Origin of the sequence: Paenibacillus sp. Soil522 (assembly GCF_001428245.1) — a bacterium.
Classification (GTDB): domain Bacteria; phylum Bacillota; class Bacilli; order Paenibacillales; family Paenibacillaceae; genus Pristimantibacillus.
This window is the reverse complement of the sequence record NZ_LMRV01000077.1, coordinates 1-230686: the sequence shown is the minus strand read 5'-3', so window position 1 is coordinate 230686 and position 230686 is coordinate 1. Positions and strand designations below refer to the sequence as shown.

196 protein-coding genes, 10 pseudogenes and 2 riboswitches (1 of these 208 cut by a window edge) are annotated in these 230686 nt (G+C 48.1%); of the genes and pseudogenes, 44 read left to right on the top strand and 162 right to left on the bottom strand.

Features of this window, described 5'->3' with window-relative positions; genetic code table 11:
• The 14 genes from ASG81_RS24510 to ASG81_RS24455 all read right to left on the bottom strand — a co-directional run.
• Window positions 1-362, bottom strand: the start of a protein-coding gene (locus tag ASG81_RS24510; RefSeq protein ID WP_056640591.1) for a M24 family metallopeptidase. Its footprint begins 862 nt before the window's first position; 362 of the gene's 1224 nt are visible here — the first part of the coding sequence; the start codon lies at window positions 360-362; its stop codon lies off the left edge, out of view.
• A 61-nt stretch (window positions 363-423) separates the two neighbouring features.
• Entirely contained in the window at window positions 424-909 is a 486-nt protein-coding gene (locus tag ASG81_RS24505; RefSeq protein ID WP_056640589.1) for a hypothetical protein, read from the bottom strand.
• 21 nt (window positions 910-930) lie between these two features.
• Window positions 931-1356, bottom strand: coding sequence for a hypothetical protein (locus tag ASG81_RS24500; protein WP_056640587.1), 426 nt, complete (start codon window positions 1354-1356; stop codon window positions 931-933).
• Complete coding sequence (locus ASG81_RS31390) at window positions 1353-1499, bottom strand: hypothetical protein (RefSeq protein WP_155971868.1); 147 nt, start codon at window positions 1497-1499, stop codon at window positions 1353-1355. The genes ASG81_RS24500 and ASG81_RS31390 overlap by 4 nt, the downstream gene beginning before the upstream one ends.
• A 45-nt stretch (window positions 1500-1544) precedes the next feature.
• Window positions 1545-1694, bottom strand: coding sequence for a hypothetical protein (locus ASG81_RS32335; RefSeq protein ID WP_181426263.1), 150 nt, complete (start codon window positions 1692-1694; stop codon window positions 1545-1547).
• 132 nt (window positions 1695-1826) lie between these two features.
• On the bottom strand, window positions 1827-2720 hold the full coding sequence (locus ASG81_RS24495) for a hypothetical protein (RefSeq protein ID WP_056640581.1): 894 nt from the start codon (window positions 2718-2720) through the stop codon (window positions 1827-1829).
• A gap of 13 nt (window positions 2721-2733) precedes the next feature.
• Window positions 2734-3669: a type II secretion system F family protein gene (locus tag ASG81_RS24490; RefSeq protein WP_056640578.1), complete on the bottom strand. Its 936-nt coding sequence runs from the start codon at window positions 3667-3669 to the stop codon at window positions 2734-2736.
• Window positions 3662-4987, bottom strand: coding sequence for an ATPase, T2SS/T4P/T4SS family (locus tag ASG81_RS24485; protein ID WP_056640575.1), 1326 nt, complete (start codon window positions 4985-4987; stop codon window positions 3662-3664). The genes ASG81_RS24490 and ASG81_RS24485 overlap by 8 nt, the downstream gene beginning before the upstream one ends.
• A gap of 44 nt (window positions 4988-5031) precedes the next feature.
• Window positions 5032-5880: a hypothetical protein gene (locus ASG81_RS24480; protein ID WP_056640573.1), complete on the bottom strand. Its 849-nt coding sequence runs from the start codon at window positions 5878-5880 to the stop codon at window positions 5032-5034.
• The gene (locus tag ASG81_RS24475) at window positions 5877-6602 is read right to left on the bottom strand and encodes an SAF domain-containing protein (RefSeq protein ID WP_056640571.1); all 726 of its coding nucleotides are present in this window, start codon (window positions 6600-6602) and stop codon (window positions 5877-5879) included. The genes ASG81_RS24480 and ASG81_RS24475 overlap by 4 nt, the downstream gene beginning before the upstream one ends.
• Before the next feature lie 252 nt (window positions 6603-6854).
• Complete coding sequence (locus ASG81_RS24470) at window positions 6855-7205, bottom strand: type II toxin-antitoxin system PemK/MazF family toxin (protein ID WP_056640569.1); 351 nt, start codon at window positions 7203-7205, stop codon at window positions 6855-6857.
• 3 nt (window positions 7206-7208) lie between these two features.
• Window positions 7209-7490: a CopG family ribbon-helix-helix protein gene (locus tag ASG81_RS24465; RefSeq protein WP_028609437.1), complete on the bottom strand. Its 282-nt coding sequence runs from the start codon at window positions 7488-7490 to the stop codon at window positions 7209-7211.
• A gap of 227 nt (window positions 7491-7717) precedes the next feature.
• The gene (gene alr, locus ASG81_RS24460; protein ID WP_056640564.1) at window positions 7718-8905 is read right to left on the bottom strand and encodes an alanine racemase; all 1188 of its coding nucleotides are present in this window, start codon (window positions 8903-8905) and stop codon (window positions 7718-7720) included.
• 148 nt (window positions 8906-9053) lie between these two features.
• Window positions 9054-10250 (bottom strand): LolA family protein, encoded by a 1197-nt coding sequence (locus tag ASG81_RS24455; RefSeq protein WP_056640561.1) that lies wholly within the window; start codon window positions 10248-10250, stop codon window positions 9054-9056.
• A 315-nt stretch (window positions 10251-10565) separates the two neighbouring features.
• Between ASG81_RS24455 and ASG81_RS24450 the strand changes: the two genes are divergently transcribed.
• From ASG81_RS24450 to ASG81_RS24440, 4 genes and pseudogenes are all read left to right on the top strand, one after another.
• A complete protein-coding gene (locus tag ASG81_RS24450; RefSeq protein WP_056640558.1) occupies window positions 10566-11621 on the top strand; it encodes an ABC transporter substrate-binding protein in 1056 nt (351 codons plus the stop codon).
• A gap of 24 nt (window positions 11622-11645) precedes the next feature.
• Entirely contained in the window at window positions 11646-13028 is a 1383-nt protein-coding gene (locus tag ASG81_RS24445; protein WP_056640555.1) for an ABC transporter permease, read from the top strand.
• Window positions 13029-13217: pseudogene (locus ASG81_RS33590) on the top strand (ABC transporter permease subunit); the annotation flags it as partial.
• Between the two features lie 68 nt (window positions 13218-13285).
• Complete coding sequence (locus ASG81_RS24440; protein ID WP_056640552.1) at window positions 13286-13912, top strand: ABC transporter ATP-binding protein; 627 nt, start codon at window positions 13286-13288, stop codon at window positions 13910-13912.
• A 171-nt stretch (window positions 13913-14083) separates the two neighbouring features.
• Here ASG81_RS24440 and ASG81_RS24435 read toward each other — a convergent pair whose 3' ends face one another.
• The 4 genes from ASG81_RS24435 to ASG81_RS24420 all read right to left on the bottom strand — a co-directional run bounded on the left by ASG81_RS24435 (window position 14084) and on the right by ASG81_RS24420 (window position 18068).
• Complete coding sequence (locus ASG81_RS24435; protein ID WP_235549008.1) at window positions 14084-15577, bottom strand: MDR family MFS transporter; 1494 nt, start codon at window positions 15575-15577, stop codon at window positions 14084-14086.
• 154 nt (window positions 15578-15731) lie between these two features.
• Window positions 15732-16571 (bottom strand): PPK2 family polyphosphate kinase, encoded by an 840-nt coding sequence (locus tag ASG81_RS24430; protein WP_056640549.1) that lies wholly within the window; start codon window positions 16569-16571, stop codon window positions 15732-15734.
• Window positions 16572-16595: 24 nt separating this feature from the next.
• Entirely contained in the window at window positions 16596-17282 is a 687-nt protein-coding gene (locus tag ASG81_RS24425; protein ID WP_056640546.1) for a M50 family metallopeptidase, read from the bottom strand.
• Window positions 17283-17426: 144 nt separating this feature from the next.
• Window positions 17427-18068: a hypothetical protein gene (locus ASG81_RS24420; protein ID WP_056640542.1), complete on the bottom strand. Its 642-nt coding sequence runs from the start codon at window positions 18066-18068 to the stop codon at window positions 17427-17429.
• A gap of 225 nt (window positions 18069-18293) precedes the next feature.
• On the opposite strand from ASG81_RS24420, the gene ASG81_RS24415 reads away from it, so the two are divergent.
• Window positions 18294-18623, top strand: coding sequence for an ArsR/SmtB family transcription factor (locus tag ASG81_RS24415; RefSeq protein ID WP_056640539.1), 330 nt, complete (start codon window positions 18294-18296; stop codon window positions 18621-18623).
• 94 nt (window positions 18624-18717) lie between these two features.
• Window positions 18718-20322: a SulP family inorganic anion transporter gene (locus ASG81_RS24410; protein WP_056640536.1), complete on the top strand. Its 1605-nt coding sequence runs from the start codon at window positions 18718-18720 to the stop codon at window positions 20320-20322.
• Window positions 20323-20429: 107 nt separating this feature from the next.
• On the opposite strand, the gene ASG81_RS24405 is transcribed toward ASG81_RS24410, so the two are convergent.
• The 4 genes from ASG81_RS24405 to ASG81_RS24390 form a co-directional block, all read right to left on the bottom strand.
• Window positions 20430-20960, bottom strand: coding sequence for a type 1 glutamine amidotransferase domain-containing protein (locus ASG81_RS24405; RefSeq protein ID WP_056640533.1), 531 nt, complete (start codon window positions 20958-20960; stop codon window positions 20430-20432).
• Between the two features lie 237 nt (window positions 20961-21197).
• On the bottom strand, window positions 21198-22424 hold the full coding sequence (locus tag ASG81_RS24400; RefSeq protein WP_081417566.1) for an STM4014 family protein: 1227 nt from the start codon (window positions 22422-22424) through the stop codon (window positions 21198-21200).
• Window positions 22425-22761: 337 nt separating this feature from the next.
• The gene (locus ASG81_RS24395) at window positions 22762-24954 is read right to left on the bottom strand and encodes an alpha-galactosidase (RefSeq protein ID WP_056640530.1); all 2193 of its coding nucleotides are present in this window, start codon (window positions 24952-24954) and stop codon (window positions 22762-22764) included.
• Between the two features lie 64 nt (window positions 24955-25018).
• Entirely contained in the window at window positions 25019-26068 is a 1050-nt protein-coding gene (locus ASG81_RS24390) for a LacI family DNA-binding transcriptional regulator (protein WP_056640527.1), read from the bottom strand.
• 155 nt (window positions 26069-26223) lie between these two features.
• Here ASG81_RS24390 and ASG81_RS24385 point away from each other — a divergent pair, with 155 nt between their 5' ends.
• Window positions 26224-26913, top strand: coding sequence for a hypothetical protein (locus ASG81_RS24385; RefSeq protein ID WP_056640524.1), 690 nt, complete (start codon window positions 26224-26226; stop codon window positions 26911-26913).
• An 84-nt stretch (window positions 26914-26997) separates the two neighbouring features.
• Here ASG81_RS24385 and ASG81_RS24380 read toward each other — a convergent pair whose 3' ends face one another.
• The 3 genes from ASG81_RS24380 to ASG81_RS24370 form a co-directional block, all read right to left on the bottom strand.
• Window positions 26998-29493 carry a bifunctional diguanylate cyclase/phosphodiesterase gene (locus tag ASG81_RS24380; RefSeq protein WP_056640521.1) on the bottom strand — a complete coding sequence of 832 codons (2496 nt, stop codon included), beginning with the start codon at window positions 29491-29493 and terminating at the stop codon, window positions 26998-27000.
• 295 nt (window positions 29494-29788) lie between these two features.
• The gene (locus tag ASG81_RS24375) at window positions 29789-30316 is read right to left on the bottom strand and encodes a hypothetical protein (RefSeq protein ID WP_056640518.1); all 528 of its coding nucleotides are present in this window, start codon (window positions 30314-30316) and stop codon (window positions 29789-29791) included.
• A 138-nt stretch (window positions 30317-30454) separates the two neighbouring features.
• Complete coding sequence (locus ASG81_RS24370; RefSeq protein ID WP_056640515.1) at window positions 30455-31516, bottom strand: CobW family GTP-binding protein; 1062 nt, start codon at window positions 31514-31516, stop codon at window positions 30455-30457.
• Between the two features lie 275 nt (window positions 31517-31791).
• Here ASG81_RS24370 and ASG81_RS24365 point away from each other — a divergent pair, with 275 nt between their 5' ends.
• A complete protein-coding gene (locus ASG81_RS24365; protein ID WP_056640511.1) occupies window positions 31792-32883 on the top strand; it encodes an alanine racemase in 1092 nt (363 codons plus the stop codon).
• A 115-nt stretch (window positions 32884-32998) separates the two neighbouring features.
• On the opposite strand, the gene ASG81_RS33170 is transcribed toward ASG81_RS24365, so the two are convergent.
• From ASG81_RS33170 to ASG81_RS30335, 6 genes and pseudogenes are all read right to left on the bottom strand, one after another.
• Window positions 32999-33238 (bottom strand): hypothetical protein, encoded by a 240-nt coding sequence (locus ASG81_RS33170; RefSeq protein ID WP_056640508.1) that lies wholly within the window; start codon window positions 33236-33238, stop codon window positions 32999-33001.
• A 578-nt stretch (window positions 33239-33816) separates the two neighbouring features.
• The gene (locus ASG81_RS24355) at window positions 33817-34275 is read right to left on the bottom strand and encodes a hypothetical protein (RefSeq protein ID WP_056640505.1); all 459 of its coding nucleotides are present in this window, start codon (window positions 34273-34275) and stop codon (window positions 33817-33819) included.
• 244 nt (window positions 34276-34519) lie between these two features.
• Window positions 34520-35215, bottom strand: a pseudogene (locus ASG81_RS33165) (RNA-guided endonuclease TnpB family protein); the annotation flags it as partial.
• 1 nt (window position 35216) lies between these two features.
• Window positions 35217-35646, bottom strand: a pseudogene (locus ASG81_RS33160) (RNA-guided endonuclease InsQ/TnpB family protein); the annotation flags it as partial.
• Between the two features lies 1 nt (window position 35647).
• A pseudogene (locus tag ASG81_RS33155) lies at window positions 35648-36072 on the bottom strand (RNA-guided endonuclease InsQ/TnpB family protein); the annotation flags it as partial.
• Window positions 36073-36438: 366 nt separating this feature from the next.
• Entirely contained in the window at window positions 36439-36597 is a 159-nt protein-coding gene (locus tag ASG81_RS30335) for a YvrJ family protein (protein ID WP_442952955.1), read from the bottom strand.
• Between the two features lie 259 nt (window positions 36598-36856).
• On the opposite strand from ASG81_RS30335, the gene ASG81_RS24340 reads away from it, so the two are divergent.
• Both ASG81_RS24340 and ASG81_RS24335 read left to right on the top strand, forming a co-directional pair.
• Window positions 36857-37282 (top strand): helix-turn-helix domain-containing protein, encoded by a 426-nt coding sequence (locus ASG81_RS24340; protein ID WP_056640499.1) that lies wholly within the window; start codon window positions 36857-36859, stop codon window positions 37280-37282.
• 8 nt (window positions 37283-37290) lie between these two features.
• The gene (locus tag ASG81_RS24335; RefSeq protein ID WP_056640496.1) at window positions 37291-37701 is read left to right on the top strand and encodes an ImmA/IrrE family metallo-endopeptidase; all 411 of its coding nucleotides are present in this window, start codon (window positions 37291-37293) and stop codon (window positions 37699-37701) included.
• A gap of 82 nt (window positions 37702-37783) precedes the next feature.
• On the opposite strand, the gene ASG81_RS24330 is transcribed toward ASG81_RS24335, so the two are convergent.
• Window positions 37784-39016, bottom strand: a complete 1233-nt coding sequence (locus ASG81_RS24330; protein WP_056640491.1) for an aminopeptidase — start codon at window positions 39014-39016, stop codon at window positions 37784-37786.
• A 206-nt stretch (window positions 39017-39222) separates the two neighbouring features.
• Window positions 39223-39462, bottom strand: coding sequence for a YolD-like family protein (locus ASG81_RS24325; RefSeq protein ID WP_056640488.1), 240 nt, complete (start codon window positions 39460-39462; stop codon window positions 39223-39225).
• Window positions 39463-39886: 424 nt separating this feature from the next.
• Between ASG81_RS24325 and ASG81_RS24320 the strand changes: the two genes are divergently transcribed.
• The 3 genes from ASG81_RS24320 (at window position 39887) to ASG81_RS33585 (ending at window position 41303) form a co-directional block, all read left to right on the top strand.
• Window positions 39887-40198 (top strand): hypothetical protein, encoded by a 312-nt coding sequence (locus ASG81_RS24320; RefSeq protein ID WP_056640485.1) that lies wholly within the window; start codon window positions 39887-39889, stop codon window positions 40196-40198.
• Window positions 40199-40341: 143 nt separating this feature from the next.
• Entirely contained in the window at window positions 40342-41178 is an 837-nt protein-coding gene (gene ku / locus ASG81_RS24315) for a non-homologous end joining protein Ku (protein WP_056640482.1), read from the top strand.
• Window positions 41175-41303 (top strand): hypothetical protein, encoded by a 129-nt coding sequence (locus ASG81_RS33585; protein WP_268795820.1) that lies wholly within the window; start codon window positions 41175-41177, stop codon window positions 41301-41303. Before ku ends, ASG81_RS33585 begins: the two co-directional genes overlap by 4 nt.
• A 73-nt stretch (window positions 41304-41376) precedes the next feature.
• On the opposite strand, the gene ligD is transcribed toward ASG81_RS33585, so the two are convergent.
• From ligD to ASG81_RS24255, 13 genes and pseudogenes are all read right to left on the bottom strand, one after another.
• Window positions 41377-42273 (bottom strand): non-homologous end-joining DNA ligase, encoded by an 897-nt coding sequence (gene ligD / locus ASG81_RS24310; RefSeq protein WP_056640479.1) that lies wholly within the window; start codon window positions 42271-42273, stop codon window positions 41377-41379.
• The gene (locus ASG81_RS24305) at window positions 42270-43112 is read right to left on the bottom strand and encodes a deoxyribonuclease IV (protein ID WP_056640475.1); all 843 of its coding nucleotides are present in this window, start codon (window positions 43110-43112) and stop codon (window positions 42270-42272) included. Before ASG81_RS24305 ends, ligD begins: the two co-directional genes overlap by 4 nt.
• Before the next feature lie 242 nt (window positions 43113-43354).
• A complete protein-coding gene (locus tag ASG81_RS24300; protein ID WP_056640472.1) occupies window positions 43355-43627 on the bottom strand; it encodes a DUF3502 domain-containing protein in 273 nt (90 codons plus the stop codon).
• Between the two features lie 55 nt (window positions 43628-43682).
• Window positions 43683-44966 carry an ABC transporter substrate-binding protein gene (locus ASG81_RS24295; RefSeq protein ID WP_056640470.1) on the bottom strand — a complete coding sequence of 428 codons (1284 nt, stop codon included), beginning with the start codon at window positions 44964-44966 and terminating at the stop codon, window positions 43683-43685.
• A 339-nt stretch (window positions 44967-45305) separates the two neighbouring features.
• Window positions 45306-49769, bottom strand: coding sequence for a LamG-like jellyroll fold domain-containing protein (locus ASG81_RS24290; protein ID WP_056640467.1), 4464 nt, complete (start codon window positions 49767-49769; stop codon window positions 45306-45308).
• A 183-nt stretch (window positions 49770-49952) separates the two neighbouring features.
• Window positions 49953-57131 carry a LamG-like jellyroll fold domain-containing protein gene (locus ASG81_RS24285; protein WP_056640464.1) on the bottom strand — a complete coding sequence of 2393 codons (7179 nt, stop codon included), beginning with the start codon at window positions 57129-57131 and terminating at the stop codon, window positions 49953-49955.
• A 293-nt stretch (window positions 57132-57424) separates the two neighbouring features.
• Complete coding sequence (locus ASG81_RS24280) at window positions 57425-59023, bottom strand: extracellular solute-binding protein (protein WP_056640461.1); 1599 nt, start codon at window positions 59021-59023, stop codon at window positions 57425-57427.
• A 71-nt stretch (window positions 59024-59094) separates the two neighbouring features.
• Window positions 59095-59973: a carbohydrate ABC transporter permease gene (locus ASG81_RS24275; protein WP_056640458.1), complete on the bottom strand. Its 879-nt coding sequence runs from the start codon at window positions 59971-59973 to the stop codon at window positions 59095-59097.
• 40 nt (window positions 59974-60013) lie between these two features.
• A complete protein-coding gene (locus ASG81_RS24270; RefSeq protein WP_056640455.1) occupies window positions 60014-60982 on the bottom strand; it encodes an ABC transporter permease in 969 nt (322 codons plus the stop codon).
• Window positions 60983-61211: 229 nt separating this feature from the next.
• The gene (locus ASG81_RS24265; protein WP_056640452.1) at window positions 61212-63551 is read right to left on the bottom strand and encodes a helix-turn-helix domain-containing protein; all 2340 of its coding nucleotides are present in this window, start codon (window positions 63549-63551) and stop codon (window positions 61212-61214) included.
• A 254-nt stretch (window positions 63552-63805) separates the two neighbouring features.
• Window positions 63806-64465 carry a glycoside hydrolase family 43 protein gene (locus ASG81_RS24260; RefSeq protein WP_235549007.1) on the bottom strand — a complete coding sequence of 220 codons (660 nt, stop codon included), beginning with the start codon at window positions 64463-64465 and terminating at the stop codon, window positions 63806-63808.
• Between the two features lie 111 nt (window positions 64466-64576).
• Window positions 64577-64711: pseudogene (locus tag ASG81_RS34195) on the bottom strand (alpha-N-arabinofuranosidase); the annotation flags it as partial.
• Between the two features lies 1 nt (window position 64712).
• Entirely contained in the window at window positions 64713-67094 is a 2382-nt protein-coding gene (locus ASG81_RS24255; protein WP_056640449.1) for an alpha-L-arabinofuranosidase C-terminal domain-containing protein, read from the bottom strand.
• Window positions 67095-67215: 121 nt separating this feature from the next.
• On the opposite strand from ASG81_RS24255, the gene ASG81_RS24250 reads away from it, so the two are divergent.
• The 3 genes from ASG81_RS24250 (at window position 67216) to ASG81_RS24235 (ending at window position 70339) form a co-directional block, all read left to right on the top strand.
• Entirely contained in the window at window positions 67216-67995 is a 780-nt protein-coding gene (locus ASG81_RS24250; RefSeq protein WP_056640446.1) for a helix-turn-helix domain-containing protein, read from the top strand.
• A gap of 127 nt (window positions 67996-68122) precedes the next feature.
• A complete protein-coding gene (locus tag ASG81_RS24245; protein ID WP_056640443.1) occupies window positions 68123-69076 on the top strand; it encodes an ATP-dependent DNA ligase in 954 nt (317 codons plus the stop codon).
• A 717-nt stretch (window positions 69077-69793) separates the two neighbouring features.
• Window positions 69794-70339, top strand: coding sequence for a hypothetical protein (locus ASG81_RS24235; RefSeq protein ID WP_056640437.1), 546 nt, complete (start codon window positions 69794-69796; stop codon window positions 70337-70339).
• An 80-nt stretch (window positions 70340-70419) separates the two neighbouring features.
• Here the strand turns inward: ASG81_RS24235 and ASG81_RS24230 are convergent, their stop codons facing one another.
• The 6 genes from ASG81_RS24230 to ASG81_RS24205 form a co-directional block, all read right to left on the bottom strand.
• The gene (locus ASG81_RS24230) at window positions 70420-71244 is read right to left on the bottom strand and encodes a hypothetical protein (RefSeq protein WP_056640434.1); all 825 of its coding nucleotides are present in this window, start codon (window positions 71242-71244) and stop codon (window positions 70420-70422) included.
• A gap of 13 nt (window positions 71245-71257) precedes the next feature.
• Entirely contained in the window at window positions 71258-71557 is a 300-nt protein-coding gene (locus tag ASG81_RS24225; RefSeq protein ID WP_056640431.1) for a hypothetical protein, read from the bottom strand.
• A gap of 337 nt (window positions 71558-71894) precedes the next feature.
• Window positions 71895-72932 carry a glycoside hydrolase family 18 protein gene (locus tag ASG81_RS24220; RefSeq protein WP_056640428.1) on the bottom strand — a complete coding sequence of 346 codons (1038 nt, stop codon included), beginning with the start codon at window positions 72930-72932 and terminating at the stop codon, window positions 71895-71897.
• Window positions 72929-75574: a transglutaminase domain-containing protein gene (locus ASG81_RS24215; RefSeq protein WP_056640424.1), complete on the bottom strand. Its 2646-nt coding sequence runs from the start codon at window positions 75572-75574 to the stop codon at window positions 72929-72931. Before ASG81_RS24215 ends, ASG81_RS24220 begins: the two co-directional genes overlap by 4 nt.
• A 6-nt stretch (window positions 75575-75580) precedes the next feature.
• Window positions 75581-76606, bottom strand: coding sequence for a carbohydrate-binding family 9-like protein (locus tag ASG81_RS24210; protein ID WP_056640420.1), 1026 nt, complete (start codon window positions 76604-76606; stop codon window positions 75581-75583).
• 112 nt (window positions 76607-76718) lie between these two features.
• Window positions 76719-78005 carry an alpha-L-fucosidase gene (locus ASG81_RS24205; RefSeq protein WP_056640418.1) on the bottom strand — a complete coding sequence of 429 codons (1287 nt, stop codon included), beginning with the start codon at window positions 78003-78005 and terminating at the stop codon, window positions 76719-76721.
• A gap of 150 nt (window positions 78006-78155) precedes the next feature.
• On the opposite strand from ASG81_RS24205, the gene ASG81_RS24200 reads away from it, so the two are divergent.
• Window positions 78156-80456: a helix-turn-helix domain-containing protein gene (locus ASG81_RS24200; RefSeq protein WP_056640415.1), complete on the top strand. Its 2301-nt coding sequence runs from the start codon at window positions 78156-78158 to the stop codon at window positions 80454-80456.
• Between the two features lie 92 nt (window positions 80457-80548).
• Here the strand turns inward: ASG81_RS24200 and ASG81_RS24195 are convergent, their stop codons facing one another.
• The 4 genes from ASG81_RS24195 to ASG81_RS24180 form a co-directional block, all read right to left on the bottom strand.
• The gene (locus ASG81_RS24195) at window positions 80549-82168 is read right to left on the bottom strand and encodes an extracellular solute-binding protein (RefSeq protein WP_056640412.1); all 1620 of its coding nucleotides are present in this window, start codon (window positions 82166-82168) and stop codon (window positions 80549-80551) included.
• Window positions 82169-82209: 41 nt separating this feature from the next.
• Window positions 82210-83118 carry a carbohydrate ABC transporter permease gene (locus tag ASG81_RS24190; RefSeq protein WP_056640409.1) on the bottom strand — a complete coding sequence of 303 codons (909 nt, stop codon included), beginning with the start codon at window positions 83116-83118 and terminating at the stop codon, window positions 82210-82212.
• An 18-nt stretch (window positions 83119-83136) separates the two neighbouring features.
• Window positions 83137-84099: an ABC transporter permease gene (locus tag ASG81_RS24185; RefSeq protein WP_056640407.1), complete on the bottom strand. Its 963-nt coding sequence runs from the start codon at window positions 84097-84099 to the stop codon at window positions 83137-83139.
• 508 nt (window positions 84100-84607) lie between these two features.
• Window positions 84608-85678, bottom strand: coding sequence for a bifunctional 3-deoxy-7-phosphoheptulonate synthase/chorismate mutase (locus ASG81_RS24180; RefSeq protein ID WP_056640404.1), 1071 nt, complete (start codon window positions 85676-85678; stop codon window positions 84608-84610).
• 444 nt (window positions 85679-86122) lie between these two features.
• On the opposite strand from ASG81_RS24180, the gene ASG81_RS34190 reads away from it, so the two are divergent.
• Window positions 86123-86602: a YitT family protein gene (locus ASG81_RS34190; RefSeq protein ID WP_081417557.1), complete on the top strand. Its 480-nt coding sequence runs from the start codon at window positions 86123-86125 to the stop codon at window positions 86600-86602.
• On the top strand, window positions 86562-86738 hold the full coding sequence (locus tag ASG81_RS34185) for a DUF2179 domain-containing protein (RefSeq protein WP_442952959.1): 177 nt from the start codon (window positions 86562-86564) through the stop codon (window positions 86736-86738). Before ASG81_RS34190 ends, ASG81_RS34185 begins: the two co-directional genes overlap by 41 nt.
• A 164-nt stretch (window positions 86739-86902) precedes the next feature.
• Here ASG81_RS34185 and ASG81_RS24170 read toward each other — a convergent pair whose 3' ends face one another.
• The 8 genes from ASG81_RS24170 to ASG81_RS24135 form a co-directional block, all read right to left on the bottom strand.
• A complete protein-coding gene (locus ASG81_RS24170; RefSeq protein WP_056640659.1) occupies window positions 86903-88744 on the bottom strand; it encodes a DUF2264 domain-containing protein in 1842 nt (613 codons plus the stop codon).
• A 120-nt stretch (window positions 88745-88864) separates the two neighbouring features.
• Window positions 88865-90466, bottom strand: coding sequence for a response regulator transcription factor (locus tag ASG81_RS24165; protein WP_056640398.1), 1602 nt, complete (start codon window positions 90464-90466; stop codon window positions 88865-88867).
• Complete coding sequence (locus tag ASG81_RS24160; protein WP_056640396.1) at window positions 90459-92291, bottom strand: cache domain-containing sensor histidine kinase; 1833 nt, start codon at window positions 92289-92291, stop codon at window positions 90459-90461. The genes ASG81_RS24165 and ASG81_RS24160 overlap by 8 nt, the downstream gene beginning before the upstream one ends.
• 70 nt (window positions 92292-92361) lie before the next feature.
• A complete protein-coding gene (locus ASG81_RS24155) occupies window positions 92362-93753 on the bottom strand; it encodes an ABC transporter substrate-binding protein (RefSeq protein WP_056640394.1) in 1392 nt (463 codons plus the stop codon).
• 136 nt (window positions 93754-93889) lie between these two features.
• Window positions 93890-94732, bottom strand: a complete 843-nt coding sequence (locus ASG81_RS24150; RefSeq protein ID WP_056640392.1) for a carbohydrate ABC transporter permease — start codon at window positions 94730-94732, stop codon at window positions 93890-93892.
• A gap of 21 nt (window positions 94733-94753) precedes the next feature.
• Window positions 94754-95692, bottom strand: a complete 939-nt coding sequence (locus ASG81_RS24145; RefSeq protein ID WP_056640389.1) for a carbohydrate ABC transporter permease — start codon at window positions 95690-95692, stop codon at window positions 94754-94756.
• Between the two features lie 247 nt (window positions 95693-95939).
• Entirely contained in the window at window positions 95940-97091 is a 1152-nt protein-coding gene (dgoD, locus tag ASG81_RS24140) for a galactonate dehydratase (protein ID WP_056640387.1), read from the bottom strand.
• Window positions 97092-97104: 13 nt separating this feature from the next.
• Window positions 97105-97749, bottom strand: coding sequence for a bifunctional 4-hydroxy-2-oxoglutarate aldolase/2-dehydro-3-deoxy-phosphogluconate aldolase (locus ASG81_RS24135; protein WP_056640385.1), 645 nt, complete (start codon window positions 97747-97749; stop codon window positions 97105-97107).
• A gap of 325 nt (window positions 97750-98074) precedes the next feature.
• Here ASG81_RS24135 and ASG81_RS24130 point away from each other — a divergent pair, with 325 nt between their 5' ends.
• Window positions 98075-98743 (top strand): FadR/GntR family transcriptional regulator, encoded by a 669-nt coding sequence (locus ASG81_RS24130; protein ID WP_081417555.1) that lies wholly within the window; start codon window positions 98075-98077, stop codon window positions 98741-98743.
• Between the two features lie 435 nt (window positions 98744-99178).
• Here the strand turns inward: ASG81_RS24130 and ASG81_RS24125 are convergent, their stop codons facing one another.
• The 19 genes from ASG81_RS24125 to ASG81_RS24040 form a co-directional block, all read right to left on the bottom strand.
• The gene (locus ASG81_RS24125) at window positions 99179-99955 is read right to left on the bottom strand and encodes an APH(3') family aminoglycoside O-phosphotransferase (RefSeq protein WP_056640379.1); all 777 of its coding nucleotides are present in this window, start codon (window positions 99953-99955) and stop codon (window positions 99179-99181) included.
• Window positions 99956-99990: 35 nt separating this feature from the next.
• Window positions 99991-100515 carry a GrpB family protein gene (locus tag ASG81_RS24120; protein WP_056640376.1) on the bottom strand — a complete coding sequence of 175 codons (525 nt, stop codon included), beginning with the start codon at window positions 100513-100515 and terminating at the stop codon, window positions 99991-99993.
• 35 nt (window positions 100516-100550) lie between these two features.
• Complete coding sequence (locus ASG81_RS24115) at window positions 100551-100982, bottom strand: DUF6557 family protein (protein ID WP_056640375.1); 432 nt, start codon at window positions 100980-100982, stop codon at window positions 100551-100553.
• Window positions 100983-102080: 1098 nt separating this feature from the next.
• Window positions 102081-102287: a hypothetical protein gene (locus ASG81_RS31370; protein WP_155971862.1), complete on the bottom strand. Its 207-nt coding sequence runs from the start codon at window positions 102285-102287 to the stop codon at window positions 102081-102083.
• A 58-nt stretch (window positions 102288-102345) separates the two neighbouring features.
• On the bottom strand, window positions 102346-102534 hold the full coding sequence (locus ASG81_RS33580; RefSeq protein ID WP_268795824.1) for a site-specific integrase: 189 nt from the start codon (window positions 102532-102534) through the stop codon (window positions 102346-102348).
• 53 nt (window positions 102535-102587) lie between these two features.
• Window positions 102588-103115 (bottom strand): tyrosine-type recombinase/integrase, encoded by a 528-nt coding sequence (locus ASG81_RS33575; protein WP_268795819.1) that lies wholly within the window; start codon window positions 103113-103115, stop codon window positions 102588-102590.
• Between the two features lie 124 nt (window positions 103116-103239).
• Window positions 103240-104868 carry a chaperonin GroEL gene (groL, locus tag ASG81_RS24100; RefSeq protein WP_056640368.1) on the bottom strand — a complete coding sequence of 543 codons (1629 nt, stop codon included), beginning with the start codon at window positions 104866-104868 and terminating at the stop codon, window positions 103240-103242.
• 74 nt (window positions 104869-104942) lie between these two features.
• Window positions 104943-105224 carry a co-chaperone GroES gene (groES, locus tag ASG81_RS24095; RefSeq protein WP_056640366.1) on the bottom strand — a complete coding sequence of 94 codons (282 nt, stop codon included), beginning with the start codon at window positions 105222-105224 and terminating at the stop codon, window positions 104943-104945.
• A 439-nt stretch (window positions 105225-105663) separates the two neighbouring features.
• Window positions 105664-106893, bottom strand: coding sequence for a DUF2264 domain-containing protein (locus tag ASG81_RS24090; RefSeq protein ID WP_056640363.1), 1230 nt, complete (start codon window positions 106891-106893; stop codon window positions 105664-105666).
• 12 nt (window positions 106894-106905) lie between these two features.
• Window positions 106906-108042, bottom strand: a complete 1137-nt coding sequence (locus ASG81_RS24085) for a glycoside hydrolase family 88 protein (RefSeq protein ID WP_056640360.1) — start codon at window positions 108040-108042, stop codon at window positions 106906-106908.
• A gap of 28 nt (window positions 108043-108070) precedes the next feature.
• A complete protein-coding gene (locus ASG81_RS24080; protein ID WP_056640355.1) occupies window positions 108071-109903 on the bottom strand; it encodes a heparinase II/III family protein in 1833 nt (610 codons plus the stop codon).
• Between the two features lie 421 nt (window positions 109904-110324).
• A complete protein-coding gene (locus ASG81_RS24075; protein ID WP_056640352.1) occupies window positions 110325-110915 on the bottom strand; it encodes a TetR/AcrR family transcriptional regulator in 591 nt (196 codons plus the stop codon).
• Window positions 110916-110988: 73 nt separating this feature from the next.
• The gene (locus ASG81_RS24070) at window positions 110989-112155 is read right to left on the bottom strand and encodes a YhgE/Pip domain-containing protein (RefSeq protein ID WP_056640349.1); all 1167 of its coding nucleotides are present in this window, start codon (window positions 112153-112155) and stop codon (window positions 110989-110991) included.
• Window positions 112156-112272: 117 nt separating this feature from the next.
• Entirely contained in the window at window positions 112273-113061 is a 789-nt protein-coding gene (gene tatC / locus ASG81_RS24065; protein ID WP_056640657.1) for a twin-arginine translocase subunit TatC, read from the bottom strand.
• Window positions 113062-113155: 94 nt separating this feature from the next.
• The gene (locus tag ASG81_RS24060) at window positions 113156-113389 is read right to left on the bottom strand and encodes a twin-arginine translocase TatA/TatE family subunit (protein ID WP_056640345.1); all 234 of its coding nucleotides are present in this window, start codon (window positions 113387-113389) and stop codon (window positions 113156-113158) included.
• A 55-nt stretch (window positions 113390-113444) separates the two neighbouring features.
• Entirely contained in the window at window positions 113445-114497 is a 1053-nt protein-coding gene (locus ASG81_RS24055) for a molybdopterin-binding protein (protein WP_056640341.1), read from the bottom strand.
• Window positions 114494-114988, bottom strand: a complete 495-nt coding sequence (locus ASG81_RS24050; protein WP_056640338.1) for a MogA/MoaB family molybdenum cofactor biosynthesis protein — start codon at window positions 114986-114988, stop codon at window positions 114494-114496. Before ASG81_RS24050 ends, ASG81_RS24055 begins: the two co-directional genes overlap by 4 nt.
• Before the next feature lie 27 nt (window positions 114989-115015).
• Window positions 115016-115495, bottom strand: a complete 480-nt coding sequence (gene moaC / locus ASG81_RS24045) for a cyclic pyranopterin monophosphate synthase MoaC (protein WP_056640335.1) — start codon at window positions 115493-115495, stop codon at window positions 115016-115018.
• Window positions 115496-115584: 89 nt separating this feature from the next.
• A complete protein-coding gene (locus ASG81_RS24040; RefSeq protein ID WP_235549005.1) occupies window positions 115585-116193 on the bottom strand; it encodes a 5-formyltetrahydrofolate cyclo-ligase in 609 nt (202 codons plus the stop codon).
• A gap of 153 nt (window positions 116194-116346) precedes the next feature.
• Here ASG81_RS24040 and ASG81_RS24035 point away from each other — a divergent pair, with 153 nt between their 5' ends.
• Together ASG81_RS24035 and ASG81_RS24030 are read left to right on the top strand one after the other, a co-directional pair.
• The gene (locus ASG81_RS24035) at window positions 116347-118281 is read left to right on the top strand and encodes an ABC-F family ATP-binding cassette domain-containing protein (protein ID WP_056640328.1); all 1935 of its coding nucleotides are present in this window, start codon (window positions 116347-116349) and stop codon (window positions 118279-118281) included.
• Between the two features lie 26 nt (window positions 118282-118307).
• Window positions 118308-119243 (top strand): phosphotransferase family protein, encoded by a 936-nt coding sequence (locus ASG81_RS24030; protein WP_056640324.1) that lies wholly within the window; start codon window positions 118308-118310, stop codon window positions 119241-119243.
• 147 nt (window positions 119244-119390) lie between these two features.
• Here ASG81_RS24030 and ASG81_RS24025 read toward each other — a convergent pair whose 3' ends face one another.
• The 24 genes from ASG81_RS24025 to yyaC form a co-directional block, all read right to left on the bottom strand.
• A complete protein-coding gene (locus ASG81_RS24025) occupies window positions 119391-120041 on the bottom strand; it encodes a response regulator transcription factor (RefSeq protein WP_056640321.1) in 651 nt (216 codons plus the stop codon).
• On the bottom strand, window positions 120019-122415 hold the full coding sequence (locus ASG81_RS24020; RefSeq protein WP_056640318.1) for an ATP-binding protein: 2397 nt from the start codon (window positions 122413-122415) through the stop codon (window positions 120019-120021). Before ASG81_RS24020 ends, ASG81_RS24025 begins: the two co-directional genes overlap by 23 nt.
• Window positions 122416-122448: 33 nt before the next feature.
• Window positions 122449-122619 carry a competence pheromone ComX gene (comX, locus tag ASG81_RS31365; RefSeq protein ID WP_155971860.1) on the bottom strand — a complete coding sequence of 57 codons (171 nt, stop codon included), beginning with the start codon at window positions 122617-122619 and terminating at the stop codon, window positions 122449-122451.
• A 127-nt stretch (window positions 122620-122746) separates the two neighbouring features.
• Window positions 122747-123676 (bottom strand): polyprenyl synthetase family protein, encoded by a 930-nt coding sequence (locus ASG81_RS24015; RefSeq protein ID WP_056640315.1) that lies wholly within the window; start codon window positions 123674-123676, stop codon window positions 122747-122749.
• Window positions 123677-123723: 47 nt separating this feature from the next.
• Window positions 123724-123951 carry a hypothetical protein gene (locus tag ASG81_RS24010; protein WP_056640313.1) on the bottom strand — a complete coding sequence of 76 codons (228 nt, stop codon included), beginning with the start codon at window positions 123949-123951 and terminating at the stop codon, window positions 123724-123726.
• A 65-nt stretch (window positions 123952-124016) separates the two neighbouring features.
• Complete coding sequence (locus ASG81_RS24005) at window positions 124017-124760, bottom strand: ABC transporter ATP-binding protein (RefSeq protein ID WP_056640308.1); 744 nt, start codon at window positions 124758-124760, stop codon at window positions 124017-124019.
• Window positions 124761-125437: 677 nt separating this feature from the next.
• Entirely contained in the window at window positions 125438-127003 is a 1566-nt protein-coding gene (locus ASG81_RS24000; protein ID WP_200961598.1) for a 2-isopropylmalate synthase, read from the bottom strand.
• Window positions 126954-127376, bottom strand: a complete 423-nt coding sequence (locus ASG81_RS23995; protein WP_056640305.1) for a hypothetical protein — start codon at window positions 127374-127376, stop codon at window positions 126954-126956. Before ASG81_RS23995 ends, ASG81_RS24000 begins: the two co-directional genes overlap by 50 nt.
• A gap of 270 nt (window positions 127377-127646) precedes the next feature.
• Window positions 127647-127856 (bottom strand): hypothetical protein, encoded by a 210-nt coding sequence (locus ASG81_RS23990; RefSeq protein WP_056640301.1) that lies wholly within the window; start codon window positions 127854-127856, stop codon window positions 127647-127649.
• Between the two features lie 162 nt (window positions 127857-128018).
• Complete coding sequence (gene tsaD, locus ASG81_RS23985) at window positions 128019-129098, bottom strand: tRNA (adenosine(37)-N6)-threonylcarbamoyltransferase complex transferase subunit TsaD (RefSeq protein WP_442952954.1); 1080 nt, start codon at window positions 129096-129098, stop codon at window positions 128019-128021.
• 2 nt (window positions 129099-129100) lie between these two features.
• Window positions 129101-129589: a ribosomal protein S18-alanine N-acetyltransferase gene (gene rimI, locus ASG81_RS23980; RefSeq protein WP_056640295.1), complete on the bottom strand. Its 489-nt coding sequence runs from the start codon at window positions 129587-129589 to the stop codon at window positions 129101-129103.
• Complete coding sequence (gene tsaB, locus ASG81_RS23975; RefSeq protein WP_056640293.1) at window positions 129586-130407, bottom strand: tRNA (adenosine(37)-N6)-threonylcarbamoyltransferase complex dimerization subunit type 1 TsaB; 822 nt, start codon at window positions 130405-130407, stop codon at window positions 129586-129588. Before tsaB ends, rimI begins: the two co-directional genes overlap by 4 nt.
• Window positions 130404-130892: a tRNA (adenosine(37)-N6)-threonylcarbamoyltransferase complex ATPase subunit type 1 TsaE gene (tsaE, locus tag ASG81_RS23970; protein ID WP_056640291.1), complete on the bottom strand. Its 489-nt coding sequence runs from the start codon at window positions 130890-130892 to the stop codon at window positions 130404-130406. Before tsaE ends, tsaB begins: the two co-directional genes overlap by 4 nt.
• 13 nt (window positions 130893-130905) lie before the next feature.
• The gene (gene thiL / locus ASG81_RS23965; RefSeq protein ID WP_056640651.1) at window positions 130906-132006 is read right to left on the bottom strand and encodes a thiamine-phosphate kinase; all 1101 of its coding nucleotides are present in this window, start codon (window positions 132004-132006) and stop codon (window positions 130906-130908) included.
• Between the two features lie 57 nt (window positions 132007-132063).
• Window positions 132064-132933 carry a YitT family protein gene (locus ASG81_RS23960; protein ID WP_056640288.1) on the bottom strand — a complete coding sequence of 290 codons (870 nt, stop codon included), beginning with the start codon at window positions 132931-132933 and terminating at the stop codon, window positions 132064-132066.
• Between the two features lie 154 nt (window positions 132934-133087).
• Window positions 133088-133441, bottom strand: a complete 354-nt coding sequence (locus tag ASG81_RS23955) for a hypothetical protein (protein ID WP_056640285.1) — start codon at window positions 133439-133441, stop codon at window positions 133088-133090.
• Between the two features lie 101 nt (window positions 133442-133542).
• Window positions 133543-134625: an HD-GYP domain-containing protein gene (locus ASG81_RS23950; protein WP_056640283.1), complete on the bottom strand. Its 1083-nt coding sequence runs from the start codon at window positions 134623-134625 to the stop codon at window positions 133543-133545.
• A 121-nt stretch (window positions 134626-134746) separates the two neighbouring features.
• Window positions 134747-136423 carry a histidine kinase N-terminal 7TM domain-containing diguanylate cyclase gene (locus ASG81_RS23945; protein ID WP_235549012.1) on the bottom strand — a complete coding sequence of 559 codons (1677 nt, stop codon included), beginning with the start codon at window positions 136421-136423 and terminating at the stop codon, window positions 134747-134749.
• Window positions 136424-136619: 196 nt separating this feature from the next.
• The gene (locus tag ASG81_RS34180) at window positions 136620-136781 is read right to left on the bottom strand and encodes a zinc ribbon domain-containing protein (RefSeq protein WP_442952958.1); all 162 of its coding nucleotides are present in this window, start codon (window positions 136779-136781) and stop codon (window positions 136620-136622) included.
• 25 nt (window positions 136782-136806) lie between these two features.
• Complete coding sequence (locus tag ASG81_RS23940; protein WP_056640277.1) at window positions 136807-137265, bottom strand: RNA-guided endonuclease InsQ/TnpB family protein; 459 nt, start codon at window positions 137263-137265, stop codon at window positions 136807-136809.
• A 102-nt stretch (window positions 137266-137367) separates the two neighbouring features.
• A complete protein-coding gene (locus ASG81_RS23935; protein WP_056640274.1) occupies window positions 137368-138555 on the bottom strand; it encodes a class I SAM-dependent methyltransferase in 1188 nt (395 codons plus the stop codon).
• A gap of 58 nt (window positions 138556-138613) precedes the next feature.
• Window positions 138614-139273, bottom strand: coding sequence for a DUF6483 family protein (locus tag ASG81_RS23930; protein ID WP_056640273.1), 660 nt, complete (start codon window positions 139271-139273; stop codon window positions 138614-138616).
• Between the two features lie 20 nt (window positions 139274-139293).
• A complete protein-coding gene (locus ASG81_RS23925) occupies window positions 139294-140154 on the bottom strand; it encodes an alpha/beta fold hydrolase (protein WP_056640270.1) in 861 nt (286 codons plus the stop codon).
• 15 nt (window positions 140155-140169) lie between these two features.
• On the bottom strand, window positions 140170-140655 hold the full coding sequence (gene yyaC, locus ASG81_RS23920; protein WP_235549004.1) for a spore protease YyaC: 486 nt from the start codon (window positions 140653-140655) through the stop codon (window positions 140170-140172).
• A gap of 248 nt (window positions 140656-140903) precedes the next feature.
• Between yyaC and ASG81_RS23915 the strand changes: the two genes are divergently transcribed.
• Window positions 140904-141131, top strand: coding sequence for a DUF1128 family protein (locus ASG81_RS23915; protein WP_056640265.1), 228 nt, complete (start codon window positions 140904-140906; stop codon window positions 141129-141131).
• Window positions 141132-141245: 114 nt separating this feature from the next.
• Here the strand turns inward: ASG81_RS23915 and ASG81_RS23910 are convergent, their stop codons facing one another.
• The 4 genes from ASG81_RS23910 to ASG81_RS23895 all read right to left on the bottom strand — a co-directional run bounded on the left by ASG81_RS23910 (window position 141246) and on the right by ASG81_RS23895 (window position 145770).
• On the bottom strand, window positions 141246-141701 hold the full coding sequence (locus ASG81_RS23910) for a hypothetical protein (RefSeq protein WP_056640262.1): 456 nt from the start codon (window positions 141699-141701) through the stop codon (window positions 141246-141248).
• Between the two features lie 229 nt (window positions 141702-141930).
• A complete protein-coding gene (locus ASG81_RS23905) occupies window positions 141931-143532 on the bottom strand; it encodes a UDP-glucose--hexose-1-phosphate uridylyltransferase (protein WP_155971854.1) in 1602 nt (533 codons plus the stop codon).
• 32 nt (window positions 143533-143564) lie between these two features.
• Window positions 143565-144551, bottom strand: a complete 987-nt coding sequence (gene galE / locus ASG81_RS23900) for a UDP-glucose 4-epimerase GalE (RefSeq protein WP_056640257.1) — start codon at window positions 144549-144551, stop codon at window positions 143565-143567.
• Between the two features lie 46 nt (window positions 144552-144597).
• Complete coding sequence (locus tag ASG81_RS23895) at window positions 144598-145770, bottom strand: galactokinase (RefSeq protein WP_056640254.1); 1173 nt, start codon at window positions 145768-145770, stop codon at window positions 144598-144600.
• 203 nt (window positions 145771-145973) lie between these two features.
• On the opposite strand from ASG81_RS23895, the gene ASG81_RS23890 reads away from it, so the two are divergent.
• Window positions 145974-146843: an AraC family transcriptional regulator gene (locus tag ASG81_RS23890; protein WP_056640252.1), complete on the top strand. Its 870-nt coding sequence runs from the start codon at window positions 145974-145976 to the stop codon at window positions 146841-146843.
• A gap of 117 nt (window positions 146844-146960) precedes the next feature.
• Window positions 146961-148190, top strand: a complete 1230-nt coding sequence (locus ASG81_RS23885) for an NAD(P)/FAD-dependent oxidoreductase (RefSeq protein WP_056640249.1) — start codon at window positions 146961-146963, stop codon at window positions 148188-148190.
• An 82-nt stretch (window positions 148191-148272) separates the two neighbouring features.
• Here ASG81_RS23885 and ASG81_RS23880 read toward each other — a convergent pair whose 3' ends face one another.
• The gene (locus tag ASG81_RS23880) at window positions 148273-148827 is read right to left on the bottom strand and encodes a general stress protein (protein WP_056640243.1); all 555 of its coding nucleotides are present in this window, start codon (window positions 148825-148827) and stop codon (window positions 148273-148275) included.
• Between the two features lie 197 nt (window positions 148828-149024).
• Here ASG81_RS23880 and ASG81_RS23875 point away from each other — a divergent pair, with 197 nt between their 5' ends.
• Window positions 149025-150212 carry a magnesium transporter CorA family protein gene (locus tag ASG81_RS23875; RefSeq protein WP_056640241.1) on the top strand — a complete coding sequence of 396 codons (1188 nt, stop codon included), beginning with the start codon at window positions 149025-149027 and terminating at the stop codon, window positions 150210-150212.
• A gap of 113 nt (window positions 150213-150325) precedes the next feature.
• Here ASG81_RS23875 and ASG81_RS23870 read toward each other — a convergent pair whose 3' ends face one another.
• The gene (locus tag ASG81_RS23870; protein ID WP_056640238.1) at window positions 150326-151294 is read right to left on the bottom strand and encodes a Gfo/Idh/MocA family protein; all 969 of its coding nucleotides are present in this window, start codon (window positions 151292-151294) and stop codon (window positions 150326-150328) included.
• A gap of 151 nt (window positions 151295-151445) precedes the next feature.
• Here ASG81_RS23870 and ASG81_RS23865 point away from each other — a divergent pair, with 151 nt between their 5' ends.
• Window positions 151446-152264 carry a lipase family protein gene (locus ASG81_RS23865; protein ID WP_056640235.1) on the top strand — a complete coding sequence of 273 codons (819 nt, stop codon included), beginning with the start codon at window positions 151446-151448 and terminating at the stop codon, window positions 152262-152264.
• A 115-nt stretch (window positions 152265-152379) separates the two neighbouring features.
• Here ASG81_RS23865 and ASG81_RS23860 read toward each other — a convergent pair whose 3' ends face one another.
• The 12 genes from ASG81_RS23860 to ASG81_RS23805 form a co-directional block, all read right to left on the bottom strand.
• Window positions 152380-153075 (bottom strand): lipase family protein, encoded by a 696-nt coding sequence (locus ASG81_RS23860; protein ID WP_056640232.1) that lies wholly within the window; start codon window positions 153073-153075, stop codon window positions 152380-152382.
• Between the two features lie 377 nt (window positions 153076-153452).
• Window positions 153453-153674 carry a hypothetical protein gene (locus tag ASG81_RS23855; RefSeq protein ID WP_056640229.1) on the bottom strand — a complete coding sequence of 74 codons (222 nt, stop codon included), beginning with the start codon at window positions 153672-153674 and terminating at the stop codon, window positions 153453-153455.
• Between the two features lie 14 nt (window positions 153675-153688).
• Window positions 153689-154609 carry a TRM11 family SAM-dependent methyltransferase gene (locus ASG81_RS23850; RefSeq protein WP_056640226.1) on the bottom strand — a complete coding sequence of 307 codons (921 nt, stop codon included), beginning with the start codon at window positions 154607-154609 and terminating at the stop codon, window positions 153689-153691.
• A 23-nt stretch (window positions 154610-154632) separates the two neighbouring features.
• Window positions 154633-154932, bottom strand: a complete 300-nt coding sequence (locus ASG81_RS23845; RefSeq protein ID WP_056640223.1) for a LapA family protein — start codon at window positions 154930-154932, stop codon at window positions 154633-154635.
• A 121-nt stretch (window positions 154933-155053) separates the two neighbouring features.
• Window positions 155054-156217: a multiple monosaccharide ABC transporter permease gene (gene mmsB, locus ASG81_RS23840; protein ID WP_056640220.1), complete on the bottom strand. Its 1164-nt coding sequence runs from the start codon at window positions 156215-156217 to the stop codon at window positions 155054-155056.
• A 5-nt stretch (window positions 156218-156222) separates the two neighbouring features.
• Entirely contained in the window at window positions 156223-157755 is a 1533-nt protein-coding gene (gene mmsA / locus ASG81_RS23835; RefSeq protein WP_081417552.1) for a multiple monosaccharide ABC transporter ATP-binding protein, read from the bottom strand.
• A gap of 92 nt (window positions 157756-157847) precedes the next feature.
• Complete coding sequence (gene chvE, locus ASG81_RS23830; RefSeq protein ID WP_056640217.1) at window positions 157848-158924, bottom strand: multiple monosaccharide ABC transporter substrate-binding protein; 1077 nt, start codon at window positions 158922-158924, stop codon at window positions 157848-157850.
• A gap of 192 nt (window positions 158925-159116) precedes the next feature.
• Window positions 159117-160337, bottom strand: coding sequence for a response regulator transcription factor (locus ASG81_RS23825; RefSeq protein WP_056640214.1), 1221 nt, complete (start codon window positions 160335-160337; stop codon window positions 159117-159119).
• A gap of 15 nt (window positions 160338-160352) precedes the next feature.
• Window positions 160353-162236 (bottom strand): cache domain-containing sensor histidine kinase, encoded by a 1884-nt coding sequence (locus ASG81_RS23820; protein WP_056640210.1) that lies wholly within the window; start codon window positions 162234-162236, stop codon window positions 160353-160355.
• Window positions 162237-162254: 18 nt separating this feature from the next.
• The gene (locus ASG81_RS23815; protein ID WP_056640207.1) at window positions 162255-163268 is read right to left on the bottom strand and encodes a substrate-binding domain-containing protein; all 1014 of its coding nucleotides are present in this window, start codon (window positions 163266-163268) and stop codon (window positions 162255-162257) included.
• A gap of 98 nt (window positions 163269-163366) precedes the next feature.
• Window positions 163367-164449, bottom strand: a complete 1083-nt coding sequence (locus tag ASG81_RS23810) for a Gfo/Idh/MocA family oxidoreductase (RefSeq protein WP_056640204.1) — start codon at window positions 164447-164449, stop codon at window positions 163367-163369.
• Window positions 164450-164531: 82 nt separating this feature from the next.
• A complete protein-coding gene (locus ASG81_RS23805) occupies window positions 164532-165101 on the bottom strand; it encodes a hypothetical protein (RefSeq protein ID WP_056640201.1) in 570 nt (189 codons plus the stop codon).
• A 368-nt stretch (window positions 165102-165469) separates the two neighbouring features.
• Here ASG81_RS23805 and ASG81_RS23800 point away from each other — a divergent pair, with 368 nt between their 5' ends.
• A complete protein-coding gene (locus ASG81_RS23800; protein ID WP_056640198.1) occupies window positions 165470-166414 on the top strand; it encodes a hypothetical protein in 945 nt (314 codons plus the stop codon).
• Window positions 166415-166517: 103 nt separating this feature from the next.
• Window positions 166518-166760: an NHLP leader peptide family RiPP precursor gene (locus ASG81_RS23795; protein WP_056640197.1), complete on the top strand. Its 243-nt coding sequence runs from the start codon at window positions 166518-166520 to the stop codon at window positions 166758-166760.
• Between the two features lie 45 nt (window positions 166761-166805).
• On the opposite strand, the gene ASG81_RS23790 is transcribed toward ASG81_RS23795, so the two are convergent.
• The gene (locus tag ASG81_RS23790) at window positions 166806-168707 is read right to left on the bottom strand and encodes a sensor histidine kinase (RefSeq protein WP_056640194.1); all 1902 of its coding nucleotides are present in this window, start codon (window positions 168705-168707) and stop codon (window positions 166806-166808) included.
• Between the two features lie 205 nt (window positions 168708-168912).
• Window positions 168913-169296 carry a (deoxy)nucleoside triphosphate pyrophosphohydrolase gene (locus tag ASG81_RS23785; protein ID WP_056640191.1) on the bottom strand — a complete coding sequence of 128 codons (384 nt, stop codon included), beginning with the start codon at window positions 169294-169296 and terminating at the stop codon, window positions 168913-168915.
• Between the two features lie 182 nt (window positions 169297-169478).
• On the opposite strand from ASG81_RS23785, the gene ASG81_RS23780 reads away from it, so the two are divergent.
• The 5 genes from ASG81_RS23780 (at window position 169479) to ASG81_RS23760 (ending at window position 176857) form a co-directional block, all read left to right on the top strand.
• On the top strand, window positions 169479-170522 hold the full coding sequence (locus ASG81_RS23780) for a SepM family pheromone-processing serine protease (protein WP_056640188.1): 1044 nt from the start codon (window positions 169479-169481) through the stop codon (window positions 170520-170522).
• 295 nt (window positions 170523-170817) lie between these two features.
• Window positions 170818-171558: a hypothetical protein gene (locus ASG81_RS23775; protein ID WP_056640185.1), complete on the top strand. Its 741-nt coding sequence runs from the start codon at window positions 170818-170820 to the stop codon at window positions 171556-171558.
• An 826-nt stretch (window positions 171559-172384) separates the two neighbouring features.
• Complete coding sequence (locus tag ASG81_RS23770; protein WP_056640182.1) at window positions 172385-174790, top strand: beta-propeller domain-containing protein; 2406 nt, start codon at window positions 172385-172387, stop codon at window positions 174788-174790.
• Between the two features lie 201 nt (window positions 174791-174991).
• Window positions 174992-175957, top strand: a complete 966-nt coding sequence (locus ASG81_RS23765) for an ATP-binding protein (protein ID WP_056640178.1) — start codon at window positions 174992-174994, stop codon at window positions 175955-175957.
• Between the two features lie 27 nt (window positions 175958-175984).
• Entirely contained in the window at window positions 175985-176857 is an 873-nt protein-coding gene (locus ASG81_RS23760) for a tetratricopeptide repeat protein (protein WP_056640175.1), read from the top strand.
• A gap of 92 nt (window positions 176858-176949) precedes the next feature.
• On the opposite strand, the gene gcvH is transcribed toward ASG81_RS23760, so the two are convergent.
• The 3 genes and pseudogenes from gcvH to ASG81_RS34175 all read right to left on the bottom strand — a co-directional run.
• Complete coding sequence (gene gcvH, locus ASG81_RS23755; protein ID WP_056640171.1) at window positions 176950-177339, bottom strand: glycine cleavage system protein GcvH; 390 nt, start codon at window positions 177337-177339, stop codon at window positions 176950-176952.
• A gap of 62 nt (window positions 177340-177401) precedes the next feature.
• Window positions 177402-178136: pseudogene (locus tag ASG81_RS23750) on the bottom strand (RNA-guided endonuclease InsQ/TnpB family protein); the annotation flags it as partial.
• A gap of 1 nt (window position 178137) precedes the next feature.
• Window positions 178138-178957: pseudogene (locus tag ASG81_RS34175) on the bottom strand (RNA-guided endonuclease InsQ/TnpB family protein); the annotation flags it as partial.
• Window positions 178958-179437: 480 nt separating this feature from the next.
• A riboswitch (glycine riboswitch) is annotated at window positions 179438-179535 on the top strand.
• Between the two features lie 3 nt (window positions 179536-179538).
• Window positions 179539-179650: riboswitch (glycine riboswitch) on the top strand.
• An 88-nt stretch (window positions 179651-179738) separates the two neighbouring features.
• On the opposite strand from ASG81_RS34175, the gene gcvT reads away from it, so the two are divergent.
• Genes gcvT through gcvPB form a run of 3 tightly spaced genes read left to right on the top strand, consistent with a single transcriptional unit; the run spans window position 179739 to window position 183651 of the window.
• Window positions 179739-180848 carry a glycine cleavage system aminomethyltransferase GcvT gene (gene gcvT, locus ASG81_RS23735; protein ID WP_056640161.1) on the top strand — a complete coding sequence of 370 codons (1110 nt, stop codon included), beginning with the start codon at window positions 179739-179741 and terminating at the stop codon, window positions 180846-180848.
• Complete coding sequence (gene gcvPA / locus ASG81_RS23730; protein ID WP_056640159.1) at window positions 180845-182197, top strand: aminomethyl-transferring glycine dehydrogenase subunit GcvPA; 1353 nt, start codon at window positions 180845-180847, stop codon at window positions 182195-182197. Before gcvT ends, gcvPA begins: the two co-directional genes overlap by 4 nt.
• Window positions 182194-183651: an aminomethyl-transferring glycine dehydrogenase subunit GcvPB gene (gcvPB, locus tag ASG81_RS23725; protein WP_056640157.1), complete on the top strand. Its 1458-nt coding sequence runs from the start codon at window positions 182194-182196 to the stop codon at window positions 183649-183651. The genes gcvPA and gcvPB overlap by 4 nt, the downstream gene beginning before the upstream one ends.
• An 811-nt stretch (window positions 183652-184462) precedes the next feature.
• On the opposite strand, the gene ASG81_RS23720 is transcribed toward gcvPB, so the two are convergent.
• On the bottom strand, window positions 184463-184963 hold the full coding sequence (locus ASG81_RS23720) for a GyrI-like domain-containing protein (RefSeq protein ID WP_056640154.1): 501 nt from the start codon (window positions 184961-184963) through the stop codon (window positions 184463-184465).
• A gap of 604 nt (window positions 184964-185567) precedes the next feature.
• On the opposite strand from ASG81_RS23720, the pseudogene ASG81_RS33765 reads away from it, so the two are divergent.
• Window positions 185568-186377, top strand: a pseudogene (locus ASG81_RS33765) (beta-propeller fold lactonase family protein); the annotation flags it as partial.
• Between the two features lie 75 nt (window positions 186378-186452).
• Here the strand turns inward: ASG81_RS33765 and ASG81_RS34170 are convergent.
• Window positions 186453-186707: a GNAT family N-acetyltransferase gene (locus ASG81_RS34170; protein ID WP_081417548.1), complete on the bottom strand. Its 255-nt coding sequence runs from the start codon at window positions 186705-186707 to the stop codon at window positions 186453-186455.
• Window positions 186708-187232: 525 nt separating this feature from the next.
• On the opposite strand from ASG81_RS34170, the gene ASG81_RS32320 reads away from it, so the two are divergent.
• Window positions 187233-190004 carry a patatin-like phospholipase family protein gene (locus tag ASG81_RS32320; RefSeq protein ID WP_200961597.1) on the top strand — a complete coding sequence of 924 codons (2772 nt, stop codon included), beginning with the start codon at window positions 187233-187235 and terminating at the stop codon, window positions 190002-190004.
• A gap of 200 nt (window positions 190005-190204) precedes the next feature.
• Here the strand turns inward: ASG81_RS32320 and ASG81_RS23705 are convergent, their stop codons facing one another.
• On the bottom strand, window positions 190205-190714 hold the full coding sequence (locus tag ASG81_RS23705; protein ID WP_056640148.1) for a hypothetical protein: 510 nt from the start codon (window positions 190712-190714) through the stop codon (window positions 190205-190207).
• Between the two features lie 217 nt (window positions 190715-190931).
• On the opposite strand from ASG81_RS23705, the gene ASG81_RS23700 reads away from it, so the two are divergent.
• Window positions 190932-192020, top strand: coding sequence for a LysM peptidoglycan-binding domain-containing protein (locus tag ASG81_RS23700; RefSeq protein WP_056640145.1), 1089 nt, complete (start codon window positions 190932-190934; stop codon window positions 192018-192020).
• A 500-nt stretch (window positions 192021-192520) separates the two neighbouring features.
• Here ASG81_RS23700 and ASG81_RS23695 read toward each other — a convergent pair whose 3' ends face one another.
• From ASG81_RS23695 to ASG81_RS23650, 10 genes are all read right to left on the bottom strand, one after another.
• Window positions 192521-195619, bottom strand: a complete 3099-nt coding sequence (locus tag ASG81_RS23695; RefSeq protein WP_056640142.1) for an S-layer homology domain-containing protein — start codon at window positions 195617-195619, stop codon at window positions 192521-192523.
• A gap of 271 nt (window positions 195620-195890) precedes the next feature.
• On the bottom strand, window positions 195891-199037 hold the full coding sequence (locus ASG81_RS23690) for an alpha-mannosidase (protein ID WP_056640138.1): 3147 nt from the start codon (window positions 199035-199037) through the stop codon (window positions 195891-195893).
• Entirely contained in the window at window positions 199025-201346 is a 2322-nt protein-coding gene (locus tag ASG81_RS23685; RefSeq protein WP_056640135.1) for a glycoside hydrolase family 3 N-terminal domain-containing protein, read from the bottom strand. The genes ASG81_RS23690 and ASG81_RS23685 overlap by 13 nt, the downstream gene beginning before the upstream one ends.
• 83 nt (window positions 201347-201429) lie before the next feature.
• Entirely contained in the window at window positions 201430-203079 is a 1650-nt protein-coding gene (locus tag ASG81_RS23680; RefSeq protein WP_327205188.1) for an ABC transporter substrate-binding protein, read from the bottom strand.
• 110 nt (window positions 203080-203189) lie between these two features.
• Entirely contained in the window at window positions 203190-204089 is a 900-nt protein-coding gene (locus ASG81_RS23675) for a carbohydrate ABC transporter permease (protein WP_056640132.1), read from the bottom strand.
• Between the two features lie 16 nt (window positions 204090-204105).
• The gene (locus tag ASG81_RS23670) at window positions 204106-205074 is read right to left on the bottom strand and encodes an ABC transporter permease (protein WP_056640129.1); all 969 of its coding nucleotides are present in this window, start codon (window positions 205072-205074) and stop codon (window positions 204106-204108) included.
• 306 nt (window positions 205075-205380) lie between these two features.
• Window positions 205381-207594, bottom strand: coding sequence for a helix-turn-helix domain-containing protein (locus tag ASG81_RS23665; RefSeq protein ID WP_235549010.1), 2214 nt, complete (start codon window positions 207592-207594; stop codon window positions 205381-205383).
• 163 nt (window positions 207595-207757) lie between these two features.
• Window positions 207758-209173 (bottom strand): alpha-L-fucosidase, encoded by a 1416-nt coding sequence (locus ASG81_RS23660; protein ID WP_056640122.1) that lies wholly within the window; start codon window positions 209171-209173, stop codon window positions 207758-207760.
• Window positions 209174-209307: 134 nt separating this feature from the next.
• Window positions 209308-209553 carry a hypothetical protein gene (locus ASG81_RS23655; RefSeq protein WP_056640119.1) on the bottom strand — a complete coding sequence of 82 codons (246 nt, stop codon included), beginning with the start codon at window positions 209551-209553 and terminating at the stop codon, window positions 209308-209310.
• 42 nt (window positions 209554-209595) lie between these two features.
• Window positions 209596-210609, bottom strand: a complete 1014-nt coding sequence (locus ASG81_RS23650; RefSeq protein WP_056640115.1) for an asparaginase — start codon at window positions 210607-210609, stop codon at window positions 209596-209598.
• A 447-nt stretch (window positions 210610-211056) separates the two neighbouring features.
• Here ASG81_RS23650 and ASG81_RS23645 point away from each other — a divergent pair, with 447 nt between their 5' ends.
• A complete protein-coding gene (locus ASG81_RS23645; protein WP_056640112.1) occupies window positions 211057-211374 on the top strand; it encodes a transposase in 318 nt (105 codons plus the stop codon).
• Window positions 211371-212246 carry an IS3 family transposase gene (locus ASG81_RS23640; RefSeq protein ID WP_155971844.1) on the top strand — a complete coding sequence of 292 codons (876 nt, stop codon included), beginning with the start codon at window positions 211371-211373 and terminating at the stop codon, window positions 212244-212246. Before ASG81_RS23645 ends, ASG81_RS23640 begins: the two co-directional genes overlap by 4 nt.
• Window positions 212247-212379: 133 nt before the next feature.
• On the opposite strand, the gene ASG81_RS23635 is transcribed toward ASG81_RS23640, so the two are convergent.
• Together ASG81_RS23635 and ASG81_RS23630 are read right to left on the bottom strand one after the other, a co-directional pair.
• Window positions 212380-213672, bottom strand: coding sequence for a glycoside hydrolase family 125 protein (locus ASG81_RS23635; RefSeq protein WP_056640104.1), 1293 nt, complete (start codon window positions 213670-213672; stop codon window positions 212380-212382).
• A 32-nt stretch (window positions 213673-213704) separates the two neighbouring features.
• The gene (locus ASG81_RS23630; RefSeq protein ID WP_162255062.1) at window positions 213705-214940 is read right to left on the bottom strand and encodes an alpha-L-fucosidase; all 1236 of its coding nucleotides are present in this window, start codon (window positions 214938-214940) and stop codon (window positions 213705-213707) included.
• A gap of 1057 nt (window positions 214941-215997) precedes the next feature.
• On the opposite strand from ASG81_RS23630, the gene ASG81_RS23620 reads away from it, so the two are divergent.
• Entirely contained in the window at window positions 215998-216972 is a 975-nt protein-coding gene (locus tag ASG81_RS23620; protein ID WP_056640098.1) for an acetylxylan esterase, read from the top strand.
• Window positions 216973-217258: 286 nt separating this feature from the next.
• Here the strand turns inward: ASG81_RS23620 and ASG81_RS23615 are convergent, their stop codons facing one another.
• The 11 genes and pseudogenes from ASG81_RS23615 to ASG81_RS23560 all read right to left on the bottom strand — a co-directional run bounded on the left by ASG81_RS23615 (window position 217259) and on the right by ASG81_RS23560 (window position 224119).
• Complete coding sequence (locus ASG81_RS23615; protein ID WP_155971840.1) at window positions 217259-218104, bottom strand: pilus assembly protein TadG-related protein; 846 nt, start codon at window positions 218102-218104, stop codon at window positions 217259-217261.
• Window positions 218068-218871 carry an S-layer homology domain-containing protein gene (locus tag ASG81_RS23610; RefSeq protein WP_056640091.1) on the bottom strand — a complete coding sequence of 268 codons (804 nt, stop codon included), beginning with the start codon at window positions 218869-218871 and terminating at the stop codon, window positions 218068-218070. The genes ASG81_RS23615 and ASG81_RS23610 overlap by 37 nt, the downstream gene beginning before the upstream one ends.
• Before the next feature lie 30 nt (window positions 218872-218901).
• Window positions 218902-219195: a hypothetical protein gene (locus tag ASG81_RS23605; protein ID WP_056640087.1), complete on the bottom strand. Its 294-nt coding sequence runs from the start codon at window positions 219193-219195 to the stop codon at window positions 218902-218904.
• A 407-nt stretch (window positions 219196-219602) separates the two neighbouring features.
• Window positions 219603-219923, bottom strand: coding sequence for a hypothetical protein (locus ASG81_RS23595; protein WP_056640082.1), 321 nt, complete (start codon window positions 219921-219923; stop codon window positions 219603-219605).
• 109 nt (window positions 219924-220032) lie between these two features.
• Window positions 220033-220144: pseudogene (locus ASG81_RS33140) on the bottom strand (GNAT family N-acetyltransferase); the annotation flags it as partial.
• 1 nt (window position 220145) lies between these two features.
• On the bottom strand, window positions 220146-220552 hold a 407-nt coding region (locus tag ASG81_RS34165), incomplete at its 3' end, for a GNAT family N-acetyltransferase (RefSeq protein WP_442952953.1).
• Window positions 220553-220679: 127 nt separating this feature from the next.
• Window positions 220680-221051, bottom strand: a complete 372-nt coding sequence (locus ASG81_RS23585; protein WP_056640076.1) for a hypothetical protein — start codon at window positions 221049-221051, stop codon at window positions 220680-220682.
• A 164-nt stretch (window positions 221052-221215) separates the two neighbouring features.
• Window positions 221216-221563 (bottom strand): annotated as a pseudogene (locus ASG81_RS23580) (DinB family protein); the annotation flags it as partial.
• Window positions 221533-221775, bottom strand: coding sequence for a hypothetical protein (locus tag ASG81_RS34160; protein WP_081417546.1), 243 nt, complete (start codon window positions 221773-221775; stop codon window positions 221533-221535). The gene ASG81_RS34160 and the pseudogene ASG81_RS23580, both read right to left, overlap by 31 nt.
• 319 nt (window positions 221776-222094) lie before the next feature.
• Window positions 222095-222706, bottom strand: coding sequence for a glutamine amidotransferase-related protein (locus tag ASG81_RS34155; protein ID WP_056640073.1), 612 nt, complete (start codon window positions 222704-222706; stop codon window positions 222095-222097).
• Between the two features lie 780 nt (window positions 222707-223486).
• Window positions 223487-224119: a TetR/AcrR family transcriptional regulator gene (locus ASG81_RS23560; RefSeq protein WP_056640064.1), complete on the bottom strand. Its 633-nt coding sequence runs from the start codon at window positions 224117-224119 to the stop codon at window positions 223487-223489.
• A 159-nt stretch (window positions 224120-224278) separates the two neighbouring features.
• Between ASG81_RS23560 and ASG81_RS23555 the strand changes: the two genes are divergently transcribed.
• The gene (locus tag ASG81_RS23555) at window positions 224279-225562 is read left to right on the top strand and encodes an MFS transporter (RefSeq protein ID WP_056640061.1); all 1284 of its coding nucleotides are present in this window, start codon (window positions 224279-224281) and stop codon (window positions 225560-225562) included.
• A gap of 189 nt (window positions 225563-225751) precedes the next feature.
• Here ASG81_RS23555 and ASG81_RS23550 read toward each other — a convergent pair whose 3' ends face one another.
• From ASG81_RS23550 to ASG81_RS31330, 6 genes are all read right to left on the bottom strand, one after another.
• Window positions 225752-226468, bottom strand: a complete 717-nt coding sequence (locus tag ASG81_RS23550) for an MOSC domain-containing protein (RefSeq protein WP_056640058.1) — start codon at window positions 226466-226468, stop codon at window positions 225752-225754.
• Window positions 226469-226518: 50 nt separating this feature from the next.
• Window positions 226519-227601: a serine hydrolase domain-containing protein gene (locus ASG81_RS23545; RefSeq protein WP_081417545.1), complete on the bottom strand. Its 1083-nt coding sequence runs from the start codon at window positions 227599-227601 to the stop codon at window positions 226519-226521.
• A 163-nt stretch (window positions 227602-227764) separates the two neighbouring features.
• Window positions 227765-228676, bottom strand: a complete 912-nt coding sequence (locus tag ASG81_RS23540; RefSeq protein WP_056640055.1) for an NAD(P)-dependent oxidoreductase — start codon at window positions 228674-228676, stop codon at window positions 227765-227767.
• A gap of 361 nt (window positions 228677-229037) precedes the next feature.
• Entirely contained in the window at window positions 229038-229211 is a 174-nt protein-coding gene (locus ASG81_RS34150) for an IS3 family transposase (protein ID WP_442952957.1), read from the bottom strand.
• A 7-nt stretch (window positions 229212-229218) separates the two neighbouring features.
• The coding region (locus ASG81_RS34145) for an IS3 family transposase (RefSeq protein ID WP_442952956.1) at window positions 229219-230117 on the bottom strand (899 nt) is incomplete at its 3' end.
• 96 nt (window positions 230118-230213) lie between these two features.
• On the bottom strand, window positions 230214-230686 hold a 473-nt coding region (locus ASG81_RS31330; protein WP_235549003.1), incomplete at both ends, for a transposase.

Here is a 230686-nt window from a genome sequence, read left to right as displayed (position 1 = left end):
AAGTAAAGCTGGGCTGGAAGCACATCCAGATCGGCTGCTATCCGCAGCTCCGTTCCTTTAACAAACAAATATGCGTATTGCTGAGTAAGCGTCTCTCCAAACTGACGAAAAGCACCGAGCTCCGCTACCTGAACCGCTGTCTCCAGCCTGGCGCGCGAAACGCTGCGCCGAACGTAAAAGGTAGCATCGCCAGTGCTTGGAATAAATAAATACCCATTTTGCATAGATCCGCTAAAATAATAAAGATCAACATTTTGAGTAATAAGAAAAGCGTCAATCCGCTCCGCTTGCATGACTTCCTGCAAACGTCCAATTCGCTGATTTACAAGCTCAGCAGGAATATCAGGCGTAATGTCCGTCATTTCGATAATCAGCTCCTATCCAATTTTCCTCCCCTTATTACACCAATTTTCCAAATTTCCGTCAACCTGCGACGAGCTCTGCCACCCCCTTTATTTCCCACTCTATTGGCTCCAATATTTGAAAGGCGCGCGGATAAGCGATACGGACGATCATCACCACACCCGGCTGCTGCAGCGTAACCTCATAATCGCAGGCATCGTTTCGGTAAGTATATGGGAAGGCTCGATCCGCATTCACAATTTCGAATACGACCAGCTCCGCCTTCTGCTTCAAAAATGATTCCGGCAGCGGCGCGCCGTCCGTATCCAGCTTTAAATTTTCCTGTAAATATAAAGCGGCCGTTTTTGCCGCCTCATCGGGCGCTATACGGAGCAAGCCATCTCCAAGCGCCGCTTGATCCAGCTGCTGAGCTGCCGCATGCGCAGCCCGGTTGACTGCGTGCTTGCCTTGGAATAAAGTGTGCATGGCGAGCTCCTCCTCCACCTGCAGCAGATGAATCGAAATCCATACCGTCATCATCACTACGATAAGCAGCAGCTTGTACACCGATCCATCCGCCTCCCTCGCTTACGGTACATATTCACTCATTTTCATCCCAAACGCCCGCATCCGCTCATTGGGCAATGGCGGCGTCAAGCCGATTAATCGGTCAATTTCAAATAAGTTCTCATACGGATAACTCATCGTTAACGAAATGCCGGTTCCCCGTAAAATAGGGGCGCTCGGGTCCGATGCGGCAAGACCGTTCGCCGCAGTAAGCTCAAATTCAATTTCATCAGGCCGCATGCCAAACCGGGCCATACGCTGTCTGGACTGCTCCTGCATCTCCCCGCTAATGTAGCCGTAGCTGCCGCTAGCTCCTACTTCCAGCAAATAATCGACCTCCTGCTGCAGAACGGCTTGCCTAACGATAAGTACATGCTTATAAATGGGAGAGAACATTAGCCAGCATAATAGCGCGGCAAACAAAACGAATATTAAAATTTGCTTCATGGGCTCATTCCCCTAATGTGGCTGCTAACCGAGCCGCCCGCTCCATCAAGCTGCCGCTTCATCCCCCCATCGCCTTCCGCGACAGCTTGATAGAGGATAATCACGGTAACGAGCAGCAGCATTGATACAAGAATACCACGCATAAATGGACTCCTCCGCTCATTCGCAAATACAAAAATGCTGAGCTCTTACGGAAGCAGCTGGCTGATTCGTGTATTTGCCGACGTTCCTTGCGATTCGATCTGGCTTCTTGTTCCTGTCGTGTCCTTCGCGATGATCGTGTTGAACAGGACGATAACGACAACGAGCAGCATGACTGTCATCAAAATGTTGCGCATGCTATCACCTCCTTTCATAAGCGTCCAAGCGTAAACGGCTGTCGCCATCCTCTGGCGGCAAAAGCTCGTTTCGCGGTGAAATATAGGCGGAGTATGAGATAAAAACTTATACTTTCCTATATTTTAAAAAATTCAGCTAAGAGACTGGAACAGCTTCTGCCCTTCTCTTACCCAGGGATAAATAAACACCTGGAAGGTGTATAAAATCGGAATGCCCGCGATAACAAACAAAAAATAAGAGGTCGATTCCTTACGGCTTTCTTTGGCCAGCTCGATCTTCTCCTTATAATCCGCAATGCGTACGCGCAGCAGCTCATAATATTGCGGGCTCTCATGCAGGCGAAGCGCATCAAGCGTCTCCACGAAGCTCAACCCCTCATCCGTACCGATCCTTTGCTTGAACCGCTGCAGCGCTCCTCCCGCATCGTGGTACCATTCGGCCAGAAGCTGCTCTAATTCCAGGCGCATTGATCTCGTAAAAGGGATGCACCGCAGCAGCTTCGCATGGATATGCAGCGAAGAATCCGATAAGTAATGCAGCTGCTTGCTGACGGCAAATATTTCTTTGGTCATTTGAAGCGCACGCATCTTGCGAATGGAACGCAGCCATACTAAGTCGATAAATAGGAACAGCATAATCAGCAGCAAGCCGGGAACCAAATACGAGGTGGGGACATACGCGTTTATTCGCTCATGCCATGCAGCTGCAATCATAATCAACCCGGTAACGGCGAGCAGCATAAGCCTTCTTGCGAATACATACCATGCGGCGTCCACCGTTACTCCGCAGCCTGCGAGCAGCAGCTCCCGCTCCAGAAAGGAAGGACGCTGCCTTGAAATACGGAACATCCGCAGCCAGCCATCCGGCGCTTTCTTCGTCCGCCAGCTTAGTACGGCGGCCAGATGCTTCCACCGGGCGGCACGAGGCGGCCAAAGCTGCAGTATTGCATAAATCGCCGCTGCTCCAAATATATACTGCCCTATAAGGATGGCTAGCCTTATCGTTTGTGCTGTCCATTCAAGCATTCGCGTTCTCCTTTCACATTTTTTTGCGCGAGAGCCATAAGCCCATCAGAAACGAAGCGAAAATGAGCATCATCGCATTCAGCAGCATATCCCGGCCCTGCGGTTCGACAACATAATAAAAGTAGGAGTTGTCCTTGTTGTACCGAAGGTTGATTCCGATAAATAAAGCGAGAAACAATAGCGGCGAGAAATTGGCTACACGTATTTCCAGCAGCCGGTTTCGTTCCTGCTCACCCGCGCGCCTCGCCTTGCGCATATCGGTCAGAAGCTCCTTTAAGCTATCCGATATGGGCACTCCCTCCACAAGCGCCACCCGCAAAATGTTCACGAAATAATCCGCCCATAAATGACCAAGCGATGCGGCAAGCAGCCTTAGGCTCGCCTCGTCATCGCCGCGTACCGACAGATTGCGGTAAAGCTGCTCAAATACCGATTGCATCGGCCCGAGCAGTCTCCGCTCCTCCACCGTACGCTGCAGCGCAATTCTTACCTGACGTTCGCCCGTAACGAGATAGCATTGATAAAAAAGCTCTACTGCAGGTAAAAAATCCATTTGTGTCTGCATGCGCCGATGCACGAGCATAGTCCTCAGCCACGTGTAGGGTAATGAGCCCAGCAATCCGCCGAATAATAAAATTCCCTTTACGGTTTGAAAAAAAATGCCGCCCGATGCGACCCCTGCCAGCAGCAGCAAGCCGGATAAACAAACGAATGCGCCAGGTGTCGCCTTCAGCTGGAGCGTCTCCAGCAATTCAGACAAATGGAGGTGCAGCCATTCATAGCGCCTAAAGCGTCCGGACAGCCACTTGCGCCAGCCTCTGTTCGCTCGGTAAGCCAACTTGCTTCTCAGCTGCTGTTCCCTTGACCAGAGCAGGAGCAGGTTATACAATGCGAGAAATAATAAACAAAACAATAAGCACGCAGCTGCCACTGTCGAAAGCTTATTCATCGTTATCTCCTCCAGCAGAGAGTCGAGCCGCTGCGCTTACTGATGGCTGCGATGGATACATCCAATCATTAAGCGTCTCGTCGAACCTCACCCAATCGCTCACATAGGCTTGTCCATCCTTCCAGCACAGCTCGCCTATGCGGCTTATGACCCGACGTCCGTTCAAATAGCTCATTTCAATGCCGATCTCCGTTACATAATGCGTGATGCGCTTCGTCAGACGTTCCGCGTTCATGCCCCTGCCATCAAGCATGCACATGTCTGTTATGGCCTCCGGCACATCCTCGAGCCTATTGGCATGCACCGTCGTCATGCTCCCGGAATGGCCGCGCGTGCAGGCACGAACGTAAATGTTCGCGTCCAAATCGCGAATTTCGGCGTGGATGATACGCTGCGGGGATTGCCTGAGCGCGAGCTTGAAAGCCTGATCCGATCGGTGATAGGCATCCTCTTCATCCGCCATATATTCCACGACATTTTTGCTTGGAAAATCACGCCCGAGCATCATCTCGAATCGTCCCTCGATCGTAATGATTCGCTCCTCATCAGGAAGCTCCGCGATTAACGCCTTCATCAGATTTGTTTTGCCCGAGTTGGTCGGTCCAATGATAACAAGATTGAATCTTGCGGCTAGCACCGCTTTGAGCAAGCGCTGTATCCGCTCATTCATCGTCCTGTATGCCGGACTGGACAACGTCTCCAAGCTAAAGCTGCGCACCGTGTAGAAACGGATCGTCAAGGTTGGGCTTGCCGTGAAGCCAAAGCCGGTCATCGTCACCCGCGAGCCATCGCGCAGCATCACCTCAGCCCACCGCTTACGCGGATTAATGCGGTCATTATTGTAGAGAACTAAATTTTGCTGGATACGCTCCACCTCCCGGATACTGTCAAAACGATAGGGAGACGGAGCCGTAACGCCGTGTTTCACGATGAAGATTTTTTCACCGACAACCTGAATTTCCTCCAGTCCTTCCTTATCAGCGAGCACCAATTCAAGGACACTCAAACCGATCACCTCTGCGAACAACGCTTCCGCTAAATTTTGGTACGGATGCTGTACATTTGCCGCTTCATGGATACGCAGCCTGATCAACCGGTCCGTGATGACCGCCAGAACCTGCTCGCGCTCCTGCGAATAGCCGAGCACAGCGCGATTCAATGTCTCGCTATACTGCCTGCGCTCTTCCTCGCCTAGCCCATGCGGAGCGCTTAAATAGGTTCTTATCTCATCGGCGAGCTTGGCGAATTGTTCCTGCGCGTCAGCAATCAGGTAAGGGACCGCTGCCGCATCCTCGCGACGCTCCCTCTCCGATTGCATCTGCGCTGCGAACTCCGATGGCGAAAATCGATTTTGCTGCGCCGTCACGAGCTTGTACCATTGCGATGTGCGAGCAGCTTCCGATACCAGGGTTGCACCGATACCGATGTCGCCATACTGCGAAAGCCATGCCGCTTCATCAGCGCTTTAGCGGGCTCTCGCATCGTTTGTCTCCCCTCCGTATCGGCTTTCAGCCATTCCGCGTACGTTCCACTATCCAATTGGCTAAAGACCGGCTCGCTTAATTGAAGCCGGCCAAGCGGCGATGTACCCAGCTCTTTGCAAATATGCTTCATCTGATAACCTCCATTTCTCCATGGACCGTTGATTATGACCGAATCGTACTGCTCGGGAGCAACCCCGAATAAAGGTGATACTTGTCCAATCCAGCGCCTGCCGTCCTCTTGAAAATGAGACAAAGCAGGCGTAGTTACAAGAATTCGCGAGCCAGCTCTTCGTACCGAGCAAATGGTAGCTGCATTATCCCAATAAGCGCCCACATCCGTGACTACAAACGAGAAGGCCCGCTCTGCGACCGCAAGCAAATGCTGCGCTTCTTCTGTCGTGAAATACTCGGCTTGATCCCTCATTCGATTTCCGAAAAGCACCTGCAAATTAGGGAGGCTTGGAACCGGGTAGGCGGCTCTGCGCAGCTTCTCCGGCGTCAATGTGCACGAGCGCAGCTCCGGACGAAGCTTATCCAGCGTAACGAGCGGCTCGTCAACCCCTATATAGCGGTGGATCTTCGCACTCTTGAGATTGAGGCATAAATATCCGACCGGCTTGCCGATTGCTTCTGCCATCCGGTAAGCTGCTGCAAACGCCGCTGTCGTCGTTCCGATATTAGGCGTAGTGCCAATAAAAACGGCAAGAGGCGCTATAGCTCCGTTCACGGCCCATCACCCTCCTTGTGGGCTAGCAAATCAAGCGATTGTGGGCTGTATGCTACGACAAGCTTCAAGGCACCGCTCTTGCACAAGCTGTCCATGTGAAGCCACTGCTCCTCCGTTAAATTTAAATTCAAGTAATCAATCATCCCGTTTGCCTCACGCCTTGAAGCATACATTTGCTCCTTGTTTCCCTCTGCCAGCGAAAATAAATTGGGATTCTCGATATTATCGATCTCTACGTTGCCCGACGTCTTCACCGAAGCCACTGTGACCGATTCCGGAAAGAGCCGCTTTGAGGGAGAATCCTCTCCCGACGCATAAAGTAGCACCCTGTCTCCCGCTCTAATTCCGTTTGAAATTGAGCGGATATACTCCTTCGGAATTTGAAATGTCGATTCGGATCGTTTGGGCTGCAAATAATAATCGTCAACCTTCCAAATCAAGAGCGGTTCCCCTTTGCCTAGAGGTATCATCGTTTCCTTCCCTGCGGCATGCTCCAGCTTGATCACCATGTCGGAAATATAAGCAGCCTGCGGAACCCTTTTATACTCCAGATCACTTTCCTTCAGCCGCTCGCCCGCTCCGATAAAACGCTTTGGAACGAGGACGGCCACCGTCTCATCCCGCTCAATTTGAATTCGCTGCAGCTCATACATGCCGTAAACCATACTTGCCGACAGCACTGCAGCCGTTAAGCTGATAATGGAATTCCGTCTCCTCTTCATATCCACTCCTCTCTGAGCATAAAAAAAGAACGCATCAGCAGCCATCTAAGGCATACTGCGTGCGTTCTTCGCATAATAGAGCTCATATTTTAGGTTTGCAACAAGTAATTGAGTTCATAATAGCAATAGGACTTTCATTTGTCTAGCATTTTTTTCCTATTTCCATCAAAATCCGGTTAAAGCCGACAAAAAAAGCCATTCAGCAAGCGGAAGTGGATACCCCTTTTAGATGCTAAATAGCCCTCATCGTCATTAAAAATCAATTAACCCAACGCTAATCAACAAGGCATCGTCAACCTTACGCATCGTTTCGTCATCTAAATGCGTAATCTTATCGGTCAGCCTTTGCTTGTCAATCGTTCGGATTTGTTCAAGAAGCACGACTGAGTCGCGGTCAAAGCCATGCGCGGTAGCATCCATCTCAACATGAGTAGGCAGCTTTGCCTTCTGAATTTGAGCTGTGATCGCAGCCACAATGACTGTAGGGCTAAAACGATTACCGATATCATTCTGAATGACCAGTACGGGGCGAACACCGCCCTGCTCCGATCCGACGACTGGCGATAAATCCGCAAAAAACACATCTCCGCGTTTTACAATCAACCTCTACACCCCGCTAACGAGACGGCCTAACGTATGATCTGCTTCTTCCTCCGCTTGAAAAGCTTCCGAGGCCATGTTCAGGTTTATTTTCGCCATTTCCATATACCCGCGCTGCATGGATTCTCGAATTTGACGTTTTTTGCGCTCCACCAAGTAAAGCTTCATGGCTTGCCGAATAAACTCGCTGCGGTTGGAGTTTTCCTTGGCAACAATCCCGTCAACCTCTTCCAGCAAATGATCTGGCAGGCTAATCATGATTCTTTTGGTATTTTGTACATTGGCCACCGAACTCGCACCCCCAAAACTTTTCCAAAACCTTAATACACATTATAACAATATATTGCCGATGCTATACTTAAACATATCTATGTTCGCCGTATATCAAATATGCTGTATGTTTTCATGTATAACCCTTATAGATGATCTGCCTTACTACATTCGTGATATTTGGCGAAAATCCTCTTCATTTACAAAAAAATGAAAGATGAAAAAATTTCCAAATCGAATTATGTCTAAGCTAAGGGATTATTGATTGCAGTAATTCGACCACCGCTAACGTAAATGCGGGGTACTCGGGCAGCAAGCATGCAGATTACTTCATAGTTTATCGTGCCAAGCTGCTGAGCCACTTCTTCCACCGTAATAACAGCATTGCCCTGACGCCCGATAAGCACGACCTCTTCCCCTGGCTCAACGGGTAATGAAGCTGCATCAGAAGCAGCAGGATCAAGCGCAATCATACATTGGTCCATACAAATCGTACCTCGAACCGGTACCTTCACGCCGCGCACAAGTCCGTGGGCTTTACCTGTTAGCATGCGGCTAAAGCCGTCTGCATATCCGATCGGCAATGTTCCGATACGTTCTTCACCCTTGGTCACATAACGTGTGCCGTAGCTGATTCCCCAGCCCGCTGGCGCTGTTTTGACCATAACGACTTCCGTTTTAAGCGTCATAACAGGCTCCAGCTCGATGCGCTGCTGATTGACTTCCTCAGACGGAAATAAACCGTACATACTGATTCCAAGACGCAGCATGCCTCCCGCAAAGTGCGGTGTGTCTATGCCTGCAGCGCTGTTAGCAGCATGAATGATCGGAATGGGCAAGCCTTGCTGTTCTACATACTCTGCTATCTCACGAAATCTGTCGTATTGCAGCGTCGTATACTTTTTGTCAGCCTCGTCTGCGCGGGCGTAATGCGTAAACATACCTTCAACTTCAAGCTGAGGCAACTGCAGCGCCTTCTCAATAAAAGATACCGCTGCGTCCTTCCCGATCACGCCAAGCCTTCCCATGCCGGAATCGATCTTGATGTGTACCTTGAGCTTGCGTCCGTTAACATCAGCGGGCAGCTTAGCTGCAGCCTCTATAATGTCATCCCGAAACAGACTTATCGTAATATTGTGTTCTCTTGCGACAGACAAGGCATCCGCAGCCACGAAACCAAGCACAAGAATCGGGGTTTGGATGCCTGCCTTCCGCAATTGCAATGCTTCATCTAGAAAAGCGACTCCTAGATAATCAACGCCAAAGCGCTCTGCTTCACGCGCTATCTCTACCGCGCCATGCCCGTAAGCATTCGCCTTGACCGAAGCCATAAGCCTGCAGCCCTGTGGGATAGCGTTGCGAAAAGCCTGTAAATTATGTCGTAATGCATCTAATGATAATTCAACCCTCGTCGGGCGATAAAACGAATCCAAGCCTTTCACCTTCTCCTCATTTGGCAGCCACAACAGTCCGAGCAGCAAACATCAATAGAAATAATGTTAAACGTTGCTGCTGTGACTGTCAATGAAACGAACTCCGGAAATGGCTAGTACGTCTTGGAAATTCTGCTGTTTTCCAGCTTTATTTCCCGATTTCACCCTGTACCGATTGCGCAACCTTAATCATTTCGGTTTCAGGAAGATTTGCGCTTGTAAGACGGAATTGATGCCCTTCGTACGTCCAGGTAAGCGTCTGAGGCTCATCGCCGCTAAGCTGTCCCATCGTGAAGCCTAAATCCACCATCATCCCTGGTACTAACGATGCCGCTTGATCCTTTGGCTCGGTTTGAATAAGAGTATAGCTATAATCACCCGTGTAGCGAAGCATCAAACCAGGATTTCCGCCAAACACGATGTCGATTAATTCCGGCTCCGATACGCCATCTGGCGTGTAAGAAGGCTTCATCGCGGTAAAGTCAGCACTCTCTTCTGTTTTTGCTCCGGTTGCTGCGTCGCCGCCTTCATCCTCTGCTGCATTGCCGCTATCATTTGTTTGATCATCGCCGTCCACGGCGCTGTCATCATCAGGATTATTTCCGCTGCCATCCGCATTGTTATCAGGCGATGCTGCATTTCCTGCCGCCGAATCATTGACATCTTGCTCCGGAGTGGTCATCGTCGGCTCTTCGGTGGTTTGGCTGGAAGGCGCAGCCTTCATATTCGCTTCCGTCTCGAATACCGCCTTATCGAACTTTGGTCCGAAATCAAACTTGTCAAACTTCACCGAGACCATAACCGCCGCATTCGTGTCGCTGACTTCCACTTGAACCGGCTTGTAGTCCGATTTATTCAGCCAAATCTTTTGACGGGCCAGCGAACCGTTATTATAGTTCGCCATTACGTCGAATACATAAGCATCCTCATCTACAACAAACTGCCGTGAATTATCGACCAGGATGCTTTGAACCAGCGTTTGGTACAAGTATACTTGGCCTTGATTTTGCGGCCAATCACTTTGGAAGCGGAACACTTTATTCAGCTTCGGTGTGAGAACGAATACGCCGTCGTCATTGCGAAGCACGATTTGTGTAATGTCCTTCTCTTCATTCGTCAGCTTGATCCGATAGTACTGCGGCTTCTGGTATGATACCTCCACTTTATACTCGAGTGGCTGCTGTCCCGTCCGCAGCGTCATCGTCCCACTGCCTTGATAGCTCTCCATGCTGTTTACCACCTTGTCGAGCTCCTTAACCACGGACTCGGCGTCCTTTGTTCCGCAAGCTGCTAGTACTAATGAAAAACATAATAATACTGCCGCGGTCCATGTCATGCGACGCATGTAATCATCCCCTCTGCACATTGTTTTTACTGGCTGATAACATGTCTATGAGGGGACTTGACCAATTATGCGGACTAGTTTGACAAGCATGACAAGCGGTGTGTGATTTAACGTCTGCTTCATAGCCGCAAGACCGGGTCCGTCGCGGACTCTGTACAAATGAAGTGCTTTCGTCAACGTTTGAGCTACGGGGAGGGTTTACTGGCAATTCAGCAATATTCCAATATTAACAATTCAAAGCTTCTTAGTTAATCGTTTGGTAACAATCATTTTCTACACTTCAAATATAAATAGATTGATAGGGTGAGGATCATTTTGTTGAAAAAAAGATCTTTGATTACTATGAGCTTGGCAGCACTTCTAATCTTCAGCGGCTGCGGAGCAAATACTCAGTCAACATCCGGTCAAGAGCCTGTTAAAGAAGAGACTGCAGCAGAAGACACTGCAGAAGCCGTTGCTGGAAAGCTTTCCTTCTATACATCCCAGCCAGAAGAGGATATTACGAAGCTGGTAGCAGCCTTCAACACAAAATATCCTGATGTTACTTTAGAAAGCTTCCGCTCCGGAACAGAAGAAGTAATCGCCAAGATCCAAGCAGAGAAGCAAGCTGGCAAAGTGCAGGCAGATGTTCTCCTGTTAGCGGATTCTGTAACATTCGAAGGCTTGAAAAAGCAAGATTTGCTAGCCTCCTATCAATCCCCAGAGGTTAAGAGCATTCCAGTACAATTCGTTGATCCGGATGGGACCTATTCCGGTACGAAAATAATTGCAACTATACTTGCTGTTAATACACAAAAAGTAACTACCTTGCCTACTTCATGGCAAGTGCTTGCAGCTGCTGAAAACAAAGATGCTGGCATTATGCCAAGCCCGATATATTCCGGCGCTGCAGCTTATAATATTGGAGTTTTATCACGTACTGACGGATTTGGTTGGGATTTCCTGAATAGCCTGAAAGCAAATAACATAACCGTTATAAAAGGAAACGGCGCCGTACTGAAAGCTGTGGCCAGCGGAGAAAAAGGTTACGGTATGGTCGTTGACTTCATGGTAGCCCGCGAGAAGGCCAAGGGCTCTCAAGTTGAATTGGTTTACCCGACTGAAGGTGTGCCCGTTATCACGGAGCCAATCGCCATTATGAAGGATTCAGCAAATGAAGCAGCGGCAAAAGCTTTTGTGGACTTCGTATTATCAGAGGAAGGACAGAAGGTTGCAGCTGAAATCGGCTATACGCCAATACGTGAAGGCGTTCCTGCACCCGCAGGCTTGAAAAGCAGCATTGAATTCAACATCCTTTCCTCTGATATCGCTGTATTAACTGAAAATCGTGAAGCAGATAAGAAACAATTTATCGAGGTATTTGGCGAATAAGAGCCGAATTGGAGCGCATGCATCATGACAAATCCCAGTTTTAATCAGCTTAAAAGAGAGGAACGCCGAGCTAATCGCGCCTTCCTTTCTTTTTTCTTAAGCAATAGAATTGTTATCTTGCTCACTGTTCTTTCACTCATTTTGTTTTTCATAGTGCCGCTTGTTAAATTAGTATTCTTAAGCTTCCAAAGCGATACTGGCATAACGTTGAACCATTACACAGAGATGCTCAAGCAGGATCGACTATGGAAAACGTTAAAGGATACGTTCATTATCGTCATCTGCTCATCCGTTTTATCCATCATTCTGGGAGTCGTTGCCGCATGGTTTATGGCCTATACGGATATAAAATACAAAAAAACGCTGCATATGACGATTTTGCTATCTTTTGTTTTGCCTTCCTATGTATTAACGTTGTCCTGGTCGTCCTTTATGGGTAACCAAGGTATAGTGGCGGGCATTATGCAGTGGTTCAATCCGGAGGCCGCTCCATGGAGTATGTACAGTTATGGCGGCATTATTTTTGTAATGGGGATTCATCATTTTCCGCTTGTTTATCTTCTGACCGTAAATGTGCTTAAGAAAATTCCGCGCGATCTGGAGTGGGCATCAAGAGCTAGCGGCGCGGGCAAATGGAAAACGTTCTATCTCGTCACATTCCCGTTAGTTTTGCCTGGGGTCACGTCTGGCGGCTTGTTAGTCTTTTTGGCTTCATTGGACAATTTTGGTATTCCGGCTTTTCTTGGCATTCCCAAAAATATATCCGTCTTAAGCACCCTAATCTATGAAGAAATTATTGGATTCGGTCCTTCTGCGTTCGCCAGAGGCGCTGCTCTTTCTGTCATTCTAGGCGCGATTGCGATTGTGGGCACATTGCTGCAATGGCTTGCTGTAAGAAGAATCAAATCAGCAGACACCGTTATTACGGACCACAGTCCCCGTTACATGCTCGGAAAGCATCGGATGTGGATCACGGGCGCTATATGGACCTTTCTTATGTTCATAACTATCGTTCCATTGTTTTCGATGGTTTCCACTTCCTTGAAAAAGGCTTATGGATTGCCGTTCCAAACTGCGAATTTAACGCTAGACAATTATAAATATATTTTGCTTAAAAACCCGAAGGTTTGGCAATCCATTCAAAACAGCTTCGTGCTCTCCATTACAACGTTAGGCATCTGTCTAGTTATTGGCTCTTTGCTCGCTTATGCTCGAGTTCGCAAGCCGTCATGGGCAACCAAATCGGCAGAGCTTGCCATCGCTCTCCCATACACCTTGCCTGGCATTGTATTTGGACTTGCCATGATCTTTGCATGGATGGAGCCGATACCCGGCTGGAACCCCGGTATTTACGGCTCGATTCGCATTCTGTTCATCGCATATGTCTGCCGCTTCCTTATTCTGTAGTTGCGCGCAACTATTACAGCCTTTATGCAAATTGATACGTCATTGGAGGAGGCTGCGCATATATCCGGCTCCGGCTATTGGAAGAAATGGTTCTTCATTCTGCTGCCGCTTCTGCTGCCCGGAATGCTCAGCGGCGCCTTCCTCGTCTTTTTCACAGCATTTACCGAGCTTACGGTATCTGCATTATTGTGGTCAACTGGCTCACAAACGATTGGCGTTACGATATTTGGCTTTGAACAGGCAGGAAGCAAGCGCGTATGCCCCATGAATTGTCCGGCGGACAAAAGCAGCGCGTTGCCATTGCAAGAGCGATCGCGGCAGAGCCTTCCCTGCTGCTCATGGATGAGCCGCTCAGCAGCTTGGATGCCATGCTCCGCATGGATATGCGCCGTGAAATCCAGCATATTCACCGGCAAACGAAAACGGCTATCATCTATGTCACGCATGACCAAAGCGAAGCATTGGCGATGGCTGACCGCATTGTCGTCATGAAGGACAGTCAAATTGAGCAGGCAGGCACGCCGCAGGACATTTATTTGCGCCCTCAGACAGAGTTTGTTGCCAAATTCGTGTCCAAGGCCAACCTCGTTCAAGGGAAATGGTATAACGACACCTTTGTTCCTGCAAGCTCTAATGGAGCTGTTCTATGGCAAGGCCATCATGTGGCGGACTATTTCAAAAAAAACGGAACCTATCCAGTAAGAACCGATCAGTTTCATCTCGGATCACCGCTGCAAACGGGTCTTAAGGGCGAGGTTACGAACGTACAGTTCCAAGGAAAAGAATATTTGTATCAGATTGAATCCTCCGACGGCCAGTGGGAAATTAGCTCCCAGCAGCAATTCCAGCTCAATGAGCCCGTCTCTCTCGATTTAATGAACTAGAAGCAGGGGCCGAATATAATCTGACGCAAGCAGACCACCAGGTTGCATCCGTTAATAAGTATATAACGGTCAAAAAGACTGTCCCAGCGTCAACTGAATGACTTTGGAACAGCCTTTTGTCTTCACTTCTGTTTCTATTAACTTTCCAATCTAAGGTGTAACAACAGCCCTTTAATGCGCAGACACACGCTTGCTTTCCATCCCTGGCTCTGTTTCCGGCGGTACCGCTCGTTTAAGCAAAAACGAAACGATCCAGGCGGCGAAAACCAATCCAAATGCAAACAGAAATGCGCTTTTCATTCCGGCAATCATAGCAAGAGTTTGAATGACAGACTCTTCGTCTGTGCTCGACGTTGTTTCCAAAAACTTTCTCGAGCCATTGGTCATAATCGCTACAAGCAGCGCTGTCCCTACAGCGCCCGAAACCTGCTGAAGCGTACTGATAATGGCCGTACCATGCGCATATAACGGAGGAGGAAGCTCATTTAACGCATTGGTCATAACCGGCATCATCAGCATGGAAATACCCAGCATCAGCAGCGTATTCAAAATCATAATCTTGCTGTAGGATGTATCCAGCGTAATATGCGCAAATTGCCACAGCGTATTGGCCATAAGCGCCAATCCGATAATGGCCAGCCATTTGGCGCCAAACTTATCAAATAACCGGCCATTGATAGGGGACATAATTCCCATCACTACTCCTCCGGGCAGCATAACCAGACCTGCCTTAAGCGGAGTGTAGCCTAAAGCATTTTGTAGAAAAATCGGCAGCAGCATCATGGCGGAGAACATGGCCATCATGACGACCATCATAATCAAAGTGGACAATCGAAATACCCGGAAACTAAATGTTCGCAGTTCGAGCAGCGGTTCGGATATCGATAATTGTCTCCAAGTAAACAGCACCAGCGAAACAATGCCGATTGCCATCGGAATCAAAACCATGCCGCTTGACCATCCTCCGACACCTCCGCCCGCACTGCTGAAGCCGTATACGATCCCTCCAAATCCGCAGGTTGAAAGAAGAAGCGAAAGCAGATCAATTTTCGGTTTCGTCGTTTCGGTTACATTTTTCAGCTTCGCAGCTGCAAAGATAATAACAAGCAGAGCGATAGGCAGCACGCTGAAAAAAAGAACACGCCAGCTAAAATGCTCGACAATGATCCCGGAAAGTGTAGGTCCGATAGCGGGAGCGAAGGTGATTACGATACCGATCGTTCCCATGGCCGAACCCCGTTTTTCAATCGGAACCATAGCGAATACTACATTGGTTAGCAGAGGAAACAGCAATCCTGTTCCCGCCGCTTGAAGCAATCTTCCGAGTAAAAGCGCAGTGAAGCCGGGTGCTACAGCCGCTATAAAAGTACCTAGCGTAAACAAACACATAGCCGACAGAAACAAACCTCTTGTCGTAAACCGCTGGATTAAAAAAGCAGTGACCGGAATAAGCACGCCAATGACCAGCAGATACCCGGTTGTCAGCCATTGGGCGGTGCTTGCCGATATGCCAATATCCTCCATAATTTTGGATAGGGCAACGTTAAGCAGCGTTTCATTCAAAATAGCGACGAACACACCGAGGATCATCACCATAATGACTAAAAAGTTGTCTTTGCCTCCAAAGGTCCCACCGGTCTGATGGGATTCATGATCAGTATTCACATCCAAACTCCTCTCTTACTAGCTGCCATAAGTCATAATGACTTGCAATGGCTTCTCTTTAGCTGTTTCTTATTGTAGCATACCCTTTAGAAAAAGATTTCTTATCGATTGCTATATCGAGGGAATTTTGACATGAAGCTTATATAAAAATGACTTAATCCCGCATCGCAGCATGCTTTCCTTCTTCCGTCTTGATCTCTTCCAAAAGCTGCTGCAGCTCCGGATTCGCAGGCGGCTCCTTCAGCTCCAAACTCCGCAAAGCGTCTACCGCGATTTTTAGCACGGCATAATTGCGGTACCACCTATTATCGGCGGGAACAACATGCCATGGCGCCTCTTTGCTGCATTTTTCAAACAGCTCTTCGTAGTACTCGCCATACCGCTTCCATGACTTGCGCTCCTTCAAATCATTGGGGTCAAACTTCCAGTTTTTGCTCGGATCCTCGATGCGGCTGATGAGCTTCTCCAGCTGGAACTGCTTCGAGATGTGCAAAAAGATTTTGACTACCTTCACCCCGCTCTCGGCAAGCAGCGCTTCAAAATGATTAATATGTCTAAACCGCCGCTTTGCCTCCTCATCCTGCACCTTGCCGTGGATTCTCGTAATCAGCACTTCCTCATAATAGGAGCGGTTAAACACGGCGATCTGGCCAAGGGCGGGAACAGCAGCATGCGCTCTCCATAAAAAATCATGCCGCGCTTCCTCCTCTGTCGGCGCCTTGAAGCTGTGGGCGGAAATGCCCTGCGGATGAAGGCCGGCAAACACTTTCTTGATAACCCCGTCCTTGCCGCTGCAATCCATGCCCTGGAATAGGAACAGTACCGCCCGCTCTTTGCCAGCGACGAGCCTTTCCTGCAGCTGCTGCAGCTCCTGCTCAAGCTCCTTCACTTCCTGCACAACCTCATCCTTACTTAAAAAACGTCCTGTATCCTTCGGATCGAAGTTCGATAAATCCGCCTTTTTTTTCACGGACAGCTTAAAGCCTTTCGACATTCTCTTCACAGCCCTTCCCAGTCATTATTTACTTATTAGTATCCCGTCAGGACTTCTCCTAAACAAATAACCGATCGCTCCTTTCGCGCACCAGAGCGATAATGCGCAAAACAAGGCGGCCCATACAAACGCCGGTATGAAGGTTACGCCGCTCAAGCTGGCCGCATCACCCGCTGAGGCTGGCTCCGTTATCGCCAGAAAAAGTAAAATAAACGGGCTGATGATTGATTCCACTAAACATATGAAAGCAATCAGCAAGTAATAACCGCTTCGCAGCCAGCTTGGCGCAACAAAATAAATGAGCAGCGTCACTGCCGTAAAGCCTGCGCTCCATGCCATGCCGTAGCCGTTTCGTACAAAAAGCGCTAGCGCCACTCCCGCAGCTATTGCAATTAAAGCTAATCCGAAGCGCCCCTTCCCCTTGGCATGCAGAAAGAAAAGCAGCAGCGAGAACAAGGCGGAGCCCGTATAGCCGGCAAGTGCAATCGGAACCAGCATCCAGCTGTCCGTATAGGCCGTATAGGTCACACCGCTTTGATCCGCGTACAAGTAAATACGCATGACGCTTCCCTTCAGCAGCAAGGTTGCCAGTGCATGGGCAAGCTCGTGGACCAGTGTATTCACATTTTGAAAAAAAGCCGAAAACGGGATAAACCGGGTCAAAAAAGTAGCGACAACAATAATTGCCGCCATTCTGAGCCAAGAAAACATGCGTTAGCCTCCAATCTTCTGCCTCTATTCTAACCCTTCATACGGATGAGAAAGTTTTATTTTTCAAATTATCCTTATACGGGGAAGCAGATGGAAAGACATGAAACAAAAAAAGAAGCCGCAATCGCGGCTTCTTCCTTTTCGCTATGGACTTATGACATCGGCTTGCTGCTCATGATATTTTTTTAATAGGTGATGAAAGCGCTCGAAGCCGCTAGTAAGTACCTTTATCTTTCTTCTGAGCCTTATTTGCTTTTTAGGATCATTTTCGACGGTCGTTAGCTGATCGATATTTTTATCAAGCTTTTCCCGAAGCGTAATGATTATACCGATCGCGATATGCGATCGCTCCATTTCCTGCAGATCCGCGGCAAGGGCTTCTCCTAGATGCTCCATCGTTTGCTTTTGCCTGCGTAAAGCTTTATCGATAACGATATATTCCGGGGTGAAGTCCTCGCGATAATCCTGACCGGGCACCTGATGCCAAAAATTGTTCCATTCCTCTAATTGGCCAACCTCATATAATAAAAATTTATGAAAACCGCATAACCATGCCGTACAGCTTGTATTTCGCCGCTGGCATCCCACACCATCCAAGAGATGACGACAATCGCGGCAGCATGAGCCGCTATTTGCGATACAAACCTTGCAAATATGATTCGCGCCCCATTCATTTAAGGTGAGCATGCCGTTTTCAATAAGGGAGGTCCTGCTCACTTTTGTAGGTAAATGAATAATGGGCCCTGCAGACTTGTCCGTTTGTTCATCAAGCGTAGTATCGGGCATTCAATCACGCCCCCCCTTAATCATGAATATTCAAATATTCAAAAATTTATATATATTAAAGTATACTCCAGTTATGTCCGGAAAACAATTTTATCATGGATACTTGAGAGCCCGCTAAAAAATTTGCAGTCCTATTATCTTACATAATGAGATTTTTTATGAAGCTCAACGATTTATGCTATGATAATTATAAATGAAAAAGTTTACGACTAAGGGGCCATTGCCATGAATCAAGACATTCCACAATTTAAAGCCGAATTTTTTAAAGCCCTGGCTCATCCACTACGAATTCGAATTCTTGAAATACTTTGCGAAGGTGATAAAACCGTGAACGAGCTCCAAACTATTTTGGGCTCTGAAGGCTCTGCCGTGTCCCAGCAGCTAGCTGTATTGCGAAATAAAAATGTCGTTTATGGCTTGAAGGACGGAACCTCCGTGATCTATTCGCTGCGCGACCCATTGATTAAGGACTTACTCGTCATCGCCAAGCAAATTTTCGATAATCATCTGGTAGATGCCATATCCCTGCTGGAAGTCATACGAAACGAGCCTTAAGGGCAACCGTTTACGATTGACATTCGGCATACTCAGGCGTACTATTTCATATATATTCAAATATTCAAATATATGAAGAAAAGAAGGAAGCCAGATGAGATGGACAGGTAGATTTGCAGGATATGATACAGCTTCATTTCGCAAGGATCTCTTATCCGGTTTGATAGTTGGTATTATTGCCATTCCATTAGGAATGGCTTTTGCTATTGCTTCCGGAGTGAAGCCCGAATACGGGATCTACACAACCATCATCGCGGGCGTATTAATTTCTTTGTGCGGTGGCTCAAGGTACCAAATCGGGGGGCCAACAGGAGCATTCGTTCCGATTCTCTTTGCCATTACCATGCAATACGGCTATGAAAATTTATTGTTGGCAGGTTTTCTGTCCGGTATTATTCTTGTGATTATGGGCTTGTTTAAGGCTGGCACTTTAATCAAGTATATGCCAAAGCCTGTTACGATCGGCTTTACCTCCGGCATTGCCGTGATTATATTTACCGGACAACTGCCTAATCTTCTAGGGCTGAGAAATATCGAGAAGCATGAAAGCTTCTTGTTCAACCTTGCAGAAATATTCAAGCATTTGACATCGATAAACGTTTTCAGCCTGGCAACAGCCGCAATATGCTTAGCTGTCGTTCTACTTTCGCAAAGGTATCTGCCTAAGCTTCCCGGCTCTCTAACGGGGATGCTTATATCGAGCGCAGCCGCAGCTTTATTTTTTAATGGGCACGTGGATACGATAGGATCCGTTTTCGGGGACATTCCGGGCACCTTGCCTCATTTGCATTTTCCTGAACTGACGTTGCAGCGGATTGAGCAGCTCATCTTTCCTGCGATTGTAATTGCTATGCTCGGCGGTATCGAATCTCTCCTATCTGCCGTTGTAGCCGATAATATGTCAGCCAAACGCCACAACAGCAATCGTGAGCTGATCGGTCAAGGAATCGCTAATCTTGTAACGCCTCTATTCGGCGGGATTCCTGCCACAGGAGCGATCGCCCGAACCGCAACCAATGTGAAATACGGTGCTGTTTCACCGATTTCCGGCATTATGCATAGCATTGTCGTTTTTCTGGTATTCATTTTTTTTTCGCGCTACGCTTCGCACATTCCTCTTGCAAGCATGGCTCCTATTCTAATAATCGTCGCGTGGAATATGAGTGAACGTAAGCCATTTATTTATATTCTGAAGTCCAAAACGAGCGACTCCGCCGTACTCCTCCTTACTTTTTTACTGACTGTATTGACGAATCTTTCCACTGCGGTAGCGGCGGGCTTGCTGTTATCCGTCATTCTATTTTTAAAACGGATGAGTACGGCATTCATGGTGACGAGCTGTCATGACTATCCGCAAATCAGCATTTGTATCATAAAAGGCCCTTTATTTTTTGGCGCTGCCGACCGATTCGAAAACTTAGTTATGAATACGATAAATGAAAAATCTAAAGTACTGCTTCTGCGTATGGAGAAAGTGCCCTTCATGGATACGAGCGGCGAATCCAAGCTAAACAGTCTGGTCAAGCATTTCAGAAAATACGGAGTGACCGTCATGATTTCAGAGATCCAATCTCAGCCCCTCGAGGTATTGAAAAGGGGTGAAATTTACAGATTTATTGGTCAAGAGCATTTCTTTCAGCATTCGGATCAGGCCATCGATTATGCTTTGAACCAATTAGAATACCGTTCATCACTCTAATGCGAGCACAACCTATATCCCCGTTAGAGAACAAATAGGACTGTCCCGCAGCATCCTCTCGGATCCGGCGGGACAGTCCTTTCTCATACGGCCATAATAAGCTCAAGCTACCAAGCGTTTACCCCAAGCTTACCGATCGTCTCACGGATGAAAGCCGGCTCATCCTCGGGCGTCCGGGACGTCACTAAATTACGGTCGACGACAACCTCCTTGTCGACGAAGTGTCCCCCAGCTGTTTCAATTTCCGAGGAAATGCCGGGATAGGCAGTTAGCGTGCGGCCTCTCAGTACACCGGCGGCTGCCAATATTTGCGGACCGTGGCATATCGCAGCAATTGTCGTACCGGCTTGATCGGCATCCTTAACGAAAGCTTGCACAGCAACGTTATTCATCAGATGGGATGGCGATTTCCCCCCTGGAATGATAATAGCGGCATAATCGTCCGCAATCGCCTCCTCAATGCCTAAATGCGATGTATAGGAAATGGTTCCCTGCTTCCCTTTCAACTGCTCATTGCCCTTTAAGCTAATAATGACGGCTTCATGGCCGTTCTTCACCATTTCATCGTACGGGCTTGCCATCTCGGAATCTTCAAAATCGTTGGCCAGCAGAAAAGCGACCTTCTTCGCCTGCGTCATATTTTGTACACTCCTCTCATCATTCAACCATAAATTACTTTACCCTACTTGGGCGGATTTGAAGCATAGACGCCTTGCGCAATTACGAAGCCAAATGGATAAAGGGAGCCTCTAAGGGCTCCCTTTATCCATTTGGCTATCATCGCTGCTGAGCTGAAACTTGCGGGTCTTCATTCCGTGCAGCCTCATGACAGCCTCCGTTACAAAAGGCATCAGCTGCATAACCAGCATTCGTACCTAATCCTTTCTGAGAAGCTGCCGCATTTGCCATTCATGGGTGTTCATCCCCTCATACTCGGCACCGTATAGCAAATCGCCAAAAGGATTGATATCGATCGCATAAGTCCTGCCGCTTCCCCGATGAACAAGTACGTCCACGCCCGCCGCAAAGCTGCCCGGAAACGCGCGGAGCGCAGCTTCAGCCGTATGCTTCACCGCTTGCATCACTTCTGCGGAAAGAAGCTGGTCCGCGTCCGTCCTTCGCTCGTTGCGCAGATGCAAATTTATAATTGACGTGCGGCTTAGCCTCAGCACCGTATGACAGGCCTGACCCTTCACGACAAGCTGCCGCACGTCGAACGACTTGCTAAAGATGCTGTCCTTCTCGATCCACCGTTCAATATGTGCACCTTCGCTGCACACCCAATCGATCATTCGCCGGATATCCGAACGCTCGCTGTAGCGCCGCAGTAAGCCCGTATTGTAAAAGCTATAGCTGCCGGCACGTTCCTCTATGCCAATCGTCGTGACGGCAAGCTCCTCTCCGGTACGCGGATTGATCTGGTAGGCGATAACGCCCGCGGCTCCCGAGCCGCAGGCCAGCTTGATGAACAGCCGGTTCATTCCGCTGGCCGCGATTGCAGCTTGGAGCGAGTCGTAGCTTCCTATCGTTCCGGAAGGAGCCGGCAATGCCGGCATAAGAAGGCCGTGGCGCGACAGCAGCTGCCAGCAGCTTCTTTTGTCAAACATACTCGCGATACTTCCTGGCGAATTGACCCAGCGGACGGCCATTTTCAAGGCCTTCACCTCCCGGTGCACAGCAGCAAGGAACCGGCAATACCCGCGGTACCACTGCGCCGGATAATAGATTCGTCCATGCTCCAGCGGAAGACCCCGAGCTTCCTCCGCCGCAATTGAAATGCTGTCAGGCAGGGAGCCGGCTGACCAGAATACGTCATCGCCGCTCTGGTCAGGCGCTCCCCATGCGATCAGCTCCCGCTCTACCGCCTTATCCTCGCCTGGGGCATCGATAAGGATGATGATCTCTTCAAAGCCTGCGAATGTCCGCAGTACATCTTGTATGTAAATAGTACGCTTAAGCAGCTGCTCGTAGGAGAGTTCGATAGCCGGAGCAAGTCCCAGCTTGCTTCTGGCAGCCTGCAGACCGAGTGTCCGTTTGTTTGCCGGGTTTCCGATCAATAGAAAGGGATTCTCTCCGGCGCCATTCGCAAAATAGCGGCCCATCACTTCAATCATCATAGCCTACCGATAAGCGATTTTCACTCAAGAGTATCCCTCCATTTGTTTCCATATGAAATCAGGTTAACATCTCATTTTTCAGCAAGTCAATGGTCCCTTAGTCATATGTGCCTACCGCGCAAACGAAAAAAACGAAGAGCTCTGCGAGCCTGCAATCTGCTTATCCTCCCTGGAACAAACGGCAGCAGCCTCGACATCTATAAATTAGCCGACTCGGCGGATACATAACATGCAGAAGAGGGCGTACCGGAAGTTTAATGAACTTCCGGTACGCCCTCTTGATAAGATTCAATAAATCTGCCGTTATAAACCGTACTCCGCTTTACTCCACTGCGCGGAAACGGTACACCTTGCTCGAGTAATCGCCGAAAAATTGCGGTGTCGCCAGGCCTGCGTAAAGCAGCTGATCGCCGCCGAATACCGTTTCCTCGCCATACAGCTTGTAATCGCGGTTCGGATCGAGGCCTTTTAGGCGGAAGCGGTTAAGCTTCGGATTCGGCTCCTGCAGCACGGAAACAAAGACGACAAAAGCTTCGCTTTGATCTTTGGATACGAACATCCACGCCGTTTCATTGCCCTCGAACGGACTAAGCAGACGATAGAAGTCTCCGAACTGCACAAGATGACGAACATCCTTGTACAATGCAACCTGCTCCTTGACCTCGTTCTTCTCCTCTTCTGTAAACTGAGTCAGATCAAGCTCATAGCCGAAGTTGCCTGACAAAGCGACATTCCCTCTCGTCGCAAGCGAGGTGATCCGGCCAACCTGATGATTAGGCACAGCAGAGACGTGAGCGCCCATTGCGCTTACCGGATAAACGATGCTTGTGCCGTATTGGATTTTCAGGCGGGATACCGCATCCGAGTTATCACTCGTCCAGGTTTGCGGCATGTAGTACAGCATGCCGGCGTCGAAGCGGCCGCCGCCTCCGGAGCAGCTCTCGAACAAAATATTCGGGAACGATGACGTAATCTCCTCAAGCACGGCGTAAAGGCCAAGTATATACCGGTGAGCCGTCTCGCGTTGACGCTCGGCAGGCAGCAGCGCAGAGCCGATTTCCGTCATGTTGCGGTTCATATCCCATTTCACGTACGTAATCGGAGCGCTTGAGAGAATATCCGAAACCGACTTCACAATATATTCTTGAACGTCCTTGCGCGACAAATCGAGAACGAGCTGCTGTCTCGCTTGCGTGCGTCGGCGCCCCTCCACGTGCAGGCACCAGTCCGGATGCGCTTTGTACAGCTCGCTCTCCGGCGATATCATCTCCGGCTCGAACCATAAGCCGAATTGCATATCGAGACGCTTCACGCGGCTGACTAAATCCTCCAAACCGTTTGGCAGCTTATTGCGGTCTACGAACCAATCGCCAAGCGAAGAGTTATCACTATCGCGTTTACCGAACCAGCCGTCATCCAGCACGAACAGCTCGATGCCGAGCTCTTTGCCCGCGCGCGCAATGTCTTCGATTTTATCCGCGTTAAAGTTGAAATAAGTCGCTTCCCAGTTATTTACAAGAATCGGACGCGTCTGGTCACGGAACGTACCGCGAATTAAGCGGGCGCGGTAGAAATCGTGGAAGCTGCGCGACATGCCGCCAAGCCCGTGCTCGGAATGGACCATAACCGCCTCAGGCGTTTGGAATTGCTCGCCCGGCTCCAGCTGCCAATTAAAGTCGAACGGGTTGATGCCTATGAATAGACGTGCGGCATGGAATTGATCCACTTCTACGCCGGCTGTGAAATTGCCGCTGTATACCAGATTCACCCCGTACACGTCGCCATGATCCTCTGTCGAACCTTCGGAAAGCAAAGCGACAAACGGATTTTGCATATGGCTGCTCGAGCCACGGCGGCTCTCGATTGACTGCAATCCTGGAACGAGCTTCCGCTTATGAATATGACGCTCGCGAATCCAAGCGCCGGATAGCTGCAGCATTTCAAAGCGGTCATGCGCAAAATCAAGGCTCATGCTTAATGCGCGCTGCAATTGCAGCGTGTCGGTACCGTTGTTGACGATTCTAGCCGAGCGGGTAATCGCATCGAATGCTTCGAATACGGTATAAGACAAAATAACAGACAAGCCGGTCAAGTCATCTTTAAGTGTAATTTCCAGCGTTTGCGCTTCGGAGTCGCTTTCCGTATACGCCGCCGGCAATCCGGCAAGCGCTGGCTTACCATCGGTGATTTTATACGATTCATAACGCAAATCCGTTACGGTTGTGCCGTTAGGCAGCTTGACCTGGAAAGCAGGCATCCGAAAGTCGGAGTTGCCGTAGGCGGGATATTCATGCGGAAGCGTATCCAGCGACAATTCCAACTGGTCCAGCTCCGTGCTTGGAGTAAAGGAAGCGCGCTCTGCCAGCTCAAATAACCGCTCCAGCTGTACGCCGCGAACTTTTTTTCCCCAGTAGATATGCGCGGGATATCCTGTTTTTGTAACGTGGATGACATAGCTCGTATCCTTCGACTGTAAATGAAATACCGAACGCTGCTGATCATATTGAATAGTCAAAATAAATACCCTCCTAAAATTTACATACACGCCAGGCATAGAGAATCTCTGTATCCGGATCTTCTTATTCCGCTTCGCCTTTTTTCAATGAGCTGCCGCAGCTTTCGCGAACGATGAGTGTCGTATTGATCGTCATATGAACAGCCGCCTCACGCCCTTCAATACGCTCAAGCAGCAGCTGTACAGCCGTTCTTCCCATTTGCTCCGTATGCGCGCGAACGGTTGTTAGCGGCGGATTCAAATATTCGGAAATTTCGATGTCGTCAAAGCCTACAATCGCCATATCCTCCGGCACTTTAATACCATGCTCATGCAGCGCCCTGAGCGCGCCCACTGCCATCGGATCACTGCCGATAAAGCAAGCCGTCGGCCGCGAGCCTTGCTGAAGCAGCTGATTCATCGCTTCGAATCCGCTGTTAGAAGACCAATACGCCTTTACCACATAGCTTTCATCATAAAGCCCCAGCTCGCGCAGCGCCTTCTCGAAAAATATGCGGCGCGGCTCATCGTTCTCCGTGTATTCAAATTGACGATTCAGCCGGTGCACATTATCGTGACCGCCGATGTAGCCGATTTTTTCATGCCCCAGCTTTATCAGATGCGAGATTACCGCCCTAGTCGCTTGCTCAAAATGCAGCTTCACTGTATCGTACTCGTTAAGCTCGTACGAATGGTTGACAAAAACAAGCCGATTGCCGTTACCATACAATTGACGGACATCGTTATCATCGATCGAACCGACAACGATGACGCCATCCAGCTCGTGCACGGGCTGCATCTCCATGCGGCTGTTGCCACGAAACACTTTAATAATGCTGATTCCGAGCTCTTCGCAGCGTGTTTCAATTCCTTTTCGAATAGAATAAAAATAAGGATCTTCATGCTCATCCTCAAGTGACGACCACATGAGCAAACCGATTTGCTGGCGGGACAGTTGCTCTTCCTTTTTCATTCTTCGCAATCTGGAAGGCTTATATTGCAATTGCTCGGCAATACTGAATACACGTCTCCGCGTTTCCTCGCTTACTGCCAGGGTGGCATCATTATTCAATACCCTTGATACAGTAGCAGCTGAAACGCCCGCTTCCTGCGCAATCTCTCTTATTGTCGCCATTTCACACTCCGAATTTAGTTAATAATTTTACTGAACACAAATATAGTTTAACAGAGAAAAATAAAGTCCACAAGCACCTATGCAACTTTTCAGAACAATTCACGTCTGACTTATAAAGAAGCTTTAAAACCAAATCACATATGGGGTGATCGAATATGAAAAAATGGATGGCTGTCCTCGTGCTAGCGCTCCTTCTATCAGCCTGCAGCTCAAATGCAAACCAAACGAACACCAATGCAGGAAACGGAAACACAGCTTCGAATAATGGTCAAAATCAAAGCACGGAAACGCCTGAACCAACTGCGGTAAGCGAACCAAGCACCGATGTTGATAATGAACCTCCGGAAGCTGCAACGCCCGAGGATGCGGCGGCCGCAGTCATTTTAGCTTTAAAGGAAGATGACATGTCCGCACTTGCGGTATACATTCATCCTGTTAAAGGTCTATTGTTCTCTCCCTATGCGCATATTGATACCGCGACTGCCAAAGTATTTCCAGCCTCAAGTTTGCCGGCATTAACAGATCCGACCGTTTACAATTGGGGCTCCTTTGACGGCTCCGGCGATCCGATTTCATTAACCTTTCAACAGTATTATGACAAGTTTGTATACGATAAGGATTTTATGGAACCGGAGACTGTAGGCGTAGATCAAATAAAAGGATTGGGGAACACGATCGTTAACATTGAAGACGTATTCCCAAACAGCTTTGTAATGGATTATTATTTCAGCGGTTTTGACCCACAATATGGTGGAATGGATTGGGAAAGCCTCATTCTGGTGCTTGAGGAGTTAAACGGAGCCTGGTATGTAAGTGCGATCGTCCACTCTCAGTGGACAATATAAATTACGAAAAGCTGCCTCCTCATGGAGGCAGCTTTCTTTAGAAATCTTTTCGCTTCATAATAAACAAGCCGGCAAATTTTCACATCAAGCATTTTCTTTCAAATGCTCCAGATAAAGCTGCGCGAACCTAGGCGCTTGAACGGGAGGACTAAATATGTAGCCCTGAACGGCATCGCATTTATGGTCACGTATGACACGCAGCTCCTCTTGCGTCTCCACACCTTCCGTAACCACCTTCAAATTCAAATTATGCGCGATGACGATGACGGATTTGAAAATCATTTGCTTCTTTATATCGTTCACGATACCGCTTATAAAGGATTTATCCAGCTTCAAAGTATGCAGCGGAATATTTTGCAAATAGCTGAGCGATGAATAGCCGGTACCAAAATCATCAAGCGACAGCTTAACGCCAAGCTGCTGCAGCTCGTGCAATATTTTGAGCGTGTGCGCGGGATTATCCATAAAAATCGACTCTGTAATTTCCAGCTCGATCAACTCAGGACGAATGCCCGCATCCGAAATGATATGTTCGATCGTATGTACGATTTGCTTCTGCTGGAATTGAATCATCGACATATTAACACTTACTGTAAGCGGCGGCAAACCCATCCGCTCCCACTCGCTAAGCTGCCGGCATGCCGTATAGAGCACCCATTCGCCCAGCGGTATAATAAAGCCCGTCTTCTCCGCAATCGGAATGAAATCCAGCGGCGACACCATGCCAAGCTCCGGGTGCTTCCACCTTATTAAGGCTTCCGCTCCAAAAATGCTTCCGGTAGACACGTCGATCTTCGGCTGGTAATCAAGCATAAATTGGCCGAGCTCCAACGCCTTTAACATGCTGTTCTCAAGTATAAGCTCCCTCTTCGACACATCATTCATGGAAGGAGAATATATTTTGCACGTGTTGCGCTCTTTCTTGGCGACGTACATCGCAATGTCCGCTTCCTTCACGAGCTGATCCGCAGTTGCGGGCGTCCATTCATGATGAATGCTCATTCCGATGCTTGCCGAAATATAGAACATCCGGTCCTTTAGCCTGATAGGCTCGGAAATGACCGACAATATCTCTTCCGCTATGCGCGTGGCCTGATGCAGATGAATGATGTTTTCCAGCAGAGCGATATACTCGTCGCCCCCGAACCGGAATACGCGCCCCCCGCTGCCAACCGCACGTACGATGCGCTCCGCCACCTGGCGGAGCAATTGGTCACCCATCGCGAGATCGAGCGTATCATTAATCATTTTGAACCGGTCAAGGTCGATGAAGAGCAGAGTAAAGTAACCCTTAATCATAATTCCCGCCGCCGCTTTCCCTTCCATATAGCGATGATAAGCATAGCGATTCGGCAGGCCGGTCATTAAGTCATGCGTCGATTGGTACTCGATCAGATGCTCTGCTTCCTTTCGCTGGTTAAGCATATTATTGAAATGATTCGCCATAAATTCAAATTCATCATTCGTATGAATGCTTAGCTGCATCTCTTCATTTCCGATGGCGACAGCAGAGGTTGCTTGAACAACCTTATGAATATTAACCAAAATGATTTTCCGGACGAGCAGCACCATTACGATCGTCATGAAAAGCAGGGCAAGCCCTGTTATAAGAATCGATTCCCTAAGGCTCTTATAGTAATCCGACAGCATATTCTTTTTTGGAATGACTGTTTCAATATACCAAAACACATTATGAATCGGTATGGGATAAAAAATTCGCAGGACAGTCCCGTCACCGCTTGGACCTTGCGAATAACCGAACTGCGGTTTCGTCCCTTTCATCGCTTCAAGCTCATCGTAATTCGACCATAGCCGATAAGGAAAATTAACAAGCTCCGGATTTCTGCCGTTGGCCAAATATTTATTATCAGCCGTAATCATATTTGCGTAACCGCCTAACGGCCGAAAAGTCTCAATATGCTTCTGGACGGATTCTAACGAGATGTCCGCCCCTACTATTCCTAAAAATTGATCCTGCTCGTCCAAAATTGGCAGTACAAGCGAGGTCATCAATATCGATTTATCTTCTACATCGTAAGAATACGGCTCAATTAATGAAAAGGATTTGGTAAGCTTAGGAATTTGATAGTAGCTCCCTTTCTCTTTATCCTCGTAATCCTCAAGAGCCAAAACGATAATGGTATCATCCTTTCGAACCGTATAGGGAATGAACCGCCCGGTAGCATCATCGTAGCTATTTTTGTTGCGGTAAAGCGCATCTTTCCCGTCATACGCATTCGGCTCCCATAACGTGTAAACGCCTAAAACTTCAGGATTCCTGCTAAGCACCTGCTGCAGCAATTCGACGATGTATTCACGATTCTGCATATGATCCTTGTCCATCTGAAGCATGGTTGCTTTCAGCGTCTCCAGCATCGCCATTGTTTGATCCATCGACTTCGAAAACGGATTTATGTATGCCATGGTCTGGGTTTGCGCGAGAAGCTCGCTTTCACGCAGATTGGACTCATAAAGCTTGATAAGGTGGGTAGATACTAAAATAGCAAATGAAAGAATAACAAGCAGGCCAAGAGAAAATATTAACTTTTGAGCAATGCTTAGCCTAATCTTTCTCAACATCTATCAGCCCCTTGTTGTTGAACAAAGCAAACAAACGATGAAATATGTCAAATTACGATATGGCTCTAGTATACTTGACATTTTGGCCCAATTACAATGAGAAAGATAGGATGAAAATACTATATATTTCGACAAAAACCTGCTTTTTGACTCCTATTCTTTCACGACGCAAGAGTCGGTTGCTCCTATTTCGATTTCAAATAGACGGCAAGTTTTTTCGAATTTTTGTTTATTTGGCTTAAAAGCAAAAATGCCCTCTCGGAAAATGACCGGGAAGGCAAGTCGAGATATCAGGCTATGCTTGATTTTGCTTGTCCTTCTGCTTATCGTCATCATCGGCGGAACGATCATGATCTTCCAAGCGATGGGGACGTTTGCCTTTTCCGCCATGAAGAAGGTAAAGCTCTTCGCGCAGCTGCTCCGAGGTTTTACCTTCGGTCTTAATGCCATGCTCCTCGGCTATTTTGCGCAAATGCTCCAGCCGCTTCGCTTGATGCTCCGCTTTAAAGGCTTCCCACTTATCCTTATTGGCCAGCTTCGCTGCCTCTACTTCCTTCTTCAGCTGTTCAGCAGTCTTCCCGTCCGTTTGAATGCCAAAATAGGTAGCTATTTCCTTCAGCTTCTCCAGCCGGTACGCTTCAAAATCTTTGCGCGTCATTTTTCCCTTGTGATGCATATGCCCGCTATCTTCGCCTGACTCTTTAGGGTGCTGGATCACTAGTGCAGCATCCGGCAAAGCCGTTACCGACTTCGCTGCCCATACAGGAGCGACTGAAAACAGAACGGCAAGCGCCACGGCGGGGATAAACCATTTTCTAATCATTTGCTGCCACACCTTTCCATTGCTTTCATGATGCAGAGGCTGTAGCCAAGCCTCATCTGGATTATTTTGCCCAAGCATTCACGTGAATAGTCATGATAATGGCAGTTTTCGACATTTTCCTCCCTTGAACAAGCCAGCTTACTCGTCCATTTTCCCGGCCTGCTCCAGATGCTCCAGCTCCCTCAGCAGCCAATCCTTGGAGAAATGCTCCCCGATGAATACCGCCACATCGTTTACATGCCCCTGCGGATCGATTCTCATAAAATCAGATTCCTTATAGGCGTATTGAAAAAGAAACCGGCTTGGCGCATCCGTAAACGTCACGATCCCCTTCGCACGGTAAATGTTAGCCGGCAGCCTCTGCAGCAGCGACTCGAATGCTTCACTGCTTACCGGACTGCGCCAATAATGCGTTACGACCATGACATGCTCATGCGAATGATGGCTACCGGCATGGTCGTGATGGTGATCGTGATCGTGAGAGCAGCCGGCAACCGAGCAGGTCCCGCCTTCGCCATGAGTATGCTGCTGCATTTGACCCGCTTCAATATCGGCATGCATGCGGGATTTAGCGCTTGATTCTGCCTCCGCCTCCAGCCAGCTCCAATCGTCAATCGCACAGCGGACGGTCGCTATGATCCGGGCATGGGCATTTAGCCCGCGCAGCTGCTGCTGCGCTTCCACCAGCTGATCCGGCTCCAGCTTGTCCGCCTTATTCAGCAGCAATATCGTCGCGCACCGAATTTGCTCCTGCATCAGCTTGAACGTGCGCCCTTTGCCGTTCCGGCTGCGCTCCAGCAGCTCCGGTCCGTCAACCACCGTAATAACGCTGCGCAGGTCGATCGCTTTGTACATAGCCGCTTCTGTTACCCCGTCCAACGTTTCCATCGGATTTGCGGCACCTGTCGATTCAATAAAAATGACATCAGGCTGATGCTCGCTTATAAGCATGCTGATCTCCATTCCCAAATCGCCGCGCATCGTGCAGCAAATACAGCCGCTCAGCATTTCCGCCATCGGCACCTCATCGCCAAGCAGCTGTCCGTCTAAATTAATATCCCCCAGCTCGTTCATAATGACAGCCGGCTTCTTGTCTTGCGCTTTGTAATAGTCAAGCAATCTGCTTAGCAGTGTGGTCTTGCCGCTCCCTAGAAATCCCGACAGCAGATGCACGGGTATATGTGGTTCTCTATTATTCATCGCAGCTTCTCCCGTTTTTGCGTATTTAAAAATGACTGATTCATTTCACTATTATATCGTAACTGTTACGTTCTTTCATCTGTTTATGGAAGGAGCAGGTCGTATTCATTTGAATCAATAGTGTAGCACTGCTTAAGTTGTTCAAATCGAAGCATCCATCTACAAGAAGGTACATAAGGTATTTAAAACCGAAGCAGCCATTGAGCAGGCCGCAGGCGATCCCGTTCCGCCACCTACTCCATGACGCCGGTTAACCGTTATATGAAGGACGCGAGCTGGAAACCCCTTGCCTCGTCATCGACAGCAGCATTGTCGATGCCAACATCATTGCAATGGCGGAGGCGGTACAACGCTGCGGCGTGAAGCTTCGTCCCCATGCTAAGACTCATAAGCTGCCGGAGATGGCTGCCCGGCAAATCGCCGCTGGCGCTATCGGCATAACCGCTGCAAAAATTTCCGAGGCTGAAGTAATGGCAAGCGGCGGCATACGCGATATATTCATCGCTTATCAGCTTATCGCTAAATCCAAGCTTGAAAGAGCGGCTCGTTTAAGTCTGTCCGGCATTCGTTTGATCATCGGGGTGGATAGCCTGGAAGGCGCTAAACGAATTTCTGAAGCGGCCGAGCGCGAAGGCGCCGAGCTTGAGGTGCGGCTTGAACTGGAAACGGGATTGCGGCGCACAGGAGCTGCAATCGACAAAGCGGTACAGCTGGCCAAGCAAATTAGCGGGCTAAACAAGATTAAGCTTAGCGGCATTTTCACCTACCGGGGCGCTATGCTTGGCGGAGCATCGACGCTCGATGTGAGAGCCGCCGGTCATGAGGAAGGCCGCTTAATGGCCGATGCGGCAGCAGCTCTAAGAAGCGCCGGAATCGCTATTCAAGACGTGAGCGTCGGGTCCTCGCCCACTGCGGCGTTCGCCGCCGAGGTGGAAGGCGTGACCGAGGTTCGTCCCGGCACTTATATTTATCAGGACCGGATGCAGGCTGCCTTCGGCACTTGCACCTTTGATAATTGCGCCGGCGCCGTGTTCGCTACAATCATTAGCCGTCCCTCGGATGACTTAGTCATTATCGATGGCGGCAGCAAAACGTTCGCGACAGACATACAGCCGGACAATGCCCCGCTGTTTCTCAAGGGCTTCGGCCATATTGTCTGCGATCCCGATGCGGTGCTGGAGCGCATGAACGAAGAGCATGGCATGATTCGGGTAAAGCCGGATGCGGTGTATCAGGTGGGCGACGTCATTCGTATCATCCCTAATCACATTTGCAGTACGGTCAATTTACACAGCTTCGTCTACATCAAAGAATCGTCCGGAAAGCTGCGAAAGACAGCTGTAGCGGCACGCGGAATGCTCGAATAGAGCGAAGGAGGGATTCTGGCATGCCAAACCCCCAAGGCTCAGGCACTTGGGGGTTTTAAACCTATTTCAGTTAGTGGAAACGCAATTTTACCGATTTACAAGTAAGCTTTGTCGACTACCACAAGCAAGCGCGGGAAACGATTACAAGTAGTATGAATAGGACTAAAATTATTCCTACATTTGAGAATACTCCGCCAACTACAGGTGCGCAATGGCTTACACCTGCAACCGGATAGTGTCCTGGTCCTACGTTTGCACCTGCAACCGGGTAAGGTACGTTTGGTCCTACACCGGCACCCGCAACTGGGTAGTTTCCTGGTCCTACGTTTGCACCTGCTACTCCTCCATAGCCCATTTGTTCATCTCCTTTTTATCAAGGTACAGTATCCTATGATTCTAGACGAAAATTGTATAGGCGTTTGTGCAAAATGTGCTCCTGCTCATTTTTGGCTGCAGCCCACACCCTTCTTATACAGTGATCAGCTTGCCTGGTCCGACAAAACCCGCTCAGGCAAAAGAACCTTCAAGTCATTAATATACCAATTCATAAGCTCGTCCAAAAAACTAACATATAACAACCCTAAGGCTCAGGCACCTTAGGGTTGTTATTATGCTTGCAGTTAGTAGCAATACGCTTATACCGGCTCAGAAGCTAGCTACAGCTGAGCGATTAAAAGCAACAAGAGCGCAATATAATAACGAGTAGTATAAAGAGAACGAGAATAAAGCCAAGGTTTGAGGATCCGCCTACGCAATGGCTTACGCCTGCAACCGGGTACGGTGCGCAGTATCCTGGTCCTACATTGGCACCTGCTACTCCATAGTTCATTTGTTCATCTCCTTTTTGATGTCTTACACAATATCCTATGATACAAGGTGAAAAGCGTATGGGCTTTTGCAGGAAATGAGCAGTTGCCTAAAGCTGATTTTTCCTTAGTCTTCAATAATGATCTCTATATTATTGTCATAGGCTTTTATGTATGAATATCCGCCTATGGGTAAAGTAAACTGTGGAGTTGTATGTCCAAAATCGGCATCGGTGATAACTGGAATATGATCTAATTCCTTCAGCGTGCACAGATTTCCTCCGATTATGGTTCCCTCGGCTTTTCCATGGTTTATAGCATATGGTCCTTCATTCCTGATAAATGAACGGTTCACTTGATCCAAATACCACAGGTCATCGCTCCATTCCTTCGCAGGCTGAATGACGGTCAGCTCATCCTGTATCATGATCTTTTTAAAATATAGTTCGGTATATTCATTTCCATGAAGCATGCCAAACGTAGAAAAATGAGGTCCTGAATAAGTCGTTAATCCTGTCTTTTTATGAATACTCCCGCCACTTACCGATGCTGTCGCTTCGGCAAGTGGGGGTTTCTGATGTATCATCCTTACTTACTTCAGAATGCTTAACACCAGTGGAGTTGACACGTTGACGGTCTGGTTACCATCCAACCCCTCTATCCCATCNACCCGGAGCACCCATTCATGCTCGTCGCTATATACAAGCTGCTCTCTGATTTCACTCATTGCAAACGCCTCATTTCATTTGATTTATTCGCATGAATATTCCCGCCACTTACCGATGCTGTCGCTTCGATTGAAGTGGGGGTTTCTGATGTATCATCCTTACTTACTTCAGAATGCTTAACACCAGTGGAGTTGACACGTTGACGGTCTGGTTACCATCCAACCCCTCTATCCCATCTGTTCCTTGGGCGGATACGTTTGGGAATACTTTTCGCAAGATGTTCGCTGCGCCGTTCACATCGGCATTAATCAGGCCCTTCGTGCTCGTATACAGCCCTCGATGAATCCGCTTGCCAGAGAAGAGCCATATCCCCTCTTCATCATAACGCGGCAATGGGTCTTGATCGAGGAAGCTAGCTTTCGAGGTGTACGCTTCTTCGGTCAACGTAACGGCTATTCCCTGTTCAGCAGCTTTATACTGGATCATCCTAACGAGCGTCTGGTGCGGGATGTGACAGAAAGACTGATTGTTTCGTCGTCCGATCGCAGACGCTTGCTTCCATCCATCGTTATGCGCGGGTGACGATCGTGCCGATCTGTTGCTCCACTGCCAATTGAACGATATGACGGCTTACTTTGTGGAACAAGTCTTTGATCCGGCGATAGCGCTTCAGATGCAAACGTTCCAATCGGGCTGACGTATGTGCACCTTCGTGCGATTTCTTGCCCTGACGAAGAATGCCGATATTATGAGCCTTCCTCTTGTTGTAATATTGATTAATCGCTTTGATCATCTTGCCCTTCACGAGCATCGGTTTCGAACCGGTAGTCGTAACGATGGTTGCAAGATTTTCAACGCNTGATCATCTTGCCCTTCACGAGCATCGGTTTCGAACCGGTAGTCGTAACGATGGTTGCAAGATTTTCAACGCCAAGATCAATCGCGAGCACGTTTGCTGTCACTGCTTTCTTCTTTTCTAACGGATAAACGAAGACCATTTCGACGACAAATTGGCCGTGGCTCGGCACCACACGCACCTGCTTCAGTTGTCCGTCGGTACAGCCTAGCTTGCCGATATTAAGCTGCAGCTTGGTCTTCGGAAGTTTAAGATACTTCTGTTCTTTAATCACGCAATCCTGGTTGGAGAACACGACTTCTTTCACTTTACTATGGACATATCCCGGTATACGAGGCTTTCCGCTGTATTTCCCGGGATGCTTTCGGTAGTCCTTCATACTGGCGAAGAAAGATAGCCAGTTTTGAAATGCAATCTTCATGATGCCTTGACTNTGCTTTCGGTAGTCCTTCATACTGGCGAAGAAAGATAGCCAGTTTTGAAATGCAATCTTCATGATGCCTTGACTGCTTTGCGCGGGGAGTGCCCGATACTCGCTCTGATCCATCACTTTGAACAATGCATCCAAGAAGTTATAAGAAATAAATGGCTTCTCCTTGGAAGGCAGCTTGAACGGATTGGAACGATTCTTCTCGCTCAGCCGTTCGTTCATCGCATCGATATGCGCTTCCATTGTACTTATTACTTGTTGTTGCAACGGCTGCAATGACTCCTTCTGCCCAAAGGAAGTAAACACCTGTCGGATGTAAAAGTTGGTCATGTTATACAGGTTCTTGGCGTTCTGACACGCTTGGTCCAGGTACGCAAACAGCCGATGGCCGGGTTTGACCCACACTTGATAAGTCCTGTATTTGGGCATTAAATCTGTCATGACTTCACCCCCTACCGATCATATTCAGGAACATACGTTCCCTTGTATTATATCGCTAAAACATGTGGAAGAATAAGTTATAGCCGCACAATCGTTTCGGATTAGATGCAATAAGGGTAAATTTTTGGAGCTTGAAACGATGAAACCCAGATGCTCTAGTTTCCTTTTAGCTATTTCTATCTGATCAGCCGCAATCAACGATAAGCTTCTGGAAGGTGCAATGATACGTATTTCATCTCCTGGCATTAATTTGCTTGCTTTCATCCCGTATCTCCTTTTGCACGTCAGCAGGCTGCCGAAACCGCAGCAGCCTGCTGCTTGTGCAAAGCGGCATTTCCCCTAACTGTCCCCGCTTCATTTATCCCGGCGTTCGTGAATTAATTCAATAATTGAGGTCGAAAGCGCATCAATTTTTTTCTCAAAACGAATGAGCAAGTAGACGGTTAAAACGATAGGAAATCCGACTTGTCCAACCGCGGCAATTATTGGGGCAATTGATATCGTCTCCATCATAAGTTCACCTCCTTCCGTAATTATAGTAAGGTATTTAAAATACCTATCTTTTTAAAACTGTGTTCTCTTTTAGGCGGCATTTACGGTATTGACAATATCCAACCGACAAAATATACTACTTAATAAGTATTTAAAATATCGTTTCAATTCTTTTAAGACTATATATGCAAGTTAACCTGATGAATCTCATTGTATTAGGTATTTATAATACCGTCAAGTATTTTAAATACTGTAAAACGAAAAATGGAGGGTATTCAAAATGTCACTAGGGACAAGAATAAAACAATTGAGAATCGAACGCGGATTGACGCAGCAGGATATCGCCACGAAGCTTGCGATGGGCCGGTCGAATGTCGGGCATATCGAGAACGACCGGGTAACGCCGACAAGCGAGGATCTGCAAAAAATGGCTGATCTGTTAAATACGACCACCGATTATTTGCTTGGCCGCGATGCAGCCCCGGCAACTATTCCCGATTGGGCGACGTATAAGGATAAGCGCGACTTCAAAAAGCTGTTAGAAGAAGATGGGGAAATTATGTTCGACGGCGTACCCCTGAGTGAGGCCGACCGTCAGCGCGTAATGGATGTGCTGACCGGACTGTTCTGGGAAGCTAAGCAAATGAACAAACACAAAAAAAAGACCGAGTCGAAGGGCGATGCTCCTGATGATGCCAATGGGTAGGTGTTGCTATGGATAAAATGATTTTGAAGCTCATCCGGAAATTCAAGACCAACGACCCCTTCACCATCGCTGAGGGTCTTGGCATTCATATCCGATATGCAGACCTCGGCGAAGACACGCGAGGACTCTATTTCAAAAAGCTGCGCCGCCGGTTTATCGTCATCCACGATTCGCTGCCGGAGGATTGGCGCCGGTTCGTATGCGCTCATGAGCTCGGGCATGACCGGCTGCACCCTGGCTTTAACCGCTTTTGGCTGGATGAGCAGTCGTTTTTTAATGCGGGAAAGTATGAGCGGCAAGCGAGTAAATTTGCAGTAAGGCTGCTGACGGCCGGCGATTCTCCCGCTGCCAGCGAGACGCTTGAGGAGCTGCTTAAGCGAAATCGTGTTCCTGCGGAAATGCACAAGTTTTATTTTTGATACGATACAGCATACAAATGAGGCTTTGATTATGCAGCAGCTGCTGCGGAATCAAAGCCTCATAGTTGTTAGAAACAGTAGGCTAAATTACCCAGTTTCCATTGCGGAAGATCGGCTCGCGAGTGCCGGCCTGCGTCACACCGTCAATATTCATATCTGGCGACCCGATCATAAAGTCCTCATGAGTCAGGCTCCTATTCGCTCCATGCGCGAGAAGCTCCTCAGGCGACATTTTTGTGCCTCCCTCAAGGTTAACCGGATACGCCTGGCCCAGCGCAAGATGACAAGAGGCGTTCTCATCATACAACGTATTGAAAAAAATCACATTGGAGTTAGAGATGGGAGAGTCGTGAGGCACAAGAGCGACTTCACCCAAATGTCTAGCCCCTTCGTCAGTCTTCAACAAATTAGACAGCGCCTCATAGCCTTGCTCGGCGGAATAATCGGTGACTCTGCCATCCTTGAAGGTCAGAGAGAAGCCGTTAATCACTTGTCCGTTATAATTTAGAGGCTTCGTGCTGCGAACCGTGCCGTTCACTCCATCTTTATGCGGCATCGTGAAGACTTCTTCCGTAGGCATATTCGGATTGAAGAAAATTCCTTTGGCGTTTGCTTTGGAGCCGCCAAGCCAGATATGGCCTTCAGGCAGCTCAACGGTCAAGCTTGTGCCCGGTGCTTCGTATTGAAGCTGCTTATAGCGCTTGCGATTCAACTGCTCAACCACTTGGAGCAGCTTCGCATTATGCTCCTTCCATGCTTGAATCGGATCTTCCAAGCCAATGCGGGTAGCATCAATAATCCGCTCCCATAGCTTCTGAACGGCTTCTTCCGGCGCAAGACCCGGGAATACTTTGGCTGCCCATTCAGGCGTAGCATATGAAATAAGAGACCAGGCATTGGTGTGATTCATCAGTGAACCGCGGTAGCCGCTAAGCGCAGCAGAAGCTGTCTTAGATGCCGTCGCTACCCGAGCCGGGTCTACGCCGTTAAGCAGATCGGGATTAGGACAATAAATCTGAATAAACGCCGCCCCTGTCTCCACGTATTCTTCCCAGGCTTTGGCCCTCCACATCGGATATTCCGAGAAAGCCTCCTCTGGCGCTTTCTTATACTTAATGAGCGATAGCTCCTCATCGTTATATTCCACATGGACGTTTTTCGCTCCGGCCTCATAAGCTTTTGATGCAATAAGACGTACCAGAGGAGCAGCCGTAATCGGCGCCATAACGACAACCGTCTGCCCTTGCTGCACATTGACGCCAACGTTAACCGCGAGCGCTGCGTAATTTTCTAAATGTTGTTTTGATGGATACATTTATAATCGATCCGCCTCCATGATCAATTTACAAGTTTTATCAAACGTTAGCCTTACTTCATTATAAGGCTCACCAAAGAATTGCTCAAACGAGGCTTGAGGGGCTCGGACATGATGAATAAGCCTCCCAGCCGTTCAGCTTTTGAACGAGGGAGGCCTATTTGTTTCAACTTATAACGTATTTCTTCCCTACCAAGCTTCTTGTTTTAATACGGGCTTTCCACCTTCATAATGTCTAAGAAAGGAATTTTCGTTACGGCTCCCATATGCTCTACATGAACCTTCTTCGTTCTTGAATCCAGCGCCGTAATGACGCCTCTCACCTGCTCGGATGCCCAAATCGTCAGCAGCAGCTCCGTGCCTTCCTGCTTGGCCTCTACCAATCTCTCGCCCAGCTCCTCCAGCTCAAATTCATCTCTGGTTGGCCGCTTCGGTCCTTTTGCCATTTTTTCCCCTCCTGCTATGTATGGCAACCTCTATTTTCAATAAAAAAGGTCCCCTCACCTCCGAGGAGACCCTTTTTCTATCCATCTAAGTTACGCGAATATATCTATTATAGCATGCCGGTATTTGAGTTAGCTTACTTTTTATTTCTATATTCCTCTTCCCGTGCATGACCAAAGCGGCCTCGTATACTCGATTTGCGCTACAATGATTAATGATACTTCAGTATGATTTGCGGACACAAGTAGGCAGCCCGCCGCCAGCCATGCATCTCCCTGTGCCGGAAACCGTAAGAAGCAGAATGCCGGAGCTTGCAGAGCATATCATGTACTTAAGATGTCTTCCTTCCTGATCCCTTTCTCGCTTAAACAGGCTTTTTATAGTAAAATGGGACGACGCAACACTATACGATTATGAGGTGCCTCCATGTCCATTAGCTTCACTACATCCATAACAAGCCGGTTAAAAAGAGAAATCGCTGAATTGCAAAAGCAAAGCTTTAACGATAAGAACAAAAAAGAAAAGGCTCTCTCCAAAATAAAGCAGCTGCAAAAAAATATCAAAATGAGCTCCTCCCCCAGTGATCTAAGCAGCAAAATGACCCAAATTACAAAATTAAACGGCGAGGTAGCCAGAATTGATGCTTCTCAGGCTGATTTAGCCAAGCAGCTTGCCGCTAAGAACGCTGAGCTGAGGCAGCAGCTTGCGAAGGCTGCGCAGAAGGAAAGCAGCAACTAGCTCCAAAAAAAGAGGCCTTTCACAAGTTCAGACGAACATGTGAAGGGTCTCTTCTGCATTGCCGTAAAGCCGGGAGCTGGGTTTTGTTCGTATAAATTTACCAAACACGAGCATCCTATTGAAAAAAAGAAGGGCGGGATTGTATGCATACGGTTTGGAAAGGTGCAATCAGCTTTGGGCTGGTTCACGTACCGGTAAAAATGTTTACAGCTACGGAAGACAAGGACATTCATTTCCGTCAAATCCATAAGGCATGCGGCATGCCGATCTCCTATGCAAAGACATGCCCTCACTGCGAACAAGAGGTCAAACCCGAAGATATCGCAAAAGGGTTTGAATATGAAAAGGGCAAGTTTGTTCTTTTTAACGAGGAAGAGCTCGAAGCGATAAAGCCGGAAGCCGCACGGGTCATTCAAATTCTAGACTTTGTTAATCTGACCGATATCGATCCTTTGTATTTTCAAAAGGCTTACTATCTCTCCCCTGACATGGCCGGAGCCGGAGCTTACAACCTGCTGCTTGAGGCGATAAGACAAACGGGCAAAATCGGTATTGCCAAAATATCGATTCGAAGCAAAAGCAGCCTGGCGGCGGTCCGTGTCGTCGGAAATTGCCTTTGCATGGAGACGATGCATTATCCCGATGAAATTCGTTCCCTATCGCAGGTACCTAACCTGCCGGAGCAAATCCATGTCAATGAAAAAGAACTGCAAATGGCAAAGGCATTGATTGAGCAGCTGTCCGAAAGCTTTAATCCTGAAAAGTATACGGATGACTACCGCGCCGCAATGCTGGATGCCATTCAGCAGAAAATTGCCGGCGAAAGCGTCGATATGGTTTCGGCACCGACAGCCGGCCGCTCTAATGTCATTGACTTGATGGCTGCGCTCCAAGCCTCACTTGAAGCTGCAAAAATACCGCCCGCCGCTCCCAAAAAACGGAAGAGCCCCGCGAAGAAAGCGAAGGATGTCGTGTCATGAACCAATTATCCCTATTCCCTCCCAAAGTGCCCATGGCGCCGATCACTTCTTCCGACATTCCTGTCGGCATAGAGCGGGGATACCAAATCAAATGGGATGGCAAGCGCACGCTCGCGCTTAAATAAGCATGAATAGACCTATAAAAGCTCATTCAATGGAATGAGCTTTTATGTACGCAGAGTATTTGATGAAGATCCTTCATTTAATAAATTGAAGCAGCTGATCGATGGATTGCTTTGCTTTTTGCTTTGTCATTAAATCGAAAAAGTCCCCCATCTCATCCACCCTCTGTTTCACGTTTTTTATTGTAAAATCACGTGGAGAAAAACCAATTCGAACTTCCTCCCATGTCACAGGGGTTGATACAGATGCTTCCTTTCTTGCACGCGGGGAATAAGGGGCAGGTAATGTTCTCCCTTCACCATGCTGGATATAATCAAAATAGAGCTTTGTCCCTCTATTTTTAACGAGGCGTTCAACTGTGACCAGCTGCGGGTACTTATCCGCAATATATTGGGCAATAAACTTATTTAAATAACGTGTTTGCTCATAGGTATACCGTGCCTCAATAGGTATGTAGATTTGTAAACCTGAAGCACCTGATGTTTTTGGCTGGCTGATTAGTCCTAACGAATCTAGGACTTCCTTGATTCGTAAGGCTACTTCTAATACTAAGTTAAAGTTATCCGTATCGGTAGGATCTAAGTCAAACACTAATTCTGTTGGAAGCTTCGGCTGGTAGTAAAGATTGAACGAAACATGAAATTCTAAACATGCTTGATTTCCAAGCCAAATTAACGTCGGGATATCATTAGCCAAAATATAATTGGTTTCTCGCCAGACATGCGCAGCAACCCATTCAGGAGCATGATCAGGCAGATTTTTTTGATAAAACGATTTTCCATGAATCCCATTGGGATAGCGGATGGTGGTTAACAACCTATCTTTTGCATAAGGGAGAAAATATGGCGCCATTTCAATCAGGTATCTTATATAGTCTAATTTTGATATCTGGGACTCTGGCCAAAGTAGTTTCTCCGGATTCGTAATCCTAATTGAATGTCCTTCAACCTCAATCTCAAATTCTTTGATCATGCATCCCACCTCGCAGCAAGTGTGTATACATATTTAATCTCATCCCGATGAGAATAACCCTGAGAACTCGGTGTCTCCAAGATGATGGGCAGATCCCTTATTACAGGGCTGTGCAAAAATTCCTTCATATTATTTTCGCCGATATATCCCTTTCCGACATTGGCATGTTGGTCCCTAAAGGAGCTGCTCGGAAATACAGAATCATTAAGATGTACAGCTTTAAGGTTGGTGAAGTACCCTAAATCAATTCCCTTCTCCATAATTGTAGTCCAATTATGCCCTGTCCATAACCCGCTTGCGAATGCATGGCACGTATCGAGGCAATATCCAATTTTATGGGGATAATCCGTCAGATCACGGATTTGCACAAGCTCCTCAAACATGATCCCCATTTTCACCCCTTGTCCAGCATTATTCTCAATAAGTAAAAGGGATTTACCTTTCCAGTTTATAAGAACTTTATTCAGCATATCGATCATTAATTTATATCCCTGAAGGGGATCATGACCCTTATATTTCCCAAAATGTACGACAAGGCCGATTGATCCACACGCTTCTGTAATATCTAAATCGTTTAAAATGGAACCAATCATCACTTGTTGCATCTTTGGATCTTCAATAGATAGATTAGTGGGATAAGGGGCATGTGCTACGGAAATAAGTCCATGCTCTTGGCAAAAACGATCACAACTATTTGCATCCCTATGATCATAGGACTTCATAGACAAACTGCGCGGATTTTTGGGAAAATACTGGAAAGCCTTTCCCCCCAGCTTTAATGCCTTCTGGGCTGCGGCTAGATATCCGTTGCTAATACTCACATGACTTCCAAGCTTCATTCATTTTCTCCCCTCATTCCAACCATTTTATGCTTCTCAGGCAAATATACTTTTATACTTCCTTACACGAATATCGAATATACCAGGATTTAGAATAAATGTTGAAGGATCTGGATCAGTTAGATGTGAAGGGATAAAAATAGAGATTGCCCAGAAATTTATTCATGCATCCGATCGCGAAAAAAGCCGGCCTCAGACAACATGGATTTTAGTTGGTACCGGCTTTCATTATGCAAAAAAGATTATTTTCCTCCCGCATCCAGATAAGCTTGAACCTGCTTGATGACTTCCGCGCGAATATTCTCAAGTCCCAAATCGCGCATTTCTTTATTTGCTTTCTGAGCGAGCTCGCGCCATTTTGGCTCCAGGCCGCTCATGAGGATATCTGCCGCCGCTTGCAATTTCGGTGTAATTTTAGCAATTTCCGTTGCGACCGGGTTCGTGTCGAATATAAATCCGGACAACGGAATTTGATAGTAGCTGTTTTTATCCTTTGCATAAGCAAGGTATTTCAAGGTTTCGGCATCCTGATTCGTATTTATTCGGGAAAGTGAGGGATTCCAGGTTAACTCATAGCGTCGTCTTGTAGCCGTTGTCTCCATCTTTGATCCAATGCTCGCCTTCGATGCCAAGCTCGAACAAATCGTGGTTTTCTTTGCTGCTGAAGAGCCAATCGATGAACTTCATCGTGCGATCCGCATATTTGGAGCTAACGGGAATGACCACGCTGTTGACTGAGCGGAAATCGGTCCGGAGTGCTCCCGGCTTCATATCCCGAACCTCTTGGCTTTGGTAAAGGAACGGTTCCATGTCGCTATTCGGTACTACTTTCTTCAGGTCGGATCTTGCCCTTGCCAATCCAGTCAGACTTCCTTCACCAGAAACATTTTTCGCAGGATCGAGAGCCTGTACCGCAGCGACCGACAGTGGATCTTTATTGCTATACTTTCTCCACTCGGTTCGCGTCCCAAAGTGCCCATAGATGAAATCATGTGTATGAAATGGCGCAGGGAATTGGGCGAATTCGGACTCCGGATCCCCTATCGTCGCAGCGCCGAGCACCTTCTTCCCGTCTGGCGACAGAGCGACGCTGAACGGAATTCCGCCGGTAAAGGATTCGGCAAGTATCGGTGCCAAGCGAATATCCTTGCGCCCTTTCTCCTCGGGAATAAACATTTTAAAATATCCGCGCCCGCCTACCGGTAAAGGAATATAATCCGGGTACTTCTCCAGTACTTTATCATAGTAGATCCTAAGCTCTTCCATCGTTTTAATCGACTTCATGCCCAGCTCTTCGCGAATATCCTTTCGGATGCTGACAATTGACGGATCGACATACGAGGTCATAAACGGAATGGTATAAATATGTCCATTGATTTTATTGGCTTCGATAATTTCCGGGGGAAATGCTTTTTTCAGTCCCGGGTAAACGTCATTATTGAAATATTCGTCAAGCTGTTGGTAATAACCCAGACTGACATTGTTGTATAATTGCTGCCATGGAGCGTCAAACAATAAGTCAACCGGTTCGCCTGTTGACATTTTTAGCAATACTTTTTGTTTATGATCGGGCACGGGGTTGTATTCAAATTCAAGTTTCGTATTAAGCGTATCCTTAGTGATCTCCTCGAATTTGGACAGTACCTTGTCCAAATCTATCGGCTTGCCGCCAAAAAGCATCAGCTTAAGCACCACCGGTTCCAACGGGTTTTTGACCGCTTCGGTCGAAGCGTCCGTCGGGGCTGCCGTGTTTCCGCTTTCGGAGTTACTGTTAGCGCACGCCGACAAGATCCCTGTTATGCAGACCAAAATTCCGAGGACAGGGATAGCGATTTTTTTGATTTTGCGTTTCATTCCAGCATGGCCTTCCTTTCTCATAACCTTGATATATACTATAACGCCTTTGGGGCGAGTTCAGCCAAATTTGGGTATTTAACATCAACATATAGAATGCAGCTGTTTTATAGTAAGTTTCACCAATTCCAATCATGAAAAAACGCCGGCGCCATACAAATTGGAATATGCCTGGCGCCGACATTGGTTACGCCAGAAGGGGTAATTTTCCTCCCGCGTCCAGTTTACCTTGTATCAGCTTGATGACTTCGATGCAATCACAAACGCTGTTGTGAGCGGAAATCGGTCTGGAGCACTCCCGGCTTCATATCCCGGACCTCCTGTCCATCGTTTTACCTGTTACAATGCGGCAAGGGCAGTGATCTCGCTGGCAGTAAGAGCTCTACTATAAATACGGAAGTCATCCACACGCCCATTGAGATAGGGGTCGGCAAATTGGGAGCGGCCGATCCAATTTTGTGTGGTGGAGCCCAGATCGGACGGTTTAAGGGTCATGGCGGTATTGCTCCCTACTTGAAGACCGTCAACGTAGAGGGTGCCCGTTGCGCCATTCAATGTGACGGCTACATGATGCCAGCCTCCTGTTGGCAGCGCCGACTGCCCCTCAATGATTTGTTCACTTGAGCCATTGTTCTTGATCGCAAAGCGGATTTTGCCGTTAGATCCATTTTTCGGCGTGAGGAACATATAAGTTGAAGTTCCGGAACCGAAATCAAAAATACGCATCCAGTTGCTCACGGTATCCAGATTCACCCAAGCCGCAATGGTGGCATTGTCTGCACTGGAGACAAGACCGGCAGGAAGAGCAACATAGTCGTTTGTTCCGTCAAGATCCACGGCGTTGCCGCTTTTACCGGCAGCCCATAACGGGCCGCCCGCAAGAGTGCCGTTCCAACCGCTGCCAGTGGCATCGGCTGCCGTTATTCCGCTTGTCTCGTTGAATTCAAGCTGCGCTATTGGCATTGTTGCGCTGGCTTCCGTAGAATTATTACTCTCATGGCCAGGATTAACAGCGCTTACGACATAATAATACGCGGCGCCGGCAGTCAGGCCTGTATCCGTATAACTTGTTCCCGTTATGACTGTAGCAATGTTTGTATAGGGGCCTCCGCTGACTGTAGCGCGCTTGACGTTATAACCGGTCGCATTCGAGGCAGCCGTCCAATTAAGGCCGATTTGCAAACCGCTTGCCGCCTTGGCTGACAAACCTGTCGGTACAGTCGGTACTGCTAATGTTTTCCCATCCATCACATTAGTTACTTCAGATGCGCTTATAGCACGGTTATAGATTCTGAAATCATCAACCTGCCCTTTTAAATATTTATCTCCTGTCCATGCAGATTTTCCGATAAAGTTTCCGCTGATGGTTGGCGCCAAATCGGAAGGTTTAAACGTCATCCCGGTATTTCTTGCCGCCTCTGCTCCGTCTATATATAGAATACCCGTACTGCCGGATAGAGTTACAGCAACGTGCTTCCATGTGTTGGCCGATAAATTGCTGCCCTGTGAAATATTCTGTTCTGCCAAAGAGCCGTTTGCGGTAATCGTAAATCGGCTTCCCTTAAGAAGCATCATCATGTATTTCGTCGGAGTTGCTGCCGCTGCCGGCCCAGCCGTAAATAAGCTGATCGCATCAGCCGTGTTACTGCTATTCACCCAGGCCGAAATGGTCATATCGCTTAAATTATCCACAATATTGCCTGGAAGAGTTACATAAGCGGCAGTAGTATTCGTTCCTCCAAAGTTAATGGCATTCTCGTATTTACCTGCCGTCCAGGTTGTATTGCTGCCGCCATTTACAGTCCCGCTATTCCCGTATCCGGATGAGTCTGCGGTTGTAGTCCCGCTTGATTCGTCAAATTTATACCAAGCTATCAAACTAGAATCCGGCATGGCATTTGGGGTTTTTGCTGAAGCTATAACGGATATGCCTGATTCTCCTACTGCATTTACTGCTGTTACTTTATAGTAATAAGTTGTATTAGACTTTAATCCTTTGCTTTCAAATGTTGTTCCTGTAATAACATCCGTATTTACCTTTGTATAAATAGCATTAGCTGCTGAAGAATTAGCCACGTATACATGATAGCCCGTTGCTCCTGTTACTGCAGACCAGCTCAGGTTTATCGAACTATAATCTGCTGGTGTTGCCGTGACTCCTGTTGGCGCTGTCGTCACGGTGGCCAAAGTTTGTCCATTCATCACACTCGTAACTTCAGAAGCACTTATAGCACGGTTATAGATTCTGAAGTCATCAACCTGCCCTTTCAGATATTTGTCTCCTGTCCATGCCGATTTTCCTATAAAGTTTCCGCTGCTAGTCGGCGCCAAATCGGAAGGCTTTAACGTCATCCCCGTATTTTGTGCTGCTTGCGCTCCGTCTATATATAGAGTGCCGGTGCTGCCGTTTAATGTAACCGCGATGTGCTTCCAGGTGTTCGCCGTTAAATTGCCGCCTGGTGAAATATTCTGCTCTGCCGAATTTCCATTTGCGGTAATCGTAAATCGGCTTCCATTAAGCATCATCATCATATATTTCGTCGGAATTGCAGCAGCAGCCGGCCCGGCCGTAAATAAGCTGATCGCATCAGACGTATTACTGCTATTGACCCAGGCAGAAATAGTCATACTTGTGAAATTATCCACGACATTGCCTGGCAGCGCCACATAAGCGGCAGTGGTATTCGTTCCTCCAAAGTTAATGGCATTCCCATATTTACCTGTTGTCCACGTTGCATTAGTGCCGCCATTAACAGTCCCGCTGTTCCCATATCCGGAAGAATCCGCGGCTGTAGTTCCGCTTGTTTCGTTAAATGGATACCAGGTTTTTAAGTTAGTATCCGCTACTACTTGTACAGTGGCATTATAAGTCTGTCCGTTATATGCGGCTGTAATCGCAGCTGTACCTGCACTTATCCCCCTGACTACACCAGCCGAATCCACGGTTGCCACGGCCGTATTTAATGATGAATAACCGGCTTGACTGGTAAGATTCTGGGCGGTCCTGTCCGGGTACATGACCGTTAATACCGTATTATGCGTATCATTTACCATAAGGGTATAACTGCTTGCATCCAAAGCCGGTGTGCCCGTTCCTCCTGTTGTTGCCGATACAACAGAGGACGTCGTTCCTCCGGCTATACCTACCTGATAATAGTAAATCGTATTCGTATTTAACCCTGTACTGCTGTAAGAGGCTGCTGTAATGGGCGCACTGTTAAGCTTTGTAAAAACGCCATCTGCTGCTGTAGATCGATAGATGTTATACCCTAGTGCTCCTGGTACAGCCGTCCAGCTTAAGTTAATCGTATTCGAGCCTGCCGACGTTGCTGTCAACCCTGTTATTCCGGCTAAAGTGATTTGGTTGCTCAAGCCAACCGTCTTTGCTGCATCGGGTGTGTACAACAACATAGCAAGCGGATAATCTTTTGGTGCAACTTCCGGCATTCTCGTTTCATAGGCATAGGCCAAGTATTTATATTTTTCCTGGGTCATATCCCTCTGTTCAATATATTTATAATAGTTATATAAAACACTGTAGAAAGCATCGATCCTGCCCCTGCCATCTGCGTTGATCGTTTCATAATATGAATTTGGCCAATGGCCGGCAGGTGTCCATAAAACATCATAACCCAGATGATACTTTAGAACATACGTCGTACCTGCGAGCAACCGGTCATCCAGGAAGTTGAATACATTCACCGCGTTAGCGGCAGTAGACATCGTTCCATTTACCGGGTCAACTTTCGTGCCTTGAGCATAGATGGTTTGTGCCAATGCAGATAGTCCAGCGACATCGTCATAAGAATGCCCCACATCGCGCCCCATTTCTATTAACTGCACGTGATAATCCGACGGATCCAATGTCGCTCCTGTTTCCTCATTTGTCGTCATCATACGCATCTGATACTTAATAGAACCATTAATCCCTCCTTGAGCACCTGCGGAATTAACGGTTGTTGCTTCTACTGCCTCTGCATAAAGCTGCAAGTCATTGGTAAAGATTGCTCTTCCTATAGTCCCCATAACTGTAAACTGATGCTGATTCATAAAAAATGTATGAGCGTTATAAGTAACCGTACAAAGGTTCATCGCATTGGTAAGATTCGCAGTATCCGCAGCCGTCCATTTCAGACTCTGCGTTGGCGTAACGGAATAGCGTAAAATTTCTGACGCTGCCGCGAGCAAATAAGTCATCGTTGCGAAACGGAAACTCGAATGTGTAGCCACAGACTGTATGGCAGAATAATCTCTTATGATCGTCATGGCATTGGAACGATACGTTTCATCGCCGGTAATATACCACATAATCGCCTGTTTGAAAGCGGTTTCAGAATCCGTGTTGGCACGCGTTCCTACATAATCGCTGGGATCAGACCAATATACGCCATTTGCGTCAGTAAACCCCCAAGGACCGCGAATATTTATGAAAATATCATTCCCAGGCTCATAATATATTCTTGGAGTTTTACTGGATGAAGGGTCACTTGCAAAAGCATTAAATGCCGTATTCCAAGGCTCGTCGCCTGCTCTTACATGATCACGCATATTGTCTAAGTCTGCCATAGACATGGCAATGCCCGGATGGTGAATGGTTCCTGATATCGTGTTCCCGGAAGAATCCGTATAGGAAGCATTTACATCGGCATTTACTACCTGCGGTTTGTAAGAAGTGATCAGCGGTGAAATAGCCGCATTCGCTGTCGGGCTGCCAAGACCGATAAAGCTTGTTACTGCCAAAATAAAACAAAGAATACTGAAAAGAACCTTTTGACAGCGCTTTCTTTTCTTAAAGGGATCCATTTCATTTTCCTCCTTTTTATTGATACTCATCGTTTTTTCTCGAAGGCTAGATTAAAAGCGAGAGGAAGGCAAAAATAAACCTTCCTCCCTTATTCCTGATGTTTGTTAGTTATTGCCTGCGTTAGATTTATAGGGTACTCTGACGGTACTTCGTCGGCCTTCACTCAATCTGTTAAAATTCAGTTAGATTACGATTTTAGCCCATCGGATCAGGATGTCCGCTTGTTCCTTCGTGAAGTATTTGCCTGTATGATCCGTCACTAGCTTGATATAGTCGGCCATCATGCTCCTCGCCGCGTCGATTTTGCCGCTCGCAGCTGCAGCTTTCGCCTGATCGAGCTTCTGATTGTACGAGGCGGCTACCGTTTCCCACGCTTTGGTGCCTGTTGTCTTCAGGAAGCCGTTCGTCACGTTCTTCAAGCTATCAAACGTGACCGTCACCGTAAAGGTGTGGGTAACCGTTGTTTGATGGCCCGCCATATCCTCTGCCGTAACCGATACCGTGTTCTGACCCGCAGGCAGCGTGTACGCTTTCGCTTGAACCAGCGGTTTCCCGCACGGCGTACCGTATACGCTCGATACGACATCGGTGGCGACGCATGTAATGGTCACCGTTTGGTCGATCGTGTACGACGTCCCGCCCGTTATCTGAACCACGGGTTTGCTGCGGTCGATCTTGATCTCCAGCTTTTGCACTTCTCCCGGTTCAACGGAACGGCGGTACAGCACCTGATGCGTTCCCTCTTTGTCAATGGTGACAGACTCGTTATACACAGCCCAGGTGACTCCGCCGTCCAGACTGTATTCCGCGATTGCCGCAGGAGACAGTGTCACCGTTACAGGGGACGTATACCAGCCGTTCTTGCCGTTTGGAGCCGCAGGATCTACGGACGCCATTACATCCTTCCACTGCAGCCCTTTGAGCGCCGCAAACAAACTCGCTGATGCCGCATCGATGTCGGCTTGTGTCGCACCTGCATTGCTGTAGACCGCTTGCGCTTTCGATACTTCCGCCTGAAGCGCTTGTACGCTTTCCTCTTTGTAGAGCTCGGTATTGATCTTCGCAGCTTCTTCCAGCAGAACCGGAATCAACGTGTTGTCAATCCAGACCTTGGCCGTATTGTTCATGGCGGCCTTGATCTCTTCCGCGCTCAGGACATAGTTGTAGACACGGAATTCGTCGACCATACCGTTCAGCAGCGGATCCGGCCATTGGCTTTTGCCGATGTAGTTATTTTTCGGTTTGAAATCGCTCACTTTGATTGTCGTATTGCTGTTCGTCGCCTTGAGCTCGCCGTTCACATACAGATCCGCCTTATTCGCACCGAGCGTCACCGCCACGTGCACCCATTGATTCGCAGGCAGCTGCGCGGTTTGCGTGACCTGTTCGCTGCCTCCATTCTTGATCGCGAAGCGCAGCGTATCGCTGCCTGATCTTGGCGTCAGGAACATGTTTTGATTGGTGTCGTTGCCAAAGTCAAAGATTCGCTGCCACGCGTTGCCGCCCTTCCAATACACCCAAGTCGCCAAGGTGATCTCGTTGAAACCCGCCAGAGCATGCGTCGCAGGCAGTTTAACATAGTTGTCCGTGCCGTCAAGATCGATGGCTTGGCCATTCTTTCCAGCCGTGTAAGCCGGGGTTCCGAATACGGCTGAGCCGGATGCGGACGACCCGAACGAATTGTTCGCATTTCCTTCAAACGCGTAGAGCGAGAGAGGGACGGGAACGAGCAGCTTTTCTGCTTGGTCAAGCTCAGCTGCAAGCTGCGCCTTATCGGCTTCCGGCTTCGCGATCTCCGCCTCGATCCGCGACGCTTCCTTGAGATAGAGGTAGTAGCTGCCCTTCGTATAGTCTTCAGCCGGAAGGATATGAAGCTTCACCTTGAAGTCCACCGTCTGGCTGACCGCAAAGCTTCCGTTACTGACTGTAAACGTTACCGGGTGGCTGCCATAATCCGCTTGGGTTGGAATCCAGGTAAAGACACCTTTCGCGAAGTCGAATGACGCGCCGGAAGGCATATTCGAAGCTTTGTAAACGAGCGGCGCTCCGCTCGGATCGGAAGCGGTTACCTGATAGGTGAACAACTGCTTTGCCACAGCCTCCACCGTCGTGTCCGTACCGATAACCGGCTGTCCTTTGACCGTAATCTTGACCGTGCGGGAAGTCGACAATTCGCCGGATTTTACGGTAAACGTTACGGTATAGACGCCGCCTTGTTCTTTGCCCGGCGTCCAGTCGAATGTGCGGGTATCCGCGTCGAACGCCGCTCCGGCAGGCAGGCCGGTTGCTCCGTATACGATCTCAGAGGCATTCGAGGCGTTTACCGTAAAAGTAAGCCGTTCGCCTGCCAAGACGGATTTGTTGCCAATAGGATCAAGCACCGGTAATCCGGGAATATATTGCAGTCCTTTCAGCGCCGTGAGCAGGTCGGCTGAAGCCGCATTCACATCCTGCTGAGTCGCAACGGCACTTGCGGCAACCGTTTTCGCATTCGCAGCCGCCGTTTGCATGGCATCATAACTTTCGGCTGTGTAATGTTCGGCAACAGCCGCGGCAGCTTCATCCAGCAAAAGCGTGAGCAAGCTGTTATCAAACCATGCCGATGTTTTCGTATAAATCGCTTTGATCTCGTCAGCGCTCAAGACGGAAGTATAAACGCGGAATTCGTCAATCTTGCCGCTAAACAACGGATCAGGAAATTGGCTTTTGCCGATATAGTTGTTGCCTGGCTTGAAGTCGCTCGGTTTGATCGTGAGCTTATTATTCTGAGCCTTCAGTTCGCCGTTCACGTACATCTTCGCCGTACCGCTGCCCAGCGTTACCGCAACATGCACCCATTGACCTGCAGGAAGCTGCGAGGTTTCCACAAATTGTTCGGTGCCGTTTTTGATCGCGAAACGCATCGTATTCGTGCCCGTTTTCGGTGTCAGGAACATATATTGATTACTGTTGTTGCTCCAGTCGAAAAGGCGCTGCCACTGGCTGTTTCCATTCCAGTTCACCCAGGTTGCAATTGTGATTTCATCGGCAGTGGACAAGTTATGTGTCCGGGGAAGCGTGACATAGCTGTCCGTGCCGTTCAGTTCGACCGCCTGGCCGATCTTTCCGGCCGAATAAGCAGGCGTTCCGGTGAGGGTGCCGTCGGACGAGCCGAATGCATTACCCGCATTCCCTTCAAACGAATAAAGCGATGTTGTATACGGAACGAGTTGATTCCGGGAATCGTAGATTTTGTTAATCAGCGCCGCCTCGTCGGCATCCGGCTTCAGCATTTCCGCCTTGATGCGGTCAAGCTCTTGATGGAACAGGTAGAAGCTGGCCTTCGTATAAGCCGAAGCCGGCAAGCTCTCTGCCTCCTGCATCACGACTTCAATCGGATCCGCAGATACAGATGCGGCATAGAACGGCTGCGCCGATCCGTCTTCGTGAATCGGCAAAATCTTGTAGTAAACGCTACCGTAACGCAGGTTCGTTTCCTGGAAGGAAGTTGCTCTCGTCCCCGCAAGAACGAGCGTCCAAGGCGAACCGTCTACCGGCTGTGTCGTACCCGGCTTCAATTCCGGATCGGTTTGGCCTGCTGCCAAATCCGTAGTACGGTACAGATTGAACCAGGACGCTTGTTTCGGTTTATTCCAGTACAGCGTCGCTTGGTCCTGTACTTTGGCAACAAACGGAGTGACGCTGCCTTGCGGTGTCTCCGTCATCGTGACCTCGCTGAACTGCGCCTGGTCGGAAGCGACGACGCCGGTGTAATAAGCATAAGGCAGCAGGGTGATCATTTTCGTCACATAGGTCCAATTCGTTCCGTCCTTGGATACGAAAGCGTACACCGTCTGCGAGTCATGGTCACGCATCAGTTTGACATACGGATACTCCACCGCGGTGTAGCCTTTAATTTTCGCATTTAGCGGACTTACAGCCTCATTCGACCATTGATGGAACGAGACCCGCGTACGGTTTTGCAACACGAGGTTGCCGTTTTGGTCCACGCCGAAATAAATGTAGCGGGCTTTGTCTTCAGTGAGCCGGTCACGCATCATAATGCCGCTTGCTTCTCCAGATACGCTGCCCAGCTTCGCTCTGATCGAGCTGCTGCCGGCTGCCGCCTGGCTGACAAAATGAAGCGAGTCATTGATATCCCGTTTGTAGATATTGGAATCGTCGCCTTGGCCGAGGCCTGTCCCGCCCACAGAGTCGATCGTGATGGATGACCCGTCGATTAACGCGGTACCTGATGTGGTCCCTAACGGATCGTCGCGCCATGCCGTGTCCGTTTGTCCGGATACCGGCATCGTCAAATCAACTTTTGCACGATACGAATCCCAGCCCGCACCGTTCACGTTCACGGCAGCGACTTTGTAATAATACACTTTGCCATTCTGGGCCGCCGTGTCCTTGTAATAGTTGCCCGTTACCCCGCTTGAGATGGTCTCGTATTCGCCGTTCTCCGATTCCGAACGTTTAATGGTGTAGGATTGCCCGCCGGATGTCGTTTTCCAGGAGATGCCGACATAACCGTTGCCTGCAAGCGCATTGACAAAATCAACGTGGAAAGGTTTCGGAGCAAGCTCCATATCCGATGTTAATTTCAGCACCATCGCGGTTTTTGGCGCAATGGTCACTTTGCCGTTAACGACCGGAACGTTCGTCCCCGACACAAGGTCGAGCACCGCGCTTCCTGTAAAGCCGGCCGGCAGTTCCACGTCGAACGTCTGTTTGTTGCCGTATTCATCGCGAGTCGTATTGAAAATCATGAAATATTTGCCGTACCTTGACGTCTGCAATTCCGGATAACCGGAATAAGGATTGTCCGCTTCAAAGTTGTCGCGGTTCACCCTGCCGACGCCCGGCTGATAAGAAGCCGGTGCAGCCTCGCCGACCAGAGCCTGCGGCGCCCCGCTCCAATTGTTCGCCGTGGAAGACTGAAAGTCCCAGTCGATGGCGTCTGCTCGCAAGTAGTAGTCTTCATACCGGAAAATGTTATTGGTTGCGATCTGAACGATATGGTCGTAGTTGTCTTTCAGCACATGAAGACGCCCGTTGCTTGTCGTACCGCGATTGCGGTAATTCAGCGCGCCGAAAATCCTCAAATCGCCATCTTTTACCGATAGGTATAAATTGTCGATGTCCGCCCACGCAAACTGCTGATAGTCGCCTTGATTGACGCCGAGGGCGGCAATTTCCTCCGGCTTGTAGTAGTCGAAATCCGTTTGCGGAAGGACAACCCCTGCCATCGCATTTCCGCCAAACCGACTGTAATTGGCCCGATCGGCCGTGACATATTTGTAGGTTTCCGCCAGCAGGTAATTCGGTGAACTGTTTGTTCCTCTACTCCCGAAGTCGTCAACATGCAAGAGCTGGCGATCCGCAAGCTGCTGCTGCACGAAACCAACCGCTTCTTTCGCATACTTCCAGTACGCGTCCCACTCGGGACCGCTGTATCTTTGCTCGTTTTGGGCCATCGCCAATTCCAGGGACGCATACTGCATCCCCATTCCAAGGCCCACTCTCGCGCCATATGCAGGGAAACCGATGAGACTCGGGTTTCGCTCATCCGTGACTTGTTCCGTTCTCATCACTCTTTTTCCGTTGCCATCCAAAGACGAATAACGGACAAATCCGCGGGCGTGTATATTTTTCAATGCCGCCTTCAGGATTTCGTCATTCATTTCCTCGTCTCCGGTGTGGCCGAGCGTTTTATAGTAATAATTCAGAACATAGTTTGCTGCCTCTCCATAGTTGGCGACATAGCCATTTTCCCTTGTGAGCCCTGCCTCCGTCAGACCGGTGAAATGCTTGCCGTAAGGCAGCCGTCTGACAATCTTGCCTTCCGCGTCCAGCTTGCTCTTGGCAAGCCCCTTGCCGACGACGCGGATGAAATCGTTCGTAAAGACCGCCGTCCCATTATGATAGAACAGGGAATGATACAGATCCAATTCTTCGCCGTTTGGACCGACCAGCACTTCTTCACCGAGGAATGGCTTTATCCCCAATGCCTCAAGCAGGATTTGATGGCTTCGCTCTTTGCCTTCAAAGTACGGTGAACCGATAATGCGAAGCCCTTCGTGAGCCTCCCATGCACCTTCGTAAGTATACAGCACCTGGTTATAAATATAAGAAAGCCGTGCGCGTGCAAAGTCGAAATTTGCTTTCAGAACCCGCTCCCACGCTTCACGGCGCGTCAGCTCGCCGCCGTTCCAGTCCGTACTCGCCAAGGAGAACTCACCTGCAGCGGTTCCGGTGACGAACGGCTGATCCAGGAACGCGCTCCACGCTGCTTCCCCATAGACGGAGTCGTCTTTCATCAGGTTCTCGACGATGTACAGCGCTTCCCCGAGAGCGCCGTAGTAGCCGCCCCAGTCGCCCTGGTGTCCGCCCCGCAGCACAAGTCTCGTATTACCATAATAATCCTTGACATGGTTGTCGATCGTTTTGAAAATGCGCTGAAGCGCCGCCTTTTTCTCTTCCGGCGTCTTCGCCGGAGACCAGCTGTATTTCAAAGCGTTCGCGTAAAATTTCAACTCATCCTGATAACGGACGATCGAAAGCTTGCCGCCCGTATTGGCATCCACTTTAGCCGAAAAATTGTTAAACAGGCTGATATTGCCTTGCGTGTAGCCGTCGATTTTCGCCTGCTTCTCCGCATCCGTCAAATCCGGTGTCAGCATCGTATCCGGATTCTGATCCGGTTTGAATTTATTACCCTGCTTCTCCCCATCTACATTAATATAGGGTTGCGTGTGGGTGTAGGCATTAAAATAGCCTCTTGAGGCGATGGTCAAATTGCCCCTCGGATTAAACGTCTTGATCGTAATCTCGACCGTTTCTTTCCCTGCCGTTGATTCGAGCGGAAGCATGATCGTGTTGTAGATAAAGCGGTTCGGCAAAGTATATCCCTTGTTAATGGCTTCATAGTCGCCGTACGAGATATAACCTACCTGCTCGCCGTTAATGTTGATCATGCTGGTGTAGCCTGAAGAACTTTCTTCTCCCGAAAATTTCACGGTTAAATAGTTGCGCAAGTAGGGATCAACTTTCATCGTGAATGTCAAGTCTCCGTTTTGTCCTTCGAGCGGAACCCGCGGATTCGAAACCCGGGCAAGCTCGCCGAATAGACCCGTGACGGCGCTCGTAAAATCCCCTGTGAACCGGTGTTCTTGCTCGGACGCCGCGCTGCCGAAAATGATTTTATCCAGATAACCGTTGGCGGATGACTCCTCTGCCGCACGCACCAAAGTGCCTGGCATCGGTCCGACCGCCTGCAAAATCAATGCTGCAATCAGGGAAATAACCACAACCCGCCCGGCTTGTTTCGACGTTTTCCTTATTTGTTTGAATATGTACTTGAAGCAACTTTTCATTTAACTTTTGTCCTCCTTAAAATAAATAGATTCTCGGCGTTCACCGATAAAGCGTTTTCAAATCACTGCTTATGTAACTTCACCTCCCTTTCAGTTTCACAGCTTGTATTAGGAAATCATGGAAATCATGCGCTTTCGTAATCCTCATTTGTACTTCCTCCTCGGAGCATCATATACAACTAAATGACTCATCATCTGTTTCTCCTTTATTCCATCGATTCCAATCATGAAAAAAAGCCGGCGTTAGACAAAGTGGATTTTGCCTGGCGCCGGCTTTGATTACTTCAGAAGGATTATTTGCCTCCTGCGTCCAGATAAGCTTGAACCTGCTTGATGACTTCCGCACGAATATTCTCAAGTCCCAAATTGCGCATATCTTTGTTTAATTTCTGAGCGAAATCCTGCCATTTCGGCTCCAGGCCGTTCATGAGGATATCCGAAGCCGGCTGCAATACCGGCGTAATTTTGCCGATTTCCGTCGCGACCGGTTTCGTATCGAAAATAAATCCGGACAACGGAATTTGATAGTAGCTGCTTTCATCCTTTGTGTAAGCAATGTATTTCAAGGTTTCCTCATCCTGGGCCGTATTCACTCGGGAGAGCAACGGATTCCAGGTAGTCGTCTTGTAGCCGTTGTCTCCATCTTTGATCCAATGCTCGCCTTCGATGCCAAGCTCGAACAAATCGTGGTTTTCTTTGCTGCTGAAGAGCCAATCCAAGAACTTCATCGTGCGATCCGCATTTTGGGAACTAGTGGGAATCACCACGCTGTTGTTCGAGCGGTAATCGGTCCGGAGCGCTCCCGGCTTCATATCCCGAATGTCTTGGCTTTGATACAGGAACATTTCCATGTCGTCATTCGGTACTAGCGCCTTAATATCGTTTTTTCCTCTTGTCACACCTGAAAGAACGCCTTCCCCGGAACCATTTTTCAATGGATCGAGAGCTTGTACCGCAGCGCCTGACAGAGGATCCTTATTGGTATATTTTTTCCACTCCACTCTCGTCCCGAAATGTCCATAGATGGAATCATGCGTATTGAACGGAGTCGGGAATTTCGCGAATTCGGTGTTCGGGTCCCCCAGCGTCGCGGCGCCGATGACCTTCTTCCCATCGGGCGACAGTGCCACGCTAAACGGTATTCCGCCGGTAAACGAGTCTTGCAGAATCGATGCCAATCGAATATCGTTGTGTCCCTTCTCCTCGGGAACAAACATTTTAAAGAATCCGCGCCCGCCGCCTAATGCGAGTGGTACATAACCAGGTTTCTTCTCCAATACTTTTTCATAATAGGCCTTCAAATCATCCAGGTTTTTAACCGGCGCCGCCCCTACTTCTTCGCGAACAACTTTCCGGACGCCGATATTATTCGGATCATAATACGCTGTCATAAACGGAATCGTATAGATATGCCCGTTGATTTTGTTGGCTTCGATAATTTCCGACGGAAACGCGTTCTTCAGTCCAGGGTACTCGTCGTTATTGAAGTATTTGTCAAGCTGCTGGTAATAACCCAGACTGATATTATTGTTCAATTGCTGCCATGGCGCGTCAAACAACAAGTCAACTTGTTCGCCCGTCGACATTTTCAACAGCACTTTTTGCTTATGATCGGGTACGGGGTTGTATTCAAATTCGAGTTTTGTATTCAGTGTATCCTTGGTAGTTTCCTCGAATTTGGCCAGCACCTTGTCCAAGTCTGGCGACTTATCACCGAAAAGCATGATTTTCAGCGATACCGGGTCGGGCGTTTTATTCGACGCTACGGTTGGAGCTGCAGTCGGGACCGGGCTGTTTTCGGGTTTGTTGCTGCTGCAAGCCGACAAGATGCCTGTCATAAAGACCGACAGTGCCAGTGCAGGTACAACCAATTTTTTGATCTTAAGATTCATTTCTTTTTTCCTCCCTTTTCATGTTTCATATCTATACTAAACCGCCATAGGCGTGTTCAGCCAAACTCAGATCATCCTTTAATCGCCCCGACAAGCAAACCTTTCACGAAATACTTCTGAAGGAACGGATACAGGAAGATAATCGGACCAATCGTTACTATGGTTGTGGCCAGCCTCGTTGTAATCGTTGGAATTTCAAATTCAGGAATTCCAGCAGAGGCCGCAAGCAGCTTGCCAAATTCGGCGTTGTCCAGAATTCGCTTGATGAGATATTGCAGCGGAAACAGATCAGGCTTCGAAATATAGAGCAGCGCTTCAAACCATTTGTTCCAGAACGCCAAAGCATAAAACAGGCTGATGCTCGCAATGGCGGGCATTGAAACCGGGAGCATGATCCGGAACATGATATAGATATCGTTTGCGCCGTCGATTTTGGCCGATTCCGCCAGCGACTCGTCAATCGATTGGAAGAAGTTTCGCAATAGAAACATGTTAAACGGGTTAAGCAGCGATGGAATAATCAGTACCCAGATCGAATCTTTCATCCCGAGATATTTGGTGATGAGGATGTAGCTGGTAACCAGTCCGCCATGAAACAACATCGTAAAGAACACGTAGAAATTGACGTGATTTCGGTATTTTACCGAACGAAGAGACAACGGATACGCCATCATGCAGGTGACCAGCATCGCGAGCACCGTCCCGACAACCGTTACGAACATAGTCACGCCATACGCTTTATAAATCGTGCTGTCCTTCAACAAGAGCTTGTAAGCTTCCAACGTGAATTCTGTAGGAAAAAGCTTGAAACCGTATTTCCTAATCGATAATTCCGTAGTCAGCGATCCGCTGATCATCGTAAAAAACGGAATCAAGCACAGGGCGGCAAAGATTGCGATCGCAACATACATGAACGACAGAAGAAGTCTGTCCCGGACACTTTCTTTCATTTCGCTTCACCTTCCAATATGTTCATATGAATATAGCGCCTTAATATAGCGCCGATTCCGGCGACATTTTGCGCGTCAGCTGGTTGACCGTTATAACGAGCAGGAACCCGACGAGTGACTGGAAAAACCCGACCGCCGCCGACATGCTGACATTGCCTAATTCCATAAGCGCCCGATAAACATAAGTATCAATGACGTCTGTCGTCGGGTAGAGGAGCGCGTTCCGGCCTACGATCGCATAGATCATGCCAAAATCGCCGTAAAAGATGCCGCCAATTGCCAAGAGCAGCAGCAGAATAATCGTCGGCTTCAAAAGCGGAAGCGTAATGTGCCGGATTTTGTCCCATCTGCTTGCCCCGTCAATGGAAGCCGATTCATAGATGTCGGGATTAATTCCGGAGATCGCCGCCAAATAAACGATCGAGCCGAAGCCGGCCCCATGCCAAATCTTGAGGCCGACGAGAATAAGCGGCCAGTAGCCGGGTTCGCTGTAGAATGAGAGCGGTCCTACTCCGAAAACTTTCAACGCTTGATTGAGCACGCCTTGATCGGTTAAGAAGGTCGATCCGACAATCGCAACTACCGTCCAGGATAGGAAATTAGGCAGCGTCACGATGGTTTGGGTGAACGATTTGAACTTTTTGTGCTTGAGCTCCGACAGCATAATGGCCAGCGCTACGGCAACAATCGTTCCACACAGGATAAACAATAAGTTGAGAAAGAGCGTGTTGAACACTATTTTGTACACATCGCTGGCTTCCATAAAAAAACGGAAATTCTTGAGCCCAACGAACTCGCTTCCCAGTATGCCCTTCACAGGGCTGTACTCCTGAAAGGCGATGATAACCCCGAGCATCGGCAAATATGCGAAAACGAATATCAGAAGAATGCCAGGCAGCATCAGCAGATACAATAAATGATTTCTGCGAAACTCTTGTAAGAATGAAGACTTTTTCTTTACAGCTTTTGATTCGGCATTCAACTTATAAATTGAAGCTGTGTTAGCCATGCTTGTACCTCCTCATGCGGATTTTGATGTCCTTCTCTTGCTCCCAATATGGCACTTCCAAGCCTAAAAAGAACAGCCCAAATTGATATAAAAAGTTTAATAATATCGAATTAGCAGGTTTAAAAACGAAAAAAAGTCTAAAAAGCAAGGAAAAGCACGATTTTGGCAAAAGAAAAAGGCGCGATTCCGCCGGTATCCCGGGTATCGCACCTCTGATTTCTTTTTATACTTACATAATATTGTTCAGTTTATGCTCTTTCCGATAACGTTCCGGTGTGTTGCCGAACCGTTTTTTAAATAAAGTAAAGAAGTATTTCGTATTGTCGATGCCGACAAGATCACCGATTTTATTGACGGGATGATCGGTATGGAGCAGCAGTTCTTCCGCTTTGATGAAGCGCAGCTCAGCGATACAGGCGGAAACGGATTGTCCCGTTTCCTCTTTGAACAGGCTCCGAAAATAATTGACGGTTAAGCCAACCATTTCCGCCAACATTTCTACGCTTAGATTGGAATTCGCATAATTCTCTTCGATATATGCTGTCACTTTTTCAACAATCTTTTTGTTTCGGCTTTGGGATTGCTTGTCCCGAATTGCAACGATCTTGGCGCAAAGCGATACGTACCATGCCTCGATTTGTTCCAGCGTATCAAGCAGCAGCAGCTGCTGTTGGCATGTATGAATTTCAAGATGCGCATTTTCGATTTCGTTGCCAGCTAAGTGTTTGGACGTGCGAATCGTCATGACCAGTAATTGAACCAGCGCAAGTATCATCTCGTCATAGCTAAACGGATGAATGGCATCGACAAATTCGGCGCTCAGCTCCTGCAGCCTTTCCATCTCGCCGGCTCTCAAGCTGTCCAAGATTTGCTTTTCCAGAACGGCAGGATATTGATAATCCGTCATTTCCGCAGTTTTTATGTCGCTGTAGGAAATCAAGCTGTTTCTTCCGTAAATCAAACGGTAATGAATAGCCTGATAGGCGGCATGTCTGGAATATTTCACTTCTTCGATCCGTTCGACAACAGAACCTATGGATGCGGTAACCGAAATTTTCAAAAAATGCTCTATGTTCTTCTGGATGTCCTTGAGCAGAGATTCAACCACCCGTTTATAGGCTTCCTCTTCACCCCTGACATTCAAGATCATATCCATAGAATCATTGCCGTCTTCCAACGTTTCCATCTTATAATGAACGGAGACGATCTCTCTGCTAATATTCTCAATCGCATACTTTAATAAAGAAATGTCAACCATATCATATTTCTCGGACAATTCGTGAAATCCATCAATCTTTAGAATGCAAACAAGAAATTTGCCGCTTTCAAAGCCAATGCCAAGTTGGTCCATCGTTAGCCCGGCGTCCGCTCCCTTTCCGATTGTTCCTTGTATAAGCGAACGAAGAAAGTCTCTCTTCCGTACCTGGAGCGATTGGTTGACATCGGTTTGCAGCGAGTCAACTTTCTTCTCCAGATTAGTAAATGATTTGCTTATCCAATCAAATTCATTGAGCGATGTTTGCTCTTTCGGCCCGGTCGTTGTTTTCTTCATCCTTGTGATTAAATGATAGATCGGCACATAAATGCTTCTGGTAAATAAAACAGAGGTGATCGCCATCAACGCAAGACAGCCTACCGTTACCCAAAGAATAAACGTTTTCAACGTATTCACTTTGCTCAGCAGCTTGTCGTAATCCGTCACACAGATAAAGCTCCAGCCAAGCCGATCCGATTTCACGTAAGAAATCAAAAATTCCTTGCCGTCGATATCGGAAAACATCTTTCCTTGTTTATTTTGAGAAACCAGCACCTTCTGCAGGAATGTCGGATTTTCATTGCTTTTGCTCAAAAACAAGCCATCCGGTTGAGTGATAATCTTCCCTTCACTATTGGCAATTATGATGTTATGTGTTGATTTCTTGTTTCCCTTTGTTATCATCTCCTGAAGTACGTTTTGATTTATATTAACGACCATCCCATCCCATTTGCCGCCGGGATGCAAATTGCCGTAGACGATGGAAATCAATTTCTGACTTACATCGTCGGTGCTTTTGCCGGGGTACGAATATTGCGCTTCCCGCGGGATGAAAATTCCGTGCTTATATAAATTGCTTTGCAGCAACAGACTAGTCATGTCTTTATCGAAAAAATTATCTATTGTGCTGAAGGTCAAAGCGGAGTTAAAGACAACTCCTTTCTTGGAATTATAAACATAAATAGACGAAACCAGCGGATTGGTTTGCGCAAAGTCGTTCAGAGCGCCATTGATTCTATACGTATCATATAGCGTAAATTCCGTTCCATACATAGCGCTATTGATTGTATCGTTCTTCGTAAATAATTTTGAGTAGTAGTTATAGGTTGAATTCAGCAGCATATCGGCTATATTATAAGACTGACCGATCATGCTTTCAGACGTCTCAATGGTTTCTGCGGTCATATTTTCAGAAACCTTGCTCAATACTACATAGGAAAAGCCGCCGATAAACAAAAAACCGACAAGCACATAGGAGAGGATCAGCTTAAAGAGCATATTCTTCTTCCGTATAAAATCCACAATCATTTGCATAGCTTATCCCCTCTTTAGCAATATAATCCAGAATTAATATATATTTTGTAACCGCATTCAAAATTAAATTTAACAAAAGCCTTAAGGAAACTATCCCTAAGGCTTCATTTCAGATACTTATACTAGAGAGAGGAATTGAACCGTAAAGAATAAGAATACATCCATTGTATCATGCGACGTTGTTTCCGAAAAAGTCCAATATAAGGAAGCCGTCCAATTATTTCCGATGGATTGCCGGTAGCCTTCGTTTTATGTTAATACCCGTTTTTTATCCTGTTGTACTCTTCCATTGTTATTGAAAGCACAGTTCCGTGCTTGAAACGGTAAGGGAAGCTGAAGCTTTCATCCGATCTGATAAAGAGTCCACTATCAATCTCATCTGCTACAAAAGGAACATAACCCTGCCCTTCTCCCTCGATACCAAAAAAGTCCAGCATCAGGCACCATTTACCGTTGCTCAGCTTATACGCAGTAGGCGCTTCATAGGCGGGATTGCCGAGTTTTGCCATTTCCCCATTAAAAACCTCGTTTGTTGTGTATTCACCGGTAAGGGATTCTCCCTTTTGCAGTACAATTCCTATGGGGTTTGCCTCACTTTTTATAAACCGGTAGAACATGCCGTTTTCCTCATAAATGGCAGAATCAATAACCCCGCTGTCTTCCTTGCGGTACAGCAGCTGCGGTTTAGTATAGCTTTCAAAATCCTTTGTTCGGGAATAATAGATGGCTTTATGCCCGTAATTATTGGAAGCATGAGGTGATGACCAGTGAATGACGTAGTCTTTATTGATAGGATCGTAAATCACATCCGGCGCCCAAAGACAGCCGAAATCCTCATCGCCTAATTCGATCATTCTCTGCTCCGACCAGTTCACAAGGTCGGTCGATTCCCATAAGGAAAGGCATTTGCTCATAAATAAGCTTCCATTAGAATGAATGACTCCTCTCAATATCGATAACAGGCATGAAACAGCCGCCACTCCGCGAATGACGACTGTTTTCTTAGCTCCTATGCATACAGCATTTCACTCGGGTTCGCCGAATTCCGGGAACCCCTCCTCGTTCCAATCCAATACTTTGGCACGCGCATGGCGATTGTGGTCGAAAAGCGGATCGCCAACGATTTCCTTATAGTCACGGGAATGGTAGACAATGCACTCCTTATTTCACTCTGAATACCGTAATAGAATGTTTGGGAAAATCGTAATGAAAACTGCAGTCTTCCGTACTGAATTCCTTTTGCTTCGGCGACACCCGCTCAGGCGACGCAAACGTGTTTTCGTCATCCGGCGCATGGCCGGACATCTCGTATACTTCAACGGTCAAAGACGTTTTATGCAAATCCGCCAAAGCAATCTGTGCGCTAACGCTATTCTCCTGCACATTGATCACCTTGACGATGACATCCCCTGTTGAACGCTCGTAGCTTGCAGAATAATACAGAGGTTCGATCACCGGAAGCTTGTCTTCCGTGTTATGGAACAGTACGTTGTTAATCCAGGCACGGATCTGTCTTCCCGATACTTCTAATGTAAATTCGTGTTCGATGCCGGGTTGCAGACTAAATGTTTGTTGGGTCAGGCAAGAGGTTCTGCCATTCACGCCGGAGCACAGATTGGAATCCGCATTAGCCCACCCGCCAACTTCCCAGATTAGCTGATTTTTATCATCGCACTTTCCAAAATAAATGTTGAAGCCCTTGTGCCCGCTGATTTTTTTAGCTTTCAGACTCAGCGTATAGTTCTCCCAATTCGTTTCTCCCAGCTCCAGTGTTCGTATTGCCGTTCCGTTTAGGCGATCCTCTTTCGTATCTGAAAGCTCAGCAGACGCTCCGTTTAAATCCTTCGTTTCTCCGGTATCGTTGTTAACCAATTGAATATCCCAGAACCGAATGGAACAAAGGTCTGTCCCAAGCGCTAAAGCCCCGTTAATCGGCTTCATCGTTGGTTCCTGTTTTTTCTCCGACTCGGTTGCTTCAATTTTTAACAACTGATCTCCCTGATGATGCATAAACAGCTTCTGCACATAATAGTTTGCCGTTCCGAATACTTCATGATTGTTGTACCAAATCAAGTCCGGCTTCCAATTGACATAATCGACATTGCAGAGCATCGGCGCATAGCAGGCCAGTGACACCGCATGAGCATTTTTTTCCAAGCCTGTCATAAAAGCAGCTTCTGCAAGAGCGTTATAATACGTGTTTCCGATGGAAGCATATTCGCCCAAAAATACTTTCGGGTCATCGGCCTTGAAGTCGTCGTAACGGTGGTAATGGGCCAGAAACCATTCCGGCGACTGATAGTAGTGCTCGTCCACAAGATCCGATTTGTTTTCTCTTGCGGATTTCCAGCCGCGTTCATATTCGCCGCCGGCCGCAAACGGACCGGCGGAGTTGATGATTTTGATATCCGGGTATTTCTCTTTGATTGCTCTATGGAAAAAGGGATAGCGTTCGAAAAACGGCTCTCTAACTTCTTCGTTTCCGATGCCGATATATTCCAATCCAAACGGCTCAGGATGACCCAGCTCCGCTCGTATGGCCCCCCATTCGGTTGAAGGATCGCCAATGGCAAATTCAATCAAATCAAGCGCATCTTGAGTCCAGGGAGCCAGCTCCTCAATCGGAACCATTCGATTATGATGCGGATCAACTCCGCCCGGCAGGATCGGAATCGGTTTGGCGCCAATATCCTCACAGAACAGAAAGTATTCATAATAACCCAAACCGAGTGTTTGATTGTAGTTCCAACTATTCCGTCTGGCGGGTCTTTGCGCTATATCGCCTAACGTGTTTTTCCAGCGGTACATCGAGTTTCTGTCATCGGGATTCAATGAACCGTCATGCACCAGACAGCCGCCCGGAAATCGCATAAACTTGGGTTTTAAATCCGCGATCATTACGGCAATGTCTTCCCGCAGGCCGTTTGGCCGGTTGCGAAAGGTCCGTTCCGGAAAAAGGGACACCATATCGAGATATAGCTTGCCTTTTCCTTTCGTCGCAATCACAAGACGGCTGCAGGTATCGGTGGCGTTCGCCGTAATTGCCGATTCATATTTTGTCCATTCGGACGATTGCACCACGATCGTTGCCTCACCATGAACGGCGCCGTCCGTCCCTTCAATCGTTACGACAACCGGTTCATCAAAGCTGGCATCCCGCCGCGCATAAACCGAAAACAGATAGGTTTCTCCCTGTTTGGCGGGAATGCCGCTGTTAAAGCCCAGGTTCATAATCCCGACTCCGTCGCCCTCGGATACAATATCGATGGCGACGTAATGCAGGTTGCGCGGGTTTAAAGGATGACTGACTTCTACGGTGATTTCCGCCTTTCCGCCGCCTTTTTCGATTTTTTCCCAAGCTGTCAAGGCATGGTATTCCGCACGATCAATCGGATCGAATTCAAAAGAACGGTTTTGAACAAGCTCCGCGTAAAGCCCTCCGTCCACCGCATGGTTCAGATCCTCGAAAAAAATGCCGAACAAGTCGCCTAATTCCGCACCCCGCTCTTGTGTGTGTACATGCAGCTTCACTTCCATTTTCATCCCTTTTGTCTCCTTTAGTCTTTCTTTCTGCTAATTAAAATTGTAAGCACTTGTTCACTAGGTAACAATAATTTATAATATTTAAAAACTGACCTATCGTGCTTTTAAAAGGAGAACCGAAATGATACGTCTGATCAACTGCGGATTTAACTTTATTCATAGGGACGGGATCCGAATAGAGCGTCCGGTAGGGGCGGGGAATTATGCTTTTGTCTTTTTTAGAAGCCATTCAGAGATTGTTCTGGACGGAAGGCCGCTCACGGCGGAGAAAAATTCCTATATCCTGTTCCACCCTGCAACGCCTCATCTATACCGGGAACTGGAGGAGCCGTTCATCAACGACTGGTTTCACTGCGACGGCGATGATATTGCGGAATTTCTCTCTGAGATAAATCTTCCCCTCGATACGCCCATCAAGGCCGTAGATCCGCTACTGATTACCAGGTGCATCCGGGAACTGCACGGCATGAGCAAGCTGGGTGGACCGCTGCGCGACAAGATTATTGACTCCGATATCAGAACGCTGTTTATGAAGCTTAGCAATCTTATAGAGAGAGCCTCCCTGCCCGATAAAACGAGCCGGTATTTCCGCCAGTTCTCCGAGCTGCGGGGTGAGCTTTACAGCTCGCCTCAAACCCATTTGCCTGTAGAAAAGATTGCCTCCCGCGTTAATTTGAGCAAGTCGTATTTTCAGCATATCTATAAGGAACTGTTCGGGTGTTCAGTAGTTTCGGACATGATCAACGGCAGGCTCGAGTATGCCAAGTATCTTTTGCAGAACAGCTCGTTATCCATAGCTGCCATTTCGAAGATGTGCGGGTACGAGAACGACACCCACTTTATGCGCCAGTTTAAACGCTTCGTGGGCGTTACGCCAAGCCATTTCAGGTCTCGACGATAAAAAACATCAACTGCTGCTGGAGTTACAGGCGAGGTCGAATTTTCCAAAACATAGACAGAAATGATTCTTGTTATGCTGCAGCCTATATATGGGCAAACTTGAGCTATAAAATTTTAGGAGGCTTTATATGGAACTAAAACCTATTTATCCATTTGAGCCTATTCGTACGTCTATCCCCCCCAAGGGAAATAACTGGGTGACGCAAATCAAATGGGATGGAGTCCGAGTATTACTTTATTTTGATGGTAACGGAATAAAACTGTTCAACCGGAGAATGAATGAACGGACTCTACAGTATCCCGAACTTCTTGACGTAAGCGCATTCTGCAAAGCCCATTCTGTTATACTTGATGGAGAAATTATTGCATTTGATCAAAGTAAACCTTCGTTTCATGAAGTTATGAGAAGGGACAGCTTAAAACAAGCTCAAAAAATCAAGCAGTCTTTAGCTAGAATTCCAGTTACCTATATGATCTTTGACGTATTATTTTATAACGGGGATTGGGTGACAGGCAGATCATTAGAAGATCGGCAGGCATTACTTGAGAAAATTATTATTCCGCAAAATAACCTTCAAATCGTGCAAAACTTTGATGATGGAAAAGCCTTATTCGATCTGATGAAACAACATCAAATGGAAGGTGTCATTTTTAAGGACCTTCACAGTACTTATAGCATCAATGGAAAAGACGGGCGTTGGAGAAAACAGAAGGTACTGAGGGACCTATACGCCGTTGTAGGCGGGGTCACTTTTAGACATAACATTGTAAACTCACTATTGCTGGGTATTTATACAAATGACCGTGAATTGATTTACATCGGCCACGCGGGTACCGGTAAATTAACTCAAAGAGATTGGGCAACAATAACGGAAGACATAAAGGAAATGCAAGTAACCCATAGGCCTTTCATTAATGAACCAGAAAGGTCCAAAGATGCTAGGTGGGTAAAGCCTGAACTTACAGTCAAAGTCGAATACCTCGAGTTTACCCCTGGGGGGACTATGCGTCACCCAAGCATTCAAGCAGTTGTTAACTTGGATAGGAACGAATGTACGGTTGACCAGTTAAAGGGACAGTAGTGATTGTAAGCTAACTTGGCTTTTGCGGCGCAGATTTAATATCCGTAAATACCATGAGCTATGGCCTATGGTCATGGGTCGGTCCCTTGCCTGGGAACGTACCATCCGTTGCGCCTTGACCTCGGAAATCGCCCCGTTCATTTGCAGGTACGCCGTCTACGCCATGGCCTAGACCAGGAAAGCGGCCGCTGCCGCTAACTAGCGTTTCGAATTTAATAGCGGTATGGCTTAGCAGCGCTTTTCACCCCCTTTCGGTTCATGAAACGAGGCTCTAAATTAAGTTAGCATGTGAATAATGGTCCTTGATTCATCGATAGAGGGATTCCAGAAAAACACTTTGTCCATTAAACGCAGCATTCCTTCCGCTAAATAATGACATTATCCGTCCTCATATAACGACAGCCCCCGAAAACGGCTTGTTTCGCAATTTGATAAAAAATTTTTTTCCATTTTTTCTTCCTATTAATAGTTAAAAGAGAACCACATTGTAGCTTTCCAATGTCAATACGGTAAATTTTCAATTTATCGCTTTGTTCTATATTGCACTCAATATAGAACAAAGCGTCAATCAAATCTCAAACATATTTAACATTAATAAGACACCCTGTAGCCGGACATTAATGTGATCCGGCGGTATACATGCGTGTCACGAGTCGCTCTTCATCCGGCATATGATGGAGCAGCAGGCAGCATGATGCACATGAAGGAGCGATATCAATGCGCAGGAATAAATCGAAACGCCGGAATAAGACAAAGGCCACCAGCAAGAAACGCAAGCCTGTCTATTCCAAGCGGAACATAAAACGCACAGGCGGCGATCCGGGTACCGCTGCTCCGATGGAGAAAGTGATCGGAACGATCGAGGATCAAATTATGAATGTGGAGATTAAGCTTGCCGTTCAGCAGTATTTGATCAACGAGACGATTGACGAATGGCAAAGAAAGGGCTGGCTAAACGAAAGTGAAGTGAAGAGCTTGTACGAGCGGACGTACCAATATTGGAAAAATGATTTGAAGGAGCAAGGCAGTCCGTTCGCGGAGCTCGATCTCATGAAACGGCCGGCGCTTGAACTGTACAAAAGCCACATCAAAAATACCGCTGCCGCGGAGCCTGTCAATCCAGGTCCGCCTCAGCCGCATGTGATGAATCCGCGAAGAGAGGAAGACGCGGAGCTGCTGCATCAGATAAAGGAAGAATTGAAGGAAAGAAAGCGGGAATTTTTGAAGCAAAGGCTGGAAGAGATTAAACGGACCTTGAAGTAAGGACACGGAACCGGCGAACATAAGCGCCTTGTTCCGTGTCTTTTCTCTTCCTTGGCTTGCTCTCCCGTTTCCTGCGGCGGTCAGCGGGCCTCTGAGCCGGCGGGAATCGGCATCGTACCCGGCGGCAGCACGGCGATGCCCGGGGCGATTTCGACCGAACCGGGCGGCAGCGTCATGCCGGGCGGAATGAAGGTTGCTCCCGGCGGAATAATGACGGATGCCGGTTGGGGTCCCGGAGAAACAGGGGGCGTTTCGAGCGAAATGCTGGGCGGAAGCGGAAGGCCGGGCGGGATGCTAACCCCCTGCGGAATGCCGCTGCCGGGAAGGGGACTGCCGAGAAAGAATTCTTCCCCCGGAACCGACGATTCACCCGGAATGGGGCCTGTTTCCGCAGCAGGAGTTATGCCCGGAGCAGGCGATACTTCCGGAGCCGGAGTGATATCCGTAATCGGAGCGCTGCCTGGAGCGGGAAGCAGAGCAGGAGCTTGAGCGCCGGCTTGACTTCCCTGAGGCGTTATATTGGTCGATGTTATAATTGGCGGTATGGCGCCGGCAGGCGATGAGCCGTTGAATAAGCCGATCTGCATGGAGCCGCTGAGTGTTTCCACATCGATGGAATCGAGAATAATTTCAAATTTTTCAAAATCATTATGAACGTACGTATTGGAAGGCTGGCGGTTCTGGCTCATGTACGTCACGGCGGACTGCATATCGGCGAGCTGGTGCTGCATATGGAGCAAGGCTTGCAGCGTTTGCTGCTGAACATACTGCATATGCTGCATGGATTGGAGCATGGCCGCACCGGAAGCGGGTATCATGTTTGGATTCGGGTAAACGCACGGATAGGTGGAAGGGTAGGTGCAGGTATGTGGATATCGGGCATAAGGGTATTGGTAGTCGTTCAATTTGAATTTCCTCCTAGACAGTCCCGTTCCCGCCGTTCCCAAGATCGTTGATGCGGTTAAACGGTGTATTGAACTTATTGTTGTTACCGGTATTGAACGCACCGGCTCCGCCATGCTGAGTGGTCGTAGTCTTACTTAAGTTGTTGTTGCTGTTGCTGTTGAAAGTGTCGTTGTCAGAATTTTGACTGCTAATCGGGTCAATGACTGCGAAGTCTCCAACGTTAAAGGAGGCGGAACCACTCATCGTTGTGACGTTGATGTTGTTTATTTTGATATTTACTTTAGCTCGTGATGAACGGCGTCCATATGCCATCGTTATTCAGTCCTCTCCTTAACCTTGAAACTCTTGCATCGATTCACACCCAATCCGGTAGTATCTTCCTTACTATTAGGATATGTCTTGCGGCGTTAAAGGATAGTGTATTTCGTAAAATAGGCTTGCTCGTTCCACACGTTTAGCGGATATGAATAATACATTGTTTGTAAACGCTCCGCACCTGGAACGGTGCCTCACCCCTGCGCTATCTGCCGAAATCAAATAATGGCGGTACAGGACTATCCTCCTGCACCGCCATTTCCTCATAGCGTGCTGCCACTCAATCGGGCTTACCGCTTCTGAGACAGCTGTTTTACGTTTATATTAAAGCTTTTTACTCCATGATTCCTTCATAAATCGCGTCAAGCAGCCGGTACGTCCCGTCGCAGCTGTACTCCCAAAACATCATGCCGGCCAGTCCGCCGCGCTTAATGTAGTCGCATTTATGCTGCAGCGATTGTTCATCGTCATAGGATATAAAGCTGTTTCCGTTATAGAGGTACGGCGCTTTGGCTTCGCTGTCCCAGTAACGGATATAATCGTTCTTATCGATGTATTCTGCTGCAAGAGCTGTGAAATCCGGTCCATACCCGCCGGTGCTTCCAGCCATTTGGTGAAGCCCGTTACCATTGCCCGGAACTTGATGCCAGATCCTGGAGTAAAATGCCGCACCGATAACGATTTTCTCCTTCGGCACGCCTGCACGGATGAATAGGTTAACGGAGGCGTCTACACTGATCCGGAACAAATCTCCGGGCGGTGTATACAGATTCGTATGGTGTCCCGTCAAAATTTGAAATCCTCCGCGCATATCATAGGTCATCAATTGAACAAAATCCAAGTACTGCTGGACTTGATCCATTTCCGTACCGTCTACATAATATTGATCGGCCCCTGCTGCAATAGTAAGCAAGTAATGCCGGCCGTCATGCGCGCCTTTGCGGTCCAATGCTTCCCGCATGGTCTTTAGAAGCAAGGTGAAATTCCTCTTATCCTCAGGACTTGAAGCAATGCCGGCTTCCCCATAGCAGGGGTATTCCCAATCCAGGTCGATTCCATCGAAAGGAAGGTCGGTTAATACGCGAACCGCCGAATCAGCCATACGTTTTCTTCCCTCTTCGGCAGATGCGGCTTCAGAGAACCCGCCAGCGCTCCAGCCGCCGACGGACAATAGAATCGTAAGCTCAGGATTCTCGCGTTTAATGCTCTGAAGAAGATCCATATGCTTCAAATGATCCGTGGCGATTTCATCGCCGCGTACATGTCCAAAGGCTACATTCAAATGAGTTAACTTCAACAAATCTTCCCTCGTTATGTCAGGAAGCTTGGAATCGACGGCGTAGCCCGCCACGATATATTTCCGCTTCGTCATTCTATACCACTCCGTTCTGCAAAATGCTGATATATCCCGGTTAAAATCCGGAAAGCTTCCTTTCCTGTTCCGATCTTGTATCCTGATGCTGTGTAACGAATTTGGTCTTGGCCGTCAAGCACGAAGAGATGCGGGAACCCCGCTTCGCTAGCAGGCGGCTGGGATATAAAGCCCGGTAACGCAGCGTATGCGGAGTCCCGAACAATTAGGGTGCATGCCGGCAGCTGCGGATAACGGGAAGGATCGAACGACGAGGCCCACTCGGAATCTCCGGCAACGAGAACGATCGGAGCTCCGATCTCATCGAACGGCCCGGCAAGCTCGCTGATTTCACGGATCAAATGCTTGGTTGGCTCGCGTTCCGGCTCCATCCAGGCTACAATTGCCCCGCTCATGCCGATCAGCTCTCCAATCGTCTTATTGGAGCCGTCCAGCAGAGTGAGAGCATGGTTTCGGTACATGGTCCCAAGCACAGGAATTTCTAGCAGCGCCTCGCGGAATGTGAGAGGAATATCCGTTTGTTCCCCGGCTCGCACCGTGAAATAAGAAAAGCGCACCCGTACCGTGCCGTCCTTCAAACGTATGCCCGATGTCATTCGGTATGACCCCTCTTCAACCTCGAACGATTCATCGTATACATCCGTTTTTCCGCTAGGGTAAAACAGCGTTTTATAAATTCCGTTCTCCAGCCGGGCAATCGTGAAATTTTCGGAGTACGAAGCAGCCGGAGCTTCAGCCGAAGGCTCGTTATCCCGAAGAAGCCGCAAATAGCCGTTATCTTTCTTCACCGTTTGCAGCGGCATCGTTCCATGCGCGAATAACGCATCCTGCCAGCTGCCGTTCATCATAAATTGCGGCTTCTGCTCGCTCGGATGCAGCCGTGCCGGAATGCCAAGGCTGCGGCAGACCGCAACGAACAGGATATCCAGGGAGATCCGGTCTCCCTTCTTGATTTTGAAGGTGCCTGCCGGGTTTCCCTTGCCCTTCAAGTTAGGAAGGTCCTCCCATAGCTCCCACTCCCTATCCAATCTTCGGACAAGCTCGGAAGGATCTTCCCGGAACGCTGTTGATTCCACTTCGGTGAACGAATCCTGGAACAACCGCTTATAGGGCATGATCATCTCATATAAGATACGAGGGCAAAGGATATACCGGATGAATATATTCTGCGGAAGCTCTCCGCGCTGCGATAGGGAACCGGTCAGATGATCATCGAGTGCACGGCGGAATGTATCGACAAGATCCTTCTCGTTCATGCTCTCCAGCAGCAGCAGCGGCCACTCTCCATATTCGGAGGAGCGCTCCCGCAGGAAAGCGGCGATCTCGCGGCTGTTCCCGCGCGCCTTGCGCAGCACCTCCCACACCCTCTCCGCCGGAAGACCGGCAGCTTCGGCAAGCTTCGAAGCATGCTCCTCGTCCAGAAATGTATGTTCATAGCCGCTTCGAATCCTCGCACCTTCCTCCAGACGGCTGTTATGCCGCAAAATCCTCTCCTCGGATAGCGGATCGGCAGCCTCTCCGTTACGTTCCGGCGGAGGAACCATGTCAAAGTCTGCCGTTCCATCCGGCTGCTGCGCCTGATCCAGAACAAGCTCGATGGGCTCGCCGTGAGCAGCATTGATCTTGTCTTCTCCCCATCTTCCATCCTTCACTGCACGGATCACTATATCCCCGAGTCCAGTCTTGAACGAGGCTTCGCCCTGCGTGTTTGTCGGCAATACAGCAATCGGGTACAATTCAGCCATATTGTATAACTCGAAATAAACATTGGCACCGCTAATCGGCCGGCCCTGCTCGTCCTTCACAAGTACGGTAATGGTCCGGGTAGGCGCATAGCTTTCTAATAAATTGATTTCTGTAAACCATTCTTCGGCAAGCGTGATGCCCTCTGGTCCCTCGTAATTCGCGGAAATCCGCGTGTTGATCAGCATCGCCCGCCGGGCAGGCGGACTGAACCAGCCTTGATTCAATAGCGGTTCCGGTTCGCAAGCGCCGATGTAATACCACTCTCCGTCGGCCCATGCTTCTACCCAAGCGTGATTATCGTCACAATGCGCCCAGCGCGGCGTATACACTTGGCGGGCAGGAATCCCAATGCTCCGAAGCGCGGCAACCGTAAGCGTCGACTCCTCGCCGCAGCGCCCCCGCGCATTCCGGATCATCGTCAGCGGCGAGACCGTCCGCAGATCGCTTCCAATGTAGGCTGCCTTCTCATGACACCAGTAGTTCGTCTCCAGAATCGCATCCGCCATCGGCAAATGCTTAGTCCGGTCTGCCAATTCGCTGTACAAAATGCCGCGGGAATCCTCGATATTCTCCGTATTGACCCGGTATGGCAGTACAAAATGCAGAAACAGGTGATCGGGCACACGCTCACCCCAAGGCACCTGCCTCCGAATGTCCAGCGTCCGGCGCACATGGCTTAAAAATAAATTTCCGTCATAATCGGCCAAATCGTTCACCGGCATATACGCGAATAAAAATTTGAGCGCCCAAGTCTCTTCTTCGGTCAGCTCCTGCTGAAAGACGCCGAACAGCTCGTCCGCTCTAGCCTCGGCGATCAGCAGCTTCTTGCGGAACTTGCGCTCGATAAGCTCCATCGCCCGCTGATCCAATGAGAATACGGAAGTTTGCATCGTCAATCGTATTCACTCCTTCCATAGCTTCCCGTCTTCTCTGATGCAGAAGTTGGACTTCCCATCCGATGACGGCGCTGAAATTTGAAATAGGGTGCGGGTCGTCTCAATCACTGGTGTAATGCTCCAATGCTCGTCATCATACATTAACAATTTCACATCGCCGGTAAATGCACCGTGACTAGCGAAGAAATTGCGCTCACGGTAATAGAGCTTGCGCAGCTCCCACTTTATGCGTTCATCCGGCGGCTGCTCGAACGATTCCGGGCCGTCTTCATCAGCGAACACAACATAGCCCCATAGCTCCGGATAATGCATATTGATCAGCCCCATCGGAGACCACACCCAGTTGTCTTCCGGATATGATTTTCCCGTATCCGGGTTGATAACCTTGCGGTATTCGCCGCCCTGCACCTCTACCCGCCATTCGACGCGCGAGAAATTAACGCGCCAAAACTCCCCCTTCGCCGGGGGACGGCCCTCAGCCGCGCACTCTCGCAGGCTCTTCCACGGCATTGCCGCCTCCATGCTCCACTTCCGATTCGCCGCGCCCGGCCGGTTCAGCTCGCCGTCGATATGCACCTCCGTCTGAAGCCCGCTAATATCCCAGCCGTTAACCGGAGGGCCTCCGTCCCGGTAGGGTTTAATGAGCAGCAGATCCCAAACGGTGTTCAGCGCATTGATTTCGAACTCGTAATAGTGATGGGAATCTCCGTCGGGATCGATAAAAATTTCAAAATCATTATCATAGAAAATAATAGAATCCCGTTCCGTCAACGTCGCCCAAATCTGATCCTCAATCAATTCCGCCGCAAAATAAAAATAATGTTCGTCCCACAGCATTTTGACGCGGGTCTGCTTCGCGGGCTTCGGACGAAGGTCGCCTTCGATATCGACGAAATCGTCCGTCCAATCCGCCGCTGCCCAGAACGGCTTATCAACCCGCCCATCGAGAACAAGCTTCTCCGTCGCGCGCCGGCATATATAATGTTTGGGAGCATATTCGAGCTTCGGCTCCGGCACTCCGCTTAAATTCATGTTATCCCCTCCGGTCATAACTGCATTATTCAATAAAATTCGCTTAAAGTGAACATTCGCCCCAGAAGCGGCGCAAGTTGTCCATTGCGATGCGGGAGGCCGCAACGGGTTACTAGTTATGTGTGACAACAGCGCCGGAACCTCCGTACATATCCAGCTCCTCGTCAAACTCCAGCTTAAGGACGGTCACTTGCTTATGCGTATCTTCCGGTGTCATATGAATCCATGTCGTTCCGGGAATGTTGAACCACGGCACTCCGCCGTGAATTTCATGCGTAAGCTCCTTGCCGGAATGCAGCACCGTAATTTTTTTAACAGGATTGGATAATCCTTTCAGACATACATTCTCTTTCGGGTCATCATACACAAAGAGGTACAACGTCTTTTTATCCTTCGAAACGGTGCTGCCTCCTAAATAATAACGGGTCATAATGCCTTCCTCTGTCCCAAACACCGCTTCTTCATGCGTGCGGATCCATTCGCCTAGTCCTAGCAAAATGTCTTCTTGTCTCTTATCAATCGTTCCGTCTTCCATAGGCCCGATATCGAGCAGCATGTTGCCTCCCAAGGTAATGCAGTCACAGAACATTCGGATAATCTGGTTCAATGACTTATACTTGTCATCCGTCCCGACATAACCCCAAGAGCTGTTAATGGTGGTGCAGAACTCCCATGGTCCCTCCGGACGCGTAATCGGAATCCCTTGCTCCGGTGTCTTGTAATCCCCATGACCCTGCAGACGCGAGTTGATAATAATATCCGGGTTGAAGGATTGCAGGTACTGCTTGAACGCGGGCAAATTCCACTGCTCGGCGCTTCTCTCCCAATCTCCGTCGAACCAGAGCAGATCAACCTTCCCATAGTTTTCTAGAATCTCCCGCAGCTGATTGTTGTTAAACAGCAGAAACCTTTTCCATTTCTCCTCATCCTGAATGCCGTCCGCAGGGCTTGAAAATCTGTTCACTTTGCTCAAATCATCCGGCACCTTACCGCCTTCATAAACACTTGGATAATCGGGATGAGACCAGTCAATTAATGAATAGTACATCCCGAGGCGAATTCCTCTTTCTGTAACGGCTTCCGCATATTCTTTAATTAGATCCCGCTCTGCCGGCGTCTTCTTCACAACGTTTAAGTCGCTGTACTTTGTATCCCACAGGGCTACCCCGTCATGATGCTTCGTCGTAAGAACGGCGTATTTTGCCCCTGACTGCTCGATCAGATCCACCCATTTGTCCGCATCGAATTTCGCTGCCGTGAAGCCCTCCAATTGTTTCATGTACTCCTCGTAGGACATTCTCCCGTTATAGAACGACCACGACTCGGCAACACCATCCACGGCATAAATGCCATAATGAATAAATATTCCGAGCTTAGCTTCCTCGAACCATATTTGCATATTTATTTCCCCTCTCAGTTCCTTGATCCGGAATAGATCTACCGCTATCTGAACATTTTTGGTCTTGTACCTCTCTATGTCCAAATTGTAAATTTGTTGGTATGATAAGAATCAACTAAACGGGTTGGTAGATAACAGGAGGCAGAATTAATGAAATGGAACTACTTTAAATCCAAACTATTTTTAAAATACATCTGGTCTTACTTGTTCATTTTACTAATCCCTTTAGTGCTGATGACTCTATTTATCTACCAAAACGCCGTCACCAATCTCCGTTCCGAAATTGAACAATCCCGTCTCAATCAATTAACGCAAACCAAAGTAATTATCGACGGCAGGATGAAAGAGCTCGGCGAAATTGCATCCCGCGTATCTTATGACAAGAGGCTCACTCCCTATCGGATACATGATCCTTACTACAGCGGGGAAGCCATTCAAGCGCTGGATCAGTATAAGGCGACAAGCTCTATCATTGGCGAAATGTTCTTGTATCTTCACAAGGATGAGAAAATTTACTCTGCGAAAGGGCTGTCGAGCCTCGACGTATTCACGGACACCTTCAGCTTCCAAAGCTGGAATAAAGAAACCATTTTCCAGGATTTAAACAATGTCAAGTTTCCAACGATGCGTCCGGCCGATACCGTCATCCGTAATTCTTATCTGCAGGATTCGATGCTTGCGTATCTTGTTCCCATCACACCATTCAGCCCTAACCCGCACGGAACGGTCATGTATCTGATCAAGGAATCCGAGCTTACGAGTTTAATCGATTCGGTTCTGGGCAATTATCAAGGCTTGACTTATATTCTTGATAACAAGGGCCAAATTCTTGTAGACAACCGGCAAGGCGAAGCCTTAACGAATGAGGAGGCCAAATCCTTGTTCGGTCTCTCTCCCGGCATTCACGATAAAATTTTAGATGGCAAGCCGCACTCGATCGTATCCGTAACGTCGGAGAATAACGGGTGGACATATGTCACCGTCATGCCGAGCTCGCAATTTTTCAGCAGCGTCGTGCATGTTCGCAGCTTCATCGTCATGCTGTTCATCATCGTCGTTTTAGTTGGAGCCGCGATTGCTCTCGTGCTTGCCAGAATGCAATACCAGCCGATCTCTACGCTTTTGGAGTTTGCAAATTCCAAATCCAAGCCGAACCGTCCGGCGGACGAATCGGCCGCAACCGGCAACGAGCTTGACCGAATCCGGACAGCGCTGCAGGAATACAGCTCGCGTGTGGACCTCCAAGAGCCATACGCCCGCAATCATTTTCTGTCCATGCTGCTCAAATACGGGAATGCGCAAAGTCTTACGCCGGAGCTTCAGGAAGCCTTCGATCTACATTTCAACCGGACTCATCACTTTGTTATCGTGATCGGCTGGGGCGAAATAGAGGATACGCAGAACGAGCGGCAGGAGCGGCAGGAAATGATCGGGCTGCTTGCCCAGATCGAATTCCCGGAACTGGCTGCTCATGCCTATGGCGTAGAGCTTCCTCAACTGGATCAGCTGGCGCTTATTATCAGCTTCAATATGAATCAAGCGGAGCAGGAATTCACGCCTATTCGCCATATTGTCGAAGCGGTGCACAGCAGCCTGCTGGAGACATTCGATGTCACTCCCGCGATTGGCGTAGGAACCTGTTATTCCAATCCGGATCAGCTGAATCAATCATTTATCGAAGCTTGCTCCGCATTCGAACTGCGGGCATCCAGCGGCCTTGGCACCGTCACTTATTTCGAGAAGCTGCACTATACGCCGGATCACACGTTCTGGATCCCGAACAATTCGCTGATGAAGCTCTCTCAAAGTCTGAAGCTGGGAAGCTATGACGTAGCTGCACAAATGATCAGTCAGTCACTCCGCAGCCTGCAATCATCCGAGCTCTCTGCGCTGCTCAAACGCTGTATATGCTTTGACATTCTAAATACGATGCTGAAAACGGCATCCGAGCTCGGTATTCATAATTTGATACAGGAAATTGCCCCGAATATGATATATACCCATTCATTGGATGAACTGGAGAGCGGCTTCCTGAATCTCGCCTCCCGAATCTGCAATCAAGTGGAGCGCAACAATCAGAAAGAAGAGCAATCTCAGATCGACCGGATTGTGTCCTATATCGACGATCATTACATGGACCATACGCTCAGTCTGGAGACGATAGCTTTCGAGTTTGCTATTTCGCCTTCGCATGTCAGCCGGTCATTCAAGGAAAAGATGGGCTTCAACTTCATCCAGTATATTTGGCAAAAAAGGCTGGACGAGGTTATGCGCCAATTAAAAACGACGAACGCTCCGCTAAAAGACATCATTATCCAGGTCGGTTATCTGGATACGCCTAACTTTATCCGGAAGTTCAAGAAGGAAACCGGCTATACGCCCGGTCAATACCGCAAGCTGTACGGAGAGAACGAGCAGGCCGGGTCCGTGTCCGATCCGGATGACGAATAACAGAAGATGGACAAAAACCCGGTCACGCTTACGCATGACCGGGTTTTTCTCGCTTCTTGCTTCATGCATGGACTGGTCTATTCTTCTGTGTTTTATCTGTCGTATGCGCTTTGATAAAGCTCAGCGATACGGTCGCCGCCCATTTTTTTAATTTGATCCAGGTACTTGTCCCAATTGGAAAGCGATTCCTGACCGGTTACGAACTTCGCTTCCATCTGCTGCACGTACGTGTTCAGATCGGACAACAAAGCAGAAGCCTCCGTTTGCTCTTCATTTGTCAAGTAAACGTTAGGGAACGGAGCTTTGCCGATCGGCGTCAGCTTTTCTGCGTTTTGCTTATCGATCCATAAGTCGAAATCGCTGCGAAGTCCTACGGCAAGCTCGCTTGAGTTCATGCCCGGCGTCAGGATGCCGTAGTTCGGCGTGATCGTTCCGCGGTATTCTTCGCGGTCGCCGCCGCCCGGAACGGGAAGCCATTCTTTCTCGTGCGTTTCTTTGTTTTTATATTTCCAAAGCAGATTCTCCGGACCTTGATTGAACAAAGTAGCCCCTTCATAGCTGTACAGGTAATCTACCCAACGCATCGTAGCTTCCGGAGACGGGTTGCTGCTCGTGATGGCGAAAGTGCCGTTTGCAGAAATGCCGGGATGCTTGCCATAGACCGGGGAGCCGGCAATTTCACTCTTCACAGGCGTCATCAACGGATTGTCTCCGCTTGGTTCGCCGCCTAGCGTAAAGTAAGGGAAATAGTCATTGAACACAGCGATTTGATTGTTTTTCCCTTTCGCCTTCTTCTGTTCGTCCGTTTGCGAGAATGTCTCATGGTCAAGCAGCTCGTCTTTCCAGAGACGGTTCAGGAATGTCAAATATCCTTTGTATCCCTCTTCTTGAGGCGTGTAATGCACTTTGCCTTCCTTATCGGCATAGATGACCTCATCGTAAATGCCCCAGAAGCCAAGGAAGTACATCCGCAAATCATCCAGTTTAACGGAGGTAAGCGGAATTTCATCCTTCTTCCCGTTACCGTTCGCATCTTCATCCTTAACGCGCTTCAGATAAGCGTACAGTTCTTCTGTCGTCTTAGGCTCTGCCGCCCCGAGCGATTTCAAAAACTTGCCGTTATACCACATCGGTCCGCGGTACCATACTGCCGCCAAATCGACGTTCGGCAGCGCATAAATGTGACCGTCCGGCGTTGTGAACGACTTGCGGATATCCGGATGATCGTCAAAAATTTTCTTGATATTCGGCGCATAGCCTTCATCAATGTATTTTTCAAGAGGAATAAGAACGCCTTGAGAACCGTAAGTAACTTGTTCTGCCGGTTTCAGATCTGCTGCATAGAACATATCCGGCAAATCTCCGCTGGCGAATACAAGATTTTTCTTCGTTGCAAAGCTGTCGAGCGGGGCGTTCTGGAATTGAAGCTTAATGCCCGTTAATTTTTCCATCTCTTGCAGGACAGGCATTTTGTTCCAATCGGCAACGCCGACATCCTGTGACATCATCTTGAGCGTAAGCGGCTCGCTGACAATCGGATACCCTTCTTTGCTGACCCCTTTAGACTCATTGGATGTCGACGTCCCGGATGCGGCATTGGCATTGCTGCCATTCGTCTTACCTTCATCGTTCGGTGAGCCGCATGCCGTTACTACTGAGATGAGCAGCGTGAGACTGAGCAGAAGCGATGATGCTTTATGAAGCTTTTTCATCCAAAAACCCTCTCCCTTTTTAATATCATTTATGAGCAAGATCAGCCCTTAACGGAACCAATCATGACACCTTGCACAAAGTAACGCTGAAGGAACGGATAAATGGCGATAATCGGCGCAGTCGCTACGATAATAACGGCGTATTTGACCAGCGCGGCGATTTCTGCCTTGTTGTTGAGGGCCGACGCCGTTGAAGCATCCATTGCGGCCCCGCCCTGGGCCGACATCTCCTGCAGGACAAGAATTTGACGCAGGACAAGCTGCAGAGGGTACTTCGCGGCATCGTTCAAATAGATGAGTGCCGAGAAGTAGCTGTTCCAGTTGCCCACCCCGTAGAACAAAGCCATAACCGCAATAATCGGCATCGATAACGGCAAAATGATTTTGATGAACAGCCGCATATTCGTGCACCCGTCAATCTGCGCAGCCTCTTGCAGCTCTTTCGGAATCGAAGATTGAAAGAACGTGCGGGATACAATGATGTTCCAGATCGATGCGGCTGAAGGGATCACAATCGCCCACATCGAGTCGATCATCCCTAACTCTTTGACGAGCAAATAGCTTGGCACAAGGCCGCCGCCGAAAAACATGGTGACCATGAACATGCCCATAAAAAAGTTGCGTCCTACAAAATCTTTACGGCTTAGCGCATAGGCCGCAGGCAGCGTAACAAATAAATTGACCGCTGTTCCTACCACCGTATAGAGAATGGTGTTGCCGTATCCCGTCCAAATACTCGCGTTCTGGAACACCCGCTGATAGCCTTCAAACGTAATGCCTTTCGGCCACAGCCACATTTCACCGGAACCGACTAACTTCGGATCGCTAATGGAAGCGCTAATCATATAAATGACAGGATAAGCTACAATAATAAAGGCAAGGAATACATAAATATAGTTGCACATAAGAAATAACTTATCCCGTCCGGTTTCTTTTACGGTTGAAGTCATCGGTCACACCTCCTTTTCCTACCACAAGCTGTTTTCATTGGTACGCCGGACGATCTGATTTACAACAACTAACACAATCGCATTAATGACGGAATTGAACAAGCCGATCGCCGTCGAGAAGCTGTACTGGGCATCCACAAGCCCCGAACGATACACGAAAGTCGAAATGACATCCGATGATTCCATGTTTAACGAGTTTTGCAGCAATAGTATTTTCTCAAATCCTACCCCAAGCAGACTTCCCATATTCAAAATCAATAGAATGGTCATCGTTGGGATAAGCGTGGGGATGTTAATGTGACGAACACGCTGGAAACGTGAAGCTCCATCAATAATCGCCGCTTCATGCAAACCCGGATCTACCCCGGAAAGCGCTGCTAAATAAATAATCGTACCCCAGCCTGCGCTTTGCCAGACACCCGAGAACACATACATTGTCTTGAACCATTGAGGGTCCGTCAGGAAATCAGGCGAGTCAAAGCCGAGCCATTCAATAAAGTGTGTGACAATCCCCGTCGAAGGCGACAAGAACGTAATGATCATCCCCGCCATAACGACAACAGAAATAAAATGCGGCGCATAAGTGACGGTCTGGGCCATCCTTTTAAAGAAGCCGCCCTTCAACTCATTGAATGCCAGTGCCAGAATAATCGGAATCGGAAACCCGATGGCGAGTTCATACAGGCTAATACTAAATGTGTTCCATAATAAGTCCCAAAAGTAATAGGAATTAAAGAAACGGACAAAATGATCGACCCCAACCCAAGGGCTTCCGAAAATCCCTTTTGTAGGTATGAAGTTTTTAAACGCAATTTGAATGCCGTACATCGGACCGTAAGAAAAGATAAGAAAGTAGAAAAATGCGGGTGCAATGAATAGATAAAGCTCCCAATTCTGAACAACTCTTCTCCACACTCTGCTCTTCGCCGTATCCGGTTCCGGAAGCAAGCTGCCCGTTACAATACCTTTAGCCTCCTGCATAGCATCACCCCTTCACGGTTTCGTTATTGTTGATTTAGCTTCGTATTCTGCGATAGGATTTGTTTGGCTGCCGCTTACAAATACAACGATAGCCGACAAACGGAAAATCCGTAAATATGTCATTTTCAGTCACGCATGAAAGCGTATACTCTAATGAGAAAACGCTTGAAAACAAACTACTCCGATTATTCTGACAATAGGATTTATGTGTCATTTTTGTCCTAAAAATCCCCGTTTATCGCCCTCCGCAAATAATACCAATCGCTTTAGAGCGGGAAGACAAGCCTTCAGCATAGGTGAAAATGGGTTAGTCAAGAATAACATGTATGCGATTTCATTATTTACATGTGACTAAAACATAAAAATGAAGCATCGCAAAAAAATAAAGCTCCCTGTCATGTCTGCCGGTCAAGCGGCCAGATCAGGGAGCTTCCAGATCATTATAGATGAGTTCGATGAGAATTAAGCAGAGAAACAAGATTAAGCAACAACTTTTTCCTATATCGGTCTACAGCAATCCAGATTCCTTAACGCTGGCATAGAAAAGATTAAATTCATCAATGTTAAGCTGCTGTGCAGCATCGGATAAAGCCGTAGCAGGATCTGGATGTACCTCTACCATTATACCATCAGCACCAGCTGCGAGAGCCGCTTTTGCACAAGGAGCAAGTATGTCTTTTCGCCCTGTAGAATGGGTTACATCCACGAGGACAGGTAAATGACTTTCCTGCTTAAGAATTGGCACCGCAGAGATATCTAGTGTGTTACGTGTCGCCTTCTCATAAGTGCGGATTCCACGCTCGATCAGCATAACCTGGGTGTTGCCACGGGAAACGATATATTCTGCCGCATGCAAAAACTCATCAATCGTGGCTGCCAGTCCTCGCTTCAGGAGGATTGGAATCTGAGCCTCGCCTGCCGCTTTTAGCAATTCAAAATTTTGCATATTGCGAGCTCCGATCTGAATAACGTCTATATATTCAGAAGCAAGCTCAATATGTCTTGGGTCTACGATTTCGCTAATCGTCTTCAGGCCAAATTCGTCCGCTGCCTCCTTCAATATTTTCAGGCCTTCGAATCCGAGTCCCTGGAAATCATACGGCGATGTCCTTGGTTTGAACGCGCCTCCGCGCATAACGGGAATGCCAGCTTCCTTTAACGCCTTAGCCACGAGCCGGACCTGCTCATAGCTTTCGACCGAGCATGGGCCTGCGATCATTAACGGCTTTGGTCCTCCTACAGCTACGTCGCCTATGTGGACAATAGTATCTTCCTTCTGCTTTTTGCGGCTAACCAGTAAATGTTTCTTATGCTCCGATTCCTGAAGATTCAGAGATGCTTGAAAAATTTGCTTAAATAGATATTGGATGGTTTTATCGTCGAACGGGCCCTTATTTGCGGCAACTAGTTTGGCCAGCATTTCCTTCTCACGAACAGGATCGAATTTAGGCGTGCCTTGCTTTTCCTTTACATCTCCGATTTCTTGGACGATCCGGGCCCGATCGGACAAAAGCTCCAAAAGGTTATGATTGATGATGTTCAGTTTGTTTCTTAATTGCTCTAAGCTATGTGTTTTCATTGAAACCGCTCCTTGTTATCGTATTTGAACAACAAAAAGACTCCTTTCCGCAAGGGACGAGGAGCCGTGGTACCACCCTTATTAGAAATGAAGCATGCCTAGACGGCATGACGCCATTTTTCACTTTCGTCTCTTTAACGCAGAGAAATACGGGTATGCCTATCGAGCTCAGAAACTCGGCTTCGTTCAGCAACCGGCTCCGGAGTGAACTTCGGCGAACAGATCCATTCGGGTGCTCTCAGTCGGTCGGCACACCGTCCCTGTTAAGAATCTCAATCCGCATACTCTCTCCATCATCGCATTTGATTTTGTTTGAGTGTATAGTTAGAAATTTTTCTTGCAAGCATATCGTTTAACGCATATTTGCTTTATTGCGTTGCAGCATTCAAACTTAAAACTACTTTAAAACTTCTGAACTAATAAAGAACGAGAGCACCATTCGGTATCGTAGCGCTTGATCTGCCTATTTTCGTCTATTTAACAAAAGATTTACCTCCACTTACATATGATGCGCTACTGGCGGCAATCTATAGCGGTTTAGGTACAGGGATTGGCTTAGCTGTAGTCTTTCGTGCAGCAGGGAATACGGGTGGTTTTACATTAATTGCTCAAATTCTGAATAAAAAAAGGACTATCAAACATAGCACGTCGATTATAATTATGGATGTAACAGTTATGATTGCTGGAGGATTCGTTTTTTCACCAGAAAAAGTATTGTATGCACTGGTTGGGGCATTTGTGACCAGAATGACAATGGAATTTATTCTAGTCAAAAATAAGGGTTCTAAGGTAGCGTACATAATATCCTCCTTAGAATATGAGAATAGAATTAGTACATCCATTCTACATCAATTAGATAGAGGAGTGACTAAAATAACGGGGTCTGGAGGATATACAAAGAATAATTATAATGACTGTACTTAATCCGTTAAAAGTAAATAAACTAAAATCAATAATACAAGAAATTGACCCTCATTCTTTTATTATTGTCTGTGATGCTACCGAGGTATTTGGACAAGGATTTTCTGAATTGGTAACTTCCCAAAATCCAAAATCCTAATTAACGCGACATGATAGTTCAACAATAACGCAAATAATGCTGTCGAATAACAGCAGCATTCATTTTTTAAAATTCTACAATTTCGGGAGATTCTATAGGTTCTTATTAATGCTTAAATAGAACGTTTTCTTAGTTGTCTCACAATATGATTGCTATAATGCCGCTTATATTTCAACGATTAATTCGTTACCAGGCAGCCCCGTCAGGCGCAGGCAGTCCGCTTCAACGGTAATCTTAAACTTCTTCTGCCAATCCTGAATCGAGAAGCTCTCGCAAGCTCCCGGCTCCCCATAAACGGCGGACACGAGCACATGCACACCCGGCTTCAGCTGCGCCCGCAGCGTCGGAATGGCCGTTCTTGCATGCATCAAATTGGTATTGGACTGAACGCGAAGCAGCTCCGCCTGTCCATAGCCCATAATACCGGCAATGCCGCAAACGCCGAATCCGCTCCGGGCAGCGACCGCTCCCTCTTGCTCGATCACCGTAAGCGATTGATCAAGCGGCAGCGCGAATCCGCCTTCGGCCGCTTCAAGTTCCCTGGCCGTCTCTATACGGTGAATCCGAAGATGCCAAGGCAAGCCTGCCAAAATATACGTAGTAACCTCCACGTCCTGCCAAGGCTTCCATCTTGCTGCTAGCAAATCCCCGCTGATCGAGGTCTCCTCGTTACGCCGCCTTACCCGGTAAAGATTGTCGCCCTCGCTCAGGGCGAGCATCGAATCGAATGCTCCTTGCGAGAGTCCCCACTCCGCCCGCGGCACGCTGAATCCGAACGATGCGGAATAGACGAACTTTTCGTATTTGGCCGATGTATGCGTATGTTCATTCGTTGTCAAATGCCCGGAATTAAATGCCGCGATATGTCCCGATTCGGGCTGCCGGCATATCACCATGTGGGGGGCTTTCTGAACCGACAGGCCTGGCAGTTCCGGCAGCGGCAGTTCCTCTGCCGCCCAGAAAGGATGGTCTTCCTGCAGAGCGAGCGGCAAAAACGCCTTCATCGCCCAATACACCGAGCCCGGCGCATTATAGTTTTCCGCCATGATTAGGTTAGGATACGTATAGCCGATCGTCATGACGCCGTCGTTTGTGAAGATCGGCTGCTTAAACCACCAGCGAAGATGCCGCAAAAACAATCCCTTAAGCACACCCGGGGAGAAGGGCTCTACATCTGCAAAAGCTAACGCTCCCCAAAATGCGCCCTGGGAGAAGCGGTACGTAAGGCTTCGGCCGTAAGGAATGGCGCTGCCGTCTTCGGCGAACCAGCTGATAAACTGCTCAGCGAATTGGCCGGCACGTTTTTTGAACCGGGCTGCCCGCTCCGGATCCTCTTCGCTCATCAGCTTGGCATACAAAAGACCGTAATATTGAATAGCGAACGGCACGTAGTAGTCGCTGTGTCCGCCGGCCCCGTCCGCATACCAGCCCTCCTCCAAGTAGAACTGTTCGATTCGCTGCAAATTCTTTTCCATTTGCTCCTTGTCGAAAGGAAGTCCAAGCTTATTAAATCCCGTGTTGACCAATACATGAAAGAACAGCCAGTTGCAGTCGTACACGGGATGCTCGTTGATTTGGCTCAGCCAATTATAAAAGTTCTGCCGTGCTTTAGGGCTAAGCGGCAACCAAATCCGCTCCGGGACAATGGACAAGGCAAAACCCAGTGCCGCCATTTCCACAAGCCGCTGATCGTAGTCGGCTGCCTTCCCCCAGTACTCCTCATGCCCTGGATCCGTCCCGTTCGCAATCCCTTTTAAGCATAGCTGCAGCAGCTCTTCGTCGATGCTGCCTCCCGCTATAAGCGGAACCACTCCCCACATCACGCGCGAGAATCCTTCCATTTGCGCAACCTCGGGCGCATAGCCCGCTCCGGTAACGCCAAGCGCGAGACGTGCGCCGCCGCTTGAATAATAGGGGATCAGCGGCTTCGCCAGCTGATGAAAGGCCAGCTCCAAATCAGCTTTGCTGCGGAGCGGATTCGATGCGATTGCATGTGCGATTCCCATGGGATGCCGATGCCCCGTTTGAACCGGACCGGAAAAATGTACAGTCATCTTCTTGATTCCACCAATCTATTCATTTTGTAATCCTCTATATCGTTTTAAGTACCGGTCCGAGGCGCCCTGCTATCCGCGGTATTCGGTCGGCGTAGCCCCTACCTGCGTCTTAAAGGTTTTAATGAAATAGCTTTGATTATCATAGCCCAGCATCTCGCATATTTCATTGACGGAATGGTTCGTCTGGTCGAGCAGCTCCTTGGCGCGTTCGATCTTCTTGCATGTGACGTATTCGATGAACGTCTGACCGGTTTCTTTCTTGAAGAAACGGCTGAAATAGCTAGGGTTCATATGCAGCTGCGCCGACACTTCTTCCAGCGTTATCCGCCTTCCGATATTCAAGGATACGAATTTGTAGGCTTCCGTCACCTCGCGCCGCTTGCTCATGGGAGTACCCTCTTCCCTTACGGCGACGTAAGATTGCAAATGCGCTTTAAGCCATTGAAACAAGCCCCGCTGCGAATCGAAGTGAACGATTTCTTTATGAAGCGACTCTGCCGAAGACGTGGATGACGTATACAGCAGCGCATGCAGCTTAAGCCTCAAATCGATCAGCAGCTTTAACACCCAATCCCTTACTTCCTCAGAGGGATACCGGGCCTCGCGAATGAGCGCCTCCCACCGGCCGGCGATCGCCACTATTTTCGCCTCGTCCTTCGCGATAAGCGCTTCCCTGATCTCCGCGCCCGCTTGATCATAGAACTCGAACAGCCCCTTTGACTGCGTGACATCCGGCCGCCACTTGGCGATTTCTCCTTCGGATAAATAAAAACGTTGTTCCTCCGATGAGGTCAAGCCGCTCAACATTTGCTTAAGCGACTCCAGACTCCCGCAGCCAAGGCCGGTCAGGAACGCCATACGGATCTTCAGCACCTTGGCCAGCGTATGCTGAATGCTGCGCAAGCTATCATTGACCTGGTCATGAACATTCGTTTTGATTCCCGGCTTGTACCCGAACATCAGCAGGGATTGGCGATTGCTGTACCCGATGTGGACGGTATGAAGCGGAAACGTTCCGCATATTTCCTCCATGACGTTGCTAAGCGCAAAATGCAGCGTCTGATCGGAGTCGAAACGGTTCTTAATGACGCCGTAATTCTCGATATAACCAATGACGGGCAGACAATGCTCTCCCGCGCCCAGCAAACCATAAGAGCCGATTTCCCGCTGCCATTGCCCCGGGGAAATGAGCGGCTGCTGGATGAAATTGCGAAACGTCTTTTCCTTGCGCAGCCCGCGTGTTTCATTCACCAGATGCTTCATCTGAATCTGCTCTTGGCGCATCTGCCGCTCCCCGTCGAGGCCGGCCTTAAACTTGTCGAGCAGCAGGATCAAGTCATCCGGATTAAGCTGATCCTTCAGCAAATAATCCTCTACATTCAGACGCATGGCCTGCTGGACATATTGAAACTCGCTGTGGCATGACAATATCGCGATCCGGACCGAAGGGTTCAGCCCCTTCATTCGGGAAGCAAGCTCAAGCCCGTCCATCTTGGGCATTCCGATATCGGTTACAAGAATATCGGGAGGCTCATCCTGCGCATGCTCCCATGCAAGCGCCCCGTTCTCGTGCTTGCCGCACAGCACAAGGCCGCGGGCTTCCCAATCGACCACCTCGGACAGCAGCTCAAGAACCGGATAGTCATCATCAACGAGCATTACTTTATACATGGGAACCACTCTCTTCTCGAATAGGAATTTGCATAGAAAACCGGGTCCCTTTTCCCGGTTCGCTGTCGATTGTCATGCGGAATGCATCCCCGAACATGATCCGCATGCGCTCGGCGACATTGGCCACTCCGATGCCGGATACTCCAGATGACGCATGATCCTTCTCAGACGCAGTATCGAACGCAGCCGTCGACAAGCGCCCTCTTAACCGTTCAAGCTCATCCGGCTCCATCCCGTTGCCGTCATCTTCTACCGACAATTCCATGAACCGCTTATTTTCCGTCATGTCTGTTGCGATCCGAATCATGCCCGCGCTCCGGTTTAAGCCATGAATCAACGCGTTCTCCACGAGCGGTTGAAGAATGAATCGCGGCACTTCCACATGAAAAGCCGAAACGGCCACGTCGATGATCAGCCGCACCTCTTCCTTCTGCCTAAGATTCATTAATTCCACGTAATGCGTAAGGAGCTCGATTTCCTCATGAAGCGTTATCGCATCTTCTTCGCGGCTGATCGTCATACGCAGCAGCTTCGATAAAGAGGCGATCATCTTTGCGCTGTCCTGATCTCCGCCGCGCATGACCTTCATACGAATCGAATTGAGAACGTTGAACAGAAAATGCGGATTAATCTGCGCTTGCAGCATGGCGAGCTCCGCCTTGCGCTTGCGGGCCTGCGTCCGCGAAACCTCGGCGAGCATATCCTTGATTCGATCAAGCATCTGGTCGAACAAGAAGCCTAATCGCCCGATTTCATCCCCTCCGCGCACGCCGGAGCGCACCTCCAGATTTCCCCGCTGAACGCTTGCGGCTACCTTCCCCAAACGAATGAGCGGCTTGGTGAACGTTCTCATCAGCATAAGCAGCAACAGGAGAAAGATACAAAAGGAAATGATCTGAAACAAGAACACGCGATTAAAGATGGAGCTAATGTTCACAATGGCATCCTGATACGGCTGCGTTGTCACCAGATTCCAGTCATTGAACGAAAGGTTCGCCGTCGTAAGCAATATTTTCTTATCGCCGTCCTCAACGATCTCTGACCTGGTATTCATCCCATTCTCAAGCACCTGCCGGCTATAAAGGAACGGCTGATTGATTTGATCCTTATGCGGAGAAGAGATAATCCGGCCGGTTCCGTCAACGAGCTTCACGTCTTGACTGCCGGTCAGGCCGTCGAATATTCGGCTCACTTTGCTTTCCATCATCGTGACGATAACGTAACCGTAAATCTTGGAGCTGTCGAATCTCAGCGTGCGCGCCACCGAAATTTGATAAGGACTATCGACTTTGTCATAGGGAAATACGGTAGGAGTCGTCTCTATCCAATACGACTGCAGACCGGCCAGCTCCTGAAGATTTTTGAACCAGGGTTCCTTCAGGAAGAGCAGCGGATCGAATTCGTCTTTCGAATAATTGGTAAACGTCGTGCCGTTCGTCAATATGATGGTGATATAGCTTTTCTCTCCGATATAAGTCAACGACTCGAGCTGCTGCATAATGCGGTTAGTCGCCATAAATTGACTGTAATTGTCAATCGGCTGCCCGTTCACGATTTGTTTGAAATAAGCGATCATGTCCGTATTTACTTGAATATAATTCGAGAGGTTGAGCATGCCTTGAAGCAGGTTGTTGACGGAGCCGTTCACTTGCTTCATTGCGTCGGTTGCATTCGCCATTGCTTGCTGCTCGACGGCTTCCCGGGTCAACGAATTATAGATCAGCATAGTCAGAACGGCCGGTACCAATATGCAAAATATGGATGCTGCTGATAGTTTGGCGCGAACCGAACGGAAATTGGATGAGCGAAGCAAACGACGATACATTTCTAGTCCCCCTATAATAGAAAAAAGGGGGACGCATTTTCCGTCCCCTATAGGCCATGATTATACCTTATTATTTTTTGTTAGCGGAAATAATTTCATTCACGCGTTTTTGGGCGTTCGCTACGGTCGCGTCGATATCTTGATTGCCAAGAATGAGCTTCTCGTATTCTTCGTTGATTGCTTTATAAACTTCGGCTTGATACGAAGCCGGAGCGATAATTTGAGACGCTTTGGAATTGACCAGCGTATTGACGAGCGTTGTTTTATCTACGAGCTCCGGATTTTTGGTACCGCTAAGAATCGTATCGATGATGCTCGTTACCTGCTCGCTCTTCACGCCGTTCCAAGCCGGGATGTTCTTGCCTTGCACAACTTGACCTTCCGTTGTATACCAGCGTACGAATTTGTAGGCTTCGTCCTTGTGCTTGGAGTTCTCCGATACGGCCACATAGTCAGTCGTTACCGGCGTCAAGCCTGTTTCGTCGCCCGGGTTGTTTTTCGGGAATGGCGCGACGGCGACATGGAACGTTAACGGCACCTTATCCGTTCCGCCTATCTCCGTATTCATCCAAGAACCTATTGTCAGCATGCTGACGGATTGATTGAAAAACTGATTGCGGTAAGCCAGCTTTTGCGAAATCATGTCTGAGTAAGGCACCGAGGATTTATCCTCTTTCTCCATACGTACGCGAAGCTCGAGCGTCGCTTTGAAGTTTGGATCGTCCAAGTTAGACGTTCCGTCCGCCTTCAGGAATTCAGAGTTTTGCGGCTGGTTCTCCAGCTTCAGCTTCAGGAATTCCATCCAACCGCCGTTTTGCGGTCCATGGAAGTAGGTGCCGTAACGCTTGGTCGCTCCTTCGCCCTTCGTAAGCTTTTTCGCGTAATCCGCGTACTCGTCCCATGTCCAGTCCGTCGGAACCGCCAGTCCCGCCTCGTCCAGATGTTCTTTATTAAGCAGTACGTACCAAGGGTTGAACTTGCCTGGCAGCGCATACACTTTTTCGTTCAAATGTGTGTCGACCTTATAATCCTCTTCGACCTTATAGCCGTCTTTGGCGATATATTCGTCGAGCGGTGCCGCCATTCCAAGGGCAACCCGCTGCGAATAGGCAGCTGCGTCACTGAACATCAGCACGTCGATTTGCTCAGAGGATGCAGCGGCGAGGTCCAGCTTCTTCGTCGCTTCCTGCGTGTCACCCTTTTCGCTGAGCTGTACGAGCTCTACGGTAACGTTCGGATTGGCCTGATGGTAGGCGTCAAGTGTCGCTTTCCAGTTGTACGCTTCCTCCGTGCCGTACGTATACAGCCGCAGGTTAACCGTCTCCGCGCTGCTGTTCGCGTTTCCGCTTGCAGTCGGGTTCGCATTGCCTTTTGCGTTCGAATCGTTAGCATTTCCGCAGCCCGCCAATAGACCCGTCAGCAGGACCATAGCCGCCATACCGGATATCCATTTCTTTTTCATTTCTGTTGACCCTCCCGTTTCATTCCCTTAGTATGTTTCGGACTTGATAGTTTACATTATAGAGAGCAATAAATCCGTTAGGATGAAACAATTTTTACTTTTTTGAAACGAAATCGACTTCTTTGCCGCTGCATCCTTATCCTTTGACGCCGCCAAGCGCGATACCTTCGATGACGCTCTTCTGTCCGATGATGAACACGATCAGCAGAGGCAGGATCGCCGAGACCGCGGCCGCCATGATCAGCGAGTAAAATTCGCCGCTCAGCGAGGTGAACTTCTGCATCGCCAGCGGTATCGTGAACAAATGGTCGCTCCGGAGGAAAATGAGCGGGCCTTGATAGTCGTTCCACGTCCAAATGAAACGCAAAATCGCATACGTCGCAACAGCAGGCTTGACGAGCGGCAGGCCGATGCTCCAGAAAATCCGGAAATGGTTCGCACCGTCCATTTTGGCCGATTCAATGAATTCATGGTGTACGCCCATGAAAAATTGCCGGAGCATGAACGTGCCGAGTACACTAAAGCTGCCTAGCAAAATCAGACCCCAGAGGCTGTCAAACAATCCAATTTGGCGATACAAAATAAATTGCGGAATAAGAATGGCTTGGCTCGGTACCATATACGTAGCAAGAACGATGAGAAACAAATAATTGCTGCCTTTGAATTGAATTTTTGAAAAGCCGTAAGCTGCAAGCGCCGAGACGATAGACGATATTACCGTAGTGGTCAGTCCAACCTTAACGGAATTGAGATAATATTTCCAGAACGGATAGTCGCCAACCCATACGTCTTTATAGTTTTGGATCGCATTCCACTGTCTCGGAATCCACTGAATCGGATAAACAAATACATCTTTCTCCACCTTAAAGGAGGTGACCAGCATCCAGATGAAAGGAAGCAGGAAGAGAACGCTGACTCCAAGCATGATCACCGTTAGTATGCCCTTTCGCCAGCTGAAGCCTTCTTTAGTTGTCGACATAATGTGCCGCTCCTTTCATAATTAGTAGTTTACCCATCGCTTCTGTGCCGCCCATTGCCCGAATGTAATCAGTAAGACAAACAGGAAGAGCACGGCTGCAATGGATGAAGCATAGCCGACTTTTAGATTGACGAATGCCGTGTCGTATAAGTACCATACCATAAGCGAGGTAGAGCCGATCGGTCCGCCCTGCGTCATGACCGCAATGATGTCAAACACCTTGAACGTCGAGATAATACCCGTTACAAGCAGGAAGAAGGACGTCGGCGAGAGCAGCGGGAACGTGATTCTCGCAAATTTGGTCCAACCATTCGCTCCGTCAATATCTGCCGCTTCGTACAGGTCCTTTGGAATTGCTTGCAGACCGGCAATATAAATGATCATATTGAAGCCGATTGAAGTCCAGACGACGATCATCATGATCGAAATCAGCGCGTAATGCGGATCGGCGATCCACATTGGCGGATTGGTGATGCCGATTGTTTTCAAAAACTGATTAATCGGTCCGTAGGAGGGCTGGAACAGTACCTGCCATACGACTGCAACGGCTACTATGCTAGAGATATAAGGCATAAAATACGCTACTTTGAAGTAACCTTTCAAATATACGTGACGGTCAATAATGACTGCCAGTACCATTGAAATGATCATATAAATGGGGACCGATAACAGAAACAGAAAATTGTTGCGCACCGACCGCAAAAATTGCGAATCATGCAGCAGCTTCTCGAAATTCCCAAATCCGACCCAGTCGATACCGTTCCAGCCCTGCACGAAATTCCAATCCGCAAAGCTTAGCACGATCGTAGCCAGAATCGGGAGCAGCACCAGAATAAATACGCCGATAAGCATCGGGCTGACGAACAGCCAGCCTGACAATGTCTCCCCGCTTTGCAGCGAGCGTACTCTTCTTTGCTTATCCAAGCTGCGGTTTACTGCCGCACGTGATGAAGTCTCCATGATAAGCACCTCAAATTCATTAGATTAAATAATAACTAGTGGAGCTGTCCTTATTATAGTGAAAACGGGGATGTCTTATGTGACGTTATTTTTACTTCTTCACGATGCAAATTGACTACTTTTCGGGTATCGCTGCTAAAAAAGGCAATATATACGAACATGTCGTCAGGAACATAAAAAGAGGCTTCTCACGAGTTGGTGATCTCGTGAGAAGCCTCTAATATTCAAATGATGCGGCTCTTCTGCTCTACCATTCGGCCACCGATCCGTCCTTATGTCTCCAAATCGGATTTCTCCACCGGTGCGAGGATTCCGACGCCATTCTACGGACGTACTCCTCATTAACTGTAATACCAAGTCCCGGGCCCTGCGGAATCTTCACATACCCATCCTCGTAGGAGAATACGCCAGGGTCCGTTACATAATCCAGCAGATCATTTCCTTGGTTATAATGAATCCCGAGGCTCTGTTCCTGAATTACCGCATTGTGAGCTGTTGCGTCAACTTGCAGACAGGCAGCAAGTGCAATAGGGCCTAGAGGGCAATGAGGGGCTATTGCAACATCATAAGCCTCCGCCATCGCGAAGATTTTCTTACACTCTGTAATGCCGCCTGCATGCGATAAATCTGGTTGAATAATATCCACATAGCCATCTTCCAGTAATGATTTGAAATCCCAGCGTGAGAACATTCTTTCACCCGTCGCAATCGGCGTGCTTGTATGATTGGCAATATCTCGGAGTGCCTCGTTATTTTCCGGAAGCACGGGTTCTTCGATAAACATCAGTCTGTAAGGATCTAATGCTTTGGCAAGCACCTTCGCCATTGGTTTATGAATACGGCCGTGAAAATCTACACCGATGCCAAAGTCTGGACCAGTGGCAGCACGGATCGCTGCTAGCCTTTCCACGACCTGATCCACCTTTTGATAGCTATCAATATATTGCATCTCTTCCGTAGCGTTCATCTTAATCGCTGTAAAGCCAGCCTGTTGCTTCTCCAATGCCGCTTGTCCAACGTCACTCGGTCGATCCCCGCCGATCCAGGAATACACACGCATCGAATCCCGGCATGCCCCGCCAAGCAACTGATAGATTGGGGCATCGAAATATTTTCCTTTAATATCCCACAACGCCTGATCGATCCCGGCTATAGCACTCATCAGTATTGATCCGCCACGGTAGAACCCGCCACGGTACATCACTTGCCAATGATCTTCAATGCGAAGCGGATCTTTCCCGATTAACAGATCCATGAGCTCATCTACAGCCGCTTGTACCGTATGAGCTTTGCCTTCAATTACGGGCTCTCCCCATCCAACTATTCCTTCATCCGTTTCAATTTTCAAGAACAGCCACCGGGGTGGTACGATAAAAGTCTCAAACTTTGTAATTTTCAAATTTACCCTCTCCCTATTCTCTGGCTTTTTTGATTTCCAGTCTGAATTGTCGAGCTAAATCTGTAAGCACATCGTACCGTTCTTCTTCAATCGCTCTCTTGTCCGTTAATGAAGTCCCTATTCCGACGGCCACGGCACCTGCGCGAATAAATGGGCCTACATTGTCCAAAGTAACTCCACCCGTTGGCATCATCGGAATATGTCCAAGTGGAGCCGATAGCTCTTTTATATAGTTGACACCCAATGAGGAGCCCGGGAAAATTTTAAGCATGTCTGCTCCGTATTGATACCCCTTCGCGATTTCTGTCGGCGTCATGACCCCTGGAATCGAGATCCTTTCATATTGATTGGTTAGACGGATCGTAGCTTCATCCAGGATCGGAGAGAATATAAAATCAGCTCCAGCTTCGATCGCTGCCTTCGCTGTTTGTTCATCTAATACTGTACCTGCGCCAACTAGGGCTTTACCTTCATATCTCTCTTTCAACTGAGCAATAATTTCATATGCCCTGTCTGTATCAACCGTAACCTCCAGCGCTCCTACGCCGCCTGAAACCAGCGCGTCCGTAATCTGAATGACCTTGTTATACGGAGGCCTACGAATGACTGCAACGATGCCGGAATCCTTTAACTGCTGCAGCTGTTCCTTTTTGTTCATGATACTTCCACCTCAAACAGAACCATGGAATCTCCAAAAGTTACGACTTCCATCCTATCCTCCTCCTCAGTTACAACGACAGGCACTCTTTTTATAGATCATATCTATATATAATAGATCTAATATTAACATCTATAGATCCGATCTAATAATAGGATATTACATATAATATTTCGTTTAGTCACATTTTATTAACTAATGATCTGATCTTTATGAAGGTATCATAGTATCTTTATTTCTAGATGTCAATAATTAAATACGATTAGGAGATGCTTGTCCGATTATGTTAATATAAACCTAATATGAAGATACACAGGGGATTGTTATGATGAAAAAAACGACCTTTGCAATGACAATAGATGTACTTAAACAGAAAATTATTAGTGGGGAATGGCCGCCCGGATCACGTATACCAACGTTGCAAGAGATCTCTAAGGACCTGGCTGTTAGTGTATCCACTGTAAGAGAAGCGCTGCGGACTCTGGAAAGCCAAGGAAATGTCAGTATCGAACATGGACGGGGAATGTATGTACGTAACGATCCATTATTGTTGGAAGACCCTACTGCAGACCTTAAGGAACTGGGGGATATTTCTCTCGTCAAATTACTGGAAGCAAGACTGCTCATTGAACCCAAACTGGCTGCCTTAAGTGCAGAGCATGCTACGCGCTCCCAAGTCATGCAGCTTCGTGCGCTGGCTGACTCTATGGTTAACCAGATGGAAGAAGGGGGTCCATATCTAGATACCGATCTTTCCTTCCATCATCTCATTGCAGAATCAGCACAGCACCCTGTCCTATTTCGCATGCTGGAGTCAATCTATCCCCTTCTCTCCGAAGGTCGCAAGCAGACAAACACCTTGCCTCATATGCGTACCAAAGCATCCAATTATCACATCTTAATTGCGATCGCCATTGAGGAACGACACAGTGAGCAGGCAAGTCAACTCATGCATAGTCATATCTGCGACATGCTTGAAGCATTAAAGAAGTAACATTTTCTTCGTGTCCATCTATTCGGGGCAAGGTCAATGCTGTTAACAAGCAGCTTGATAAGAACAAGATGAACCTGTTGATCTTCGCAGGTGATATGAAAGTTTCCATCACGCACGAATACAAGTCAGAGGTTATTGAAGCCCTTTACAGTACACATAAGCCTATCTTCAGTGTCAACGATTCAGGTATGCCAAGTCAGCCAGAGATTGAATTTGAGCCTACAGGATCATTCAAACGCACCTCAACAAACTAATCTGTTTTCTCACTACATTCAAAGGCAGGCGTAGTCTCCGATGACATCAATTATTCTCCTGAACTTATAATGTAACCAAGACTATCTGATGGGCTTTTAATGGACATAAAAAAAGCACCATCGAATGATGATGCTTATATGAAGCTTCTCATTTATCTACCTTAGCACTTGCAATTTCACCTTAGAAAAGTTCGTCTAGTAGTTGATAATACTCGATCTTTGTTCTATCTATTTGAGCAAGACCATACTCTTCAAGAAACACCTCTGTATATTCCTTACCGAAATTTCTGGTTATGCTTCTGACTGCCAATGCAATATCCTGATACCTATCAGCAATACCAGCCCTTCCCCAATCAATAAAGCCATTGACTTTACCTTCATGGATAATGATGTTTGGAAGGCAATAATCACCATGTGTGAAAACCAAATCTTCACTGCTGGGCATTTGTGAAATAAGTTTTTCAAATAAATTCACTGCTTTTTGCCCTCTTCGTAGATCATCAAAATCTTCTTCGTCTACTAGCTGTTTGCGTACCCTTTCTCTTGCTTGTTCAATCTTCATATCTAATTTATGATTAAATGGACAATCATCAATATTCACCGCATGTATCACCCTTAGCCCCAATGATAATTCTTTTATCATTAAAGATACATTACTGCCGTTTGACTTATCAGATGCATTTACACCTGTCACTGCTGTAATAAGCAAATATTCATTTGTTTCGTCTTTATCATATAAAACAACCTCTGGAACTGGTAACTTTCCTTGTAACCACTCTAATCTTTCCTTTTCATGGTGAAGATTTTCCACAGCATTATTGGGTTGAACTTTTAGGTAAAGATTATTTTTATTACCTCTAAGAAAAAAGGTACTAGCTTCTGACTCACCAATCGTTATCTTCTCCCACGAATACCCAATAGTCTTATGTGCCACACTGCTTGGAAGATCATTCATCATCTATATTGCTCCCTTCCTTTTCGTTCTTTCCCTTTTCAGTTCTCTTGATTCTTAACCCATTCCAACGCTTTTCTTACCAAGCCATCTATAAACTCTTCCTTGCCACTCTGATACAAATGAACATCATTTGGAAACTCTGCGGCAAGTCGCTGTTTTAATTCTCCGTAAGATTTCGCATCGTTTGGATGCTCAATCATATATTGCTTAAAACTCAAATGAGCATCTATTCTTTCGTCGCCAATCTGATGACAATGAACATGATGCGTTCTTTGCTGACCACCCTTAGTGAGATAGCGTCTTTTGGGGATTCCATTTTCACCCCTTGGAGTATAACCAAAGGCTTCCATCTGATCGTTATATGTATCAAGGTTATTGACGTCCTTAACGACAACCAAAATGTCAACTATTGGTTTTGCAAATCCAATCTGTTTGACTGATGTACTTCCAATATGGTGTATCTCAATCATTTCTCCTTCTAGTACAGATGCAATTTTTCGTGATTCGATATGATATAATTCATTCCATTTTTCAGTCCAAGGAACTATTTCAGTTTTCCGCATTTTTCACCTTCCAATCCTTACATTGAATCCATATTTTATTTAGCCACTGTATCATCATATCCATAATAGAACGTCATTTCCCAAAGGCAATGGGCAATAAAGCTTTCACTTGACATAGTATCTAATGACTTCTTGTTAATGTAGTAGCCTAGCCATTCATTAAATTTGCTTGACACTATAGAGTAGCCAGTCCATTCGTCGTCCTTACCACTAACGTCAAAAAAGAGTGAATCATCATCTTCATCAAACTCATTGATAAAGATCGATTCACTATCAATTTCTTCTTGGAACACATTGATATAAATGTACATGTTAGTTTTGTTATCTGCAGGTAAAGTCAATTTCAGTTTTTCATATAGCATACTAAACTTTTCAAGTCTGTCCTTTTTATTTGAATAATGGACAATATACTTTTGCCATACCTTTGAAAAATCTGTAATGGCAATCAACTCTTTGAATGTCTGCATACTTCCTCCAATCCATAAAATTACTCTTCTAAAATGATATTATCTCCACAACGTCATCGCTTCTTGATACAAATCATATTGTAATCTGGGGTTACATTGAATTTCTTTATGTATGTTCTCAACAGAGAACTCTCCTGTACCAGTCTTAAATACCATAACTTTTCCATTGAAAATCGCTTCACAGTTAAACCATTTTTTAATGATGGGTAAAATTACTTTACTATGTGGTTCATAAAACAAAAGGTTACTAAACTGTTTGTAAGTTATTTGGTATCTAGAGTTACTACTGTATTTAACTACGACAACTTCTGTTAAGTTATTACAAATGGGACAATTTATTGTTAATCCAATTTTATAATGCTCCATTTTGTACTTTTTACTACAAACTTGACACTTCGCAGTTATTTCCCCCACTCTGCATACCCCTCATACATTATCAATTTGATTTCATATCCTGTTTCTTATCACGCATAGGATACTGTTCTTTAATATTCCAATTCCTAAACTGCAATAGTCTTACTATATTGAGTGCTGTTGATAATACTCAACAAAGTGCATCATCCACCCTGCAAGAGCGTATAGCAGCAGGAAGCGCTCTAAGTCGTATGTGGGCATGGAGCGTTAAACTGACGAGTGTAAGTTGTTTTTCATTTCGAATCAACCAAGGAAATAGCTTAGTTCCAATTCAACTTCTTCTACACATACATCTGTTATGCTCTGATCTCTGAAATACTTCCACACGTTGTAGCGGTCTTCCTCCATGTAGGCAACCACTTTGAATTTTCCTACGTCGAACATTACCTTGTAGCCAACGAACTTACCTTCCGACATTAGAACATCACGACCCCTTAGCTTGTGATAAACCCTTGTTGCAGATGAGCGAGCCTAGTGCAACTGATAGAGCATGAAGCATATATGCACATACGAAGAAAAAGCAGTCTTCACCCCAACCCCTCAGAAAGTTGATGGATCGTGCTTCCCTTCATCTTAAGCAAGTAGCAAGGACAACTAAGCAAGTCCCTATTTTGTAGGGAAGTCGTCCTTGCATAGAAAAGAGTATACATCCGTTTACACTTTAATTTCCAGTTTTATTCATTTCTAACTAATAGCAACCGAATCTTTTCTTCCTAGAAGATTATCACGTTGAACTTTAAGCACTTCGACTTCTGACATGATGGCTTTGCGCCGTTCAGTAGTGGTTGTTGCTGAACTATGCTCTAAAGTGAGTTTCAGATGATTTCTTGCAATTTGTTGAAGGCTGTGTGTAACTGAATCGTCAATGGTGAATAAGCTTTTATTCGTCATCTTAATTCAAACATCCAATGTATTTAACGGATTGTACTTATCATTTTGCTCTCTCAATTCATTCCCCCCACATAGCAACATACCTCATCGTGACTGCAATGTTTTGATGTCTCATCAGCTTTTGAATTGCAAAAGCACTCATACCAGACATAGCAAGTCGATGACAAAATGTATGTCGAAAAGTGTTTGCGGACACCCTAACTTCTTTAAAATTCATTTTTTGTCCAAGATACTTGAAAACTAACATCAACGCATTTTCAGTCATTTGAGTATTATCTCTTTTCACAAAAATAAAGTCACTTAAATCTCCCAATACTGTTTACAAAAAATCTTATATGCCGCTAATTCTTTAGATAACTTTTCAGTTATCGGGAGAGTATCTTTCCTTCTACTTTTCCCGAAAACGGTAATACTTTGATTAATAAAATCAACATCTGACCACTTTAGATTAATAATTTCACCTCGTCTTATTCCAGTTCCGAGTAAAGTCACTATCATCATATAATCCCGATAAGCAACATAACTTTTTTCACATTGCTTAATACGTCTGTAGAAGTTCAGCATCTGATGTATTTGTTCATCAGTGAATACATCAATCTTGACATCCTCTTTTTGCATTTTCACTCGTTTGGCAGGATTCTTCGTTATAACTTCGCATTCCACCATGTAGTTCAGAAAGGCTCTGATTCGCAAAAGCTTAGTATTGATTGAGCCTGCTTTATTACCTCGTTCTAGACAAGTCGAAAGATGCTGACGCACATGGTTATAAGTAATTTCTTCTACACTTACAAACTCATACTGAATACAATACTCAAATTTCAACAACATAAAAAAGACTACCTCCTTGGTTTTAGGAAGTAGTCTTTATTTTAGAAAATAGTTTTTAACGTGACCAGTTCTCAAACTGGGCTGAAATAGCCTAGACTATTTCACAAATGTAAGGGCTGAAACCCTACATCATGCCGCCCATTCCGCCCATTCCGCCCATATCAGGCATGCCTGGTTTGTCTTTTTCTGGCTTGTCGGCAACAACTGCTTCAGTTGTCAGGAACATAGCCGCAACGGAAGCTGCGTTTTGTAGTGCCGAACGCGTTACTTTAGCAGGGTCAACGATACCTGCTTCGAACATGTTCACCCATGCGCCGGTAGCTGCGTTGTAGCCTACGCCGATTTTTTCGTTTTTAAGACGCTCAACGATAACGGAGCCTTCTTGGCCTGCGTTAGCTGCAATTGTGCGGATCGGCTCTTCAAGGGAACGAAGAACGATGTTAACGCCCGTTTGCTCGTCGCCATCTGCTTTAACAGCAGCAACAGCGCTATATACGTTAATGAGGGCTGTACCGCCGCCCGATACGATACCTTCTTCAACCGCTGCACGAGTGGAGTTGAGGGCATCTTCGATGCGGAGCTTGCGCTCTTTCAATTCTGTTTCTGTAGCTGCGCCGACTTTGATTACTGCTACGCCGCCGGACAGTTTTGCAAGACGCTCTTGAAGCTTCTCACGGTCGAAGTCGGAAGTTGTTTCTTCCAGTTGAGCGCGGATTTGGTTCACGCGGGCAACGATGTCAGCGGAGTTGCCGCTGCCGTCAACGATAATTGTCGTTTCTTTTGTAATGCGGATTTGACGAGCGGAACCAAGCGATTCAACGCCAGTCGATTTCAGCTCAAGGCCGAGCTCTTCTGTAATGACTTGGCCGCCTGTTAGAGCAGCGATATCTTGAAGCATAGCTTTACGACGGTCACCGAAGCCTGGAGCTTTAACCGCTACGCAAGTGAATGTTCCACGAAGCTTGTTAACTACTAGTGTAGCTTGAGCTTCACCTTCTACGTCTTCAGCAATGATTAGCAATTGTTTGCCGGATTGAACGACTTTCTCAAGAACCGGAAGGATCTCTTGAATGCTCGTAATTTTTTTGTCAGTGATAAGGATGTAAGGGTTGTCGAGAACCGCTTCCATTTTATCTGTATCTGTGATCATGTATGGAGATACATAACCGCGATCGAATTGCATACCTTCTACCACTTCAAGCTCTGTTACGAAGCCTTTCGACTCTTCTACAGTGATAACGCCGTCGTTGCCGACTTTTTCCATTGCTTCTGCGATCAATTGGCCTACTTCATCGTCAGCGGACGAAATCGAAGCAACTTGTGCAATTGAATGTTTGCCTTCAATAGGTTTCGAGATTGCTTTCAGCTCTTCAACAGCAGCCTTAACCGCTTTCTCGATGCCTTTGCGGATAACCATAGGGTTAGCGCCAGCCGTTACGTTTTTCAAGCCTTCGCGAATCATCGCTTGTGCAAGAACAGTAGCGGTAGTCGTACCATCACCTGCTACGTCGTTTGTTTTTGTTGCTACTTCTTTAACGAGTTGAGCGCCCATGTTTTCAAAAGCGTCCTCAAGCTCGATTTCTTTCGCGATGGTTACGCCGTCATTCGTGATGAGCGGGCTTCCGAATTTTTTCTCAAGTACAACGTTACGTCCCTTTGGACCTAGTGTTACTTTAACTGCGTTTGCAAGTGCGTCAACTCCGCGCAGCATTGCGCGACGAGCGTCTTCGCTGAATTTAATTTCCTTAGCCATTAACGTAAAACCTCCCAAAAATAGTTTAAGTAGAACTGCTTAGTCTTGCCTTCTATGTGTCCCGAAGCGGGCTGCTATTCAAAAATCGCGTGAATTTCGCTTTCTTTCATAATCAAATACTCTTTGCCATCGTATTTGATTTCAGTACCTGCATATTTGGAGAAAAGAACGCGGTCGCCTTCTTTAACTTCCAAAGCAACACGAACGCCATCTTTCAGCGTACCGCTGCCAACTGCTACCACTTTACCTTCTTGCGGCTTTTCTTTTGCCGAATCCGGCAATACGATACCGCTAGCGGTTGTTTCTTCTTTCGCGATTGCTTCGATCAATACGCGTTCACCCAAAGGTCTGATCATTGAAAATAGCCTCCTTCAATATTTGTCGCTTCTTTTATTCTCGTTAGCACTCGAAACCTTCAAGTGCTAACAACTATTTTTATCATACTCATTTTCAATGTTAATTTCAAGTGCTTGGTTTTAAATTTTCCGTTAATTTACACTCTCCCCGATGCAGCAGCAATCATTTCCGTTTCGACCTTCTGTTTAACCGTTCACGCGAATCACATTCCCGCCGCAAGATTCCCCATTATGATCCCGAACAAACTTTTGATCCAAGCGTTCAAAATCAAGCGCAGCCTGACAGCGGCAAATAAAAAAGGGCTATCTCAAAAGATCTAACAACCTGAGAGACAACCCTATTGAAAAAAATTGAATTAAACCGCCGCCCGCCGACGAACGATGCTTGGCCCAAAAAAAGCCCCTGCAGCCATTTGGCTTCCGAGTCAGCCCCTGCTTTTTAAACCTGCTTCAAAGCCGTGTCTATGCCAAAAGCTTGTCCCGACCATGCCTTCTTCGAAGTCCATGCCTCTTCTACGCCGCTCCAGAACGGATGCTCGCCCGGCAGGCCCAGAGGCAAAAATACCTCGGAGCATAAATAAAGGCTTCCCGTCGAAATATAACGCTCGCCGATATCCGGCTGATGGCCGCATAAGCCGATCGTCAGCCAGCCTTCCGGCGAAAAGTTGCCAGACATGTCCATCGTGCGGCGAATGACTGCCGTCAATGCGCAGCGCACCTGCGGCGCGCTGACGCCTACCGGCAAAGCATCAAGCAAGGCGCTTTGGGCTAAGCTCTGGAAAGCGCCGAAGCGGTAAGCCAGCGATCGTCCAATCGGCGGATACGTTCCATCGGGTGCAATCAACCGCTCCAGAACGGCCGCATAGCGCCGGGCACGGTCCGTAACCGCAGGCCGCATCGCGTCCCATTCCCCGTATTGATCGCCTACCGCGGCAAGCACATCAACCAGCATCGGCTGGATCACGAAGCTGTTGTAATAATCCCAATGAAATTCCGGTCCGTCGCCATAGGTCCCATCACCCAAATACCACTGCTCATGCTGCTTTAGAGCGTAATCGATCCGCATAGGATCCCAGTCGCTCTCTCCCAGCTTAAACAAGGCCGCCTCGATCGTTGCCGCAAATAGCAGCCAATTCGAGAAAACAGGCTTCCTCGTCCGCGTTTGCTTCAGCGCCGCAATCACATTTGATTTCACGCGCTTCTCAAGTCTCTCTCCTAACTCTTCAGGAGCCCGCAGGATCGCTTGCGCCAAAAAAGCCGCGTCGACAATCGGCTGAAAGCCATCGCTAAAGTTCATATAATCCGGCGATGCCGGATCGGTGCCGGCATCTATGGCTTCACGGGCAAGCACGGCATAACGGCTGCGCATCTCCTCCTCGGCCCCGGAAAGCCGCCGATTCTCTAACCACGGGGCCATGCCGGACAGGAGCCGTCCAAGCGCTTCTAAATGCGTATATTTTGCCCGGTCAGCCAAAAGCGCCGCCGATGCTGCAGCCCTTTCCGCTTCATTCGCTCCGTCAGTCTCCGCGATTTCAATCGGCATCCGTTCTTTGAGACGGCGCTCGGCAAGCGCCGCGAGTACAGGCTTGCTAATGGCTAACAGCTGCTCCAGCCAATATTCGCGATCCGGAATCGGACTGCCGATCTGAGGTCTGCTTTTCAATGTCATTCCTCCTCCGTTCTACCAAAAAGTTACGGAATTTCCTCTTAGCCGCGCCAAGCCTTCTACAAAGAAATAATCGCCGTATATAAGCGGCACATCCATATTTCTCCGCTCCGGATAATGGCTTGTCCCATGCAGGATCAAGCCTTCTTCCGCCTGATTGTCCCAAGCTCCGTAATTCTCGAACATGGAGCGCAGTATTCTCTCTCCAGCCGCTTGATACAGCTCCGACTCCTCTTCCGGGACCGCTCTCGCAATTTCAAGCAAGCCGCAGGCCGCGCAAGCGCCTGCCGATGTGTCGCGAAACCGCTCGACGCCCGGCGGCAAACGGAAATCCCAATGCGGCACGGAGTCCTCAGGCAAATTCGCAAGGAAGAAATGCGCAACCCGCTTCGCCGCTTCCAGGTATCTAGCCTCGCCCGAATACCGGTAACTAAGCGCCATTCCGTAAATCGCCCACGACGCGCCGCGTGACCAAGCCGAATTCGGCGCAAAGCCTTGGCCGCCGTTTACGCTTTCGAATTCACCGGTTTGCGGATCAAAGATCACGATATGATTGACCGAGCCATCCGTCCTGATAAAATAGTTCAGAACCGTATCCGCATGAGCCATCGCCAAATGCTTGAATCTCGGATCGCCGGTCGTTTCGCTGGCCCAATATAGCAAAGGCAAATTCATCATGCAATCAATGATCGCCCAGCCTTCGTTGCGGTCGCCTTCGCTCCATGGATTCCATGCTCTTATATAATTTCCTTTTATATTAAAACGGCCGCTCAATACGCTCGCAGCAAGCAGCGCGCGTCTGCGCGATTGCTCCTCGCCCAGCAGCTTATAGCGGGCTACGCTCGTAAGCGACCACATGAATCCGATATCATGATCCAATCGGTCATACCCGGCCAGCACCTCATCGAGCTGCTGCTCGCATGCCTCGGCAATGTCCTTATAGCGGTCATCCTTCGACTCCGAATCGCGGTACAATAACCAAAGCAAGCCCGGCCAGAAGCCCGCCGTCCACCAGTGGGGCGCTTCCAGCACATAGGTCCCGTCCACGCTTGCATGCGGAAATCTTGCGCCGATGCGGCTGCTCGTTCTCGTTACCTTCTCATGTACTTTCTCCCAAGCGTCATTTACCCAATTGATCTGTTCCATGTCCATTCCCTCTCCTAGCAGCAATTTAGTCATATTATGAGTCAAATTGAAAAATAAACGTCGCAGTCAAAGGCACCCCTGCAGCGGCTGCTCCTTGAAAATCAAGCGTATACCAGAACCGCTCGCGTCCGAAATGATCGATATCGCTTCGTGAAGTTACGATAGGCTTCCATACCTTATGATCGTAGGCAATGCTTAATTGACGACTCCCTAATAGGAGAATTCGTCCTTCCTTAACCAACTCGGGAGCAAGCAGCGTGATGAACCGCTCCGTAACGAGCCTCTCTGCCGGCTCACCGCTGCCTGCCGAAAACAAAATCGTGTCGGTCAGCGTTAAGGCCGGCAGACCGGTTTTCTCCCAGTGGAACCGGCGCTCCAGCTGCTCAAGCTTGGAATACCCGTAAGCAGAGCTTAATTCCAAAACAAGCTGATCATACCGCCCGCCGGTATAGATCTCCTTGACTGTTGCATGGAACGAAGGCCCATTTTGCTGATGAAAGCCGTCAATAACCGGGACCGAATGTCCTTGGGAACCGTTGCACCAAAGCATGTACCGCTCAGGGCCAAAATACTGCGCCGTATACTTACCGCTGCCCAAATCAGCCAAATAAGCTTGTCCGTCCGCATGCACGATAAAGTGGCCCACATCATTATGGTTGTGAGGCTCCTCATTGTGGCCGCCCTTAGCCGCAAAGCTGCAGCTGCCGCCATCCTTACTGACATGTCTGGACAAAAGCCACTGCACATCGGGCAAATAATGCGATTCGGCAGGCCAGATCGCTTTTTTACCGGAAGCCTCCATCCATGAATCCTTAAGCCAAAGCAAATTTCGGATCGCAGGCGCCCATCGGCCGCAGTGATCTGCTGAATAGTCTGCTCTAAGGCTCGCATCTGGTACGGTCACCTCTTCATATTCACGGTGCAAGCAGCAGCTAAGCCCCATAAAGATACCGCTTTCGGAAGGCGAATCAGAGAAATTGACGACGGTACGGCCGCCTGTAAAACATTTCTGCTGAAAGAGTGCGATCTCCTTTACCTTGCTTGAAGCAAATAGGTTGATTTCGCCGTCTGTCGCCGCCTTTAAGAGCTGAGCGAAATAAACGTAGTAACCGAAACCGTACTGCCAGTACAAATAACCCTCCGCGCACGCCCCGTCTTCCCCAAAGCCGGTCAAATAGCAATCAAGCGATGCGAGCACCCGCTCGAGCACCCCGGACAGCCGCTCTGAATCGTCTATGAGATGGAGTGCGGCAGCGCCAACCGACCCTGCGCATACCGCGGACCAGTTGTGCTCAGCCGTCTCCCACCCGTATGGGCCCTGCTCCAAAAAAGGACACAAAATCCGCAGCTCTACCTCGGCCTTTATCCGTTTGCGCAGCAATTCAGGCAACCGGTCTCCCCATAACCATAAAATCTCACTAAGCGCAAAGCCTGTCTCAGCAGCAAATAAATCGATGTCCGGCCTCTCTGCTCCCGCATTAAAATGGGCAGGCAGGCACCATGTAAACTCATTGCAAACCGACCAAATAACATTTAGCGCTGCAGCTTCATAAACCGCATTATCCGGCTCCAGCAGCGCCATGATGACGAAAGCGTTCAGCCTCTTGCGCCGTTCAAAATAAACACGCTCATACGCTAACCGCTCGCCCGTATCGCCGTATATGCGAAAGAGCGCATACGTAAGCTCAGGATCCGGCGTCTGCACAAACCGTTCAGCTTCCGCCTTGATCTCCTCAAGAAGTGTCCGATTCGATTCAGACGCAAGCAAACTTGCCGCCAGCCCTTCAGCTGCGCCGTCCAAAGTGAGCAGCGCTAGCCCGCGCTTTCTGCTATACTCAAGTATCTCCTTTATCAGCTTGCGTTTCATGATTTATATCGCTCCTATTCTTTTAGCCCTTGTTCAATTGACAAAGTAAGAATGAACTATAATTTCATCTATTTGTTTATCCAAACTCTCCTCAAATGGCAGGAGAACGAATCTGAATGAAGACCATTTATCATTTTAGCAACGCCGTCATTCGTATCCATACTACTATTTTGACTACAATTAAAACTATTTTTACTTCCCGCTCAAAAATATTGCCTAAGCCGTTACCCTTTTCCCCCTCCAAACACACTCCCTTCCATAACTGCATCGGCAGTTTATTCCAATATTATTTGCAGAAGGGAAGCTTGTCTACCTAAACTTCCTTATTATTTTGATGACCTATGCCGCTATATTGATTTTCTTCTCTTTGCAAAAAAATACCGTACAGCGAGCGCTCGCGTACGGTATTTCTCAGTTCCGGCTAATTATCCTTATATTGCAATCCGCCCATAATGAACGCCGTCAATTCCTCGGTCATGATTTCAAGCGTTGGAGGCTCATCCTCGAGCAATACGGCCCAATATTCCATATGTCTATGATATAACAGTGTGCCGACGATGTTCATCAATGTAGTATCTAATGACCGGAAATGAAACAGACCCTGCTCCCCGCCCTGCTTAAGCCACCTGCGAAGCAGCCTCCACGTCGGCATGACATGCTCGCGTATTTTTTTAATGCGGTCCGTGTTCATTATAATTTCCTGCTGGATGATGCATACCAGCTCCTTATCGCTGTAACGAAACTTCGTTACCTCGCGAATGATGAGCTTTATACCCTGCACGGGATCCAGGGAGGGGTCTACCCCGGCAATTTGATAGTTAGGAATAAAACTCTCGAATATCGCGCCGAACATATTTTCTTTACCGCCAAAATGATACGACACGAGCGCGACGTTAGCGCCTGCTTCCTCGCATATTTGCCGAACGGTCGTTTTTTCAAAGCCGTATTGGGCGAACAGCTTTTTGGCCGCTAACAATATTCTAATTTTTATATCCGCATCTCCTGTTGTCATGACGGTCCTCCATAGAAGCGTATTTCTTTTATTTTGTCGTATTTGCAGACAAACAGCAAGACCGGGTTTACTCTTATCGTCTTTGTCCGGCAATGACCGCGGATGGCTGCTGCTGGGGAACAGCTTGACGTTTCACCGCTACGGCTAATGCGCTAACCGCTAGTGCAATAACTGCGATTATGCTGAGCGTCAATGCGTCAGACGTTGCAGCCGGACCGCCGAACAAGATGTTCATCGTGCCCTCTACCGCATAAGTAGCCGGAAGGGCATCGCCAAGCTTGATATAGAAATCAGACAGCAATTCACGCGGTACGATTGCGCCCGAGGTAACAAGCTGTGCCGACAAAGCGATAATATTAAACAGCATGCCGGCCATCCCGAACATGTAAAGAAACATTTGGGAAACGAATATGAAGGTTAACAAGAACAGCAGCTGAAACAGCCAAATATGAAGGAACCCTTGAGCCATTTGGCCGCCAAAGGATGCAAGCAGGGTCGAGCCCGCTAACGATACGAGCACGGCTGCCGCAACATTCATCATGCTTCTTGCGGCAAAACGGTGCCATCTGCCGACAGTCGCGCTTACGGCCATTGAAGATTGCTCAAAGTTCATCCCCATGATCATAGCGCCGACATAGGAGGCAAGCACCATCATCATCGGTACCATCTGGTTGTTCATTCCTTGTACCGCATTCGTAGTTTGGATATCGGTCGTGACGCGCTGCGATAATCCTTGCGCTGCTGCCGTTGCCTGTTCGGCCGGCATACTCATATTGCCCAGCACCGTTTGAATGCCGCTGGCAACCGCTTGACGGTTAACCTCCGCCGTTATTTGTGCCGCAGCGCCGCTCATGATGCTCTTAATAAGCGCCGGATTCGATTCATTGATGAAATATTGGATGGAAGCTGAACCGTCTGCCGCTGTCGACTTCTGTGAGAAATCTGCCGGCACATACACAACCATCTGAAGCTCACGCTCGTTTAGCTGCTGCTTTGCCTCGTCGATGCTGTCAACCTGTCTCATATCGAATGGCGAATTTTGTATTAAATTGCCCGCAATCTGTTGTCCCATCTGCTGATCCTCATTAACGACCGCAATTTTCAGCTGCTCGACGCGATCCGTGACGCCGTTGTAGCCCGTCATCCAAATGACCGAGAAAATAACCTGAAACATTAATGCGGTAATCATGCCGATCCATGTTGTCGGACGTTTCATAAAAGCTTGCAGTGCGTTTTTCATGCTTATCCACTCCTGTTCTCTATTTAAACAACCGTTTTAAACGTTTGTTTAAATATTACGCAGGATGGTTTGTTTTGTCAATAAAAAAAAGAAGAGGACTTTTTCCCCTTCTTCCTTCTAGACCTTATTATACGATTCCCCATACTCCGCTTCCCATTTGGCATCAGCCGCCAGCTGTTTTTTGTGAACCATTCCGGATAGAAACACGCTTACTTCATACAAAATGATTAATGGGATGGCCACTAAAATATCAGATATGAAATCCGGCGGCGTAATCATAACTCCTATAACCACCATTATGAAATAGGCAAGGCGGCGCATTTTGCGAAGCCGCTTCGGATTCACCAAACGGATAGCCGTAAAAAACATGATGACGAGCGGCAGCTCGAATAGGAGCGATATCGGAATTAATAAATTAAACATAAACGTAAAATATTGCGCGATGCCATACGTTTCCTCAAGGTTCAAATGCTGCGAGATCGTTCTTGTAAAGTTGAACGCGAGCGGAAACACGACAAAATACGAAAATGCCAACCCGATTAAAAACATAATGAGAGCGAAAGGAACGTATTTCAGCGTGGAACGCTGCTCGCTCTTGCGCAAAGCCGGCTTGACGAATGCCCAAAGCTGATAGGCAATGACAGGCAGTGCCAAAATCAAAGCGATGACGAATGCGAATTTCATGTACATGCCTATTCCATCCCACAGTGAAAACGTATGTAAGGAAATCGTATTTGCCGGCTTTTGGCTCATTAGAAAGTTATAGGTAGGCTGCGCGAATATGATTCCGAGGACCAGGCCTACTGTTAGTATGATAAGCACGTAAAAGATTCTCTTCCGCAGCTCTCCAATATGCTCTAGAAGCGGCATGAGCCCTTCCTCGCGAAAAATCGCTTTACGTGACATCCGCTCCGATTTATTGCTTTCTTCCGTTCCCACCTGCGCTAGCCTCCTTTACCTGCTGTTTACTGCCTTTTGTTCAAGAAAAAAGCGGGCCCGATTAATCCGGAAGCCGCTTATTGTCTTTATCCATATTTTCCGAGCGATTCACTTCAACCCGGCTAGATTCCTTATCCTTGCGATCATCGTCGTCCATGATTTCTCTGGCTCCAGACTTAAACTCACGCAGCGTACGTCCAAAAGCACGGCCAAGCTCTGGCAGTTTATTCGGTCCAAACAGAAGCAAAGCGACCAACACGAGCAGTATGATACCCGTTGCACCTATTCCTGACATTTCGTTAACCTCCTCAAATCTTTACGCAGTAAACCTGCTTTGTAAGCGTCAATAACTAACAGCTATTTAAACCGCCGTATCCCATGCTGATGATATCTTCGCGAGCAATCGTATCGCCCGCCAGAATACGCGGCAGAAGAACATCGAAGGACGTATACGGATCATGCATAACGCAGCCTGGCAAGCCCATAATCGGAACTCCGTTTAAATAACCGATAAGCAGCATTGAGCCTGGCAGCATTGGCGTCCCATAGCTTACGATATCTGCTCCCGAGGCTTTAATCGCGCCTGGCGTGCGATCGTCGGGATCTACCGACATTCCGCCCGTCACTAGTATCATATCATACCGTTGATCAAGCAAATAGTGTATTTCCTTGACAATTGTTTGTCGATCATCGGGAGCAAACCTCTGCTCCCCAACCTCTGATCCCAGCTCCTCCAGCTTGCTTCTTACGGCCGGACCAAATTTATCTTCGATTCTGCCGTTAAAGACTTCTCCGCCTGTCGTTATCAGTCCTACGCGAAATTTACGGAAAGGGCGTACGCGCAGCGGCGACGCGCCTTCATTTGCCCGGCGGTATTCATCAGCCAGCCGCTCTACAGTTTCAACCTTCGTTTTAGGGACAACAAGCGGGATCGCTCTCGTCGCGGCGAGCGGCTGTCCCGGCTTAACGACTGTATTCGTCTTGACCGTAGCTAGCGCAATTTCACCTAAAGCATTTATGGCATCAACAATTCCTTTGTCTATCTCCGCCAAGCCAAGCTGATTCGATTTGATGCTCACCTTGCCTTCATGCGGCTCGGATAGCAGCAGTTGATCGCCATATAAAGCTTCAGCCATTCGAATCGCGGCATCATCCTCATGAAGCTCGTCTTCCCCAAGCTCCATAATATAAATATGCTCTTTGCCGATATCGAGAAGATTTGGGATGTCTGCTTCCGTCACGACATGGCCTCTTTTGAACAAGCGCCCCTTGAACGTACCGGGAATAATTCGCGTCAAATCATGAGCCAAGCGCAGTCCAACCGCATCGTATACCGACACCTCTCTAAGAATAGTCGATCCTAGCTGCTCTACGCCTTCCTCTGTTTGCTGCTTTTGGCTCATACGCTATGCTCCCCCAGTTGTCCGGATAAAATGCCCAGCGCATGCGGCAATTGATCCATGATCGCCATTAGGCTCTCATGGACGCCCTTCGGACTTCCAGGAAGGTTAATGATGAGCGAGCTGCCTCTAATGCCGCATACTCCCCTTGAGAGCATTGCCCGTCTCGTTTTCTGGAGCGCTCCCATACGCATCGCTTCCGCAAGCCCAGGAACAGCACGGTCAATGACTTTAAGCGTTGCTTCAGGAGTAATATCGCGCTCCGCAAGACCTGTTCCACCAGTTGTAAGCACAAGATCGGCATGGAAATACTCGGTCATTTCAATGATAGCTGCCATAATTTCATCCTGCTCATCCGGGACAATCCGGTAATCGATAATTTCGCCGCCCAGCTCTTCCTCAATTAACTCACGAATAACCTGTGCGCTCGTATCTTCACGTTCCCCGCGTGAGCCTTTATCGCTTGCTGTTAATATTGCTACCTTCCACCGCATCTACCATTCCTCCCATCCCTAATCTGCTTACGAGTTTGTCGAAATTCGATAATCGCCGCTTTTACCGCCCGTTTTGGAAACGAGCTGCGTCGGCCCAATGATCATATCCTTTTGCAGCGCCTTGCACATGTCATACACCGTTAGAGCTGCGGCAGACACGGCTGTGAGTGCCTCCATTTCAACACCTGTTTTTCCAGTAGTCTTTACAGTGCCTTCTATGTAAAGCTCATCCGTCCCATTATCGCTGAATATCACATTTATGCCTGTAAGCGGAAGCGGATGACACATTGGAATCCAGTCTGCTGTTTTTTTGGCGGCCATTACTGCAGCAACCTGAGCCACAGCCAGCACATCGCCCTTCCCGATCTTGCCTGCCTTGATTTGTGCTAATGTATCCGGGTTCATCGTAACTCTGGTTTGAGCGACTGCCGTGCGTGAAGTGACTTCCTTATCGGAGATGTCCACCATGCGCGCTCGGCCCTGCTCGTTAAAATGTGTCAACTCCACCTCTATCGCTCCTTCTGGCGTAAACGGCTGCTCCACCCTCTAGCGGAAACAGCTTCGTTTCGCGATGATTGCTTTCCTCAAATCTTGCGCTATAGCAAATAAACGTCTTGCTCGGTAATCATTCCACTCATCATTAGATCATGCTCTTCGAGAGGAACTTTAGCTATGAGCTGTGCTTCGAACGACATGCCAAGCCACAAGGTCCGGGCTTGCCCGCCGGCTCCTCTAATAACCGTTTCCGCAAAGCGGTCATAATATCCTCCGCCGTAGCCAAGGCGTCCGCCTTGGCGATCGAAGGCGAGGCCCGGAACAAACACGACATCCGGTGCATAGCCATCGTCGATTGGCGGAGTCACGGCAGGATTCGGCTCCATAATACCGTAGGCACCAGCCATAAGATCGTCCCAGCTCCGCAAATAATGCAGCGTCATTGAGCGGTCCTCCGCGATGCATCTTGGCGCAATCACGTCACGCCCCGTCCGCCAGCCCCATTCAATGAGACGGGATAGATCAAGCTCGCTCCGAAAAGATAGATACACCATAAACGCTGTTACGGAGCGGCTCTCCAGCAAAGCTTCCGCTTTCGCGCAGGCAGACTGTGACCACAATTTCCGCTGCTCAGACGATAAACTGTTCCGTTTTATTTCCATCTCTTTTCGTATGTAAGCCTTATCGCCAAATCGATTTCGTTCAACCAAAAGCATTCACCTATTCTACTTCCCATCATTTTCTTTCATTAATTGTAGTTTACCACTGTTATGCAACTTTCGCCAATGCCGGCGCTTGTTTATGGTACACTAATGAGTAGGGTAAGCATCCTTTCTTTACAATTATTTGTTGGAGGTTTCATAATGCTGCTGCAGGTTTCTAACGTTACAAAGAGCTACGGCGTAAATGTCGTATTATCCAATATTTCCATGCAGGTGCTGGAACGGGAACGAATCGGTCTCGTAGGCGTAAACGGCGCCGGCAAATCAACGCTGCTAAAAATTATTGCAGGCGAAATGTCTGCTGATTCGGGCGCTGTCCATAAAGCAAAAGAAACAAAAATTGGCTATCTCGCTCAGAACAGCGGCTTACAATCCAATCGAACCATCGAAGCGGAGATGCGTGCTGTATTTTCCCATTTAATCGAAGCCGAGCTGGAGCTTCGTGAGCTCGAAATCAAAATCGCTGATCCTGCCCTTCATGAGGACGAGAAACGCTATGCGGATACTCTCGACCGCTACGCCAAGCGTTCAGACTGGTACCGTGAGCAAGGCGGCTTCGAAATCAATACGCGCATTAACAGCGTTCTTCACGGGATGGGCTTCGGAAGCTTTCCCGCTGATACATTAATCTCAACGCTAAGCGGCGGCCAGAAAACCCGGCTTGCTTTGGCGCGTATTTTGCTTCAAGCGCCGGATTTGCTCATGCTTGATGAGCCTACCAACTATCTCGATATTGAGACATTAACCTGGCTGGAATCTTATTTGCGCGGTTATTCGGGCGCTATTCTAGTTGTATCCCATGACCGGTACTTTCTTGATGCGCTCGCCCAAACGATTATTGAGATCGAGCGTCATACCTCCAAGCGGTACACTGGAAACTACAGCCGATATATGGAGCTGAAAGCTGCCGATTACGAAATTAATATGCGGCAATTCGAGAAGCAGCAGGATGAAATTTCGCGCATGGAGCAATTCGTTCAGCGCAACCTCGTGCGCGCTTCGACAACCAAGCGAGCGCAAAGCAGGCGTAAAGCGCTGGACAAAATGGATCGACTGGACAAGCCGCAGGGTGATTTGAAGAAAGCCCATTTCTCATTTGAAATCGAGCGTTCTACAGGTAAAGACGTACTGGCGATAAATGATGTTTCCGTTACTTTTCCTGGCAAGGATACTCCTCTGTTCCGCAATGTTTCCTTTCAGCTTACCCGTGGCGAAACCGTCGCGTTGCTTGGCCCTAACGGTATTGGAAAGTCAACCCTGCTGAAGGTTATTGTCGGTCAAAATGCGCCGACAACTGGTACGATTCGATTTGGAACCCATGTCAAAATCGGCTACTACGATCAGGAGCAAACGAGGCTGAACGCCCAAAATACGGTTCTTGAAGAGGTTTGGGGCAGCTATTCCCATATGGAGGAAGCACGTATACGTACCGTGCTCGGCAATTTTTTATTCAGCGGCGAAGATGTATTGAAACGGATTTCGTCGCTTAGCGGTGGCGAGAAGGCTCGTGTTTCGTTAGCCAAGCTCATGCTTGCTCAGGCCAACGTGCTTATTTTGGATGAGCCTACCAACCATCTCGATCTTTTCAGCAAAGAAGTGCTTGAAGCCGCCTTGCTTGATTATGAAGGAACATTGCTCTTCATTTCACATGACCGTTACTTCCTGAACAAGATGGCTGAACGCATTGTCGAACTCAAACCGTCAGGAACCGATCATTTCCTAGGAAATTATGACGAAATGATAGAGAAAAAAAATGAAATCGAAGAAGCGCGGCTCGAGGCGCTGTCAAAACAAGCTTCAGGCTCGAAATCTTCAGCTATTTCCGACAATGCGCCTGCAAACTCCTACGAGGCTGACAAACAAGCCAAACGGGAAGAACGCACGAGGCAGCGCAAAGTCGAACAATTAGAGCAAGAAATAGCGTCGTTTGAGCAGCAAATTACCGAGTTGGAGGAGCAGCTTGCTGATCCTGCCATTTTCAATGATTATATCCGCATTCAAGAAATCCAAGCTGCCTTGGAAGCCCGCAAAGCCTCTGTATCGGCCGCCTATGAGGAATGGGAGCAATATATGTAAGAAATAGGAGAGAGGACGGATAGGTAATGGACGCCGATTCTAAACAAGAGCTTTCTGACCGCCTGCTGCAATGGGTGCTTGAAGCTGTACACCCGCAAGCTTCGGTTCAATCCATTAATCGTCTGCATGGCGGTATGTCGTCCCTTGTCCATAGCATTGCGCTGCAAATCAAGGGAGTCGAATCAAAAGTCGTTTTACGGCAATTCGACAATGCCGAATGGTTGCGCCAAGAGCCCGATTTACCGCTGCATGAATCGGAAAGCCTGCGATGGGCGGCGAAAACGGGCGTACAAACACCACGAATCCTTGCTTTTGACAAGACTGGTAGCGAATGCGGAATACCTGCTGTATTGATGTCTCAGCTAGTTGGTGCTGTTGTCCTGCAGCCGCCTGATCTGAACCAGTGGATAGATGGTTTGGCGGAAGCGCTCGCTCAGATTCATACCGTCGCTGCTGACCATTTTCCCTGGACCTATTTCACATACAATGACATTTCTTCCTTACAAGCTCCGTCCTGGTCCAGCTATTCTGAGTCTTGGCACAAGGTCATTACATTGGTTAAGGGACCACGGCCAGCTGTGAAGCCCTGCTTTATTCATCGGGATTATCATCCGACCAACGTACTGTGGTCGGGCAACAAAGTGAGCGGTGTTGTCGATTGGGTCAATGCATGCCAAGGACCTGCCGGAATCGACATTGGCCATTGCCGGTTAAATTTAGCTCAGCTCTATGACGTTGCGGCTGCTGATGCTTTTTTGACAGCATATGAGAAATATGCCGGCTCTACATTTCAATATGAGCCCTTTTGGGATCTCCTGTCTTTAATTGAAGTCCTCTTCGGACCACCATCTGTATATCCAGGCTGGCCCGCATTTGGAGTAACCGGACTAACCGATTCGTTAATGGTCGAGCGTTTGGACTGCTACATGCTCAGCTTGCTGGAAAGAGCAGCCAACCAGTAAAACCGGAATATCTGTTTATATGTTTTAGGGCTTTAACACGAAACGGCAGGCTAAGGAATTCCTTAGCCTGCCGTTTATAATTAACCCGTTAAATGCTTAATTCTGTAAATGAAAGGAATGAAGCATCCCGAATCTAATATTTTGCGACTAATATTGTTCTAAGCTTATCAAGCCTAAACGCTGAGCCTCTTTTATCGCTTCCGAGCGAGAACGGACATTTAATTTATCGAAAATACGCGATAACTGATATTCCACGTTTCTCTGGCTCACATGCAGCATGACAGCCAGCTCCTTATTGCTAACGCCAGTTGCTACCTCATGCAAAATCGTTTGCTCTTTCTCGTTGATCGATACATCCTCAATGGTTACTTCCGAACGCCCAATCGTTACCTCATGACGCCTAAGCTGCTTTAATAGTGAGATGGGAATAACCGATTCCCCTCTCATCGCACACCTGATCGCATTATGCAGCTGTTCCCTGGATACCGTCTTTGATATAAAACCGGAAACACCCGACTCGATGAGCAAATTAAAATGCGAACCAATCTCGTAGCCGGAATAAATAATAACCTTGCGCTCGGGATCCTGTTGAATGAGACGCTTCGTTAATTCTAATCCGCTAATGCCTGGCATATTCAGATCACATAATATGAGATCGAAATGGTCGATTTGTACGATATCCAGAGCTTCAATAGCGGATAAAACGACCGATACCGACATCTCGGAATCTTGCTCTATCATATTTTTTGTCCCTTCCCCAACGGAAGGATGGTCATCAACTAATAAGATACGAATCACGCGATATACCCCTCTCCGATCTGCCGGTTGTCATGATTTCTGGCAACAAAATAACAACCTCTAGGCCGTTACCGCGCTCTGAATAAAATGATATGTCTCCTTCAAGACCCGTCACCCGCTCTTTAATGCCTGACAAGCCCATATGCTCAAAAGAAACAATCATTTGATTGACATCCATACCGACACCATCATCTTGATATCGGAAATATATAGTTCCTTTGCGTAGTTCAAGCTCGAGAATAACTAATTTTGCGTGCGAATGCTTGTCCGCATTGCGGAGTAATTCTTGTACGATACGGTAAATGGCCGTGATTTGCTCCTCATTGAGCGGTCGATTAAATGATTTTGCACGGAAATCGACGGCAAAGTTCACGCGCATCTGAGTATGCTCGATAATAGATTCAACCGCCTCAACTACGCCCATCTCTTTCAACAGCGGTGGACGCAGCTCGTTGCAGGTTTCACGTATTTGATGGATGACGTCAAGGAGTCCTTCCTTTATGTCCTCTAGCTCGTGTCCAAGTTTATCGGAAATCGGATAATCCATCATGATAGCTTCCAGCTTACGGTACCAGAGTAGCTGATCCTGCAGCGCTGAGTCATGCAAATCCGCGGCAAGCTTTCTTCTCTCGTTCTCAGATAGGCAGAACAGAAGACGCAGCACCCATGGCGAGGTAGAATGCTCTTTGCGAACTTCAGACTCCAGATCCTCGATTAATCCCTCGATTAAGTATAGGTTTTCAAATACGATGCTGGCATAGTTCGACATCGTCTTTAACCAACGAATCTCGTCAGAGTTAAAGCGGGTGTGGTTCGTTTTCATACCGATCCATAATATATGGTACCTTGACCGCTGCCTGCCTATAACAAGGCCCAACCCGTAAGGCAGTTCGATTAACTCGCCAACCTGCAAGGAATTTACTGTTCCCAGCAAAAATTCCGCGGTGATGAGCTCCTCGGGATGCTCTCCCATCGGATATACCGTGTTCTCCGATTGCTCCACTAGTAAAAAAGTAATTCGTTTAACCGGCAGGAGCTCTGATATTTCTTGTTTAAGGACTGCTTCCAAATCTGTCTGCTTCATCACTCTGGCAACTTTACGCGAGAAGCGGTCAAGACTATCCTGGTAGCTGTACATCGCCTTAAAAAGCTTAGGTCTAAAGCGCTGATCAATTTGTTCCTTCGCATATAAAAACAACGTCATTCCGATGTAAATGACAAAAAACACGCCAAACCATGCGGACCATGACGGACCTTTCTCCCCTAGCATTACAAACGCTACAAGTGCTGACACAATAATCGATGGAACCAAGGCAAGCGCTGTATAGTATTTGAATCTCGTTAAAATAAAATCGATATCAAACAATTGATTTGAGGTTGAAAGATAAAAATAGACGATTGGCAGAATGAACAGGAAAAGCGCTGTAAACGCAGCAGGCAAAATTTGGCTTTGCCCTATAATTTGAGGAAGCAAATTCAATGCTGCAAATGGTGTAAATGCAACGAGATGCGAAATTAAAGTAATCGTAAACAATGAATGTAATTTCGTATGCCGATGTTTAAAAAACTTGCGTACAAGCATTAATACGCACACTAAATTGCCTAAAAGCACAATACCGCTAAAGGCCATCTCAATGTAGCTATACACTTCAATGGAAAATAAATTAGTCCAAATGTAGAGCAAGCTAGCAGCTCCCACTATCCCAACTACTCCGAATAGCGTTCGTAATAACCCCTTGCCAATAAAATGAACGTCAAATCTTTGCAAATAGCTATTCATGAAACTCATGAACAACAATGGTATAGCCGGCAATACAAGATAAATAATTGTGATTCCTACAGGATCGCTTCGATAGGAAGCAGCCGAGCTATAATAACTAATCCCGATTGAAATAAAAAATAGAATGAGCATAATTGCGGCTTTGTCGTTTCTGCGCTTCACATACAGAAATCCTGAGAAAGCACAAAAAATAACAAGTGATATACCCGGGATGTACAATTGAATCAATAGTTCCCATAGCGAATGATCACCTGCCCAGCCTTTAGGAAAGGCTATCTTTTGCTGAACATTGTCTTTATGCAGAATAAGAACATGATCAGCGTACTCGATCGAATTATATTTTTTTACATTTCGAAATTCTCTTACGGGTTTACCGTTTACTTCTAGTATTTGGTCGCCTATCTGGATTCCCTTTAACTCTGCCTGACCCGCCGGTTCTATCGATTTAACCATATACCGATCGCCCGATTCCTTAATCAGAACGGCACCTATCGACGGAATTCTTACTATAACTGAGGTCAAGTAGAATAACGACGTAAGAAATAATGCTAGGAAGAGGGTTGCAATAATGCGGTTCCATAGTGTAAGTTTCATGCTGTCCTCTTCCCTTCAAACTTAATCAAATCATTAGCTCCACATATAAGCGTAACCGCTATTTTTCTCGTTTTTTTGCTTTAGCTCACCAAGAAGAGCTTTTTGTTCTGCTGCGGAAACACCTGCTAGCTGCATTTGACCACCCATGGTCATGGACATTTTTTCTGTGCTGCTTACCAATTGACGAATCGTTTCTTTTAACATTCAAACTCCTCCGCTTCTCTACTAAAATAGTATTATTGGTACACGTATCTACTATAACAGGAAACGAATCGACAATAAACGCAAAAGTGATTGGTATTTACCGAAATGACTTTTGCGTGATTTGTTATTATGCATTTTTTTGGTTTATTATCTGCAGAAATGTCGATTTCCAAGGACTTATTTCCTGAATAGAGTCTAGTAATTCCTCAAACCGATTGTAGTGCATCCTGCTCATGACAGAACCATATAAAATAGTGCCGGTCCTTTCGCATGTTTCGAGAAAAAGCTCGCGCTTTGGCGCAATGTCTTCAGCAGATATATTTCCTTGAAAATAAGCTTTAATCCATTGATCCTCTTCCGCATCTCCCTCGAGTAAATACATGGTAAGCAGGGTGCGTTTCCGCTTCAGGAAGTCACTTTTGTCATCCCAACGCAGTAAATCACGGAGGTCATTTTGAATTTGGGCCGCTATTCCTATCTCAGTCGCGTATTCCGCAACTACGTTATTCCATGGCTGGCCTGCCAGTATGACGCCGGCCATGCAAGCGAACTGCAGCAGCGCCGCTGATTTTTGCTTAACCATGTCCAAGTAGGATTGTTCATCCGTCATTTCATTCAAAATGTCGATCATTTGACCGTTTGCAGCCTGAAGCAGCTTAGCATTCATCATTTTCAGAAGGGCCATTTGAATTTCATCATTTGACGTACTGTCTAACATCGCTTGCTGCGACAACGTGAGGATGGCTGAAGCGACATGAATCGCTACAGGCTGAGGCGCCTGCATCCACGGCTTATGCGGAGCGTCCTGATCCTGCAAATCGTCCAATATATCAGACGCCAAAATAAACAGCTCCACTGCCGCAGCAGCCTTGTACGCTTCATCGCCTTTGCCGCCGAACATACGATAGTGAATAACCGTCAGCTGCCCAAATCGAATAGATTCAGCCAGCTTGTCCTCAATAAAGAGCTCTGCGAAACGGGCAAGAGGTTCAGCTGTAAAAAAACGCTGAACCTGCTTTCGCATTTGTTGACTAATGAGTGGAATGCAATTGTTCACAATCGATCCTCCGACAATCATAATCATTTTATTATACTATGAAATCGTTAAGTGAACATACGGTGAAGGACCGTTACTAATTGACCTACCCAATTAAGTGTCATTATGCCGCAGCAGTCGTCGATGCGTTTGCGCTTTTTGTCCGAACGGTTCTCTTGCTTCTGATTCTCCCCCTCATTTAATTGATTCATTAAGCTAGCAATCATCTCCATTCTCTTTTCTAACAGCTTTCTGCGCTCGAGTGACGGACCTCCGATGTAATCGCGATGATCCATTTACTTAAAAGCCCTCCTTGAGGTTACGTATACAGTTATCAGTCTCTGCCGAATCCACCTTCTCCTTATACGCTAACACTCCTATTCATTTCAACTGCGTGATGCATATAAACGGCTTCCATTGTCATACCGCCGCCCGGCAATTGTGCAATCAGCGTCGACGGATTATCGCAAGTAATAAATTCTCCCTTACGCATAACGCAAACACGATTGCAATTACGTTGAATTTCCTCCATATCATGCGAGGCGACAACGATTGTTTTCCCCTGCTGCTGAAGCAGCTGCAGCAACGACCAATAATCCTTTTTGGCTTGTGGGTCAAGGCCCGTTGTCGGCTCATCCAAAAATATAATTTTCGGGTCATTTACTAATGCGATCGCTAATGCCGTGCGTTGTCTCCAACCGCCTGATAGACGCTTTACTAATCTATCCGAATACTGGCTAAGTCCGAACTGTTCAATGATACGGTCTAAATCAGATTTCCGTTTATAGAAGCCTTGAAAAAGCTCCATTGCCTCTCGAACATTCATTTTATCGACCAAAGACGTGCTTTGCAGATGGATTCCGATGTCTTCCTTCAACCGTTCTGCTTCAAGCACCACATCATGACCGTATATCCGGATGCTGCCTTGGTCTGGCATACGAATGCCCATTAGCATTTCAAGCAGCGTCGTCTTTCCAGCGCCGTGTGTGCCGATAATGCCGAAAATTTCTCCTTCATTTACTTTGAAGGATACTCGATCCACTGCCTTATTCGCACCATAGTACTTGCTGACCGAACTTACCTGAATGATCGTTTGCTTATCCATCCCTTGGTTAACCTCCATTCACACTTAGAAATTGCGAGAGCTATTTGATTTAAGGTGAGTTTTATGTTTAAAATGCGTCATAGTTTCACGATAACGCATAACACTTATTTTTTCACCGAAAACCTATCTGGTATTTCACGCAAAATTTTTGCGTGACCGCAATGAAAGCGCAAAACGGAAGGAAAACCTTAGTCTTAATTCCACTTTTTCGAAAAATGGGCTATCCACAGTTATCCACAAAGATATCAACAACTCTGTATAAATTGTTAGTTAATTCTGTCGATAGTACAGGAGTATTACAGTAGTATTTTCGCGGATTTCGTCGTTTTATAGGTACAAACTCATACGTTTTTAAAATTTTATCCACGTTATGCACATTATCCACATTCACATCATGAAAAAAATATCCCCTTTTCGCTCACATTGTTTAGCTTTAGTAAATCCAGTATTTTCGGGCTTTTCATCGTTTTATACACAGAAACGTACCCGATTGTGGATAACTTTGTGCACAACACTAATTTTGGAAAAAATAATGTTTATTTTGCTGCCAATTCACGATAAATTCAAGGAGCGCTCTTTCGAGACGCCCCCATTCATCAAATTGATTGTAATATTGAATGATTTTGTTCAAAAACAACCTCTCCCTTGAAGGTTATTTCGAATTAATCTTAGTTCTGTCAGTTAGCCGCCCTACTTGGGCTAGCATCAACATTTCTGCTTCCCGTTGTCATAACCGCTTGATTGCATGCTGCGACATAGGCCTGCGCCGCTGCAAGTACGATGTCGTTATGGATGGAGGTGCCGCGGAAGCGCTGCTGCTTGTGCACAATGCTGACAACTGCTTCCCCATAAGCGTCCTCGCCTGTTGATAAAGAATGCAGCTCCAGATCCTCGAACTCGGCTGCAACCGGAATCGCTTGCTGGATCGCATGGATAACAGCCTCAAGCGGGCCTGCTCCCATCGCAATATACGTCTGCTCCGATCCACGCTCATTTTCACGAATCGTTACCGTTGCCGTGCGCGAACGCTGCGTTCCGGCATGAACATGCAGATCAACCAGCACGTATGGATCTGGCTGCGTCTGTGTCAGCTCGCCGGCAATACGAATCAGCTCATCGTCAGTGACAATTTTTTGAGCATCCGCCGTTTCCTTGAACTTCTCATACACATCCTGCATTTGAGCATCGGACATCTCGATGCCGAATTCAGAAAGGCGATGCTTAATAGCATGGCGACCGGAATGCTTGCCTAGAATAATCATGTTCCGCGAGATACCCATTGATTCCGGATCCATGATTTCATACGTATTGCGGTTTTTCAGCAGGCCGTCCTGATGGATGCCCGATTCATGTTGAAACGCATTGCGTCCAACGATCGGCTTATTATAAGCGATAGGGAAGTTCATAGCGCGGCTGACCATTCGTGACGTTTCGTAAATCTCTCCAATTTGAATGTTCGTTTCCGCTTGAATCGCGTCCTTACGCGTTTCAAGCGCCATAACCAGCTCTTCCAAGGAACAGTTGCCCGCTCTCTCGCCGATTCCGTTTACGGTTACTTCAATCTGCGTAGCGCCCGCATGGATGGCTGCAATGCTGTTGGCTACCGCAAGGCCAAGGTCATTATGGCAATGCGCGCTGTATCTTACAAGGTCGCCGCCTCTAGCCTGTGTCCGAACAGCGCGGAACAGCTCGCTCATCTCCTCGGGCATCGCGTATCCCAGTGTATCGGGCAGATTAATAATTGTCGCTCCTTCGGCAATTACCGCCTCTACGAGCTGGATAACAAAATCTCTGCCTGATCGCGTGGAATCCATCGCAGAAAATTCAATTTCATCAACGAATTGCTTGCCGTAGGCGACCATATCCCGGGCAATCTTAACAACCTCGTCACGTGATTTGCGCAGCTGATGGTTAAGATGAATGTCCGACGAGGAGATGAATAAGTGAAGCCGTCTTCGAGCCGCATCCTGCGTCGCTTTAACGGCAGCGTCGATATCCAGCTTTACCGCTCTTGCAAAACCGGCGATCTCAACATGCTGCAGCTCGCGGGAAATTTGCTGTATGGCTGCAAATTCGCCAGGACTCGACACCGCAAAGCCGGGCTCAATGACATCTATTCCCAGCTTGCCAAGCTGGCGGGCAATAATGATTTTACGTTCCGGATCGATGGAAGCGCCGGGCGATTGCTCGCCATCACGCAGCGTCGTATCGAAAATTTGGATTTTTTTCAATTCGTTTGTCATGGATATAGCCTCCTAAAGGTTGGTTGGTTATCATAAAAGGGTTAAATTTATACGCTCTTAAATTTGTACAAAAAAAGCTCGTCATCTCCTTGTAAGAGACGACGAGCTTTACGCTGCCGTGGTACCACTCTAATTGACCGGTCCTTGCCGCAGAAGCTTGGCGAAGCCGCCTCCAAAAAGGCAGCCTTGCTGCTTGCTGCGGGGATCCGAGCCCGCTTAAATGCCCGATGACGGCGGCTGGCCGTAACAGTGTAGGCGCCGGCTGTAACAAAACAACCTGTTTCCACTGTTCCGCTCCCAGGCGAGATTCAAACCTCAGCTTCGACTGCGTCGCACCACCCCGCAGCTCTCTGTACGATTTCGATTTTCTCATTGATTTACAATGAGCATCCTCGAAATTCGCTTTGCCAGCCTATTGTTCTACTGCTCCTGTTCATAGCGTTTCCACTCTATGTTGTTTTTTGCTATTTGTCTAAAGGTCATATCATTCACTTCCAAGTCAACAAGAAAAGCCTGTCGTCTCTTGAATCAAGAGACGACAGGCTATAATAGACCCGCGCGGTACCACCCTTGTTGACACCCATACGTTCGCAAACGAGCAGGGATGCCCAACTTAAGCATATGGCCAACTCCGGATGTTGACTCACATGCACCCGATTACGGCGGTTAACCGTAACAATGTACCTGCATGGCTGATCAGCATTTGAAAAATGCCGCCATCGTTTCCACTGTTCCGCTCCCAGGCGAGCTTCAAGCATCCTTCGACTGCGTTGCACCACCCCGCAGCTCTCTGTGTTACAGCGACGTATGAATGAGACTCACTCACATCCGCGCTGCCGACAATCCCGGACAAGCTTTACTATTCCTGTTCCTTGCGTTTAAAAAGTATGAACTTGAAGTATTGTTGCCTATTATATGCTCATGGAAATAGTCTGTCAATTCAATTACCAACTAATTTCCGAATTTTTTTCCAGAATAAAGATGTGCACCTTGTTATTTAGCAGTAAATGGACCGCTATTTGCCGCTTGGAAGGGGCATATTACTTACTGACCAGCTCTCCAGCGAAAAACCAGGGTCCGCTTTCATGTCGAGATCGGTAAATTGTGAGCGCTTCAGCTTAAGATAGGCTGCCGCACCAATCATTGCGGCATTATCCGTGCAGAGCGAATTCGGCGGAATAAGCAGCGGCACCCGTTCTGACTCGCAGCGGACCGTTAAAGCTGCTCTCAAGCCCCGGTTAGCGGCTACTCCACCGCACAGAATCAGCTGCTTCGCGCCGAACTCTCGAACAGCGCGCAGTGCTTTCGTAACGAGCACCTCGGTAACCGACTCCTGAAAACCGCGGGCCAAAGCCGCCTCATTTAGCACCTGACCCTTCATTCTCGTCTGGTTAATAACCGCAAGCACGGCCGATTTCAAGCCGCTGAAGCTAAAGTCGTAGCTATCCGCCTCCAGCCATGAACGAGGCAAAGTAATGGATTCCTCCGCTTCGACCGCGAGCTTGTCGATATGCGGTCCTCCCGGGTACGGCAAATGAAGCGCACGTGCAACTTTGTCGTATGCTTCACCGACTGCGTCATCTCTTGTCCGGCCTACGACGCGGAATTCCCCTTCGCTCGCAAGCAGCACCAATTCCGTATGACCGCCGGATACGACTAGCGCCATACAAGGATATACGATGTCATGCACAAGCTCGTTCGCATAAATATGTCCCGCAATATGATGCGTGCCGATCAACGGAATATCCAGCGCCATGGACAGGCTTTTGGCAGCTACGACACCTACGAGCAATGCGCCTACGAGTCCGGGGCCCTGCGTTACTGCAATGGCCGACATATCCTTCAATGTAAGGCCTGATTCTTTTACAGCCTGCTCGATGATCAGCGTAATCGACTCCACATGCTTACGCGAAGCAATTTCCGGCACGACGCCCCCGAAACGCTCATGAATCTCAATTTGACTAGATACAACGTTTGATAATATATGCTTGCCTCCGCGAATAACGGCTGCCGATGTCTCGTCGCAGCTTGTCTCCACAGCCAAAATAATAGCGTTCGATCGCTCTGTGTTAGCTGCCTGTTCTGATTGACTCACGTTCATTGCTCCCCTGCCTTCAACCGCTCATGATCAAGCTCAGCCCACATAATAAGCGCGTCTTCATTGTTATCCGAGTAGTAACGAGGACGAATCCCGGATGGCTCAAAGCCGTATTTCCGGTAAAGCCGCTGAGCAATTTCGTTGGATGGACGTACCTCGAGCGTCATTTTGACTGCGCCAAAAAAAACCGCAGTCCGCTGCAGCTCCATTAGCAGGTAGCTGCCCAGCCCTTGTCCCCGCACATCCGACCGAACCGCAATATTCGTCACATGCGCCTCGTCCATAATAACCCACATACCGCCATAACCGATAATTTGGCCTTCGTATTCCATAATCATATATTTGGCAAATAAGTTGTTCATCAGCTCATTCGTGAACGCTTCCACCGTCCAAGGACTCGAAAACGCTTCTTCCTCGATAGCAACGATTGCAAAAATATCAGCCATCGACATCGCACGAAAAATAAGCTTATTTACGTCTATATTCATACCTTCGCTTCACCTTCCTGCTTCGCCTTCCATACGACTTCAGCTTCGGTAAGCTGAGTGTAGTTAGGAATAAAAGTATGCGGGTCTTCGGTCAGTCCTGCCTCCAATCTTGAACGGCCAAGACTTGCAATCCATTTGCCCTCTTGGATAAATGGCTGCAGCCGGACGATCACGCCCGCCGAATCGCCGATCTGCTGCAAACGCTGCGCGCCCTGTTCGTGAAGCGACAAATCCCCTACTAGCGAAATGCTCCGAACGGCTCCCGGCGGCTGACTTGCTAATCGCTGCTCCAGCTGATCTATAAAGTCCTTCATAAGCCGCACGCCATCATCCGACCAACGGCTCCATTCTTCCTTATTCGTCATCGTGAAGCCGGACGAGTAAACTTGCCCGCGTCTAGCATCCATAATCGGCAGCACCCAGTGCCCGCCTTCAAGAGATTTCGTCATCCCCGCCTCCGCCGTGCCTAAAGCTTGATGCCAAGCACCGTAAGCAAGCGCCTCCAGGCTGGATACGCCGACCAGCGGCTTGTTCCACACCCATGCCAGCGTCTTGCCCACGGACACTGCGATACGCATGCCCGTGTAGGACCCCGGTCCATTTCCAACGGCAATTGCATCGATATCCGCAGCCGTAACGCCGCTGCTGAGCAGCATTTCCTTGATATGCGCCACGACATGGACCGAATGGTTTCTTTCCGCTAACGTTTGAATTTCTGCCAGCACGTTATGACCACTAACGATTGCGGCCGCCATAGATGCCGTTGACGTATCTAAAGCCAAAATTGCTCCCGCTTGATGCTTCTGCTCCGTTCTCATCTGCCCGCTCCTATCTCATTCACGGCTTCGCACCAGCCAGCATAAATCTCTCCGCAGCCGGTCAATTGAATGCGCCGCGATTCATCGCCAAGATGCTCGATATACAGCTCCAATCGCTCGTTTGGCAGCAGCTCTTTTATCAAGCTTGCCCATTCCACGATCGTTACCCCATCGCCATAAAAATAATCATCCAAACCAAGCTCGTCCGCTTCCTCCAGCGACAGCCTGTAAACATCCATATGATAAAAGGGAAGCTGCTCCCCTTCGTATTCTTTTATAATCGTGAATGTTGGACTATTCACAATGCCTTTCACGCCAATGGCTTCGGCAAAGGCCTGAGAAAATCTCGTTTTGCCTGCGCCGAGATCGCCGTCTAACGCGAGCAGCGCGCCCGGCTTTACCCATGCAGCAAGCTGCTTGGCCAAGGCGATTGTATCCTGCTCCGTTTGCGCCAGCCAAATGGCATGGCCTACCTGTTGTTGCATGCTATTCACCCGTTCATGACGAAAAATGATTGTATCCGCGCTTTTTAAGCTTAACTCGCTTCGCGGACCTGGACTGCGATCCGCTTCCTTCAATAGCCTGAACTTGGCGTATGAGCTCTACTGCGGGCTCACCCGCTTCGGCTTCCCCGATTATAAAAAAAGGAATGCCCTCCTCCTGAAAAACAACCCGCATCGCATCAGCTTCCTCAGAAGGCATCGTGCCCAGCAATACGTAATCCTCTCCGCCGTAAAGCATCCATTCCAGCGGATCAACGCCTGTGCTTGATGCGTAAGCCGCCATGCTGCCGCTCTTCGGCAAATGCTTCTCTCTAATGACAAGACGCAGCCCTGATGCTTCCGCAATTTCCCACAATTCGCTCGCAAGCCCATCGCTAACATCATTAAGCGAGCGGCAGCTTCCCCGCTCAAGCAGAAGCCGGCCTGCCCGCACCGATGGACTTGGCCGCTGATGCGCCTGCACAAGCGCCGCAAGCTCCTGCAAGGGCGGAAGATCCGCCGCTCCCCCTCGGGCCTCCTTGGCAAGCAGCGCATGCAATCCCGCCGCCGACATGCCTACGGCGCCGGTCACAAACACGGCATCGCCCGGCTTAGCTCCCGAGCGGAGCAGCTCGCGCCCCGCCTCAACGGTTCCCGTCACCGTTATGGCGACAACCAGATGCTCCGGCGCCGACGTCGTATCGCCTCCCGCAATAGCAACCCCATAGCGCTCGGCGCATTCGTACAGCCCATCGTACAACCTCCGCATCCGCTCCGGTGTAAATGCGGGCGGCACGCTGACCGAGACGAGCGCATGCAAGGGCACGCCACCCATCGCGGCAATATCGCTAATGTTGGCGGCAAGCGCCTTATAGCCGACATCCTCGTCCCGCATCGTCGACTGCTTAAAGTGGACGGTCTCCACCATCGTGTCGACCGCCAGCAGCAGCCGCTTCGGCGAGGCTACGCCATCCGCAGCCGCGGCTGGATCAACCACGGCGGCATCATCGCCTATCCCGACGACAACGCCGCGCTGCCGCTGCCACTCGCCTTCTTGCCTGCCCGCCGTCCAATGCCCAATTCTCTCAAACTCATCCAAAACGCTGATCTCCTTCATCCCAAAGCCATTATCGGCCGCTCGCTGTCCATAAACGAGCATCTCCTACTATCATCATTAGTGAATATCCCGTTTCTTAAACCGTCCGCCCTTCACATCGTGAATGTTGCCGACTGCGAGAAACGCCACGGGGTCGAGCTCATGAACGATCGACTTCATCTTCGCTTCCTCAAGCCGCGTAATCACGCAGAAAATAACGCGTTTGCTGCCCCCCGTAAAGCCGCCTTCACCGTGTAAATAAGTGACACCGCGGCCAAGCCGGCTCATAATAGCTGCGCCGATTTCCTTCGCTTCGTCGCTAATGATCCAGACTGCCTTCGATTCATCGAAGCCCTCGATCGTGATGTCAATCATTTTGAACGCGATGTAATACGCGATAAGCGAATACATCGCCCGATCCCAGCCGAACACGAAACCTGCGCTGCCGAGTATGAATAAGTTAAAAAACATAACCGTCTCGCCTACCGAGAACGGGAGCCGCTTGTTAAACAAAATCGCAATAATTTCGGTACCGTCGAGCGAGCCTCCGAATCGGATTACCATCCCTACGCCAATACCCAAAATGACACCGCCAAAAATAGAGGCCAAAAAAGGCTCTACCGTAAGGGGAGGCACCGGATGAAGCAGAAACGTTCCAACCGACATAACCGATACGCCATACAGCGTCGACAGGGCGAACGTTTTGCCGATTTGCTTATAGCCGAGAAACAAAAAAGGAAGATTTAATAGAAATAGAAAGAGGCCGAGCGGCAAGGAAGATAAGTGGGAAGCCATAATCGATATGCCGACAATACCACCATCAATAATGTGATTTGGCACAAGAAAAATTTCCAGTCCAACCGATACGAGCACCGCGCCGAGTGTAATAAAAAGCACTCTTCGCAGTACTTCGAGCTTCGATAGCTTGTGGTGCTGTAAGGTTCCCATAATTGAATGCACATCCCCTACTCGCTCTATTTCTCATTATTTTACCTTAATCGCTATCAGATAGAAAGCAAGTCTGCCATTATTGCAAAAAAAGAAACCTGCCATTTCAGCAGCAAAACAGCCGCCAATTTGGAAGATTTCTCCTATTGTTTGATTAACCGATTACCGAGAAAGCTTCTACGCCTGCCGGAATCGTTTTGGTACGATACACTCTGCCAAAGCTGTCATACACCTGAATCGTATAATTCACAGTCGTTAAAGTCGGTATCAGACTGAAAAATACGGCGCCAAAACGATCGAAAACTGCAGTCTGAACAAGCTCGCTGCCTCTAAACAATGCCGCGTTAAAGCCTGCCGAATTGAAAGGAACCCCATTGCTGTCTACCCACAATACGGTCAACCGATTAAATGTCGGACCGCTTTGCAGCTTGGAGGCCTTCGTTCTCTTAAGCAGATAATGGTTAGTAGTCTTAGGACCAAAAATTGGCGGTTTGACCTGATGCGCCATGCCGTCACTCCCTCCTGCATTTCTATTAGAATATGCGAGAGAAAGCGGCGCGGTATGGTTAAGCTCCTATGCTTATTGCAACTATTTCTAGCAAAGCGTTGCTACAGCTCTTTTACTATAGTGATAAAAAGCTCGTCCTTTAGCTCGATCTCATACGGCGACGCGGGCTGAGTTCCATCCGGTTCCATAATGATGCGGACGCGGGGACGATGGACGGCCAGCTCGTTATTTTCCGATACGACGCCGACCTGACCGTTACTGAGCAGGAGCGAGGTGGAAATCGGATAAATTGATATATGTCGACAAAAGAGCTTAATGAGCTCCAGATCAAAAAAGGTCCCGCCGGCAGCGAACAGAAACTCGATTGCTTCACTCGCCGTATAACGCTTCCGGTGCGGTCTTGGCGAGGTTAACGCATCAAATGTATCCGCTAAACCAACGATTTGGGCATACATATGTATCTCATTTTCCTTAAGCCCTCGCGGGTAGCCTGATCCGTTAAAGCGTTCGTGATGCTGCAGCGCGCAGTGAGCAGAAACGATAGATATATCATGATACTTACGTAATATATCGAATCCTTCCTTGGTATGGTTTCCAACGATTGCACGTTCATCTGCCGATAAGCCGCCCGGGTGAGTAAGCAGCTTTGCAGGCACCTTGGTCATCCCGATATCGAAGAGAAGCGCTCCGATTCCGAGATCTTCCAGTTGGTTGCGGTTAAAGCCCTTCGCTATGCCCATAATCCCTGCGAGCACCGCCACATTAAAGGAATGCTGAAACAAATAGGCGTCCTTAGCATGAATGCTCGTTAAATTGACGAGCATATTAGGTCTTGTCGCCAAGTCCTGCATGATTTGCCCGAATACCGCTCGGAAATTCCGGCCCATATCAGGCGCGATCGTTCGTCCCTTCGTTACCGTCTGGTCTTTGAAGGCGTTCATCGTCTTATAAATGGTATCGACCGCTTGCTTACGGGTTTCTTCCCGGATTGTATCCTCTGGAATCAAATCCGCAGTCAATCCGTCCTCTATGAACAAAAAATCGATGCCCAAGTTGCGCAATCGATCGATGTAACGATCATTTAGCTCAACCCCTTCTCCCAGGAGCACGTGGCCGTTTTCTTGAAAAATGGGTTTTCCCACTTTGTCACCCGGCTTGACCATTCCAATTTGTACTTTTCTCATGAGATTAGTTCCCGCTTTCGATAATTATAGCGCTAGTAACCGGATAGCTTCTATTTTATCAGAACTATCTCGGACTGACTATGCAAGGAGCATTAAAAAAAAAGCCTGATCATTCAGGCTTTTAGGCTAATTTTCGTTTGACAATCCGATTACGGCCGCTGTATTTCGCTTCATAGAGTGCCGCATCCGCCTCAGCGAGCAGTTCCCGCAAAAAAGCTTTCGGATCCGCAAGATCAGAAGGCTCAAAATGCTCGATCGAGATCACGCCCATGCTTATCGTAACCGATATCGTTTGCTCCCCAAGCCCCGTATTCACCTGATTCTGCTCTACGGCTTCCTTAAGCCTCTCGGCAATTTGAGCAGCATGATCCCGGTTCGTGTGCGGCAAATACACCGTAAACTCTTCTCCGCCATAGCGCGCCAAAATATCCGTAAACCGCAGTGAGCCCCGTACCGCGTCCACCGTGCTGCAAAGCACTTCATCGCCTACTAAATGACCGTAATTATCATTGATAGATTTGAAATGATCGAGATCAAATAAAAAAATAGAGAAGGGAATGCCGTAACGAATGTTAGTCACGACTTCTTGCTCCAATTGATGCAGCAAATAACGGCGGTTAAAGCAGCCTGTCAGACCATCGGTAATCGCCATATTCTCCAGCTTCTTATTCGCTTGAAACAGCTCGTCCTGCATAATAAGCAAATCGCGGTTCCGATCCTGCAGCAGTTCGTTCTGATTGTTCGTTTCTTCCACCAGCAATCTAAGCTCCGTTACATCCTGGAAGGTGAGCAATCTCCCGACAAGTGTTTTCTTATGATTTAGAATGGGAGCGGACTGAACGATAACATGGCGGTAATTGTCATAATGGAGCGCAATTTCGATTTCGAGCCTTTCCATTGGACGCATGCGCTGATCTTCAAAAAAAGCTGCAAACTCTCTAGAAACCTCCGTCTTGAACTGAGAACCAAGAAGTACGGGATTAAATTTGTCTCCTATCCGAAACCGGATCATCGGCTTTATCACTTTGTTCACTTCAATAATAATATCGTTCTCATCGAGCACGATAATGCCCATCGACATCGTATTCATAACGTCCCGTTGGACGGTTTGTATAATATCGAGTACCTTATTATGCGTTATGGCATGCACTAAATAAACAGCCGCAAATGCCATTCCAACCGAAATAAGCGGAATATATTGTTTAAAATGCTCGATTATAAATACGTTGATAATCAAATCCGAGATAGAGAATATGACCAGCACCAGCATGCCGTTTGACGCCGTCTTAATCAATGTGCGCTTCCGGACGGAGTTTTCCCCCCGCAGCTTGTAAAACATAATCGTAAACGAGACGATCATATACAGGATCAATTGCGTAATCATGATCCAGTACAACGGTCCATGCTGAAGCTGCTTCAGCGGAGCAAGCTGTTCGTTGATCCGAAGAAACATGCCGTTCGGATTAATAATGACCACAGCGACCGAAATAAGCGCAGGCGTCGCTAAAAGGAACAACCGGCTCTTTCGTATCACATACGACTGCCCGGTCAGAAAAACGACAAAAACGAACCAGCCGATTCCAAGCAGTGAAAGCCCTGTGTAAGAGACCGAAAGGTAGAATAGTCTATAGAGAGCGGAAGTTGTTGTCTGCGATACAAACTGAAAGAGTGTCCATACCATAAACACAATATGCAGAGACAGGTAAATACGATGCAGTACCGTAAAGGTGCTTGAGGCTATCACGTAAAAAAATAAGCCGAGCAGCACTAGAAACATACTAAAGTCCAGCCAGATCATCCATTCCAATACGGTTCACCCATCCATTTGACAGCCATCTTCTTCCATTGTAGCAAATGTTAATTGCATCGACAATTACTTCACTTCAAAAAGTGAACCTCTCATCAATTAATTGATGAGCTTCTCAAATCATCGGGACTCGCAACCTCGTCCCTCCTTGAAGGCCAGTTCCTGGCCTGTTTGAATGGGTCTATGGCTATGATACGTTTTGCAAAGCTAGTTTCAATATGTTAATGGCTGCATTTTCATCCCGATCTGCCATGTATCCGCACGAACATTGATGGACACGAACAGCGAGCGATTTTTTGACAATTTCACCGCAGTTAGAGCATTGTTGTGATGTCTGGTATGGATTCACTTGCACAACAAGACGACCGGCGCTTTCAGCCTTGTACTTGTATGCTCAAGTCCTCGAAGGCAATGAATCCATATTCATTCACCAGTTTTCGCGACTCTTTGTGGGCATAGTCCTTACGCTGATTCGCTACTTTCTCATGCAGTCTGGCCAATTTGCGTACAGCTTTACGCCTGCGGTTTGAACCGCGCTTTATCTTCGATACCGTATGCTGTTTTCGTTTCAGCTTTTCTTCGCTTTTACGGAGGAATTTGGGTGACTCGATTTTCTTGCCGTCAGATGTGACGGCAAGCTGAGACAAACCAAGATCAATGCCGATCTGTTTTTCAGACACGGGGAGGGGCCCACTCTCGACTTCACAAGAAAAGCAAGCGTAATATTTGCCATTCTTGAACATGATTGTACACGTCTTGATCTTTCCTTGCTGCTCCCGGTGAAGTCGAATCCTCACATTGCCGATCTTGGAAAGCCGCCCTTGTACCACCATAAGGGGATTTCAGTCAAAGCGGACTTTCATCTACCCCATTAAAATGAGGTGGATTCCCCTCCGCTCATCCTAAAAAGTTTAGCATCCGACAATTAACGAGCCTCATTGGGAGGCGCGATTAGGCCATCGCCCGGAAAGCATCCGCTCGAGTGACGGAGAAATGTTCAGAAACTGGCGGAATTGCTCGTACTGCTCCCATTTCTTCATCGAAAGCTCTTGCTGCTCCGAACGTACAGCGCGTATAAGCAGGTTTTTGGGCGTATGCTCCGGGTCTACAAATTCCAGCATTTGAACCTTGTATCCAAGCACCTCTAGCAGATTTCCCCGTGCCGCATCGGTTGCCAGCGCGGCAAAGCGCTCCTTCAGCAAGCCTTGGGACAAAAGCGGTGTCAGCGCATCGCTGCTAACCTGCTTGAACAGCTCATGCTGGCAGCATGGCACCGACATAATAACCGAGGCCCCCCAATTAACCGCCTTGGCAAGCGCGGCATCCGTAGCCGTATCGCATGCATGCAGCGTAACGACCATATCGGCAGCCTGCAGCTCTTCATACTCCGCAATGTCCCCTACAAGGAACTGCAGCTTTTCATAGCCGAGCTTTTCCGCGAGCGCCTTGCAGAACGCAATAACATCTGCTTTCAAATCAAGTCCGATAATATTGATTTTCCGTTGCTGCTCGATAGCAAGCAAATGGTACAGCGCGAATGTCAAATAAGATTTTCCGCAGCCAAAATCAACGATCGTAAGCTCGCGGTCCTTTGGCAAATACGCCAAAACATCGGTGACCATTTCTAAAAAACGATTGATCTGCCGGTATTTATCCTGCTTTTTCGCGTGAACGTGTCCCTCCGGCGTCATGATGCCTAGCTCCACCAGAAAAGGCGCCGCTTTGCCCTCCGCCAGCACGCGCTGCTTTTGCCTGTTGTGCTGCAGGCTTGCCGGACGCGCTCCCACGGTTGGCGGCTTCTTGAGGACGGCTGCCTTGCCCTTCTTGCTAAAGAGCAACTGTACATCGGCCTCCGGCGTCTTCACAAGCGCCTGACGGTAATTTTCCTGAAGCAGGCCGAGGACCCGCTCGGCGGCCCTAGATCCCGCAACGTTATCGTGCGTCACCTTGTTCGAAAAATGATATTCAAATTGATAATACAATCCGTTCTTCAGTTCGATAGGACGAATGATCATCTTTGGCGCCATCGCAGCGTCCTTGCGCCTTGGCTGGCTGAGCGTTGCCTGCAGCAGCTCTCCGTTGCCGATCCATTTAGTGATGTCTTGCTGCCATTGTTCCGTCATGACGCACCTCTCAATCCAGTAAAGTTTTTTGAAGCTGGGCTTCTGCTGCGGGTTAGGTTTATTGCTTTAAAAGGGCTTCGAGTCCTTGCTCGATTTCCTCTCTCGGCAAGCCGCCCGCCTCGAGCCGCTCGTTAGGCTGCAGCAGCATGCGCCTATAAATGTCCTCTGCCTCTGAAGGCTTTAGAGCGTCGTCGCCCATCAGCTCGTACATGACATTTTCCGCTAAATCGTATTGTCCTTCCGCCTCATGCCACTCCATCAGCAGCCGCTTCGTCGGCGCGGACAGTTCATATGGAAGAAGCCGTTCGATCAGAGCCTTAATTTGTGCGCGCGGCTCGAAGATTACAGGCTCGTCGATCATAGGCTCCGCGCCCGCAAGCGATAACCGCAAAAATAGATGCAAAGACTTTACATGCGCGAAGAAGCTCTCGTCCTCGCGGCCAAGCTCGCTGTACAGCTCAGCCTCCTGCTTCATCAATATGGCAATAGCCTGCATCTGATCGGCTTCCAGTATGCCGTTCGTCGTCATCATCTTCATCAAATCCTCATCCGATAAAGAGCGGATAAGCTTGCTGCTCATCCGAAACCGCTTATCTAACAGCTCGTCGATGAAAAGAAGCGCCTCCTCATGCTTGCGCTCGCGCCGCAAATTCATAATTTGTCCAACCGCTTCCGTCATCTGCTCAATCATTCTCATGAAATAATCGCGCTGAAACATAACCCGCTCCTCTACGCATGCTACTGCTTGGATTTCACGAAGCCAAGAATGGCCGCGATAAGCTCTTTCGGCTGCTCAATCATCCCCATGTGGCCGGCACTATCCAGCTCTACCTTCACCGTTAAATCGTTAGCGGCCGCGAACGCACTCTCCATCGGAATCACCTTATCGCTCGCTCCGGCAACGAGCAGTACGGGAAGCTCGGAGCGCTCAATAACGTGCGCGCGGTTTACGCGGGCCTTCATGCCTCTTGCCGTACTGACCGCCCCTTGCAGCGAGGTGCCATAGCCGATTTGTTTCCCGCGTTCAACCTCGTCAGACAAAGCTTCCACGTTGGCCGGAGCAAACAGCTTAGGAATAAGTCCGTCGACAAACGGTTCAATGCCGTTCTGCTCAAGCGCCGCAACGGCTTTATCCCGGTTTTCTTTGGCCGCCTCGCTGTCTTCGAGCGCTGTCGAATGAATCAGGCCAAAGCCAGACAGCTTCTTCGCATATTTCTCCGCGAACGCAAGCGTAATGTAACCGCCTAAGGAGTGGCCGAGCAGCACGGCATTATGAATCTGCAGACTGATGAGCATATGGGCGACATCCTCTGCATACATTTCCATCGTAAAGATCTCTTCACCCGGCGCGGAGCTTCTTCCGTGCCCTCGTGCGTCTGGAGCAATAATCCGTACCGATTGCTCTAGCTCTTCCACGACCTGCTCCCAATACGCGGAGCTGCCGCAATAGCCGTGAAGCAGGACGACAACCTCGGTAATGCCGTCCTCGGCGCCGCCGTCATGCGGATGGGAATCATAATAAGCAATCTCTGCTCCATTGTCCAAAAATAGCTTGCGCTGCGCGATCGAGTAATCTTTTCCGGCATTTTCTTTTGTCATTTGCTGCACGCTCCTCTATACATATGGGATTTGTGAATGATGATTTTGTTTGTCCTGCATATCCGTCTGCTTGCTCCATGCTGAATGGATTGCGCTTACCGCTTCTTTAGCCATCTGTATCACCTGATATAAGGAGGTCGTTTGCAGCATCCAATAAGCCTTTGGGCCATTTGTGTTCACAACGCCTGCAATGCTGTATTGCCCGATTGCCGGCAGCCTGCGGCCGATTGCTTTTCCTGGCTGCAGCGGACCTTCCGTTACGATGAAGCGGCCGACCGATGCTTGCTTGCCAAGACATGCATCGATCGCGATCACGATTGCATCCTTATGTATCTCCTGTACTGCACGCTCAATGGCATGCGCGTCGCACGGCTTCTCTAAAGTGCCGATCACGTTCGGCCAGCCGTTCTCTTGCAGCATTGTACCCACCAGGGGGCCGAAGGAATCACCGGTAGACCGGTCGCTCCCGATGCAAATAAACACAATGCCGCTGCGGTTCACATGTCTTTCCGCAACCGTTTCAAAAAATTGCTCTATTTCACTCTTCGCCAGCTTTTCCGTTGCCCTGCACCTGCCCTGTGTTCGATTGCTGTTTATTTCTACTATTAATTGTATCCAATTTCAAGATGCTGTTCAATTTATGGTTATTCTTAATTAAAACATGGTACAATTACATCAAAGCAAAAAGTGCGAATAAGTCTATGCTATCGAGGCCGCTTTCGGCTCTCAATAAATTTAGGAGGCGCCCTATGAACAATTTACAGCTGCAAACGCAAGAAAATGTGGAATTTATGATTGAAGTCATCAAAACAAAGCTGAAGATGGCTTCCGCTGCGGCCATGCAGGCTTCTAACTTCGACCTCAGAAAGTATGAGGATATAAAAGACCTGTACGAGGTAGTTGCATCGAAGGAAAAATTCAGCATCAGCGAAGTGGAAGCACTCGTATCCGAGCTTGGCAAGCTGCGCATGCAATAAGTGCTTTTTTAAAGTAAATTATTCCAATATCAAACATTAATTTTCATTTTTCTACATAAGAAGAACCGAGCCTGGCACCTTCGCCGAGCTCGGTTCTTCTTATGTACGTATGCGCTATTCCTGCTCTTCCGCTTCCGCTTCTGCCGCTGCTATAGACAGCTTAATCGATACTTCCTTAAGCTCTCCCTTAAGAAAATGCGCAATTCTCTCCAGCTTATCAGCCAGCTCAGGACCGGTCAGCGTCGTATTCAAGTGGTAATCGAAGCTGTCCGAGGGCAGCTTCCGATCCGCAAATGCGTTCTGGCCTCCCCAGCCCCGATCTCCACCCGCCGCATTCGCTCTAGTCAGCAGCTGCTCTTGTACGGGATAAAATTTATCTGATTTATTTACTACTCTTTCATAAATGCGCAGCTTCTTCAGCAGCATGTAATATTGCGCGGAATGCTTGAAATTCCAAGCTTCCCGAATGTCTTTCAGCGTGTAATCCATCTTCCAGCGCTTTAGCTTCTCGACTTGTTCATCGGTACTCAGCTGCAAAAAGTCGTCAAGCGGTAGCATTTTTTCGGACATCTTGACCCCTCCGGATAAATAGTTTATAGAGTTATAAAATAATAATTCAAAATGCTTTGTTTATAATATAAAAAATACCATAAATTTTGGCTGTTTACAAATTAATATAATTTCACAATACATAAACGGCTAATGTAGTTGTTTGATTTTAAGTCATTTGATAAAAAGCTGCTTACTAGCAGAAAACCTCCATTTGAACGCTGAGCGTTCAGCGCAAATGGAGGTCATGCTAATTTCTGCTATGATACGCTTTCTCAAGCCCGACCGATATTAAGAATCGCTCAAATGCTGCGGCTCCGTCTGTCGTATGCTTATAAACGCCTGCATCCTTCAACACGTCTAAAAACTTATCACCCGTTTCGGATTCAACGATCGATGTCGCCTGTTCAGAAGTATTGGAAGTGCCGAAGCGCCTGATTAATGACAACAGCCATTCCGCGTGCTTATTGAGGGGATGCGAGGCTGCATGAAGCTCCTCGGCGGAAGCAGCCGACTCGCCTGTCAAATATGCCGCAATTTGCTCCAGCTCATCCTTTAAGCGCCCTGGCAATACCGCAAGACCCATCACTTCGATCAAGCCGATATTTTCTTTCTTAATATGATGCAAGTGCTGATGCGGATGGAAAATTCCGTCCGGATGCTCGTCACTCGTGCGGTTGTTGCGCAGCACCAAATCGACCTCGTACACGCCGTTATCCCGCAGCCGTGCAATCGGTGTGATCGTGTTATGCGGCGTAAGCGTACCGTCCTCTTGCCCGGTAAAGGCCAGAACGTCTGCCGAAGCATCGCTGTAAGCGCGCCATTCATCCAATAGACGACAAGCGGCGCGATGAACGTCAGCCTTGGACGTACCGTTAACCCGAACGACCGACATCGGCCAATTCACGATGCCAAAGCGTACGCCCGGCAGCTTAGGATCAACAAACAGCGTATTTGTGGCGGCAGTCTCCATCGGAAACACGTGACGGCCGCCTTGAAAATGATCATGGCTTAGTATCGAGCCGCCAACAATCGGTAAATCGGCGTTTGAGCCGATGAAATAATGCGGAAACTGCTCAACGAAATCGAGCAGCCGCGCAAATGACGAATGGGAGATAACCATCGGCTCATGCGCGCCTTTGAAAATAATGCTGTGCTCGTTGTAATACACGTAAGGAGAATATTGAAAAAACCATTGCTCATCTTGCAGGGTAATCGGCAATACGCGCAGGTTTTGACGTGCCGGGTGATCGGGACGTCCGGCGTAACCAATATTATCTACGCATAGCAAGCATTTCGGGTACTTCGCCTGCGGCATCGTTTTGAGCAGCGCGATTTCCTTCGGATCCTTCTCAGGCTTCGAAAGGTTGATCGTAATTTCGAGCTTGCCGAACGCAGTCTCATGCAGCCAATACTGATTTTTGCGGATGCGGTCCATCCGAATGTAGTTCGAATCGATGCTCAGGTTGTAAAAAGCATCCGTTGCCGCTTTTAGCCCTTCCTCCTTCACCTGACGCTGGAATGCAGCGCTGGCCTCGGAAGGCCGCGGCAGCAAGAAGCCCATAATGCGGGCATCGAGCAAATCGCGGTAGGTCGTCGTATTATCCGGAATTAGGCCGATTGCATAGCCATAATCGAGCAATGGCTCGAGCAGCTCTACCGCGCTCTCCAGAAGTTCCTCCGCGATCTGGCCTTCGTACGGCTCAGTGAAGCGGAACAAATCCAGCAGCTCGTTTCGTGCCGCATGCGTATCAAGCTGATCGATCAGCTTTCGCTGCAATGCGAATTGCAGCAAGCGTTCTATAAGAATCAGCGCATCGTTTGCTGATGTCACTTGTTGTTCATTTGCCACGTGATGCAGCTCCTTTCGATTAAGCGGCGACGTTAGTCGTTATAGCCATTTGGATTCGCTTCATGCCAGCTCCAAGCGCTTTTAATGATATCCTCCAGCTTGTCGCGTTTCGGATTCCAGCCCAGCTCCTTGCGGGCGCGGTCGGAGGATGCGACAAGAACGGCAGGGTCTCCGGCGCGGCGAGCCTCGAACACGGCAGGAATTTCTTTGCCGGTTACGGCGCGCGCGATATCAATTACCTGTTTTACCGAAAAGCCCGTTCCGTTACCAAGGTTGTATACGGAGCTTTCCGCGCCGCCGCGAAGACGGTCAAACGCAAGCACATGCGCATCGGCAAGGTCGCTCACATGAATGTAGTCGCGGATACAAGTGCCGTCAGGCGTATCATAGTCTTCTCCGAACACGGAGATATGCGGTCTCTGGCCAAGCGCCGCTTGCAGCACGATCGGAATCAGATGTGTTTCCGGACTATGGTCTTCGCCGATTTTTCCGCTCTCATGCGCGCCTGCCGCATTGAAGTAACGGAGCGAAACGAACTTGATGTTATGCGCAACATCGAACCATTTCATCATTTTTTCCATCGCCAGCTTCGTTTCGCCGTAAGCATTGGTCGGAAGCGTGCGGTCATACTCGTCGATCGGCACGTTTTCAGGTTCGCCGTAAGTAGCCGCTGTAGACGAGAAAACGATTTTCCGAACATTGTATTCGTTCATTTTCTCAAGCAAGCACAGCGTGCCAAAGACATTGTTATGATAATATTTGCCGGGGTCCTTCATGCTCTCGCCGACAAGTGAATTTGCCGCAAAGTGAATAACCGCATCAATCTCGTTTTCCCCAAAGACGGTATCCATGAAAGCCGCGTCGCGAAGGTCGCCCTCGTACAGCTTGCCTCCAAGCATAGCCGCGCGGTGTCCCTGCTGCAAATTGTCGACGATAACGATTTCCTCGCCGCGCTCCTGCAATGCCGCTACGGCATGCGATCCGATATATCCTGCTCCACCTGTTACTAATACTGCCATTGATGATTTCCCCTCTCCATTTGGGTCCCACTTTTGCGGATGCTATTTATACGAGACGTTCTACGCCGTTTCCGATGGTGCATACATAGAAGTCAGCCGTCAAGCCGGTCGCTTCGTTATATTTGCGGCCTACCTCATCCTTGAATGTTTCAACGCTATCCTCGTGCACAAGAGAAACCGTACAGCCGCCGAAGCCAGCGCCAGTCATACGGGAACCAAGCACACCCGGCACTTGGCGAGCCGCCTCAACCATCGCATCAAGCTCTGCACCCGTTACTTCATAAAGATCGCGCAGCGAATCATGCGATCCGTTCATCAGTTGACCGAATTGTACGAGGTCATTTTCCTTCAGCGCCTTAATCGATTGCAGAACGCGGTCGATTTCTTCTACAACATGCTGCGCACGCTTTTGAACCGTTTCATCCTTAATGAAGTGCTTCGCGGAATTGAATTGCTCCAGGTTGATTTGTCCGAGCAGCGTGAGCTCCGGGAAAGCCGCTTGTAAATCTTGGACCGCTTGCTCGCACTGGGCGCGGCGTTCGTTATAGGCAGAGTCGACAAGGCCGCGGCGCTTGTTTGTATTTCCAATCACTAGCTTGTATCTGCCTGATTCAAAAGGAACGAGGTCATACTCAAGCGTATCGCACATGAGCAGGATCGCATGATCCTTCTTGCCGTTCGCTACGGCAAATTGGTCCATGATGCCGCATTGTACGCCGTTAAACTCATTTTCCGATTTTTGTGAGAGCAAAGCAATATTCACCGTGTCTGTCTGCAGTCCTTCAAGCGCTTGAAGCGCGTAAGCCGTTACGACCTCAATGGAAGCAGAAGAGGATAAGCCCGCACCGTTTGGAATTTCACCATGATACAGCAGGTCGTAGCCGCTCGATAATTGGACGCCGCTTTGCTCAAGCTCATACACGATTCCCTTTGGATAGTTCATCCAGTCGTCGGCTACATCATATACGATTGTTTCGATGGAAAATTGCTTCGAGGAAGGGAAGTTTGTTGTAGCCAGGCCGAGCTGTTTATCAGAACGCTTGCGGATAAGCAAGGTTGTACCGAAGGTTAATGCGGCCGGAAATACATAACCGCCATTATAGTCCGTGTGCTCGCCGATCAGGTTTACACGGCCCGGAGCATGGAATACAGCGATGTCTCCCGCTTCTCCGCCGTATTGTTGTATAAATTGCTGTGTTAGCGTGTCAATGTTTGCCATTTGCTATCACGTTCCTTTTTATCAAATTGGTATCGTTTATTTTCAACTTTAGTATAAAGTAACCCGTTTCAAAACAAAATGGCGGTAAGTGCTTTTTATATGGACTAATGTGACTTCTCTATGTCTCGCAGGACATGCTATGATAGGGCAAACACTACAATTGCTCACCATTCCATTCAAATATAAAGCAGGTGTGAAGTAAAATGCGTCAGGATATGTATACGGTTGCCTCAAACCCGGTTATCGGGAGCGGAGAGAATGCGTCGCTTAACGTATTGTTTGCCGGCGAAAGCCAGACGAAGCCTCTTCACCGGCTTGGACCGAAGGTTTACGATTTCTATTTGATGCACATCGTGCTGGAGGGCAAAGGCCTTTTTATTTGCGATGGCGCAAGACATGAGCTGCGCGCGGGCCACACCTTTCTGATCGAGCCGGAGCAGCTGATCAGCTATGAATCCGACAACGACGAGCCGTGGCGGTATCGCTGGGTCGCCTTTAATGGCACGCAGGCGGCGGAGCTCGTCACCTCAGCCGGCTTTACGACCGCGCAGCAGGTCGTGTTCACGGAGGATAAGCGGCGCGCGGGCGCCTTGTTCCGCCAAATTCACGAGACTTTCCGGAACGGCGGCGCAGCGGCGGATATAAAGGCTGCAGGCTATTTGCACTTGCTGCTGGCCGAATATAAAAGCGTGCTGCATGCCCTCAGCGGCAGCACGCTGCGCACCGCGCAAGCAGAGGGAGACCGCCTGCTCCAGCAGGTCGTGCATTACTTATCGACACAGTACGCTCATCCCGTCTCCATCGAGCAAATGGCAGAGTCGCTCGGCTACAATAGAGCGTATTTGTCACGCTTGTTCAAGCAGAGAACCGGCGTATCGCCCGTCACGTTCCTGCTCAAGCTGCGAATCGACAAAGCGCGCCGCATGCTGCGCGAGCGACCGGAGCTAACCGTCGAACAAATTGCCGCTTCCGTCGGACTGCAGGACGCCCTGTACTTCTCCAAGCAATTCCGCCGCCTTCACGGCCAGTCCCCTACAGCCTATCGCGACGCGATGAGGAGCTTGGGGGAATAGATGAGCTGTGAATTCCAAGTTGTCATAGCTAAGCAAATCCTTCCTATCGTTAGTATCCGCTGCCCTCAGCTTCATATTCGTAATTTCGGGTAATACTATCCTAGGGAGTGATGATCAATGAAAGAACTACATACCGGAAATCTATATTGGCCGGTCACACTAGGCAGCATCCGGGAATTTGCGCCCGTGCGGCAAAACAAAAAAACGCAGGTCGCCATTATAGGAGGAGGCATGTCCGGAACGATTTGCAGCTACGTCTTCAATCGCAGCGGCTTGTCGACCATCATGCTTGAACGCGGGCAGGTAGCAGGCGGCACCACGTCGGCAGATACCGGAATGCTGCAGTTTTCCAACGACTTCATGCTTTGCGATTTAATCGAGCAAATCGGGGAGCGGGATGCGCAAGCCTTATACAGAGCATGCAGGGATGCCGTCAATATGCTTGCGATTACAGCAAACTCCCTCACTGTGGATGTTGGCTTCAGAAGAAGAAGCAGCCTCTATTACGCATCGACCGAGCAGGATCTGCCGAAGCTCAAAAAAGAATACGAGACGCTTAAAGGCTGCGGGCTCGACGTTGAATTTTGGTCGGCGGATGATATCGCAAAACATTTTCCGTTCCGGAAACCGGGCGCTATCGTCACGCACGGCGATGCCGAGGTGAATCCTTTACTGTTCGTTAACGGCTTAGCAAACGCCGCTGCCGATTCCGGACTCGTGATACATGAGCAAACCGATATCGTGGGGCATGATACGCTGCCGGGCGGCCTTCATCGTCTGCGTACTGCGGATGGCTACGAGATCGAGGCGGAGCATGTCGTTTATGCCGTCGGCTACGAGCCCGAAGAGCTTCGCGGCAAACTGATCAAAGCGGAATTAAGCCGTTCCTTCGTGCTTGTCACCGGCGTTCAGCAAAATCTTCTAAACTGGCATGAGCGGTTTCTAATATGGGAAACGGCGCGTCCTTATTTATACATGCGCACGACGCTTGACGGACGCATCGTCATCGGCGGCTTGGATGAGAAAATCGAACAGCCGCTGCACAGCGAACAAGAGAGGCATAAGCGAAGCGAAAATTTGTACGGACAGCTCAAAGAACTATTTCCCGGGCTGCAAGCTCCAATTGAATTCGAGTGGAGCGCCACCTTTGGAGAATCGCGGGATGGTTTGCCCTTTATCGGAGCCGATCCCGCATGGAAAAACGTCTATTACTGCTTAGGCTACGGCGGAAACGGATCGGTGTACAGTATGATCGCAGCCCATCTGCTGCGTGATCTTATACGCGGCGATGAGCATCCGTTAACCGGTATCGTAAAGCTGGACCGCAAATCGCTGGCCACTGTGTAAAAAAATAAGAAGCCTCACCAAGCCTCATGGACTCCCCTGCGTCTATGAGGCTTCTTCCATTTGTATTCGTTAAGCGCTTCGGCTAGTCTCCGTCCGCTATAGCTGAGGCGTTACACGTACGAAAAACGGCCTCAGCCGTGCCTAGCCGCGATAAATCCGGGCCGCCATCCTTATCGAACAGCGTCTTACTCTCGTCGGTTTCTACAATAACGATTAATGATCCGCTTCGCAGCGCCTGACTGCATAGCTGCGCTTCCTCATCATCCAGTCCCAGCGCTTGCAGCGTATTGCTATGTTCATCCTCGTTCAGCAGCACAGCCGCTGCAAAAGGAAAACCTGCCGCAGCATAGGGAGCGGCTCCATAGCCCGCCACTCCATAAACGGCGTTTATGCCGGCACCGGCAAAGCCGGCTGCAGGTGCCATGCCAAGACTGCCCAGCCCATGCCGGTCCGGCGTATCTTCAAGCTGTCTGAGCTCGTCCACATGTACGTCGCTCTCAGCCTCTATGCGCCGGGAATGCTCGATATCCTTCGCCAGCACCTGGAGCTCGCCTTTCACGAATCCCGCTTGCTCAAGCTGCTCTATAGCCGTAATTGCTTGCTGTTCAGTATCGAATATGCCGATCTTTCTTGCCATCGTATTTCCCTCCTTTGTCTCATGACAAGCTAATCTTGGTATGCCCTAATTTTGACGGAATAAGTCGAACTTTGCAGGTTTAACGCACAAAACCTCTAAGGATAGGACGAATCCGACGATCAGGTTGTGCAACATTGCAGTTCGCGGTATGATGGACAAATAGATATTGGAAAATCGGACAAGCAGGAGGCAAAGCGATGATTCATCGGATGCTTCGCTATCCCGCAGGATGGGAATGGCATGTACTGCAGCAATCGAAGGGGCAGACTGTAAGGAAAGCACCCTTGCCAAGCAGGAAAGTTGCGCAAAGACAAGCACCTGCATCACGCGAGGAGCAAAGAGCCACTAAAGCTATAGCGAAAATAGAGCAGGATGCCGTGGAGCAGCATACAGGTGAGCTAAAGAAGCTTTTTCCGGAATGCGCTTTCTGGGTTGATGAATGCGCAAACAGACGGACAAATATCATCTCGATCGGCGAAGCGTCTAATTCGAAGAAGCTGCTCTACGGAACGCTCATGCTCCAGGTAACGGAGGACCAATCGGACGTTCAGCCTTTTCACTTCTGGCTGACGGACCAGCAGCTTTTAACCATGCATGACGATATGCGTCTCCCATTAAGGCTTCAATCCATAGAGCACACTCCAAAGCTCGATAGCTGCGAGACCGCTCCAGAAGGTTTATTTATAATGCTCAGCATTATGCTGGAAACCTTCCATGCCGGGCTCGACGGCTTCGAGACCCGGCTCGGCGAGCTGGAAATGACGATGCGCAAGAAAAACAATACCGGTCTTATCGATATTATTTTCGAGAGACGCTATGAACTGCTCCACTGGAGCCATCTCTTCATCCCGGTCAGAGAGCTGCATAGCGCCGCCAAGGAAGCGTTCATGAACGAGCTTACCGATACCGACACCTTCAAGCGGATTACGCATAAGCTGGAGAGGATCGATGCGCTGCTCAAACATTACGCGCTGGAGATCGATACCCTTATCTCAATGGACGACGCCATCTCTAACTTCCGCGGCAACGACATTATGAAGACGCTCACGATATTCACGGTACTGTTCCTGCCTGCTACGATGATAGGGGGCATATGGGGAGTCAACTTCAAAAACCTTCCGTTCATAACATACAAATGGGGCTTTACAGCGATGATAACAGCCATTACCGTCATTACGGTCTTCCTGTATATATGGCTGTGGAAGAAGGGTTGGACTGGCGATTTGCTGCATGGGCGCAGCCCGAAGGAGATCGCTGCGGGAAGCTCTTTTTCCAGATTGAACAGATCCCGCCGCACGAAGGATAGCCTTTCAGAGAGCAAAGTATCGGCCGCTGCCGCTGAGCAGCCTCAAGCGCAGACGCGTTCCAAAAGAAAACGCAGATAACGAGTGGAAGCAAATGTATACTGCGCTTGGATCTTATTCAAAAAAAACCGTCCACGAAGGTCAAAAAACGACCTTGATAGACGGTTTTTTTCGTAATGCGTAGTGGCGGCTGCTTACAGCTTTACCGGCAGCCCCGTGCGCGCCGATTCATTCGCCGCGATGGTCACTTGATGCGTAAGCAGCGCATCCGCATAGGTTGAACGGATTCGCGATGGATCTCCGGTCTTAACCGCATGAAGAAAAGCATCGTTCTCCAGCTCGTAAGGATCGTTTCGATTGGCATATTCCGTCTTGCGTCCCGCTTCCACGTCGGTCAGTCCGCTGTGTCCCAGCTCAAGCACACCTTTATTCGTATAAATATGTAGTCCGGCACGATCGCCCGCAGGAATTGCACATGTATTGCTAATCGTAGCCACAGAACCGCCCGCAAGTTTCAAGGTAACTGTACCTACATCTGGAACGGTTACGCCTTCCTCCGCGCTGCTCATGTAACGATCACCGTAGGCCGCATACACTTCGCTCACTTCGCCAACCGTATAACGGAGCAAGTCCACGATGTGCGTCGTCTGCTCGACGAATTGTCCGCCTGAGCCTTCCATTTTGCGCCACCAGCTAACGCCCGGCATCGATCCCATCCAGTATCCAAGCGCCATCAAGGCCGTGCGCTCACGCAGCAGCTCCCTTGCGCGATCCGTCCCATCCATATAGCGAAAGTGATAGCCGACTGATGTAATCAGCTTCTTCTCTTCAATTCCTTTCAAAATAGCTGTCGGCAGCTGCCCGTCTAATCCGATCGGCTTTTCCACCAGAAAAGGAATGCTGCGATCAAGCAGCGCCGTCTCAATCTCTCCATGCGCGAACGGCGGTACGCATACATAAACGGCGTCAAGCTTACATTCGTCCAGCATATTGTAAATCGAATCATAACCGCTGGCACCCTCGAACCGCTGTGCTGCCAAATCCGCTTTTTGCTGGCTCGTAGCTGCGAAGGCAGCCACCTTGACCCCATCTCGCTTAGCAAGCTTCTCGGCGTGCATCATGCCAAACCAGCCAGTACCAATAATTCCTATTTGAAGTGACATGTATGAATCCCCTTTCAGAATGGACTTACATCCAAGATTATACTTGCAGTCATAGCGTGAAGTCCATTTTTTATCCGCAGGTACCCATCCGCCCATTCCATCATACAATACAACATCGATGTGGCCGGGATCGTATGAGCGGAGGGATGATATGGGTGCAAAAACGAGAGATACGCAAGCAGCAGCGCAGGAGCTCGATCTTCGAACTGCTCTGTTTTTAGCTGCGGTTTGCGGACAAACGTATATGCAGTACAATAACAAGGACGGACTGTTTCTAGTGCCTAGAGGATATAGCTTAGTAAGCGAATTTAAGGCAAAGGCTTACGATAACAGCGCGGAGAGATTCGGTTTTGTGCTGACTTCGGAGCGCGCCTCCGTGCTCGCTTTTCGCGGCAGCGGCTCTGCCTTTGATTGGGTATCCGATTTCATAGCCCAGCAGACGACATACCGTCCCGTCAAAAATTCCGGTCTCACCCATAAGGGCTTTACCGACATTTACATGTCCACGCGCATGCAAGTTCTCGAAATTTTGAAGCAGCTGCCGCCGGAAAAGCCGCTGTTTATTACAGGGCATAGCCTCGGTGGCGCTCTCGCTACGCTGGCAGCGATCGATCTGGCAAACAACTCCGCATTTAAGGCTCCAATCGTGTATACATTTGGCGCTCCGCGAGTCGGCGATCCCAAGTTTGCCAGCAGCTATAATTCGACGGTCGCCACACACTGGCGGTTTCAAAACGAATTTGATATCGTCCCTCATCTGCCCACACTCGTTTACCAGTCGCCAAATACAAAACAAACCTACTACTACATGCACGTAAAGGGCGAGGTTAAACGTTCGTTCCGGATGGGCTCCGTTGCCGGCAACCATATTTTACCTAGCTATTTCGCCAATATTGCAAACGAGGACCCCGCCTTTGCCTTGTCCGTCTGTTCCGAGCCGCCCGGCTGGTGTCCGGCGATTGAGCTTTAGCCTATATTTCAAAAAAAAATAGTGAGGAAAATCCTATTCCCCATGAAACTGGTTCATGGCGGGCAAGATTTCCCTCACTATTTTCGTATCAGGCTTAAATTGGAGCAGTCCTCATTCATACCCATTCTTTTAACCAGCCGCGTACACGGTCAATGGTTTTATCCAGGTTGCAGACGGCCTCTTGATCGGCATAGTCGTCCGTATGGCGGAAATAATCAGCATGCCCGCCGACCGTCGGTATGCCTTCGACATAGCCGGGAGCATATTTCATGCGGTTCCATCTCGGCACCGAATATCCGTTTTTAATCCAGCCGCCCCAAGTGCCGATTCGGCTGATCGGATCATTGGGCTTGCCCGATCTATCGATAGAATGAAAATAACTGACGCGATTCTGCAGCTTCGGATCAATCGGCGTTCGCGGCGATCCAACCTGCACGATGCGGAAATCTTCAACTTTGTCTTGTTCATACAGCATTTTCGCCGCTTGATATGCTGCCGCTCCGCCTCCGCTGTGGCCGATCAGCAGGATGCGGTCGTTCGTAAGCGTCTGTTTGATTTTGCTTAGCGCATGCTGCCCGCCGACACGTCCGGCTTTTAAGCGGTTAGACAAATCGCTCTTTACTTCAAGCACCTGCCTTACCAAGTTACGGCTGGCATCGCCATACGGAAATATGACATGGACGACTGGTTCTATGCCGTCTAATTGAAACAATTTTTCGAGCTTTACTTTGCATTCGGTAAAAATACTGTTGGATGTTGCCACACCGGCTAGCAAATAGATGCTCATTCGTGATGGTTTGATCGCCGTCATAACGAATCCCTCCGTAATAAACGTAAACGTTAGTCGCTTTCCTCTGGAAGCTCGGCCCGTTTCGTAAAAGAACTTCAAGCGTGACATAGCCTCGAGGCTTATACACTCTTATATTTGCTAATATCGACGTATATTCATTATGTGGGTTAGACGCTGGATTCATTCTTCAATATTATTGTTATTTCCGTTTAAATTTACCTCGTATCCGAAAAAATGCGCTTCATTTCCGTCAAATGAAGCGTTTTCTCCTATTTTATTCCCGTCCATCTTATACGGTGAATGACCTTAACCGGTGCCATTGCAAAAGAGCGCCCAGCTGTTGCCAGCCGGCGCTCTCCCTCGTTGCTATTGCTGCATGAAAAAATCGACTCCGTCAGCTATACTCCCATTTTTTTACGTTGATTGTTTACTTTCTTCGTGTTCTGGCTCTTTAGTGCCTGCGTCCCCGTGGATAGGTGCGTTTGACCAGGCGCTCCGCCTGCTTTCGCTTGCTTCTTCTGAGCGAGCATCTGCTTCGCTTTCTCCGCTTGAGTCAGCTGTTTCGGCTGCTCTGCAGATTCGTTTTGATCAATTGTAGACATAGGTTCACCTCGTTTCATGCGCTACATCATCCTTATTCTACTACACTTATATATCTGGTAAAAGAGGCTTTACTCAATGTTGTGCTATGGGTGATCCACCAGGATGCCAGCTCCAGCTGCCGCATGAGCGGTTCTGTCGTAACAATAACCGCCCGCTTCGCCATTTTCCTTACTCTCTCCAGCATGACAAGCTGCTCGTTTTCCGGCAGCACGGAGCATAAATTGTAGGGCATATCGACGATCGCCGCATCGTAATGCCCTTCAATAAGCCGCATATCGCCAAGTCTCACCCGGTCCGGATAGCCAAAATGAGCAAGGTTTACACGCGCCCCTCTAACAGCTAACGGGTTAAGATCAACACCTTCGATATCGATGCCCATCGACATCGCTTCAATAAGCACGGTTCCCATTCCGCAGCAAGGATCGATTAACCGCAGCTGCTGCGGGGCTTGCCCCGCCGCAATATTAACGATAGCCCGGGCCGCTCGCGTCGGAAGCGCCGTCGAATAATTTTGCGGCTTATTCTGATGCTTTAACCATATGGCGCCGTTCTCCTCGCATTGTCCAAAGTACCAGCGCCCATTCAGCTTTGTCAGGCCAAACAGCCGGTCCGCCCTGCGCATGTCCGCCTTGCCGCGAATAGCAGCGCCAGCGGCACGCTCAAGCTGCCGCTGCTCCTCGTAGGTGAACGCCTCGTCGCCGGGGGTAAACAGCACCTTAAACGTTTGTCCGCCCAGCTCGATTGACGGAAGCTGCAAAATCAGCTCCTCTAAGCTGCTTCCTTCCAGCATGACCGAGATACGCCGTTTCACGAAAGGACTGCGGTTTACCGAAAGTCCATATGAGCTGCTGATGACGCCGCCGCTGACCTTTTCCCCAAACAGCGTTTGCAGCTCAAGACCGCACAAAGCGGCCTCATCCTCATGGCTTGCATACGTATAAATAAACATCATTGGCCTCGCTATCTCAGGGCGGATTATTCGGCTTGCGGGATTGTTCCCTTTGATATGCCGAGCAGCTCAGCCTCAGTCGTCAGCTCGGATACTTGCTTCTCAAGTAACTTGACCGTCCGCTGCAAGCGGATTTGGCGAATCAAACCAAGCAGTCCCACCGTCAAGCCTCCGAGCAGCGTCGATGCCAAAATGATGAGAATAAGCGGAAGCGTCGCCTTCGTAAATAAGAAGTTTACCTGCACCGGTTCAACATTAATAACGGCAAATATCGCGATGAGAAGCGCGAACACTAACGCGGATATAAGTACCCCTTGTCCCTTCACGCCGATTCCTCCCTTTTTCCAAAAATCATACCATAAACTTCATCGGTTCGCCTATCTTCCAGCATAGCGTTATCATATCAAAAAAAAGACGGGCCCGTATAACCGGAACCCGTCCCTCTGTTTATTCAGCTTTATTTTTGTTATAGATGTCGAACGCTACCGCGAGCAGCAGCACCAAGCCTTTAATCCCCTGCTGCCAATCGATGCCGAGGCCGACAAGAGACATCCCGTTATTCATAACGCCCATAACGAGTCCGCCGATAATGGCGCCGATAACCGTACCGATACCGCCGGTTGCCGAAGCGCCTCCGATAAAGACAGCCGCTATCGCATCCAGCTCAAAGTTAACGCCGGCCTTCGGCGTTGCCGCATTCAACCTTGCCGCAAACAATATTCCCGACAGCGCAGCGAGTACGCCCATATTGACGAACACCCAGAAGGTCATCCGCTTCGTTTTGACACCGGACAATTTAGCAGCCTTCTCATTGCCGCCAAGCGCATAAATATGACGTCCCATGACCGTCTTATTCATAACAAAAGTATAAACAACTACGAGTACAAACAAAACGATGAGAATATTCGGAATGCCTTCATAGGCAGCCAGAACATAAGTGAACAAGTTGATAATTGCCGCGATTCCGACCAGCTTCAGCGCAAACAGCGGCGCCGGCGCTACACTGAACTGATAACGCTGCTGCGTCAGCCGGTTGCGCCATTCCGTAAATACAAGCACGAGTGATAAGATGAGCCCTATGATTATCGTAAGCACATGCATGTCGCCGCCGCCGAACCAATCCGGAATGAAGCCGGAGCTGATTCGTTGAAACCCTTCCGGAAAGGGCGATATCGACTGTCCATTCAAGACGACCATCGTCAAGCCGCGGAATAGAAGCATACCCGCTAACGTAACGATAAACGATGGAATACGTATATATGCGACCCAGAATCCTTGCCAAGCGCCCACCAGACCTCCGAATACAAGAGATAAGACGATCGCAATCGGATAAGGAATATGCATATCAACGACTAGTATCGCTGAGATCGCACCGACGAACGCGGCTACCGAGCCTACTGAAAGATCGATATGCCCCGTAATAATCACGAGAAGCATGCCGATTGCGAGAACAAGAATGTAACTGTTTTGCAAAATGAGATTCGTTATGTTGAGCGGCTTCAGCAGAATGCCGTCGGTTAAAATCTGGAACAGCACCATAATTAATACGAGTGCGATAATCATGCCGTATTGGCGGATATTGCTTTTGAACAATTTGCTGATGGCTTCCATCTGTCTTACCTCCTGCTCTTCGTCATTAATTTCATCAGATGCTCCTGCGAGGCTTCCTGCCTTGTTACTTCGCCGGTCAGCCTGCCCTCGCTCATCACATAGATGCGATCGCACATGCCGAGCAGCTCTGGGAGCTCCGATGAAATAATCAGCACGCCTTTGCCTTCCGACGCAAGCTGATTAATGATCGTATAAATCTCATATTTGGCGCCGACGTCAATGCCCCGTGTTGGTTCATCCAGCATGAGCACCTCCGGCCCTGCGAAAATCCACTTGCTGAGCACGACCTTTTGCTGATTGCCGCCGCTAAGATTGCCTGTCTTCTGCAAAATGCTTGGCGTCTTTATATTAAGCTTCGAGCGGAAGTTTTCCGCTTCGATGATTTCCTGGTTCGCATTCACGACCGAATTCCGCGAAATTTTGTGTAGACTCGTCAACGTAATGTTCCGTTTAATGTCATCGATAAGAATGAGCCCATAATGCTTGCGGTCCTCAGTCACATAAGCAATGCCGTGATCAATCGCTTGATTGATCGAATTCAGCTGCACTTTCTTGCCCTTCAAAAGGGCGTCTCCGCTTATTCGTTTGCCGTAGGATTTACCGAATATGCTCATCGCCAGCTCCGTCCGTCCGGCGCCCATAAGTCCGGCGATTCCAACGATTTCACCCTTGCGGATGTGCATATTCACATCGTCGATCACCTTGCGGTCCTGCTGCGTAGGATGGTATACATTCCACGCTTTCACTTCAAAAATCGTATCTCCGATCTTCGGCTCGCGCACCGGATAGCGCTGCGTCAAATCGCGGCCTACCATCCCTTTTATAATCCGGTCCTCTGTAATGCTGTCCTTCACCATATCCAGCGTTTCAATCGTTTGGCCGTCGCGCAGGATCGTGATGGAATCTGCAACCTTCGTAATTTCATTCAGCTTATGCGAAATCATGATAGACGAGATGCCCTGCTTCTTAAAGGCAAGCAGCAGGTTCAACAAATTTTCGCTGTCCTCTTCGTTGAGCGCTGCGGTCGGCTCATCGAGAATAAGCAGCTTCACTTTCTTCGAAAGCGCCTTTGCAATTTCTACGAGCTGCTGCTTGCCGACGCCGATCGATGAGATGAGCGTACCCGGCGATTCATTCAAACCGACCGTTTGCAGCAATTCCTTCGTCTTAATGACCGTATCGTTCCAATTGATAATGCCTCTTCTCGACCGCTCATTGCCCAAAAAAATATTTTCCGATATCGAAAGCTGAGGGATCAGCGCCAATTCCTGATGAATAATTACGATGCCGAGCTGCTCGCTCTGCGAAATATCTTTAAACTCGCATACTTGTCCTTTATACAAAATATCGCCCGTATATGAGCCATGCGGATATACTCCGCTGAGCACCTTCATGAGCGTTGACTTGCCTGCGCCGTTTTCTCCCATGAGCGCATGAATTTCGCCTTCTTTTACTTGCAGGTTCACATTCTCCAGCGCTTTGACGCCCGGAAACGTCTTCGTTATATTTTTCATTTCGAGGATGATGCCTGTCGTCATATCATGATCACGCCCTTAGTGTTAATAAAAACGATTTAGCGACAGTCTGGGCAACCATCACTAAATCGTAGGAGCACCTTTTCTATTACGAATTATTTAAGTTGGTCTTCGGTGTAATAACCCGTGTCAATGAGTGCTGTCTTGTAATTCGATTTGTCGACCGAAACAGGCTCAAGCAGGAACGAAGGGACAACCTTCACGCCGTTATCGTACGTTTCTGTGTTATTCACTTCTACTTCAGTGCCTTTCAAAATGCTGTCCGCCATCGCTACTGCTTTTTTCGCAAGCTCACGAGTATCTTTAAATACCGTTTGCGTTTGCTCGTCAGTTATGATCGATTTAACGGAAGCAAGCTCCGCGTCTTGACCGGTTACTACTGGAAGCGGATTGCTATCCGAACCGTAGCCAACCCCTTTCAAAGAGGACAAAATACCGATGCTGATGCCGTCATATGGCGACAATACCGCGTGTACTTTCTCGTTTGCGTAGTTTGCGCTCATCAGGTTATCCATACGGGATTGAGCAAGCGCGCCGTCCCATCTGAGCGTTGCGACTTGATCCATCGTTATTTGTTTACTCCGAACGACAAGCTTGCCGCTATCGATGTAAGGCTTAAGAATGGACATCGCTCCGTCGAAGAAGAAGTAAGCGTTGTTATCGTCAGGCGAGCCTGCGAACAGCTCGATGTTGAACGGGCCCTTGCCGTCCTTAAGGCCAAGCTTTTCTTCAATATAGGAAGCCTGCTGCACGCCTACTTTAAAGTTGTCGAACGTCGCATAGTAGCTGACATGCTCCGTTTTTTTAATCAAACGGTCATAAGCGATAACCTCAATGCCTTCTTTGTTCGCTTTGCCAAGCACGTCACTAAGCGACTCGCCGTCGATCGGCGCAATAACGAGAATATCGACGCCTTTCGTAATCATATTTTCAATTTGGGATACCTGGTTTTCAATAACGTCCTCCGCGTACTGAAGGTCTGTCTTGTAACCGAGCCCTTCGAACTCCTTCACCATGTTCGCTCCGTCGCCTACCCACCGCTCGGATGATTTTGTTGGCATCGAGATGCCTACGTAGCCGCTGTCGCCGCTGCCTCCGCTATTTGATGCTCCGCATGCTGAAAGTACGAATACAATTGCCGTTACAACAAGTAAAACCAGCCCTTTTTTCATGTGTGCCGTCCCCTTTCGTCTCTAAACAAGTTTGTTTCTGCTTAATCAATATACATTCGGGGGCTGGCTATCGTCTTTGCAATAAAGCTACCTTTTTTATAAAAATCAAACCTGCTTCGAGTTATTAAAAAATGCCCTATCAGCGCGATACGGCACCGACAGGGCATATAAATTTCTGGTTTTGTTCTACATTTATCGCTCGTCATCCTGGAAGGCTGCGCCTTTACGGTATTGATTAGGTGAGACGCCGACCGCCTTCTTAAAAGCGGTGCTGAAGTAATGCTGCGTATCGTAGCCGACCTTCTCGGCGATTTCATTGATCGGCAAATCGGTCGCATTAAGCAGTTGGATCGCTTTGCTCATGCGAAGCTGCGTCACAAGACTGACAAATGAAGTGCCCAGCTCTTGCTTAATGATCCTGCTCATATAAACGGGCGATACCTGCATTAAGTTCGCGAATGCTTCGAGACTCATATCCGCATCCATGTACGTCTCGCGAATATAGTCCTGTGCCCGGCGTACGAGCGGAGACATGACCGTCTCTTTGTAAATACCCGCCTTGCATTGCCGGTAGACGGCAGGAACAGACAACAGGCCTTCCTCAACCGATTGGGTAAACACCTGTACCGATATTTTCAAGTAGGCCTGAACCGCATGCTGCATATCTGAAATATGCGTTTCCGGCACCGTTCCCCAAAGAATCATGACAATTAAGCCGGCATGGTCGCGAAACAATACTTTTTCATAGTCCTCAAGCATTTCTGACACGATGTTCTCAATCGCAAATAAAAAGAGCTGCCGGTCGTTTTCCTTTCTCAGCGGCATGCTCGCATTTAGCTCGGGCCAACGGATTACGCCTAACAGGGCGGGTGTTTGAGCGGGAAGCCGCAGAAATTGCAGCTGCTCCAGCAGCTCGTCCTCCGTCAGCGTTCCTTCAATCCACTCGAGACAGAACCGTTCCCGCATAAGCGGAAAGTTCTTTACGATTTGTTTAGAGGCCTGCTGCAAATGCTCATCCTGCTTCTGAGCCGTCTCCAGATCCTGTCTTATCCGGGTAAGCACTTGCCGCAGCTGATCCCCGCCAGCCGGCTTCAAAATATAATCATCCACACTAAGCCGAATCGCCTCTTGCGCATAAGCGAATTCATCGTGGCCCGTAATGATAATAATGCGGCACTGCGGCAGCTTCTGCCGGAGCTCCTTCATGAGCGCAATGCCGTTCATGATCGGCATATTCAAATCGACCAGCGCAACGTGAATTTGATGCAGAAGCGCCAGCTCCAGCGCTTCTTCGCCGTCCTCCGCCTCCGCGCACACGCGCATGCCAAGCGAAGCCCAATCAACCGAATCCCGTACTCCTTCCCGTATAATCGGCTCATCATCAGCAATTAATACTTTCAATAGGCCATCCAATTGTAAACCGCCTCTCTACCCATAAATATCCCGCAAAATCGGCATTGCAATCGTTACAGTCGTGCCCTCGCCGAGCGTGCTCTCTATGCTCATGCCGTATCGTTCGCCAAACGTCAGCTGTATTCTGGCCTGCACGTTTAGAACGCCGTAGCCTTGCTGCTCCTGCAGCTTTTTGGAACGGAGCACATCTTGATGCTCCCGTTCCCTAAGCTCCTTAAGATCATGCTCCGAAAGCTTCGGCGTCGCTACCGTGCTGTCCAGCAGCCTCCGCAGCTGCTCCAGCTTCTCGGGCTGCATTCCGACGCCGTCATCACTGACAGACAACAGCAGCGAGCCTTCGTCCACATAAGCTTTTATCGCAATATGACCCGGACCTCTCCGTTCCTTAATCCCGTGATAAATCGCGTTTTCTACAATAGGCTGAAGTACCAGCTTGATTACGTACAGCTGCTGAACATCCGGACTGATATCCATCGTGTAATTCAGCTTATCCTTGTACCTTGTCTTCTGAATAACGAGATAGCTTTGAATATGCTCGATTTCATCAGTAAGCGGAATGATGTCGTTGCCTTTGCTGAGACCGATCCGGAACAGCTTCGAAAGGGATTGCACGACCTCCGCGACGTCTTCGGCTCCTTTTTTCCGCGCCATCCAATGAATCGTATCAAGCGTATTGTATAAAAAATGGGGCTTAATATGTGCTTGCAGGCTGCGCAGCTCAGCCTCCCGTTTCTGCCGTCCCTGAAGCTCGGTTAAGCTGAGAAGCTTATTCATTTGGGCCAGCATCGTATTAAAGCTCCGGCCAAGCTTGCCGACTTCATCCTCGCGCTCGCCCCAATACCGGATCGTCAGATCGCCGCTCTCCGCTTTTTGCATAAACGACATCAGCTGATTGATCGGCCTAGACATCGAATGCGCCAAATAAATGGCAGCTGCGATGTTGAGCAAGCAGAGAAAGAATACGAAAGTGATGACATAGAAACGGATTTCCTGCACTTCAAGCGCCGATTCCTTGGATGAAAACACGCCAACCGTCGTCCAATCGGTGAACGTTGATTTCCGGTAAATAATTTGCAATTTTTCACCATCCACGATTTGCGAGAAATTGCCCGAACTGCCTTCCATCACCCATTGTTTCGGTATATCGCGAATAATAGGTTTAGCAGGTGAATAAATATGTCCCCCGTCATGATCGATGACAAGCAAATAACCCGTTTTCCCCAATCTTACATCCTTTACAGCCTCTGCGATGACTCTGAGCTTTAAATCAATTAACACAACGCCCTCTGCCTGCTGCGTATCCGGATTAAGAATCGCGCGGACAACGGAAATCACTTCGTCCTCCTTGTAATTTGCATGGCTCGTAATATTGCGATGGCCCGGCTTGCCGAGAATTTTATAAATTCCCTTACCCGCAACCGCCTCCTTAAACCAGCTTTCCTCCGTCAGAGGCTGCGGACTGCGTGCATACAGCTCGTTGCTTATGTAATCGCCTTTACTATTGACCACCATGACGCCGGCAACTTCCGAGTACAGCGTAGTGAAACCTTGCAAATATTTATGCATGCTGTAGACGCTGTTCTCCCGTTCCTCCTCGGAGACTCCGCTGTCATTTCCTTTCAAAAATTGCTTCACGCCAGGGTCAAACGCAATGAGATACGTCATATTTTGCATATTACTGACGTAAAATTCCATCGATTTATTCACTTTTCCGATAAGCTGAAGCGTATTTTCATTGACCTGCTTGCCAATAATCCGCTCGACCGTATAATCGATGAGCAGACCGAGCCCTATTGAGGGCAATATGGAAATAAGCAAAAACATGATAATCAGCTTGTAACGTATCGGCAAGTTATTTAATTGGAAAAATTTCAGCTGTTTCAAGTGGCATCCTCTCATTTCAACATACGCTATCCGTTATTTCGCATAGAAGCTTTCGACATTGTTTTGCGTGACGACGGTTATGCCGGTATCCACAAATTTCGGCAGAGGTGATCCGCCCATAATTGCAGTGCCGCTTTGCCCCGTCATATTGTGATGGAGATGGAATAAAAACTGCAGGGACCAGTAGCCCATATTCCACGTTCCTTGAGCTAGGGTAGCTGAGATTGTACCCTCTTTCACCATATCCAGCGTACCTTTGTCCGTATCGAAGCTGATGATCTTTACTTTGTGGTTATGCTCAAACAGCTGCCCAACGCCTACACCGCCATTCGCCTCGGTCACGAAAAAGCCCTGCAAATCGGGATGCTGCTTCATCACCTCGGCCGCCATCTGCCCGGACACAAGCTGATCTCCCTTGCCGTCTTTAACCGCGACCACTTCTATTTCCGGATATTGTTTAAAAATCGTCTCCTGGAACCCAACCGTCCGTTCCTGATGATTCAATTGGTTAGGCAGCGTTACGACAGCGATCTTTCCTTTATTGCCAATGAGCTCGGCCATTTTATGCGCCGCCGTAACCCCGGCATCATAATTGTTAGTCGCAAGAAAGGAATACGCCTTGCTCTTGTCCGCGCCTGCATCGAACAGCACGACCGGAATGCCTGCTTCGACTGCTTTATTGATGGAGCCGGTCAACGCATTCGCATTCATCACCGACAGTGCGATGCCCGCCGGTTTTTTGGCGATTACCTGCTCAAGAACGGTTACTTGCTCGTTCACATCATACTGCGTCGCACCGCGATACTCGACCGATACGTTTAGCGCCTGTGCGCCATCCTCGAACCCTTTAATCGCCGTTTTCCAATACTCGATTCCGGAGAGAAAGGTGACCATCACATATTTCTCGTCAATGGTGCCGCGCAGCCCTTCATCCATCTGCTCCCATGGATTCGGATCCGCATTGCGGTAACCGATGTTTTGGTTATAAAAGACGAACAGCATGAAGGTTACGATGAGGATTCCATAAATGAGCAGTATTTTTTTCATGCAGGTGTAACCCCTTTCATAAAAAAATAAAACGCTGCCCCCGCTTACGGGAGCTGCGATTATTTTAACATACATGCATCTATATTATTACTCTACATTTATAGGTTCATCCAAACTTGTTTTTCCGTCTTTACCGACTGGCCTGACGTGATTGCTTGTCCCATCATAAGCGCCAAATAATGATCCTGGGCAGCCTCGGCCAAGCTATAGAAGGAGGCTCCGCTTCCAGTGGCGTACTCGCCCATGCGCAGCAAGCATGCAGCTATCGCGATTTCATCATCGCTGAGCCTTGCCGGAGCGACAGGATTCCGGTACAGCCATTCCCCGTCCGCGGTAATGCCGCGATGATAGTAGCCCTCCAAATTGCCGTGATGCCCCGTATCCACTCTGCGAAGCTCCGTGTAAACAGGCGTTGCGTAGTCCTTCAAGTAGTTCACTTTTGAGTTCATAAGCTCGCCTTTCGTGCCTCTTACAAGCATGCGGCTGCGCCGGATCCAGGAGAAATACTGATCGCCCGTAAAATCATATACGGCCAGCTTGTCGCCAAACCGAAGCGTTGCGATCCGCTGCACCGACTGAACCATTCGTTCTTCAAGCGGATCCCCTTGTCTGCTTGGGCCCTGCATAATCGTTGATTCAAACTGCTCGCCCCTAATGACAGCCTCCTCGAAGCCGACGCCAAGCAGCTGTCTAATTAAGCTTATGCCATGATAATCATGGGCGGCCGAAACCTGTACATGATTCACCTCTCCCAGCTTGCCGGAGCGGGCGACTTGAATACGGGCGGCATGCATCGGCTGATACAAATACTGCTCCGCCACCTGCACCTTAGCATCCTTTGGCAGTGATTCGCAGAGCGCGGTAAGCGCAGCCAGATCGGCAGCTGGCGGTGTCTCCGCAAGAACGGGAATGCGCCGCGCAGATAAATCACGGATCATATCCGGCGCTGCTGTTCGCGGCACCGATACGACTGCAAAGCTAAAGTTCACTGCCTCTGCCGTAAATTGCTGTAAATTGCGAACGGTCCGAATGCCCCATTTTGCCTCAATGGCCCGCCCCTTCTCCTCGTCCCGAACGAGCATCGTATGTATGCGAAACCGCTCCGGCAGCGCTTTCGCGATTCGTATGTAAAACTCCGCGCGCCAGCCGCCGCCAACAATACCAAAACTGATGATGGACATTTTATAACCAGCCTCCAAGATGTAATATACGAGCTAACTGCTTCTTTAAAAAAGAAAAAGATCTCTCCATGAGAGATCTTCTTTAAGCTGTCCGGAAAGTGCCTGTCGCTTTAATCTCCTCTGGGCAGCCTGTATAGGCGTGCAGCCTGCCGTGGTATACTAACTCGAGCAATGCTGTTTTTTCCAAATCGGCAGGCGTTACGAACAACGACGGCTTATCGACTAAATTCACACCGCTTTGCTCAAACACCGAGGCTACAAACTGTGAGCAAAAATAAGCATATTCCCGTTTCATCTCAATATTAAGCATAATACCAAGCATGCCAAGCAGATTGTATTTGTATTGATCCCGGTTTTTCTCCATATATTGAATCTGATTCCTGATGTTTACATAGGCGCTATGGTCGATCGTGCATCTGTACAGCGCGCAGGTCGAATGCTCGAAAAACTCACCGCGCACATCCTCCTTAACAAACCCCGCAAAAAATGGATTGCTCGGATTCTTTCTGCCAAAGCTGTATACCTCATTCAGATCGCTGTCAAAAGCTATTGATGCATGATTTAACATATTTTTCGTATACCATCTTATCGTCTTCGAAAATAGAGTCCCTGTATTCGTCAAGAGCACATAAATTTCTGCATCTCTATTCATGCCATACTACCTCCACATTAAAGAACTTTCATCTAGGTATTAACTTTAATGCAGGAGAACTAAATTCTAAACCTGCTCAGGTAATAGGTTTATCCCCGACCTTAGTCCAGTTTGTAAGAATAGTGTGACAAAGAAGCCTCTACCAAACTTTTCAATATCTTAATCTGTCTCCATTTTACTGGATTTCTTCTGTTTACTCAATAAGTAGTTCGCCCTTTTTCCCTAATGCTCAAAAAAATGTTAAGATTTTCATGTTTATGAAATGATATAGTAGAAAAGATTCACAGCGTTCGTATACAATTTATATGCTGCAAAAGGTAATTTAGTATTGTCATTTAATCTTTTCTGATGATGGCGGAGGCGGAGCAATGGAATGGTATACCCGTTATAAAAAGCAGCTGGAGCAGGTTTACAAGGAGGCCGAAGATCGCATTGCGGCTTTTCCCGGGCCGCTGAATAGTGTCGGCCTTGCCTACGCAGACAAATTCAACCCGGTGAAGCATGAGAGCGGCAAAGACTATATTTGCAGCCTGCTCCCTTTTTGGATAAAGGAACTGTCAGGGATAAGCGATTCGCAATGTGAACGCCTGGCATTAGCTAATGTATATGGAATGCTCTATTTTTTTATTCAGGATGATGTAATGGACAGTGCGCCTTCATCGAAATGGAAGGATCAGCTCGCACTGGGTAATCTGCTTCTGCTTGAAATGTTCAGCGTGTTTCGCGAGTTATTTCCATCAGATTCATCATTTTGGCGTTACTACCACCGTTATGTGACAACATGGGCCGATAGCGTAATGAATGAGGACCGCGACGATTACTTTGTTAACGAGCCTATCCGCACAGCAGGAAAAGCCGGTCCCGTCAAAATCGCCAGCACAGGCGCGCTGCTGTTAACGGGACGCGATGAATTCATACATAAGCTTGAGCATGCCATCGATCTCGTACTGATGACGCTTCAGATGGCTGACGACTACGCGGACTGGAAAGAAGACTTGGCGGAAGGCAGCTATAACGGCCTGCTGGCAATGATTGCTGCGGGACGAGCCTCGGGTGAGCCATTAACTGAGAAAGACGCTGAAAATGCGATCTATATTAGGGGATGCATGAAGCCCTATGTGCAATTTGCTTTTGACAATCATAGGAAGCTGCTGGCTATGGATACTGGAGCCAGTGAGATACTAGACTTTCACGCCTTTCTACTAAATCATTTGAACCAGGTTACTGAGACGATAGACACAAACAGAAAGCAGCTGCTTAAGGGCGGGTTTGAGTACTTTTTGTCTACTTATGAAGCAAAGAAGGTGCAATAGTATCTATTAATTGTCGAATATTAGTAAATTTAAATAGATATTGTCGAAAGACCATGTTAAACTGAGTATGGTAAACTTATACATATTCGGAAGGGTGATCAATGTGACCGCAGAACAAACGTTACAAGAGCATATCATTCAAAAGGCATGGGAAGATGCCGAATTCAAGAAAAAGCTTATTGCAGACCCTAAAGCAGCAGTGAAAGACGCTTTTGGCATTGATGTACCGGATACAATCGAAGTAGAAGTACTAGAAGAATCAGCCAATAAATATTATTTAGTCCTTCCGCAGAGCCCTCAAGAGGTTGCGAACGTGAACAATTCAGAAGGAGCCGCATGGCAATAAAATGACAAAAAAAACGCTGGTCAGCTCCCTCTAGAGCGGCCAGCGCTATTTATTCACTGAAGGGATATGAATGATGGCCTCCGTGCCCACCCCTTTGTCACTAATAAACTCAACTCTGCCCTGCATCACTTCAATAATTCGGAAAGTCACCATTAATCCTAAGCCGGTTCCTTTCGTTTTCTTGGAATAATACGGCTCACCCAGTCTTTTTAAATCAGCCTCGTGCATACCCTCACCATTGTCTTTTATGCAAATGACTACATGGCCGGAGTCATCCATGTAGGCTCGGATATGGATGATCCCATCTTTATCTAAGGCTTCGATACTGTTCTTAATAATATTTATAAGCGCCTGCTTTAATTTAGATGAATTTCCGCGTACATATAAATCGGATGCTAAATCAACCTTGATAATTCCGCCTTGCATAGTCGCTAACGGAGCCAGTATTCCTTCAATCTTCTGAATCTCTTCCGCAACATTCAGAAGTGTCGTCTGCTCAAGCTGGGGTTTAGCGAACGTTAAAAAGTCTGTAATAATTTCCGATGCCCGGTCTAGTTCATCTATCGCCAGCACCATAAAGCTATTATCCTTATCACTCGTCGTTTTCTCACGAAGGAGCTGAAGAAAACCTCTTGTAACCTGCAAGGGATTGCGTACCTCGTGAGCTACCGAAGCAGCCAATTGGCTGATGATCTCCATTTTTTCAGACCGCTGAAGCTCATTATTAAAAACCTCAAGCTGTTTGGAGTATTTTACAACCTGTTCGTAGTTTTGTAATATTCTTCTGGCCAATATGATGATAAGCGATGCTACAAAGCTAAGAATGCCCCATTTCCAAAAAAACAGATCGTAATTCATATCTTGAATAAAATACCATATTACTTCTGAGACGCCAATTGCAGCAAACATACCAAATCCTGTCGTTAAAATAATTGCATCTTTATTTCTTTGCAAGCAATATTTAACAAGGAAAATGATGAGTAAGCTATTACCTATAATGATCGATCCGCCGAAAGTAAAGATTGTAGCTGTTGTATACAGATTACCGATTTTATCTGAAGTAAAAGAAGCCAACAGCCATAAAATAGACATCGTCGAAACAACGACTTGGAGCTTTCTAAATCGGGAGACAAGTCCAAAAGGTCCTCTACCGAATATCTTTTCAAAAAAGAAAAAAATAGAAGGTATCAATAGATTTGAACCGACATCGAACATATAATAAATGACCAGCCCATAGTCCTTATATACGGTATGTAAATAAGGGGTTAAAGCGAGAATCATTACTCCGATTGAAAAAATAAAAATACAAAGCGAACTCAAACCAACTAAATAAGATTTGTTCAAAAAAATGAAGCATAAAAACATAGCCAGCGAAACAAATACAAGCGCTCCTCCAATAACAACATCGAAAATATCCTTCTTCAGATAGTCTTTACTGAGAATCTGGTTTTCACCTACAATAATTTGTTTCTTCAAGCCTAACCAGGCGGAATCCGTATGCAAAAGAATATATACCATTTGTTTGGATTCATTGGGGTTTAATGAGAGTAAAATCTCGTTCTTGTTATACGGATAATTCCGATGAGATTCATAAATGAGTTTATTGTCAATAAATATCTTGACATCTTTGGCAGTAAGCTTGCTTATTAACAACGCTGGCCTTGCTAAATCAAATGCAGGGAGCTGAAATCTGAGCCATGCCGAATGAACATTAGCCGGTTTTACAGGCAATTTATCTTCATAAGAGAAGGAATGCCACTCACCAGATTTATTGTTGGAAATAACATTCTGAACCGTATTACTGGAATCCTTCTCCCACATCATTTCCCATTCTGTAATCGCGGTAGTCAGCGTATCCGAAAAGGCATAGGAAGGCGTGGATAGAAACGGAATGGCTATAAATAACGATATGACAAGGACGATTACGAATTTAGGTATAGCTTTCATAGGACACCTCAAAATATCAAAAATACAAACCATTCTACGTTACTATATTTCGACAATCTTCGATACCGCTCCTTCTAGAATTTACCTGCATCCAAAAAAATTTCATGATACGACGATGGATTATCGCGGATTTTATACCCCGCGCAGCGCAGCAAAAAGCCGCCCAAGGTCATCTACAAATGGGACAGCTTCTTGTTACTCCTTCTCAACCTTGCATGAGCATAGCAACAAACTTGATATCCGCTGGAGCAAATGAATAATCGGCTAACCGCTCTTTTTGAGCCCATCTATACTCATCATGATCGATCAACTTAATGTCTCCAGCAACAAGCTTAGCTTCATAAGCGGTCAATTGGATACGGATCGCGCCATAACTGTGTTCATTCACGCCAAAACGCTTCTCTACAGCGATCTCGATGCCCATCTCTTCCATTAGCTCTCTTCGCAGACAAGCCTCAGGCGACTCGCCTTCCTCCAGCTTCCCGCCAGGAAATTCCCAAAGCCCGCCCTGCGACTTCTCCGGCCTACGCCTTGCTATTAACAATAATCCCTGCTCGTTTTCAATGATTGCAGCAGCTACTCGAATCAATGATGCTCAGCTCCTATACGAAACACTTATTTCCCCATTTACCTGCAGCGGCACTTTGCCATTTTGACAATGAATTCGGCCCCTTCATAATTATAACCTTCCAAATTTTTACTCACAATTCACCATCTTCTGTTAAAATGATCTTATACTAAACCGCCCCAAACAGAAAGAGGACTTGTTTCATGACGAGAAATACGAACGCCAGCAATAAAAAAAGACTAATTTCGCTGCTCTCTTTGATCCTTATTTTAGCGCTGCTGACCTTGATCCCCTTGCCTTATTACATTTATCAGCCTGGTACGATTGAGAAGCTGACGGACTTTGTAAAGGTAGAAAACGGACACGCTTCCGAGATAGGCAGCTTCAACCTTACGACCGTGTTGTCTATAAAAGCAAATAATGCGTTAACCTTGCTTTACGGCTTGTTTGCCAAGGACACTGAAATTCGAAAATCCGTAAAGGTCCGCGGCACGCTAACCGATGCCGAGTACGGAATCCTGCTCGACCATATGATGAATAGCTCCCAAAACAACGCGGTCGTCGCATCGCTCGAAGCGGCTGGACAGCCCATTCCAATGACGTATACCGGCATTTTTGTACAGGCGCTATATGCGGAATCCAAGGCGGCTGGGATGCTTCTTCCGGGAGATGTAATCGTTGAGGCGGAGGGCAAGCCGGTGACGCGAATTAACGAGCTGGCCAGCGTAATCGTACAAAGCAAAAAGATTGGCGATATGCTGGAGCTGGTCGTGCTGCGCGGTAAGGAAAGACACACTCTCACGGTTGAACTATATGGTGATGACGGTGATGATGCAGCTGTGCCGCGGATCGGAATTGTAAGCGAGGATCAATATACGATCAAGCCTCCGGTAAGTGTGGTATATAAGGAATCGGAAATCGGCGGACCATCCGCAGGGCTCATGTTTTCCCTGGAAATATTGGATCAGCTGACTGAAGGCGAACTGACGCACGGCAAGTTTATCGCGGGCACCGGAACGATCGACGCGGGCGGCAATGTCGGACAAATCGGCGGCATACGCGACAAGATCATTGCTGCCGAGCTTGCAGGCGTAGAAATATTTTTTTGTCCGGCGGATGTGAAGGCTTCTGACAGCAATGAAAAGGATATTTTGGACGAGGCCCGTAAAAGAGGCTATAAAGTTACGATCGTTCCCGTTCATACGCTTGCTGAAGCTATGAATTATTTGGAGCGGCTCGGAGCGTAAAGACAGTTGAGCGCGTTGACATTAAAGCCGATACATCATTAATGTCATAAAAGGTTAGTTTGGGCTGATGACATCTGCTCGCTGCTCAACTACAATGGTATGAGGTGAAGTACACCGCTCTTTCTTCGGACATTTGTTCGAAGCGGAGCGGTGTTTTTTTATTGGAGATGGGAGCGGGATGTCTGATGGTGGATCGGATGGCGTTGGCCGGCGTGGATGTTGGGGCTGGTGAATCTTCGGACATTCGTTCGAAGCGAGCGTTTTTTTATCTCAGGAGATGGGAGCGGGATGTCTGATGGTGGATCGGATGGCGTTGGCCGGAGTGGATGTTGGGGTAACCGGTAAACTGGGTACGGCTGAACGGGCCTATAGGGAATGGATACTCAAGCATACAGAGCTGCGTGAGCCTACAAGTGAGCGTAGACGTCGGCTTGTAGAGCGGGATGATCATAGCGAACAGCTTTTTGCAATCGATATCTGGTGGCAGGTGCTGGGCAGCTTTGAATATTTGCATCCGGAGTATGAGGTGAATGATTATCGCGATGGCAGCCGGTTTCTCGACTTTACTTATATTCGCCCTCCCTTTCGAATCTCCATCGAAATAGATGGCTTTGGGACGCATCAAAAAAATGCATCACGGCGGAAATTTTCGGATGATCGCTTTCGGCAAAACCAGCTCGTCTTGGACGATTGGATCGTTGTGCGCTTTTCCTATGACGACCTTCGGGAAAGACCAAGACAATGCCAGCAGTTTATCCAGCAGCTGCTAGGGAAATTTTACGGTCTTGGACGTACAGACGCGCTTTATCTGCAATTGTCCTCACCCGCGCGGGAACTTCTGCGATGGGCGCAGCGCCGTGTGAACGGAGCAGCCTTCAGTCCGAAGGATGCCCGGAAGCTGCTTTGGGTTAGTGCGCCTACTGCTCGTAAAAACTTAAGTCGTCTGCTTCATTTAAAATTAATAGAGCAAGCTTCTGGCGGTCAACGCATACGTTCCTACCGACTGACAAGCGCTGGAGTCAAGCTTCGGTTGTAAGGCTAGTGGCGCGTTAGCTGCCAGTTTGCGGGGGTACGTGGACATTAGAGAAAGTTACTTTCTCTAATTATGCGGTTTGGGTTAGTTCTGAGGAAATAGAGAAAAGGATTTACTCTATTTCGGCAGATGAGGCGTGTTAGGCGCCAGTTTGCGGGGGTACGTGGACATTAGAGAAAGTTACTTTCTCTAATTATGCGGTTTGGGTTAGTTTTGAGGAAATAGAGAAAAGGATTTACTCTATTTCGACAGATGAGGTTCCAATCGACAGTTTTTCTATCGTTACACTGCCGTCTGACAACTNGGGGTACGTGGACATTAGAGAAAGTTACTTTCTCTAATTATGCGGTTTGGGTTAGTTTTGAGGAAATAGAGAAAAGGATTTACTCTATTTCGACAGATGAGGCGCGTTAGGCGCTAGTTTGATGGGGTACGTGGACATTAGAGAAAGTTACTTTCTCTAATTATGCGGTTTGGGTTAGTTTTGAGGAAATAGAGAAAAGGATTTACTCTATTTCGACAGATNAGATGAGGCGTGTTAGGCGCCAGTTTGCGGGGGTACGTGGACATTAGAGAAAGTTACTTTCTCTAATTATGCGGTTTGGGTTAGTTTTGAGGAAATAGAGAAAAGGATTTACTCTATTTCGACAGATGAGGCGCGTTAGGCGCCAGTTTGCGGGGTATGCGGCTTTGAGCCTGCCGCACGAGTAATTATTTTTCGCAAACAGCCTCCGTTTCACGCAACCATTCCAGCAATCCGCTCGTTTATGAGGGTAACCGGAACTTGTTCGAATCATAAAAACATAAGGATGAAATGGAGGGACTATTGATGCGAAGAAAAGCGTTTGCTGCTTTGCTGCTAATTGTAATGCTGCTATTAACTTCCGCTGCCGGGGGGCCGTTCGAGAACGAGGCTGCCGCACAGCCGGATATTCACATTGTCGTGCGGGGAACGGAGCTGAATTTATCAACCCCGGCTTTTATCGAGAATCGCAAAACGGTTGTTCCTTTGCGGGAAATTTCGGAAGCGCTGGGGGCAGAGGTAAGCTATCAATCCGGACCGGGTGACAAGCAAATGATTACGCTGAAGCATGATGACCGCACCGCCTCGCTCACGATCGGTTCAGCCGAAATGACCGCAAACGCCAAGCTCATTCGATTAGAAGCGCCCGCCCGCCTTCATCGCGACGTTACGATGGTGCCGCTTCGCGCGATTTCCGAGGCTCTGGGCGCAGTCGTAGCCTGGGATGCCGCCCAGCGAATCGTTACGATAGACGATCCGCTCGAGCTGCCGACTATCGGCTCCGAGGAGAAGCTGCTTCAGCTTATGGAATCGATTAGCAATCAGAATAGACAAAATAATAAATTCGGAGAAGCTGTAGAGGAGAAGGCCATGGCAGATGGCGCCCAATCGGCTGCTGCCACCTCTGCCAAATCAAAAAACGAAGGTGACTATTCGCAAACGAATGTACAGGCTGGAGGGGTAGATGAAGCCGATTGGGCCAAAACAGACGGGCGCTTCGTCTATCAGCTTAGCGGCTTGCGCATTCTTATCACGGATATCGCCAATCCGGCGAAACCAAAGCTCGCAGCAACGGTTGAATATGCGCCTGAGGACGGCTTTGCGCCCCAGGAAATCTATGTCGATGATAAGCGTTTAGTGGTCATTGGCCAGCATCAAGCCAGTCTGCCTTATGACGCCGTGACTGGCAAAGCCGATACTTCCTCCGGGGCAATGGCCGAAAAAAGGCTGTTTATACCGACACGATCGACGGTGAAGACGTTAATCTACGAGCTGAATGAGGCGGGTCAGCCGAAGCTCGTGCGCGAAACCGAGCAGGAGGGCAGCTACAGCTCCTCACGCAAAATCGGCAGCGCCTTATATATCGTGACGAACAAATACAATTATTCGTACCAGCTCTATGACATGAGTAAAAATGGCGGCGACGCTGCAAGCGAGCAGCAGCCTGCTCTATCGTTCGAGCCGGTGTACCGTGATTCGGCGGTATCCAGCGAACAAAAATCGCTGCCGCTGGATTCCATTCGCTATTTCCCCGAATCGCCCGATACGAATATGATGCTCGTCGGCGCAATCGATCTTGATGCTGCCGATCAGCCCTTGCAAGTATCAGCCTATCTCGGGTCAGGCCAGACCATTTACGCCTCTGAAAAGCATTTGTACGTAGCGATCGCCAAATATGAAGCTGACGGTCAGCAGAAGACTCAGATTCACAAATTCCGCCTTGATCAGGGAAGCATCGTCTATATCGGTGAAGGCACGGTTCCCGGTACGATTTTGAACCAATTCTCGATAGATGAGCATGAAGGCTACTTCCGTATTGCTTTGACGAATGGCGATATGTGGGCAACTGGCGATGCTGGCTCTACCAATAACCTCTACGTGCTGGATGAGAAGCTGAATACTGTCGGCAAGCTGGAGGGTCTTGCTTCGGGAGAGCGCATTTACTCGGTCCGCTTCATGGGCAGCCGCGCTTACATGGTCACTTTCCGCAACGTAGATCCGTTGTTCGCGATTGATCTGGCTAATCCCATGAAGCCCGCTGTTCTCGGACAGCTGAAAATTCCCGGCTACAGCGACTATTTGCATCCTTATGACGAGAACCATATCATCGGCTTCGGCAAGGAAACCATCGAGCTCCCCGCGAAGGGGATGGGCGCCGATGCGACGATGGCCTTTTACCAAGGGATGAAAATCGCCCTGTTCGACGTCTCGGACGTTAGTCATCCGAAGGAGAAGTTCAAAGAGGTCATCGGAGATCGCGGTACGAATTCCGAGCTGCTGCAGAATCATAAGGCGCTGCTGTTCTCCAAGGAAAAAGGGCTGCTTGCGTTCCCGGTTGAGCTGCTGAAAATAAAAAACAAAGAAAAGCTAAAGCCCTCTGACTCCCCCGCTTACGGAGAATTCACTTATCAAGGCGCCTATGTATATGGCATTGATCTGAAGAAGGGCTTCACCTTGCGCGGCCGCATTACGCATCTGACGGCGGACGATCTCGCGAAGAGCGGACAATACGGCTATGATTACAATAAAACCGTGAGGCGCATCCTCTATGCGGGAAATACGCTTTATACGTTGTCGGATCACATGCTGAAAGCTAATGACCTGGCGAGCTTAAAGGAAAGCGGTTCGCTTACCTATCCGGCAAAGCCTAGTGGGAGCACTGTGTATCCGGATGGCCCGCAGGTGATGCCGATGCCGATTGCGATACAATAAATCATTCAAAAGACCGCCCGAGTCTATCCTTGGCTGATAGATCCATGGCGGTCTTTTGCTTTTGCTTCATTTGCTCTTCCATTACATGCCCCTGTTCTACATGATTAGCTCCAATATTTCATATTTTCGTACAAAATCACCCAATGCACTCCCGAAATTTGTTACACTATTAGCAAAATGGTATGTAGAAGGATGATGACCATGTCGGACCATAACGACCGCGATGAGCTTGCAAACCGCCGGCGCAATAAGCTGAAGCTGCTGCATTTTGATGCGAGCGGCAAGGATTTAGTAGAATCCGAGAAACCGCATGAAACGTTTGCCGATGTCGGCGGACTCGAGGACGTAAAGAAAAAAATTCGCATGAACTTTATTTTGCCGCTAAAGCAGCCTGAGCTATTTGCCGCTTACGGCAGGGAAGCGGGCGGAAGCCTGCTGCTGTACGGGCCTCCCGGCTGCGGTAAAACCTTTCTTGCCAGGGCAGTAGCTGGCGAAATCGATGCGAACTTCATGCATATCGAGCTGCAGGCTATCCTTGGCATGTACGTAGGACAGAGCGAGAACAATTTGCATGATATTTTTGAGAAGGCCCGCGAGAACAAGCCTTGCGTCATTTTTATTGATGAGCTCGATGCGATGGGCGGCAGCCGAAATCAAATGCGTCAGCACCATGACCGCATTCTCGTCAATCAGCTTCTGATGGAGCTTGACGGGCTTCGGACGTTTAATGATCAAGTATTTGTCATCGGCGCAACAAACACGCCTTGGTATCTCGATTCGGCGCTGCGTAGGCCCGGCCGGTTTAACCATATGATTTTTGTTCCGCCGCCGGAAGAGAAGGAGCGCGAAACCATTTTAGAGCTGAAGCTTGCCGGCAAGCCGCTTTCTTCGCTCGATTTGAGCAAGATTTCTAAAGAAACAAAGCATTTTTCAGGCGCGGATTTAGAGCAAATCGTGAAGGATGCCGTAGAAGGCGCGCTGGAGAGAACGCTTGAAACCGGTGAAATCCAGCCAATCTCGCAGGATGATTTGAAGAAAGCATCCAAGCAGCGGAAAGCGACGACGCTCGACTGGTTTGCCACAGCCAAAAACTATGCAACATTCAGCGATGTCAACCAAGACTATCAAATCGTACTGGATTATATGAAGCAAAGCGGTTTGAAATAATTCATTAAGAGCGGGGTAGCCTGATTCATGATAGAAGAAGAAATCAGCCATCGAAGTTACGAGAGAATAGAGCAGCTCATGCATTGGAAGAGATTTGCAGACGCTACTAACGAGGCTATGGCGCTCATTCGGGACACACCGGAGGATCCGTACGCTTATGCGCTGCTCGCGCATGTTTGTCTTCATATGGATAGCCTTGATAAAGCCCTTCATTGGTCAGAGGAATCGCTTCGGCGCGACCCGGAAAATGAGCTAGCCTGGTTTGTTCGGGCCAATACCTATTACACGATAGAAGACTGGAAGGCTGCTATGGAAGCCATTAAGGAAGGGCAGCGAGTCGATCCTTATGAGCCGCATTATTTTTTCTTGCACGCCAATATATTAAATAAAACAAGAAGGTACGACGAAGCAAGGGGTCTATTGCTAAAGGGACTTGAGATCTCCCCTGAAAATCCGTTATATTTGGCAAATTTAAGCTACAACGAAGCACTGCTGCGGAATTTCTCCGAATCCAAAATGTTAGCAAACAAGGCTTTGCGGCTTGATGTGGAGTCAGATATGGTTTATTTGTACCTCGCTTGGTCAGCCGAGAGACGCAATGACTACGACGACTATTTGCTCATGCTCAAGAACGCCATCAGGCTGGACCCTGATGACAAGCAAATTCGTCAGGAGTTTCTCGAAGGCCTTCAGAAAAATTATAAGTTCTACCGGATTATGCTCATGCCGAGCAACCTCATGAAAAAAATGAAGCCGTGGCAAATTTTCATCAGCTGGATTGTACTATGGATTTTGTTTAAACCTCTCATGATCCTATTCATTGTCCTCTACTACACTACACATTGGGTAACCAAGCTGCTTGTGCATGTCAAAGTATTTGGCTGGACGCGAAGAAGGTGAGCGGACTCCGCACACCTTCTTTTTTCTAAGCCTATTTGCTTCATCACGAGAGATCTATGAAAAGGCTCCATGCTTTTCCTGATTTCAAGATACTAATCGATAAGAGCGCGGTAAGCATCAGCCGACAGCAGCTTGCTGAACGCTTCCTCCAAGCTTCCGTTCGCCTCAAGCTCGACAATCCAGCCGCCTTCATACGGTTCTTCATTCACAAGCTCCGGCTGGTTGATGAGCGAATCATTCACCTTCGTAACCGTTCCCGTTACCGGACAGTATAATTCGGATACCGTCTTTACCGATTCGATCGTACCTACGCTGTCGCCCGCTGTCACGACCGTTCCCGCCTCGGGAAATTCAACGAATACAATATCGCCCAGCTGGCTTTGCGCATAATCGGTAATGCCGATTCGTACGGTTTGCCCCTCTACCCGGAGCACCCATTCATGCTCGTCGCTATATACAAGCTGCTCTCTGATTTCACTCATTGCAAACGCCTCATTTCATTTGATTTATTCGCATGAATAGGTTTCTGATGTATCATCCTTACTTACTTCAGAATGCTTAACACCAGTGGAGTTGACACGTTGACGGTCTGGTTACCATCCAACCCCTCTATCCCATCCGTTCCTTGGGCGGATACGTTTGGGAATACTTTGCGCAAGATGTTCGCTGCGCCGTTCACATCGGCATGAATCAGGCCCTTCGTGCTCGTATACAGCCCGCGATGAATCCGCTTGCCTGTGAAGATCCACTCTCCCTCTTCATCATAACGTGGCAATGGGTCTTGATCGAGGAAGCTGGCTTTCGAGGTGTACGCTTCTTCGGTCAACGTAACGGCTATTCCCTGTTCGGCCGCTTTATACCGGATCATCGCAATGAGCATCTGGTGCGGGATGTGGCAGAAAGACTGATTGTTTCGCCTTCCGATCGCGGACGCTTGCTTCCACCCATCGTTATGTCCTATGACGATCGTGCCGATCTGTTGTTCCACAGCCGTATTGACGATATGACGGCTTACTTTGTGGAACAAGTCTTTGATCCGGCGATGGCGCTTCAGATGCAAGCGTTCCAATCGTCTGGATGTATGTGCTCCTTCGTGCGATTTCTTGCCCTGACGAAGAATGCCAATATAATGAGCCTTCATCTTGTTGTAATATTGATTAATCGCTTTGATCATCTTGCCCTTCACGAGCATCGGTTTCGAACCGGTAGTCGTAACGATGGTTGCAAGATTTTCAACGCCAAGATCAATATCGTCAGTGTTAAAATGGAAGGCAGGATTNTCTTGTTGTAATATTGATTAATCGCTTTGATCATCTTGCCCTTCACGAGCATCGGTTTCGAACCGGTAGTCGTAACGATGGTTGCAAGATTTTCAACGCCAAGATCAATCGCGAGCACGTTTGCTTTCGCTGCTTTCTTCTTTTCTAACGGATAAACGAAGACCATTTCGACGACAAATTGGCTATGGCTCGGCACCACACGCACCTGCTTCAGTTGTCCGTCGGTACAGCCTAGCTTGCCGATATTAAGCTGCAGCTTTGTCTTCGGAAGTTTAAGATACTTCTGTTCTTTAATCACGCAATCCTGGTTGGAGAACACGACTTCTTTCACCTTAATGCGGGCATATCCCGGTATATGGGGCTTTCCACTGTATTTCTCGGGATGCTTTCGGTAGTCCTTCATACTGGCGAAGAAAGATAGCCAGTTTTGAAATGCAATCTTCATGATTCCTTGACTGCTTTGCGCGGGGAGGGCTCGATAGTCGGTATGATCCATCACTTTAAACAAAGCATCCATGAAGTTGTAAGAAACAAAATGCTTCTCCTTGGAAGGCAGCTTGAACGGATGGGAATGATTCTTCTCGCTCCGCCGTTCGTTCATCGCATCGATATGGGCTTCCAGTGTGTTCATCACTTGTTGTTGCAAAGGCTGCAAGGACTCATTCTGCCCAAAGGAGGTAAACACCTGTCGGATGTAAAAGTTGGTCGTGTTATACAGGTTTTTGGCGTTTTGACACGCTTGGTCCAGATACGCAAACAGCCGATGGCCGGGTTTGACCCACACTTGATGAGTCCTGTACATGGGCATTGAATCTGTCATGACTTCACCTCCTTTCAGCCACAAAATAAGAACACACGTTTCCTTTTCTTATTATATCGCTAAAAAATGAGGAAGGAAAGGAGTTCTTGCGGGCGTATTCAGGAGGTCGCCGATTCACCTCGCCACTTACAGAAGTGGGAGTCCTCTCGGCGAAAATTGATAGAAATAACGTGAAGGAAATCGCGGCGTACATTTCAGCGTCTATCCGTAACAAACTCTATGCCTATCACCTCCTGAAAATGAGAAAAGGACAGAGAAAAGGCATTCGTCTTTTCTTTGTCCTTGGCATCCGGGGGTTGTCCCATCAAACGTCATCCGTTTATTCGATCGCTTTCTTCCCCCAGAGCATAAAACAATCCGCATATTCATGTCAATATACCTCACAATAAAAAATGTTTTCACAAATAAATGATTGACACCCTTACGCTTGAGGCGTTTATAATGAAATTAGAATAGGCAAAACGAAAACTGAATACGCGGATGATGGTAGCGGGAGAGATTACCGGGCTTTACAGGTAACGCCGAAGGAGTAAGCCCTTACGGGTGAATCTCTCAGGCAAAAGGACCTTTACCGGACGCATCTCTGGAGAGAATCCCAGGCATGGGATCACCAAAGGGGAAACTCACACACTGATTACATGAATGATGGCTTACAGCATGTGTTGAGGTAACTCTCAGGTACAAAGGACAGAGCAGGAGGACATATATGCGGCGGGAATCACTCTGCCCGCATATCGATTCCTTTTGCCTGTCTTTTTTAATATCCATAAGGGGTGATGAGATGAGTTCATTAAAGCGCACACCGCTCTATCCGTTCTACTCAGATTTCCCTTCCGCGCGTTGTATCGACTTCGGAGGCTGGGAGCTTCCCGTGCAATTTTACGGCATTCAAAAGGAGCATCATGCCGTTCGCCAGCAAGCCGGACTATTTGACGTTTCCCATATGGGCGAATTTCTCGTAACCGGACAATACGCGGAGACGTTCCTGCAGCACATGACGACCAACGATGTATCACGTCTTTCCATCGGCCAAGCGCAGTATACGTTAATGTGTTACGAGGATGGCGGAGTTGTCGATGACCTGCTCGTTTACAAGCTCTCGGCGGATCAATACATGCTCGTTGTCAATGCCTCTAATATTGATAAAGACCTGCAGTGGCTGCAGGATCATCTGATCGGCGATGTCGTTCTGGAAAACCGATCAGACGAGACCGCGCTTCTAGCGCTTCAAGGCCCCGAAGCAGCCGCGATTTTAGCAATGGTGACCGACGCCGCAATCCTGTCACTGCCATCGTTCCACTTTATTTACAAGGCGACAGTGAACGGTGTTCCCGCCATCGTCTCCCGCACAGGCTACACCGGCGAGGACGGCTTTGAAATCTACTGCGCTTCCAGTGACGCTGAGGTCATTTGGAGAGGGCTGCTCGCTGCAGGCGGGCCCTTAGGGCTCATTCCTGCCGGCCTTGGCGCCCGCGACACGCTTCGTTTCGAAGCCAGGCTCCCTTTGTACGGGCAAGAATTGTCAAAGGATATATCGCCGCTGGAAGCCGGCCTCGGCTATTTCGTTAAGCTGGACAAAGGCGAATTCCTCGGGCGCGAAGCGCTGTCCGCGCAGAAGAGCGAAGGGCTGACGCGCATGCTGGTCGGCCTTGAGCTGATCGACCGCGGCATTCCCCGCCCTCATTATCCCGTCTACGCTGACGGCGCCTTGATTGGTGAAGTGACGACAGGCACGCAGTCTCCGACGTTAAAGCGTAATCTCGGACTAGCCCTCATCGACATCGCCTATACGAGCCCGGATACCGAGGTTTGGGTAGAAATACGCGGCAACCGGCTTAAAGCAAAAATCGTGAAGACGCCATTTTACAAAAAGGGAGCGGGCCTATCATGAAGCATCGTTATTTGCCGGTGACGGAGCAAGATCAAGCCGATATGCTGGCCGTAATCGGCGTCGGGTCGATTGAAGAGCTGTTCACCGATATTCCCGCAGCTGTCCGCTATTCCGGAGTGATGCCGATGTCCGGGCGCCTCGGCGAGCCCGAGCTGCTCAGGCATATGAGAGAATTGGCGGACCGAAACGCCGACTCCGACCGCTTTCCCAGCTTTTTGGGTGCGGGCCTTTACGATCACCATATCCCCGTCATCCTCAATCACGTCATTTCACGCTCTGAATTTTATACCGCTTATACGCCCTACCAGCCTGAAATCAGCCAAGGCGAGCTGCAGGCGATATTCGAATTCCAGTCTTATATTTGCGAGCTGACCGGCATGAGGGTTGCGAACGCAAGCATGTATGACGGCGCCACCGCCTTGGCGGAAGCAGCCGCGCTTGCAGCAGGAGCGACCAAGCGGAAGCAGATTATCGTCTCCCGTACCGTTCATCCGGAAGCGCGCGAAATTTTGCTCACCTCCGCGCATGGCTTAAATCTCGATGTGATCGAAATCGGCTATAAAGACGGCGTTACGGACCTGGCCGCTCTGGAGGCAGTCATTACAGAGGAAACGGCGGCCGTGCTGATTCAAACGCCGAATTTTTTCGGCTGCGTGGAGAACATCCGGGCGGTTGAGCCTCTCATCCACGCGAAGAAGGGCTTGCTCGTACTGAGTACAAATCCGATATCGCTTGGACTGCTCGAATCTCCGAGCGAGCTTGGCGCCGACGTCGTTGTCGGCGACGCGCAGCCGCTCGGCATTCCCGCTTCGCTGGGCGGACCGACCTGCGGGTTTTTCGCCGTATCGGAGCCGCTCATGCGCCGTATTCCGGGCCGAATCGTCGGCCAAACGGTCGATCAGGAGGGCAAACGGGGCTTCGTACTGACGCTGCAAGCACGCGAGCAGCATATTCGCCGCGAGAAAGCGACATCGAACATTTGCTCCAACCAAGCTTTGCTGGCGCTGTGCGCTTCCGTCTACATGTCGACTTTAGGCAAAGCCGGCATGCAGGAAGCGGCTTTGCTTAATTTACGCAAATCGCACTATGCCGCGAATCAAGCAGCGGCGGGCGCCTCTCTCTCCCTCGCGTTCGCATCGCCATTCTTTAATGAATTTGTCGTACGGATGCCTGAAGCCGCGGATTTGAAAGCCGTTAATTCCAAGCTGCTGAAGGCCGGATTTATCGGAGGCTACGATCTTGGAGAGGCATATCCCGAGCTGAAGGGCCACATGCTTTTTGCCGTAACCGAACGAAGAACGAAGGATGAAATCGACCGATTCGTAAGTGTACTGGAGGCGTGCCTATGAAACCCGAGAAGGCGTTGATTTTTGAATTAAGCAAGCCCGGGCGTATTGCATACTCCCTGCCTGCATGCGACGTTCCCGAGCTAGCAGCGGAAGCGCTCATTCCTGCTGAACTGCTCCGCAGCAAGCCGGCGGAACTGCCGGAGGTGTACGAGGTCGACGTCATCCGCCATTATACGGAATTGTCGCGCCGCAACTTCGGCATCGATAACGGCTTTTACCCGCTCGGCTCCTGCACGATGAAATATAATCCGAAAATAAACGAGGATGTCGCCCGGTTTGCCGGCTTTGCCAAAATCCATCCGTATCAGCCGGAAGAAAGCATTCAAGGGGCATTGGAGCTGCTGTACACGCTGCAAAACGACATTGCTGCGCTCACGGGCATGGATCAGGTGACGCTGCAGCCCGCCGCCGGCGCCCACGGCGAATGGACCGGCTTAATGCTCATCCGCGCTTACCATGAAAGCCGGGGCGAGGTACGCACGAAAGTGATCGTACCGGATTCCTCCCACGGAACGAATCCGGCCAGCGCGACGGTTGCCGGATTCGACACCATCACGATCAAATCGAACGCGAGCGGCATGGTTGATCTGGACGTGCTGCGCGCCGCTGTCGGCAGCGACACCGCCGCATTGATGCTGACGAACCCGAGCACGCTCGGCCTGTTCGAGAAACAAATCGTGGAAATCGCCGAAATCGTTCATGAGGCCGGCGGCCTTCTCTACTACGACGGAGCCAACTCCAACGCGATCATGGGGATTGCCCGCCCCGGCGATATGGGCTTTGACGTCGTGCATTTGAATTTGCACAAGACGATGAGCACGCCGCACGGCGGCGGCGGTCCAGGGGCAGGCCCGGTCGGCGTGAAGAGCCGGCTCATTCCGTTTCTGCCGAAGCCGGTTGTCGGCAAACGCAAAGACGGCACTTTCTGCTTTGATTTCGACCGGCCGCAATCGATCGGCCGCGTCAAAGCCTTTTACGGCAACTTCGGCATTCTGGTCCGCGCTTACACGTATATCCGCACCTATGGCCCTGATGGGCTGCGCCGCGTATCCGAGCTCGCGGTGCTGAACGCCAACTACATGATGCACCGGCTTGCCCCTTACTATGAGGTCGCGTATCCGGGCATCTGCAAGCACGAATTTGTTCTGTCCGGCAGGAAGCTGAAGCAGTACGGCGTCCGCACGCTGGATGTCGCCAAGCGGCTGCTCGACTTTGGCTATCATCCGCCGACAATCTACTTCCCGCTTAACGTCGAGGAATGCATCATGATCGAGCCGACCGAGACGGAAAGCAAGGAAACGCTCGACGGCTTCATCGATGCGATGATCCAAATCGCGCAGGAAGCGGAGAACAATCCCGAGCTCGTCATCAACGCGCCGTACACGACCGTTGTGAAGCGGCTCGACGAGACGAGCGCCGCCCGAAAGCCGGTGCTGAACTGCACCTGCGGCTAAGACGCCCCGTGGCTGAGCTATTATTGTTAAATGAAGATAAAGTCCTGGACTGGACTGCTAGATATTACGGGCTTTATAAAATGAAAAAACGTTAGTCGTCTAAAAATAAGAATTAGACTGAACCCAAAAAATGGAACAGCGGCGGACTAGGACTTGAAAAAAAGTCTTAGACTGCCGTTGTTTTTATTGGGCTAACGTACCCGTCATCCATGCCGCTCACGCGACACCACAGATTATGGAAGTAAATGCGTTCTTCCATGGGGCTTAATAACAAGTCGATCATTTATTTTTAAGATAAGAAAAGACAGAAATCCAAAAAATGCATCCGAGCAAAATATGAATTCCACTTTCTTCAATATGTCTCCCAGTCCCACTCAGTAATAAACCTGAAAAAAAGCCTAGGACAATGCAAATTAATACTTCAAGTAACTTGGTTTTCATAAACGTTCCCCTAACTGCATTCTATAGTTTGATTGTTCTAATTTACATGTGAATTCTGCTACTAGTACAGGTAAGTTTCCCCATTATACTGTCCGTTACTTCAAAAAGAAAGAAGAGTTGCAGCAAAGCAAGCTCCTCCACTATCGTTACCCTTAACCTTCCTTATGAATCAATTTAAAGATTTTATAGCCAAACATACATACGAATATGAGTCCTAGTGTACTTAGAATTTGTTGAAGAATAGTATCAATCAGGTTAGCGTAACGAAGGGTACCACGCGGTAGCCCTTTCGGTGTTAACTACAGTATCCCGATAGCACAACAAATTGTGCTAATCGTAGCAGCGAGACCGCCTAATTCACAGTAGTGATTCAATGTCTTCTTAATTTCTTTCGAACCGGAAAACAAATATCCGTAATGGATTCTTCAGACTCAGGACCATGATTTCGTTCATCGTAAATTTCGATATTGTAAAGGCCGGAGAGTTCATATCCGCTTTGTTTTAACCACGTGGAGTATAAATAAGCATGAACAGCACCAGCATTATCGGCTGCACCTTTAAATGTAAACAGTGCGTATGTATTTGCTGGCAGTTCTCTATACACCATTCCGTCCGGAATGTTCTCATTCGAGGAAACTTCAACGCCAATGAAGAATTCGAACTGATCAGTTTCTGGATTATAGTCCTCAGGGTCTGTTGAAATCCCGAATACTTCCTTTCCATTAATGGAATCTGTAATTTCTGCCCTTCGGTCCATAAAATTGTATCCTAACTTAATAGTCGTCCTGTTCTGTTGCACATCATAGAGTGTAACGTTTGTGGCTAATCCGATTAATTTCATTGCCGGCTTATCAATAATAATCGCTTCCATACGTACCTCCTAACGCGCAATGACTTAATTCAATTTCAAACTAATACTTCATATTTGACCCAGCTATTGTTAGTTTGTATTGAGTTCTTAAGTTGAAATAATACATTATTATTTGAATTAAATGCACGTATAATCTCTTTCGTTAAGTCGATTACCAATGGATCTCGCAATGCTTCTTCTATTGGTATAAATCTTGCTTCAGCAACCTCATATCCATCAGCACAAATAGCACCTGCAGTTACTTCCATTTCAAATATTAAGTATTTTCGTTGTTAAATAACCATAATTCCGCGAAGTTCGTGGTTCCATTTAATGTCGTATCGAACAATTTGTGAAAGAAGGAAAGTAACATGATCAAACGAATGCATGTTGCGTTAAGCCATTGAGCAGATATAAATGGGACCTACAAATAATAAATAAACAAATATCTATAAAATGGCCGTGCCACTCTTTTAAGCAAATTAATAGCATAGATTAAGCCATAAAAAAAGGAGGGTTAATCCTTTGACCGCATGTAGACCATCGCCATCATTTCATTTCGCTATGTCACGAATTTCAACGATGATACCGTGTCGGTGATTATACCCGAACAACAAAGGTCAAGGCAACAATAAAGACCGGTCGTGGACCTTTTGAGATTGCTGTTACACCCGATAGGAAGTATGCTTATGTTGTCAATAAACGCGATAACACCGCTCAAGTAATCAAAAGAAAAACAAATACAATTATCCGCACCATCAGGGTCGGAAACGCTCCATCGGATGTAGGTACATCGCGAAACTTCGTCTATGTTACGAACTCGGCTGACAATACCGTTTCAGTAATTTGTATAAAGAAACAAAGAGTCGTTAAAACGATAAAGGTTGGAAAAAACCCTGTAGGAGTAACCATTACTCCTACGAAGTGCGGCTTAAGAACTTTAGGATTTGTAAGTAATAACGACAGCAATACGATTTCTATTTTCGATGTGAAAAACAATAAGGTTATCGCTACGATAAAAGCCGATGTCGGCCCTGATCAAATTGCTTTCACGATGAACCGCAAATTAGCTTATGTCACTACGGATAATAATGTTTTGGTTATAGGTATTCATAGTCGAAGGATCCTAAAAAAGATTCAAGCTGGACGTAAACCGATCGGTGTAGCCATAACCCCTGACAATAAATTTGCCTACGTCGGTAATGAAGGGGATAACACGGTTTCCGTCATAAAACTAATAAATAACAAGGTGATAGCTACCATTCCGGTGGGGATCAAACCCGGTATTGTAGCCATTACAAAAGATAGTAAATATGCGTATGTTGCTAATTTTGGAGAAAATACAGTTTCTGTTATAAGGATCAGGGATAATAAGGTTATTAAGACGTTAAAAGTAGGAAATGCAGCATCTGGGCTTGCTATTATCCCTTTATAGATGTTTGAAAACATCAGACCCTTCCTTGACGTAAGCGTTAAATAGCCCACATCTTGTTCTCAGGATGTGGGCTATTTAACGCTTACTCGGCAGCCTTCTCCTGAAACTCCCCCTTGTATTAGTGTTATGACATACAAGTTTAAGTCTTTGTACTTTCAACTTTTCTCTTCCAATGATCTCCATTACCCTAATTAGATATTGAGAAGCCCCTTTTCCTTGATAATCAGGGGGCACAATAACATTACCTAACCAGCAAGAATCGCCGTCATGATCATAAAAATTTGCATAAGCCACAACTTCTTGATTGCACAGAATAACTGTGGGCTCCAATCTGTTTTTAACGTGTTCTTAACGACTTCCTCAATTTGGTCAGGGGTAAAAGGAGATACGGCTTTAGGGAACATAAAATATAATTCTTCTTCATTCTGTGGAAAAGAGCAGAGAATTTCAAGATCACTTGGTAATAACGATCGATATATACATAAAACATTCTCCTAGTTTCATGAAATCAATTAATAATAAATTCTTACCAAATCCTTGAATTTCCTTCTTTTAGTATTAAGCCATCCTGAAATAGGGGCAAAAAACAGATGGGAAAATTTTGATTTTTGCGGAGAAGGCAAAAGGTAAAAAATGGTTAAATGTCGAAGTAATTCCATGCGGTAGACAAGCAGTTTTAGCCATTTGCCTGCGAAGTTGATCTGCCGGCACGAAATATTGTAAACGCATAAAATGAGGCGTCTGCTTACTTATGATTACCCGGGAGGTGAGATGACGATTCCCCGATGACGAAAAACCGGCCGCACATGCTGTAATAGGCAATTCTTTAATAAGAAACCTTAGGAGGAGTAGATTATGACTGTAGCAATTGTTCTGAGCGGTGGTGGAGCGAAAGGCGATTTTCAGGTTGGCGCGGTGCGCTATCTCTACGAAAATAATATCCGGCCTGCGATTTTGACCGGTTGTTCGGTAGGCGCCATCAATGCGATCAAGCTGTCCGAGGGAGAAGGGGACGGCAGCGACGCTACACGCGGCTTGAGCGGGCTGATCGGAATATGGCGCGAACTGCGGAGCAATTCGGATATGTGGGAAAAAGAAGCGTGGCTGACGGGCATCGAAAACTCCGAGGTACTTGCTTTCCTTGAACAATCGGCAGCCAGTCAAGTCGGCACGGTCGCCCTGGAAGCCGGTAAAATTGCCCTCGGCCCGATCGGCTGGGCTTGGGTCGCTTATGATCTGATCAATACGGTAAACGATATCCAGGAGTTGAAGCGGGAGCTCGAGAAGATCATAAACGCCAGATCCCGTTCGCTCTATAATCTCGGACCGATTCTGGGCAAGCTGAACAATCCTGCAAAGCTCGATTTAAACAAGGTGCGCCAGTCCGGGATCACACTCCGTCTCGCGGCGGTCGCTTTGGAAAGCGGAGCACTGCGCTATGTAACCGAGACGGGGGTGGTGCTGGAGCGTGACAATATGACGCCACTGATGGCGCCGCCGCCAGATATTGCCCCCGAGTGCCGGTCCCTCGCGAACGAGATCGATGACCGGAAGGAGGAACGCACTCGGCTGCAAGCCGACCTGCATCATGCTTCCGGCAGCGAGAGAGCGGAGATTCTGGCGCAAATTAAAGAGATCAACGAACGGATCAACGAGCTGGATGTGAAACTGAATCAATGCAAGATCGACAATCCGCCGCAGCCAGGTCCGCTGCGCGTCAGCCTTATACAAGGTACGCTTGCTTCCGCCGCCATTCCTTTCGCCTTTCCGCCCGTCAAGCTCGGCAGCGAGAATTACGTGGACGGCGGCGTGCGCGAGATTGCACCTATCCAGGTGGCCATTCAGTCTGGCGCGACCGATGTATATGCGGTGCTTGCCTCCGACAGCACGGTAGATCCGGCGCGCAGCGTCGCAAGCGGCGAATTGCTGCAGTCGTTTGATGTAGGGGTGGCTACGATTGCCGATGTGGCGAGCCGCGCAGCCAGCGATATTATGACCAACGAGACGGTGCTCAACGAGGCCGAACCGCCGCTCGGCTGGGGGGCAAACGTGACTTTGATCCAGCCTGACTTCGACATCCACGACATCATGACCATAGATCCGGGGCTGATCGATATCCGGATAGCGCACGGTTATATGCGGGCCGACGATACGCTGCAGGCCAGGCAGCAGAATAATACTGCGGACTACCGGAAGCTTGCCGACGAGCTTAGTGAACAGCGCCATACTGGCCGGATTGTAGTGAAGCGGAAGGAGATTTGGGAGAAGGAATATGCCGCAACCGGTTTCCTTCTGCAGTACGATGCAAACGGACGCCCGGTGCATCCCGCACAGGCTGCCGCAGCCGATCCGCAAGCCCTGCAGGAGGTGCGCAATCTCAAAAATGAACTCCGCGATCTTGTGCATGACCGGCAGCTAATGGGCGGAGCCGTCCCGTCCGAATGCGAAAGCTGGTGGCTTGATTGGGAGCGCCACCCTTGGCAGCCGGCCAAAGTGCTATGGCTTCCATCGGGCCCTGCAGCCTCCGGGGATGATATGCAGCCCGGCGAGGTGCTGGAAGCCGACCGGCTGATTAATTCGGCAAACGGTTGGTATACATTCGTCTTCCAGAGCGACGGAAATCTGGTGCTGTACAAAAACTACAAGGACAGGGACCGGAAGGCTCTTTGGGCATCGAATACAGTAGGACAGGCCGGGGTATGCATCATGCAGGGCGACGGAAATCTGGTCATCTATGACCCGGATGGCGTCCCCCGCTGGTCTTCAGATACGTGGCAGTATCCCGGCAGCCGACTGATTGTTCAGGATGACGGCAACGCAGTTATTTATCGGCCCGATGGGACGGCGGTTTGGGCGACGAACACCGTACAGGCGACGCTTCCGTCAGGTCCGGCAGCGGCCGGGGACGATATGCAGCCGGGCGAGCTGCTGGAAATGGATCGGCCGATCCATTCGGCGAACGGCTGGTATACCTTTGTTTTCCAGGGCGACGGAAATTTGGTGCTGTACAAAAACTACAGGGACAGGGACAGGCGCTGGCTCTGGGACTCGGCAACCGGCGACCCGGTCGGGGTGTGCATCATGCAGGGCGACGGAAACCTGGTCGTTTACGACGCGGATGGCGTCCCCCGCTGGTCATCCGGCACGTGGCAGCACCCCGGCAGCCGGCTGGTCGTACAGGATGACGGCAATGCGGTCATCTACCGGCCCGACGGTACGGCGGTTTGGGCGACGAACACCGTGCAGGCGATGCTGCCGTCAGGCACGGCAGCGGCTGGGGACGATATGCAGCCGGGCGAACTTCTTGATGTTAACCATCCGGTTCAATCCGCAAACGGAAGATATACCTTCGTTTTTCAGGGCGATGGAAATTTGGTGCTTTATATAAACAACAGCAACGGCGACAGGAGCTGGCTCTGGGATTCGGCAACAGGGGGGCCGGTCGGGGTGTGCATCATGCAGGGCGACGGAAATCTGGTTATCTATGACGAGAACGCTGTGCCCCGCTGGTCATCCGATACGTGGCAGCACCCCGGCAGCCGGCTGGTTGTTCAGGATGACGGCAACGTCGTTATTTACCGGCCCGACGGCACGGCGGTCTGGGCGACTGACACCGTGCAGAGTTGAATGATGAGAGAAGGCCGATGGAGGCCTGCAAGCAGCCCGTAATTAAGGAATTTATTCCTTGGTGTACTGGGAAAATAAAGTATTAAACTGACCCGAAAAAACGAAATAGCGTCAGTCTAGGACGAGAAAATAAAGTCTTAGACTGCCGTTTTTTTTAATGTGCTAACGTATACGTTAGCTTAATATAAGAAATAGGTTTTCTAATGCAATGGAACTTCGATTTTCCCGACCAATTCTTCTGCTTGGTTTATAAAGTATTTCATATTACCATTAACTTGAATATTTAACCCTAGCCCAACTTCACGAAGTATTTCTTGCAACTCCTCTAAATTTTCTTTATCCTCTTCGGTTAAATCAGCAAATCTATATATTTCATCATTAGGAAATTGATTTAACTTATTATACAAGTTATTCATAGTTTCCTTATCATTTTTGGAGAGATTTCCTAATTGTCCTCCAGTTTTGATACCAAGCCAAATTCCGTTCAGAACGTCTCCCAATTCAGTCGTCACTAAGTTGGGGTCTGCCCATTTTTTTTCTTTTTGTATTGCAATTGTGCCTTCTAATTCAACTAAATTATGTTGAACCTCAGCAATGAATATATGTTCCTTCACAAATTTCATCTTCATATATCCCCAAGCTACAAATGCGATTAGTAATATGTTCAACACTATTGATATATTTAATATTAACTTTTGTTTTTTGCTCAATATTCCTCCCCCTTTCCGTACTGATTTTACCATAAAATCCATAATCAATATTAAACAATTCTGCCCGTTAGCTTAATAAAATGAGCAGGCCACTACAGCGCCATTACATACGGAGCACTTTGGGTACTAATGAATTGGCTGTTTAGGCCCATTCCACAGGGTTCAATAAGTCCGATAGAATAGGATTAAGTTGAGGAACAAAGGAGAAGATTACGTTTTGAATAAGAGAAGCACACGCAGAAGCAACCTTTCCAAAGGCCGCCTGGCATCTTTAAAGCAAACAAATCTCATCATCTATCTGGCGATAGTCATCATTCTTGTTGGCATTTGCGGAGTATTGTACGGCAAATATACGAATAAAGTTGATTCTAAGCTTCCGCTTGCTGCTTCGAATACCGAGCGAGCCAGTGGGCTGAACAGAATTGGGGGGCCATCTGATTCGGATTCCCTTAATAATGGGAATAGCGGAAACGAGCTATTAGCAGATGGCCCCATCCCCGCCAGTACCCTTGACATTGAAGAGGAACAAGCGTCTACAGAGGAATACGATGATGTGACGGAAGAGCCTGCTCCTACTGCATCCAACACAACGGTCAAAGAAGGTGATAAGCCGACGGAGACTCCTAAGCCTGCACAGACAGAACAACCAACGCAAGAAAAAAAGGATTATGGCAATAAATCAACGGAAGCCCCTACTAAAATGGTGAAGCTTCCAACCACCTATGTTGTCCAAAAAGGCGATACGCTAAGATTGATATCCGAGAAGTTCTATCAATCTAAGGAGCATTATGCGCTGGTTGCAGAGTATAACCATATCGTGTTTATTAATGATATGAAAGCCGGAGATACGCTTAAGATCCCAGTATTGTCATCAACAGCCAGCTCGATAGATGGCAGTCAGCAGGGAACCAAAGACTATTCGAAAATTAACTTGCCGGCTACCTATCTGATCCAAGCAGGCGATACTCTGTCGGGAATTTCCAGAATGTTTTACAAATCGGCGGAATATGTGGATTATATTGCGAAAGAAAACAAGCTTGATAAAAATGTAGGCTTGAAAGCAGGCACCAACCTCCTTATTCCGTCCCTGAAAAATTATAAGCTGGATGAAGAAAATGGCGCAGTAGAAACTTTAACCGATTACGAGACATCCGATCATACCGTAAAGAGTGGCGAGACGCTCTACACCATCTCCAAAATCTATTACGGCTCCGACAAATATGTAATGTTCATTGCGGGTTACAATCATATTGTAAATATTGATGATGTAAAAGCCGGTACGGTGCTGAAAATTCCAAAAGCTTAGGTCAACGAAGTCTGACAGAAAAGGCTCCGCCATAGCGGAGCCTCAGATTATCGAGATGTATCATGAAAATATGCAGGTGTGTGTCTGAGATGTACTTTTTATTTAGAGCGTAAATCACTGACCATGATTTACCAGTGTATTGTGACTCCACTAATGATTTTTATGATACTTTCACCAAAAAAGGATTGGAGACAGTAGTTAAAGTATCCTGCCCGTTTTCTCGTGTTATTGCTATCATGTCCCGTTAGTAAAAAGAGCAGGCCACCGCAGCCTGCTCATCCATGTGTTATTCAACTAACGTCTGCAAAGTTAAGCGATTGAAGCAGCGAAGCGGCGCTAAGACACCCATCTTCCGTTTAGTCAGATTTGTATCGGTATCGTTACGATTCTGTTAATGCAGTTGGAATTAAATGGGGCTAATCATTTCGGATTTTATAAAGCGGATAAATTAAAGACGCAGAAAGACCGCCTAATCTGGCGGTCTTTCTGCGCATCACGCCTTATTTTTTGCTGAAATCGTAATAGAACTTTGGCCGTTCCCCGAGAAGGACCTTGTAGATATCGTAGTTCGTCTGCATGACGCCGGACAGGTAGGACTTATACGGACGGTCTGTGACGTTGAGGACGCCCGAATTATAGCGTTCCGCCCATTCGCCAATTCCTTGCCAATATCGGCCGAGAGGGGCTTGATCCACATAATTGAACAAATGGGCACCCACGACATAGCCGAGACTCGCGACTCCCTCCACGTAATTGCGGTAGCGCATGCCTCTCTGGAACTGGTTCACGGCCGCATTGGGCAGAAGAGGCTGCAGCCCCTGCTCCGCCGTGCCGTAGCCGAATTCGCTTAACAGAATCGGTCTGCCGCCCGATTTCGTATAGACGTCCTTCAGGAGATCGGCCTCGATTTTATAGGAGTAATAGTTAATGCTGATCACATCGGAATATTTTCCTTCGACCTCCGCCAACACGTCGCGGAACTTCGCATTGTGAAAGGAGGTCGTGATCCAGCGATCCCCGAGCAACAGGTGGTTCGGATCGTATTTATGGTGCAGCCGCGAAACCGTTCCATAGAACGTATCGAGGTAATACCGGAAAAACGTATCCATATCCGCCCAGGACTGCGACGTTTTCACCGGAAGCTCCGCTTCAAGCAGGTCGTTAAACGAGGTAAAGCTTGTGCCCCAGTTCCGGTTGAACATATCGATGGTCTGGTATTTATCCTTCAGCATTTTGACCAGACGGCCTTTAATGGCGGCGGAGCTGGCCTTCAGCTTCGGCACGTTTGAATAAAATTTGTGAAAATCGTATTCGTTGCCGATGAAATAGCCGATCAGCATCGGGTCGTTCTTGTTCGGCGGCAGCGCTTTGGCAAACGCCTTATCAATCTTGGCCGCGGCGTCAGGTGCGAAAATATCGAAGATCGAAATCCCGTCCAGCCTCGCTGAGTCCATGTCCAGCGGAAGCATCCGCGTGTAAGGGAATTGGTTCTCATTGCCGAATTTCTCGGGCGAAAAGCCCCCCGCGCTGTTAAAGCCCCATTTTTTCAGCCGCACGACCGCTTCCGTATAGAAGGAGCTCTCCGTCGGAAACGTTCCCGTTTTCCTGTATTTATTCGCCATATAGAACGAGAAACTGCTGTGATCGGGCGAGATGAAAGCAGGTTCGTACGTTCCCTCGTAGGGAGGGATCGATTCAAACTGCTGCTCTCGGCCCTTGACCATCGTATAGGTTTCATGGGGACTTATTCCGTTCATGCCCAGGCTGAAGAAAATGTTGCCGCTTGGCGTCTTCATCACCTTCCGGCCGCCAAGCTGCTGAATCGCGAAGTAGCCAGTGCCTTTCAGGCCGTATTTGGCCGCGCTGCCTGCCAATCCGCCGTAACGGTCCAGATCAGCCGGCGGCTTCAGGCTGCCGTAATAGGAAGCATCGGCCTGGGCATCCGCTTTGAGCTCCTGCTCGCTCGTCACCTTCTGAAAACCCGCGGCAACCATCTGACCGAACCTGTCGACCAAAATATCGCTGCTCCCGTTGAGCTTGGTTTTGCGGATGGGACTCGGTTCCAGGCCGTCTTTCACGGCATAGGTTTCGAGCACGCTGTACCCCGTAAGCTGGAACGGCCCGGTGTAGAGCTGAAACGCAGGAGCGTTGTCCTTGCGGTAATAGATTCGGGCCCCTTGGGTCGCCGAAGACAGCTCGACCTGAAGCGATTCGGCGTTTCGGACCAACTTGACGTCGACGGAAGCGGTGCTTCGATTGATCGATACCCTGGAAAGCTGTGGCGACCAGGATTTGGCGGCTCCGTGCAGCTCGATTTTCAAATAACGCATCCCTGCCGGCAGCGAAGAAGCTTCATAAGCGTACTGCTGCCAATCACCCGAAGGATTGCCGACCGGATAGGCTTTAATCGGTATTTCCTGATACGTTTTTCCGTCCGCCGAGGCGAACATCTTGCTCTTTTCCAGCTCAATTCCGGTAAAAAAGTAGCTGTAAAATAGCACAGAAGCGATATCGTATTTCGTATGGTAAACGATGCTTCCCGGCGCCGTCGACGTTCGCGCCATCCGTTTCGCATCGCTGCCGAAGTAAGCGGGACGGGTCGTAGCGATATACATATTCTCGCGGTTCGTCATCAGTTTGAAGCTTTCGAGCGGGTCGTAAAGGCCTACGGACGGCCCAGGCGGCGATACGGCCCCGACCTCATACTCGTATATGGAAACGCCGCTGACTTCCGTTTTGCCGGAAACGGGATGGTATACCGCGCACGTCTTCAACTGAAGCCCTCCTAGTACCGGAATGGGCGAAGTGTACGGCCTGCGGGTGGACGATGTCCGGGGATCGCTGCCATCCGTAGTGTAGTAGATCGTCACGCCCGGCTTTGCGGCGCTCAGTATCGCCATGCTTCCGTACGGAACGCTTCCCGAAGGCAGGCCGGATGTAACGCCGTCCGCCGGAACCGCGGCCGAAGGCAGGCTGCCGGGAACCTCTTTCATCGACAGGTCGATTAAGGCGGCTGCTTCCTCGCGGGTCATCGCGTCCTGCGGCCGGTACGACCACACGCCGGAATCCTGGGTAATGTCCGAACCGTACCAGCCGTGAGCAATAATGCCGTTGATTCCTTCTATCGCCCAGGTATCCGGCTTATCGCTGAAATTCAGCGCGCCGCCCGGAGCGAGACCCTGTTTTTTGGCATGCCGCCATACCATAACCGAGGCTTCTTCGCGTTTGACCGGCTCATTAGGTGAAAAAGTCGTATCGGAAGTGCCGTTAACGATGCCTGCCTGATAGGCGGCGCGTATGTAGGCGGCTGCCCAGTGATCCCGGATATCCGGGAAGGGCGCCAGTCCTCCTTGGTCCTTCAGCTGAAAAGCGACAGAGACAAATTTGGCAAACTGGGCACGGGTCAGCGTCTGTTTTGGACCGTAAATCCCTTCGGCGATTCCGTCCGCTATGCCAAGCGTCTTCAAGTCGCGTATATAAGCGAAATAGGGGCTTGTATCCGGCACGTCTTTAAAATCCGCCGTCGTTGCGCCGACTCCCGTGCACGGCAATGATGCGAGGGCGATAATCGCGGCTGCTGCAATCAATAATTTTCTCATCCTGGCTCCTCTCTTGCTAAATTTATCCACTTCAATTATAAAAATCGGACCTGTCCAAAGATATAAGGGGGGTGATAAAATGATAATTCACTCAGAAATCTTCCTTCAAATTCCAGCACGGTTCCCAGCCGCAAAATAAAGAGACCACCGCGGTGGTCTCCGTGAAAGCCTTCCTCCTATACAAGCGGCACCCGTAAGATCCTGCTTGTTCATACTCATACGAGATTGTTCCCTATTTCCGTACTCGCCAACTACCCTTCTCGGCCTTACATTATTGCGCGCGAACGCTTATGATTTCAAAAGGCTTAAAGCTCAGTTGCACAGCCCCATTCAGAATCTCCAGCCGCTGCAGCTCCTCCTCCAATAAATTGATGATAAACGCTTCCTTTGCATCCCCCGGCAGACGGAGCGTAACCTGCTCCCGTCCTCCAGCCGATTCATATAACCGGAAAATCATTCCCTCGCCCCGCTCGGCGGCCTTTATCGTATCCAGAATGACATGCTTGCTCTCAAACGGCACCAGCTCAAGCCGGGAAGGCAGCATGCTGCCTTGTCCTCCTAGCCGATCCGCTTCGGCGGCAGCCCCAGCCCGGCCTTCCGCCACCCGCACCGGATGGTTAAGCTCAAGCGCGCTGCGCACGACATGGCCGCTTCGCCAATCCTGCTCGTGAGGATACAGCGAATACGTAAATTCGTGTTCGCCTTGATCCGCTGTCAAATCCGGCCATCTTGGGGCACGCAGTAAAGAGAGCCTAATCGTGCTGCCTTTAATGTCGTAGCCGTATTTGCAATCATTCAGCAGGCTTACTCCGTAATTGCCCTCGGATAAATCCGCAAAGCGGTGGCCGCAGACCTCATATTGCGCCTGCTCCCAGCTCGTATTCGTATGCGTCGGCCTCTCCAGTGCGCCAAACGGAATTTCATAGGTTGCCTTGCCGGCAACAATATCGACTGGAAAAGCGACCTTCAACAGCTTATGCTCTTCCTGCCAATCGACGGTGGTTTTAAAATCGACGCGCTTCTGATCATGGTAAAAAATAATATGCTGCACGATGACGGAACGGCTCAGCTGCCACTTAAACCGCAGCACGTCCTGCGCGTTCCCTTGGACGACAGCCTCCTTGCTAAGCAGCCGGACGGAGCCTGCCCGCTGCGCTTCAAATCTGGGATCGATATCCCACGCATCCCAGGATAACGGTTTATCGAAGAAAAGCTGAAATTCATTCGCTTTCTCCCCTGCCGAAATCAGCTCGCGACCTGCAGACTTATCGTACCAGCGTATGATTTCGCCTGCTTTATTAAATTCGATAACGTAATGCGGCGTTTCCCATTTGTCGTCCAGCTTCGCCGGATAAGCCGTCCCCATCTCAGCTTGCTGTGACGCTCTCAGCCAAATGGTCGTATAGCCGAAGGCTGGAATGCTCTTCACGCTTACTGCCAAAGTCAATTTACCGGATTCAGCCCCATCCCTCATCAAATCGCTTTTCAACCGCGCGCCATCCTGATCGAATGCCGCAAAATGCCCCTGCTCTTCATTAACGCCGATATATACGATTTCATTTCTTGTCCAGCCCAGGCTGTTGAATACAAGGAATGAAATGCCTTCGCCTTGCGCAGCTGCGCTCCCTGCGAGTGCCGCCAGCGATTGCTTCAGGCAATCATTGCCAAGCTTGAACACCTGCCCGTACTCTTCCGCAGACGTAACGTACGTTTCCGGAATAGCCGTACCCGGAATAATGTCATGGAACTGGTTCAGCAAAATGAGCTTCCAGCCCTCGCGAAGCGCTGCCTGCACCTTCTCCGCCTGGCCAGCCTCGAAGACGTTCCCGGCCAAGCCGCTCCAAATTTCCGCCTCCCGGTACAGCACCTCGGCTTTCCGGTTGCTCCGCTTATTGCGCGCATGCGTCGTATAGGTGCCCCGGTGCAGCTCCAAATATAAATCGCCATGCCACTCCGGAAGTGTTTGCCGCCGCTCCCGGACACGCCCGAAAAACTCGGCCGCCGTGCTGAAATGGCTGTCAGGCAAATCGACCATCATGGCAGAGCGTTCTACAAGCTCTACCATTTCTCTTGTAACGCCGCCCCCGCCGTCGCCATGGCCGTACAGCAGCATCAGCTCATCCAGCTTGTCTTTGTGCCGGTAAGCTTGCCAATGCTCATGGATGTCCTTCGGCTTCGTATGCTCGTTCAAGCCATGATTCAAATACGATATGACAGACGAGCCGTCGATGCCTACCCAGTGGAACAAATCATAAGGAAATACATTTGTGTCATTCCAGTTCAGCTTGGTCGTCATAAAATAATCGACGCCTGCCAGCTTCAATAGCTGCGGCAGCGATGCGCAATAGCCAAACGTATCGGGCAGCCATTCGATGTTGGAGGTTTTGCCGAATTCCTCTTTATAAAAGAGCTGTCCGTACAACATTTGCCGCACAAGCGATTCCCCGCTCGGAATGTTCAAATCCGGTTCGACCCACATGCCGCCAACCAGCTCCCAGCGGCCTTCGGCAACTCTTTGCTTAATTTGCTCATAGAGCTCGGGATAATGCTCCTTTGCGAAAGCATACAGCAGCGGCTGGCTCTGCGTATAAACGAAATCCGGATATTCCTTCATCAGCGTATTCATCGTGGAAAAGGTCCTGCTCACCTTGCGGACAGTTTCCCGCACGGGCCATAGCCACGCGATGTCGATATGAGATTGCCCAATCATATGCATCGTGCCGTTCGCACCTGGCGCAGGGGCGAACGCTTTGACCAGCTTGGCAAGCCGGTTCTCCAATATGTGCAGCCAATCACCTTCTATACTCCCGATATCCAATTGCCGCTCGGTCTCATCCATCGTTTCGTACAAGGCATCCCTGATCCGCAGCCTTTTTAAATCCTGCTCTGGCAGCAGCAGCACAGATTCATAGGCCGCTTGAACACTATATAGAAGGCTTTGCAGCGGCTTATTGACCCGGACAAGCTTAATGCGGATATAGGAAATAGGCGGATTGATCGTCGCTTGCGCATTTAACGGATCGGCCGGCTCCGGAATCGGATCATACAGCTCGATTTCAATATAGGGATTAAGCCCTACGCCATCCAGATGCAGCGGAACGAAGGAGTGGTTGCGGTCTACGCCGTGATACGGAACGCCGTTTACCTTTAGCATGCCTTCGCCCCCACCTTCCACGATCAGGCCGATAGGATCAGAATGCCAAGCACAAGGAATTTCAAGCTGCTTCCGCAAAAAATAGGTTACGCCCTGCGTGCTGTTCAAAGGGTCCATCGTCTGAACGAAGTAATCCTCAGTCTCGTATTCATAGACGCCCGGTACGATATAGCGGGCTTTTCTCATTTCCCATTCGGGGAGCGGAATAGTCTCCTTCCACTGCAAGCTCTCCAGCTTCTTCAAAAAACGGTTTATTCTATGCATGTCTGCCCCTCATCCCGAACCGTTAGATTCGCGCTTATATAATCCTCGGCATTTCTTCCTACCATAATGACGAATTCCCCGGCCTCTACGACAGGCTCATAATGGTGGCCGATAAGCTGCAAATGCTCCCGCGACAACGTAAATTTAACCGTCTTTGTCTCGCCCGGTTCGATATGCACCTTGCGGAAGCCCTTCAGCTCCTTATTCGGCCGCGTTACCGAGCTGACCTTATCCGTCACATACAGCTGCACGACTTCCGAGCCTGCTGCATAACCAACATTCGTCACCTCGATTTGAACGGAGGCCTCTTCGCCCGGATCGATTTGCTGCGGAAAAACCTGCAAGCCGCCATAACGGAATTCGGTATAGCTAAGCCCGTAGCCAAAAGGATACTGCGGCTTATTGTCCATCTCCAAATACCGCTTGCCTCTGCTTCTTTTGCCGTTGTAATAGACAGGCAGCTGACCCACATGCTTCGGCACGGAAATCGTGAGACGGCCGGAAGGATTCACATCGCCGAACAAAATATCGGCAATCGCGTTGCCGCCCTCTTGCCCGGGGTACCACGCCTCGATGATCGCGTGAGCATGCTCGTCAATCCATGGCTCGACAATCGGACGACCGTTCATATAGAAGACGATGACCGGCTTTCCTAATTTATAAATTTCCTGGACGAGCTCCAGTTGAACGCCAAGCAGTTCAAGTCCTGCGCGGTCGATCCCTTCACCGCATTCCATATCGCTCCATGCGTGCCCGGTGACAACCGATGCGCCTGTCCGCAGATCAATGGCGCCTTCGCCAAAATCCCGCGCGCTTGATCCGCCGATCGCCATAATGACTACGTCCGCCTGCTCGGCGCAAGCAAGCGCTTGCCCGAAGCCTTCCCTGGAATCGCCTTTTATGCGGCAGCCTGGCGCATGCAGCACTTGCTCATCGGCACCGCTCCCCAGCTTATTGCGGATGCCGTCCAGCAGCGTAACGATCTGGCTGCGCTGCTGAGGCGAGGTGTAATCCCCTAATTGATTATACATATGGTTCGCATTTGGGCCGATTACAGCTATTTTACGTGCAGCATCCTTCTTTAACGGCAGCGTTTGCTCCGCATTTTTCAGCAGCACGATGCCCTCCTGCGCGATTTGTCTGGCGAGCCGGACATGCTTGGAGCAGCCGATCACCTCAGCCGCCTTTGCCGGATCGACGTATGGATTTTCAAACAGCCCAAGCTTAAATTTAATGCTTAATATGCGTCTGACTGCATCGTCCAGCACGCTTTCTTCAAGCAATTGGCGCTCTACTGCCGACTCCAGATGCTTGCCGAACATTTCGCCCGACATTTCCATATCGACGCCGGCTTTCAGTGCCAGCACTGCCGCATGCTCGCCGTTCTCGGCTACGTCATGCCCCCATGCCAGCATATTGATCGCGCCGCAATCCGTAATGACAAAGCCGTCAAAGCCCCACTTCTCACGCAGCAGCTCCTTTAATAAATAAGCATTCGAAGTGCATGGGATGCCGTCAATTTCATTGTAGGCGGTCATTACGGAAAGCGCTCCCGCCTCCACTCCTTTGCGGAAAGGAAGCAAATCCGATTCATGCAGCTCGCGCATGCCCATATGGACCGGGCCCGCATTGCGTCCGCCCTCGGAACTGCCATAGGCAACGAAGTGCTTAAGCGTTGCAATCACGCTGTCCTCGGCATCCAGCCGTTCTCCTTGCAGCCCTTCTACTGCCGCAACCGCCAGCTCGCCGATCAAATAAGGATCCTCGGCGAAGCATTCCTCCGTTCGGCCCCAGCGCGGATCGCGCACGACGTCGAGCACGGGCGAATAGGTAGCCGCTCCGCCTTGGCTTCTCGTCTCCAAAGCAATGGCCCGGCACATTTCGCGGTACAAATCGACGTTCCATGTGCTGCCTACGGATAACGGGACCGGAAAAACGGTCGCGCCGATCGCCATATGCCCATGCGAGCATTCCTCGCCGAACAGGATCGGAATGCCGAGCCGCGAATGCTCGATCACATAGCGCTGAATATCGTTAACCGCCCTCGCCCCTTCTTCGGGCGAGAGGCCGTTCGCAAGCGTAACCTCCGTCCAAGGATCGGCGCGAAGCACGCCGTATAGCGAACCGACGCCGCCATTTTTCACTTGCTCTTGGAACTCTTCCGATAGGGAGACTGTTCCATTTTCCTTTGTATATGTTTTCCAGCCAAACGGTTGCAGCAGCTGGCCGATTTTCTCATTCAATGACATAGCCTTCAATAAATGCTCTACACGTTCCGGGACCGGCAGCGACGAATTCTTATAGCTCATGGATGGCTCTCCTTATCATGGTCCGTATATAGCAGCAGGAAGTAAACCCGAAGGTTATACTTCCTGCCCGCTGTTAAACCGTTCTATTCTTTTTTGATCGCATTGCCGTAAATCTCAATATACTTAGCAAGGTTCAAGCCGTCGAAGCCTTTCACGTAAGCATCCCAATCCTTCTGGATGTCTTTGCTGCCGATAATGAATTGAGCCATGTTGGTTGTTACATAGTCTTGAATCGATGTCGTCAATTGCGCAGCGGCATCGGTGTCCTCCGGACGAATAAAGACGCCGGACGGGTAAATTTCTTTAGGCGAATAAGGGGCAAATGCGTTAGTAGCTTGCGCAAGCCGCGTTTCGTAACCATCAGAAGAAAGCGGGTCCTGGCCTACGGCAAACAGGTCGCGCAGCTCCTTCGACAAATCCTTCGGCCCCATCAGCGACCAGCTGTCGTTGCGGATTACATTTGGATCTGGCTCCGGCAGTCCGGCTGTAGTGTACTTGGCAGGCTTTCCGTCAATATTTTTCTCGATTGTCTCAGCTAATTTCCAGCCTTTTCCTTCCTCCGTTCCCCATTCGCTAAGCAGCGCGCCTTCCTCGCTGAATGCATAATCGGCAATTTTGATTGCGGCAATTTGCTGTGCCTCGGACGCCTTGTTCGTGATCGCGAACTGAAACTCACTGATCCCTTGCGAAGCTCCGGCCAGCTGTACGCCTTCCGGTCCTTTAAGCGGCGGAACAATAGTCCAGTGCTTATGTCTGGTTTTCTTCTTATCATACGGATCAACGAGGTAGCTGAGAAGCGCTGTCGTAATCGAACCAACAAGCTCATCGCCCTCGCGATTGCCGAGCTGACCGATCGCTTGGTCATTTTGCGTAAATGAAGCCGAATCGATCAAGCCTTCCTTATAAAGCTTGTTCATAAAGATGAGGCCCTGCTTCCAGCCCTCCTGATTAGCGACAAAGTCAACCTTGCCATCGTTCAAAATCAAATATTTGCTGTTATCGTTATAAATAAACGAGTTCATTAAGTATGCATCGATGTTTCCGTTCCATACGTTTTTGTTCGGAGCGCCTGTGAGCGGAATTTCATCGGCTTTGCCGTTTCCGTTCGGGTCTTTTTCCTTGAACGCCTTCAATACGGTATACAGCTCATCCGTCGTTGTTGGCACCGGCAGGCCCACCTTATCCAGCCATTCCTGGTTCATCCAAAACTTTTGCGAAAATGTACAGTGGTAGCATTCATTCAAACGCGGAATCGCGTAAATTTTACCGTCAGTCGCCGTCATCGCATCTTTGAAATACGGTTTTTTCTCCATCATCGCTTTGATGTTCGGCGCATATTTTTCAATCAAATCATCTAGCGGAAGAAACACGCCTTGCTTGCTGTAGGTCAGCACATCCGTGTGCGAGAATTTACCCTCCAGAAATACTTCCGGATAGTCGCCGCTTGCCAGCAGCAATTGACGGCGGTCCGTCAGCGCGTCCGCAGGAGCGAGATCCCATTTTATTTTGACATTGAATTTTTCCTCTACGTGCTTCGTATAGCTGTTGTCTTCCAAGGGGGCTTTGCCTTGCGGAGCAAAAAATGTCATCGTAACCGGTCCCGCTTCTTCGGTTGTATTTTTCTCCCCGGCGTTCGTATTTGTACGGTTACCCTCGCTGCTTTTACCGCAAGCAGACAATACCAATGTAAGGCTTATGACGAGTGCAAGCATGCTGAAAAATGTTTTTTTCAATTGGACCCCTCCTAAATGGTAGTTAAACAAACATCGCTTCCTGCTTAAAAAGCCTACCCGCGCGCTTCAGGCTCGCCGCATCACCTCCCTTAGTATAAATGAAAATCCCCCTAACCTTTCAATGACCCGATCATGACACCTTTCACGAAATGCTTCTGCACGAACGGATACATAATAAGCACCGGCACCGAAGCGACGACGATCAATGCATATTTCAGCGCCTGCTCGAACCCTTGCTCCCGCATCTTCTGTGCGGTGTTCGCGAGCATTTCCGGATCTGACGCATTTAGAATAAGCAGGTTTCGCAGCACGTATTGAAGCGGGAACAGATTCTCCGATCTTAAATAAATGAGAGCGTCAAAGTATGCGTTCCAGTGGCCCACCGCATACATGAGGGTCATGACGGCGAGAATCGGCTTTGACAATGGCAGCACGATGCTGAGCAGGTACCTTGTATCTCTGCAGCCGTCGATTTGCGCCGCTTCAGACAATTCGCTTGGAATGGAAGATTGAAAAAATGTCCGCGCCACGATCACCTGAAATACCGAGAAAGCTCCCGGCAGCCACATCGCCCAGCGTGTGTCCAGCATGTCCAAATCTTTCACGAGAAGATAGGTAGGAATGAGCCCGCCGCTGAAAAACATCGTAATCATCATGAGAATCATGACAAGATTACGGCCGTAAAAGCTTTTGACCGATAACGGATAAGCAAGCAGCACGGTGAATATTAAATTGATCAACGTACCGAAAACAGTGTATATGACGGTGTTGTAGTATCCGTACATAAGCTGCGAGCTGTTAAAGATCGATTTGTACGCTTTTAGGCTGAACTCCACGGGCAGCAGCCATACTTGCCCCGATACGACAGCTCTAGGCGAGCTTAAAGAAGAACTGACAATATAGAGGAGCGGGTACAGAACGGCCAGCATAAGCAGAGTCAAAAAGATATAAATGCCCAGCAAAAACAGCCGGTCGCCAAACGGTTCCTTAATTTTTTTTGCCGCTATCATGTTTATCATTCCTCCCCTACCATAAACTTGTTTCCGAAATTTTCTTCGCGAAGAAATTAACCGTCAATAGCAAAACCAAATTGATGACGGAGTTGAACAAGCCGACCGCCGATGAGAAGCTGAAATTCGCGCCGACGAGACCCACTTTGTACACATAAGTGGATATAACCTCGGAGGAGCTTAAATTGAGCGGATTTTGCATCAAATATATTTTCTCAAAGCCGACGCCCATGATGCTTCCCAAGCTTAGAATCAGCATGATAACTACGATCGGGAGAAGCGACGGTAGATCGATATGAATAATCTTCTTCCATCTGGAAGCGCCGTCTACTCTGGCAGCCTCGTACAGCGAAGGATCGACGCCGGCGAGCGCCGCAATATATATAATGGAAGCATAGCCCATTTCCTGCCAAACGCCGGACCATACATAAATGGATTTGAAAAATTCCGGGACACCCATGAAGTTGGTCATTTCCCAGCCAAAGAAAGAAAAAATTCTGTCGATGACGCCGACATGCGGCGTAAGCATCAGCATAATGATCGAAACCATCACGACGGTAGAAATAAAATGCGGCGCATAAGTGACCATTTGCACCGATTTTTTAAATTTGCCCGTTCGCACTTCATTCAAAGCAAGAGCAAGCAGGATCGGAATCGGAAAGCCTGCAAGCAGCGAATAGAAGCTGACTCCCAGCGTGTTCTTAATAATCAGCCAAAAGTTTGGAGAAGTAAAAAACGTTTCAAAGTGCTTAAGCCCGGCCCACTTGCTGCCCCAAATGCCCTGCACGACATTAAAATCTTTAAAAGCGATCTGCACGCCGATCATCGGCACATATTTGAAAACAATTAAATAGAGGACTGGCAGAAGAACCAAAAAGTACAATTCCCAGTGTCTCGTTATTTTTTTCCACGTCGTAAGCTTACTTTTGAATGGTAGGTCGTGAAGCTCCTTCTTCTCTAACGCGTTCACCTGTGCATGATTCATTCGCAGCTCTCCTTTGCAGCAATTTAACGAAGCTCGTAATGCATGATCCGGTTGTGTCCTGCCCATAACCCGATTCTAGCCCGTTTACGAAAACTTCATCAATTCGTAAGATTCCTGCACCTCACCTTTTTCTAAATAGGCGCAAAACGCAGCAGTTACGCCGATTCATGCATTTTTCACAAACGCTACATAATTCCCTTAACGATGGTTGCATTCCAAATGCTCCCTGCCGCATCGCCAAAAAGAGCCTCAAGAACGCGAAACGCCGCGCTCTCAAGACTCTTTAGCAAATCAATCTACCAGCATTTAATTGACTTCCCCAAGCTGCTTCCGAAAGTCCCGCGGAGACAGGCCGACGACATTTTTAAAGGCGCGGTTGAAGGAATTGTAATTATAATAGCCAACCTCGTTGCTGATTTCCTGCATCGGCTTTTGTGTTTCCAGAAGCATCTGCTTCGCATTATCAATTCGGAGGCCGATTAGAAAATCGACGAAATTTTCTCCAAACTCCTCCTTGAACATTTTACTCAAATATTTGGAATTCACCTGGAACTTCATGCTCAGAAAATCGAGCGACAGCTCGGAGTTGGCATAATTTTCTTCAATGTACGTCCGTATTTCAATAATAAGAGCTTTGTTGCTATGCGAATCCCGCTGCATCTGCATCTTCTCGTTCATCATCGCGAAAATGCTGCTGCAGCCCTGCTGAAGATCATCGAGATTATCCCACCGCTTCGCTAATTCGCGTAAATCCGTCTGAACGGCCCGCCAAATATTGCGGTATTCCTTCGACAATTCGAGTACCTCGCCCTCCAAATGATGGACGAAAAACTGCAGAAGACTCTCAATCTCTTTGCGAGGCAAAAGCGAATCCCTGATTTGATCGAAAAACACGTTTAAATGCTTCAGCCAGTCATTTTCGGCAAGGCGCAGTGACTGGGAGAGCAAATAAATGGTTTTGAAATACTCCTGAATTTCTTTCTGCGGTCTTATCGTATCTTCCATGGCAATGACCCGGTTGCTGCCCAGTACAGCTTTGTATTGCAAGCAATAATTCGCCATTTCGTAAGAGCCCCGCAGCTCCTCCAGCGTATTCGCCGGTTCTCCGCGCCCGATCGTTATATTAAAGCTGACATTTTGTTCAATCCAGCTTCGGCACTCCTGAATAATGACCTCATTTTTTTCCATCGCATCCGCCTCTGGCGGCAGCCATAGGATGAAGGATACCCGGCGCTCGGTCGTCCATTCCGCCCAAACGGCGACGCCAAGATTTTTGGCCGTCTCATGGATGACGCTGTATAACGTAAATTTCAGCAGCGATTGATCCCGTTGATTATAAATATCCGTAAATGCGGAATAGTCATCGATTTCAATGACGTGAACGGTCGATATTTTTCCCGTTACGTCCAAATCATAGCTGCGAAGCTCGGAAATCCAGGCTTCATCGCTTAATTGCACAGCTCCCTCGAGCACCTGATGAAAATGATATTTTTTTTGCAAAATAAGCTTTTCCCGGAACTGCTGCTGATACTGCTTCGTCTCGCTCATTAAGTTTTCAAGCGTGTTTTGAATAAAAATAAATTCGCTTTCGGACGCCGCTCCCGTTCCCTCGCTCTTCGACGAATAAGTCTGAATGAGCGACACGAGCTGCTGAATCGGCTTATAATTCCGTTTCGTCACGTAAATAACCCATAAAATACCGAACACAACGACGGCAATCGCGAATACGACCCACACATTATAGAAGGTGAGCACCAATTTCAATCCGTTCTTGTCCAAAATGCCGCTATTAATCTCCCAGCCTGTATACGGAGACGTATATTTCGATAATACGGGGCCCGTAGCCAGCGGATCTATTTCATCCCCGAGCAAATTACGGCCTTCGTTGTCAATCATGCTGACAAAGCTTCTATCGGAGTTATACATCCGGCCAACCGTATCCCGCAGCTTGGCCAAGCTGACGTTCACGACAAAATAGCCTTGCTTAACGCCCATATTGTACGGCGCCGCTCTTACTAAGGTAATGACATTTTGGGCATCGACGTCGGAATCGGAGAATGCTTTATATTTCCGCTCCCCCGTCCACTTTGCCCCGCTTGCTTGCTCCGCATATTGCTGAATAAACGATTGATCCTGAAAATCCTCGCTCGATCTGGGGACATCCCCAAAAATATAACCGTCCTTGAAGCGTACAAAATATATCGAATCAATTATCGGATAATTGAATTTCAATTCATCCATCACTTTTAGCGCTTGTATGTTAGCAGCCACATCCATGCCGTCTCTGCTAAAAAAACGGCTGATATCTGGATTCGTCAATATTTCCCGAACAACCTGATAATCGATTGCCTTCAATGAATTATCCGTAAAGAGAATGACCTGCTGCGCCAAGAAATCGTTTGCTTTTATCGCTTCTCTACGATTTTGTTCATTTAAGGTTTGGAAAAATACGACAAACAAAATCATCGTCACGATAAAAAAGACCGGTAGATACGATAACAACAAACGGCGAAACCACATTTTGTTCAACCTTGTATCCCCTTCCCCTTATTTATCTATCTTGTAAGCGTACTCTATCCAAATGAGCAGGACAAGATACATAATTTTCCTATTTGGATATCCAAAAAACTGACGCCCGCGAAAAGAACGTCAGTTTCAATCGGCTTGCCCGTTAACTGGTTAATTACGCAAGCAGCCGGAACACATGCGCCACAGGCGCCTTGCACGCATACTCGGATGGCGGTAGCTGAACGATTAAGCCCGACTCCGTCCTCTCGAACGGCAGGCTTTCGTCTGTACCGACCAGCTCGACACGCGCAACTGATTCAAGATACGGAATGACAACTTGCTGTTCGACCGCCGTATTCCCGGAAGGATACAAATAGGAGGCGTACACGCGGTCTTCCTTTCGGGTGAACGCAAAGCCGCCGGTAAAGTACGGAGCACAGATTCTCGTTCCATAAACGGCCTCGCCGTATGTTTTCATCCAAGCGCCCAATTCCTTAATCGTGGCAATTGCTCCCTCTGGAAGCCTTCCATCCGGCTGCGGGCCTACATTAAGCGCAAGGTTTCCGCCCTTGGCGACGACCTCCATCAGAATACGCACCACCTGGCGCAGCGATTTGTACTTGTCCTCGTAACGGAAGGAGAAGGAGGTGCCGAGCGTAATACAGCTTTCCCACGGCACGCTCATCGGTCCGTCCGGAATCGTCTGTTCCGGCGTTACGATATTTTCGTATGGACCGCCGACCGTTCTGTCTGCCGACAGCAGCCAAGGCTGCGTTTCGCGCGCGCGATCGACCAGTTCGCCCAAGCGAATATCCTGAGGCACTCTGCCGCCGTCTCTCACCCAGCCGGCATCGAGCCACAGCACGTCGATGCGTCCATACTTAGTCAGCAGCTCCATCATTTGCTCGTGCGTGAACTGTACGAACTTCTCCCACAGCCATGGATATTGCTTCGGATCGTACGAAGGACCGCGCCAAGTAAACGTTCCGCGCTCCATTCCCGGCGCCCAATAATAAGGCGTGTGCCAATCGGCCTTAGAGAAGTAAGCTGAAATGGCCAGTCCCTTGTCCCGGAAGGCATCGAACACATTTTTGCAAATATCTGCGTACTTATGCGTATGGAAAGGCGTATCCGGTCCGGTACTCCGGTAATCCGTCGTATGCGTATCCCACATGCAGAATCCGTCATGATGCTTTGTCGTGAATATCAAATATTTGAAGCCGCCTTCTGCAGCCAACTCTGCCCATAGCTCCGGCTGCAGCCGGACGGGATTAAACGTCTTGTTTAAGCCAAAATATTGGCGCTTTAGCTCCTCGCTGTCAACGCCCCAATCAATGCCGTCGCGGGACCAATCACCGTCTTCGTCGCTGAGCGCCCACGATTCTACGAGTCCAAGCTGCGAATAAGGCCCCCAATGCATCATAATGCCGAGCTTCTGATCCTTAAACCATTCGAGCCGTTCAAGAATAAGCGGATCCTCCGGCTTTACCCAGTCTTCCTCGCTGCTGAAATTATGTACGCCGTTTTCCACTTCGTTTGCTTCTTGTTCCGGATGATTCTCCTCATGCAGCTGCGTCTCCAGGTTGCTCATTGTTGTGCTCCTCCTCTATGATCGCGAAAAATTCATTTGCCCAGCCATTGGCTGTTGTCCTAATCTCCTTCATGTATAATATAAAAGCTCAAGCGCTCGCAATTGCCATCTTTCCAACAAAATCCCCTTTTTCGTTAATGCTTTGTAAAGGCGGGAGCTGCAAAGTACTCTTTTTTCTTAAAGATTGCATTTTTCGAAAAAAGCGCAGTTTTCTTACACTGAAGCTCATGCTTTATGGCTAATGGAGCATGCTCCGGCAAGATGATGGCAGAAAAAATGAGCGGAGCCTGATCAGCTGCAAAATAAAAGGCTATGCCTTGATTGACAAGACACAGCCTTTTCACGTTTCGTTTTTCCGATTTCGCTCTTTCACGTTTCATTTTACCCATTTCTCTTACCCGTTTCACTTTTGACGTTTCGCTTTACCCGTTCCTATGGAGCTTGAACACCGCTTTATTTTCTCCGACCGTCCGCCCGCTGTCATTGCGAAGCTCCCTCGGCGTCAGCGCATACATGCGGTCGATCGTATCCTGATTGTCAAAGCCGATCTGCTCCAAAATCGATGCGACAATAATGGGCCATGGCTCCTCCGAGCCGTCCAATACCTTCAAAGCGAATGCGATTCGCTCCTTTCGAAGACCAAAGCAATAAATGCCCTTCGCCCCGCCTTTGGCCACGATATTCGGATCTCTTAGCAATGTCGAGCAGATGAACCAGGGGGCTGACACCATTTCATAATGGTCGTTCATTAATCGGGACACCTCGCTCGCAGCGCTTCTCACCTCGGCTCTGCCGATCAGATCGGGGCAAGCCAATTTCAGATACATGCCGGCGATTTGCTTAAGCGGCAATGCATATACAGGAAAGCCGCAGCCATCAACGCTTATATGAATATCCGCTGCCGGATAGTCCGACATATAAGCGACGATATCCAGCACCTCCGCTTGAGCCGGATGCTCCGGCTCTCCATAACCCTCCAGCAGATAACCCTTCCCTTTGCTTAGCGCTAAAATGCCGAGATGCTTCCCCGAGCAGTTATGGTAAATCCGCCGCTTTGGCTTATGCCCGGCAAGCAATTCATCGCGCGCCTGCGGGCTGAGCGGATACGTCTGCGAACAAATGAGCTGATCCTCGTTTAAGCCGAGCTTATCCAGTATCGATTGAAGCGCCTCCACATGATAGGCTTCCGCGCGATGCGAGGCCATCATTATCGTCTTCTCCTTATCCGTGAAACGATATGTCTCCGGGATGCCATGCATAAACGCGGGGATCGCCTGAAACGGCTTTGCCGAAGAGCGCATGAAGGCAACCCAATCCGGATCTCCTGCGCTAAAAATGACCTCGCCTTTTTCATCCACGCCGCAAATATGTCCGAAATGAATGTTCTCCAGCCGTCCTCCGCGATACTGCTCGGCCAGCCTGACAGCGGACTCCATATGAGCATGCCTCCTTTCACATTCCAATAAAACTAGACTAAATGAGCTCATATTAGCGCTGAACTGCGCTAACTCATCCAAACGGTATACGTTGGCAAAATTGTATAATCAGAATTGCTCGGACCATACGCTGCATCGGCATAGCGTGCTTGTACGGTCGAAAGCCCGCAGCGCTTCATAAGCCAGGCTCGTACGGTCGAAAGCCCTATGCGCTTCACAAGCCAGGCTCGTACGATCAATAACCGGCAAGCCATCGCGCTTCGAAGCGCTATTGCCAGCTGGCCGCCGTCAAGCTGCTTCTGACGAAATAGAGAAAAATTCTTTCTCTATTTCCCCTATACGACCACCTACAGCAAGAATAGAGAAAATTTTGAAGCTAGAATAAAAAGTGGACACTCGTTAAGCGAAGCAAGATAATTTACTTAATGAGAAATGAGGTGTCCATTCATGGGAGAAAAACGTCAACGATTTAATGAAGAGTTTAAGAGACAGACCGTGAAGTACATTCAGGAGCAGACTAAGACTGTACCGGAGATTGCTGCGGAACTGAATATATCTGCGGGTACCATTCACCAATGGTTAGCCAAGTATCGGCAATTCGAGAATGAATCTCTAGCCAATCCAGAGAAAGTCCGTCAATTAGAGCAGCTACTGAAAGAAAAAGAACGTGAGAATCAGCAGAAAGATCGCGCACTAGCTGATCTTCAAGAAGAGATGGCGATTTTAAAAAAGGCACTGCACATCTTCAGCAAAGCAAAGAACTGAGGTTCCAGTTTATCGAAGATCATCGCTCCGAGTTTCGAGTGGAGAAGATGTGCAAAGTCATGGGCGTTTCCCGGAGCGGTTATTACAAATGGAAGCACGCTACACCTAGCGAGCAGGAGCTTCATAAAGTAGCGGTAATCGAGCGAATCACGTATCACTTCTACGATAATAAAGGACGGTACGGTAGCCCCAAAATAACACATATGCTGAACTTAGAAGGCATGGAAACATGCGAGCGTACGGTAAGCAAATACATGAATGAACTGGGCTTGCGTTCCTGTGTCTCACGTAAATTCAGAGTGACAACAACCGATTCCAATCATGACCAGCCGATCGCCCCCAACATTCTGAACCAGAAGTTTGCTACTAAGGAGCCAAACAAGGTATGGGTAGCGGATATTACCTACATTCCTTGCCGTGAAGGCCGACTCTACCTAGCCAGTATTCTAGACCTTTGTACGCGCGAAATTGTAGGCTGGAGGCTTGGTGACCGGATGACCGTGGAATTGGTTATTGGCGGTTTAGAAGACGCATACGCCGCCAAAAAACCAAAGAAGGGACTTATCCACCACTCTGACCGTGGTTCACAGTATGCATCTGGAGATTACCGAAATAAGCTATCCACGTATAAAATGAAAGCCAGTATGAGCCGTAAAGGTAATTGCTATGATAACGCTTGTATTGAGTCTTTTCACAGTATTATTAAAAAAGAGCTGGTTTACTGCACAACATTTAAGACGAAGAAGCAAGCGTATGATGAAATCTTCCAGTATATTGAATTCTTTTATAACCGCAAACGGATCCATGGCGCACTCGGCTATTTATCGCCGGTTCGCTTTGCCGCGCTTTTTCAAAAGAAGAAAAGTGCTTGATAAATCATCTAAAGCTGTGTCTACTTTCTTGACAGAGGTCCATTTCTTTCTCTACTCCTCTCTTCTCTCCCTCCCAGCGGCGTAGCGCTAACAAGTTTTGCATGAAACCGCTCATGCCATATTTCACGCAACGCTAGTAAACTCGCTCCTTAATACGCTGCTCCCGTATCAGCTTATAGACCAGCTCCGCGAAAAGGCTGTTCGCCCAAGCAAACCAAGGCCTCGTATACTCGTTCGGATCATTAACATGAAAACCCTCGTGCATGTATCCGGTATCTGCATCAGTGCTCGTTAAAGTCCGAACAATTTCAGCGATTTCCTCGTTATCTGAAGACGTTAAAGCCTGCATTGATAGGCTTATGTGCCAAATATAATGTTTCGGAGTATGCGGACTGCCGATCCCCTTAGCATGACTGCCCTCATAATAATAAGGATTGTGCTTGCTCAAAATAAATTTTCTCGTATTGATATAAATAGGATCATCCTTGTCTGCGTAACCGAGATAAGGGATCGAAAGCAGGCTCGGCACGTTCGCATCATCCATCAGGTTGTAATTGCCGAAGCCGTCGGTTTCATAAGCAAACATTTCTCCGAATTCCGGATGCCGGTAAATACCGTACGTACGGATGCCGTAATCGATCTCTTCTTTTAAAATTCCCGCCTCGTTCTTTACCTGCTCATCTCCATAAATCCGGTCCGCAATTTCTTCCATATAACCGAGCACGACGCAAGCGAACATGTTTCCCGGAATTAAATAGCCGAACGTACATGCGTCGTCACTTGGCCGAAAGCCGGACCATGTCATTCCCGTGTAATTGACCGGCATGCCCATTCTATTGTTGCGCAGCGTATCGGTTTTCGGGCCTGTCGTCCTTGCGAAGCGGTAAGGCGATTGTTCAAAATGTCTCTGCTCCGTACGCCATAGGCGGATAATCGTCTTCATTGTCTCCAAAAACATATCGTCGAATAAAGCAGTAATTCCCGTCTGCTTCCAATATAAGTAGCTAAGCTGAATCGGATAGCAAAGCGAATCGACTTCGTACTTCCGCTCCCAAACCCACGGATTCAACTCCGTTAAATCATCCTCGTAACGGTTGTCATTGTCTTCTTCATTAAAAGCATTCGCGTACGGATCAATTTGAATATACTTAAGCTGGCGTTTGACCAATCCTTCGATCACGCGCTGCAGCTCTTGATCCTGCGCGGCAAGCGGCAGGTAATGCCTTACTTGAGCGCTGGAATCGCGCAGCCACATTGCCGGAATGTCGCCGGTAAAAACAAAAGTTGAGCCGTCTTCCATCAAGCGGGTCGTCGTCTCCAGCGTATTCGGGAAGCATTGCTTGAACATACGCAGCAGCTTCGGGTTATCAGCCAGCTCGTTTGCCGCTTGCTCGATACATTGTTGAACAGCTTTTGATAATTGCATATCAGTCACCTCTCTGCATCAATTTAGTCGTTTTATAGACTGTTATAAACGGAAAAAGAACGAATATGCGGCTCGCCGACGCTTTCCAATATGGTTAAGCGAATATTCGAGGCCCGAATCGGCACCGTCAGTGAATCAATCTTCTTATGACCGATTGCGCTGCCTCTTGCGATCTCGATCCAATCTCCTTCGCGTTCCGCTTCCACAACGTAGCTCCGCACTCTTTCACCGTGCTCGATCTGCTCCATGATGACCATTCGATGAATGTCTTCTTCCCGCTTCAAATGAATCGATACCGAACGTCCGCCGCTGCTCTTCGCGAGAGGGCTCGCATATCTTCTTTGTATTTCGTCTCCCAGCTCGATCACGCGCTGAACCTCTTCTTCCAGGAACAGGCCCTTGTTATCCGGCGCAACATTCAGCAGCAGCGTCGCCCCGTGACCGACAGAGCGCTCGTACAGGCCGATCAGCTCCTCCAGGGAACGCAGCGGCGTCTCATCGTTCGGGTGCCAGAACCAATGATTGCCGCGTATCGGGACCGGGCATTCGGCAGGCACCCACTCCGGCGTTTCCGGCAGCCATGCCGTCATGTCGTTCGTGAACATGCTCACTCTCGCCGCTTCCGCCGCATTCCAACACGGATAAGGAGCTTCGCCGTCCTCATTGCCTACCCAGCGCACCGTCGGCGCCCCCATATTAAACACCATGGCATCCGGCTGATACTGCTTCACGAGACCCATAATACGCGGCCAATCATACTGCCTTCCTTCAGAGCCTGCGCCATCGAACCAGACTTCCACAAGCGGCCCGTATCCGGTTAGAAGCTCCGTTAACTGCGCGCAATAGACTTCGTTATACGCCGCCTCATCCGGATAACACGGATCATGCCTATCCCAAGGGGAAATATAGATGCCAAAGCGCAGCCCTTCCTCACGGCAAGCATCGGCGCATTCCCGCACGACATCTCCTTGCCCGTTTCGCCAAGGGCTCGACTTGACCGAATAATCGGTTGTCTTCGTCGGCCACAAACAAAAGCCGTCATGATGTTTGGCTGTCAGCATGAAGTAGTTGAAGCCTGCGAGCTTGGCCGTCGTTACCCACTGCCTGGCGTCAAGCGCCGCCGGATTAAACACTCCCGGGGAATCACTCCCTTCTCCCCATTCGCGGTCGCAAAACGTGTTCAAGCCGAAGTGGCAAAACATGCCCAGCTCCAAATCCTGCCAAGCCAATTGCTGCTTACTTGGCCTCGCTAAAAGTTGCTCCGTCAACGCATTCCGCTCCCGTCATACGTAAAGTCGCTTCCGCTAATACAAAATGTCCCCATTACAATGTCAGCTCCCAAAAGGCAATCTTCTTCCGATTCCCGTATACGTGACATATAACTTGCCGTCAGCTTCGATAATAGACGGATAAGAAAATTCGCCTTCTCCCTCTTCCAGCATGAGCGCTTGCTGCCGCCTGCACTCAATTCCAACGCCATGCAGCTATTGGATTGCTTTGACCTTAATCGTTATTTGCTCTGCGCTCAACGGGAAATATTCAACCTTTTCTCCTTTTTCCAGCTGCTTCCCTATTCATAAGCCTATAACGGCGGCTGCGCTACTTCTCTATTTTCTAAAGGCAATGAAATAGGTGAAAAAAGCGGAGTTTTACGAATTGGACTTCATTATTCGGATAGACGAACGCAAAAAAGAGACGTCTTGCCGATCTTTGCAGACTGTACAAGACGTCTCTTCCTGCATTATTGTTTGAAAAATTAGTTTTAAACTATTCGATGCTAGTATTGGGCGAGAGATAAAATATACGTTTATTCGAGTAAAGGCACAACTCCCATTAACGGGCTTGTTGGCGGGCTTGATCCGCCTAAAGCGGCGGGATTTTCTCATGCTATTTAGTTACAATGACCAATAAATGCGACCCCTGCTTTGGAGGAGCTGCCCTAACTTTCTCTACTATCCTGCACATTTGCAGGAACTTTGCCTTTATTATCCCCAACTTCTGCTCTATCCTGCACATTTGCAATAAAAAGCTGCTATTTTCGGTTGCAGCCCTGACATACGTGTCTCTATATTGTATGGGGTACAACATAGAGACCTCATTTCACTGAAAACGGTCTTCTCTCCTGTGAAAATACAATATAGCTGCTTATGCGGATCGGAATAACATACGAGGCCCTCAATTACTCTTCGTTTATCTGCAGCTGTACAGCAGCACTTTCAGAAATGTCCAGCAGCTGTGGTGGTTGCGCTTTCAGTTCACAATTGATATCATCATCCTAGCTTCAATTCTAGTCGTTCAATTCAAATAAAAAGGATGGTTAATGAAATGGCACAACCGTATGATTTGCCCCTCGATCAGTTGCGAGAGTATAAGCCTGCTCTAACACGGCGAGATGATTTTGATGCTTTCTGGAACGCAACGATAGCCGAATTGGCCAAGGTGCCTCTTACATATGAGCGGACTGAGCTGAGCTATCCGGTGAAGGGCTTGAAGGTTTACAGCGTATTCTACCAAGGCTTTAACGATGCGAGGATCGAAGCTATACTCGCCTTGCCCGAGCAAGCGGATCCGCTTCCAGGCATCGTCGCTTTCCATGGCTATAATTGGTGTGTTGACGGAGATATTCACGATACGGTGAATCAGGCTTTGAAGGGCTATGCCGTTCTGAAAATGTTCTGCCGGGGCCAGCATGGCGAGAGCCAGGACAATGTGGTTTCGTCGAACGGTCATGTTGCCGGCTGGATGGCCAAGGGCATTCAAAACAAGGATGAATATTATTACCGTGCCGTTTATATGGATGCGGTACGCGCCATCGACATTTTGGCAGCTATGCCGGAGGTTAATGCCGATCGCATCGCCGTAACGGGCGGCAGCCAAGGCGGCGCGATCACTCTCGCAGCCGCTGCGTTATCGGGTGTGCCTAAGCTAGCGGTTGCTGATCACCCGTACTTATCGAACTTTGAACGAGCGATCGATACGACGCCGCGCGGACCGTACAGCGAGCTTAACGACTACTTCCGCCGCCATTCAGGCAGCCCGGCAATCGAAACAAACGCGAAAGAAACATTAAGCTATTTCGATATTATGAACCTCGCCCCGCGTATTAGCTGCTACTCATGGCTGACGATCGGGCTTGTCGACGATATTACGCCGCCGTCCACCGTCTTTGCCGTATACAATCATATAACCTGCGACAAAGACATCGCGGTATATCGCTATTTCGGACATGAGCTTGTGCCAGGCTCTATTGCACCCCGCCTGCAATTATTTATGGATTACTTGCAAATCCCAGCCATTTAGTTCGATTTTTGCAGCTTAATAATGAGCGTTTCGGATTTCAGTGCCCATTAGTTCGATTTCATACATTTAAAGAGCTGCTTTAACGCAAAGAGTAAAAAAAAGAGCCCTTTAGTTATGCGCAATCGACTTAAATGGGCTCTTTTCACGTAACAGCTCGAATTAGTTCGACAAAATCTATTGACTGGCAAGGTGAGTCACACTCGTGCGTGCAACGATTCCGCATTTTCGTTTACAATAAAAGCTGCTGTTGGAAAAGTCCCGGACTTTTCCAGCAGCAGCTTTTTTGTTACCAATAGATTGTAAAAGGGGGCTTGCCGCTTACGTCAATGGGAACTTCCTTAGAAGAAATGCCTGCGGCGGCGCCGGTTATAATATCTTTTTCGAAGCCGATGCTGTCCAGCTTCATCGTACGCGTTGCTTTTAGAAGGAATTTTGGCTCGCCCTCTAGGGGAAAGGTCAAGCTGCCGCCAGCTTTGCCGTTGTTTGCCTCAATAGCTTCTCTGGCAACCGCTTCAACCTTTCCAGCCTCACGCCTAATAACATCATATAGAAGCTCGCCATTCTTTCGCGCTGTGAATTGATCCGCGAAGTAGCTCTCCTTGGCAACAAGCAGCCAATGCTCTTCCTTATCAAAGGTTTCATCCTCTATCAATCGGCGCAGCTCTGAACTGCCGATCAAGTCTTCAAGCTTAAGCGCCGGTTCCGGCGGGATAACTGAGCCAGACGGGCCGCCTTCAGCTTCGCTTCCATTCTCAGGCAATGGGGATTCTTCCTCTGTGTCAGGCACTGCTGGCTTAAGCAGCTCGCTGTATTCCAGAAGAAAGGTTTGAATTTCATTCTCCGCCTTGTCCTGCATTGCTTCCTCATATTCCTCCCGTATCGTCTGAACAGCAGTCAACGATGCTGCATCGGCGATATTTTGGGCTTGGCGCTTCTCAATAAAAACAGTAAAAAAATAAAACAAATAAACGCTGACGATGATCACAAGCGCCAAGGTGCCTATCGCTAGCAGCGACATGCTTCCGCGCTCATTCTTCACGGTTGCAACGATACCGCTCCGACAGGAATCTCCCTCCACTTTAAGCATCACCCTTCTTACTGTTCGTTCTTGTCGCTGTACGATACGATCCATTGTGCAGCTTCCGCTCTTGTAACCGATCCTTGCGGATTCAGCTTCGGCGTTTTGCCGAACACGGCCGTGTACGAAACATCTTCATTGGTCAAATATTGATCGACAGCCCGGATGAATATTTGGCCTACTTTATCCCCGTCTCCATAAGGCTTCAAGCTAAGCTCCGCGGATGCGAGCGGGATAATCGGATCGATTACACTATCCGCGCTTTGATACCAAGCCCATAGCAAGCACAGCTCTTCGCGCGTAAGCTCCTTATCCAGCTTCATGGATTCATCCGGGAATCCGGTAATGACTCCGGCTTGGTGTAACCCTTCTATAAGCTCAAAGTCGGCATGCTCCTTTGGCACATCGATGAAGCTCGGCGCCGAAGGCTTATAAGGCTTAATTCCTTTGTTGTCATATCCGTACATCCAATGAATGAATTCCGATCTTGTAATTGCCTCGTTTGGCCGAAAATTGCCGTCCGTATCCGGTTTAATGCTCCCGCTTTGCAGCAGCTGCGTAATGTACGTCTCAGAAGCATGCCCTGCGATATCATTAACCTGAACAGGCTCCGGCTGTACAGATTCCTCCGGTATCTCCGTGCTTTGCTCCTCTTGACCGGATGGAGCGTTTTCCGTCGCAGGAACCGGCGATTGCGCTTCGGCGACAACGTCGTTGGAGGGCAATCCGCCTTCCGTGGACTCAGCCCCCCCGAAGCAGCCTGCAAGCATAACGGAAGCGAGGCTCAGAGATAAAAATAATAAAGCCATTCTTTTATGCAACGATGATACACATCCTTTTCTCGGCTGTCGCTAATTCATATACCTCCACACTATGGTAATAACGCCACCGGCTGCAACTAATCCGATTCGTATGTTATAGGCTCTGCGCGTTTCAGCATCTGCTTTGATATACATAGCCAGCAATAKCAACAAKCCCGGAAAGTAAACGACAATCAATATAATGACTGAGACTTGGAARCTCACATAATCATGATCACCGCCCAAATAGCATAACAAGAGAAACACAACAGCAAAAATGCCAGTATTCCACCATACACCGCGAAGCAGCTGCTTATCCTCCARYGCCCGGATCCACTTCAGCATCCTATTCACTTCCCTAGTCCAAATTTATCCTTGACCGGCTCCTCTATCGCTTTCTCTGTCAGCTTCTCGACGATTTTCTGCTTGTTCTCCATCTGTGTCAGCTTCTCTTGATTCTCTAGCATGCGATCATACTGGTTTTGGGTAACCTGATGTCCATTCTGCCCCCAGTGACGAACCGAATTGGGGTTTGCACCGTTACTCCAAAGCCGGTCAAGCTGCACATTCGTCATTTTTTTGTCGCCTATATTAGAGGAATCTACCGTAATCCCTCTGGCCTCAAGATCAGACAGCGCCGTGCCTACCTGTTCATTCGCCCGCCAGNATTCTCTAGCATGCGATCATACTGGTTTTGGGTAACCTGATGTCCATTCTGCCCCCAGTGACGAACCGAATTGGGGTTTGCACCGTTACTCCAAAGCCCGGTCAAGCTGCACATTCGTCATTTTTTTGTCGCCTATATTAGAGGAGTCTACCGTAATCCCTCTGGCCTCAAGATCAGACATCGCCGTGCTTACCTGTTCATTCGCCCGCCAGCGATTCAAACGAAATCCAAGCAGCTGTTGCAGGATAAACGCTTTAAAAAAGCCAACCTGCGACGCACTTCCCGGATCCGCGTTCTCCCGCTTAAGCAGTACGTTGATCGTCATGGACTCAAAAGCGCTCGAAACAAAGGAGGACATTCGTTTTCCCAGCTTGCTCAAAGCCTGCTTGCCGATAATATCATGCATCCACCAAGGATAACAATTGAAAATGGAAACAAGATATTTTCTTTTTTCACATAACCCCTCCTAAAAATCCATTCTTAACTATGTAGTACAGATAGCAAAAGTTCCGATTTTACTTAATTATATTGTAATGAATAATTTTCCTTGTTGCTTCAGTAATAATTCCTTGATTCCAATACTCACTAGAGAGTGCATAACCAATTTCCGCCTTTTCATGAACGGAANAATCGATAACATGATATAGATCCCATGCTGTAATGAATAATTTTCCTTGTTGCTTCAGTAATAATTCCTTGATTCCAATACTCACTAGAGAGTGCATAACCAATTTCCGCCTTTTCATGAACGGAATCTACACTAATAAGCCCTGTTCTCCCAATTAGTTTGTTGTTTAATTTATTAATAATTCCCCAGCGTATGGCTTGCTTTGACTCAAACTTATGCATAACCTTTTGTAGATAATGAATTGTATCATTAACGGTAATATGCCTGTCCCATAACGTTTCTASCGATACCACTGGATCGGTAGCAAATTCGAAGTATTTGTTAGCATCTGACATTTCTAATTTGCGAAGGATGAGCCTCTCAGTTTCAAAAACAGGCGGATTCAAAAATATCTTATCAACATCCATGAGACCAACTCCACAAAATTCATATTAGATATTCCAATATGATTATATCTTGAATTTCGAGATGTTTTCAAAAATTTGCTCAATTAATCTGCCCGTTAGCGGAGTGAGGGGCTGCCACACAACAACTCTATTCAAATTCCCCATCTTCCCACATTTGAATCCCCATGCACAAACCATCTCCGTCTGGAGCCAATTCGATTTCTTCAAGATATTCTCTTGTATTCTGGTCAAATATTCTTGCTATCAGCGCAAATTCAACTCCATGGTCCTTATCGATGCTACTGTCAATAACACCATCTAATAGCATCATGAAACCGTACAAAGTATCACTAATAGCTTTTTCAGCAGCAAGTCTTTCCTCTACAGAGCAATTAGAATTAATTTTCTCTTTTGCGTATCCTTTAACGTTATCCATAAGGGTCTTACCAAAGAAATGCCCCATTTTAATCCATCTGGCGTGTTCATCAGTTGGCCACTCTTTGTAAATACCTTCAGTCATTTTACAACCTCTTTCCCCTATGTATTGAATGTAATCAGTTCCCAATACGTATCAGTTTTCTAATCTTGGTAGCCATCTCAGGCTGGCTACCTTACGTGTCTTTATTGAGCTCTTGTACCCGTTAGCGCAATGAAGGACGATTTCACTTTTGAACATTCGCCCCTTTAATTTGACAGAGAATTTTCATTATACCACTTTCTAAGCTGATTAATTTGAGCCTGATGATAGCGGCTATGGTCAGCCATATGCCATAGTCCCCAGCATATGGTTGCTTGCTTTTCATTTTCATGTCCAAAAGTGACAATTTTATCTAGATCAGCATCTGTTAATAGTGTACATGTATCTTTCAACATTTTTACTACACCTTCATATTTAGACATAAGAGTGTCCAAAGACTTCCCTTTGACCATCGGAAGCCTATTATTTACATCTATCATGGGTCCATATTGCTCTTTTAAAGAATGAGGAAGTGGTTGTCCTTTCATTCTATAAACCCAATTAAGATCAATCCAAATATGGAAACAGCTTCTAATAAATAGTGAGTCCAAACAAACTGATAATGAAAGATCACAAAGGTATTGTCTGAATTGTGGTACTCAAAATCAGCGGGTTGCTTAAATCCAGTCACATATATCAACCCCCAAACTACAAATACCCCATAATCAACTGCTGCTGCCACTGTTAAAGCGATAATAATGCCGATTAAAACTTGTTTCTTCGTCATACCTGCTAACACATCCTAGTGCGAGTTATTAACTACCTGTTAGTTGTGGAAAGGCAGCCGTTTCTTATAACGAATGTCTTTCCCATTTTCATTGAGCTATCGTTTCCGTTAGCTTAATCATCTATGTACTAATCGCACTAAAAGTCGGTCAGGTAAATAACCCAACTGATTTATAGCTGGTTAAAGACAATTAATAAAAGAGTCAACGATGCAGTGTGTGGAATCCGAGGTCGAGCTTAATTGAGGAACAAATAACGTACCGATGAAGAATTTATGCTCAGGTATTTCAACTATTCTTNTGGCCATCGATCAGCTTCTGTTATAGACAATTAATAAAGGAGTCAACGATGCAGTGTGTGGAATCCGAGGTCGAGCTTAATTGAGGAACAAATAACGTACCGATGAAGAATTTATGCTCAGGTATTTCAACTATTCTTGGGTTCCCTATGGAATCTGTTCCGACTATTCTTAATCCGGCTTCATGAATTTGTTTTTCATATTCTGGACTAAGTCCATAGTTACATCTAAACTGTTCAATWATATTTTCGACTTGATAAATCWCTGAGATTTTCGAAGGTTTCTTTACTATGACTTCASCTTTTTGGCCAACTAWTGAGCAAGCTAGTTTACTAATAACTAATTGAGTTGAGTGAGGATCTCGTTCTTCGTGTCCTGCATTCTCCAACATCATTTTGTTTCTTGCATACTCCATAATGATGTATTGAAATCCACCRCATGTTCCTAGCAATGGYACATTRTTTTCGCGAGCAAATTGAATAATGCTTAATACCCCATCAATAGAATCAGGAACCCCTGGGCCTATCCAAAAACCTTGATACGTCTCCTTAATGGTATCCATTTGTTTACTTATTGTAGCTGTAGGAATCCACTCATACTCGACAGATACCCCTAATTTTCCAGATGAATGCATAAGAGCATTATTAGTAGCGANTATCCATTTGTTTACTTATTGTAGCTGTAGGAATCCACTCATACTCGACAGATACCCCTAATTTTCCAGATGAATGCATAAGAGCATTATTAGTAGCGATCTGTGATGGATATTCTGGACTAAAGTCACCAATAATTCCAACTTTCAATTTGTAGGCCCCCTTTTAAACTCATCTAGAAATTTATACTATAAATTGCCGAATATTTCAATGTGGTAAACTACCACGAGGCAGCCCTTTCGGTATTGAATTATCGTCTCCGTTAGATTAATTCACAGTTGGGATATACCATTCAAGTACACCTGAAGATTGAAGGTCAGGTGTAAATATCTGTATCTTGGTTTAGACAAATCAATATTATATTTTGCTTGGTTTTCTTCAGTACATACTTTACTCCAGAACTCACCAACATTCTTTTTTTCGAATCGAAAGATGACATATTCGTCTTCAGGAATAGTATACTGCATCATTCCTTCTGGTACATCATTGGTTCACTTACTTCAACAGCGACTAGAGGTCGGATTCCTGGCAAAATTACTAGATACTGATTCTTTCTTTTAATATCACTGATGCTTTGTTTCAGTTGGTCGAAAAGTTTATGCTCGTCCTCTAAACTTTCACCTTGAAACCCAACTAATTCAACAGAACGAAGCTTTGCAACTCGTGTTTGAACAAAATTATCCATACTCTCAAATGGTGTTACCTCTCTTTGCTTATTAATAACTTTAAGAGCTTTAGAGACTGCATTAGGTTTGTACAGCTCATGGGCTCGTCGAATTATTGGAGAGCCCCATTGCTGACGGATCGGTGCAAATTTGCCTCAAGTAATGCGAGAAGGATTCGATATTCAGGCGCATATGCCTGTTATCGCCTTCCAGCTTGCTCATCATAATCCCGCCCTCCAGCAGGGAGAGAACGAAGGTAGCAAGAGCCTCTACATCTATATCGGCTTTAAATTCACCGCTCCTAATCCCTTTTCCAATAATGTCCTTTAGCCCGTTCAGTGTTTTTTCGAGTCCATACTGCGCTCTTTTGCGCAGCTCGGGATGCGCATCGTCGCTTTCGACCGCCGTATTTAATAGGGGGCATCCACCTATAAAAGGCGGGTCCTCAACAACATTCTCATAGGGTTGGAAGAAGGCAAGCAATTTATCGTAAGCCGATTGTTTATCCTCGATAGCTTGGGTAAATTTCTGCCCGACTATGCTTCTGGCATAATCAAAGGCTTCTAAAGCGATTTCATCTTTACTCGCGAAATGGCGATAAATGCCCCCTCTTTTTATGCCGGTTGATTCGGTAATATCAGCAAGAGAGCAGCCGGCATATCCGCGCTGGTTAAATAATTCGGCTGATTTCATAATGATATGTTTGCGAGTGCTTTCCCCTTTTTTCATGGCGCCCTCCTGAAGAGATAGGATGTGAATAAGATAAGTATAGCAAAAATGATTAATAAAATTTTGCTTTCCTTTTTTATCTTGTTCACATGAAAATCATGTGCTATCTTTAAAGATACTGAACGGTATCATTTATGATAATAGGGGAGGAAAAACAGAATGTGGTTCAAGGAAGCTAAATATGCATGGTTTATTGTAAGTTTTCTATGGATTCTCGGGTTCCTGGGCTCCATCGGGAGAGTGATCGTTCAATATTATCAGGGTCCGATTACGGACGATATTGGAATCACGAGGACTTTCTTGGGATATGCATGGTCCGCCAGCATTTTGATTGGTTCTTTGTGCGCCCCATTCGGCGGTTGGCTGACTGACAAATTCGGATACAAGGTTACGATAGTAACAGGAAGTCTGATGGGATTGGCATCAACGGGGGTCATTTTGATTTTCCCTCATCCGGTCGGATATTTCATCGGGTTTGGCATTCTAGGGGGACTTGCGGGTATTGGCGCGAGTACAAGCTACGTTATCGTCACCCAATGGTTTCATCACCACAGAGCCAAAGCATTAATGATCATAAGCAGTTCGAGCTCGATCGGGTTGGCGCTTATTACCCCCCTATTTGTCGGCAACGAATCGTGGCTGACATGGATGGCTGCCTATAGAATTTCCATGGCTATTGGAATAGCGTTTATCATATTGATGATTTTATTTGTACGTGAACGAAAAAAAACGGAGGCGGAGGCTGTCGAAGCTTCGGACCCAACTAAACCTGATTCCAAGGGTTCGGGGATCTTGAAACCGGCTCGATCCGCCGGACGGGCAAATCTCCGCGAATCTTTAGAGGCTCTTCTAGCCTACATAAAAAACCCGGTATTAATGGTTGTTATTTTCGCGTTGTTCACCTGCGGTTTCAGCATGGGTACCGTTGAAATGCATCTTATGGCTATCCAACAATCCGCGCATGTATCTCATACCATGTTCGTCGCGTCATTAAGCCTATTAGGGATATTGGAGCTTGTCGGCGGGTTTGTTTTCGCCGCCCTCCTAGACCGGATGCCCAGGGCGTTTGCGCTGAGTTGTTTATACTTAATTAGAGCCGTCGCGTTTTCAATCCTATTCGCTCATCACTATCTTTCTCCCATTTTATTCACCTTAATTTTTGGAGCCACCTATCTTGGTGCAATTCCCGGAGGTATCCTTGTCGCCAACGAAAGCCTAAAATCTAAGGCAATAGGTCTTCAAACGGGAGTATTGCTGCTGTTCCATCAGTTAGGCGGCGGCTTTGCGGCTATTGCCGGAGGATTGAATTACGACCTGCTCCACAATTACCAAATTCTTATAGCCGTCAATATTGTTCTAAGTTTGATAAGCTGCTTGGCATACTATGCGGTTCGGAAAAGTAATAAAGCAGAACGGAATCTGGCAACGGCATCGACGGCCTAGGAGATCTTACTGTTCAAGGAAAATAAAGTACTAGACTGAATGTATTGATCCCACGCGGCTTTTCGCATTACAAAATCGTCAGACTTCGTAAAATAAGTATTAGACTGACCCCAATAATAGAAACAGCGGCAGTCTTGGACGAGAAAATGACTGCCGCATTTATTGAACTATCGTACCCGTAATTAGCATTTAGTCAACTAAATATACATTGTCACCAACATGAATCTGTCCCGTTTTTTTAACTGAAGCGTACACACCGAATATTAAACTCATTTCTTCGTTTACTTTCTTCAAAAGAGAAGCATCACGTTCGAGTGTATTAGGGTCGATTGTAATTATTGAACAACGTTCGCAAGAAGTATCGATTTGAAATTCTGTGTTACCGATCGATAATCGCTTTCCTATCCAGTCAACTTCGTTGATCTTGTTTTCGGCTAATGATACAACTAAGTTTGCTCTAAAACGGCGTGCATCTAATCTATTTCCCCATATCGCTTCAAGTTTTCGTAGGCTCTCGTCTGTGATAATCAGGACACTAGCCAAATCGACAGCCATAAGGTCAGGGTTTTCGGGGTTTGGCGCCTTGTAACTCGCCATAGAGATTTTTCTTTTGGAGTATTTTTGAATTTCCTCTAATAGGTCTTCATTCCAACCTAAGGTTCGTCCATCAGGGGATAATACTCTTATTCCGTCATCGACGAGCATTGCCTTATAACCAAGCATATTAGGAATATCTCGGGCGGTAAAAAAGCTGTCCCATCCTTCCTTTGTTTCATCATAAAAGGCACAAAAACGATCGCCGTATAATCCATACTTATCAATTGTGCAAGTTTCTAAATTCTCTCCCGCAAACGATTTTACAGGAAAACGGATAATTTGGTTTATTTCACCAACGAGTAATTTCAAAGCTAACCCTCCGACTCAGTAGTATAGCCTCATTATAGTTCATATACCCTTCATTGCACATTACTCCTGTTAGGTGAGAAAACGGCAGCCATTATATCGGCTGGCGTTTCCGTGTTATTAATTGAAAATGTCATTAAAAGGTCATTTGTCATATTTCCGAACTGTCTTAAATCGCTTAAATAATCATATCCACTTGAATTACTTAATTGGTTATACATCCTTACTACAACGGCATCATATTTAGGGATAACCAAGCAAGCGCATCCCGTAATACCTAGAATTTGATAAGAGCAACTTGGTAATTGTTTTCCTATTTGATTGAGAGGCGTATCACTTTGCAACCACCATATAAAACCATTTCGTGGATAGTTTGATGGAACTGAATTTGGAGTTTGAAGAGTAATAACACGTTCAAAAACACTCTGAGGTAATAATTGTTCACCATTTAGACATCCTTTTTTAAGATGAATGTATCCCCACCTAGCTAAATCTCGTGCGCTAATAAATAAATTACTTTGATCTCCTGCATCACTATTGTTTGGTCCAACCCATGTATCTTTATCGTTATAATAATTATATATCAGGTCTTCAGAATACTCTGTTCTCCATCCAGTTTCTTTAAGCTGATAAATATCAAATATATTTCTTTGCATGAAGGTACTTAAGTTTTGTCCCGACAACTGATTTACCAATTTAATTAGCATGGTAATACCAGGGCTTCTGTAAGCCCATCCCTTGCCAATTGGGAACTCCCTCACGAGTTGTCCATTTTCCTCAATTAAACCATGGGTATGTGTAAGGAGGTGCCGCAAAGTCGCCCCATTTGCTATATGTGCATATTCATTTAGATAAGCTCCAATTTCGTCATCAATACTTTTGATTTTTCCTTGCTCAATTAACAAACTTATTGCAAGACCAAGGTGTGTTTTACGAACAGAACCTACATTAAACTGTGTTTTTTGATCAACTATACGTGACTCTGGAGTTGAATCATGTCTTCCTGAATACCACTCGTTGATAACAGAATTATCTTTTATTATGTACGTTGCTGAGGCTGTGGCTCCAATAGCATTTTGAGTGTAATATACATAATCATTAAGACTTTTAAAGTGGTTACTCAATACTTTTTGCAAGTTTTATTCTCCCTTCTTTCCCCTAAATGGTTCGAAGTAATAACATTGATATCCTCCTGTAATTTAATAAAAATTCATTTAGGCTAATCTGCCAGTTACTTCAATAAACTAAAAAGGACTTGCTGCAAAGCAAGCTCCTTAACTATTGTACCCGTTAGTGCAACTACCTAATATCGTCCAGATTATTAAAGTAATCAATTGCTTGATCCAACAAATGTTGGTTCATTTTCGAAATAGTTTCATTCGTATAAAATGCAAGGTGAGGTGTACAAATAACATTAGGAAGTTCATACAGCTTTCTTTTAGAATTGGGCTCTTCGGGATATACATCTAGCCCAGCACCCATTAACTTTCCACTCTGTAATGCTTCTTCTAAATCATTATAATCTAATAAACTTCCTCTCGCTGTATTGATGAGAATAGCCCCATTCTTCATCAATTCGAACTGCTTCCTATTGATCATTGTTTCTTTATTGTTTTTCGTGGACGCATGCAATGTTACGATGTCGGATTGCTGTAACACTTCATCTATAGTTAATTGACCATCTTTTGAGCTTGATCTACTTGAAGCAATTAATACATTCATACCAAGAGATTGTCCAATTAACGCTACCACGTTGCCAATCTTACCGTAACCGATGACCCCCAAATTTTTACCTCTTAGTTCAACATTTGGACCCAGTCCTTCTCTCCACTTTCCTTCTCTGATATTCTGATTCGAAAGAAAGAGTTGCTTGGTAACAGCAAAAATCAAGGAAAATGTATGCTCTGCAACTGCATTTTCTCCTACTTGAGGTATACCTTGAATGACAATTTCTTGCTTATGCGCAAGATCACTACTAACATAATCGGTGTTATGAGCACGAATTCCAATGTATTTGCATCTTATGAAGCTTTCCAATAATTGATTCGGTATTTTAGTATGAATCAAAAACATATCAAAGTTCGCAAGTTGTTCCTTACTAGTCTTTAGTATATCGATATATTTAACAATAAATTTTCTCTCTAATTTATTTCGTTCTTGCTTAGTTAAATTGATTGCTTTGTCTACAGCACATTGCCATTTCTGTTTCATTCATTTCCCCATTTCTCGATCGATTATATGCAATTACATATTAATAGAGAAGAGGGAATACTTCCAATATCCAGATCTTATAGAAAAAATAGATATTACCTATAACAGTGATCACTAAGCAATCCTGCCCGTTTAGCAAAACGAAGGCTGCCGTCGTATTGAACTGCACCCCGTCAAGTAGACAGCACAAAAAATAAAAACAGTTAGGCGGCCTTGGTCCTAAATTCTATCGGACTGAGGCCGTTTAATTTCGCTTGTCCAGTAATATGCAAATGTATTAAGTAAACCTGCTAAGTTGAACAGGCTGCCGATAAATTTGAACTGCACCCCGTCAAGTAGACAGCAYAAAAAATAAAAACAGTTAGGCGGCCTTGGTCCTRAATTCTATCGGACTGAGGCCGTTTAATTTCGCTTGTAATCGCTCGTAATTGTAAAAGTGGATGTAGGCCTCAATGTCCTTTTCGAGCTCCTCAAAAGTATGGTACGTGTGCAAATAATACTTCTCGCATTTTAGAGTTCCCCAGAAGGATTCCATAGGTCCNATCGGACTGAGTCCGTTTAATTTCGCTTGTAATCGCTCGTAATTGTAAAAGTGGATGTAGGCCTCAATGTCCTTTTCGAGCTCCTCAAAAGTATGGTACGTGTGCAAATAATACTTCTCGCATTTTAGAGTTCCCCAGAAGGATTCCATAGGTCCGTTATCGATGCATCTRCCCACTCTAGACATGCTCTGCACGATCTTGCCTTTCTTCAGGATCTTTTTGAATTTAAATGATGTATATTGAAAGCCTCGGTCACTATGCAGCATTGGTTTGCTTTTGGGTGCTGCTTTAATCGCTTTTTTGACGGTCTGAAACACGAGGCTGTTGTTGTTGGAGCGCCCGAATACGTGGGACACAATGGTATTGTCATAAAGGTCTAGAACGGCGCTTAAATACGCCTTTTGACCAGGACCATATTTGAATTCCGTTACATCCGTTACCCATTTCTCATTCGGCTTTGTCGCAGAGAATTCGCGGTTTAACAGGTTCTCAGCTACGTGCTGAGGAGTTGACGGTGCATATTTTTTTCGCTTTCTGCGGCGTATCACAGATTGAATCCCTTGCAGCTGCATGAGGCGCTGGATACGTTTGTGGTTAATCTGCTGCTGCTTTTCTCTGCATAAGTGAAGGGTTAATCGACGGTACCCATAGATACCGCCTACCTTCTCATAGAGCGAGATCAKGGCTTCTGTGAGCGTATGGTTCTCCTGCTCGCGTATACTGGGCTCGCGATTCAGCCATTTGTAATAGCTTGAGCGCGGAATCTCTGCAATTTCACACAGCGCCTTTATGCTGAATTGCCCGTCTTGCACAACTGCTTGAATGGCGAGGTAGATATTTTCCTGACGTACTTGACTTAGCGTCGCCTTCTTTCGAGTTCCTCTAACTTTTTTAAGAATGCATTTTCTGCCCGAAGACGCTCAATTTCAGCCTCCAGCTTCTTCGTCGCAAGCTTTTGGCGGTCTGCGTCGGTTAATTCCTCTTCTGCCTTTTTNGAATGCATTTTCTGCCCGAAGACGCTCAATTTCAGCCTCCAGCTTCTTCGTCGCAAGCTTTTGGCGGTCTGCGTCGGTTAATTCCTCTTCTGCCTTTTTACGTCCTCGGCCATCCTGCAGTGCTTCTTGCCCGCCATCCTGGTATTTCTTCACCCATTGGTATACCTGTTGGTAGGAGACCTGATGCTGCTCCGCTGTCTTCCCGTAGTCCTGATTATGTGTTAGGCAATATTGAACAATCTCTAGCCGTTCCTGCCAGGTTGTAGAACGTCCCTTCGTCATAGCCCTTGCTCCCCCTCTATAGGCTTTTAAGTTGCTATGATTATTATACTTCTTCACCCAGTCGGAAAGCTGCGTTCTGCTCGCAATCTTGTATTTATCAATGATATCGTACTGGGATAATTCCCCCTCAAGGTAATCCAATACCGCTTGAAGCTTAAGTTCTGCGGAATAGCTGCGGTTTTCCGTTTGGA

What these genes read in the sequence shown, in the direction of transcription:
- ASG81_RS24500 (WP_056640587.1), bottom strand. Translation starts at nt 1,356, where the DNA reads ATGAAGCAAATTTTAATATTCGTTTTGTTTGCCGCGCTATTATGCTGG.
- ASG81_RS31390 (WP_155971868.1), bottom strand. Translation starts at nt 1,499, where the DNA reads ATGCGTGGTATTCTTGTATCAATGCTGCTGCTCGTTACCGTGATTATC.
- ASG81_RS32335 (WP_181426263.1), bottom strand. Translation starts at nt 1,694, where the DNA reads ATGCGCAACATTTTGATGACAGTCATGCTGCTCGTTGTCGTTATCGTC.
- ASG81_RS24495 (WP_056640581.1), bottom strand. Translation starts at nt 2,720, where the DNA reads ATGCTTGAATGGACAGCACAAACGATAAGGCTAGCCATCCTTATAGGG.
- ASG81_RS24490 (WP_056640578.1), bottom strand. Translation starts at nt 3,669, where the DNA reads ATGAATAAGCTTTCGACAGTGGCAGCTGCGTGCTTATTGTTTTGTTTA.
- ASG81_RS24485 (WP_056640575.1), bottom strand. Translation starts at nt 4,987, where the DNA reads ATGCAATCGGAGAGGGAGCGTCGCGAGGATGCGGCAGCGGTCCCTTAC.
- ASG81_RS24475 (WP_056640571.1), bottom strand. Translation starts at nt 6,602, where the DNA reads ATGAAGAGGAGACGGAATTCCATTATCAGCTTAACGGCTGCAGTGCTG.
- ASG81_RS24455 (WP_056640561.1), bottom strand. Translation starts at nt 10,250, where the DNA reads ATGCGTCGCATGACATGGACCGCGGCAGTATTATTATGTTTTTCATTA.
- ASG81_RS24445 (WP_056640555.1), top strand. Translation starts at nt 11,646, where the DNA reads ATGACAAATCCCAGTTTTAATCAGCTTAAAAGAGAGGAACGCCGAGCT.
- ASG81_RS24440 (WP_056640552.1), top strand. Translation starts at nt 13,286, where the DNA reads ATGCCCCATGAATTGTCCGGCGGACAAAAGCAGCGCGTTGCCATTGCA.
- ASG81_RS24430 (WP_056640549.1), bottom strand. Translation starts at nt 16,571, where the DNA reads ATGTCGAAAGGCTTTAAGCTGTCCGTGAAAAAAAAGGCGGATTTATCG.
- ASG81_RS24425 (WP_056640546.1), bottom strand. Translation starts at nt 17,282, where the DNA reads ATGTTTTCTTGGCTCAGAATGGCGGCAATTATTGTTGTCGCTACTTTT.
- ASG81_RS24420 (WP_056640542.1), bottom strand. Translation starts at nt 18,068, where the DNA reads ATGCCCGATACTACGCTTGATGAACAAACGGACAAGTCTGCAGGGCCC.
- ASG81_RS24415 (WP_056640539.1), top strand. Translation starts at nt 18,294, where the DNA reads ATGAATCAAGACATTCCACAATTTAAAGCCGAATTTTTTAAAGCCCTG.
- ASG81_RS24410 (WP_056640536.1), top strand. Translation starts at nt 18,718, where the DNA reads ATGAGATGGACAGGTAGATTTGCAGGATATGATACAGCTTCATTTCGC.
- ASG81_RS24405 (WP_056640533.1), bottom strand. Translation starts at nt 20,960, where the DNA reads ATGACGCAGGCGAAGAAGGTCGCTTTTCTGCTGGCCAACGATTTTGAA.
- ASG81_RS24400 (WP_081417566.1), bottom strand. Translation starts at nt 22,424, where the DNA reads ATGGGCCGCTATTTTGCGAATGGCGCCGGAGAGAATCCCTTTCTATTG.
- ASG81_RS24390 (WP_056640527.1), bottom strand. Translation starts at nt 26,068, where the DNA reads ATGGCGACAATAAGAGAGATTGCGCAGGAAGCGGGCGTTTCAGCTGCT.
- ASG81_RS24385 (WP_056640524.1), top strand. Translation starts at nt 26,224, where the DNA reads ATGAAAAAATGGATGGCTGTCCTCGTGCTAGCGCTCCTTCTATCAGCC.
- ASG81_RS24380 (WP_056640521.1), bottom strand. Translation starts at nt 29,493, where the DNA reads ATGTTGAGAAAGATTAGGCTAAGCATTGCTCAAAAGTTAATATTTTCT.
- ASG81_RS24375 (WP_056640518.1), bottom strand. Translation starts at nt 30,316, where the DNA reads ATGATTAGAAAATGGTTTATCCCCGCCGTGGCGCTTGCCGTTCTGTTT.
- ASG81_RS24370 (WP_056640515.1), bottom strand. Translation starts at nt 31,516, where the DNA reads ATGAATAATAGAGAACCACATATACCCGTGCATCTGCTGTCGGGATTT.
- ASG81_RS33170 (WP_056640508.1), bottom strand. Translation starts at nt 33,238, where the DNA reads ATGGGCTATGGAGGAGTAGCAGGTGCAAACGTAGGACCAGGAAACTAC.
- ASG81_RS24355 (WP_056640505.1), bottom strand. Translation starts at nt 34,275, where the DNA reads ATGATACATCAGAAACCCCCACTTGCCGAAGCGACAGCATCGGTAAGT.
- ASG81_RS30335 (WP_442952955.1), bottom strand. Translation starts at nt 36,597, where the DNA reads ATGATGGAGACGATATCAATTGCCCCAATAATTGCCGCGGTTGGACAA.
- ASG81_RS24340 (WP_056640499.1), top strand. Translation starts at nt 36,857, where the DNA reads ATGTCACTAGGGACAAGAATAAAACAATTGAGAATCGAACGCGGATTG.
- ASG81_RS24335 (WP_056640496.1), top strand. Translation starts at nt 37,291, where the DNA reads ATGGATAAAATGATTTTGAAGCTCATCCGGAAATTCAAGACCAACGAC.
- ASG81_RS24330 (WP_056640491.1), bottom strand. Translation starts at nt 39,016, where the DNA reads ATGTATCCATCAAAACAACATTTAGAAAATTACGCAGCGCTCGCGGTT.
- ASG81_RS24325 (WP_056640488.1), bottom strand. Translation starts at nt 39,462, where the DNA reads ATGGCAAAAGGACCGAAGCGGCCAACCAGAGATGAATTTGAGCTGGAG.
- ASG81_RS24320 (WP_056640485.1), top strand. Translation starts at nt 39,887, where the DNA reads ATGTCCATTAGCTTCACTACATCCATAACAAGCCGGTTAAAAAGAGAA.
- ku (WP_056640482.1), top strand. Translation starts at nt 40,342, where the DNA reads ATGCATACGGTTTGGAAAGGTGCAATCAGCTTTGGGCTGGTTCACGTA.
- ASG81_RS33585 (WP_268795820.1), top strand. Translation starts at nt 41,175, where the DNA reads ATGAACCAATTATCCCTATTCCCTCCCAAAGTGCCCATGGCGCCGATC.
- ligD (WP_056640479.1), bottom strand. Translation starts at nt 42,273, where the DNA reads ATGATCAAAGAATTTGAGATTGAGGTTGAAGGACATTCAATTAGGATT.
- ASG81_RS24305 (WP_056640475.1), bottom strand. Translation starts at nt 43,112, where the DNA reads ATGAAGCTTGGAAGTCATGTGAGTATTAGCAACGGATATCTAGCCGCA.
- ASG81_RS24295 (WP_056640470.1), bottom strand. Translation starts at nt 44,966, where the DNA reads ATGAAACGCAAAATCAAAAAAATCGCTATCCCTGTCCTCGGAATTTTG.
- ASG81_RS24290 (WP_056640467.1), bottom strand. Translation starts at nt 49,769, where the DNA reads ATGGATCCCTTTAAGAAAAGAAAGCGCTGTCAAAAGGTTCTTTTCAGT.
- ASG81_RS24285 (WP_056640464.1), bottom strand. Translation starts at nt 57,131, where the DNA reads ATGAAAAGTTGCTTCAAGTACATATTCAAACAAATAAGGAAAACGTCG.
- ASG81_RS24280 (WP_056640461.1), bottom strand. Translation starts at nt 59,023, where the DNA reads ATGAATCTTAAGATCAAAAAATTGGTTGTACCTGCACTGGCACTGTCG.
- ASG81_RS24275 (WP_056640458.1), bottom strand. Translation starts at nt 59,973, where the DNA reads ATGAAAGAAAGTGTCCGGGACAGACTTCTTCTGTCGTTCATGTATGTT.
- ASG81_RS24270 (WP_056640455.1), bottom strand. Translation starts at nt 60,982, where the DNA reads ATGGCTAACACAGCTTCAATTTATAAGTTGAATGCCGAATCAAAAGCT.
- ASG81_RS24265 (WP_056640452.1), bottom strand. Translation starts at nt 63,551, where the DNA reads ATGCAAATGATTGTGGATTTTATACGGAAGAAGAATATGCTCTTTAAG.
- ASG81_RS24260 (WP_235549007.1), bottom strand. Translation starts at nt 64,465, where the DNA reads ATGAGCAAATGCCTTTCCTTATGGGAATCGACCGACCTTGTGAACTGG.
- ASG81_RS24255 (WP_056640449.1), bottom strand. Translation starts at nt 67,094, where the DNA reads ATGAAAATGGAAGTGAAGCTGCATGTACACACACAAGAGCGGGGTGCG.
- ASG81_RS24250 (WP_056640446.1), top strand. Translation starts at nt 67,216, where the DNA reads ATGATACGTCTGATCAACTGCGGATTTAACTTTATTCATAGGGACGGG.
- ASG81_RS24245 (WP_056640443.1), top strand. Translation starts at nt 68,123, where the DNA reads ATGGAACTAAAACCTATTTATCCATTTGAGCCTATTCGTACGTCTATC.
- ASG81_RS24235 (WP_056640437.1), top strand. Translation starts at nt 69,794, where the DNA reads ATGCGCAGGAATAAATCGAAACGCCGGAATAAGACAAAGGCCACCAGC.
- ASG81_RS24225 (WP_056640431.1), bottom strand. Translation starts at nt 71,557, where the DNA reads ATGGCATATGGACGCCGTTCATCACGAGCTAAAGTAAATATCAAAATA.
- ASG81_RS24220 (WP_056640428.1), bottom strand. Translation starts at nt 72,932, where the DNA reads ATGACGAAGCGGAAATATATCGTGGCGGGCTACGCCGTCGATTCCAAG.
- ASG81_RS24210 (WP_056640420.1), bottom strand. Translation starts at nt 76,606, where the DNA reads ATGAATTTAAGCGGAGTGCCGGAGCCGAAGCTCGAATATGCTCCCAAA.
- ASG81_RS24205 (WP_056640418.1), bottom strand. Translation starts at nt 78,005, where the DNA reads ATGCAAATATGGTTCGAGGAAGCTAAGCTCGGAATATTTATTCATTAT.
- ASG81_RS24200 (WP_056640415.1), top strand. Translation starts at nt 78,156, where the DNA reads ATGAAATGGAACTACTTTAAATCCAAACTATTTTTAAAATACATCTGG.
- ASG81_RS24195 (WP_056640412.1), bottom strand. Translation starts at nt 82,168, where the DNA reads ATGAAAAAGCTTCATAAAGCATCATCGCTTCTGCTCAGTCTCACGCTG.
- ASG81_RS24190 (WP_056640409.1), bottom strand. Translation starts at nt 83,118, where the DNA reads ATGACTTCAACCGTAAAAGAAACCGGACGGGATAAGTTATTTCTTATG.
- ASG81_RS24185 (WP_056640407.1), bottom strand. Translation starts at nt 84,099, where the DNA reads ATGCAGGAGGCTAAAGGTATTGTAACGGGCAGCTTGCTTCCGGAACCG.
- ASG81_RS24180 (WP_056640404.1), bottom strand. Translation starts at nt 85,678, where the DNA reads ATGAAAACACATAGCTTAGAGCAATTAAGAAACAAACTGAACATCATC.
- ASG81_RS24170 (WP_056640659.1), bottom strand. Translation starts at nt 88,744, where the DNA reads ATGGGAATCGCACATGCAATCGCATCGAATCCGCTCCGCAGCAAAGCT.
- ASG81_RS24165 (WP_056640398.1), bottom strand. Translation starts at nt 90,466, where the DNA reads ATGTATAAAGTAATGCTCGTTGATGATGACTATCCGGTTCTTGAGCTG.
- ASG81_RS24160 (WP_056640396.1), bottom strand. Translation starts at nt 92,291, where the DNA reads ATGTATCGTCGTTTGCTTCGCTCATCCAATTTCCGTTCGGTTCGCGCC.
- ASG81_RS24155 (WP_056640394.1), bottom strand. Translation starts at nt 93,753, where the DNA reads ATGAAAAAGAAATGGATATCCGGTATGGCGGCTATGGTCCTGCTGACG.
- ASG81_RS24150 (WP_056640392.1), bottom strand. Translation starts at nt 94,732, where the DNA reads ATGTCGACAACTAAAGAAGGCTTCAGCTGGCGAAAGGGCATACTAACG.
- ASG81_RS24145 (WP_056640389.1), bottom strand. Translation starts at nt 95,692, where the DNA reads ATGGAGACTTCATCACGTGCGGCAGTAAACCGCAGCTTGGATAAGCAA.
- ASG81_RS24135 (WP_056640385.1), bottom strand. Translation starts at nt 97,749, where the DNA reads ATGAACAAAAAGGAACAGCTGCAGCAGTTAAAGGATTCCGGCATCGTT.
- ASG81_RS24130 (WP_081417555.1), top strand. Translation starts at nt 98,075, where the DNA reads ATGATGAAAAAAACGACCTTTGCAATGACAATAGATGTACTTAAACAG.
- ASG81_RS24125 (WP_056640379.1), bottom strand. Translation starts at nt 99,955, where the DNA reads ATGATGAATGATCTTCCAAGCAGTGTGGCACATAAGACTATTGGGTAT.
- ASG81_RS24120 (WP_056640376.1), bottom strand. Translation starts at nt 100,515, where the DNA reads ATGCGGAAAACTGAAATAGTTCCTTGGACTGAAAAATGGAATGAATTA.
- ASG81_RS24115 (WP_056640375.1), bottom strand. Translation starts at nt 100,982, where the DNA reads ATGCAGACATTCAAAGAGTTGATTGCCATTACAGATTTTTCAAAGGTA.
- ASG81_RS31370 (WP_155971862.1), bottom strand. Translation starts at nt 102,287, where the DNA reads ATGACGAATAAAAGCTTATTCACCATTGACGATTCAGTTACACACAGC.
- ASG81_RS33580 (WP_268795824.1), bottom strand. Translation starts at nt 102,534, where the DNA reads ATGTTAGTTTTCAAGTATCTTGGACAAAAAATGAATTTTAAAGAAGTT.
- ASG81_RS33575 (WP_268795819.1), bottom strand. Translation starts at nt 103,115, where the DNA reads ATGTTGTTGAAATTTGAGTATTGTATTCAGTATGAGTTTGTAAGTGTA.
- groL (WP_056640368.1), bottom strand. Translation starts at nt 104,868, where the DNA reads ATGGCTAAGGAAATTAAATTCAGCGAAGACGCTCGTCGCGCAATGCTG.
- groES (WP_056640366.1), bottom strand. Translation starts at nt 105,224, where the DNA reads ATGATCAGACCTTTGGGTGAACGCGTATTGATCGAAGCAATCGCGAAA.
- ASG81_RS24090 (WP_056640363.1), bottom strand. Translation starts at nt 106,893, where the DNA reads ATGACATTGAAAAGCAGACCTCAGATCGGCAGTCCGATTCCGGATCGC.
- ASG81_RS24085 (WP_056640360.1), bottom strand. Translation starts at nt 108,042, where the DNA reads ATGGACATGGAACAGATCAATTGGGTAAATGACGCTTGGGAGAAAGTA.
- ASG81_RS24080 (WP_056640355.1), bottom strand. Translation starts at nt 109,903, where the DNA reads ATGAAACGCAAGCTGATAAAGGAGATACTTGAGTATAGCAGAAAGCGC.
- ASG81_RS24075 (WP_056640352.1), bottom strand. Translation starts at nt 110,915, where the DNA reads ATGACAACAGGAGATGCGGATATAAAAATTAGAATATTGTTAGCGGCC.
- ASG81_RS24070 (WP_056640349.1), bottom strand. Translation starts at nt 112,155, where the DNA reads ATGAAAAACGCACTGCAAGCTTTTATGAAACGTCCGACAACATGGATC.
- tatC (WP_056640657.1), bottom strand. Translation starts at nt 113,061, where the DNA reads ATGTCACGTAAAGCGATTTTTCGCGAGGAAGGGCTCATGCCGCTTCTA.
- ASG81_RS24060 (WP_056640345.1), bottom strand. Translation starts at nt 113,389, where the DNA reads ATGTCAGGAATAGGTGCAACGGGTATCATACTGCTCGTGTTGGTCGCT.
- ASG81_RS24055 (WP_056640341.1), bottom strand. Translation starts at nt 114,497, where the DNA reads ATGAGCCAAAAGCAGCAAACAGAGGAAGGCGTAGAGCAGCTAGGATCG.
- ASG81_RS24050 (WP_056640338.1), bottom strand. Translation starts at nt 114,988, where the DNA reads ATGCGGTGGAAGGTAGCAATATTAACAGCAAGCGATAAAGGCTCACGC.
- ASG81_RS24035 (WP_056640328.1), top strand. Translation starts at nt 116,347, where the DNA reads ATGCTGCTGCAGGTTTCTAACGTTACAAAGAGCTACGGCGTAAATGTC.
- ASG81_RS24030 (WP_056640324.1), top strand. Translation starts at nt 118,308, where the DNA reads ATGGACGCCGATTCTAAACAAGAGCTTTCTGACCGCCTGCTGCAATGG.
- ASG81_RS24020 (WP_056640318.1), bottom strand. Translation starts at nt 122,415, where the DNA reads ATGAAACTTACACTATGGAACCGCATTATTGCAACCCTCTTCCTAGCA.
- comX (WP_155971860.1), bottom strand. Translation starts at nt 122,619, where the DNA reads ATGTTAAAAGAAACGATTCGTCAATTGGTAAGCAGCACAGAAAAAATG.
- ASG81_RS24010 (WP_056640313.1), bottom strand. Translation starts at nt 123,951, where the DNA reads ATGGATCATCGCGATTACATCGGAGGTCCGTCACTCGAGCGCAGAAAG.
- ASG81_RS24005 (WP_056640308.1), bottom strand. Translation starts at nt 124,760, where the DNA reads ATGGATAAGCAAACGATCATTCAGGTAAGTTCGGTCAGCAAGTACTAT.
- ASG81_RS24000 (WP_200961598.1), bottom strand. Translation starts at nt 127,003, where the DNA reads ATGACAAACGAATTGAAAAAAATCCAAATTTTCGATACGACGCTGCGT.
- ASG81_RS23995 (WP_056640305.1), bottom strand. Translation starts at nt 127,376, where the DNA reads ATGAGAAAATCGAAATCGTACAGAGAGCTGCGGGGTGGTGCGACGCAG.
- rimI (WP_056640295.1), bottom strand. Translation starts at nt 129,589, where the DNA reads ATGAATATAGACGTAAATAAGCTTATTTTTCGTGCGATGTCGATGGCT.
- tsaB (WP_056640293.1), bottom strand. Translation starts at nt 130,407, where the DNA reads ATGAGAACGGAGCAGAAGCATCAAGCGGGAGCAATTTTGGCTTTAGAT.
- tsaE (WP_056640291.1), bottom strand. Translation starts at nt 130,892, where the DNA reads ATGCAACAACAGGTAGGCCATGCCATTTGGCTGGCGCAAACGGAGCAG.
- thiL (WP_056640651.1), bottom strand. Translation starts at nt 132,006, where the DNA reads ATGAAGGAGATCAGCGTTTTGGATGAGTTTGAGAGAATTGGGCATTGG.
- ASG81_RS23960 (WP_056640288.1), bottom strand. Translation starts at nt 132,933, where the DNA reads ATGGGAACCTTACAGCACCACAAGCTATCGAAGCTCGAAGTACTGCGA.
- ASG81_RS23955 (WP_056640285.1), bottom strand. Translation starts at nt 133,441, where the DNA reads ATGGCGCATCAGGTCAAACCGCCAATTTTTGGTCCTAAGACTACTAAC.
- ASG81_RS23950 (WP_056640283.1), bottom strand. Translation starts at nt 134,625, where the DNA reads ATGAGAAAAGTACAAATTGGAATGGTCAAGCCGGGTGACAAAGTGGGA.
- ASG81_RS23945 (WP_235549012.1), bottom strand. Translation starts at nt 136,423, where the DNA reads ATGATCTGGCTGGACTTTAGTATGTTTCTAGTGCTGCTCGGCTTATTT.
- ASG81_RS23940 (WP_056640277.1), bottom strand. Translation starts at nt 137,265, where the DNA reads ATGGTGGTACAAGGGCGGCTTTCCAAGATCGGCAATGTGAGGATTCGA.
- ASG81_RS23935 (WP_056640274.1), bottom strand. Translation starts at nt 138,555, where the DNA reads ATGACGGAACAATGGCAGCAAGACATCACTAAATGGATCGGCAACGGA.
- ASG81_RS23930 (WP_056640273.1), bottom strand. Translation starts at nt 139,273, where the DNA reads ATGTTTCAGCGCGATTATTTCATGAGAATGATTGAGCAGATGACGGAA.
- ASG81_RS23925 (WP_056640270.1), bottom strand. Translation starts at nt 140,154, where the DNA reads ATGACAAAAGAAAATGCCGGAAAAGATTACTCGATCGCGCAGCGCAAG.
- ASG81_RS23915 (WP_056640265.1), top strand. Translation starts at nt 140,904, where the DNA reads ATGAACAATTTACAGCTGCAAACGCAAGAAAATGTGGAATTTATGATT.
- ASG81_RS23910 (WP_056640262.1), bottom strand. Translation starts at nt 141,701, where the DNA reads ATGTCCGAAAAAATGCTACCGCTTGACGACTTTTTGCAGCTGAGTACC.
- galE (WP_056640257.1), bottom strand. Translation starts at nt 144,551, where the DNA reads ATGGCAGTATTAGTAACAGGTGGAGCAGGATATATCGGATCGCATGCC.
- ASG81_RS23895 (WP_056640254.1), bottom strand. Translation starts at nt 145,770, where the DNA reads ATGGCAAACATTGACACGCTAACACAGCAATTTATACAACAATACGGC.
- ASG81_RS23890 (WP_056640252.1), top strand. Translation starts at nt 145,974, where the DNA reads ATGCGTCAGGATATGTATACGGTTGCCTCAAACCCGGTTATCGGGAGC.
- ASG81_RS23885 (WP_056640249.1), top strand. Translation starts at nt 146,961, where the DNA reads ATGAAAGAACTACATACCGGAAATCTATATTGGCCGGTCACACTAGGC.
- ASG81_RS23880 (WP_056640243.1), bottom strand. Translation starts at nt 148,827, where the DNA reads ATGGCAAGAAAGATCGGCATATTCGATACTGAACAGCAAGCAATTACG.
- ASG81_RS23875 (WP_056640241.1), top strand. Translation starts at nt 149,025, where the DNA reads ATGATTCATCGGATGCTTCGCTATCCCGCAGGATGGGAATGGCATGTA.
- ASG81_RS23870 (WP_056640238.1), bottom strand. Translation starts at nt 151,294, where the DNA reads ATGTCACTTCAAATAGGAATTATTGGTACTGGCTGGTTTGGCATGATG.
- ASG81_RS23865 (WP_056640235.1), top strand. Translation starts at nt 151,446, where the DNA reads ATGGGTGCAAAAACGAGAGATACGCAAGCAGCAGCGCAGGAGCTCGAT.
- ASG81_RS23860 (WP_056640232.1), bottom strand. Translation starts at nt 153,075, where the DNA reads ATGACGGCGATCAAACCATCACGAATGAGCATCTATTTGCTAGCCGGT.
- ASG81_RS23855 (WP_056640229.1), bottom strand. Translation starts at nt 153,674, where the DNA reads ATGAAACGAGGTGAACCTATGTCTACAATTGATCAAAACGAATCTGCA.
- ASG81_RS23850 (WP_056640226.1), bottom strand. Translation starts at nt 154,609, where the DNA reads ATGATGTTTATTTATACGTATGCAAGCCATGAGGATGAGGCCGCTTTG.
- mmsB (WP_056640220.1), bottom strand. Translation starts at nt 156,217, where the DNA reads ATGGAAGCCATCAGCAAATTGTTCAAAAGCAATATCCGCCAATACGGC.
- mmsA (WP_081417552.1), bottom strand. Translation starts at nt 157,755, where the DNA reads ATGACGACAGGCATCATCCTCGAAATGAAAAATATAACGAAGACGTTT.
- chvE (WP_056640217.1), bottom strand. Translation starts at nt 158,924, where the DNA reads ATGAAAAAAGGGCTGGTTTTACTTGTTGTAACGGCAATTGTATTCGTA.
- ASG81_RS23820 (WP_056640210.1), bottom strand. Translation starts at nt 162,236, where the DNA reads ATGAGAGGATGCCACTTGAAACAGCTGAAATTTTTCCAATTAAATAAC.
- ASG81_RS23815 (WP_056640207.1), bottom strand. Translation starts at nt 163,268, where the DNA reads ATGAAAAAAATACTGCTCATTTATGGAATCCTCATCGTAACCTTCATG.
- ASG81_RS23810 (WP_056640204.1), bottom strand. Translation starts at nt 164,449, where the DNA reads ATGTCCATCATCAGTTTTGGTATTGTTGGCGGCGGCTGGCGCGCGGAG.
- ASG81_RS23805 (WP_056640201.1), bottom strand. Translation starts at nt 165,101, where the DNA reads ATGAATAGAGATGCAGAAATTTATGTGCTCTTGACGAATACAGGGACT.
- ASG81_RS23800 (WP_056640198.1), top strand. Translation starts at nt 165,470, where the DNA reads ATGGAATGGTATACCCGTTATAAAAAGCAGCTGGAGCAGGTTTACAAG.
- ASG81_RS23790 (WP_056640194.1), bottom strand. Translation starts at nt 168,707, where the DNA reads ATGAAAGCTATACCTAAATTCGTAATCGTCCTTGTCATATCGTTATTT.
- ASG81_RS23780 (WP_056640188.1), top strand. Translation starts at nt 169,479, where the DNA reads ATGACGAGAAATACGAACGCCAGCAATAAAAAAAGACTAATTTCGCTG.
- ASG81_RS23775 (WP_056640185.1), top strand. Translation starts at nt 170,818, where the DNA reads ATGGTGGATCGGATGGCGTTGGCCGGAGTGGATGTTGGGGTAACCGGT.
- ASG81_RS23770 (WP_056640182.1), top strand. Translation starts at nt 172,385, where the DNA reads ATGCGAAGAAAAGCGTTTGCTGCTTTGCTGCTAATTGTAATGCTGCTA.
- ASG81_RS23765 (WP_056640178.1), top strand. Translation starts at nt 174,992, where the DNA reads ATGTCGGACCATAACGACCGCGATGAGCTTGCAAACCGCCGGCGCAAT.
- ASG81_RS23760 (WP_056640175.1), top strand. Translation starts at nt 175,985, where the DNA reads ATGATAGAAGAAGAAATCAGCCATCGAAGTTACGAGAGAATAGAGCAG.
- gcvH (WP_056640171.1), bottom strand. Translation starts at nt 177,339, where the DNA reads ATGAGTGAAATCAGAGAGCAGCTTGTATATAGCGACGAGCATGAATGG.
- gcvT (WP_056640161.1), top strand. Translation starts at nt 179,739, where the DNA reads ATGAGTTCATTAAAGCGCACACCGCTCTATCCGTTCTACTCAGATTTC.
- gcvPA (WP_056640159.1), top strand. Translation starts at nt 180,845, where the DNA reads ATGAAGCATCGTTATTTGCCGGTGACGGAGCAAGATCAAGCCGATATG.
- gcvPB (WP_056640157.1), top strand. Translation starts at nt 182,194, where the DNA reads ATGAAACCCGAGAAGGCGTTGATTTTTGAATTAAGCAAGCCCGGGCGT.
- ASG81_RS23720 (WP_056640154.1), bottom strand. Translation starts at nt 184,963, where the DNA reads ATGGAAGCGATTATTATTGATAAGCCGGCAATGAAATTAATCGGATTA.
- ASG81_RS32320 (WP_200961597.1), top strand. Translation starts at nt 187,233, where the DNA reads ATGACTGTAGCAATTGTTCTGAGCGGTGGTGGAGCGAAAGGCGATTTT.
- ASG81_RS23695 (WP_056640142.1), bottom strand. Translation starts at nt 195,619, where the DNA reads ATGAGAAAATTATTGATTGCAGCAGCCGCGATTATCGCCCTCGCATCA.
- ASG81_RS23690 (WP_056640138.1), bottom strand. Translation starts at nt 199,037, where the DNA reads ATGCATAGAATAAACCGTTTTTTGAAGAAGCTGGAGAGCTTGCAGTGG.
- ASG81_RS23685 (WP_056640135.1), bottom strand. Translation starts at nt 201,346, where the DNA reads ATGAGCTATAAGAATTCGTCGCTGCCGGTCCCGGAACGTGTAGAGCAT.
- ASG81_RS23675 (WP_056640132.1), bottom strand. Translation starts at nt 204,089, where the DNA reads ATGATAGCGGCAAAAAAAATTAAGGAACCGTTTGGCGACCGGCTGTTT.
- ASG81_RS23670 (WP_056640129.1), bottom strand. Translation starts at nt 205,074, where the DNA reads ATGAATCATGCACAGGTGAACGCGTTAGAGAAGAAGGAGCTTCACGAC.
- ASG81_RS23665 (WP_235549010.1), bottom strand. Translation starts at nt 207,594, where the DNA reads ATGTGGTTTCGCCGTTTGTTGTTATCGTATCTACCGGTCTTTTTTATC.
- ASG81_RS23660 (WP_056640122.1), bottom strand. Translation starts at nt 209,173, where the DNA reads ATGAGCAACCTGGAGACGCAGCTGCATGAGGAGAATCATCCGGAACAA.
- ASG81_RS23655 (WP_056640119.1), bottom strand. Translation starts at nt 209,553, where the DNA reads ATGAAACGTGAAAGAGCGAAATCGGAAAAACGAAACGTGAAAAGGCTG.
- ASG81_RS23650 (WP_056640115.1), bottom strand. Translation starts at nt 210,609, where the DNA reads ATGGAGTCCGCTGTCAGGCTGGCCGAGCAGTATCGCGGAGGACGGCTG.
- ASG81_RS23645 (WP_056640112.1), top strand. Translation starts at nt 211,057, where the DNA reads ATGGGAGAAAAACGTCAACGATTTAATGAAGAGTTTAAGAGACAGACC.
- ASG81_RS23635 (WP_056640104.1), bottom strand. Translation starts at nt 213,672, where the DNA reads ATGCAATTATCAAAAGCTGTTCAACAATGTATCGAGCAAGCGGCAAAC.
- ASG81_RS23620 (WP_056640098.1), top strand. Translation starts at nt 215,998, where the DNA reads ATGGCACAACCGTATGATTTGCCCCTCGATCAGTTGCGAGAGTATAAG.
- ASG81_RS23615 (WP_155971840.1), bottom strand. Translation starts at nt 218,104, where the DNA reads ATGGATCGTATCGTACAGCGACAAGAACGAACAGTAAGAAGGGTGATG.
- ASG81_RS23595 (WP_056640082.1), bottom strand. Translation starts at nt 219,923, where the DNA reads ATGCATGATATTATCGGCAAGCAGGCTTTGAGCAAGCTGGGAAAACGA.
- ASG81_RS23585 (WP_056640076.1), bottom strand. Translation starts at nt 221,051, where the DNA reads ATGACTGAAGGTATTTACAAAGAGTGGCCAACTGATGAACACGCCAGA.
- ASG81_RS34160 (WP_081417546.1), bottom strand. Translation starts at nt 221,775, where the DNA reads ATGACGAAGAAACAAGTTTTAATCGGCATTATTATCGCTTTAACAGTG.
- ASG81_RS23560 (WP_056640064.1), bottom strand. Translation starts at nt 224,119, where the DNA reads ATGAAAAAAGGGGAAAGCACTCGCAAACATATCATTATGAAATCAGCC.
- ASG81_RS23555 (WP_056640061.1), top strand. Translation starts at nt 224,279, where the DNA reads ATGTGGTTCAAGGAAGCTAAATATGCATGGTTTATTGTAAGTTTTCTA.
- ASG81_RS23540 (WP_056640055.1), bottom strand. Translation starts at nt 228,676, where the DNA reads ATGAAACAGAAATGGCAATGTGCTGTAGACAAAGCAATCAATTTAACT.